The following is a 227317-nucleotide window of genomic DNA, read 5'->3' on the forward strand; positions in this document are numbered from 1 at the left end:
CCGAGATCCCCGGCCCTCGATCCGTGAAGATCATGTTGATGACGTCGGAACCGGGCTGGCGCACAAGTTCGATCAGGGCTCGCCCGCGCTCTGCGTAGCGCAGCATGTTGGTCGCGGCCTCCGTAGCCACGATCGCGAGTTCGCCGACGCGTGTCTCGGGAAGACCGATCGCGACCCCATGGCGCCGCGCGAGCCGCCGAACGACTGCCACGGCACTGCGATCATCAATTTCCACCCACTGGTTCATAGCTTCACGCTCATGGAAACGGTTGTGCCCTTGCCGGGGGCAGAGCGGACCTCGAACCCGTGTGAAAGGCGCTTGGCGCCGCCGAGCCCTCTGCCGAGGCCTCCCGCGGTCGTGTAACCGTCGGACATGGCCAGCGTTACGTTTTCGATTCCCGGCCCCTCGTCGCGGCATTCGACGCGCAGATACTCGGAACGGTCGTCGAGATAAATTGAAATCTTGCCGCCGCCTCCGTGCACGATTGCGTTGCGAGTGATTTCGCTCACAGCCGTCGCAAAACGGGTGATCCGCACCGCCGACAGCCCGCGCTCCTTGAGAATTCGAGCGACGGCCTGACGCGCAGCGACCACATCGCGGCTGGTCGCAAGCGTTATCTCCGCGACGGCTGGTCTGCTGGATGTTTCGTTTGGATCAGGCACGCCGCAACTGAGTGAGTGCATGGGTCAGGCTGAGCGCCGTGCGGGTCTCGGGCAGATACATCCCCAGTTCGACCAAGGTCACCGCAACCGCTGGACGCATCCCGACAACGTAGGTTTCCGCGGCCAGCAGCTTGGAAATGCCAGCGAGCTGGGCAATGACGCGCCCGACGAAGGTATCGACGATCTCCAGCGAACTGATGTCGAGGATCACGCCCTTGACGTTCTCCTTGGCGATCCGGTTGGAGAGCGTGTCCTGCAGTTCCACGATTTCCGTATCGGTGACGTCGTCCTGAATGGAGACCAGAAGCGCGTTCTCGACCAGGTTTATGGACGTCACACCCGACACGTCAGGAGACCTCGCTGGTTTTGATGACGTAGCCGACCTTCTGCAATGCATCGGCCAGGGCCGTGCGGATGCTGGACCGGGTGGACACGGTGCCCACGTCGATGCCGAGCTGCACCATGGTCTGCGCGATCATCGGGCTGATGCCGCTGATGATGCATTCCGCGCCCATCAGGCGCACGGCGGCCGCGGCCCGCAAAAGGTGCTGCGCCACCTGCGTGTCGACCGTGCCGACACCGGTAATGTCCATGATCACCACCTCGGCCTGCCGCTCGAGAATGGTCTGCAACAGGTTCTCCATGACCTCCTGCGCCCGGGCGGAATCCAGAGTGCCGATCAGCGGCAGCGTGAGAACGCGATCCCAGAGTTCGACCACCGGGGTCGACAGCTCGAGCATTTCCTGACGTTGGCGCTCTATGATCTGGTCGCGCTCGCCGATGAAGATCTCGTTGGTGTAAATCGCGAAAGCATCGACGAGACGGGTCACCATCAGCACGTCGCTGATAAGCTTCCCGCTTTCGACATCCGTCATCGCCTCGAGCCGCTTGAACAGCGGAGCTTTGAGGGCGAGCACGAATGTCGCCATCTCGGTCGGCGTGACGCCACGGCCGACGCGCTCCTTGCTGACGTCTGCGAGGACGGCACGCAGGTCTTCCCATTCGTCGTCGTCCAGGCTGAACTCTTCGTTTACGACGCCGGCACGGATACCCTTGGTGAAGGCTTTCAGAAGTTCCTGGTTCTGCGCACGACTCTCGGAGTCGGAGAACAGGTCCGAGCGTTTCACGCCCTCTTTCACCTGAGTGCCAAGCCACTCCTCGACGACACCTGAGAAATCAGTTTCGAGTATGGTCAGGATATTTGCCGTCGCTGTCTGCGGCATGTGCAGGAACTCCCGTTCTTATGAATAAAACAGGTAAGCCAATTAGCTGCGGCAAAGTCAACGCATGGTCTTCAATCTTGCCCCGAGGACAAGCCCCTGATCGTCGACGTCCACGGGCACTGCGATCTTGCAAACCGGTCAATGGAACCGACGTCCCTGTGACTCGAAATCGCAAAAGCGAATGCGCCGAACACCGTTCGTGACGAACCGCATCACTCAGCTGAGCCCAGAGAGCCTCTTCACGCGATGCACCATCTCGTCGAAATCAAACGGTTTCAAAAGGACTTCGGCGTCGACCTGAGCCGGCCCTGTCGCGGCCTCTTCGTCATATCCGGTCATGAATATGATTTTCAGGTCTTCGCGGGACTCTTTCGCCCGGGATGCGAGTTCACGACCCGTCATCCCGCCGGGCAAGCCGATATCCGTCAGCAGAACCGACACCCCCGGCTGTTCGTGCAGCAACGCGAGGCCGTCAGCCGCGTTCCCGGCTTCGTAGACAGTGAACCCAGCCTCTTCCAAGGCCTCCACCACGACGAAGCGCACGATGACTTCGTCATCGACCACGAGGATCGAGTGATCGGCGCTCGCGGCCGGAGCCTCTGCCACCGGACGCTGCGCAGTGGGGAACTCGATCGCCGCCGTAGAGCGCGGCAGAAAGATGTTCACTGTCGTTCCCACACCGCAATCGGCTTCGATCGTAGCGCATCCGCCGCTTTGCCGCGCAAACCCATAGACCATCGAGAGGCCCAAGCCGGTGCCTTTACCGCTGGGCTTGGTGGTAAAATAAGGATCGAACGCTTTCGATATCTCTTCTGCGGACATCCCCGTTCCGGTGTCACGCACGGAAAGGCGCAGGTAGTTACCGGGCTGAAGTTCCGAATGTCCATCTTGTATGACTTCGTTGGCCGTGCTGATCGTGATCGTGCCACCGTCGGGCATGGCATCGCGCGAATTGATGCAAAGATTTAGCAGCGCACTCTCGAGCTGGTTCGGATCGACCATCGCGGGCCAAGGCGCTGCGCTGTGCTCCGTTCTGATCAAGATGTGCGGCCCGATCGTGTGCCGCAACAGGTCCTCCATACCGTGCACCAGCTGGGGTACGTCGGTGGGCTTGGGCATGAGCGACTGCTGACGCGAGAAGGAAAGCAAGCGCTGGGTGACGCCTGCGGCACGTTCGGTCGACGATTGCGCGGCTTCCAGATAACGCAGGATTTCCTCGGGACGCCCGTCTTCAAGGCGCTTCGCGACGAATTCGAGGGATCCCGAAATCGCGGTGAGGAGATTGTTGAAGTCGTGAGCGAGACCGCCGGTCAATTGCCCCACGGCCTCCATTTTCTGGGCCTGCCGGAGTTTCTCCTCCTGCTGCATCAGTTTCGCGGTCTGCTCTTCGACGCGCTGCTCCAGAGTCTCATTCAGCTGAGACAGCGCCGCGGCCGCCTTGTCGCGCTCCTCGAGAATGGCGCGCCGATCATCGAGATCCATCAGAACGCCTGCGAAAATGCGCGGTGTTTGCGATTCCATCCGGCCGTTGGCTTCGACCCAGTGATAGCGCCCGTCGGCCCGCCGGACACGGAACTGATGCGCGTAAGGCGTCGTCTGCTGCGTCGCGCGGTCGATCGCCGCCATCAGACCCGGCTTGTCGTCCTCGTGCACGTTTACGACAATCTGCTCGATGGTCAGGCCTTCGACAGCCCGCGCGGGGTCGAGCCCCATGCTGCGGGAAAAGTCGTCATCGAGGTCGAAGGTTTCGCTGTCGAGATACCAGACCCAAGTGCCCAGGATCGCCCCGGCCGAGAGCGCTCGCGCGACGTGACGCGCGTTCTTTTCCGCGCGCCGCTGGCTTTCGCGTAGCTCGCGCTCCTTCTGTTTGCGATCCGTGATATCGCGAAAGAGAACCGCGACCTGAGCTTTGCTTGCGGGCTCCACCCGCCTCGCAGAGACCTCGATGTGCCGCCCGACCTCAACGAATTCGCGCTCGAACCTCAGAGGCTCCCCGGTTCTGAGCACTTCGCCGTAGATTTTCACCCACTCGTCCCCATCTTGCGGAGCGACATCGAAAACGGTCTTGCCGACAATGCCGTCAATCCCGGTATGCCTCTCGTAACCGGAATTGGCTTCGATATGGACGTAGTCGCTAAGTGGTCCTCTGGGACCGTCGATGAACTGGATGACGCAGAACCCGTCATCGATCAACTCCATCAAGGCCTTGTAGCCAGCGTCAGGAGCAGTTTGGTCCTCGGCGCCGCGTGCTCCCGGCATCAAAGCGTCTTGCGAATTCACTTAATCGGTCCAATGCAGATTGGGTTTTCTGAACGAGCGCAATAGTTAGAGCTTTTTGTGAATCTTACAAACAGCATTTGGCCCAAATGGGGCAGAAACAAAAGCACGCAAAAACGCCCCGCCAACACTCATCCAGCAGCTAATCTCGCGCGACAAATGTGGGAAGGGCCATTTGGCACGCGTTAACCCACAACGCCCATGATCCCGAGAAGGCGCGGCGCATCAACGCAGTGACAGGTTGCGCCGTGCTGGCCGAGGCTAGGGCAATCATCCCCAAGTCAGGCCGGTTGCCCGGTGTCGACGGCAAGGCCAAAATGTCGAAATCCGGTGATAATGCCATTGCGCTGTCCGCATCGCCGGAGACGATCCAAAGCGCGGTTCGGGCGATGTTCACCGATCCGAGCGACCTGCGTGTCGAAGATGCGACCCGCTGCCTCGCGCTCAAGCTCTTGCAAGGCTTTGCCCCCGTGATCGCCGCAGCTTCGTGGCAATCTCTTCCGGCTTGTGTCGCTTCGTAGCCATGCTGATCCTCCGTTTCCCTAAAGATAACGGCGGACCGCTTCATTGGGGGAGGATCAACGGACGCATTCGCGCTGTTCCAAACCGCCCCGCCCATGCGATGCTGACGCCAAGATGCGGATCGCGAGCCTCAACACCCAAAACATGCGCCTGCTACCGAACCGGGAGCTAGGGCGGCTGCATGGGGCTTGGGACAGCGACGACCCCGAGGACCCACGCCTCGATCCGATCGACCGGCGGTTGACGGCCGATCTGCTCGCCGGGATCGACGCCGATCTGGTCGCGCTGCAAGAGGTGTTCGACCTCGCGACCCTGGAGCACTTCCACGCGCGCTACCTGCTGCCCACCGGCACACGGCCTTACCCCGAGCGGGTCTGCCTGCCGGGCAATGACGGGCGCGGGCTCGATTTGGCGGTGCTGTCGCGCCGGAAGCTGGGAGCGGTGCGCAGTCACGCCGCGCTGACGCCGGGCGATCTGGGGCTGGATCTGCCCGAGGGCGTCGATCCCGAGATGCCAATCTTCCGGCGCGATTGCCTGATGGTCGAAGTGGGCGCGCTGACGCTGTTCATCACGCATTTCAAATCGCCCTACCCCGACGAGGCCGCCGCCTGGCGCACCCGGCACCTCGAGGCGCTGGCGACGCGGGCGCTGATCGAGCAGCACTTCGACAATCCGGCCGAAGCGCTCTGGCTGATCCTTGGCGATCTCAACGAACCCGACGACTCCGAGCTACCTCTGCCCCGCGCGACGGCGCCGCTTGAACACGGGTTCAGCGTGGATCTGATGGCGCGGATGCCCCGGCCCGAACGCTGGACCTATTACGACCCCCATTCGGCGCGCTACCATTGCCCCGATGTGCTGTTCGCCTCGCCCGCGCTCGCCGCGCGCTACCCCGATGCGGTGCCGCGTATCTTGCGCAAGGGCTTGGGCACCGAGGCCGCCCGCTATCAGGGCGAGCGCCTGCCCGGCATCGGCCGCCACCGCCCCCATGCAAGCGATCACGCGGCCGTCGCGATCGACCTGCCGGGGCTGTGAGCGCGGCTAGAGCTCGAAGCTCTGATGCAGCTCGGGCATAACGACCTTCGCCGGGTCGAGCCCTTTCGCGAAGACCTCCATCGACTTCTTCTCGCCATGCACGAGGAAGATCTTTTCCGGGTGGCGGGTGCGGGCCAGCCAGCGTTTCAGATCGCTCTGGTCGGCATGGGCGGAAAAGCCGTTGATCGTGTGGATCTGCGCACGCACCGGGATCTCCTCGCCGAAGAGTTTCACATGTTTCGCCCCGTCCACGATGATCCGCGCGAGCGTCCCTTCGGCGGCGTAACCCACGAAGATCACCGCGCTTTCTTGCCGCGCGAGATTGTGGCGCAGGTGGTGGCGCACGCGCCCGCCCGTGCACATCCCCGAACCCGCCATGATCACCGCGCCCGAGCGGATCTCGTTGAGTGCGATCGAATCCTGCGTCTCGCGGGTGAAATGCAGCTCGGGCAGCTGGAACGGGTCGCGCCCCTTGTGGATGATATTGGCCAGTTCCGGGCGCAGCGCCTCGTCATGGCGCGCGAAGATCCGGGTCGCGGAGATCGCCATCGGAGAGTCGAGGAACACCCGCAGCGATTTCTCGATCTCGCCCGAGGCCATCCCCTCGCGCAGGAACCACAGCAACTCCTGCGCACGCTCCAGCGCGAAGGTCGGGATGATGACATTGCCGCCCCGCCCCGTGGTCGCGCGGATCGCGGCGAGGAATTCCGCGATCGAGGCCTCGAGCCCGCGATGGTCGCGCTCGCCATAGGTGGTTTCCATCACCACGATATCTGCATCCTCCGGCGGGTCGGCATCGTTGAGAAGCGGACGATTGTCGGGGCCCAGATCGCCCGAGAACAGAACCTTTCGGCTGCGGCCATGCTCGGTCAGGTCAAGCCGGATCGAGGCCGAGCCGAGGATATGGCCCGCGTCGAAAAAGGTCGCCTCGATCCCGTCAAACAGCGATAGCGTCTTGCGATAAGTCGCGTTGCGCCCGAACCGATCGACCGCGTCGAGCGCATCCATCGTGTCGTAAAGCGCCTCACGCGACCCGCCGCGCCGCCCATGGCGGTGATGACGGCGCGCCTCTTCCTCTTGCAGATGCGCCGCGTCGAGCATCACCAGTCGCGCCAGATCGCGCGTGGCCGAGGTCGCGATGATCTCGCCCTTGAAGCCGCGCTTGACCAGAAGCGGGAGCCGCCCGCAGTGATCGAGATGGGCATGGGTCAGCAATACCATGTCGATCTCTGAGGGCTCGAAGCCGAATTTCGCGGCGTTGTCTTCGACCAGTTCCGAGCGGCCCTGGAACATGCCGCAATCGATCAGGATCTTGCGCCCCGCGCATTCGACGAGATGGCAGGAGCCCGTCACCTCATGCGCGGCACCGTGAAATGAAATCTTCATCCTCTCCTCCCATTGGTTCGTCGATATTGCGACCGAACTGCGCATACCAACGCCCGATATCCTCCCAGATCTCCTCGGCGCTTTCGGCATACCAGAACAGGTCGCGGTCCTCGGGGTCGATCACCCCCTCCTCCACAAGGAAATCCGGATCGAAGACCCGGCTCCAATACTCGCGCCCGACAAGGATCACCGGCAGCGGGCGGATCTTGCGGGTCTGGATCAGCGTGAGCGTCTCGAACAGTTCGTCGAGCGTGCCATAGCCGCCCGGAAACACCACGAGCGCCCGCGCGCGCATCAGGAAATGCAGCTTGCGCAGGGCGAAATAGCGGAAGCGGAAACACAGGCCGGGCGTGATGTAGGGGTTGGGGAATTGCTCGTGCGGGAGCGTGATATTGAGCCCCACCGTGCGCGCGCCCGCATCATAGGCGCCGCGATTGGCGGCCTCCATCATCCCCGGCCCGCCGCCGGTGACGATCACCAGCCGGTTGCCATGCGGGCCCTCGCGCGCACCGACGATCCGGCCAAATTCGCGGGCGACGTCGTAATAGCGACTTTTCGCGGCGACGCGTCTGGCAATCTCGACGCGTCGCGTCAGATCGTCATTGCCCGGATCGGCCGCGCTGCGGGCCTCCATCTCGGCCAGCTTCTCATGCGCGGCTTGCGGTTCGGGGATCCGGGTGCCGCCGAAGACCACGATCGAATGGGCGATGCCCTGTTCGCGCAGCAGCGTCTCGGCCTTCTGGTAATCGAGCTGCAGGCGCGCGCCGCGCATGTCGTCGCGGTTGAGGAAATCGACATCCTCATCGGCCTGCAAGTAATTCGGATGCGCCATGATCTCGCGGGTCAGATCGGGGGCGCGGACATCCTCGTGGCTGGGCTTGGGCTCGCACCACGGCAGATCGACCTCGCGCGCCACGTCATCGGCGGGCTGGGGCTTGGTGCGTTCCCCTTCGATTGTCTCCGACATCGGCTCCTCCTCGATTACCGAACCGGCGGGCTTGCGGTGGCAAGCTCCACGATCTCCTCGGTGATTTCGTCCTGCCGCAGGCTGCGCGAGGTTTGGATCAGCTCGGTCAGCGTGTCGGAGGTATTGTCATGAGCGGCGATCATTGCGCGCATCCGGGCCTTGTCAACGGCGGAGTAAAATCCGGCCACGGTAGCGGCGGGGTGCTCCTGCTGCGGGCGACGGTGAAATCGCTAGGCCGACCCTTCTATCAACCCGGGAGATTTATTGGCTTAATCACCTGTGCGGACTACCGAAAAATTCCCTGTCGCGCCGAATTCGAATATCTAGCCCTGGAACACCCAGATGTAGCAAAAACCAAGAGGCCACGCAGAAAAACAATAACGCATGCAATGCCTTAAGCATGAAGGCAAGACCGATCAACTCCTTACCGCCGGCAGCCAAAGTTCTCGCAAGAGATTGATTTCAAAGATCAAAGCCCAGAGTTCGCTCTGGGCTTTCTGTTTTCCGGCTTCCCGTCGCGGCGCGGCGATTTCAGCGTCCTGCTAAAAGTCTGCCGCATCCAGGAAATCGCCGACCAGCCTGTTGAACCGGTCCGGTTTCTCCATGTGAACGTTATGCGCGCAGCCGGGCATCACGGCGAGATCCGCCCCCGGGATGCCGCGCCAGAGCGCTTCGGGCTGCGTCCAGTCATAGGAGCGGTCGCGGCTGCCCCAAAGGACGAGGGTCGGGCTTGCAATCGCGCCAAGAGCGGGCGTGCCATCCCAAGCTTCCCAGGCCGTGAGGCTTGCGAGTGCGGCCTGCTGGCGCGCCTTCTGCCCGAGCGACAGGCAGAGCGGAAAACCCTCCGCCGCCTCTCCCTGCCGGAACCATGTCGCCGCGATCCGCCGCGCGGTCGCGGGCACCCCGTCGCGCAGAAGCCGTTCACGGGATTGCGCGATCGTCTCGAACCGCCCCGGCATCACGCCGCGCGGCCCGGTGCCGTAGAGTATCAGCTTGCGGATGCGCGCGGGGGCCAGCCGGATCATCTCCTGCACGACCATGCCGCCCATCGAATGGCCGAGAAGATCGAAGCGCTCGACCTCGAGCCGGTCGAGAAGTCCGAGCACCATGCGCGCGTGACCTTCGATGCTCTCGGGCGCCTCCAGCGCTGCGCTTGCCCCGAACCCCGCGAGATCGGGACATATGACATCGCGGAACGGGCTGAAATGCGCAAGCTGCGCGTCCCACATTGCGCTGCCGCCGAGATAGCCGTGCACGAGGACGAGGGGCGGCCCGTTGCCTGCCCGGGTGAAGGACAATTCCGGCATCCCTGCCTCCCTTCTCCGTCCGCGCTCCGCGTCAGCCCTGGACCTGCGCCGGACGCAGGTCGAAATGTTCCTCGGGGAAGAACTTGGAGAGCCGGATATCGGCGGACCGCGCATGCCCCTCCATCCCTTCGAGCCGCGAGATTCGTGCCGTCGCCTCCGCGAGCGGTCGGGCCGCCTCGCGGGTGGCGCGCTGCCAAGTGATCGTCTTCATGAACTTGTGCACCGAGAGCCCGCCAGTGTAGCGCGCGGCCCCAGAGGTCGGCAGCACATGATTGGGGCCCGATGTCTTGTCACCGAAGGCTACGGTCGTCTCTTCGCCGAGAAACAGCGAGCCGTAGGATTTCAGCCGGGCCAGCCACCAGTCGAGATCCCGACACTGCACGTGCAGATGCTCGGGCGCGAGTTGATCGGCGAACCGCGCCATCTCCTCGGCGCCGTCGCACAGGATGACTTCCGCGAAATCCGCCCAGGACGCTTTCGCGCTGTGGCGATTGAGTTCCGGCAGGGTCTCTATCTGCTCCGGCACGAGGCGCATGACCTGATCGGCCAGAGCGCGATCGGAGGTGACGAGCCAGACGGGCGAGTTGTAGCCATGCTCCGCCTGCCCCACCAGATCATAGGCGACCATCTCGGGATCCGCCGTCGCATCGGCGATCACCATGCTGTCGGTCGGGCCAGCGAACATGTCGATGCCGATCTGGCCGAAGAGGATCCGCTTGGCCTCAGCGACATATTGGTTGCCGGGTCCGACGAGGATATCCGCCTTTGGCAGGCCGAACAGACCATTGGCCATCGCGGCCACCCCCTGCACGCCGCCCATCGAAAGGATCACGTCGGCGCCGCACAGGTCCATCGCGTAGAGGATCGCGGGCGGGATGCCGAGACCGGGCCGCGGCGGCGAACAGGCGGTGATGTGGGGCACGCCCGCGACCTTGGCAGTGGTGATCGTCATGATCGCGCTGGCAACGTGGCTGTAGCGCCCGCCGGGCACGTAGCAACCGGTGGCCGAGACCGGGATCTGCTTCTGCCCGGCGGTCAGGCCCGGAAGTATCTCGATCGTGCAATCGGTGACCGTCGCGCGCTGCGCCTCGGCGAAGCGGCGCACGTTGTTATGGGCAAACTGGATATCGGCCTTGAGCTGCTCGGGCACGGCGGCGCTGGCGGCGGCGCGCTGCTCCGGGGTGACGACGATCTGGCCGGTCCATTTGTCGAGTTCTCTTGCATAGTGACGCGCCGCGTCCTCGCCGCCGGCCGCGATCTTCGCCAGCATCTTCGAGACGATGTCATGCACGCCTTCCTGATCCGTCTCGGCTGTCCGGACGGCTTTCTTCAAGTAGATCATGGTGGTTCTTCCCGTTACATTCTGCCCTTCCAGGGCACGAGGCGACGCTCGACGAAGCGCATCAAGAGATCGAAAGCGAAGGCGATCGCGGCGATCACGAAGATCCCCATGATCACGACCGGTGTCTGCAGGAACTGGCTGGCGGAGAGCACCATGTAGCCAAGCCCCTTGGTCGAGGCGACCATCTCCGCGGCGACCAGCGTGGTCCAGCCGAAGCCGACCCCGATCCGCATCGCCGTCAGGATCTCCGGCATCGCGGAGGGCATGATGACATGGCGCATCACCTGCCAGCGTGTCGCACCGAAGGAATAGGCGGCGTGGATCTGCTCGATCGCGGCGGATTTCACGCCAGAGCGCGCCCCCAGCACGACCGGCGCGAAGACCGACAGGAAGATCAGCAGGACCTTGGAGGTCTCGCCGATGCCGAACCAGATGATCATCAGCGGCAGGTAGGCGAGCGGCGGAATCGGCCGGTAGAACTCGATCGGCGGGTCGAAAATGCCGCGCATGATCGGGCTCATCCCCATCGCGAGCCCCAACGGAATCCCGATCACGCAAGCCAGCAGGAAGGCGCCGAAGACTCGCACGGTCGAGATCACTACGTGATCGAGAAACGAGGTGCCAGTATAGCCGTCGCTCCAGACCGAGAGAAACTTCGACACGATCGCCATCGGCGAGGGCACGAAGAGCGGCTTCACCCAGCCCATGAAGGTCACGAGCCACCAGACGAAGAAGAAAAACAGGATCGAGCCAATCGAGAGCCACAGCGTATTGCCCTGCCCCGGGACGCCGTAGGTCTGGCCGGGCTTGGTCGCGCGCGAGCGGGAAATCCGCGCCCAAAGTCCGGGCGGTTTCGTCGGGGTTTGAGTTGTTTGCTCCGTCATGCCGCGGCCTCTTCGTCGGCGAAGATGATCTTCAGGACTTCTTCGCGAAGTTCGATGAATTTCGGGGAGGCCTTCACCTGTCGGGCGGGCATCCCATCGAGAAACTGCCGCGAGAACGGCAGGTCGAATACGTGGGTGATCCGCCCCGGGCGCGGCGACATGACCACCAGCTTGGTGCCCATGAACAGTGCTTCCTCCACGCTATGCGTGATGAAGAAGACCGATTTATGGGTGTCGTTCCAGATGTTCAGGATCAGTTCCTGCGCCTTTTCGCGGGTCAGCGCGTCGAGCGCGCCCAGCGGCTCGTCCATCAGCAGAACGCGCGGATCGCAGGTAAGCGCGCGGGCGATGCCGACGCGCTGCTGCATCCCGCCGGAAAGCGAGTACACCGGTGCGCCCTGAAACCCGTCGAGCCCGAGCATGCTCAGGAACCTGTTGGCGACCTTCTTGCGCTCGGCCTCGGCGACGCCCTGGATCTGCAGGCCGAAAGCCACGTTGTCCAAAACGTTCAGCCAAGGCAGGAGCGCGTGTTTCTGAAACACCACCGCGCGGTCCGCGCCCGGGCCGGAGACCTGCTCGCCATCGAGCATCAGCGCCCCCGAGGACGGCGACAGAAACCCCGCGATCAGGTTGAGAAGCGTGGATTTCCCACACCCCGATGCGCCGAGCGCCACGACGAATTCATCGTCCTCGATTGTCAGGTTGATCCGGCTCAAGGCCTCGACGGGCGGGCGACCATCCGCCGCTGGATAGACGACCGATACGTCCTCGACATTTAATCCCACGTCGCTGCTCCCTCTCGGTTTCTTGGTCCTGCCCGGATCGTATACCCGGGCAGGAAAGACTGTTTCACTTCAGGGCGTCTTCGGCGATCTTCGTATTCACGAAGGCCGAGTAATCGTCGGCGACACTGTCGATGCGGCCCGCGGATTTCAGGAATTCCGCGGTCGATTTCATGATGTTCGCGGCATTGCCAAGCCAGGTGTCGCTGACTTGTTCGGACAGCGGCACGAAGGTGTAGCCCTTGAGAATGCCGGGGATCTGGTCGGCGCCCGCGCCGGTCACGCTGGCGATCTCCTTGACCTTCTCGTTATCGGGCGTCCAGGCCGAGGGATCGTCCAGATAGGCCTTGTTCGCCGCGTTCATCGCCTTGGCGAAGGCCACCATTTCCTTCTCGTGGGACTCGGCGAACTTGGTGTTCACGGTCCATGCGTTGAAGGTCGGATAGCCCCATTTCGCGGTTTGGGCGGCGCTCACGATACGGCTGCCGGTCTCGAGGATATTTGTCTGCACCGGCGGCCAGATGAAAGCGGCGTCGATCGTGCCCTGATCCCATGCGGCGGCGATCTGGTCCGGCGGCATCGAGATGATGGTCAGATCGGATTCCTTCATCCCGGCATGGGAAATCGCGCCCATCAGCGAGTAATGCGCGGTGGAGCCCACCGGCACCGCGACGCGCTTGCCCTTCAGATCTTCCAGCGATTTGATGCCCGAGCCGTTATGCGCGATCAGGCTCTCGGAATCGCCGATCGCGTAGGACACCATGAACATTTGCAGGTCGACGCCCTGGCTCGCGGCGATCGCCAGCGGCGAGGAGCCAAGTTCCGCGACCTCGACGTCACCCGAGGCCATGGCTGCGATCACGTCGGTGCCCGAGTTGAACACCCGCCATTCGATCGTCCAGCCGGTGGCCTTCTCGAAAGCCTTTTCGGCGCGCGCGGCGTTCATCGGGGTCGGATCGCTGAACGTCCCGATCGTCATCGTCTCGGCCCAGAGCGCGGACGTCGAGAGCGTCAGCGCGGCCGCCGCCGTCATCATCATCTTGTTGAATTTGTTCATGTCAGAACCTCCGTTGGTAACATTGCGAGATGTATCTCTCGCTTTGATGGTTATCGCGTTCCACTATCGCTGCGCCCCTCCGCCGGTGCGGTCGCAAAGGCGACGATAGCACTGACCAGCTCGTCGAGCGTGTCAAATACGTCCGCCCGGGGACAGACTGCCTCCGGAATAAGCGAAAATTCGGTGCAGGCGATCATCTGCACAGTTGCGCCGCGCTCGAACAACGCGCTCGAGGCGGCCGCCAGTTTTTCGCGCGCGCCCGGTTGCGGGCCGTCCGCCTTGATCTGGCGGATCGCAGCCAGAAGATCGTCTTCCGCCTCGCTGTAGCGCAGGTCCAGCCCGTGTCGCGCTGCGGCTGAATCGAAGAGTTTCACCTTGCGCAGCGCGGGTGAGCCAAGAACGCCGACCCTACCACCCTGCCCGGCCAAGCGTGCGGCCCGGGCAACCGACAGCTCCACCATGTCGAGCACCGGCACGTCGACCGCCGCGCGGATCGCGGGCAGGTAGTGATGCGCGGTGTTGCAGGGGATCGCGAGAGCCTGCGCCCCGCCTGCCACCAGCCGGCGCGCCATGTCGGCGAGAACCGGGCCCGGATCTTCGCCCGTACCTTCGATCAGGTGGCGGATACGCGAGGGGACCTGCGGGTTCTGATCCACGATCAGCGGCACATGATCGGCATCGTCGCGCGCCGTCACGCTGGCCAGAACCTTCTGCATAACCAGGATCGTCGCCTCCGGTCCCATGCCGCCCAGAATTCCGACCCGCCGCATCATGCGCTCACCCTGGCGCGGACGCTCTCGACTGCATCGACGATGTGACCTGCGAGATGCGCGCAATCCTCGAGGCTGAACGTCAGCGGCAGGCGCATATCGAAGAGGCTGGCGAGAACCGCATCGGTCTGGGGCAGCTCCTGCGCGGCGACGTAGCGCCAGCTGCGATGATCGGAGGTGAAGCCCCGGGGCTGATCGGCCCCGAACCATTTCACCTCGACCCCCGCCTCCGCAAGCCGCGCGATCAGGACCTCGGCCTCGGAAGGCGCAAGGCCGGGCACCCGAAACTGGATCGAGGAGCCGACATAGAATTCCGCCTTCGGTCGACGCGGCAGGCAGATCGCGGGCGAGCGCGTCAGCCCATCGGCCACCAGATCGTAGCGCGCGTTCCACGCGGCAACACTCTGTTCCAGCTGGCGAAGCTGCGGGCGCAGGATCGCCGCGCGCAGATTGTCCATCCGGGCGGACATGTTGGGCGTCTCCAGCCGGATCTTGTCGTAGATCTCGGGCGCGGGCCCTGCCCCATGGCTCTCGTAGTTCATGTAGGAGCCCGACAGGACCGTCGCGCGCGCCATGAATTCGGCGTCATCCGAGGTCAGCAAGCCTCCCTCGCCGGAATTCATGTGCTTGTAGGTCTGGGTGCTGAAACACCCCGCCAGCCCGAAAGAGCCGGACAACCGACCGTTCCACCGCGCCCCCATCGTGTGGGCGCAATCCTCGATCACGCTCAGCCCATGCGCCGTCGCGATCTCCATCAGACGGTCCATGTCGCACAGGTGACCGCGCATATGCGACAGCAGAAGGTGCCGCGCGCCGCTTTGCGCAGCCTTCGTCGCCAGCGCTTCGAGGTCGAGCACCAGATCCTCGGTGATCTCGACCAGAACCGGGACGCCCCCCACCGCCGCGATCGCGCCCGGCACCGGGGCGAGCGTGAAGGCGTTGGTCAGCACGCGATCGCCCGGCATCACCCCCGCGGCGCGCAGGGCGATCTGCATCGCCTGTCCGCCCGAAGCCACCGCGAGGCAATAGCGCGCGCCCTGCCATTGCGCGTATTCGCGCTCCAGCTCCACCACCTCGCTCGCCTCGCCGGGTGCATGGTTGTAGCGATGCAGCCGCCCCGAGCGCATCACCGCCACGGCCGCCTCGATCCCCTCCTCGGGGATCGGGGGCTGCTGGGTGAAGCTCTTGGAGAAGCGCGGCCGGATCATGATCTCAGGCCACCACGAGGGCTTTGTTGGCCTCGGCAAAGACGGTCTCGTAGCCGAACAGCGCCGCGGCGCCGCCGGTATGCAGGAAGACCACGCGCTCGCCTTTCTTGAAATGCCCCTTGCGGCAATAGTCGATCAGCCCGGCCGCGCCCTTGCCGGAATAGACCGGATCGAGAAGGATCCCTTCGAGCTGCGCGAACATGCGGATCGCCTCCAGCGTATCCTCTCGCGGGATGCCGTAACCCTCGCCGACATAGCTGCAATCGGCCACCACGTCCTCGCGGGCCACCACACCGGGGCAGCCCAGCTTCTCGGCGGTCTTCTGCGCCAACGCGAAGACATTGGCCTCCTGCTTGTCCTTCGGCGCGCGCACCCCGAACCCCGTCAGCGGGATCCCGGCATTGATCGCCTTGAGTCCGGTGATCAGCCCGGCCTGCGTGCCCGCCGAGCCGGTCGCCGTCGCGATATGGTCGATCACCAGCCCGCGGTCATTCGCCTGCCCGACCAGTTCGAAGGCGCAGTTCACATAGCCGAGCGCGCCGGTCGCGTTGGAGCCACCGCCGGGAATGACGTAGACCGTCCGGCCCTCGCCGCGCAGCTTCTCGGCGACCGCCTCCATCTCGGCCTGCATGTCCTTGCCGCCCGCCCGTTTCGACGTCGTCGCCCCATGCAGATGGTCGAGAAGCACGTTGCCGTTCTCGTTGTAATTGGCGTCGTTCGAGCCGGTGCGATCCTCAAGCAGGATATGGCAGGCCATCCCGAGCTTCGCCGCAGCCGCCGCCGTCTGGCGTGCGTGGTTCGACTGGGTCGCGCCCTGGGTCATCACGGTATCGGCGCCCATCGCCTGCGCCTCGGCCATCAGAAATTCCAGCTTGCGCGTCTTGTTGCCACCGGTCGACAGGCCCGTGCAGTCGTCCCGCTTGATCCAGATTTCCGGCCCGCCCAGCTCTTTCGAGAGGCGATCAAGCTTTTCGAGAGGGGTCGGCAGATGCGCCAGGTGAACGCGGGGAAAGCGAGCGAGATGCATATGGAGTTCCTTGGGTAACTTGTCTGTATCGAGCGTTGCGCAGATCAATCCCCTATGCAAATTCGAAATTCTTGATATGTTTTGCACTTCTTGCAAGTTAGGGGCGATATGCGACTGGAATGGCTCGAAGACATCCTCGCGATCGAGGATACGGGATCTTTCAGCGGCGCAGCCGAGCGCAGGATGCTCACGCAATCCGCATTCTCGCGCCGAATTAAGCAGATCGAGGATTTCGTCGGCGTCGAATTGTTCGACCGCTCGCACAAGCCGATCCGTCTCAAGCCGACGACGCGGGCACAGCGAGAGCAAATCATGCAGCTGTCGAACGGGCTGCGTCAGCTCGTCGCCGATCTGCGGCGCGGCGACAGCGTGGCAAGCAACCGCGTGGTGATCGCCTGCCAGCACTCGCTGACCACCGGGCATATACCATCGATCCTGCGCAAGATGCCGACAGAGCGCGAGGGGATATATGTCCGCCTGCGCTCGGCCAATCTCGACGCCTGCACGGGGCTACTGCTCTCGCGGCAGGCCAATGTCGCGATCGTCTACCGCACGCCGGACGAAAGAGACGACGCCCGTGCCGATTTTCTCGAGGAGATCACGATCGGCACCGACCGGCTGATCCCGGTCTTCAACTCCAGCCTACCGAAAGCCGCGCCCGAGGGCGCCGGTCCCGTAGAGACGCCTTACATCGCCTACCCCTCGGACGTTTTCTTCGGCCAAGTGATGGAGCGCAGCATCCTGCCCTATCTCAGCCCGGCGATCCGCTATGCGCCCAAGGTCGAGACGGCACTGACGCTGGCGGCGGTCGAGATGGCGGTGATCGGCATGGGGGTCGCGTGGGTCCCGGAATCGCTCGCGCTGGAGCCGATCACGGCGGGACATCTGGTCGATCTCTCCACGGAACTTCCGGTCTGCGAATTGCAAATCAAGGCGATGCGCCTGCAAGGCAATTACAACCTCGCGGAAGAGACTTTCTGGTCGTCGCTCAGGTCTTGAAAGCCGGTCGTCGCTCAGGCGCCAAATTGCCCGGAACTTGCCGCCGAGATCCATGAAGTGCGGTCGCAACCTCGATCGTGGCAGACGAGGATCGAGAAGCACGGAGTCGGTCTGTGACGCGGTTAGATAGAAATATTCATCATATTGATAGGAATCAAAGTTCGCTCTCTTCTCCTGTGATTTTCTCTGATCGACGCGGGTTCCATGCGTCATCAAAGTGGAGGAAGATGAAATGCGTAATCCATTGTTCACGGGCAAATCTCGCGTCTCGCTCGTCGCTCTTGCAGCGGCGCTGGGAGTCGCGATCGCATGGCAGGCACCGGTCACCGGTCCGCTAAGCTTCGCGGCCAATGCACAGGAGTCCGGCGGCCAAGGGACCGGCAAGGGAAATCAAGGCGGTCAGGGTCAGGGCAGCAAAGGCGCTCAGACCGGGCAATCGCAAGGTCAGGGACAAGGCGGCCCGGGAGAAGATTCCGACGGCAAGGGGCCGCAGGCAGGCGCCCCCTCCTCTTCGGGCGGCGGCAAGCCGACCTGGTCGCAGGAAGGAATTCCGGAGGTCGAACTCGGTCGTCTGAACGTCGCGCGCTCGCCCGAGCACGTAATCGATCAGGCCTATGAAGAAGCACTCGCGTCGATCTCGCCCGAGATGGTCTCCTTCTACAACCTGTCGCTGGACAAGGCGATCGAGGAGCTTTCGCTGAACTGGGACAACGTGAGCTTCATCGACTCGCCGTTGCAGAACCTCGGCCTTCTTCAGGCAACGCTCGACGGCTCGACGCCGCTCGCGAGTTCCGGCGTCTCGAATGATGCCGACACGCTCGCGGCGATCTTCCTCGGCGCGGCGTCGGACAAGACCGTCCCGATCTCGACCGATACGGTAATCGCGGTGACGCAGATCCTCGGGGTTCCGGTGACGGGCACCGCAGCGGCATCCCTCGCTGCAGATGCCGAGGCCGTTCGCATCGCGATCCTCGCCGGGCACGGCTGATCGCATCTGAAACGCAAAAGCCCGGACCCGCCCGTCGGCGCGGGGTCCGGGTCGACAGACCCATTTCCAACATAACAAGGAGGCAGTCATGACACGCAAGACTGCAAAACGCGCAACGACCGTAGCCGGCATCGCGCTCATCGCGGGGCTGGGCTTTACCGTGCAGCCCGGCCCGACCTTCGGAACATTCCATCTGTCCGTGCCGAGCGCTCTTGCGCAGGACAGCGGCTCGCATACCGATGGCGATCACACGGATGGCGGCCAGCAGAAGGGCAAGACCGGCGAGGCTGGCCATGGCTCGAGCAGCGGCGGCCACGAGGACGACGGCACGCATGAGGAGAGCGGCGGCCATGGCGGCGCCAGCGGCTCTTCCGGGCAGGGTCAGGGCGGCCCCGGCCCCGATTCCGAGGGCAAGGGTCCGCAAGCCGGCACCCCGTCGGGCACGCGCGGCACCAAGCCCGTCTGGTCCAGCGAAGGAATTCCGGAGGTCGAGCTCGGGCGGCTGAACGTGGCGCGTTCACCCGATCACGTGCTTCAGCGCGCCTATGAGGAAGCCCTGGCGACGATTTCGCCGACCATGGTTTCGTTCTACAACCTGCCGCTCAATCAGGCGATCGACCAGCTTTCGCTGAACTGGGACAACGTCTCTTTCATCGACTCGCCACTGCAAAACCTCGCCCTTCTCAAGGACACGCTGGATGGCAGCTCGGCGCTCTCGAGTCTCGGGGTGACGAACAACACCGCGACGCTGGAGGCGATTTTCCTGGGCACGGCCTCGGACAAGACCGTGCCGATCACGGCCGCCACGGTGACGGCGGTGACGACCATTCTCGGCCAGCCGGTGACGGGCGCGGCAGCGACCAGTCTCGCCGCGCAAGCCGAAGCGGTGCGGATCGCGGTTCTCGCCGGGCATGACGGCTGAGACTCTATGGAACCTAGGCAACACTCTGCCCTCGCGTAAAGCGTGGGCAGAGAATTTCACTTCTGCTTGCACGGTTCGGAGATCATTATCCCGCGACATGGGGATATCCGACCCGGCGAATGACTAAAGACGGACAGAGAGGCATCGAGATGGAATTTTCAACGAAGCTGGCTGCGGCCTGCGCCCTTGTCTTCAGCCTTGCGGCCCCGGCGGCTGCTACGGCACAAGACTCGGCCAACTTCTTCAAGGTGGGCACGGCAAGCGTCACTTACGGACCTTACGTACGCTTCGGGCTCGGGGTCGCAAACACCCGACCCTCCGACGAGCACTGGCTCCCGCCCGGACAGTCCGATCCGCGGATCGATTTCAACCTGAGCAACGATACGAGTGGCTTCGGAGAGATCGCCTTCGGCTATGACTGGATGAACGGCTTCCGCGGTGATGTCAGCGTCCTCACGACTGGCTCGGCCACGACGACCGGTCCGCACACGACCAGCGGCGAGCATGCCGACATCACTTCGGCTTCGGTTTCGACCAGCGCGGTGATGGGTAATCTCTACTATTCCCCGTTCGAGCAGATGGGCGTCAATTCCCGCCTGCATCCTTTCGTCGTGGCGGGGCTTGGTTACGCCAACAACAAGGTCAGCGACTGGACGCGGACGAATACCGCGAAGAATCCCGTAGACCGGACCTTCTCGGGCGACACCCACGGCGATTTCGCCTATTCGCTCGGCATCGGCATGGCCTACCAACTGACGGCTCCCGGCAAGCATCCGGCGATCCTCGAGATGTCCTATCGCTATTACAGCTTCGGGACCGCGAAGGGCGGCAGCACGCCGCTGACGAGTGGTGAATCGCCGGTCGCTCCATTGACCTTCGAGAACGACGCGCATGTGCTTTCGATCAGCCTGCGCATCCCGCTGCAGCGGCTCTGAGGCTTCTTGCGGGGGGTGCCGGACTGCTTGCAGCCCTATCCAGCCCCCCGCAGGACTTCCGATAAAGCAGCTCCGCCAGATACGGCTGCGCCCCTCCCTCTCACATCCGCGACGCGAGAAACCCCGCAGCAAGATCCGGGGTGGCGATCTGGGGATACTCGGCTTCGGCAATCTCGACGCCGAAGCGTTTATCGAGCGCAATCACCAAATTCAGAATATCCATCGAGTCGAGTTCAAGATCGTCCTGAAGATGATCGGACCCCGCGATTTCGGCGGGATCGAGATCGGGAGCGACGCGCACGAGCTCCTCGATATAGGCTCTGCGGATTTCATCTTCGGTCATAGCTCCTCCGGCGTTTGCAGCTTCGCGTCGATCGCGGTCAGGAATTTCGAGCCCAGCCGCCCGTCGCTCACGCGGTGATCCGCGGCGAGGGTCAGCGTCACGGCCTGCGCGGCAACCACCTTGCCGTCTCGCACCAATGCTTGCGGGCCGGGCGCACCGGCGGTGACGATGGCGACCTGCGGCGGCACGATGATTCCGGCCATCGCCTCGACCCCGCTCTCGCCAAGCGCCGAGAAGGTCAGCGTCGCCATGCTCATCTCCGAGCTTTTGAGCCGCCCGGCGCGAGCGCGCATCGTGAGGTCGCGCATCGCCTCCATCAAATCCTGCAGGCTTTTCTTTTCGGCATCGAGGATTGCTGGGGCCACGAGCCCGCCGCCCCGAAGCGCGATTGCGAGGCCGAGATGAACCGCCGGGGATGGCGTGAACCCGTCCTCCCCGAAATGCCCGTTCACCGCCTTTTCTTCGCGAGCCGCCAGTGCCATCGCCTTCATCAGAAGCGCGCCCATCAGGATGCGTTCTTCGGGCGGGCGGTTCGCATTGGCGGCGCTCAGCCAATCGCTCGCGGCGCTGAGATCGACCGTGTGGGTGACGTAGTAATGCGGGATCTCGCGTTTGGACCGGGCCATCGCGGCGGCGATCGCCTTGCGCATCTCGGCGATATATGCGCCGCGATCTTCTGCCGGGCTCGGCGTCGCGGCGGGTTTCGTCGTCTCGACATCGGCGAGCACGATCGCGCCCCCCGGCCCGCTGCCGGTCAGGCTCTCCAGCGCGACCCCCAATTCCGCGGCGCGTGCCTTCGCGGCAGGAGAGGCGGCGATCCCTGATGGGGTAGCGGGAGGCGGCGCACTTGGCAGCTCCATCCTTGCCTCCGGTTCGACCGGTTCGGTAGGGGACTGCGGCGCAACTGGCGGCGCGGCCTCAGAGGTCTCCGCCGACGCCTCCCCGGGCGCTTTGATAACGGCAAGCGGCGCGCCAACCGGCAGGTCTTGCCCGAGCTCTGCCACCAGCTTTTCGACCACACCGTCCTCGAAGACCTCGATCTCGATCGCACCCTTCTGGGTCTCGACCACCGCGACGATATCGCCGTGCTTGACCGTATCGCCGGGCTTCACCAGCCATTCGACCAGCTTGCCCGCCTCCATATCCGCGCCGAGCGAGGGCATCTTGAAAACGGCCATCGCCTCACCCTTTCCCGAGCGTCGTCTTCACGGCGGCGACGATAGCGGGCACCTGCGGAATGGCGGCGTCCTCGAGATGTTTGGGATAGGGTATCGGCACCTCGGCGGAGCAAACGCGCCCCACCGGCGCATCTAGGTGCCAGAAGGCCTGCTCGCCGATCCGGGCCGCGATCTCGGCGGAGAGCGAACCGGACCGCCAGCCCTCGTCCACGATCACCACGCGGCGCGTGCGCGCGAGCGAGGCCATGATCGTCTCATCATCGAGCGGGCGCAGGCAGCGCAGGTCGATCACCTCCGCCTCGATCCCCTCGCCCGCCAGCGCCTCGGCGGCCTCGAGCGTCTTCCACAGCGATCCGCCATATGTGATCAGGCTGATATCCTTGCCCTCGCGCCGGATCGCGGCCTTGTCGATGTCGACCGGCCCCGCATTCGCGGCGATCTGCCCGGTCATGTTGTAGAGCATGACATTCTCGAAGATCAGCACCGGATCGGGATCCTCGATCGCAGTCCAGAGCATCCCGCGCGCGTCCTCCAGCGTGGCGGGCGCGAGAACCCGCAGCCCCGGAATATGCGCGTACCACCCTTCGAGCGAATGGGAATGCTGCGCCGCCAGTTGCTTGCCCGCGCCGGTCGCAAGACGGATCACCACGGGCGCCCCGAACTGTCCGCCCGACATGTGCCGGATCGTGGCGGCGGTGTTCATGATCTGGTCGAGCGCGAGCAACGAGAAATTCACCGTCATCACCTCGACGATGGGCCGCATCCCGGCGGCCGCCGCACCGATCCCGGCCCCGGTGAAGCCGGACTCCGACAGCGGCGTGTCGCGGATGCGGTCCTCGCCGAATTCGTCCATCAACCCTTTCGAGACCGCATAGCAACCGCCATATGCACCCACATCCTCGCCCATCAGAAAGACCCGCTCGTCGCGGATCATCGCGTCGCGGATGGCCTGCTTGACCGCCTCGCGATAGGTCATCTCGACGGTCTCGGCGCTGGGTTCGGGCGGCGCGGGCGGCGCGGGGCGTTCCTCGGCCATGACATGGCGGGTGAGCGTCTCGAGCGGCTCCCACTCGCTCCCCTCGGCATAGGCGACGGCGGCGGCGATCTCGTCCTCCACCCCCGCCTCGATCTGCGCGACCTCTTCGGGATGCATCAACCCGCTCTCGTAGAGCCAGGACTGGAACCGCACGATCGGTCCCTTCTCGCGCCACGCGGCCACCTCGTCCTTGTCGCGATAGAGCTGGGCGTCGAACATCGAATGCGCGCGGAACCGATAGGTCAGACATTCGAGGAAATAGGGTTTGCCAGTCTCGCGGATCGCGGCGAGCGCGCGGCGGGTGGCGGCCTCGACCGCGACCACATCCATCCCGTCCACCTGCTCGGTCGCGAACCCATAAGCCGCCGCCTTGCGCCGGATGTCGGTCACGGCCTCGGTCCGCGCCAAAGCCGAACCCATCGCGTAGCCGTTATTCTCGCACACGAACAGCACCGGCAGCGACCAGAGCTGCGCGAGGTTCATCGACTCGTGGAACTCGCCCTCTGCCACAGCCCCTTCGCCGAAGAAACAGGCGGTGACATTGGGCGCACCCATCATCCGGTCGCGCAGCGCGAGGCCCACGGCCAGCGGCAGCCCGCCCCCCACGATCGCGTTGCCTCCGTAGAAATTCCGTTCGGCATCGAAGATATGCATCGAGCCGCCCCGCCCGCCCGAGGCGCCGGTGGCCTTGCCATACATCTCTGCCATCACGCGCTCCATCGGCACGCCACGAACCAGCGCATGACCGTGCTCGCGATAGGTCGCCACCACGCGATCCTCAGGGCCAAGCCGCGGGATCACGCCCGAAGCCACCGCCTCCTCGCCATCGTAGAGGTGCAGGAAGCCGCGGATCTTTTCCTGCGTGTAGAGCTCGGCGCATTTATCCTCGAAATGGCGCACACGGATCATCGCCGTGAGCAATTCGCGGATGTGGTCATGGGTCAGGTGCGGTTTGTCGGCAGTCATGTCTCGTCACTCTCCAGCGTCGAAATATCGCCTTCCGGCAGGCCCAGCTCGCGCGCTTTCAACAGACGGCGCATGATCTTGCCCGAACGGGTCTTCGGCAGGGTCTTGCGGAACACCACCTCGCGCGGGGCGACCGCCGCGCCGAGCTTCTTGCGCGCAAGGCCCCGGATGTCGCGTTCGAGATCTTCGGACGGCTCGAACCCCGGATTGAGCGCGACATAGGCCTTCACGACCTCGCCTGCGGTCTCGTCGGGCAGGCCGATCACGGCAGCCTCGGCCACTGCCGGATGCTCGATCAACGCGCTTTCGACCTCGAAGGGGCCGATCAGGTGACCGGAGGATTTGATGAGATCATCGGCGCGACCGACGAACCAGAAATATCCCTCCGCGTCGCGCATCGCGAGATCGCCAGAGAGATACCAGCCACCCACGAAACACTTCTCGTAGCGCGCCTCTTCGTGCAGATAGGCGCGCATCATCGATGGCCAGCCGGGGCGCAGCGCCAACTCGCCGATCTCGCCGGGCTTGCAGTCGCGCAGCCCATCATCGACACGCTCCACGATCCCCGCCTCGATCCCGGGTAGCGGCTTGCCCATCGAGCCCGGATGCACATCCATCGCGCGGGTATTGGCGATCATGATCCCGCCGGTCTCGGTCTGCCACCAGTTGTCGTGGAAGGGTTTGCCGAAGACCTCGTTGCCCCAGACCACGGCCTCGGGATTGAGCGGCTCGCCCACCGAGGCCATGAACCGCAGTGTCGAGAAATCGTAAGGCGCGGCCGCCTCTTTCCCTGCGCGCATCATCATGCGGATCGCTGTCGGCGCGGTGTACCAGACCTCGATCTGCTCGCGCTCGAGGATGCCGTACCAGCGGTCGAGATCGAAATCGGCCTCATCAACGATCATCCGCACCCGGTTCACCAGCGGCGAGATGATCCCGAAGGATGTCCCCGTCACCCAGCCCGGATCGGCGGTACACCAGTAGCGTGTGCCCGGCGTCAGTTCGAGCGCGTAGCGGCCCGCCGCCGCATGCATTACCACCGCATTATGCACATGCACCGCGCCTTTCGGGCGGCCCGTGGTGCCGGAGGTGAAATGGATCAACGCGGGATCTTCGGGTGCCGTATGAACCGTCTCGAACGACTCCGAGGCCGCCGCCATCGCAGGGCCGAGCGCCACGCAACCCTCCGGCGCTTCGTCGCCGATGATCAGCACCAGTTTGAGCGAGGGAATTTCGTCCCGCCACGCGGCGATCTTGCGGCGATAGATCGAGGCGGTGGTGATCAGCGCATTGGCCTCGCCGATCTCGAGCCGGGTGCGCAGGGGCTCGGGTCCGAAGGCGGAAAACAGCGGCGAGAAGATCATCCCTGCCTTCAGCGTGCCCAGCGCCGCGACGTAGAGATCGGGCACCCGGCCGGCGAGACCGAAGAGCCGGTCGCCCGGTTCCAGCCCGTGCGCAGTCAAAACATTGGCGAAGCGCGCGGTCCGGGCAGCGAGATCACGATAGCTCAGACTTTGCCGCTCGCCGTCCTTGCCGAGCCAGAGGATCGCCTCGTCATCCCCATGACCCGCAGCGACATGCCGATCCACCGCCTCATGCGCGATGTTTAATCCGCCATCGGGAAACCCGTCGAGCATCGCCCGCGCGGTGTCCCATGTGAACGCCTTGCGGTCCTCCTCGGAGAGCGTGGCGGCGGCGCGTTCGGCGGCCGACTTCTGGATGATCGCCCAAGTCATCACGCCTCCTCCCAAGGTGATGCCAGTCGACAGACCGCTCCCTGTCACGAACGGCCATGATCTTCCCTAGGCGAAGACAGAAGGCAGTTTCATTGATGTGGCTCAACGCGGGAGCGGAAATTATCTGCGGGTTGCGCGCGATACGACCAGATGCCCCAGCAGCGGCGGAAGCAGGCTCATCGCCCCGGCGAGCGTCAGCCCCGCGATTCCGGGCGACGGAAGCTGCAGCACATCGGAGAGTCCGGGTAGCCACAGCGCCCCCGCGATCAGCACGAGACACAGCACGAGCGCGCCCCAGACATAAGGGTTGCGCGTCACATCATTGCGCAGGGCGTGAGTGTCCCCCTCCCGCATGTTGAACACGTTCCAAAGCTGGCCCAGCGCGAGGGTGACGAAGGCCACCGTGACGGCGGCCCCGGGGGCAAGCTGTAAACCGTAGAGCGCCCCTCCGAAGGCCAGCATCGTCGCGAGGGTTACAATGACCCCAAGAATGACGATGCGTTCCCATTCGCGCCTCGCGAGGATCGGCTCCGCACGGTCGCGGGGCGGACGGCTCATTTCGTGTCCGTCGCCATGCCCCATCCCAAGCGCAAGCGCCGGGAAGACATCGGTGACGAGATTGAGAAACAGGATCTGCAGGGGCAGGAGCGGCGCGGGGAGCCCCACCCCCACGGCGATCCCCACCACGAGGATCTCCGAGAGATTGCACGACATCAGGTAGACGATGAACTTGCGGAGATTGCCGAATATCACCCTGCCCTGTCGCACCGCCTCGACGATGGTTGCGAAATCATCGTCCTTGAGCACCATATGCGCCGCCTCGCGGGCGACTTGGGTGCCGCGTTGTCCCATCGCAATGCCGATATCGGCCTTCTTCAGCGCCGGTGCGTCATTCACCCCGTCGCCCGTCATCGCGACGGTCTCCCCCTCGCGCTGGTAGAAACTGACAAGCTCCAGTTTCGTCGCCGGGGCCACGCGGGCGAAGACGCTGGCCTTGCGCAGGCGGTCGAGCGTGTCATCGCTGGCGCTCTCAAGATCGAGGCCTGTCAGCTCTCTCCCCTCGATCGCCATTACACCGTCCTCACTGATCCCGGCATCTCTGGCGATGCGTGCGGCGGTCTCGGCGTGATCCCCTGTCAGCATGATCACCCGTATCCCTGCGCTCTGGCAGGCCGCGATCGCGGGCGGAACATCCTTGCGCAGGGGATCGGCGAGACAGGCGACACCGACCAGCGTCAGCCCTTCATAGGGGGCCTCCTCCGTCCCCTCCGCCTGCTTCATAGCGAGTCCGATCCCGCGCAACCCCTCGCCCGCCGCTTCAGCGTTGCGGGCGATCCAGCTTGCCTTGTCCTCATCGCTCAGCGGACGCGCACCCTCCGGCCCCAGAACCTCGGAGCACGCAGCGATCACCGCTTCGGGCGCGCCCTTTGTCGCGTAGAGCATACCCCCCTGCGGAAGTTCATGGACCGTCGCCATCATCAGGCTGTCGGTCTCGAACGCATGCTGGAGCAGGCGTGAATCTGCTCCGTCTTCGGACACCCCTAGCTTTCGCGCTGCACTCAGTAGCGCCAGTTCGGTCGGATCCCCGATCCGGCCATCCTCGCCGTCCCCCAGCTCGGCATTGTTGCACAGCATGCCGATCTGCAGCGCCGCGCGCAGACGGTCGTCCGCTATTCCGCTATCCGGGCCGTCCAGATTCACGCTCCCCCCGTCGAGCAAGACCTGAACCACGCTCATCCGGTTCTCGGTCAGCGTCCCCGTCTTGTCCGTCAGGATCAGCGTGGTCGCCCCGAGCGTCTCGACCGAGGACAACCGGCTGATCAGGGCGTTGCGCTGCACCATCCGCCACATCCCACGCGCGAGCGACAGCGTGGCAACGACGGGAATACCTTCGGGGATCGCGGCCACAGCAAGCGCGACCCCGGTCTGGATCATACCGGTGAGCGGGTGGCCCTGCGCCAGCCCCGTGACGATGATCGCGACGGCGAGGGCGATCGTCAGCCAGACAAGTCGCTGCCCGAGCCGCGTCAATTGGTGTTCGAGCGGTGTGGGCTCCGTGCTGGCCTCCATCGCGAGCTGGCTGATCTTGCCGATCTCGGTCTCCATGCCGGTGCGCACCACCACGCCGATCCCAGCACCCCGCGTTACGGCCGCGCCCTTGAACGCCATATTGGAACGATCCCCCAACACGACGTCGAAGGGCAACGCTTCGGTGATCTTGCGCACCGGAAGAGACTCGCCCGTCAGTACGGATTCATCACAATAAAGCCCCGACGCTTCGACCAGCCGCATATCGGCGGTCACAACGTCGCCCGCCTCGAGCATCACGAGATCGCCCGGCACCAGATCGTGGGCGTCGACTTCGCGCAGCATCCCGTCCCGGCGCACCCGGGTACGGACCTCGGCGACGCTGAACAGCGCCTCCATGGAACGGGTCGCGCGCAGCTCGGTGAAGAACCCGATCGCGCCGTTCAGGAGCAGCACGACGAGTATCGCCAACGCCTCGACGATATCGTTGATGACCAGCGAGAACACCGTCGCCAGAACGAGAAGCGCGACGATCACCCCCTGGAACTGATGCAGCAAGATGCTGAGCGCACTGCGCGGTTTCTGACGGCGCAGGGCGTTCGGGCCGTGGCGCGCGAGGCGCGCGGCGGCCTCCTCGGCGGACAGCCCGTCCGGAAACGGCACGGACAGACGCGCCAGCACCGCCTCGGCGGTTTCGACAAATGCTGGTGCGGCGTCGGTTTCCTGCATTCCCGGGGGCCTTCGGTGATCCCACGTCGATGGTAAGCCTTTCCGCGGCCTACGCAATCGTCTCGCCTTGCGTAGGAATGCCGCAGAACCTCCCCGGCCGCACCCAGATCACGGATCGTTGATCCCGGTCAATGACGGTTCACCGATGTCGCCCCAGCCTAGATCGCAGGTCTGGCTGCGAAATTTCACCGCAAGCGCGACCGGGAGGAGGAGGAAAACATGCATATTTGTAAAGCCATGATGGCGGCGGTGAGTGTCGCTGGCGCGCTCTCGGCCAGCGCCGCGCGGGCGGATGGCACGGTCGAGGTTCTGCACTGGTGGACCTCCGGGGGCGAGGCCAAGGCCGTCGGAGAACTGAAGAAAGCCTTCGAGGCCGAGGGCGGGGAATGGATCGACTCGCCGATCGCGGGCGGTGGCGGCGATGCCGCGATGACGGCGCTGAGGGCGCGCGTCGTGGCCGGAAACCCGCCGACCGCCGTGCAGCTCAAAGGGCCCGGCATTCAGGAATGGGCCCAGCAAGGCGCGCTCAACGACGTCCAGTCCGTGGCGGATGAGGGCAATTGGGACGATGTGTTGCCGCCGGCGCTGGCCGAAATCATGAAATACGAAGGCAAATACGTCGCAGCCCCGGTCAACATCCACCGCGTCGACTGGATCTGGGCCAACCCCGAGGTGCTGAAGAAAGCGGGCGTCGAAGGCATGCCCACGACATGGGACGAGTTCAACGCAGCCGCCGACAAGCTGCAGGCGGCGGGTATCGTGCCGCTCGCCCATGGCGGTCAGCCTTGGCAGGACGCGACGCTGTTCGAAGACGTGGTGTTGGGAATCGGTGGGGCCGATTTCTACCGCAAGGCGCTAGTGGAGCTCGATCCGGAGGCCCTGACCTCGGACATGATGGTCAAATCCTTCGATCAGCTGCGCAAGCTGCGTGGCTATGTCGATCCGAACTTCTCGGGCCGCGACTGGAACCTCGCGACCGCGATGGTGATGCGCGGCGAGGCCGGTTTCCAGATCATGGGCGACTGGGCCAAGGGCGAATTCCTCGCGGCGGGCAAGGTTCCGGAAAAGGATTTCCTGTGCTGGCCCACGCCGGGCAAGGGCTTCGTGCTGAATTCGGACAGCTTCACCTTCTTCAAGGTGGAGGGAGAAGACCGCATCGAGGGCCAGAAAGTGCTGGCGCGGTTGATCATGTCGCCCGAGTTCCAGAAGGTCTTCAATCTCGCGAAAGGGTCGATCCCGGCGCGCACGGACGTGCCGCTCGATGATTTCGACGCCTGTGCCAAACGCTCGCACGAAGACCTGCTGGCCGCGATCGAGAACGACACGCTGGTGCCGTCGATGGCGCATGAGATGGCGGTGCCCCGCTCGGTGCGCGGCGAGTTCCTCGATCTTGTGACGGCGTTCTTCAACTCCGACATGAGTTCCGAGGACGCGGTCAAGCAACTCGCTGCCGCGGTCAAGCGCGCGCAGGAAAACTAGGGCCTGCAATGTCCGGGAGGACGGGCCCCATGGCAAGGTTCGGGCGGGCGCTGGAAAGGCGCCTGCCCGCGATTGTCGTCTCTCCGCTGTTCGCGGCGAGCTTGTTCTTCGTCTACGGCTTCATCGGCTGGACGGCCTATATCTCGCTGACCCGCTCGGGGGTGATGCCCGACTACCAATTCGACGGGGTGAGCCAATATGTCCGTCTCTGGCAGACGCCGCGCTGGTACGTGGCGATCCGCAACCTGTTTGTCTTTTCGGGCCTGTTCATCTCGATCTCGATGGCGATCGGCATCCTTCTGGCGATCCTGCTCGACCAGAAGGTGCGCATCGAGGGGGTGATCCGCACGATCTACCTCTACCCGATGGCGCTGAGTTTCATCGTCACCGGAACAGTCTGGAAATGGATGCTGAACCCCGGCCTCGGCCTGGAGCGGTTGATGCATCAGGCCGGGTTCGAGAGCTTCAGATTCGACTGGCTGGTGAACTCGCATTACGCGATCTACACGGTGGTGATCGCGGCCGTCTGGCAAAGCTCCGGCTATGCGATGGCGCTGTTTCTGGCCGGGCTCCGCTCGGTCGATGACGAGGTGCTGAAAGCGGCGGCGATCGACGGCGCGGGCCCGTGGCGCACTTATACCGGGATCGTGCTGCCGATGCTGCGACCGGTGTTCCTCTCCACCGTCATCATCCTCGCCCATCTCGCGATCAAGAGCTTCGATCTGGTGATCGCGCTGACGGGCGGGGGGCCGGGCTATGCCACCGACATGCCCGCCACCTTCATGTATTCCTTCGCCTTTCAGCGCAGCGAGCTGGGCGTGGCGGCGGCGAGTGCCACGATGATGCTTATGACGGTCATCGCGATCATCGTGCCCTATCTCTACTCGGAACTGAGGAAGACAACCGGATGAGCGCACGCAGCACAGGCGGGATCGTCCGGCGCAAGGGGCTGCATCACAGCCTGATGCGCGCGCTGCTATTTGCGGTGCTCGGGCTGTTCTGCATCTACTACCTGATCCCGCTTCTGGTGATGATATCGACCTCGCTGAAATCGCTGGCCGAGATCAGGGAGGGCTCTCTCATCAGCCCGCCGCAGGCGCTCGACTTCAGCGCCTGGGAGAAGGCGTGGAACAGCGCCTGCGTGGGTGTGCGTTGCAACGGGCTTGCGCCCTATGTCTGGAACTCGGTGATGATGACCGTCCCGGCGGTGGCGATCTCGACGATACTGGGCGCGCTCAACGGCTATGCGCTGACCAAGTGGCGCTTTCGCGGCGCCGATACGATCTTCGCGCTGATGCTGTTCGGCGCCTTCATTCCGTTTCAGGTGATCCTTCTGCCGATGGCGCGGGTGCTGGGCCAGCTCGGGCTTGCGGGCACGGTCCCGGGGCTGATCCTTGTGCACACGGTCTATGGCCTCGCTTTCACGACGCTGTTCTTCCGCAACTTCTTCATCGGGGTCTCGGACGGCATCATTCAGGCGGCGAAGGTCGACGGGGCGGGTTTCTTCGGAATCTTCTTCCGGCTCGTGCTGCCGATGTCGCTGCCCGCGATCGTCGTCACCGTGATCTGGCAGTTCACCCAGATCTGGAACGACTTCCTGTTCGGCGTCGCATTCACGATCGGCGACAGCAACCCGGTGACGGTGGCGCTCAACAACGTGGTGAACACCTCGACGGGGGTGAAGGAATACAATGTCGACATGGCTGCGGCGATCATCGCGGCCCTGCCGACGCTGGCGGTCTATGTCTTGGCCGGGGCGTGGTTCGTGCGCGGTCTCTCGGCCGGAGCGGTGAAAGGGTAGCGATGGCAGCGGGAATTTCCCTTCAGGGCGTGCGCAAACGCTTCGGGACCAACGAGGTGATCAAGGGCATCGACCTCGAGATCGAGGCGGGCGAGTTCATTGTCCTCGTCGGGCCCTCGGGCTGCGGCAAGTCGACCCTGCTCAACCTGATCGCCGGGCTCGAGACGCTGAGCGACGGCCATATCGACATCGCGGGGCGACGGGTCGACGACACCCCGCCGCGCGACCGCGACATCGCGATGGTGTTCCAGTCCTATGCGCTCTACCCGACCAAGACGGTGCGCGAGAACATCACCTTCGGGATGCAGACCCGCCACGTCCCGCGCGCCGATCAGACCAAAGCCGTCGAGGAGTTCAGCACGCTTCTGCAGATCCATCCCTATCTCGACCGCAAGCCCGGCCAGCTTTCGGGCGGCCAGCGCCAGCGAGTCGCAATGGGCCGCGCGCTCGTGCGCAAGCCCGAAGTGTTTCTGTTCGACGAGCCCCTGTCGAACCTCGACGCCAAACTGCGGATCGAGATGCGCACCGAGATCAAGAAGCTGCACCAGCGGCTCGGCAAGACCGTCGTCTATGTCACCCACGACCAGATCGAGGCGATGACGCTGGCGACACGGATCGCGGTGATGGATAACGGCCATATCCGTCAGGTGGCCGAGCCCGGCGCGATCTACGACGATCCGGTGGACCTGTTCGTCGCGGGCTTCATGGGCTCGCCGCCGATGAACATGCTGCCCGGTGTCCTGCGCCGCGGGGAGCCGGAAGGCGTATCTGTCGAAGTGGCGGAGGGCGCGGCAGAAGCGCTGCGGTTCCCCTTGTCCCAAAAGCTCGCGGAGCGGATCACCGCCCCCGACGGGCAAAAGGTCGTCCTCGGGCTTCGGCCGGAGGTGATCTTCATGGCCGGGACCGAACTGCCCGGCCCCGACCGTTTCGTCTTCGAACGTCCGGTGGATCTGGTCGAGCCGACCGGACCGGACACGATGATCGTCTTCGCCCTGGGCGAGACCGAGGTGATCGCCCGGGTCCGGCCCGAGGACGCCCTGCCCCCGGGCGCGCCCTTCAGCTTCGAGGTCGATATGGGCAAGGCCAAGGTCTTCGACGCCGAGACCGGGCTGCGCCTCTAGCGCGTGCAGCCCGCGGGCGTCCGGTCACCCTTTGCCTTCGGCCTCCGCGACATGCCCTTTCACCTTCAGGAAGCTGTCCGGTGTCACCGAGATCGAGTCGATCCCGAACTCCACCAGTGTGCGGGCGAATTCAGGGTAGTTCGAGGGCGCCTGACCGCAGAGACCGACCTTCGCGCCCACGTCATGCGCTTTCTCTATGACCGTCCGGATCATCCACTGAACGGCGGCATGGCGTTCGTCGAAGAGCGTCGCGAGCCTGTCGCTGTCGCGATCGATCCCTAGGGTCAGCTGCGTCAGATCGTTGGACCCGATGGAGAACCCGTCGAACCGCTCGGCGAAGGCTTCGGCGAGGATGACGTTCGAGGGCACTTCGCACATCACGTAGATTTGCAGCCCGTTCGAGCCGCGCACCAGCCCTTCCTCGGCCATCACCGCCAGCACGCGGTCGGCTTCCTCGGGCGTCCGGCAGAACGGCACCATCACCAGCACATTGTCGAATCCGGCCTCTTCGCGCAGCCGACGGATCGCCCGACATTCCAGCCGGAACCCGTCGACATAGGCCGGATCGTAATAGCGCGAGGCCCCGCGCCAGCCGATCATCGGGTTGGATTCCACCGGCTCGAACTGCCGCCCGCCAAGCAGGTCGGCATATTCGTTCGTCTTGAAATCGCTCAGCCGCAGGATCATCGGGTTCGGATAGGCCACGGCGGCGATCCGGGACAGGCCGAGCGCCAGTTGATCGACGAAATATTCGGACTTGTCCTCGTATCCCCTAGTGAGGGTTTCGATTTCCTCCCGCACTTCCGCCTCCTGAATGTCGGAGAAATGCAGCAGCGCCATCGGGTGGACCCGGATCGTGTTCGAGATCACGAATTCCATCCGCGCCAGACCGACACCATCGATCGGCAGCCGCCACCAGCGCGCCGCGATCGCCGGGTTGGCGAGGTTGAGCATGACCTTGGTCTTGGTTTCCGGCACCGCGTCGAGGTTCAGATCTTCGACCGTGAACTCGGCAAAGCCGTCATAGACCAGACCCTCGTCCCCTTCGGCGCAGCAGACGGTCACCTCCTGCTCGTCATGCAGCACATGGGTCGCATCTCCACACCCGACGACGGCGGGAACACCCAACTCGCGGCTGACGATGGCGGCATGGCTGGTTCTGCCTCCGTGATCGGTGATGATCGCCGAGGCCCGTTTCATCACCGGTACCCAGTCGGGGTCCGTCGTCGATGTGACAAGGATCGAGCCGTCCACGAAATCGTCGATATCCTTGACGTCTTCGATCAGGCAGACCCGCCCGGTCGCGATCTGCTCGCCCACCGACAGACCGTTGACGACGACCGGACCGTGCGCGCCGATCGTGTAACGCCGCAAAGACCCGGCGGAGACTCGCGACTGAACCGTCTCGGGGCGCGCCTGCACGATGTAAAGCTTGCCCGTGACGCCGTCCTTGGCCCATTCCATGTCCATCGGCTGCCCGTAATGCGCTTCGATGGTCGCCGCTTGCTGCGCGAGGTCGAGCACCTCGTCATCCGACAGGACGAACCTCCCGCGCTCGGCTTTCGAGGTCGGCACGTTGCGCACCGGGTTCGGAGCGTCCGGCCCGGCATAGATCATCTTGATCTCTTTCGCGCCGAGCTTCCTCTCGATGATCGGTTTGATCCCCGTCTTACCGAGGAACGGCTTGTAGACCTGAAACTCGTCCGGCGTGACCGCGCCCTGCACGACGTTTTCGCCCAAGCCCCAGGCCGCGCTGATCAGCACGACCTTGTCGAAGCCGGTTTCCGTGTCGATCGAGAACATCACCCCCGACCCGCCGATATCGGAGCGCACCATCTGCTGAACACCGACGGAGAGCGCGACATCGAGGTGATTGAACCCTCTGAGCTTGCGATAGGTGATCGCGCGGTCGGTGAAGAGCGAGGCATAGCACTTGCGGCAGGCGGTCAGAAGTTCCTCCTCGCCCGAGACGTTGAGATAGGTCTCCTGCTGACCGGCGAAGCTGGCATCGGGAAGATCTTCGGCCGTCGCGCTCGAGCGCACGGCGACGGAGACCTCGGGCACCCCTGCCCGCTTGGACAGATCGCGATACGCCTCCCGGATTGCGGCTTCGGTCGAGGCAGGCCAATCGCCTGCCACGATCGTGTCGCGAATGCTCTGACCGGCGACGTGAAGGCTGATCTTGTCCGCATCGTAATCCGCAAGATAGCCCGCGATGGCCTCGGTCAGTTTGTTCTCTTCAAGAAACATCCGATAGGCGTCGGCGGTGGTGGCGAAGCCCGGCGGGACCTGAATACCCTTGGCGCCCAACTCCTGCACCATCTCGCCGAGCGAAGAGTTCTTGCCGCCCACAAGCGCGACATCTTCGCGGCGTAAGCTATCGAAAGGAATGACTTCTTTCTTCGTCGTCATGGGCTCGCCTCTCCTGTTTGCACTTGCGGGCACTCTATCCGAGGCGCGCATCGGGGCCTTGATCTCTGTCAACGCGGAGCCTTTCGGACGGGGCTCTGCCTGCGCACCCTCCAGCCGCCCAATCCGTTCTGGACAGCGTGAGATTTTCCTGCGATCAAATCCGGGATGGTGTCCGGCCCCAAAGGGTCGGCTGAAAAGGGAACACGGTGCGGGCGAGGCCCAACTCCGTGACTGCCCCCGCAACTGTAAGCGGCGAGCGCCACCGAAAACGCCACTGACCTGCAAAGGTTGGGAAGGTCCGGTGAAGCCACGACCCGCGAGTCAGGAGACCTGCCATCTCGGATGCGCCGCCGCGCATCTCGGTCACCTTAAACCCGGGCGGGGTGCCCTGGGACGGAGAGTCGAGAGATGGACCAGATCGGACCTCGCATATCGCCGTGCCGCGACCAATCCCGCCCTTTTGCGCGGAGGGCGCGATGCTTTTGGAACGAACGCTTTCACTCTTACAACTCGATATAGGACCTATCTCGCCGCTGCGGGCGCGTGAGCTGGGCACGCTGGGCTACATGGAATGGCTTGGCACGCTGCCGGGCGACATGCCCTATGCGAAGGCGGCGATCGTCGCCCATATGCAGGCCTATCCGCACTCCCTGATCTCACCAGCGGTGGAGGTGTTCTGCGAGCTGTTACTGGAGTCGCTGACCCCGCAGCCTTTCGTCCTGCCGATCGAGATGCCCCCGCCGGTGCGGCGCGGCGGGGCACGCGCCCGGCGCGGCCTCTGACCCGCTTTTCGTCTTGCGGTCGCTCTCTGCGGCCCGACCGAGGACCATTGCAGTAGGGAGCGTCATTCGTTCCCTGCGAGGCTCGGCTCTGTCCAACGATGGTCATGGATGAACTGAGAGGATCTCTCCATGAATGACAACAAACTGACCCGCCTGCTCGACGCGCGCCCGGTGATCTGCGCCGAGGGCTTTCTGTTCGAACTGGAACGGCGCGGCTATCTGACCGCCGGGGAATTCGTGCCCGAGGTGGCGCTCGAATACCCGCAGGCGCTGCGCAATCTGCATGTCGATTTCCAGCGCGCCGGCAGCGATATCGTCGAGGCCTTCACCTATAACGGCCACCGCGAGAAGATGCGCGTGATCGGCAAGGAAGACCTGCTGGAGCCGCTCAACCGCGCGGCGCTGAAGATCGCCCGCGAGGTCGCCAATGCCAAGACCGGAAACCTGATGGCGGGCAATATCTCGAACACGAATATCTGGGACCCGGCCGATCCGGCGCGGCAGGCCGAGGTGCGCGCGATGTTCGACGAGATGGTCGGCTGGGCGGTCGAGGAAGGCGCGGATATCCTCATCGGCGAGACCTTCTACTACGCGGGCGAGGCGCTATGCGCGCTCGAGGCCGCGAAGGCGTCGGGGCTGCCGGTGGTGCTGACGCTGGCACCGATGGCGGCCAACGAGATGATGGACGGGGTCGGCATCGTCGAGACCTGCCAGAAACTTGAACAGGCGGGCGCCGATGTCGTCGGGCTGAACTGCTTCCGCGGGCCGCAGACGATGATGCCGTGGCTGCGCAAGGTGCGCGCGGCGGTGAGCTGCCATGTCGGCGCCCTGCCCGTGCCCTACCGGACCACGAAAGAGGAGCCCACCTTCTTCAACCTCTCGGATCACAACGGCTGCACCTGCCCCTCGCCGCATGGCCGGACCTTCCCGACCGCGCTCGATCCGCTGGCTTGCAACCGCTACGAGATCGGCGCCTTCGCGCGTGAGGCGCAGGCGATCGGGGTGAATTACCTCGGCGTGTGCTGCGGGGCGAGCCCGATGCATATCCGCGAGATGGCCGAGGCCGTGGGTCGCGAGACCGAGGCCAGCCGCTTCTCGGAGCGCATGGAGAACCACTTCATGTATGGCCAGAACGCCCGCCTCCCGGCGCATATCCGGGCGCTTGGTGACGGGGCCTGAGGCAAGACACGCTCCTGTCGCGCGAGAGTTTCGCGCGGCAGGGCAATCTATATATTGACACCGATACACCATGCATCCCAATATGATGTTGCTTTGGTTCCTGCGAGTCACTCCGCAGGCGAAGAGGGAAGCCGGTGGAATTCCGGCGCTGCCCCCGCAACTGTAAGCGGCGAGCCTGATGTCCGAATGTCACTGGTGCGATGCGCCGGGAAGACGGACCGAGAGGCGTTCGAGCCGCGAGCCAGGAGACCTGCCAGAGCAGATAGACGACGACCGCGGCGGAGGGCCCGGGCGCGTGGCTATGTGCTGCGGCACCCTGCCCACGAGCCTTGTCCCGCGCTGCCGACAGCAAACAAAGGGACAGGACACATGACCATCACCGTCTATTCGAAACCGGCCTGCGTGCAATGCACCGCCACGACCCGTGCGCTGGATGCCAAGGGGATCGACTACAACGTGATCGACCTCACCGAGGATGCCGCCGCGATGGAGATGGTGCAGGACTTGGGTTACCGGCAGGCCCCGGTGGTGATCGCCAACGAGGAACACTGGGCGGGCTTTCGCCCCGACATGATCAACCGTCTGGTCTGAGGCCTAGCCGCGATGGGACAGGCACGGCTGATCTATTACTCCTCGGCCTCGGGGAACACGCAGCGCTTCGTGGAGCGGCTGGGCCTGCCCGCGCAGCGCCTGCCCCTCTCGGCGGAGGCTCCGATGCCGTACCCGCCCTGCCCCTACGTCCTGATCTGCCCGAGCTACGCCGACGGCAAGGGGCGCGGCGCGGTCGCGAAACCGGTCATCGCCTTTCTCAACGATCCCGCCCGCCGCGCGGGCCTGCGCGGCGTGATCGCCAGCGGCAATCGCAATTTCGGCGCGCTTTTCGCCTGCGCGGGCGATCTGCTGGCGCGCAAGTGCAATATCCCCGTGCTCTACCGGTTCGAACTGGCGGGGACCGACACTGACATCGACCGCGTGCGCGCGGGTCTCGACAATTTCTGGAGGCTGGAATGCTCGACAGCGACGTGAAACCGAGCGGGGCCACGGCCTCGGAATTCGCGGGGCTTGATCACCACGCGCTCAACGCAATGCTCAACCTCTATGACGCGGAGGGCAATATCCGCTTTGACGCCGACCGGATGGCGGCGCGACAATATTTCCTGCGCCATGTGAACCAGAACACGGTGTTCTTCCATTCGCTGGACGAGAAGCTCGGCTATCTGGTGGAGGAAAGCTATTACGACGCCGCCGTGCTCGATCAGTATTCGCGCAACTTCCAGCGCGCGATCTGGGAGGCGGCTTTCGCGGCAAAATTCCGTTTTCCGACCTTCCTCGGCGCGTTCAAATACTACACTTCCTACACGTTGAAGACCCGCGACGGGCAGCGCTATCTCGAGCGCTACGAGGACCGGGTGGTGATGGTGGCACTGACGCTTGCGCGCGGCGACGAGGCGCTGGCGATGCGCCTCATGGAGGAGATGCTGGCAGGCCGCTTCCAGCCCGCGACGCCGACCTTCCTCAACGCGGGCAAGAAGGCGCGGGGCGAATTCGTCTCCTGCTTCCTGCTGCGACTGGAAGACAACATGGAAAGCATCGGGCGCGGCATCAACTCGGCGCTGCAACTGTCGAAACGCGGCGGCGGCGTGGCCCTGATGCTGACCAATATCCGCGAATATGGCGCGCCGATCAAAGGGATCGAGAACCAATCCTCGGGCGTGATCCCGGTGATGAAGCTGCTCGAAGACAGCTTCAGCTATGCCAACCAGCTGGGTGCGCGTCAGGGCGCGGGCGCGGTCTATCTGCACGCCCATCACCCCGACATCCTGCGTTTCCTCGATACCAAGCGCGAGAATGCGGACGAGAAAATCCGGATCAAGACGCTGAGCCTCGGCGTGGTGATCCCCGACATCACCTTCGAGCTCGCGAAGAAGAACGAGGAGATGTATCTCTTCTCGCCGCATGACGTGGAGCGGGTCTATGGCTGCGCCTTCTCGGAGATTTCCGTGACCGAGAAATACCACGAAATGGTCGACGACGCGCGGATCCGCAAACGCAAGATCAACGCCCGCGCCTTCTTCCAGACGCTGGCCGAGATCCAGTTCGAAAGCGGCTATCCCTACATCATGTTCGAAGACACGGTGAACCGCGCCAACCCGATCGCGGGACGGATCACCATGTCGAACCTGTGTTCGGAGATTCTGCAGGTGGCCGAGCCTTCCGAGTTCGACGAGGATCTGGGCTACGCGCAGATGGGCACGGATATCTCGTGCAATCTGGGTTCGCTCAACATCGCCAAGGTGATGGATGGCGGCGATCTGGGCGCGAGCGTCGGGGCCGCGATCCGGGCGCTCTCGGCGGTGTCGGAGATGAGCGCGATCAACGCCGTCCCCTCGATCCGCAAGGGCAACGAGGAAAGCCACGCGATCGGTCTGGGTCAGATGAACCTGCACGGTTTCCTCGCCCGCGAGCGCGTCCATTATGGCAGCCCCGAGGGGATCGAATTCACCTCCGTCTATTTCGCCGCCGTAGCCTATCACGCGCTGGCGGAATCGAACCGGCTGGCCGCCGAGCATGGCCGGAGTTTCAAGGGGTTCGAGGCCTCTGCCTATGCCGATGGCAGCTTCTTCGAGAAATACGTCACCCGCGACTTTCTGCCTGAGAGCGACACCGTCACGGCCCTGTTCGACCGCTTCGGGATCACCCTGCCCACCCGCGCCGACTGGGCCGAGCTGCGCGACCGGGTCATGGAGTCCGGCCTGTGGAATCGCAACCTGCAAGCCGTGCCGCCCACCGGCTCGATCAGCTATATCAACAACGCGACCGCCTCGATCCACCCGATCACCGCGAAGATCGAGATTCGCAAGGAAGGCAAGATCGGCCGGGTCTATTACCCCGCGCCCTACATGACGAACGACAATCTCGAGTTCTACCGCGACGCCTATCAGATCGGCCCCGAGGCGATCATCGACACCTATGCGGCAGCGACCGAGCATGTCGATCAAGGTCTCTCGCTGACGCTGTTCTTCCCGGCCGAGGCCACGACCCGCGACATCAACCGCGCCCAGATTTATGCATGGCGGCGCGGTATCAAGACCATCTATTACATCCGCCTGCGCCAAGCGGCCCTCGAGGGGACCGAGGTGCAGGGCTGCGTATCCTGTTCCCTGTGAGGCCCGCCATGAAAGATCTGCACACATCCCGCCCCGTTCCGCGTGCCGTCAACTGGAACCGCCTTCAGGACGACAAGGATCTCGAAGTCTGGAACCGGCTCACCTCGAATTTCTGGCTGCCCGAGAAGGTGCCGCTGTCGAACGACATTCAAAGCTGGTCGCAACTGACCGAGGATGAGCAGACGCTCACGATCCGGGTCTTCACCGGGCTGACGCTGCTGGACACGATCCAGAACACCGTGGGCGCGCCTGCGCTGATGGCGGATGCGGCGACGCCCCATGAGGAAGCGGTTCTGTCCAACATCGCCTTCATGGAGGCCGTGCATGCGCGCAGCTATTCCTCGGTCTTCTCGACACTGTGCAACACCGCCGAGGTCGACGAGGCGTTCCGCTGGTCGCAGGAAAACCCGCATCTGCAGGCCAAGTCGCGGCTGATCCTCGACGAATACGACGCGACGGCGAGACCGTTGAAGCGCAAGGTGGCGAGCGTCTTTCTGGAAAGCTTCCTGTTCTATTCGGGCTTCTACCTGCCGATGCACTGGTCGAGCCGCGCGCGCCTGACCAACACGGCCGACCTGATCCGCCTGATCATCCGCGACGAGGCGATCCACGGCTATTACATCGGCTACAAGTTCCAGCGCGCGTTGGAGCGGGCGACCGAGACCGAGCGCACCGAGATCAAGGATTTCGCCTTCTCGCTGATGTTCGACCTCTATGACATCGAGGGCCGCTATACCGAGCAGCTCTATGACGGTCTGGGCCTGACGGAGGATGTGAAGCACTTCCTGCATTACAACGCCAACAAGGCGCTGCAGAACCTCGGCTACGAGGCGCTCTTCCCCGAAGAGGCGACGCGCGTGAACCCCGCGATCCTCGCCGCGCTCTCGCCCGGATCGGACGAAAACCACGACTTCTTCTCGGGCTCGGGATCGAGCTACGTGATCGGCAAGGCGGTCGCGACCGAGGACGAGGACTGGGCGTTCTGAACCCGCCGCCGCCCGCGCCTCAGACGGGGCGCGGGGCAGTATCCGGGGCTGCGGTCTCGCCGGTCGATTTCAGCGTGGCGATGAACCGCTTGGTGCGCTCGCGCTCGGGCGCATCGAAGACCTGCCGCGCCGGGCCGGTCTCGACCACGCCGCCGCTTTCCAGCACGACCACCCGCTCGGCGATCTGCGAGGCCAGCCGCAAATCGTGGGTGGCCATCACCATCGTCGTGCCCTCGCGGGCCAGCTGTGCCAGAACGTCAACGACTTCCGCCGCCAGTTCCGGATCGAGCGCCGAGGTCGGCTCGTCGCAGAGCAGCACTTTCGGCGACGGGGCGAGCGCGCGGGCGATGGCGATGCGCTGCTGCTGCCCGCCCGAAAGCGTCGCGGGCCAGGCATCGGCCTTATGCGCCATTCCGACCTTCTCCAAGAGCGACATCGCCCGCTCGCGGGCTTTCGCGGCAGGCCAGTTCTGCACGGTCACGAGGCTCTCCATCACGTTCTCGATCGCAGTGCGATGCGGGAAGAGCTGGAAGTTCTGGAACACCATCCCGGTCTGTTGCCGAATGCTCTGGATCTGGGCGCGCGACAGCTTGCCGCCTTCGCTCAGAGTGACGGACGCGTCGCCGATGGCGAGCGTGCCGCTCGTGGGCACCTCCAGCAGGTTGATGGTACGCAAAAGCGTGCTCTTGCCGCCGCCGGAGGGGCCGATCAGCGCGGTCACGGAGCCCTCAGGCAAAGACAGCGAGATCCCCGACAGAACCTCGTTGTCACCGAACCGCTTGGTGATATTCGACAGCTCGATCATGTGCGTTCCTCCAGAAAGCCGCCATATTGGCCGAGGCGCCGCTCGAGCCGCCCCTGCAGCGCCGACAGGACCGAGCAGAGCGCGAGATAGATCAGCGCCGCCTCGACATAGAGGACGAGCGGTTCATAGGTGGTCGCGACGATCCGCTGCGCCGCCTGAAACAGTTCCGGCACGGTGATCGCTGCGGCGAGCGACGTATCCTTCACCAGCGAGATGAAGCTGTTCGACAAGGGCGGCACCGCGACGCGCGAGGCCTGGGGCACGATGGTGCGGGTCATCGTCTGCCGCCAGTTCATGCCGATGGAATAGGACGCTTCCCACTGCCCCTTGGACACCGAGGACAGCGCCGCGCGCAGGATTTCCGACGTGTAGGCGCCGACATTCAGCGTGAAGCCGATCAGCCCCGCCACGAAGGCGTCGAGCGTGATCCCGAGGCTCGGCAGCCCGTAGAAGATCAGGAAAAGCTGTACCAGAAGCGGCGTGCCCCGGATCACCCAGACATAGAACCGCACGATCCACACCAGCGGACGCGGCCCGAACAGCCGGATCACCGCGCAGAGCAGCCCGAGCGCAAGGCCCAGCGTGAAGGTGATGAGCGTCAGCGGGATCGTGAAGGTCACCGTCGCCTGCAAAAGCGGCACGAGCGATGACCACATCAGGGGCAACCAGTCAGCCATGGCGGATCCTTTCTGCAAGCCTCACGCGCCTCCGGGCTGAATCCCGAAGGCGCGCGCGGCTCGACATGCGGCTTACTTCGAGACGTCTTCCCCGAAATACTCTTCGGAGATTTTCTGGTAGGTCCCGTCGGCCTTCATCTCGTCGAGCGCCTTGTTGATCGCAGCCAGCAGGTCGGGCTGGTCCTTCGCGATGATCACGCCGGAATAGTTCGCATCGGGCATGGTCGCGGCTAGCTTCACGGGGGCGTCCGGCTTGTTCTTCTTGAAGTCGAGGAAGGACAGGCTGTCATTCACAGTGGCATCGGCGCGGTTCTGGATGACAAGCGCGATCGACTGATCGAACCCGTTCGTGCCGATCAGTTCGGCACCGTGATCCGAGGCGATCTTGCCGAAATTGCTCGAGAGCGTCTGGGCGGCGGTCTTGCCTTTCAGATCGTCGAAGCCGGTGATGTCGGTCTCGTCCTTGCGCACGATCAGCGCCGCTTTCGACGCGATATAGGGCTGCGAGAAATCGTATTTCTTCTTGCGCGCATCGGTGATGCCCACCTCGTTGATCACCGCGTCGTAGCGGTCGGCATCGAGCCCTGCGATCAGGCCGTCCCAGCGGCCTTCGAGGAACTTCACCTTCACGCCCAGCTTTTCGCCGATAGCGCGCGCGATGGCGACGTCGAAGCCGGTCAGCTTTCCGGATTCGTCATGGTAGGTGAAGGGCGGATAGGTGCCTTCAGTGCCGACGCGGAAGACGCCGTCTTTCTGGATGTCAGCGAGGCTCGCGGCCTGGGCCGCGGGCGTCACGATCCCGGCGAGGGCTGCGATGGCGATGAGGGTGCGAACGGGTTTCATGCGAGATACCTCCGATAGGTCGAAGACGCCGCCGTGGGGCGCGTCGGAATGACAGGCGCCTTACCTAGTAACGCCGCATACCGGAGTCGATGCGCCAGACAAGCATCTGATAAAATTAGTCTTTTATCCCATCTCGCCGAGCGGAAGCGGAACGAATTCCATCAATGCCCTACGCGAAAGAAAGCCTGTTCCACGGCGCGCGGTCTCGGCGAAACGCTATCGTCCTTCACCGGGCCGCGCGCTACGCTTCCGCCCCGGCGGAGGGACGCCCCAGACGGCGTGTGAGGGCGGTCTCCAGCAGGCTCAGGGCGTCATAGACGAGCACCGCGAACAACCCCACGATCACGCCGCCCTGAAGGACGAAGGCCGTGTTGCTGGTCAAAAGCCCGGCGATGATCACCTCGCCCAAAGTCCGCGCGGCCACGGTGGAGCCGACCGTCGCCGTGCCGATGGCGATCACCACAGACAGCCGAATGCCCGTCAGGATCACCGGCAGGGCCAGCGGCAATTCCACCCGGATCAGGCGCTGCCAGCGGGTCAGGCCGATGCCGCGGGCGGCCTCCATCGTCGCGGGCGGCAGAGTCGAGAGCCCGGCAATGGCCGTCTCGAAGATCGGCAGCAAGCCGTAGAGGAACAGCGCTACCAGCGTCGGCCCGGCCCCGAAGCCGAGCGCGGGCACCGCCAGCGCCAGCACCGCAACCGGCGGGAAGGTCTGGCCGATATTGGTGATCGTGCGCGACAGCGGCAGGAAAGCCGCGCCCGCAGGTCGCGTCACGAGGATGGCAAGGCCCACCGCGACCAGCGTCGCCAACCCGGAGGCCAGCGCAACCAGCCCCAGATGGCTGAGCGAGAGCGACAGGATCGAGGCGCGCTCGTAGATCACCGGCCCGCCCGCCGGGGCGAAGGGCGCAAAGACCGGCGCGAACCAATGCGGACGCAGCACCAGCGCCAGCAGCAGCGCCACGCAGGTGGCCCGGATCGCGCCGCTGCGGCTCATGCCAGCTCCGCCGCGCGGGCGCGGATCGTCGCCAGAGTGACCCTGCCAAGCGGACGGTCGCCATCCGCCACCGGCAGCGCCTCGCAGCCGCGCCAAAGACACAGCGACAGCGCATCGCGCAGGCTGGTGTCGGGCGCGATCGGCTCGCCCTCGGCCGTCCCGTCTTCCATCACGTCCGAGACCGGGATCAACGACAAAAGCCGGAGCGGACGATCAACCCCGCCCACCATCTGCGCGACGAAATCGGTGGCGGGCTCGGCGATGATCTCGGCGGGCGTGCCATGTTGCAGAAGCTTGCCGCCATCCATGACAGCCACCCGGTCGCCCAGATGGATCGCCTCTTCCATGTCATGCGTGACCAGCACGATGGTCGACCCCAGCTGCCGCTGGATGCGCCGCAGATCGGCTTGCGCCCGGGCGCGAATGATCGGGTCGAGCGCGCCGAAAGGCTCGTCCATCAGCAGCAGATCGGGCCGTGAGGCCAAGGCGCGGGCGACGCCCACACGTTGCTGCTGACCGCCCGACAGCTCCGCCGGATAACGGTCGCGAAACTGCGCGGGCTCCATCGAGAACAGGTCCAGCAACTCGTCGACCCGGGCGCTGGTCTTGTCCTTGGACCAGCCGAGCAGTTTGGGCACCGCGCCGATATTGCCCGCGATCGTATAATGCGGGAACAGCCCGTCGCCCTGAATGACATAGCCGATCCGTCGGCGCAGCTCGTGTTTGGGCAGCGCGGCGGTTGACTCGCCATTGATCCGCACCTCGCCGGAACTCGGCTCGATCAGCCGGTTGATCATCCGCAGAAGCGTCGTCTTGCCCGAACCGGAGGTGCCCACGATCACCGTGATCGTTCCGGTCTCGACCGTCATCGAAACGTGGTCCACCGCCGTCGTGTCGTCATAGAGCTTCGTGATCTCGTCGATTTCGATCATTCTTCACGCTCCGTTCGGGGGGTCGTCAGTTCGACGAGGATGTCCATTGCGATGGCCGAAACCAGCGCCAGGGCGACAGTGGGCAGCGCGCCCAGCAAGATCAGGTCGCCCGCCGTCTGGTTGAGGCCCTGAAAGACGAATATGCCATAGCCGCCGCCGCCGATCAGCCCGGCGATCACTGCCAGCCCGATATTCTGAACCAGCACGATGCGCAGCCCGGCCAGCACCACCGGCAAGCCCAGCGGCAGTTCCACCCGCGCGAGACGCTGGCGCCATGTCATGCCCATCCCACGCGCAGCCTCGAGCGCGGAGGCAGGTGCGCTGCGCAGACCCGCCAGCACGTTGGCGACGACCGGCAGCAGCGAATAGAGGGTGAGTGCAAGGAAGGCAGGCGCGAAGCCGATCCCCGCAATACCGATCGCGCGGGCGCCGGGGATGATCCCGCTCAGCCAGCTCAGCACCGGGATCATGATCCCGAACATCGCGAGCGAGGGGATCGTCTGCAGGAAGCTCAGCACCGGAAGCAATGCACCGCGCAGCGCCGCATTGCGGTGGCACATCACGCCCAGCGGCAGGCCGATCACCGCCGCGGCCAGCAGCGAACCGAAGGCAAGGCCCAGATGGCGCAGGCTCGCGGTGTAGAAGGCGTCCTTGCGGCTCGCGAATTCCTGCGCGATAGACAGATCGCTCAGCGCCCCCGACCACAGCAGCGCCGCGACGAGCGCGATCACCAGCCCTAAAATTCCCGCCCGCGCTGCAGGCCCCGGCGACAGCGCGGAAAGCGCGTCGGCCATCATCAGCGCGAAGACCACCAGCAGGAACCAGCACCCGGCAGCCGGCGAGACACGCGCATACTCGCCCGCCTCGGTCAGCAGAAACGACGCGCCCGCGATCAGCAGCCAGACCAGTCCCGCGAGGCCAAGCGCCGCGCCCGCGATGCGCAAGTAAGGCCGCGCGGCGGGCAGGCCAAAGGCGAGCCCCAGCAGCATCAGCGCCATCGCGGGCCCCGTGACCTGCGGCGCGGCGACGGTCCACAGGGCGCGCCCCTCGCCCGCCACGATCCGGTTCGCGGCGAGCGTCAGGAAAGGTGTGAAGATCGCAGCCAGCCCCAAGAGCGCGAAGAGCACCCCGGGCGGCGAGAGGCCAGCGGTCACGCCCCGCACACGCATCGCTGCGGCGCTCAGTTCAACACCCCGATCTGCGTCAGGTAATCCTTCGCGACCGCCTCGGCAGGCTCACCGCCGACCTGGATACGGCCGTTAAGTTTCTGAAGCGTCTGCATGTCGAGCTTGTCGAAGATCGGGTTCAGCACTTCGGGGATCTTCGGATATTCCTTCAGCACCGCGTCGCGCACGATCGGGGTGGGCTCGTAGACCGGCTGCACGCCCTTGTCGTCTTCCATCACGACGAGCCCCGCCGCGCCCACGCCGCCATCGGTGCCATAGGCCATCGCCGCGTTCACGCCCGAAGTGCCGCGCGCCGCCGCCTGAATGGTCGCCGCCGTGTCGCCACCCGAGAGAACCACGGTCTGATCGGGGCTCAACTTGAATCCGTAAGCCTTCTCCATCGCGGGCAGCACGGCGGGGGACGAAACGAATTCGGTCGAGGCCGCGAGCTTCACGTCACCGCCATTCGACACCCAGTTGCCGAAATCGGACATCGTGGTGAGGTTGTTCTTTTTGGCCAGATCGCCCGTCACCGCAATCGCCCAGGTATTGTTCGCCGGCGCGGAATCGAGCCAGGTGATATCGTTCTGCTTGTCCAGTTCGGCCGCGCGATCATGGGCCTTTGCCGCATCCTTCCAGATATCGCTATCGGCCTCGTTGAAGAAATAGGCCGCGTTGCCGGTATATTCGGGATAGATGTCGATCTGGCCCGCGAGGATCGCCTTGCGAACGACCTGCGTGCCGCCCAATTGCAGCCGCCGCTCCACCGGCATCCCGGCATTTTCCAGCGATAGCGCGATGATATTGCCCAAGAGACCGCCCTCGGTGTCGATCTTGGAGGAGACGGTGATATCGGCCTGCGCGGTGGAGGCGAGTGCGCCCCCGAAGACCGCGGCGGCCAGGATAAGAGGATATTTCATGGCGTGTCTGGCTCCCTGAACAGGTGGCTGTGGTCGTCTCGAGATGTGATCTAGGTTGAGTGTAGGGCCCGGCCCGCGCCCGCCAAGCCTTGCTCCGATCGTCTTTGGTATTGAGAGGCTCGCGCCGCGCGCGTCCCCCTCCCTCCGGGGGTGCGTCACATTTACGCTAGGTCGATGCGCGAAGTTCCGGGTAGATAGTGAAAAGACATGAGTGATGAGGGACATCATGGCGGGAATTGGCACGGGTCTGGCAAGGCTCGCGATGGTGGCGGTGCCGACCGCGCTCGGTGTGGCGGCGATCGTCTTTGCGGGCGATCTGAAATCGCTGCCCAGTCCGAGCGAGGCGAACCGCCCGGCGGCGCTGGTGCGGGTGATCACGCTCGCGCCCACCGAGATGATCCCGCGCGTCAGCGGCTACGGCATGGTCGCCCCGGTGCGCGAGTGGCGCGCCATCGCCCGGATCGAGGGCGAGATCCGCGACATCGCAGAGCCGCTCGCGCCCGGTGACATCGTCGCGAAAGGAACGCCGCTTTTCACCATCGACGACAGCGATCTGAAACTGCAGCGCGCCAGTCTCGAGGCGCAGGTCGCCGCCTCCAAGGTCAAGGACGACACGGTGCGCACGAGTCTGGAACTGGCGCAATCCGACCTCGCGCTGGCACAGGATGAGTTCGATCGGCAGAAATCTCTCCACGATCTGGGCCGGATCACTCAAACCCAACTCGACGGGGTGCGCCGCCAACTGCTGACCGCGCAGACCAAGGTCGCCGATCTCGAAAGCCAGCTGAAGCTGAACGAGGCAGAGCGCGAAGTGCTGGATACGCAGGCGGCGACGATCGACCGTGCGATCGGGCTGTCGACGATCACGGCGCCTTTCGACCTGCGGGTCAATTCGCTCGACGCGGATCTCGGGCAATACGTCAATCGCGGTCAGGTCCTGCTGAGCGGCGAAGGCATCGAGGCCGTCGACATCTCGGCGCAATTCCCGATCGGGCGGATGGGGCCCCTGCTCCGGCTCGCGGGCGACGGCACGAAGGTCACGGATCTGAAGGCGCGCGTCACCCTGCCCGACCCCGAGCATCCCATTGTCTGGAAGGCCCGGGTCGAGCGGATGGGCGACGCGATCGACGAGACCACGCAAAGCGCGCCCGTCGTGGTGCGGGTCGACGATCCGTTGGGTCAGGCGCAGGCGGGCGAGCGCCCGCCCCTCCGGCGCAACATGGTCGTCGCGGTGGAACTCGCCGCGCCCAAGCAGAGCCTGCTCGTCGTGCCCGCCGAAGCGGTGGCGGGTGGGAGTGCAATGGTCGTCTCCGAGGATGGGACGCTGGCGAAGCGCGCAGTTAAGACCAGCTTCGTTTCGGGCGATCTGGCGGTGATCGCACAGGGCCTCAAGGCGGGCGATCAACTGGTGATCACCGACCCGTCGATCGCGGTACCGGGCATGGCGGTGAAAGCGACCGAGGACGAGGCTCGCAAGGCGGAGATCGCCGCCGAAGCGCTCGGCCAGACACCTTCGAGCCCGCAACCGGGCAGCGGTGGCGGTGGCGGCGGTGGTGGCGGCGGCAAAGGAGCCGCGCCCGAGGGCGACGCCGCCAAGCCCGCCGGGGCCGCGCAATGATCGCGCTTTTTGCCGGCCATCGCACGGCGGCCAATATCGCGATGATCGCGATTGCGGGCCTCGGGCTGATGGCGCTGCCGAGCCTGCAGCGCGACACTTTCCCGGCGACCCCGCCCTCGGATGTCTCGGTCCGTATCACCTATCCCGGCGCCGCGCCTTCGGAGGTCGAGACCGGCATCTGCACCGTGACCGATCCGATCCTCACGCGGGTCGAGAACCTTGCGAAGCTGACCTGCCTCGCGCGCGACAACAGCGCCCAGATCACCGCAGAGATGATCGAGGGCGCGGATATGACGCGCTTCTACAACGACATCAAGGACGCGGTGGACGGGATCAATTCATTCCCCGACAAGGCTGACGATCCGGTGGTGCAGATCGTCGAGCGCACTGCCTCCGTCTCGTCGGTGGCAGTGACCGGACCGGACGATCCGGCGGTGCTCTACGCCTATGCCCAGAGCTTCGCCGATCAACTGCGCGCCGATCCCGCGATCTCGCTGGTCTCGGTGAACGGCTTCTCCGACCGCGAAATCGCGATCGAGTTCGACCGCGCCGCGCTCGAACGCTTCGGGCTCGACATGGGCTCCGTGGGCGCGACGCTGGCGCGCTACAGCCTCGACATGCCCGCGGGCTCGCTCGAGGGGCGTTCGGGCGAAGTCGCGATCCGATTCCTCGGCGAGGGGCGCACGCCTGCCGAGCTGGCGCAGATCCCGATTGCGGGCAGTGCCGCGGGCGGCGAGGTGCGGCTGGGCGACGTCGCCACGATCCGCGAAGGCTTCGCCGATCCCTCGCAGGCCACCTATTTCGACGGCAAGCGCGCCGCCATCGTCTCGGTCCAGAAGACCGCCTCGCAGGATGCGCTGCGGGTGCGGGCCGCGCTTGATCGCGAGATGGCACAGGCGCAGGCCGAAGCGCCGGGCAATATCCAACTCGCGATCTCCGCGGATTCCACGCGCAACATCGTCGAGCGCCTGCGCATCATCGGGATCAACGGGTTGCAGGGTCTGATCCTCGTGCTCGTCGCGATGTGGCTGTTCTTCGGGCTGCGCATGTCCTTCTGGGTCGCGATGGGCCTGCCGATCAGCTTCCTCGGCGCGATCTTCGCGATGCAATTCCTCGGCTACACGATCAACATGATGACGATGGTGGCGCTCTTGGTCGCGACGGGCCTGTTGATGGACGATGCGATCGTGATCTCCGAAAACATCGTACGCCGTCGGCAACAGGGCGAACCTGCGCAAGTCGCTGCCGTCAAAGGCACGATGCAGGTCTTTCCCGGCGTTCTGGCCTCCTTCCTGACCACGGCAATGGTGATCGGGCCGCTCAGCTTCCTGACCGGCAATATCGGCGCGCTGCTGAAATACATCCCGATCGTGCTGCTTATCACGCTGACGGTCAGCCTGATCGAAGCCTTCCTGATCCTCCCCGCCCATATGCGCCACTCGCTGCGCCACGACATGCGTCCCGGCCCCGTGCAGCGCGCGGTGAACGGCGCGTTTGATCGGCTGCGCGACAGGGTCATCGTGCCGCTTGCCGGGGTGGCGCTACGCTGGCGCTACCTGACCATAGGGCTCGCGATCTTCCTCGTGTCGCTTTCGATCGCGCCCTTCACCGGGGGCTTCCTGAAATACCAGAGCTTCCCGACGCTGGAGAGCGACACGGTCGAGGCGCGGCTTCTGCTGCCTGCGGGCGCACCGCTGTCGCTGACCGAGGCGCGGGTGAGCAAGGTCGTCAAGGCGCTCAAGGAGATGGATGCCGAACTGAGCCCCGCTCAACCGGACGGCCAGCCGCTCGTCCGAAGCTACACGATCACCTATGGCAGCAATGCCGACAGCCCGACCACGGGGCCGAACATGGCGACGGTGAGCGCTTCGCTGCTGCCCGCAGGGACGCGCACCACCGACGTCGGCACTGTGCTCGATCGCTGGAAGCAGTTCGTCGGCAAGATGCCCGACATGGCCGCTTTCCGGATCACCGACAAGGAGCGCGGCGCGGGCGGCAAACCGATCGATCTGCTCGTCACCGGCCCGGATCTTGGCGAACTGGCGACCACCGCGCGCGAGTTGCGCCGCTTCTTCCGCGGTTTCGACGGGGTACGCGACGTGACCTTCGATCTGCAGCCGGGCAAGCCCGAGCTGGTGGTGCGGATGAAGCCGGGCGTCGCAAACCTGCTGGGCGTGACGCCTGCCGCGCTGGCCGGTGAGTTGCGCGCGGCCTTCCGTGGCGACAGCGCGGTCAGCTTCGCCGATGCGCGCGGTCAGGTCGATATCGTGGCCCGGCTCGCGCCCTCCGAGCGGCGCGCTATCGGCGACGTTCTGGCGCTGCGAGTGCCGGGTAAGAACGGCGCGCTGGTGCCGCTCTCGGCGGTAGCGACGGTCAGCGAGACGCGCGGTTACACCACGATCACCCATGTGAACGGGCAGCGCGCGGTCTCGGTGCAGGGCACGATCGACCCGACGCGGGCCAATTCGCGCGAGTTGATGGCGGCGATGCGGGCCGATTACCTGCCCGAACTGGCGCAGAAGCGTCCCGACGTGAAGGTGCAGGTTCTGGGCGAGGAACAGGACACCGCGACCACCGGCGCGTCGCTTGCGCGCTTCATGACGGCGGGGGCGATCGGGGTCTACCTGCTGCTGGCCTTCTACATGGGCAGCTTCATCCGACCCGTCGCGGTGATCGCGACGATCCCGCTCAGCCTGATCGGCGTCATGTGGGGGCATGTGCTGCTTGGCCTGCCTCTCTCGCTGCCGAGCCTCGTGGGGCTGGCGACGCTGGCGGGCGTGGTGGTGAACGACGCGATCCTGCTCGACGCCTTCATCGGCGAGAGACGCGCGACCGGAACCCCGATGCTCGAGGCTGGCAAAGAGGCCGTGCGCGACCGCTTCCGCGCGATCTTCCTGACCTCGCTGACGACGGTGGTCGGGCTCGGCCCGCTTTTGCTGGAGAGCTCGACGCAGGCGCAATTCCTGCGCCCGATCGTGGCGAGCCTCGCCTTCGGTCTGAGCGCGGCGACGGTGCTGTCGCTCTTCGTGACACCGGCGATCCTCGCCGTGCTCGAGGATTTCGGCGTCCGCACCGCCGATCCCGAGCCAGAGGCGAGGGAGCCTCCTGTCGAACACCCGGTCGACGCCTTGCCCGTCTGAGACGGGGCGCGAACAGACGCGCCCCGACCCGATCAGTCTTTCTTCGGCTTCGGATAAACCGGCAGATGCGGGATCAGGACGTGATCCGGCTGATCGATCGCGAAGAGGAAGGCGCGCGCGATGTCGTCGGGGCGCAGCGCGTCGGGTTTCGCCTCGTCGAAGAACGGCGTATCGACCATGCCCGGATGCAGGCAGGTGACGCGGCCACCGGCTTCACCTAGCTCCTCGCCGAGATTGTCGGCATAGCCGCGGATGAACCACTTGGTCGCCGAATAGACCGAGCCGAACATCGCGCCCTGCGACGCCTTCGAGCCGGTCAGCACCATATGCCCCTTGGAGGCGCGCAGATGCGGCAGGGTGAATTTCGCGGTGTAGGTCACGGCGAGACAGTTCACCTCGATCATCTTCTGGAAGCTCTCGACCGATCCGGCCTCGGTGCCGCGCGCCGAGGCGCCGACGCCCGCATTGGCCAGAACCACGTCGAGCCGGCCGTAATGCTCCACCGCGCGGGCGACCATGCGCTCCTGCGCATCGGGGTCGGTGACATCGGTGGGCAGCGCGAGGGCGTTTTCTTCGCCCAGATCCTTGACCAGCGCTTCGAGCTTGTCCGCGGAGCGTGCGGCCAACGCCACCTTGTGACCCGCCTCGACCGCATGGCGCGCGCAGCTCTCGCCGATCCCGGTGGAGGCGCCGGTGATGAGAATGATTTTCGACATGTCAGCCTCTCTGAATTTGGTGGGAACGAAGAAGGCGCCACCCGGACCGGGCAGCGCCTCTCGATATCAGCCCAGCAGGGCCAGTACTTCTTTCGCCGCCGCCTCGGACGACGCCGGGTTCTGGCCCGTCACCAGACGCCCGTCGGCGACCGCATGGGGCTGCCAGTCGTCGACGCTCTCGAACTTCGCGCCCAATTCGCGCAGGCGGGTCTCCAGCAGGAAGGGCACGACATCGGCAAGACCAACGCCACGCTCTTCGCTGTCGGTGAAGGCGGAGACCTTGCGGCCTTTCACGATGGAGTCGCCATTCTTGTCCTTCACCTTGTCGAAGGCCGCCGGGCCGTGACAGACCGAGGCAACGATCTTGCCGCCATCCCAAGCGGTGCTGATCGCCTTCGCGGCGATATCACTCTCGGCGAGGTCGTACATCGCGCCGTGGCCGCCGGGAATGTAGAGCGCGTCGTAGGCGGTGATGTCCTCGTCTTCGATGCGCGAAGGGTTTTCCAGAACCGCCTTCGCCTCTGCATCGTCGCGGAAGCGCGTCACCGAGGCCGGAGCGTCGTCGCCGGTCACGTCCGAATTCGGGTCGATCGGGATCGAGCGGCCGCCGATCGTGGCGACTTTCACCTCGTGACCGGCATCGAGGAAGGCGTAATAGGGCGTCGCCAGTTCCTCGTACCAGACACCGGTGGACTTGCCGGTGTCGCCAAGGGCATCGGCTGCGGTCGAAAGAATAAGAATGCGTGCCATGGGTTTGGCCTCCTTGGTTGTGCGTTTCAGGGCATTTCCGGTCCTGTTCGTCTCGGGCCGTCAACGCGTCCCAGCAGAGATAGGTTGCGTTTACTGATCGAGAAATTGATGCACGCCACGTCAGAAATCGATATTCTGGAGACATGCCGCCCGACATATCGCTTTTGCGCGTGTTCCATGCGGTCATGGAAGAACGCAATGTCACCGCCGCGGCCCAACGGCTCGGCCAATCCCAGAGCACGGTGAGCGCTGCGCTGTCACGTCTGCGTGCGGCGCTGGGTGACGAGCTGTTCCTGCGCGCCCGCTACGGCGTGGAACCGACCGAGAAGGCGCTCGAGATCGCGCCCGACATCGCCGCCGGACTGGAACGGCTGGAACAGGCCTTCCGTGCCGCCGAGCCCTTCGATCCCGCGCGCACCACGCGCCGTTTCCGGCTCTTGCTGGGGCCGTACGCCGAGATCGTGCTGGTGCCGGAGCTCGCTGCCGCCTTTGCGGAGCGGGCCCCGTCGGCCCGGCTGGAGATCGCGCCGATCGGGCCCGATCTGGACCCGCGACAACTCGCCGGTCGGGCCTTCGATCTGGCAGTCGGGCGCTTCGACTCGCCGCCTGAGGATCTCGTGGTCTCGGAGCTGTTCGACGACGGGTTCCGCTGTATCGTCGCGCCGCAAGCCTTGCCGGAAAGCGTGATGCTGGATCGTGACCTCTACGAGAGCCTGCCGCATGTGGTCGTCTCGCCGCCCGGCAATTGGCGCACTGGCGTTCACAAGCGTACGGAAGCGACTGGTCTGCGCCGCAACACGGCCGTCGTGGTCACGCATTTCCTGACCGCTGCACCCGCCGTCGCGCGGCTGGGCGGCATCGCCACGGTGCCTGCCCGGGTGGCCGCGATGACCGCCGGCCCCTACGGCTTGCGCAACGTGCCTGTGCCGGTCGACCTCGGCACCTTTCCCAGCCAGATCGCATGGCACCCGCATCTGCGCCGGGATCAGGGCCATGTCTGGTTGCGCGAGCTGATCCGAGAGGTCGTCGCCGAATTCACGTCGCCGGACTGACGGAAGTTCTAATACGTCCGCTCAAGTGACCCGCCCACGCGCCTTGAAAGCGGGGGTATCCCAGGCCCGCTCGGCCATTACCTTGCCGAGGATTTCGGCGGCGCGCGTCACGTCGCCCTCATCGAGGTAAAGGGGCGTGAAGCCGAAACGCATCGCGTCGGGGGCGCGGAAATCCCCGATCACTCCGCGCGCGATGAGGGCCTGAACCACGGCGTAACTGTCAGCGAAACCGAACGAGACCTGGCTGCCGCGCGCCCCCGGGTCGCGCGGGCTGAGCAGAGCCAGCTCGGGGCAGCGCGCCTCGACCTCGCGGATGAACAGCTCCGACAACGCGACGGAGCGCGCCCGCACCTCATCCATCGTCAGCCCGTCCCAGACCTTGAGCGCCTCTTCGAGCGCGGTCATCTGCAGGACCGGCGGCGTGCCGACGCGCATCCGCTCGACCGCGCGGCCGGGGCGATAGTCGAGATCGAAGGCGAAGGGCGCCTCATGGCCAAGCCAGCCGCTGAGTGCGGGGCGCACCGTCTCGGCAATATCTGGGCGGACATAGATGAATGCCGGGGCGCCGGGGCCGCCATTAAGATATTTGTAGGTGCAGCCGACGGCGAATTCGGCCCCGTTCGCCGTCATGTCCACCGGCACCGCGCCGGCGCTATGTGCGAGATCCCAGATCATCACCGCCCCGACCGCGTGGGCCTTGCGCGTGATCGCGTCGAAGTCGTGCATCCGGCCCGTGCGGTAATCGACCTGCGTCAGCATCACCACCGCGACCTCTTCGGTGATCGCGTCCGCCACATTTTCCGGGGCGGGCGTGCGCAGCTCATGCCCGCGACCCAGTGAGCGGATGAGCCCATCCGCCATGTAAAGATCGGTCGGGAAATTGCCCTTGTCCGACAGGATCACTTTGCGGTCGGGCCGCATCTCGAGCGCCGAGGCCAGCGCCTGATAGACCTTGATCGAGAGCGTATCGCCCAGCACGACCGACCCTTCCGGCGCCCCGATCAGCCGACCGATGAGGTTGCCGACGCGGGCGGGCTGATCCATCCATTGCGCCTCGTTCCACCCCCGGATGAGCATCTGCCCCCATTCGTCGCGCGCGCAGCTCTCCAGCCGCTCCGCCACGCCGCGCGGCAGCGGCCCGAGCGAGTTCCCGTCGAGATAGATCACCCCCTCGGGCAGATCGAATAGGTGCTTTCTCGGCAGGTTCGGCATGATGGTCTTCCTCTTGTTGTCGCGGCCTGGAGCGCGGCTCTAAACCTGGCAATCTGCTGATGCATCACGAAAGTTTCGGGTCGGGCGCACGCTACCCGGCGAACCCCGCCCTCGCAATATCCCGCGCGATATGCTCTGTCTCCGTACAGGATGCGGAACGAGCGGGAGAGAACATGGAAGACCTGAGCGGGATCGACTGGGAAGATGCTTTCGAGAATGGCGGCTATATCGAGAATGGCAGCAGCTACCCGGATCAGTGGTCCAAGCGCGCCGCCGAATTCCGGTCGCGCCATGCCGATCGGATGAGCGAGGTGGCCTATGGGGATGCGCCCCGCGAAAGGATCGACATCTTCCGCCCCGCCGGCGCGTCCAAGGGGCTCGTGGTCTTCGTGCATGGCGGCTACTGGCTGAAATTCAGCAAGGACATGTGGTCCCATCTGGCGGAAGGCGCGCTGGCACAGGGCTGGACCGTCGCCCTGCCCGGCTACACGCTCGCCCCGGAAAACAGCATCCCCGGCATCGCGCAGCAGATCGCGCGGGCCATCGATCACGCGGCGGGGCTGGTGGAGGGGCCGATCCATCTCGTCGGCCATTCCGCGGGCGGGCATCTCGTGACGCGGTCGGTGTCTCAGGGGAGCGCGCTCTCCGACGAAACCGCGGCACGCATCCGGCGGGTGATCTCGGTAAGCGGTGTGCATGACCTGCGTCCGCTGCAGATGCATTCGATGAATGCGCGCCTGGGGATCACGCCCGAGATCGCCGCGAGCGAAAGCCCAGCGCTGCTGAAGCTGCGCCCCGGCGTGAAGGTTACCGTCTGGGTCGGCGCGGCGGAGCGTCCGGAATTCTTGCGCCAGTCGTCCCTGCTCGCCGAGCATTGGTCGTCTTCCGATCTGGTCGCCGCCTACGGGCGGCACCATTTCGACGTGATCGAGGAGCTGTCGGACCCGTCCAGCGCGTTGATCACGGCGCTTCTGAGCACGGATTAAGAAAGCGTCATCCGCTGCCCAAACCGCCTCACCGTTCCACACATCAGTTTCACGTTCGCGCGCTCGGGCTTCGCTGCACTTGCATTCCAACCGGCCTTGGGGTCTCAAAAGAGTGCATCTGTGCACCAAAGCGTCTTGCGAGTGTCGAACATGAGCGATGCCAAGAATACCTACGAACACAGCGTTCCCTTCTTCTGGCCGATGGCTGCGGCGATGGAATGGCAGAAGATCGGGCTCGACGCGGTCGAGAAAGGTCTGACCTATTTCGACGAGGCGGCCAAGATCACGCACCCGCCCGACCCGGAATGGGCCACGAAGAACGACGTGCTGCTCGATCTCGACACGATGCGGCTGCGCGATTTCGGCGGCACGGGCGGCGGCATTCCGGTGATCGTCGATGCGCCCTATGCCGGGCATTCCTCGACCATCGCGGATTACGCCAAGGGCCAGAGCCTGATCGAGACGCTTTTGGATGCAGGGCTGGGGCGTGTTCTCTGCACCGACTGGAAAAGCGCGACGCCCGAGATGCGCAATTTCGACATCGACAAGTATCTGGCCGAGATCAATGTCGCGGTCGATGATCTCGGCGGGCGGGTGATGCTGGTTGGGCTGTGTCAGGGCGGCTGGATGTCGGCGATGTATGCCGCGCGCTTCCCCGAGAAGGTCGCGGGTCTCGTGCTGGCGGGCTCGCCCATCGACACCGATGCCGGGCACGGGCCGATACGCAAGCTCGCCCATGAGATGCCGCTTTCGGCCTATCAGGAGATGGTCGAGGCGGGTGAAGGCCGGATGCCGGGGCGGTTCATGCTCACCGGCTGGAAGAACATGCATGCCGATCAGCAGTATTTCGGCAAGTTCGTCGATCTCTACCAGCATATCGACGACCGGAACTTCATGAAGCGCACCGAGCGCTTCGAGAGCTGGTACGAGAACCCCATCGACCTGCCGGGGCGCTATTACCTGCAGGCGATCGACCTGCTGTTCAAACAGAACCTGTTCGCCAAGGGAGAGTTCGTGGGCCTCGGGCGCAAGCTCGATCTGGGCACGATCACCTGCCCGGCCTTCCTGCTGGCGGGCAAGGCGGACGACATCACCACGCGCGAACAGGTGTTTGCCGCCGAGACGCTGCTCGGCACGCCGCGCAAGGATATCGTGAGCCGCCTCGTCGAGGGCGGGCATATCGGCCTCTTCATGGGCAGCCATACCCTTTCGAATGTCTGGCCGGAAATCGGCCAGTGGCTCGGAAAGCTCGGGGCCAAAGCTGGAGACACGCACAATGGACCAGACCGTCGCTGAACCGATGACGCAGGATGTGCCGAAAACAGACCGCAAGACAGGTCTGAGCGCGGCAGAGGCGGCAGAGAGGCTCGAGCGATACGGTCCGAACGCGCTCAAAAGCGACGAGAAAACCCTGCTACAGCGGATCGCGGGGTATTTCTGGGGGCCGATCCCGTGGCTGATCGAACTTGCAGCGCTTCTGTCGCTCGTACTGCGCGACTGGTCCGATTTCGGCGTGATCTTCGTGATGCTGCTGCTCAACGCGGCCGTGGGTTTCAAGGAAGAGAGCAAGGCGAGTTCCGCCATCGCGGCGCTCAAGGCGCAGCTGGCGCCGAGCGCGCGGGTCAAACGCGACGGGACATGGCAGGAGATCGCGGCGCGTGATCTGGTGCCCGGCGACATCGTGCGCCTGTCGATCGGCCAGATCGTTCCAGCCGACCTGACACTGTTCGAGGGCAAATATCTCTCGATCGACGAGGCGGCTCTGACGGGCGAGTCCCTTCCTGTCGACAAGTCCGTGGGTGACAGCGCCTATTCCGGCTCGGTCGTGAAGCTGGGCGAGATGACGGGCGAGGTCACCGCGACCGGGATGGAGACCTATTTCGGACACACCGCCTCGCTCGTGCAGACCACGAATGGCAAATCGCATTTCCAGAAAGCCGTGATGCAGATCGGGAATTTCCTGATCGCAGCGGCGCTGGTTCTGGTGGCGATGATCGTGATCGTCTCGTTTCAGCGGAACAACCCGCCGCTCGAGGTGATCCAGTTCGCGCTGATCCTGACGGTCGCGGCGATCCCGGTCGCGCTGCCCACGGTTCTGTCGGTGACGATGGCGGTGGGCGCGGAACGACTTGCGCGGATGAAGGCGATCGTCTCGCGGCTGGTCTCGATCGAGGAGCTGGCAGGCGTCGATGTACTGTGCTCGGACAAGACCGGGACCCTGACACTCAACGAATTGACCGTCGAGGACCCGCGCCCGGCAGAGGGCATCGCGGTTGAAGACCTGCTGCGCGCATCGGCGCTTGCCTGCGACCGCGACGCGCCCGATGCGATCGACACCGCGGTGCTGGCAGCGGCGGAGGGCATCGCGCTCGACGCTATCGAGACCGTCAGCTTCACGCCCTTCGATCCGGTCAGCAAACGCAGCGAGGCGGAGCTGCGCCACGAGGCCGATCGCTGGCAAGTCGCGAAAGGCGCGCCGCAGGTAATCGTGGAGCTTGCAGCCCTGACAGATGACGCACGCAAGGCGGTGGAGGACGAAGTCGAAACCCTTGCGCAGCAGGGCTACCGCGCACTCGGGGCCGCACAGAAACGCGCCGGGCAGGACTGGGAATTCCTCGGTCTGCTGCCGATCATCGATCCGCCGCGCCCGGATGCGGCCAGCACCATCGCGGACGCGCGCGACATGGGGATCGATGTCAAAATCATCACCGGCGACCACGAAGCCATCGCGCGCCAGATCGCGGGCAAACTCGACCTCGGGCAGAAGATCTATCCCGCGGGCGAGTTGCTCGATGGCGACCCTGCCACGGTGGAGGCCAATGTCCGCGCCGCCGACGGCTTCGCGCGGGTCCTGCCCGAACACAAGTTCCGGATCGTCGAGGTGCTTCAGGCCGGGCATTCCATCGTCGCGATGACCGGGGACGGGGTGAACGACGCCCCTGCCCTGCGCAAGGCCGATGCCGGGATCGCTGTGAGCGGCGCGACCGATGCCGCGCGCGCCGCCGCCGATCTGGTGCTGACCGACAAGGGCCTGTCGATCATCACCACGGCAATCGAGGAAGCCCGCCGCATCTTCGAGCGGATGACGAGCTATGCCACCTTCCGCGTCGCCGAGACGATCCGGGTGCTGCTATTCATGACGCTCTCGATTCTCGTCTTCGATTTCTACCCTGTCACTGCGATCATGATCGTGCTGCTGGCGGTGCTGAATGATTTCCCGATCATGATGATCGCCTACGACAATGTCTCGGTCTCGCCACGCCCGGTGCGCTGGGACATGCGGCGCGTGCTGACGGTGGCGGCGACGCTTGGCGTGACCGGGGTGATCGAGACCTTCGTGCTGTTCTGGTTCGTCGATGCCTATCTGGGCCTGCCGCGCGACCAGATCCAGACGATCATCTTCCTCAAGCTTCTCGTCTCGGGGCACATGACGCTGTTCGTCACGCGCCATCAAAGCTGGTTCTGGCGGCGCCCCTTCCCGGCGCTGCGCCTGTTCGCGACGACGGAGGCCACGCAATTGCTGGGCACGCTGATCGCGGTCTATGGGCTGTTCGTGACGCCGATCGGCTGGGGGCCCGCACTGCTGGTCTGGCTCTATTGCCTCGTCTGGCTGCCCCTCGAGGGGGCGATGGCCTTGCTCATACGAGCGCTTTATGATCGCAGGGCACAAGCGCGCGGGCAGTAAGCCCCATCACGGCGCTTGCAGGAGGCACATGACGGACGACACGCAAGAGGCAATGGAAACCCCGACAGGTAAACGCGGGCGCGGATTGCCGATGGGCATCTGGGCGCTGGGGTTCGTGTCGCTTTTCATGGATGTCTCCTCCGAGATGATCCATGCGCTGCTGCCGGTCTACCTGATGACCGGACTTGGCGCGACGGCGCTGGCGGTGGGTGTGATCGAAGGGATCGCGGAAGCCACCGCCGCGATCACCAAGGTCTTTTCTGGGGCGCTGTCGGACCGGATCGGGCGGCGCAAGGAGCTGGCCGCGCTCGGCTACGGGCTGGCGGCTGTGACGAAACCGATCTTTCCGCTCGCGCCGACCTTCGACTGGCTTGTGGCCGCGCGCTTCATCGACCGGGTGGGCAAAGGCATCCGGGGCGCCCCGCGCGACGCGCTGATCGCCGACCTCGCGCCGGGCAAGATGCGCGGCGCGGCCTTCGGGCTTCGGCAATCGCTCGACACGGTGGGCGCCTTCCTCGGGCCGCTCGCCGCGATCGGGCTGATGTGGCTGTTCTCGGACGATTTCCGCTCGGTCTTCTGGGTCGCGGTGATCCCGGCTTTCCTGTCGCTCGGGCTGATCCTGTTCGTGGTGAAAGAGCCCGCCCATCCCCGCGCGCAGCGGCAGGTGCGCAACCCCCTCGCCCGGTCAGAGCTCAAGCTCTTGGGTAACGTGTTCTGGTGGGTCGTGGTCGTCGCGACGCTGTTCACGCTCGCCCGGTTCAGCGAGGCCTTCCTGATCCTGCGCGCCAATGACGACGGCATCCCGGTGATGCTGGTGCCGCTGGTTCTGGTGGGGATGAACGCGGTCTATGCGCTGATCGCCTATCCGGTCGGGGCGCTTTCCGACCGGGTCGGTCGTGTCGGGCTGCTGCTGGTCGGGCTGGGGTTGTTGATCGCAGCGGACCTGACGCTCGCGCTGGTCGGCGGGATCGGCGGTCTTGCGATCGGTGTGCTCCTGTGGGGAATGCATATGGGCTTCACACAGGGGCTGCTGGCCGCGCTGGTGGCCGAAGCCGTCCCGGCAGAGTTGCGCGGCACCGCCTTTGGCATGTTCAACCTCGTCACCGGCGTGGCGCTGCTGATCGCCAGCGTGATCGCAGGGGCGCTGTGGGAGTTCGGCGGCGCGCAATGGACCTTCCTCGCGGGCGCGGGCTTCGCGACGACGGCGGTGCTGGGCCTGCTGCCGCTGCGCAGCCGGCTTAACGGGACGCACAAGCCCAAGACCTTAGGCTGACGCAGAAATTGCGCCGCGCGGAAGACGCGCGGCGCTTTCGTCAGATCAGGCAGTTTCCTCGACCGCGAGCCCCAGCTCCTCGATCATTGCATCGCGCATGACGAATTTCTGCGGCTTGCCGGAAACCGTCAGCGGCAGGCTCTCCTTGAACCGGATCACCGCCGGAATCTTGAAATGCGCGATCTCGTCGCGGCAGAACTCGCGGATAGCCTCCTCGGTCAACTCGGCGCCATTGCGCGGCACGATCCATGCGGCGACGATCTCGCCCAGCCGGTGATCCGGGATGCCGAAGACCTGCGCCTGACTGATATCGGGATGGGTGTAGAGGAACTCCTCGACCTCCCGCGGATAGACGTTTTCGCCGCCCCGCAGGATCATGTCCTTCACCCGTCCGGTGATGTTGCAATAGCCCTCGCTGTCGATCCGGGCGAGATCGCCCGTATGCATCCAGCCATCCGCATCGAGCGCATCATTCGTACGCTCGGGCTCGCCCCAATAGCCGCACATCACCGAGTAGCCACGCGTCAGCAGCTCGCCCTGCTCGCCCACATTGGCGAGCGAGCCATCCTCGCGCACGATCTTCACCTCGAGATGCGGCTGCACCTGACCCACCGAGGACACACGTTTTTCCAAGGGTGTATCGGTGGCCGACTGGAACGAGACCGGGGCGGTCTCGGTCATCCCGTAGGCGATCGTCACTTCCGACATGTGCATCTTCGATTGCACCTGCTTCATCACCTCGATCGGACAGGGTGCGCCCGCCATGATGCCGGTGCGCAGCGACGAAAGGTCGTGGTTCGCGAAATCGGGATGCTCCAGCATCGCGACGAACATGGTCGGCACGCCGTAAAGTGCGGTGCAGCGTTCGGCCGCGACACATGCCAGCGTGACAGGCGCGTCGAAGCCTTCGCTCGGCACGACGATAGCCGCGCCCTTGGTGACGCAGCCCAGCGTGCCCATCACCATCCCGAAGCAATGGTAGAACGGCACCGGGATGCAGACGCGGTCCTGTTCGGTCGCCAGCATTGCGCGGGTCACGAAATGCGCGTTGTTGACGATATTGCGATGCGTCAGGGTCGCGCCTTTCGGCGATCCGGTGGTGCCGGAGGTGAACTGGATGTTGATCGGCTCGTTCGGGTCGAGATGTTCGGTGAGAGCGTCGAGCGCGCCTTGGTTTTGCGCCGCACCCATCGCCTCGACATCCGAGAAGCGATGACAGCCGGGATGCTGGGTCTCTCCCAGAGTGATGATGTCGCGCAGATCGGGCAGTTTCATGGTTTCCAGCTGACCGGGCTCACTCTTCGCAAGCTCCGGCAGCAGGCGCTGGATCATCGACAGGTAATCCGAGCTCTTGAAAGTCTCGGCCAGCACCAGCGCCCGGCAACCGGTCTTGCGCAGCGCAAATTCCAGCTCGTGCAGGCGATAGGCCGGGTTGATGTTCACGAGGATCACCCCGATCCGCGCCGTCGCGAACTGCGTCAGCAGCCATTCCGAACGGTTGGGCGACCAGATACCGAGCCGGTCGCCATGCCGAAGCCCGAGCGCGAGCAGCCCCGAGGCGAGCCGGTCGACCCGCTGCGCGAACTCCGCCCAGGTCCAGCGAATGCCCTCCGAGGTGAAGATGGCGCCGTCGCGATCGGGCCAACGCTCGGCAGTGCGCTTGAGCACGGCTGGGATCGTATCCTCGATCAGCGGGGTATCGGTCGGCCCGGCTACATGGGCCAGACCACGTTTCGGCACCACGCCGAGATCTGAGTGCGGGTTGCTCTCGCTTTGCATGACTTCCTCCTCTGGCTCCCCATCGCCGGCACATTCGGCCGATGATCCTCCTTGGGGCGCTCACATTAAATGAACGATGGTTCATTTAATGCAACCCTAAACCGCAGAAACAAGAAAATCATGCTGCGCTCGCGAAACCGTGTTCGAGGCGATCGCGCCTTCGGAACCCTGCAAAACCTGACGACTCGCGGCATTTCTGCTATGGTTGAAAGTAGTCTAATCTTCTGAGGGAGGAGCGATGATGCGACCGGAACTCATGACACGCCGCCGCGCATTGCGTCTCGCGTTCGAGCGTTACATCGAGGCAGACAAGGCATGGCGCGACGCGCTCGTGGGCTTGAACGACTGGTTCCCGCGCAGCGCGAACCGTCGTCCGGGGCTGATCGGAAATCCGGGTTCGCCGATCCGACGGCTTTACGATGCGCGCAGCCGGGCGCTGCTGCGCCTAGAAGTCACGCAGGTCAAACTGGCCACTGCGAAACGGCGACTGGCAGAGCGCCGCGCGCGCGAGCTGCCGCCCGTGTTTCTGATCGGGCCGCCCTGCTGAGCAAGGGCGACGCACTCGCAGATTTCACCCGACAGGACGGCGGCGGCACGTGTCCTCCGTCCGGGGGTGCTTGTCATTTCCAAAACTCTGACGCAGCTTCGCAACGGGCAGCACCGTTCGAGCGACGGCGCGGCGCGGGTCGCGACTCGCCGATAGGCCCCCGATACGACCTTTCTGGAGAGCTTCATGCGCACGTTCGTCACGATCACCCACGAGGATTGCCTCGCTCACGACACCGGGCCCACCCATCGCGAGCGGCCGTGGCGCCTCGAGACGGTGCGCGGCCTGATCGACGAGATGGAGCTGCCGGTCATCGAGGCGCGCGAGGCGAGCGACGAGGATCTCCTGCTGGGCCACGACGCGGCTTATCTTGAAGCGCTCGAAGAGGTCTTCGCACGTGAGGAACATGCAGATCTCGATTCGGACACGCATGTTTCGCCGGGCTCGCGCCGTGCGAGCCGCCTGGGCGCGGGCGGGGCCTTGCAGGCCGTCGATCTCGTTCTCACGGGCGAGGCCGAGCGCGTGTTCGTCGCGACTCGCCCGCCCGGGCACCACGCATCGCGGACGCGGGCGATGGGGTTCTGCATCTACGGCAATACCGGGCTTGCGGCGCTGCATGCGCTCGAACGTCACGGCCTGTCGCGCGTCGCGGTGCTCGATTTCGACGTGCATCACGGCAACGGTACGCAGGATATCCTTTGGGACGAGCCGCGCAGCCTGTTCATCTCGTCGCATCAGGAGCCCAAGTCGCTCTGGCCCGGCACCGGGGCGCGGTCGGAGACGGGCGCGCATGACAACGTGCTCAACCTGCCGCTCGCCAGTGGCAGCGGCGCGTCCGAGATGAAGGTCGCCTGGGAGGACGGGCTTGCCCGGTTGGAGGCCTTCAATCCGGAATTGATCATCGTATCCGCCGGGTTCGACGCGCATCGCGAGGACGACATCTCGGGCCTGCTCTGGACCGCCGGGGATTACTGGTGGCTGACGAGCGCGATCCGTGGCGTCGCGCGCCGTTGCTGCGACGGGCGCTTGGTTTCCTGCCTGGAAGGCGGCTACAACCCGACCGCGCTCGCGGAAGGCGCAGCCGCGCATCTCGAGGCGCTTGCGAAGTGATCGCCGGGGCGCGCTCATATCAGGGGCGCGACAGGCGATGCCCGGTCCGCTCAGTTTCCGCGAAAACCTGAAGCAGGCACGAAATGGCACGTAACCGCTATTACACCGGCCCGGTCAGCGACCATTTCGACGGCGAGCGTTTTCACCCGCATGGCCAGCCGTCCACGGATCGCTCCTTTCGCGACATCCTCAAATGGCGGCGCGAAGGGCAGCGCGCCCGGTGGCCCAAGCACGTCCCCATTGAGCCGAGCGTGCCGCCCGAGCGCAGCGACGCGGCGCGGCTCACCATGGTCGGCCATGCCTCGGTTCTCATTCAGGTCGCAGGGCTCAACCTGCTGACCGATCCGGTCTGGTCGGACCGCGCGAGCCCGCTGCGCTTTGCCGGGCCTAGGCGCGTCACCGCGCCCGGGATCGCCTTCGACCACCTTCCGCCCATCGACGCGGTCCTGATCAGCCATAACCATTACGACCATCTCGACACCGTCACTTTGCGCAAACTGCACAAACGCCACCGTCCACGGATGGTGATGCCGCTAGGGACCGATGCGACGGTGCGAAAGGCGGTACGAGGGGCGCGGATCGAGATCGGCGATTGGCACGACCGCATCGCGCTGTACCCAGAGATCTCGGTCACGCTGACGCCCGCGAACCACTGGTCGGCACGGGGCCTCGGCGACCGCCGAATGGCTCTCTGGAGCGGCTTCTGGATCGACACGCCGCAGAGCCGGATCTGGTTCGCGGGCGATACCGGCTATGGCGACGGGGCGATTTTTCGCGACATCCGCGCCCGGCACGGTGCGCCAGACATCGCGGTGATCCCGATCGGAGCCTATGAGCCGCGCTGGTTCATGCAGCCCCAGCATGTCGCGCCCGAAGAGGCCGTGCGCATCTTCACCGATATCGGCCCCGCCCAAGCGCTCGGCTGTCACTGGGGCACGTTCCAGCTGACCGACGAGCCGCGCGAGGAGCCGCCCACCCTGCTGGGTCAAAGCCTCGCGGCCTCCGGGATCGCGGCGGACCGGTTCCGAGCCTTCGCGCCCGGCGAGGTCTATTTGGCACCCTCGACAGGGTAACAGCGTCGCACCTTCTTGTGGTGACGCAATCGAGCGGTCAAATTGAGGGCAGCGGGAATTCGGCTGTGCCGTCCCCTTCCCCGGGACGATCACGCGGCGGAAAGAGAGGGTTGAGATGAGCTGGTCCTATTCACTCGGCAAGATCGGCGGCACTGTGCTCAGGGTCCATGTCACCTTCGTTCTGCTGATCATCTGGATCACCGCCACCGCCTGGGCAGCGGAGGGGCCGCAGGCGGCGCTGGTCAACATGCTCTTCATCCTGTCGGTCTTCGCCTGCGTCGTGCTCCATGAATTCGGCCATGCGACGATGGCGGCGCGGTTCGGCGTGCGAACGCCCGACATCACGCTTCTGCCGATCGGCGGCCTCGCGCGGCTGGAGCGGATTCCGGAAAATCCCAAGCAGGAAATTCTGATCGCCGTGGCGGGGCCCGCGGTCAATGTCGTGATCTTCCTGATCCTGACGATCTTCCTCGGCGGTCGCGGCTGGCTCAGCGATCTGCAATCGCTCGACAATCCCGCGCAAAGTTTCTGGGGCCGGCTTGCGCTGGTCAACGCGCTTCTCGTCGCGTTCAACCTGATCCCGGCCTTCCCGATGGATGGCGGGCGGGTCTTCCGAGCGGCTCTCGCGCTGTTCATGGACCGGGTGAAAGCGACGCAGGTCGCAGCCCGAACCGGGCAGGTCATCGCCGTGCTCTTCGCCTATTGGGGTCTGACGAGCGGCAACCCAATCCTCGTGCTGATCGCGGTGTTCATCTTCTTCGCGGCGGGATCGGAAAGCTCCGACGCGGCGATGCGCGGTCTGGCCCATCGGGCGGCGGCGCGCGACGCCGTCATCACCTCCTTCGTGTCGCTGACACCGGAAGATACGATCGACACCGCCGCGCAGGCGATCCTGCACAGCTCGCAATCGGAGTTTCCCGTGCTCTCGCCCGAAGGACAGATCCTCGGCTTCGTCACCCGCGAGAGCGTGCTGGCCCGGCCCGATCCCGAGTTCCGCCAGACACCGGTCTCCGAGATCATGTTCAGCGATGTGCCGGTCGTTTCGCTGAAGACCGGGATGGACGACGTGCTCGACGCCTTCGCGCGGCAGCGCATCCCGGCGGTGGCGGTGGTGGGGGCGAACGGCAATTTCGTGGGCTTCATCAACCGCGAGAATATCGGCGAATGGTTCATCCTCGCCCGCGCCCCTAGCGTGCGGCGCGGAGGGTAAGCCCGAAAGCGGCGCCCTGCTCTAGAGATAGACCGACAAGCCTCGCCAGCCCGCAAGCACAGCCGAAATCGCCATGACCACGATGGCGATCGTCCGGTACTGGGCGTTGTCGAGCCGCGCGAAGGCCGTAGTGCCCGCCCATGTGCCGAGCGCCAGCGCGGGCACCGAAACCAGCGTCAGCCAGAGCGCATCGCCATTCACGGCCCCCGCAAGGATCAGCCCGGGCGTTGCCAACAGCGAGGCCACGAAGAAGAATAGCAACAACGAGGCCCGCGTCTGCATCGCCGTGGTGCCTGCCCCGAGGTAATAGGCCACTGCGGGCGGCCCCGGCATCGCCGCGAGCCCGGAAAACGCGCCCGAGGCGACGCCCGCCAGCAGCGCGAGCCCGCCATGGGGATGCGGGCGCGCAGGCTTGTAGCGCAACAGCAGCGTCAGCCCCGCGAGTACGGCGAGCGCGATCATCACCCGCGCGGCATCGGCGCTGACCGTGCTGAGCGCGAAAATCCCGACCGGCGTGCCCACAATCGCGCCCAGCGACAGCCGCGCAAGCGAGGGTTTGTGCACATGCCCGTGAAGCGTGAAAAGATCGCGGCACCCGACCACGACCTGCAGCAGCACCGCCAGCGTCACCGCCTCGATCGGCGGCACCATCAGCGAGACGATCGGCACCGCGGCCAGCGCGAAACCGAACCCCGCAATGCCGCGCAGGAAGGCCGAGAAGAACACGGCGGTGATGACCAGCAGGGTCGTTGCGCTCAGCATCCGGTCACGTCTCGGCCTGCGCGATGCGCGCTGCACAGCCTGCGGCACAGAAGGCGACCAGCCCCTCGACCGAGGCTTGCGCATCGGACTGCGAGGCCAGCGCCGCGATCCGCCATTCCGAGGTGAGGAAGGCCAGAAGGGCTGCAACCGAATAGACGAACCCTTCTGCCACCACCGCCCGGCCCACCTTGGGATGCAGCGCGCAGATTTCATCCATGAAACGCTGTGCGGTCGGGTCGAAAAGATCGGTAGAAATATCGGCCCAGGCCGGATCGGCCGAGACCATCGCCACCAGCCGCGCATAGGCCAGCCATTGCGGATCGCTGCCTGCCGCCTTCGCCAGATAGGGCCGGAAGAAGCAGCCGAGGATCGCCGTCAGATCGAGCGCCCCCTGCCCCTTCGCCTGCGCCAGAGCCTCCAGACGCAGACGCGCCAGCTCTTCGGCGCGCCGCTCCACCACTTCGCGAAACAGCGCCTCTTTTGAGCCCCCGTGATGGTTCACCAGACCCAGCGGCACCTCGGCCAGCGCGGCGATGTCGCGCACCTTCGCGCCCTCGAATCCGTCCCGCGCGAACACCGTTTCCGCCGCATCGAGAATCCGTGAACGGCTCGCGAGAGAGCGCTTCGACGGCGCTCTAAGCCTTTGTTTCTCGGTCGTCTTTTTCGTCATCAGATCGGGGCTTGCTTATTTTGAACAATGGTTCAATTTAAAAACGTCTGGGAGGAGACGCAAGATGACAGATACGAGGGGCAGGTTCGCCCTGATCGGCGCGGGCCCGATGGGTCTGGCCGCGGCCAAGGTGCTGGGCGAACAAGGGGTAGACTATCAGGGGTTCGAACTGCACAGCGATGTGGGCGGGCTCTGGGATATCGAGGGCGCGCATTCGACGATGTATGAAAGCGCGCATCTGATTTCCTCGAAGCGGATGACGGAATTCACCGATTTCCCGATGCGCGAGGAGGTGGCGGAATATCCCAGCCACCGCGAGATGGCGCAGTATTTCCGCGATTTCGCCGATCATTTCGACATTCGGCGCCATTACCGCTTCAACGCCAAGGTGACGAAGGTTGAACCGCTGGGCGGCGATGGCGAAGGCTGGCGGGTCAGTTGGCGCGATAGCGAGGGCGAGCATTCCGAGATCTATGCAGGCGTTCTGATCGCCAATGGCACGCTCTCCGAACCGAACATGCCGGAGTTCCCCGGCCAGTTCGACGGCGAGTTGATCCACTCCTCGGCCTATCGCGACCCGTCGCAATTCACCGGCAAGCGCGTGCTCGTCGTGGGCGCGGGCAATTCGGGCTGCGACATCGCGGTGGACGCGATCCATCACGGCAAAAGCTGCGATCTTTCGATGCGACGCGGCTATTACTTCGTGCCGAAATACGTCTTCGGCAAACCCGCCGACACGCTAGGCGGCGCAATCAAGCTGCCGATGTGGCTCAAGCGCAAGATCGACGGCGCGCTGCTGAAATGGTTCGTCGGCGATCCGCAGAAATATGGGTTTCCCAAGCCCGATTACAAACTCTACGAGAGCCATCCGATCGTGAACTCGCTGGTGCTGTTCCACGCAGGTCACGGCGATCTAAAAGTGCGCGCGGATATCGAAAGGCTCGACGGCAAAACGGTGCACTTCAAGGATGGCGCGCAGGCCGAGTATGACATGATCCTCGCGGCCACCGGCTACAAGCTGCACTACCCCTTCATCGCGCCGGAGCTGCTGAACTGGCAAGGCGACGCACCGCATCTGTACCTTAACGCGATGCACCCCAAGCGCGACGATCTCTTCGTGCTGGGAATGCTCGAGGCGAGCGGGCTTGGCTGGCAGGGCCGTCACGAGCAGGCCGAGATGGTGGCGCGCTACATTCGCGGGCTGCGCGAGGGATCGGAGGCCGCGAAGCGCCTGCAGGCGAAGAAGGCCGAGGGGTTCGAGCGTGCGACCGGCGGCATGGCCTATCTCAAGCTCGCGCGGATGGCCTATTACGTGGACAAGGCGACCTATCGCAAGGCGGTCACCGGCTGGATCAAGGCGCTCGGCGGGAAGGCCCCGGCATGACCGGGCTCGACGCGGTCCGGCTGAACTTCAGCCCCGGCGCCCTGCATCTGCTCAACGCGATCCTCGGCATCGTCATGTTCTCGGTCGCGATCGACCTCTCCCCCCGCGATTTCCGCCCGCTGGTGCGCAGGCCCTGGGCGCTGATCGTGGGCTTCACGTCGCAGTTTCTGGTGCTGCCCGCGCTGACCTTCGGGCTGGTGCTGGCGCTGCAACCCAGCCCGTCGATTGCGCTCGGGCTGATCCTCGTCGCGGCTTGTCCCGGCGGGAATGTCTCGAACTTCTTCACCCATCGGGCGGGCGGGAACACGGCGCTGTCGGTCTCGCTGACCGCCTTCGCCACGGCGGCGGCGATCGTGCTGACGCCGCTAAATATCGCGTTCTGGGGCAGCCTTTACGCCCCGACGCGCGCGCTGCTGCACGAGACCCATATCGACCCGGTGAGCGTGGCGATCACCGTGGGTATCATGCTGCTGTTGCCGCTGATCGCCGGGATCGCGCTGAACCATTACCGCTACGATCTGACGACCCGCATTCGCGATCCGCTGAAATGGGTGTCGATGGCGATTTTCGTGGCTTTCGTGGCGCTCTCGCTCAGCGCCAACTGGTCCTATTTCGTCCAATTCGTCGGGCTGATCGCGGGGATGGTGGTGCTGCACAACGCACTGGCCTTCGCGGGCGGCTATGGCACCGCGACGCTGGCGCGGCTTTCGCCCTTCGACCGGCGCGCGATCACCATCGAGACGGGGATCCAGAATTCAGGTCTCGGCCTCGTGCTGATATTCGCCTTCTTCGGAGGTTTGGGCGGCATGGCAATCGTCGCGGCTTTCTGGGGCATCTGGCACATCATCGCGGGCTTCGCGATCTCGACATTCATGAGACGAAAGGAGGCCGCGCGATGACCCGGATCCTGATTACCGGTGCGGGCGGCATGATCGGCCGCGTGCTGACCGCTGAACTCGCCGAAAGTGGCCATGAGGTCATCGCGACCGATCTGGCATGCCCCGACAACTTGCCCGAAGCCGTGCGCTTCGTGGCGATGGACGTCACCACCGACGCCCCCTGCAAGGTCATCGCGCGCGAACGGCCAGAGGTGATCGTGCATCTCGCCTCCATCGTGACGCCCGGTCCCGGCATGGGGCGCGAGCTCGCCTACCGCGTCGATGTGGAGGGCACGCGCAAGGTGCTCGCGGCTGCGCTTTCGGTCGGGGTTCGGCGACTTGTCGTGACCTCCTCGGGCGCGGCCTATGGCTATCACGCCGACAACCCCGTGCCGCTGCGCGAAAGCGATCCGGTGCGCGGCAACCCCGAGTTCGCCTATGCCGATCACAAGCGGCAGGTCGAGGAGATGCTGGCCGAAGCGCGCGCCACCCACCCTGCCCTCGAGCAGGTCGTGCTGCGGGTCGGAACGGTTCTTGGCAAGGGCACCGACAACCAGATCACCGCGCTGTTTCGCAAGCCGCGCCTGCTCGCGATCCGGGGTTGCGAGAGCCCTTTCGTCTTCATCTGGACCCGCGATCTGGCGCGCATCCTTATACGTGCCGCGACCGATGGCCCGCCTGGCATCTTCAACGTCGCGGGAGACGGCGCACTGGGCGTCACCGACCTCGCAAGACGTCTGGGCAAACCGGTGCGCCGCCTGCCCGCGCTCGGCATCAAGGCCGCGCTCGCCATCGCCCATCCGCTGGGCCTGAGCCGCTACGGGCCCGAACAGGTGCGCTTTCTGCAATACCGCCCCGTCCTTGCGAACGACGCATTGAAGGAAGTCTTCGGCTACACGCCAGAGCTGACCAGCGCCGAAGTCTTTGACCTCTGGGCGCGCGAGGCCGGGCTATGAGCGCGCGCGTCGCGGTAATCTCGGGCGGCGCCGGGGGGCTTGGGCAGGCGCTCTCGGCGGGGCTGCGCGCCGAGGGCTGGCAGGTCGTGCTGCTCGACCGGGATATCTCGGGCCTTACCGCCGCGCCGAATGAAGAGGCCATCGCCTGCGATCTGACCGATCCGGCGCAACTGGAGACAGCCTGCGATGACATCCGCGCACGTCACCCCCGGATCGAGCTCGCGATCTACAACGCGGGCGTCACCCAGATCGGGCCGTTCTCCGAGCTGAGCGAGGCCGCACATCGCAAGGTCTTCGAAATCAACTATTTCGCGGCAACCGCGATGGCGCGGCATTTCCTCGAACCGCTGCGGGAAAGCCACGGCACGCATCTGGCGATTTCTTCGGTGGCGGGATTCTCGCCGCTCTATCACCGCACCGCCTATGCCGCGTCGAAACATGCGTTGGAAGGGTTCTTCAAATCGTTGCGTTCGGAGGAGGCTCCTCACGGCGTGCGCGTGAAGATCGCAGCCCCCTCCTTCGTGGCAACAAATCTAGACCGGGCCGAGCGGCAATCAGACGGCATCGCACGTCCCGGAGCGGCTGCGGACGGGGTGGATTACATGACGCCGGAGGCTGCCGCGCAGGTGATCCTCGCCGGGCTGAAGCGCAACCGCCCGATGATCCCGGTAGGCCGCGTCGCGCGGCTCGCGTGGTGGATCAGCCGCGCCTCGCCCGGGCTGTTCCAGCGGCTCATGGAGCGTAACATCGCGCGCGATCCTTCCTGACTTCCGCAGCCGCGACCTTTCGCAGCAGGACATGAGAAATTGCGCCCAACTTGATCGAGCGCATTGAAGCGACCCGTGCCCCCGGCGCTAATCTGCCCGTGATGAGGCTCCGGGTCGCGTTTTGCGCCCCCCTCACCGAACGAGTTTCAAGGGGAACGCGACATGAGTGTGACACAGCATGAAACCCCGCATGGCGGGATGCCCGGCTGGGCGTGGAGCGTGGTCGTCGCGGCAGGCCTCGTTGCGTGGTGGGGGATCTACCGCCAGCTCCCGGCCCTCTCCGAATGGATCGTCTCGTTCCTGCCGGTCGCCCGCGACACGCATACTGGCGAGGCGCTGGCCTTCTTCTTCTACGACGTCCCGAAAGTGATGATGCTGCTCACCCTGATCGTCTTCGCGATGGGGGTCGTGCGCAGCTTCTTCAGCCCGGAAAAAACCCGCGCGCTTCTCTCGGGCAAGCGCGAGGGCGTCGGCAACGTGATGGCGGCGGGCTTGGGCGTCTTGACGCCGTTCTGCTCCTGCTCGGCGGTGCCGCTCTTCATCGGCTTCGTCTCCGCGGGCATTCCGCTGGGCGTCACCTTTTCGTTCCTGATCGCAGCCCCGATGGTCAACGAAGTGGCGCTGATCCTGCTCATCGGCCTCGTCGGCTGGCCCGTGGCGTTGGTCTATCTCGGCTTCGGCCTCGCCATCGCGATCGTCGCGGGCTGGGTGATCGGCAGGCTCCATGTCGAGGGCTGGCTGCAGGACTGGGTGCGCGACATCCATTCCGGCGCGACCACCCCGGGCGCGGTCGAGAGCGACGATCTAAGTATGACCGACCGCTATCGCCTTGGCCTCGAGGCGGTGCGCGAGATCTTCTCCAGGGTCTGGATCTGGATCATCATCGGTATCGCGATGGGCGCGCTGATCCACGGCTATGTGCCGCAAGACCTGATGGTGCGTATCATGGGTTCGGGCACGTGGTGGTCGGTGCCCGCGGCGGTGCTGATGGGCATACCGATGTACACCAACGCCGCAGGCGTCATCCCGATCGTCGAGGCGCTTCTGGGCAAGGGCGCGGCGCTCGGCACGGTTCTGGCCTTCATGATGTCGGTGATCGCGCTGTCGATGCCCGAGATGATCATCCTGCGTCAGGTCCTGAAACTGCGCCTGATCGCGGTCTTCATCGGGGTCGTCGCCAGCGGGATCCTTGCCGTCGGCTTCCTGTTCAACGCATTGTTCTAAGGAGAAAAGATATGAAGGACGTCAAGGTCTACGGCCCCGGCTGCAAGCGCTGCGAAAAGACCGAGGAGATGGTCAAGGAAGCGGCCGCCAAGCTCGGCATCGAGGTGTCGGTCGAGAAGGTTACCGACCCCCGCGCGATCGCCATGGCAGGCGTGATGTCGACCCCCGGCGTCTCGGTCGACGGGAAGCTGGTGCATACGGGCGGCCTGCCGGATAGCGGCAAGCTCGAGCGGTGGCTATCGGCCTGAGCGAACCCTACCTCACCGAAAGTGAGCCAAAAAGAAGACCCCGCGCCGGGTAGCGCGGGGTCTCTCATTTCAAAGCGCGAAGGCTCAGTTCAGTTCGCTCGCGCGCTCGGCATCGACCGTCTTCGAAGCCTCGTCGACCGCGGATTGCAGGTCGTCGAACACTTCGCCACCGTTCTGGACGTTGTCCTTGAACCAGCCATAGACCGGCTGCGCCGCATCCTGGAACTGCTTCTTCTGCTCGGGCGTCGGCACGTAGATCTCGCCGCCGTCCTTCTTGAACTCCTCATAGGCGGCAATCGACTTGCGCTTGGGCGAAGCGAAGGTCGCCTGCTGGAGCGCCGCGAACCCGTCCACGATCACGCGCTGCATGTCGGGCGACATGTCCTTGAACTTCTGGTTATTCATCCACCACAGCGCCGCCATGTAGGCATGCCCGTCGAGCGTGACGTATTTCAGCCCGGCCTCGGGGAATTTCATGTTCATGATGTCGGTGATGCCGTTCTTGGTGCCGTCCACGACGCCGGTCTGCAGCGCGGTGAACAGTTCCGGCCACGGGATCGGGGTCGGCGAGGCACCCATCGCTTTCACCAGCTCCTGCGGCAGGTCCGCGACGATGGTGCGGATTTTCATGCCTTTCAGATCCTCGGGCGTTTTCACCGTGTGCTTGGTGTTGGCGAAGTTGCGCCAGCCGCCGGTGTTTCCGATCGTCATCAGGCGGATCATGTTGTCGCTGTCCGCCAGCGCCATCTTGCGCAGCTGCGAGGTGAAGTCGGTATGGGTCAGCACCTCTTCGGCAACCCGGTCGTTCGGCATCAGATACGGCAGGTCGAGCACCTGCACATAGGGGAAGATCCCCGCAGCCCCGCCCGAGGTCGAGATGTAGATGTCGAGCGAGCCATCCGCGATGCCCTGCAGACACTCTGCCCCATTCGAGCACAGCTGCGTGCCAATGAAGAGGTCGACCTTGATCTTCCCGTTCGAGGCGTTCTCGACATAGTTCTTGAACACGACGAGACCGTCGTAATCCTCGTCATTCGTGTTCGAGTTGGCGACCGCGCGCAGCGTGATCGTATCGTCCTGAGCCTGCGCGGCCATGCCGAGCCCCGAGGCCAGCACGGCCCCCAGCGCAAGCGATTTCACGAAAGTTCTGAGCATCATTTCCTCCCTATATGCTTCAGTATCGTTTTAGTTGGCGAACCCCGTCAGACGGGGAATGGTCATCGAAATCGCGGGGAAGTAGGTGATCAGGAAGATCACGGCCACTTCGACCGCGAGGAACGGCAGGATCGCGCGGGCGATGGTCTCCACCCGTTCCTTCGACACCGCGGCGGCCACGAACAGCACCAGCCCCATCGGCGGCGTGGCGAGCCCCACGGTCAGGTTCACGCTCATGATGATCGCGAAATGAATCGGATCGACCCCGAGCCCGGTGAAAATCGGCGCGAGGATCGGCCCCAGCACGATGATCGCGGGGCCCGCGTCGAGGAACATCCCGACGATGAACAGCAGGATGTTGATCAGGAACAGCAGGATCAGCGGGTTCTGCGACAGGCCGAGGATGAACTCCGCCAGCGCTTCGGGGGCGTGCGACAGGCTGACGACCGTCTTGAACGCCATCGCCGCGCCCACGAGCAGCAGCACCACCGAGGACGTCAGCCCCGCCCGCATCAGGATATGCGGCAGGTCGCTCCAGCGCAGCGTGCGCAGGATGAAGAGGCCGACGATCAGCGCGTAGGCCACGGCGATCGCGGCGGCCTCGGTCGGGGTGAAAACGCCGCCCAAGATACCGCCCAGAATGATGACCGGCGTCATCAGCGGGAAGAAGGCGCGCAAACTCGCCTGTCCCCGCTCGGGCCATGTGTGTTTCTTCGAGGCGGGCGGAAACCCGTGCTTGTTGGCCATGAACTTGACCATCACCATCAGCCCGACACCGACCAGAACGCCAGGCACGATCCCCGCAAGGAAAAGCGCCGCGACCGACTGGCCCATCACATAGGCATAGATGATCATGATGCCCGAAGGCGGGATGATCGGCCCGATCACCGAACTGGCCGCGGTGATCGCAGCGGCGAATTTACGGGTGTAGCCCTGCTGCTCCATCGCCGGAATCAGCATAGAGCCCAGCGCGGACGTATCGGCCACTGCCGAGCCCGAAAGCCCCGCGAACAGCATCGAGGACAGGATGTTCACATGCGCGAGGCCGCCGCGCAGATGGCCCATCATCGCCTCGGAGAACTCCACCAGACGGCGCGTGATGCCGCCCGAGTTCATCATCTCGCCGGCGAGCATGAAGAACGGGATGGCAAGCAGCGGGAAGCTGTCCATCCCGTTGTAAAGGTTGCGGTAAAGCAGCGCGAAGTCGCGCTCCTGCCCGTTCAGGAGCAGCATCGCGCCCGGGGCCGCGAGCAGCGCGAAGAAGATCGGGAAGCCGATCAGGATCAGGACGAGGAAAAGCGGAAGGAACCAGACCAACATCACTCTGCCCCTCCAGCGATCGCGAGCACGGGCGGCAGCGGGTCGTCCCCGGTGCGCAGGGCCAGCAGGTTGCGCAGGATCAGCTCGATATTGACGAGCACCAGAAGCGCGAAACCCACCACGAGCGAGGCCATCATCCAGCTGCGCGGCACACGGATCCAGGCGTCGAAGGCAAGGCTGTCGGGCACCCAGAGAGAGGCGGTCGCGAATTTGCCGCCAAAGCCGGTGATCCCGTCCCAGCCGAGTTTCAGCGCCGCGACCGAGACCATCAGCGAGAACACCAGAAGCACCAGCGTCAGGCCGCGCGCGACCAGCTTCGGCAGCATCGCCGCGAGCATGTCGATCGCCACGAACCCGCCCGAGCGGAAGGCCGAGGGCGCCATCAGCCCCCCCATCCAGAGCATGCAGAACCGCGCCGCCTCGTCAGGCCAGGGCAGCGCGTTGTTGAGCACGTAGCGAAACCAGATCTGGATCAGGATCGCGATGACCATCGCCGCCACGGCGACGACGCCCGCCCAGCGTCCGATCGCGAGCAGGATGTCGTTCAGCCGGACCAGAGGCCTGGCCAGGATTGTCAGCAGGGTCATGCGCGCGTTTCCTCCCTCGCGATCCCTTGAAGGCCCGGCGCCGCGCTCCTCCTGCGCGGCCCGGGCCGTATATGTGCCGTCTCAGTTCATCTCGATGCGCCGCACCTGGCCGCGGTAGAAGGCCAGCGCATCGCCATCGTCACGCATCACCGCGCGCTCGACCTGACCCAGCACCAGCAGGTGGTCGCCGCCCTCGTGACAGGCCACGCGGTGACATTCGAACCGCGCGAGGCAACCGTCGATCAGCGGTACGCCGTGATCGTTCAGGTGATAGGCGTGATCGAGCAGCGCGTGGGCGTTCTTCGTCGTGGCGAAACACAGATCGTCCTGATCGGCGGCGAGCACGTGGATCGCGTAATGCTCGGCCTTCTCGAAATGCACGAAACGTCGCGAATTGCGGTCCGGGGCCCAGATCACCAGCGGCGGATCGAGCGAAACCGAAGAGAAACTGTTCGCCGTGATCGCGACCGGGCCATTCTCGCTGGCGGCGGTCACGATGGTGATGCCTGTCGCGAAACGCCCGAAGGCGTCGCGCAGCAGGCGGGTGTTCTCGGGGCCCGGCACGAAGGTGCGCGGGGTAAACTGGCGGGTGGCGTTCATCATGGGACCTCCTGACCGAGTCCGGCCTCGTAGAGGCGGAACCACGTCTCCCTGTCGATCTGAACCTTCAAAGCATCGGAGAGCTTCGCGATGCGCTCGAGATTGTTGGTGCCCATCACCGGAATGATCCGCGCCGGATGGGCAAGCAGGAAAGCGGTCGCGACAGCTGCGCGATCGACCCCCTGCGCCTGTGCGATCTCGTCGAGCACCGCCTGCACCGGGCCCTCGCCTGTCATCAGCGCGCCGCCACCCAGCGGCGACCATGCCATCGGGGGTTGGGACTGACGCTGGTGGAAGGCCAGGTCGCCATTGGTGAAGGGCGCGAGGCAGCCGAGGCTGATCTCGATCTGGTTGGTCACGAGCGGCGTCTTCATCGCCGATTGCAGCAGTTCCCAGTCCCAGGGGCGGAAGTTCGACACGCCCACCGCACGCACCTTGCCCGAGGCTACGAGATCATCGAGCACTGCGCCTGTCTCGCGATGATCCATCAGCGGATCGGGGCGGTGGATCAGCAGCAGATCGATCCGGTCGGTGGCAAGCTCCCGCAGCGAGGTCTCGACCGAGGCTTCGATATGCGCGCGCGAGGTATCGTAATGCTTCACCTTGCGGTGGGAATGACGCCCCGCCGAGACGATGATGTCGCATTTCGTGACGATTTCCATCTGATCGCGCAGCGACGGGTCCTCGCGCATCGCCGCGCCGAAGATGCCCTCCGCCGTGTAGCCGCCATAGATGTCGGCATGGTCGAAGGTGGTGATCCCCTGCTCCAGACAGGCGTCGATCTTGGCGCGCACATGGGCGGGCGAGGTATCGGCATCGTCGCCGAGGCGCCACATGCCATAGACGATCCGGCTGAGCGCCACGTCGGAGGTGAGGTCGATCTTTTCCATTAACGGCGTTCCCCTTCTGCGAGCGGTGTTGCGGGCGGTCCCATCGGGACGCGGCCATAGACTTCGGGCAGCGAGACCGTGTCGAGATGCGGCATCACGAGACGGCCGAACTGGCGGGCCTCGTCGATATGCGGATAGCCCGAGAGGATGAAGGCGCGAATGCCCATCTTGCGATATTCCTGGAGCTTCGTGAGCACCTGATCGGCCGAACCCACCAGCGCCGCACCGCAGCCAGAGCGCGCGCGCCCGACCCCGGTCCAGAGGTTCGGCTCGACATAGCCGCTCTCATCCGCGATCTCGCGGTTGCGCGCCTGTTTCGACACGCCGAGCGAGCTTGCATCATGCGCCCGCTCGCGGATCTTGCGGCCTTCCTCGTCATCGAGCCTGGACACCAACTCCTGCGCGTATTCCTTCGCCTCGGCCTCGGTGTCGCGCACGATCACATGGACCCGCAGCCCGTAATCGAGCACACGGCCATGACGCTCGGCGGCCTCGTTGACGACCTTCATCCGGCCTTCCAGCTCTTCCTTGGTCTCGGGCCACATCAGGTAGACGTCGCAATGCTCTGCGCACAGCTCGACCGCCGCCGGGGAATAGCCCCCGAAATAAAGGAGCGGGCCGCCCTGCTGATAAGGCTTCGCCGGGTCGGTGGTGAGGCCTTTGAAATTGTAGATCTGACCTTCGTAATTGATCTCGTCGCGGGTCCAGGCCTGTTTGAGGATCTCCACAACTTCGCGCGAGCGCTGGTAGCGGAATTCGCTCTCTTCCTTCTCGCCCGGGAAATCGGACGAGATGATGTTCACCGTCAGACGCCCCTCGAGCATGTGGTCGAGCGTGGCGATGGTCCGCGCCAGCATGATCGGTTGCATCTCCCCGCAGCGCACGGCGGCGAGGAAATTCATCCGGTTCGTGATCTGGCTGGCACCCGCGACGAAGCTCAGCGTGTCTTGGCCCACCTGATAGCTCGACGGGCACAGGATGTTGCGGAACCCCTGCCGCTCGGCTTCGCGCACGATGTCGGAGCAATGCGCCCAGCTGGAGCGCAGATCGCCTTCGGGCTGGCCCAGATAGCGATAATCATCCGAGCAAAGCGCCGAGAACCAGGACACCTCCGCGGCATCGAGATCGGCCGATCTTACCGGCACAACAGTCATGCGTTCCTCCCTCGCGATTCCCGTTCGATTTCCCTTCACTTAGCAGCCGCCTTGATATAGATCAATACTGTATCAATTTTTGGGGCGACCAAGTGACACAGGCAAATCAAGGGTCAGAGCGCACCGGACTGCCGATCTATCAGCAGATTTCCGAGATGCTGATTCGAGATATCGCGGCGGGACGACTCACCGACGGGGAGCGCCTGCCCCCGGAACGGACGATGTCCGCGCAGCTGAAGATCGCGGTGGGGACGTTGCGGCGCGCGCTGGAGGATCTAGAGGAGAAAGGCTTGCTGGAGCGTGTGCAAGGCTCGGGCAATTACATCCGCACCCGCAACCTGCGCGACCATTTCTACTCCATGCTGCGGATCGAACTGCTTTCGGGCGGCGGCTTCCCGAATGCCCGCATCCTCTCGGTCGACGTGATGGACAAGCCCGCCGACCTGCCTGCCTTCGGCACAGCCTTGCGTGCGAGCCGGGTGCGCCGCCTGCGTTTCCTCGATGAGACGCCAGTCGCGGCGGAGGAAATCTGGCTCGACGCCTCGAAGGGCGAGGTGAAAGCCGAGGATCTCGAGGACTCGCTTTACGCCTACTATCAACGCGCGCTCGGTTTCTGGATCGCGAGCGCCGAAGACCGGGTCAGCTTCGCCCCGATGCCGGACTGGGGGCCGTCGGAGCTCGACTGCCGCCCCGGTGAGACCGCTGGCTATATCGAGCGCTTCAGCTGGGCCGACGGGTCTGCCCCGGTCGAATTTTCGCGCACATGGTTCGACACCAGCCGCGCGCATTACGTTCAACGCATGAGATGAGGAGGCTCGGATGAGCGCCACCAAGACGGAACCCGTTCGCTACGGCATGATCGGCTGCGGCATGATGGGACAGGAACACCTGCGCAATATCGCACTGCTCGACGGGGCGGAGGTCGCGGCGATCTTCGAGCCCAACGCAGAGATGGCGCAGGCCGCGCAGACGCTCGCGCCGAGGGCGCAGATGGTGGCCTCGGTGGCGGAGCTTCTGGCGGTGGAGGCGCTCGACTGCCTCGTCATCACCAGCCCGAATTTCCGCCATCTCGAACAGCTCGAAGAGATCGCATCGACACGCCCGCTGCCGGTGCTCGTGGAAAAGCCGCTCTTCACCGACCCGACCCATACCGAGCGGCTGCAAGCCTTCCGCGACAACTACCCCGCCCCGGTCTGGGTCGCGATGGAATATCGCTACATGCCGCCGATCGCCGCTTTCCTCGACGAGGCCGAGGCAGCGACGGGCGGGATCACCATGCTCACGGTCCGCGAACACCGCTTCCCCTTCCTGTTCAAGGTCGGCAACTGGAACCGCTTCAATCGCTATACCGGCGGCACCTTCGTCGAGAAATGCTGCCACTTCTTCGACCTGATGCGCCTCGCGCTGAAGTCCGAGCCGGTGCGCGTCATGGCCTCGGCTCCTGCGCCGGTGAACCACGTCTCCGAGGACGGCGCACCCGACATCCTCGACGCGGGCTTCGCGATCGTCGAATTCGAGAACGGCGCGCGGGCGATGCTGGAACTGTGCATGTATGCCGAGGGCGCGCGCTATCAGGAGGAGGTCACCGCCGTCGGGCCCAACGGCAAGATCGAGGCGCTGGTGCCCGGCCCGACCCGCTTCTGGCCCGAGCATCTGGGTCTGCCGCCGGTACCGAAGCTGGTGATCTCGCCGCGCGATCCGAAGGGCCCGGTGGAGCGCGAGTTGCCCGTGCCCGAGGAATTGCTCGCCGCTGGCGATCACAACGGCTCCACCTATCACCAGCATGTCGGCTTCCTCGCTCTCGTGCGCGGGGAGCGCGCAGCACCCGAGGTCACACTGGAAGATGGTTGGGCCGCGGTCGCGATCGGTCAGGCCGTGCAACGCTCGATCGAGACCGGCGAGGCCGTGCACTTCCCTGCGCAGCCTTGGCGCCGCGTGGCCTGAAGACAGAACGGTCAGCCGGGCCTGTACGCAGGGCGTGGGCGTGGCGCTGCTGACGGCGCGCCCGCGACGCCGCTGCAGGCAATCCTGCTGACCGATCATCTGACGGTCGCCGCCACTGGCCGGGCCGGCTGCTGATCTGGTCGATAACCGGGCTCGCCGATTTCGGGGCCGTCTGCCCGATCGTGATCTGGCGCTCGCATCTTAAACTTTTCGGGTAAGCTGTCGCTGGCGCGGACGCGAGGCCCGGTTTGGGCCACTGTCGCACCGGACTATGTCATAGGGCATCCGCGGCGCGCGCGGGGACCGAAACCGAGCAAGGAGGACAGGCCATGAGCAAGGCACAGGCGGTGATCATCGGGGTGGGCGACGGGCTTTCCGCCGCCGTGGCGCGGGAGCTTGCGCCCGATTATGACCTGACTCTCGCGGCCCGCAGCACCGTGCGGATGCAGGCGCTGGCCGAGGAAATCGGTGCGCGCACGGTGCAGCTGGACGCGACCGACGAAGCCGCAATCGCGGCGCTGTTCGACGCTCTGCCAGAGCCGCCGCGCGTCGTGGTCTACAACCCCTCGGGACGGGTGCGCGGCCCGGTTGCGGAGCTCGACGCCGAAGAGGTCCGCGCCGCCGTCGAGATCACTGCGATCGGGGCGTTTCTCACCGGCAAACACGCCGCGCGCCGGATGCTGACGGCGGAGCCCGCCGACGGCACTCGCGGCACGATCCTGTTCACCGGAGCGTCCGCCGGGGTGAAAGGATTCGCACGCTCCGCCCCCTTCGCGATGGGCAAATTCGCGCAACGCGGGCTGGCGGAGAGCATGGCGCGAGAGTTGCACCCCAAGGGTATCCATGTCGCCTGGGTGAATATCGACGGGATGATCCTCAACCCCGGTCGCAACGAGGCGCCGGACGAGCCCGGCTCGATGCTGCGCCCCGAGGCGATCGCGAAGACCTACCGCCAACTGATCGAGCAGGATCGCAGCGCCTGGACAAACGAGATCACGCTGCGCCCCTGGGTCGAGACGTTCTGAGGCGGCAGGCGCTCAGCGCCCCTTGCCCGCCTCCAGTGCCGCCGAACGCATCGCCGAGAGCGACTGGCGCGGGGTCAGCGCCTCGGGCGAGATCACGAGGTCCAGCACCGCGCCGGTCTCGGACGCCTGCGCACGTTCAAAGGCGGCGGCGAAATCCTCCGTCCGCTCGACCCGCTCGCCGTGGAAACCATAGGCCTTCGCCAAAGCCGCGAAATCCGGGTTCACCGCCATCGTCGTGCCCGACACGCGGGTCGGATAATTGCGCTCCTGATGGGCGCGGATCGTGCCGTAAATCCCGTTATTGAGGATCAGAATGATCGGCTGTGCACCCGCCTGCGCGGCGGTGGCCAGTTCCTGCGACGTCATCTGAAAATCGCCGTCGCCCGCGAAGCAGACCACGGTCCGCTCGGGCTGCGCCACCTTGGCGGCAATCGCGGCGGGCACCCCATAGCCCATCGCCCCCGATTGCGGCGCAAGCAGCGTGGCCTTCGGCCCGAAGCGGAAGAAACGGCCCGGCCAGACCGCGAAATTGCCCGCCCCGTTGGTCAGGATCATGTCCTCGGGGAGTTCTTCGCGCAGATAGGCGCAGACCTTGCCCATATCGACCGGCGAGGGCAGCTCCGGCAGATCGAAGCCAGCGTCATAGGCCGCCCGTCCCTCGGCGCGCCAATCGGCCCAGCCGCCTTTGACCGGGTCCATTGCGCCAAGTGCGGCGGCAAAGGCGTTCGGTCCGGCATGGATGCCAAGTTCGGGACGGTAGATCTTGCCGATCTCCAGATCGGAGCCGTGGACATGGATCAGCCGCTGCGCGGGCTGCGGCACATCCAAGAGCGTGTAGCCGTCGGTCGTGTTCTCGCCAAAGCGTGCATTGATCGCGAGGATCACGTCGGCCTCGCGCATCAGACGCTTCACATGCGGCGCCATCCCGACGCCCGCATCGCCACAGAAAACGGGTGAATTATTGTCGAACTGGTCTTGATAGCGAAAGACCGAAAGCACAGGGATATCAGAAGCTTCTGCGAAGAACTTAATGGGCGACGTGCCGTCCCCGCGCCAGTTGCACCCACCGTAGAGGATCAAGGGACGCTCCGCCCCGGCGAGCATCTCGCGCAGTTCCCCCATCGCCGTCGGATCGGGCTGCGGCTCGGTGATCCGGACGGGCGCACCAAGCGGCGCGGCCTCGGTCATCGCGGTCAACATGTCCTCGGGCAGCGCAACCACGACCGGGCCGGGCCGCCCGCTCACAGCCATCGTCCAGGCCCGCGACAGAATTTCGGGGATACGTTCGACCCGGTCGATCTCGACCGCCCATTTCGCCATCGTCCCGAAAACCGCCTTGTAATCGAGCTCCTGAAACGCCTCGCGGCCCTTCATATCGGTGCCGACCTGCCCCACGAAGAGGATCATCGGTGCGGAATCCTGCATCGCGGTATGCACCCCGATCGAGGCATTGGTCGCCCCGGGGCCGCGCGTCACCATGCAGATGCCCGGCTCCCCGGTCAGCTTACCATATGCGGCGGCCATGAAGCTCGCCCCGCCTTCCTGACGGCACAGCACGAAATCGAGCGTGCCTTGCGTGTCGTGCAGCGCATCGAGCACCGCGAGATAGCTTTCGCCCGGCACCCCGAACGCCTTGCGCGCACCGAGCCCTACGAGGCTCTCGACCAGAAGTTGACCACCGTTTCTCATGCGCGCGCCTCTCTCCCTCTTGTGCCGCTCCGCGCTTCGGCGCGGATCTGCGAGAGGCGTAGCACGCGCCAAATCCGAGCGCACCCCCGGCACGTCGCAAGCGCGGCAGATCACCCGGCGAGGTAGGTCCGGAACCACGCGATCATGCGCTCCTCTGCCAGCTTAGCGGCGGCCTCGTCGTAGCGCGGCGTCGTGTCGTTGTGGAACCCGTGGTTCACGCCCGGATAGATATAAGCCTCGTAGCGCTTGTCGTTTTCCTCGAGCGCCTTTTGATACTCGGGCCACATCGCATTGATGCGCTGATCGAGCGCGGCGAGTTGGATCAGTAGCGGCGCCTCGATCATTGCGACCTGTGCGCTGTCGGGCGCGGCCCCGTAGAACGGCACGCCCGCGCCCATTTCCGGGTATGCGACAGCGAGCTTGTTCACCACGCCCCCGCCATAGCAGAATCCGGTCGCGCCGACCTTGCCGTTGGTGCCGTCGAGCGTCTGGAGATACTCGAATCCCGCGAAGAAATCATTGAGCAGCGCCCCCTGATCGAGACTGCGCTGCATCTCGCGCCCCTCGTCGTCATTGCCCGGATAGCCGCCGAGAGAGGACAACCCATCGGGCCCCATCGCCACGAACCCCGCCTTGGAGAGCCTGCGAACGACGTCGCGGATATAGGGATTGAGGCCGCGGTTCTCGTGCACGACGAGGATCGCGGCGGGCGGATTGTCCGGGTCGATCTGCGTCGGGCGCACCAGATAGGCGGTGATCTCGCCGGTGCCGTTCGGGCTGGGATAGGTTATGTCCTCGCCCTGAATGTCGGGATCGTCCTCGGCCACCTGCTGGGCGAGCGCGTAATTCGGCGCGAGCGCCCCGAGAATCGCGACGGCGGTCAGGCCACCCACCGCCCATTTCCCCGCGCGGTCGAGAAATTCCCGTTTCGAGATTTTGCCATGGACATAATAGTCATAAAGATCGAGAAGTTCCTGGTCGAAATCGGCCGCCGTCAAGCGACGCGCATTGGCTGGGTCGGTCATGGATGAATCCTCCTCCTGAGAGGAAGAAGCATATCACGGACGCGTGAATTGCCCTCATCTTATCGACGGATAGTTCAGGCAAGGCGCCCGCCCAACGCCGCCGCTGCCGCCACCGCCAGCCGCATGGGCATAGCGCATAGATCACAGATCAAATTTCCCTATCGGCCTTGGGTTGCATCTTGCAATTACGTTACGTTTATAAGTTGTCTGGCGTCATCGCCCCGCCCCGCTGAAACGCGCATTCTCGAGGAGCCTCGAATTGAAAACGCTACGTCCCGTCATCGGCCTTGTCCTCGTCGCGGGCGCTCTTTGGGTCATCGTCGGAGAGCAGATGTCGGGCGTCAGTGCCGACGCCGTCGTCAATGCGCCCGTCGTCACCGTACGCAGTAGCACTGCGGGCAAGCTTTCGATGCCGAAGCGCCCGCTCGGCGCGGATGTCGCCAAGGGCGAACGACTTGCCACTGTAGATGACAGCCTGCCCGACAGGACGCGGCTCGACGACCTGCGGATGGAGGTCGCGAACGCGCAGGCGACCGTCGATCGTATCAAGAGCGATCTCGGCGCAAAACGGGCGCAACGCAAATCCTATGGCGAGCGCACCAAGATTTATCGCGAACATCGCATTGCCGAGATCGAGACCAAGCTGAAATTCGCCCGCGCGCGGCTCGACCGGCTCCAGCCGAAGGCGCAGGGCTCGGAGACGAGCGCGACCAAGGTTGCGCAGACCGCCCCGCCCGCCACCACGGACACCGCTCCTCTGATGCAGGCGCGCGAAGACGTGGCGCTGCTCGAAATTTCGCTCGACGCGGCCAAGTCGGGCGTCTTTCTCGGCGACGGCTATAACGACGCGCCGAGCTCCGAACAGCGCGGTGCCGATCTGGACGAGGCGATCGCCTCGCTCGAAGCGAACCTCACGGAGGCCCAGACCCGCCTCAAGACGCTGGAAGACCGCCGCGCGCAGGAACAGACGCGCGTGGCCACGATGTCCTCCAGCCATGTGACCTCGCCTGCGAACGGAATCTACTGGGAGACACTGCAGGCGGATGGCGTGACGGTGCAGCGGGGCGATCCGATCATGGAGCTTGTGGATTGCGACGTCCCGCTGGTGACCGCCTCGGTGAGCGAAGGGGTCTATAACAGCCTTAAGGTGGGCGATTCCGCGACGTTCAAACTGGCTTCGCGCGACAGGATTTACGACGCGACGGTCGCCCGGCTCGCAGGGAGTGGCGCGGCGGATGTCTACCAGCATCTCGCGATCGCGCCGAACAAGGAACATCTCGAGCGTTACGACGTGACCCTTCTCGTCCCGGAACTGAAATCGGATCCCGATCTCGACTGTCCCGTGGGGCGGACCGGGCGGGTATTCTTCGAGCGCCGCCCCCTCGACTTCCTGCGCTGAGGGCGGGACGGCATGTTCTTCTATCCGCAACTGGGAGAGCTTGGCTCGGCGGCGATGCAGCTCATCCTCGTGGTGGGCATCACGGCCATCCTGCCGAGCTTCGTCAACACGCGGCGCAACTGGCACCGCACGGTCTTGCTGGGGATCAGCGCCGTTCTGGCGCTGCGCTATATCTGGTGGCGCGGAACCGAGACCCTCGCCCCGCCCGGCCTGACGCTGGACGCGCTGGCGAGCTGGTCGCTCTATGCACTCGAAGGTCTCACCATGATCGGCTCGCTCAGCGCCTTTCTGGTCCTGTCGCGGATCAAGCTGCGCAGCGAGGACGCGGATCGATACGTCAATCTCCCGACCGAGCGAGAGCCGCTCGTCGCGATCCTGATCGCCACCTATAACGAGGATCGCGACGTTCTCGAACGCACCATCGTGGGCGCGAAGTTCCTGCGTCACCGCAACAAGACGATCATCGTCTGCGACGACAGCCGCCGCGACTGGCTGCGCGATTTCTGCGAGGCCAAGGGCGTGCGCTACATGCGCCGGGCCGACAACGAAGGGCAGAAGGCCGGCAATATCAACCACGCGCTGGACCGGCTGGCCGAAGAAGAGGTGCACCCCGACTTCGTCGCAATCCTCGATGCGGATTTCGTGCCCCATCGCGGCTTCATCTCACGCACGCTGGCGCTGTTTCACGACCCCGAAGTGGGGCTCGTGCAGACGCCGCAACACTTCTTCAACTCCGACCCGATCCAGCACAATTTCCGCCTCGACAGCTCCTATCCCGACGAGCAGCGTTTCTTCTTCGATCAGATGCAGCCGTCGCGCGACGGCTGGGGGATCGCCTTTTGTTGCGGCACCTCCTCGGTCTGCCGCTGGAGCGCGCTGCGCGAGATCGGCGGCTTCAACACCGAGAGCGTGACCGAGGATTTCATGCTGACGCTGGCGTTGCAGAACGCGGGCTGGCGCACCGTCTATCTGGCCGAGCCGCTGACCGAGGGGCTCGCCCCGGAAGGGCTCAAGGAATACATCACCCAGCGCGCCCGCTGGTGCCTCGGCCTGATGCAGATCGCGCGCTCCTCGCTCGGACCGTTCTCGAAGAGCAACCTGCGCCTGCGCGACCGCTGGAGCGTGATCGACTCGATCCTCTACTGGACCACGACCTTCCCCTTCCGGATCGCGGCGATCTGCTATCCGCTGCTCTACTGGTATTTCAACATCACGGTGGTGAATGCGGGCCTCGCGGACGTACTGAGCTATTTCGGTGTCTACTACCTGTGGAGCCTGATGACGCTCAACATGCTCAGCCGCGGTATGGTCGTGCCGATCCTGAACGATGTCAGCCAATTGATCGGCGCGATCCCGATCGCTCGCGCCGCCTTCACAGGTCTGCTGCGCCCCCATGGCCACCCGTTCTCGGTGACCGCGAAAGGCGGGGATCGGTCGAAAGTCGTCGTGCAATGGCGGATCATGATGCCGTTCCTGATCCTGCTTTTCCTGACGCTGGGCGGCCTTCTGATCGGGATCATCTGGGATCGCTTCGCCTATTTCGACGCGGGGGACGGTAAATGGGTGATCCTGTTCTGGACCATCTACAATCTGTTCCTGCTCGCCGCGACCTGTCGCGCCTGTGTTGAGCTGCCCCGGCGGGAAATCCATGTCGCGGACAAGCCCGAGCGGATTTCCTTCGACTCCGACGGCGTGGAATACTGGGTCTGGATGACCTCTTTCACGATGGACACGGTGCGCCTTCGCGGCCTGACCTTACCGGAACAGACCCGCGGCAAACTGACGATCGACCAGATCACCGGCCCGATCGAGTGCTACGTCATCGCGAAGACGCGGGACGGCGCGCGGTTGCAGCTGCTCCCGACCGAGGAGCAGCGCGAACAGCTCTTCGTGCGCTTCTACGCGGAAGGCGACGAGCCCGGCGTCAGCCATGTCCGCCCGGGCGCCCTCCTGCACGACATCTACCGCCGTTTCCTGCCGAAATACTCGTCGGACGAGTGACCCTGCGACGGCAGGCATCAATAGGTGTTGATGGAAAGACCCGCGAAGGCTTCCTTGGCGAAGGCCCGCCAGCCAGCCCGGATCGAGACCGGCCCGTCGCCGATTTTCTGGGTCACCGCAATCGTCCGCTCGGAATAAGTGTCGCTTCCCCCCGCCGAAAGCTCGAGCCCCAGACCGGAGCGATTCCCGGCCTGAAACAGCGCGAACCAATCCTGATCGATCGTGTTGTACTGGGCCAGCAGGAAGACATGCCCGAATCGGGTGGGCGAATAGTGCTCCAGTCCCGCCCGCACCCCGAGTCGCCAGTTATCGTCCGACAGCGTCCGCCCGATGCTGGGCCCGACCTTCAGCGTTCCGATTCCCCCAAGCGCGAAGTCACGCGTCACCACGGCCCCGGTCGACCAGCCGCCCTCGTAATCGGAGAAATTCGCGCCAAAACTCACCTTGCCGCGCGATATCGCAAACACCGCATCGGAGGTGTTCGTCCCGAGATCGGCCTGCAAGAACGTCCCGTCTGCACGGGCGGGCGAGACCGGCCCCAGCGCCAGTGTCAGCGACGTCGCGACCGCGACGCTCAGCCAGTGAATCTTGTGCATTCTGCGAATCCTGTATAGCTCTGCCTCAGACCTTGGCGGCCTCCTCTGCTTCCCCTTAACCTTAGGGAAACTCTTGTTTTTCAGCGCCGTCCAATACGGGAACAACGCGTATCCTTCGATGGCGAGTGTTCGGCGTCGATTTGCGCTTTGCAAGCGGCCTGACCCCGGTCCCGCAAAAAGGTTCACAACAACAACCCGACACCACTTTCTCGCCGTAATTAACCATTAACTATGACTTATAGGCGTTCCCTCCTGTACATAACTTAGGATTGAAACGAGGATGACCATGCGTCGAAATCACAATCTCGGGGGCATTTTCCTGCGTACCGCTATGGCGATGGTACTTGTCGTGGCCGCGACTGCAGTCTTCGTCGCAAAGATCGTCTCGGACCGGGCCCACGAGTACCAGGTAGCTATCGAGCACAAATTGGTCCTCCGAGGCTCGGACGCGATCGCGCTCAGCTTCAACACGGCTTTGACGCGGGAATGGGACAGTATGCACGCCGTGGCGCGGGCCCTCGGTTCTGCAACGCAAGACGACATCGACAGGTTCATGGACGCCGTCTCGCGGACCGGCGGTCAGGTCGCCTGGGCAGGCTTCGCCGCGCCCGATGGCACGATCATCTCCGGCTCGAACGGCTATGACGTCGGAAAGAATGTCAGCTCCAAGCGGTGGTTCCGCGACGGCATACGCGTGCCGTCGATCGATTCCATCACCGAGGTGATCACCAATGCGCAGACCGGCGAGCCGGAGCGTTACCTGAACCTCTCGACCCCGGTGAAAGGCGCGAACGGACAGAAGGCCGGTGTGCTGGTCTACCGCGTGCGGATCGCGTGGGTGCGCAGTTTCCTGTTCGAAGCCAGCAAGGAGCTTGGCATCGACGTGGTCGTGCAGGACATCAACGGCGATACCGTGATCGACACCCGTCACCACGGCACCCCCCTCCCCGACAATCTGACATCGGGCGCGAGCCTGCGCAGCAAGTCCTCCGGCGTCTTCCACATCGTGGACGACAAGAACGGGGAAACCTATGCTTTCGCACCGAATTTCGTCGAGGACGAGCTGCCCAATTTTGGCTGGCGGGTTTTCGCGGTCCTGCGCCGCGACAACGTTTCGACCGATCTTCCGATGCTGACGCAGGTGACGCTGGCGACGGTCGCGGCGGCGGCGCTGTGCATGCTGATCGTGACGCTGGTCTTCCTCAAGCTGCTGCTGCGCCCGGTCGAGCGGCTCGCACGGGATGCCAAGAGCATCGCGGACGGCAATTACGTCTTCCCCGAAGAGGCGACAAGCTCGCGTGAGGCCGCCTCGTTGTCGAGCGCTCTCGCGATCATCCAGAGCAAGCTATCGCCCAAGAACGGCGTCCCACGGGAACCCAAACCCAATCCCTGACGAGGGAGCGAACTCGAAGGGGCGCTCGGGCGCCCCTTTTTCATCTGGAATAAGCCTTACAGCGGCAGCCCTGTCAGCCGCGCCACCAATTCGGCAGTGTTGCGCGCGCCGAGCTTGGCCTGCAGCCGCGCGCGATGCGCCTCTGCCGTGCGCGGCGACAACTCCAGCACCCGCGCGATTTCCTTGTTGGTCTGCCCCTCGGCCAGAAGGGCTGCCACCTGCCGCTCTCGCGCCGTCAGATCGGCGACGGGGCGCGATTCCGAGAGATCCGCAAAGCTCCAGACCGCGCGCGCGAAAGGATCGTCCGGCGTCAGGGATTGCCCGCGCACCCGGCACCAGAACAGTGCCCCGTTCCGGCGCTGCATGATCCGCTCATCGGCATAGCGCCCGGTCTCACGCATCCGCCGCAACCCGATCTCGCCGATGCGCAGAAACTCCTCCTGCGACGGGTAGAGCACCGCGAGCGAGCGCTGCGGCAACTCGTCTTCGGCATAGCCGAAGGTTTCGCAAAACCGCGCGTTGCACCGCTCGATCACCCGATTGCGGGTGACCGCCAGCCCGACCGGCGCATGATCGAAGGCCAGCACCGCCATGTCATCGCTGTCCAGCAGGTCCTGCTCCATCCTCTTCTCCCGATAGCGTAGTTCTACGAATAGAGGTCGTGCCGCCCCTGCGCTAGTCTCCGCCGCAACGGAGAACCATTGGGAGGAGAGCCGCATGGACGCGAAGATCGTCGGCTGGGGCCATACGAAATTCGGCAAGCTGGAGGGGCGCACGCTCGAGGATCTGGTTCTCGAAGCGGGCGGCGGCGCGTTGGAGCACGCCGGGATCGACCCGGCAGAGATCGACGGCATCTGGCTGGGGCATTTCAACTCCGGGCTGGTGCCGGACGGGTTCGCAAGCTCGCTGGCGCTGGGGATCGACGACAAGCTGCGCTTCACGCCTGCGACCCGCGTCGAGAACGCCTGCGCGTCGGGCTCGGCTGCGATCTATGCCGCGCGCGATGCGATCCGCTCGGGCCGGGTGAAGGCCGCGCTGGTCATCGGGGCCGAGAAGATGACCGCGAAGGACACCGCTGGCGTGACCGAGGCACTGGCCGGGGCATCTTACCAGATGGAGGAGGCGGGCGTTTCGTTCCCGCAGATTTTCGCGCGTTTCGCGCAGGCCTATTATCAGTCGCATGGCGACCGCTCGGCCGCGCTGGCCCGGATCGCGGCGAAGAACCACCACAATGCGCTCGCCAACCCGCTGGCGCAGATGCGCAAGGATGTGGGGTTCGAGTTCTGCAACACGGTGAGCGACAAGAACCCGATGATCGCCCCGCCGCTGCGGATGACCGATTGCTCGCTGATCTCCGACGGGGCGGCGGCGCTGGTCATGGTCGCGGACGACCGCGCGGGCGATTTCGCCAATTCCATCGGTTTCCGCGCCGCCGAGCAGGTCAATGACTACCTGCCGATGTCGCGCCGCGATCTGCTGGCCTTCGAGGGCCCGGCGGAGGCTTTCCGCCGCGCCTATGCGGCGGCGGGCGTGAGTGTCGACGATCTCTCTTTCGCCGAGGTCCATGACTGTTTCACCATCGCGGAATTGCTCGTCTACGAGGCGATGGGGCTGGTGCCGCAAGGCGCCGGCGCGCGCGCCATCGACGACGGGCTCGTGCTGCGCGACGGGAAGCTTCCGGTGAACCTCTCGGGCGGGCTGAAGGCCAAGGGGCATCCCGTGGGCGCGACCGGCGTGTCGATGCATGTGCTGGCCGCGATGCAGCTCACCGGTCAGGCGGGCGAGATGCAACTGCCCGGCGCGGAACTGGGCTGCGTCTTCAACATGGGCGGCTCGGGCGTCGCGAATTACTGCTCGATCCTCGAAGCGGAGCGCGCGGCATGAACCCGGCGGAGTGGCTGATCCGCAGTGCAGTGCGCACGCCGGACGCCCCCGCGCTGCTGCAGGGCGAGGAGCTGCGCGCCACCTATGCGGAATTCGCCGACCGCGCCGCCCGGATCGGGGCTGCGCTGGTCGCGAAAGGGATCGCTCCGGGCGACCGCGTCGCGCTGTTCGCCAAGAACTGCCCGGAATATCTCGAGGCGATGTATGGCGCGTGGTTCGCAGGCGCAGTGGCGGTGCCGATCAACGGCAAGCTGCACCCGCGCGAGGCCGCATGGATCATCGAGGCTTCAGAGGCGAAGCTTGCCTTCACCGGGGGTCCGGAAAGCGATCTGGGCGTCGAGACGGTGGACCTGAGAGGCCCGGCCTATGCCGATCTCCTGCACCATGTCCCGACGCTCGCCCCGGTCGAGATCGCCGCCGACCAGACGGTCTGGCTGTTCTACACCTCCGGCACGACCGGGCGGCCCAAGGGCGTGTGCATCACCTCGGCCAATGTGCAGGCGATGTGTCTGGGGTATTTCTCGGACGTCGACAGCGTCGAGCCGCAGGACGCGATCCTCTACGCCGCGCCGATGTCGCATGGCGCGGGGCTTTACAACTTCGTCCATGTGATGCGCGGCGCGCGCCATGTGGTGCCGCGCTCGGGCGGGTTCGAGGCCGACGAAATTCTCGACCTCGCTCCGAAGCTGCAACATGTCTCGATGTTCGCCGCCCCCACCATGATCCGTCGTCTGGTGGACCGCGCCCGCGCCGCGGGGCAGACCGGCGAGGGCATCAAGACCATCGTCTATGGCGGTGGGCCGATGTATGTCGCCGATATCATCGAGGCAGTCGAGGTGATGGGGCCGCGCTTCGTGCAGATCTACGGCCAGGGCGAGAGCCCGATGACGATCACCGCCCTGTCGCGCGAGCTGGTGGCGGATCGCACCCACCCGCGCTGGCGCGAACGACTGGCCTCGGTCGGGCTCGCGCATAGCCCGGTCTCGGTGCGGATCGCTGATCCCGATGGCCGCCCCCTGCCCGCTGGCGAGACCGGCGAGATCCTCGTGCGCGGCGCGGCGGTGATGTCGGGCTACTGGCAGAACCCGGAGGCGAGTGCGAAGGCGCTCCGCGGCGGCTGGCTCTGGACCGGCGATCTGGGCACGATGGATGCGGACGGCTTCGTCACGCTGCAGGATCGCTCCAAGGATGTCATCATTTCGGGCGGCACCAACATCTATCCCCGCGAGGTCGAGGAGGTTCTGCTGCTGCACCCATCGGTCCATGAGGTCGCGGTGGTCGGCAAACCCGACCCGGAATGGGGCGAGAGCGTCGTGGCCTTCGTCACGCCTGCGCCGGGGTCCGAGATCGACCCCGCCGCCCTCGATCGACATTGCTGCGATCAGATCGCGCGGTTCAAGCGCCCCAAGGCGTATCGCGTGGTGACGCAGCTTCCCAAGAACAATTACGGCAAGGTCCTCAAGACCGAGCTGCGCAAAATGGTGACGGAGGAGGATTGATGTCGCAACTGGAGGGAAAGACCGCACTGGTGACAGGCTCGGTGCAGGGGATCGGGCTCGCCATCGCCAAGTCGCTGGCCGAGGCGGGCGCGCGTATCGCGCTGCACGGGCTGGCCGATGAGGCGCAGATCGCCAAGGCGACGGCGGTGCTGGAAAAGGCGGGTTCGCCCGAGGTGAAATTCTTCGACGCCGACATGGCCGATCCCACGCAAATCGACGCGATGATGGACGCGGTCGCGGAGTGGGGCGGCGCGGATATCCTCGTGAACAACGCAGGCATCCAGCGCACCACCAGCCTTGCCGACGCCACGCCCGAGATCTGGAACGCGGTGCTCGCGGTGAACCTCTCGGGTGCATTCCATACGATGCGCCGCGCGATGCCGGACATGGCCGAGCGCGGCTACGGGCGGGTGATCAATATCGCCTCGGTGCATGGGCTTGTGGCCTCGGCCAACAAGGCGCCCTATGTCGCCTCGAAATTCGGCCTCGTCGGCATGAGCCGCGTCGCGGCGCTGGAATATGCGCAGGCGGGCACGCGTGAAGCGGGCGGCGTGACGGTGAACTGCATCTGCCCGGGCTGGACCGAAACCGACATCCTCGGGCCGCAGATCGCTGAACGCGCAGCAGCCCATGGCGGCGACCGGGCCGCGGGGATCGCGGATCTTCTGGCGGAGAAGCAGCCGACGCGACGTCTCTCGGACCCGTCCGAGATCGGGGCGCTCGCGCTTTGGCTCTGTGCGCCGATCGCGCACAACGTGACCGGTACGTCCATTCCGGTCGATGGTGGCTGGACCACGCAGTAACGGATCGGAGGCAAAAAGGGGCGGCGGATTGACCACCGCCGCCCCTGCCTTCAATCCGGCCCAGGCACCGCGGGGGAGGTGCGGTGCCTGGGCTTGGGGGTGCGATCAGTCTTCGATCGCACCCTCGTCATCGCGGCGCTCATGCATCCGCGCTTTCACGAAGCGCCCGAGGAATAGCGGCAGGATGAAGCCGACAATCGCCACCGTCCACAGGCCGATTGCCAGCGGGCTGCCGACCAGCGTTCCGTAATCGCCATTCGAGATCGTGACCGCCCGGCGGAGGTTGTTCTCCATCGTGTTGCCCAGAAGCGTGCCGAGAATGATCGGCACCAGCGGCACGTCGAGCTTGCGCAGTACCCAGCCCATCACGCCGAAGCCGATCATCACCAGCAGATCGAAGCTGGAGCCGGAAATCCCGTAGATCCCCACGAAGGACACCATCGCAACGATCGGCATCAGGATGCGCGGCGGGATCATCAGGACGCGGGTGAAGATGCCCACCATCGGGATGTTCATCGCAAGCAGCATGAAGTTGGCGATGAAGAGCGCCGCGATCAGACCCCAGACCACATCGGGGTTGTTCTGGAACAGCAAGGGGCCGGGCGTGATGTTGAGCGACAGAAGCACCGCCAGCAGCACGGCGGTCGTCCCCGAGCCCGGCACGCCGAGCGCCAGCATCGGCACAAGCGCACCGCCTGCGGCCGCATTGTTGCCCGCCTCGGGGGCCGCGACACCGCGCGGGTCGCCCGTGCCGAAGGTGTTCTTGCGGTCCACCAGCTTCTTCTCCATCGAGTAGGAGATGAAGGAGCCCAGCGACGCCCCTGCCCCCGGCAGCACGCCCGCGACGAAGCCCAAGAGCGACGAGCGCAGCATGGTAGGCGTCGTCTCTTTCACCATCTTCCACGGGGGTGTGATGCGCCCGACCGAGACCTTGTGACCCGCGCCGGTGGCCGAACCGTGGCGGTGCTCGAGGAAGATGAACACTTCCGACAGCGCGAAAAGACCGACGATGGCGACGAGGAAATCGAGCCCGTCATAGAGGTGCACCTCGCCGAAGGTCAGACGCGGCACGCCGGTCTGGGTGTCCACCCCGATCACCGACAGGCCGAGGCCCAGCATCGCGGCGAAGGCCGATTTCGCCTGATTGGTCGAGGAGACGCCGCCCAGCGTGGCAAAGGCCAGCGCGAAGAGCGCGAAATATTCCGCCGGACCGAACAGCAGCGCGAATTTCACCAGCTGCGGTGCCAGCAGGATCAGGCCCCAGGTGGCGATGAAAGCACCCACGAAGCTTGCGATACCCGAGAGCGACAGCGCCTCGCCCGCAAGCCCCTTCTTGGCCATCGGGTAGCCGTCGAGACAGGTCATCATCGCGGGTTCGTCGCCCGGAATATTCAGCAGGATCGAACTGATCCGCCCGCCATACATCGCCCCGTAATAGACGCTCGTGAGCAAGATCAGCGAGGGCGTGGCTCCCAGCCCCAGCGTAAACGCCAGCGGGATCAGGATCGCGACGCCGTTGGACGGGCCGAGGCCGGGCAGCGCGCCCATCATGGTGCCGAGGAACGTGCCCAAAAGCGCGAGCAGCAGGTTTTCGAAGGTCAGAGCGGTGTGAAAACCGTCTGCGAGTGACATTAAGGTGTCCATCATTTCACCTCAGAAACCGAAGGGGCCGCTGGCGAGCGAGAGGCCCAGCACCAGCTTGAAGATTACGTAGATACCGATCGAGGTGGCGACGCCGACGACGACGGATTGCAGCGGCCGCGTGCCCAGCCGCCATGTCAGGTAGGCGCTGGCAAAAGCGGTCGCGATCAGGAAGCCCGCGATGGGCAGGAATTCCGCATAGAGGATCATCACCACGACGGCGGCGAGGATTTCAGCGAGCCGCGAGAGGCTCGGCCAGACCGGGTCGGGATCGGGCTTGAGCAGGATCGCGAGCGAAGCCAGCCCGAGGATCACCGCGATCACCAGCGGAAAGGTTTTCGGCCCCACCGCATCCGACAGGAAACTTTCTTGGATTTGCAGCGTCGCCCAGCCGTAGAACAGCGCGAGGCACAGGCCGACGGCGCCGAAGATGCGATCACTCATGATCCCCTCCCTTGAAATGAAGGCGCGGCGGCGCCCTTGGGCCCGCCGCGCGCATGGGTGTCTCGCTTACTTGATGATGCCGATCTGGCGCGAGATGTCCTGGATCTGCTGGACCGACTTCTCGACGAAGGCCTCGAATTCGGCGCCCTGCAGGTCGAGCGGGGCCAGACCGTTGGCCGCCATCACCTGCTTCCACTCGTCCGAAGCGTAGAGCTTGCCGACCTTGTCGACCCAAGCCTGATAGGCTTCGTCGGACATGCCGCCCGGTGCGTAGAAGCCGCGCCAGTTGGCGCCGATCGCATCGATGCCCTGCTCTTTCGCGGTCGGGAATTTCGAGAATTCACCGTCCAGACGCTCGGGTGCCAGCACCGCGATCACACGGATATCGCCGGAATCGACGAAGCCCTTGGCTTCCGACAGATCGCCGGTAAAGGCTTGGACCGAACCCGCGAGAAGCTGGGTCACCGCTTCGCCGCCGCCGTCGAAGGCGATGTACTTGACCTTGCGCACATCGTCGATGCCGTAAGCGTCAGCCGCGATCAGAACCTTGAGGTGGTCCCAGCCACCCACGGCCGAGCCACCCGCGACGGAGACCGAGTTCGGGTCGGCCTTGATCTTGTCGAGCAGTTCCGGAAGCGTCTGGATGTCGCTGTCGGCAGCCACGGCGATCACGCCGTAATCCGCGCCGATCGATCCGACCCAGCGGACCTGATCCATCGAGTTGCCCGGATAGGCGCCCTGCGCCAGACGGGTCGCGGTGGCCGAGGAGGCCGCGACGATCAGGTTATCGTCGTCGTTGCGCTTGTTCACCACTTCGGCGAAGGCCACGCCACCGCCGCCGCCGGCGAGGTTCACGACCTGCATGGTCGAGTCGATCAGACCCAGATCCTGCATGGTCTTGCCGACCTGACGGCAAGTGAAGTCCCAGCCGCCGCCGGGGTTCGCCGGTGCGATGCATTCCTGTGCCGACGCGCCGGTCGCGACGGTGAGCGCCGCGGCAGCAATCGCCGCGCGCATGAGTTTAAAAGCCATGGTATATCCTCCACTGTCCGCCCGTTGCCTCCCGCAGCGGGCTATGGGTCGGGTTTTACCGCTTGAACCTGTCACGAACCTGTCACAGGTTCGGAGCCGAAACGGGGAGGATGGATGCGGCTTCTGCTAGTGGAGGATGCCGAGGAACTGGCCGAGGCCACGCAGCGTCGGCTTGCGCGGTCCGGCATGGCCTGCGATCTCGCCGCCACCGTAGAGGAGGCGCGCGATTTTCTGGCGGTGCAGGCCTATGACGCGGTGATCCTCGACATCAACCTGCCCGATGGCAGCGGCACCGACCTCTTGCGCGAGATGCGCGCGCAGGCCGCGATGATGCCGGTGCTGATGCTGACCGCGCAATTCTCGGTCGACGACAAGATCTCCGCCTTCCAGCTCGGGGCGGACGACTACCTCGTAAAACCCTTTGATCACCGTGAGTTGGAAGCAAGACTTCATGCGATCGGGCGACGTCAGGCGACCGACCGCTCCGCCGATCTCGAACTCGGACATCTGCGCTACAACGCAACGGCGGGCAGCGCCTCGGTCGGGGATCAGGCGCTGAAACTGACGGGCCGCGAATTCGCGCTGCTGGGAATTCTGATGCGCAATGCGGGGCAAGTGATGTCGAAGGACCGGCTGCACGAGGGGCTTTACGCCTTCGACGACGCCGTGCCGGGCGACAACGCGATCGAGCTTTATATAGCTCGGCTGCGCAAGAAGCTTACCGGCAGCGGGGTCGAGATCGAGACCCTGCGCGGACGGGGCTACCGTCTGGCGGCGCGCGACGGCGATGTCTGACGGCCCCCGCTCCCACGACACCGGCCTCGCCGCCACGCGATCCCTGACCGCGCGGCTGGTGACCGGGCTGTCGGGGCTGATGATCGTCGGCGGGCTGATCCTCGCGCTCGCAGCCTTCGCCTATGGGCGCACGGCGGCCCGCGACGCCTTCGACCGGTTGCTGGTGGGGGCCGCCAATGACATCGCCGCTTCGATCTCGATCCGCGACGGCGCGCCGGTGGTCGATCTTCCGGTCTCTGCCTTCGAACTCTTGGCCCTCGCCCCCGACGACCGCATCGCCTATCAGGTCAGCGGGCCTAAAGGCGCGGTGCTCACAGGCTACAAGGACCTTCCCCGCCCGAACACGACGGCACAGGACTCGGAGCTTTACGATGCGCGCTTCAAGGGAGAGCCCGCGCGCTACATCCGGGTCACGCGCCGTTTCGCGGAACGCCAGTTCTCCGGCACGGTGGAGGTGATCGTGGGGCAAACCCTGCGGGCGCGCACCCAGCTTGCGCTCAGCATCACTCGCAACGCACTTGGCGGGCTGGCGGTCGGCGGCATCGCCATGCTCGCTTTCGCCATCATCATCGTGCATAGCGCGCTGCGCCCGCTGGAGCGGCTGGCTCATGGCATCTCGGAACGCGATCCGCAGGACCTGACCCCGATCCGCGCCGCCGTCCCGCGCGAGGTCGATGTGCTGGTGCAGGCCACGAACGGGTTCATGGGGCGGCTCGACCGGCAGTTCGCCACGATGAAAAGCCTGATCTCGGACACCGCGCATCAGTTGCGGACACCCGTCGCCGCCCTGCGCGCGCAATCCGACCTCGCCGCCGAGGAAGACGACCCGGCGCGGCGCGACCAGATCGTCGCGAAGATGCATTCCGGAACGGTGCGGCTGAGCCGCCTGCTCGATCAGATGCTGTCGCGCGCGCTTGTGATCCACCGCGCCGACAGTGCGCGGCGCGAGCGGGTCGATCTGCGCAACATCGCCTTGGATATCTTCGAGGAAGGCGATCATGCGGCTCTCGCGCCGGGCAGCGACATCCGGCTGGAGATCGCCGAGGCGGAGGTGCCCGTGCTGGCCGATGAGCTGTCACTCTCGGAGGCGGCGAAGAACCTGCTGGGTAACGCGCTGGCGCATGGCGAGGCCCCGGTCACCATCGGCGCGGAGCTGCGCGACGGGCGCGCCCGGCTCTGGGTGCGCGATGCGGGGCCCGGCCCCTCTCCCGAACTGCGCGCGCGCCTGGGCGAGCGTTTCGCGCCTGGGCGCACGGACACGCGGCGGCGCGGCGCGAGCAGCGGGCTGGGTCTCGCCATTGCGCAATCGGTGGCCGAGACCTATGGCGGCACGCTGGAGATGGAAATCGATGCGGCAGGCTTCACCATCGCGATCACCCTGCCCCGAGCCGAGGAGCCAACATGATTCGCACGCTCCTGTCCCTGTCGCTCTGGCTGTGCCTGAGCGTCCCCCTTTTGGCCGCAGAGCCCGAGGCCGTCCGCACCTTCGGCCCAGATCAGCCCGCCCGCAAGATCACCCTGCGCACCACGACCGACGTCAATATCCTCGCCCCCGCGATCAAGGCGTTTCTCGACACCCAGCCCGGCCTCGCGATCCGGTTCGAGCAATGGGGCTCGAACGACCTCTACGATATCTCCGAGGCCGATTGCGCGAAGGGCAAGCCCGGCGCCGAACTGGTGATCAGCTCGGGCGTGCAACATGTGGTCAAGCTGGTGAACGACAATTGCGCCGCCACATGGATCTCGCCCGAGACGACGGCACTGCCGAAGGATCTGCGCTGGCGCGATCAGGTCTGGGGCATCTCGCGCGAACCCGCGGTGATGATCTACAACCGCGCGCTGGTTCCGCCCGAGGACGTGCCGCGCACGCGTTTCGATCTGGTCGACCTGCTGCGGCCCGCGCAATCGCCCTATACCGGCAAGATCGCGACCTATGACATAGCGGATTCCGGGCTGGGGTTCCTCTTCGCTTTTCTCGACAGCCAAGAGGCCAGCACCTTCGGCGGCTTGATGGAAGCCTTTGCGCGCTCCGGCGCGGTCGCGACCTGCTGCTCGGCCGAGATCATCGACGGTGTCGCGGGCGGCCGCTACCTGATCGCCTACAACATCCTCGGCTCCTACGCGGCGCAGGCGGCGCGCGACAATCCCGATCTGGGTATCATCGCGCCCGCCGATTACACGCTGGTGCTCTCGCGCGCGGCCTACCTTCCGGGGCCCGAGCCAGATCCGACCGCCGCCAAGCTGCTGGATTTTCTGCTCTCACCCGCGGGCCAACGGGCGCTGGCGCAGACCAAGCTGATCGACCCGATCGCGAATGACGGGGGCGGCAGCGACAGCGACGAGACGCTGACCTTGCAACGCCTCATCGCACTGGGCCCGCCGCTGCTGGTTGCGACCGACACGATGAAAGCCGCGCGGTTTCTGGAGCGCTGGCGCGATACCTTTGCGCAATGAGTGGCGGAGGGGCGGCTCAAGCGGAGACGCGCTCCATCTGAAAGGGTGTGCGCCGGTCCGTGGGATGGCGCACGCGACCCTCGGGCTGGGCGGTCAATCCCCGCCCCGCCCCTCCATTCGCCGAGCGGCGCGCGAATGGCAGATGCGCCAGCCCGCCGGGACGGACTGGCGCACGCCCTGCGCCTTCGGCACGTAGCGGGCGCAGTCTCGGTTACACCGCCTCCAGCGCCACGGCGATGCCTTGGCCCACGCCGATGCACATCGTGGCCAGCGCCCGTTGGCCCTTGCGGCGCACCAGTTCCAGCGCCGCCGTGCCGGTGATCCGCGCGCCCGACATGCCCAGAGGATGCCCCAGAGCGATCGCGCCGCCATTGGGGTTCACGCGCGCATCATCATCCGCGATACCGAGATCGCGCAGCGTGGCCAGACCTTGGCTGGCAAAGGCCTCGTTCAGCTCGATAACATCGAAGGCGTCCTGAGTGAGCCCCAGCCGCGCCATCAGCTTCTTGCTGGCAGGCGCAGGCCCGAAGCCCATGATCCGGGGCGGCACGCCAGCCGCGGCCCCGCCCGAGATCTTCACCAGCGGCGTCAGCCCATGTTTGCGCACGGCCTCCTCGGAGGCGATGATCAGCGCCGCCGCGCCATCGTTCACGCCGGACGCATTGCCCGCCGTGACCGTGCCGTCGGGGCGCACGATGGGCCGCAGCTTGGCCAGCGCCTCAAGCGTCGTGCCGGGGCGCGGGTGCTCGTCAGTGTCGACCACCACCGGATCGCCCTTGCGCTGCGGGATCGTGACCGGGGTGATCTCCTCGGCCAGACGGCCCGCCTCCATCGCCTTGGCCGCAGCCTCCTGCGAGCGGACCGCGAAGGCGTCCTGATCTTCGCGGCTCACGCCGAAATCATCGGCCACGTTCTCCGCCGTCTCGGGCATCGAGTCGACGCCATGGGCTTCTTTCATCAGCTTGTTCACGAAGCGCCAGCCGATGGTCGTGTCATAGACCGCATTGGCGCGGCTAAAGGCGGCCTCGGCTTTCGGCATCACGAAGGGCGCGCGCGACATGCTCTCGACACCGCCCGCGATCATCAGATCGGCCTCGCCCGCCTTGATCGCACGGGCTGCGGTAATGATCGCATCCATCCCCGAGCCGCAAAGCCGGTTGATCGTGGTCCCCGGCACGTTCACCGGAAGACCCGCGAGGAGCGCCGACATCCGCGCCACGTTGCGGTTGTCCTCGCCCGCCTGATTGGCGCAACCGAAGATCACGTCTTCGACCGCTTCCCAATCGACGCCCGTGTTGCGCGCCATCAGAGCTTTCAGCGGGATCGCCCCCAGATCGTCGGCGCGGACAGGTGCCAGAGCGCCGCCGAAACGGCCGATCGGGGTTCGGATATAGTCGCAGATATAAGCGTCACGCATCGGCCAACTCCTCGGGACAGATCAGGTCACCCACCTCGCCCTCGACATGGAGGGTCGCGCCGGTGACGGATTGCAGCTCCTCCATCGAGATCGCGGGGAGCTTTTCACGCAGGACGAAGCGGCTATCGACCACGTCCACGACGGCGAGCGACGTATAGACGCGGGTCACGCAGCCCACGCCGGTCAGCGGGAAGGTGCAGCTTTCCACCAGCTTCGGCTGGCCCTTCTTGGTGACGTGATCGGTGATGACAGCCACGCGTTTCGCGCCATGCACGAGGTCCATTGCCCCGCCCACGGCCGGCACGCCTTTCGGCCCGGTCGACCAGTTCGCCAGATCGCCCGTTTCGGCCACCTGGTAAGCGCCGAGGATCGCCACGTCGAGATGCCCGCCGCGCACCATCGCGAAGCTGTCGGCATGGTGGAAAAACGCGGTGCCGGGCTTCAGCGTGATCGCCTTTTTCCCGGCATTGATGAGGTCCCAGTCTTCCTGACCGGGCTCGGGCGCACGACCGAAGCCGAGCACGCCGTTTTCCGTGTGAAAGATCGCCTCGCGGCCTTCAGGCTGGAAGCGCGCGACCATCTCGGGAAAGCCGATCCCGAGGTTCACATAGGCGCCGTCCTCGATGTCCTGGGCGGCGCGCCAGGCGATTTGTGCATTGCTCAGTTTCTGGGTCATGGGTGATGGGCTCCGGCGCGGTTCAACTCTTCTTCCTGGGCGGGATTGGCGACCTCGACGATCGCATCCACGAAGATGCCCGGGGTGACGATGACTTCCGGGTCGATCTCGCCCGGCTCGACCGCCTTGCTCACCTGCACGATGACCTTTGCCGCCGCCGTCGCCATCAGCGGCGAAAAGTTCCGCGCGGCCATCCGGTAGGTCAGGTTGCCAAGCGCGTCGCCCTGCTCGGCCTTGATCAGCGCGTGATCGGCCTTGAGCCAGCGCTCCATCACGTAGTCGCGGCCGTCGAATTGCTGCACCGGCTTGCCCTCGGCCAGATCGGTGCCCACGGAGGTCGGCGTGAAGAAGGCCGGAATGCCCGCGCCACCCGCGCGGATTCGTTCGGCGAGCGTGCCCTGGGGCACCAGTTCCAGCTCGATCTCGCCCGCCAGATAGCGTTCGGTAAACACCGTCGGATCGGCCGAGCGCGGGAAAGAGCAGATCATCTTCTTGACCATACCCTGCTCGATCATCGCGGCGATGCCGACATGGCCGTTGCCTGCGTTGTTGTTAATCACGGTCAGCCCCTTGGGCGATCCGGTCTCCAGATAGCGGTCGATCAGGGCGTGGATCAGTTCGATCGGCGCGCCCGAGCCGCCGAAACCGCCGACCATCACCGTGGCGCCGTCTTGAATATCGGCCACGGCCTCGGTCAGCGAGGAAAGTCTCTTGTCCATTTGCGGTCCTCCTGAGGCCTCGGATTTAGACCTGCGTCGCACAGCTTTCCACGGATTTCGTGCGCATCTTGACATTTGTTCGCATCGCGCGAAAACCTGTTCGCATGTTGAACAAACCGACCGATTTCATCGCCTCTTTCGCCAAGGGGCTACGCGTCATCGAATGTTTCGGGGCCGAGACGCCGCGGCTCTCGATTGCCGCGGTGGCGCAGGCGACGGGCTTCGACCGGGCCACGGCGCGGCGCTGTCTGCTGACGCTGAATGCGGAAGGCTACGCGGAATACGACGGCAAGTTCTTCACGCTGACGCCGAAGGTTCTGCGGCTCGGGATGGGGGCGCTGGCCTCGCTACCGCTGCCGCAGATCGTGCAGCCGTGGCTCGATCAGCTGACCGATCGGATCGGGCAGAGCTGCTCGGTCTCGATCCTCGACGGGACGGAGATCGTCTATCTCGCGCGGGCGGCGCAGAGGCGGGTGATGTCGATCGGCTTGATGCCGGGCTCGCGCCTTCCGGCGCATTGCACCTCGATGGGGCGCGTGTTGCTGGCCGCCCTGCCCCCGGAGGACGCCCGCGCAGCCGTGGAGGCCTCGGACCTGACGCCGCGCACGGCCTATAGCCTCACAGATCCGGGCGAAATCCTCGCGCGCATCGATCAGGTGCGCCGCGACGGCTATGCGGTGATCGATCAGGAGGTGGAGATTGGGCTGCGCTCCATCGCGGTGCCGCTTTACGACATCCATGGGCGGGTCGTGGCCGCGCTCAATACCGGGATGGCGGCGAGCGCCGATCCGGCGGAGACGCTGATCGAGACCTATCTGCCGGAACTCACGCGGGTGCAGACGGGGCTGCGGCGCGTGCTGCGCTGAGCCTCACCCCGCCACGGTAATCTCGGTGTCCCATTGCGCGCAAAGCGCCGTGAGCGCATCCGGCAAGGGCTTGTCGATGAAAACCCGGTCGATGTCGGAGAGCGAGGCGAGCCGCACCGGCGCGGAGCGTTCCAGCTTCGACGCGTCGGTCACCAGAAAGCTCTGCCGCGCCTGCCGCAAGATCCGGCGGCTGACGCGCACTTCGGCGAGATCGTAATCGAGCATGTCACCGTCGGAATCGAGCGCGGAGGTCCCGATCACCGCGAAATCGGCTTTGAATTCGCCCATGAAATCCGCCGTCAGGTCACCCACCAGCCCGCCATCCGAGCGGCGCAGATTGCCGCCCGCGACGAGGATATCGCAGCTCTCATTGGCCAGCAGGATATTGGCGACATTGATGTTATTCGTGACCACGGTGATGTTGCGGTGATGCAGAAGCTCTCGCGCCACCGCCTCGGTCGTGGTGCCCAGCGTCAGCACGATGGAGCTGTTGTCGGGGATCGCCTGCGCACAGGCCCGCCCGATCGCCGCCTTCGCCGCCTCGTTCATCCGGCGGCGCTCTTCATAGGCGAAATTCACAACGCCAGTGCGGATAACCGCCCCGCCATGCACGCGTTCCAGATGCCCCGCTTCGGAGAGCTCCGTCAGGTCGCGCCGGATCGTCTGGACCGAGACATTGAAGCGTTCGGCCAAGGCTTCGACCACCACACGGCCCTCGTCGCGCGCGATCTCGAGAATTTCGGACTGTCGGAAATTGAGCGCCATCCTGCCCCCCTTTTGGGTCTTGCTGCCACAGGTTACCGACAAAGTCATGTCTTGGCAGTGTTTTTGTGTGAAATCACCGGAAGCCGTGTGGCGCGGTCAGTTCAGCTTCAGCCCCGAGATCCGGGCACGGATCGCGCTGTCGGTGTCGTCGCTGTCTCCTGACAGCGCCAGCCCCACGAGCTGCGTCGGCTGGCCCCCGAAGGCGCGCTGGTAGTCGCGAGCCAGATCGACGCTCTCGGAATGCGATCCGGTGCCCGCCGGGCGCAGCACCACCGTTTTGCCGCGCGCACCCAGATAGGGCGACGGCAAGAGCTCCCCGCGCCCATGCGCGCCACCCCAGACATACATCAGCACCCGCGCTTCCTTCACCGCCAGAAGCTTGCGGATGCCCGCCCCCTGATTGGCCCGGGCGACCGCCTCTGGCATGAAGACGAAATAGAGCGAGAGGTCGCGATCGTCGCCGCCCTTTCGGTCGAGCTTCGTCGGCGGGACGCTTTGGCTGACCGACCATTGCCACGCGGCCTTGCGCGCGCCCCAATCTGCCTGAGGCAGCGCACGCCAGATCAACGACACCGCCCCGTCCGAGCGCATCTCCACGCCGTTTGGCGATTGTTCCCAGTCATTCGAGGAAAACAGCGAGAACCGCTGCTCGGTCCAGCCACCGAAGATCGAGGCCGGGGCTAGGCCCGGCATCAGCCCCACGCAGAAGCTTGATGCGAGAAAGGCGATCGACAGGCGGCGCATGACACTCTCCTCTTGCTTGGCTGACAGGGCTACGCAGGCAATCGGCGCGCCGGATCACTTGGCCCGGATGATGCCCGCAGGTCGCAGACCGTCAAGACAGGGCGCGCGCGATGCGCTGCAGTTTCGCGACCTGTTCGGCTTGGAGAAAAACTCACCCAACTCGCGAAATGAAAAACCCGGCCACCGGGGCCGGGTTCTTTCAAATCGCTTCTGGCGCGCTCAGCTCAGGCCGAGCTTCTTCAGCCGGTTCTCGCGCAGCCGCGCAAAGTCGTCGCCCGCGTGATAGCTCGAGCGGGTCAGCGGCGTCGCGGAGACCATCAGGAAGCCCTTGCCGTAGGCCGCTTTCTCATAGTCGCGGAACTCTTCCGGCGTGACAAAACGCATCACCGCGTGGTGCTTCGGCGTCGGCTGCAGATATTGCCCGATGGTCAGGAAATCGACATCGGCCGAGCGCATGTCATCCATCACCTGACGGACCTGCGGCGCCTCTTCCCCCAGACCCACCATGATGCCCGATTTGGTGAACATCGACGGGTCCAGCTCTTTCACGCGCTGCAACAGGCGCAGCGAGTGGAAGTAGCGCGCACCGGGGCGCACGCCGGGATAGAGGCCCGGCACGGTTTCGAGATTGTGGTTGAACACGTCGGGGCGCGCCTCGACAACCTTCTCCAGCGCGGCGGGCTCGCATTTGAGGAAGTCCGGCGTCAGGATCTCGATCGTGGTGTCGGGCGAGCGGTGACGGATCGCGCGGATCGTCTGGGCGAAATGCTCCGCCCCGCCATCGTCCAGATCGTCGCGGTCGACCGAGGTGATCACGACGTGGTTCAGGCCCAGCGTCTCGACCGCATGGGCGACGCGGCCCGGCTCGAACACGTCGAGCGCGTCGGGGCGACCGGTGGCCACGTTGCAGAAGGAACAGCCACGGGTACAGATTTCGCCCATGATCATCATGGTGGCGTGGCCCTGGCTCCAGCATTCGCCGACATTCGGGCAGCCCGCCTCTTCGCAGACGGTGACCAGCTTGTTGGTCTTCAGAATGTCGCGCGTCTTCTTGTAGCCTTCCGAGACCGGCGCTTTCACGCGGATCCAGTCGGGTTTCTTGGGCTGAGCATTGTCGGCGCGATGCGCCTTTTCGGGGTGGCGTTCACCGGGCATCTTGAGATCGCGCATGATCCATCCTTTCGGAGTGCGGTTGATCGTCACATAAGCCGATTGCGTGCAGGATGCAAATGCGCAGGCCCAAAGGCAGTATTGCACACCGCGCGAGGCTGCGCGATCTGCCCGAGGCCGTGGCAAGCGGACAGAGCGGGGACGAACATTCGCAACGCCGACATCCGCCAACGGCCCTTGTGAAGGTCGCGCGGCGAATGCTGCATCTGCAAAGTCAGCGATTGCGACCGAAAGCGACATCCGTTAGTCAGGCCTCTCTCCAAAACGCAACCTTCCCAACCGATCAAGGAGACCTCCCTATGCTTCCCGGTTCGAAACTGCCCGACGTCACCTTCCACACCCGCGTGCGCGACGAAAGCATCGAGGGGCCGAACCCGTTCCGCTGGCAGGACAGGACCACCGCGGATTTCTTCGCGGGCAAGCGCGTGGTGCTGTTTGCGCTGCCCGGCGCCTTCACGCCGACCTGCTCGACCTACCAGCTGCCCGGTTTCGAGAAGGGCTTCGACGATTTCGCCGAACAGGGCATCGACGCGATCTATTGCCTGTCGGTCAATGACAGCTTCGTCATGAACCAGTGGGCCAAGGCGCAGGGCCTCGAGAACGTGCAGGTGATCCCCGATGGTTCGGGCGAGTTCACCCGCCGCGTCGGCATGCTTGTGCGCAAGGACAATCTCGGCTTCGGTCTGCGGTCGTGGCGCTATGCGGCCGTCGTCAATGACGGCGTGATCGAAGCCTGGTTCGAGGAGCCCGGCCTCGAAGACAACCACGGCGAAGATCCCTATGGCGTGTCCTCGCCCGAGACCGTCTTGAACTGGCTGGTCGACGCCAACGCCGAAGCGGCGGCGTGACCAACTGCCGGCCCGGTTTCGGGCCGGCGCTCTAAGCCACGGGGCGCGTGGCGGCGGTCAGAACCGTCTGCGCGCCTGCGCGACCAGCCCCTCGCCCGCCTTTCGCAGGACGCGTACCAGCGGATCGAACCATGCCTCGGCATCGGAGACCTCGCGGGCCCGGACCAGCCGGACCATCCGCGCGGGCTCCTCGTCGAAACGGCTGAGCGCGAGCGTCGGGACGGCGCGCGTTTCCTGCAGGCTCGCGATCTCGGGCACCAGCGTCAGCCCCATCGCCTGCCCCGCCAGCGCACAGAGCGTGCTCAGCGACGACGCACCAAGGTCGATGCGTTGCGCCGCCCGCGTCAGCCCGCACAGCGCGAGCGCCTGATCGGCAAGGCAATGCCCCTCATCCAGAAGCAGCAACTGATCCGGGTCGATCGCCTGCGGGCTGAGGCCGCGCACCATCGTCAGCTGGTCCGGCGTGCCCGCCAGCAGGAAGCGATCCTCGAACAGCGAGGCCTCGAACAGTTCCGGTGCCGGGGTGGCGATGATCGCGGCATCGAGGCGGCCCTCGGCTATCTCGGTCAGCAGCGTCTCGGTCGTGGCCTCGCGCAGCCGCAGCGCCCCTTGCGCGCGCAGCCCGGGCAAGGCGGCGGGCAGCAGATAGGGCGCGATGGTCGGGATCACGCCGAGATTGATCTGCCCGAGCCCGCGCCGCGCCTCGGACTGCAGATCGCGCAACTCGCCCGCGACCCGCTCGGCGGTCTCCAGCACCCGCCGACCCGCCCGCGTCAACCGCACGTCGCGCGGGCGGCGCTCGACCAGCGGCTGACCGACCTGCTCCTCCAGCTCGCGGATTTGGACCGAGAGCGCGGGTTGGCTGACATGGACCAGTTCGGCGGCGCGCGAGAACGAGCGCGCCTGGGCGAGCGCACGCAGATAGGTGAGTTGGCGAAGCGTTATATTCATAGCCTTCAATTATCGAGACTTGGATATTTTTACAATTTCTCTTTATGCGAATATTGATGGAGGACGCATGCGAAGAGGCCACTCTCCAATTAAAATTCTCGCAGCGAGGAAGACGTTGGCCCGCGAACAGGGAAAACGGCGCAAAGGTTTTTCGCGCCTTTTCTTATATCTTCTAGGTACCTACGGGTCTCAATTGAAGTGATACCTTAACTTTAGCGACCCGTTAGGTTTAAGCATTGGGTGGCGCATTGCGCGTTCACGGCCTCACCGCTCATCCAATCATCGGACTTGCCCCGCCATAGGTCTCGTCGTAATGCCGCTTGAGGCGTTGCAGGGCGATCCGCAGGACGATCTTGCCCGACCGCGCCGACCAGCCCAGCCGCTTCTCCGCCGTCTCCAGCCCTTCGAGGAAACAGCAGCAGCGCAGCGCCATGTCGCCCAGGCCCGGCCCCAGATCGCGCAGCGCCAGCGCCACCCGCTCCCGCGCGGTGTCGGAGCCGCTGCCCATCGCCAGTTCGGGGCGATACTGCCCGCGCCCGCCACCGCCGGTCAGAAAGCGTTCCCAGTTCTGCCCGACCCGCGGACCCATCTGCGCCAATTCGAAATCCTCGCGGAGCCGCTCGCCTGCGGCGACCAGATCGGCGCTCAGGAACGGCCGTCCCTGCTTGTCGCGCCGCCGCGCCAGCACTGCGAGCGGGCTCTCGGCGAGATTGGCGCGCACACGGCGCTGGTGCCCGTCGGCGTCGGCGCGCGTCTCCTGGACGAACTCGCCATGTTGCGCAGCGAAGGGATTGGCGGCGGTTTCCCCGCGCGCGGCGGCCTCTTCTTCGAGCACACGCTTCAGCGCTGCGCGCCCCGCATGCGTGATCTTGTAGCTGGTGACGCGCCCCTCATGGGCCACCTCGATCCAGTCCTTCAGTGCGAAGGCCTGCGCCACCGCCCGCTCCAGCACCGCCGTGCGCACCGTGCCACGCAGCACCACGGCCTTGTCCATCTCGCGCCCCACGATCAACAGCGCGCCCGGCTCGGACAGGCGGCGCAGGATGCGGCGCGTCTCGCGGCGCAGTTGCTCTTCGTTGGCGGGAGTTTCACTAGGGCGGAAAGCTGCAGTCATGGGCGTGTCCTTCTGGAGCACGGTCGGACCCGGAGCGATGGAGGGATTGGCAGCGCCCGATCCGGCCGCACGGCCGAGACGTTCCAGCGCCTCATCGACCAGCGGATCATCCCGCCGCGCCTCGATCCGGCGCACGCGGCGCAGGATTGTCGAGGCCGCACAGCCTTCGGCCCGTGCCAACTCCCTGATCGGAATGCCGTCTTCGACATGGCGCAGATAGAGTTGGGCATGTTTGGGCAGTCAGGCGGGAAGTTCCGCCGGGGCCGGTGCGATCGAATTCATACTGTCCCCCAGATTACGCCGGGCAAAGCTCGGCGAGTCCGTCCGGTAACAACCGTGAGTTGCTTTGGTTACCCGTTCGTTAACAAACGGGACGCCAGCAAGAATTCCTTAAACTTCCTAAACAAAGCTTTGCCGGGCGCGCGCTGACGCCGAAATTTGCGCAACACCGTGCGAAGCTGCGTCACGCTCGGGATCTCACCTCAAGGGAGTTTCCGATGACCGCCGCATTTCGCCAGAAAAACACGCCCGCTCTCCGCCCTTCCGCTCAACTGTATCTCGTCGAAACCACGGCACCCGCTAGCGTCGCGTCCGAACCCGTCGCCGGGGTCGCGAGAATGCGTCGCCCGCGCCTGCTGATCCGCGCCGCGCGCTTCGGACTGAGCGATTACAGCCGCAAACGCGACCTCAAGCGTGTGATGCGGATGAGCGAGCTGCCGCGCCCCGGCGCGGCGCTGCGCGCATTGATGGCGGAGGAAATGGCGCTCGATCAGGCGCGGCGCGCGGGCGAGGCCACCTACTCGGTCGCCCGCCATCTTGAACTGCTGATCGCCCTGCTCGCCGAAGCCCGGCTGGCCCGAAAATCGATGTCAGCCTCAGCGTGACTTGAAGAGCGAGCCGAGAACCCCGCGCACGATCGTCTGGCCCGTCTTGGTGCCCAGCTGACGCGCGAGGCTCTTGCCAAAGGTCTCGAGTATCGTATCGGATCGGCTCGAGGATCTGCGCGTCGGCTTCGACTTCGCCGTCGGATCGTAGCGCCGCGCGTTGTTGAAATTCTCGAACCCCGCATCGAGCTCGGAGCGGCCCGCGGCGGTCTTGGCGGCCTTCTCGCGCGCTTCCGCCTCCGCCGCCTCGCGCGCGGCCAGTTCGGCGCGCTTGGCAAGGATTTCCTGCGCCGACTCGCGATCCACCGGCGTGTCATACTTGTCGCCCAAACCGCTTTCCGCGATTACCGCGGCGCGCTCGGTATCGCTAAGCGGGCCGAGGCGCGATTGCGGCGGCCGGATCAGCGTGCGCTCGACCATCCCCGGCACGCCCTTCTTTTCGAGGAAAGAGGTGACAGCCTCGCCGGTGCCGACCTCCTTTATCGCAATCTCGGTGTCGAAGCTCGGATTGGCGCGGTAGTTCTCGGCCGCGCGGTGCAGGTCGCGCTGATCCTTCGCGGTGAAGGCCCGCAGCGCATGCTGCACCCGGTTGCCGAGTTGGCTGAGAATGCCGTCGGGCACGTCACCGGGGTTCTGGGTGATGAAGAACACGCCCACCCCCTTCGAGCGGATCAGCCGCGCCACTTGCTCTACCTTGTCGACCAGCGCCTTGGGCGCGTCGTCGAACAGCAGGTGCGCCTCGTCGAAGAAGAACACGAGCTTAGGCTTGTCCGGGTTGCCGACCTCGGGCAGTTCCTCGAACAGTTCCGAAAGCAGCCACAGAAGGAAGGTGGCGTAGAGCTGCGGATTTCCCATCAGCTTGTCGGCAGCAAGGATGTTGATCTGGCCCATCCCGTTCTCATCGGTCCGGATCAGGTCGGTCAGGTCAAGCGCCGGCTCGCCGAAGAATTGCCCGCCGCCCTGGTTCTCCAGCACCAGCAGGTCGCGCTGGATCGCCCCGATCGTCGCGGTGCCGACATTGCCGTATTCCAGCGCGATCTCGTCCGCGCGCTCGCCGATATGGCGTAGCATTGCGCGCAGATCATCGAGATCGAGCAGCGCCAGCCCCTCCTTGTCGGCGATGTGGAAGGCGATGTTAAGCGCGCCTTCCTGCGCCTCGGACAACCCCAGCAGCCGGCTCAGCAGCAGCGGCCCCATCTCGGAGACGGTCGTGCGCACCGGGTGGCCCTTCTCGCCGAACATGTCCCAGAAGACCGTCGGATAGGCGCGGTAGTCCAGATCGAAGCCGATCGTCTGCGCGCGCTCCATGAAGGCGTCATGCAGCTTGGCCTCGGTCGAGCCGGAGGCCGCGATACCCGAAAGATCGCCCTTCACATCGGCCATGAAGACCGGCACGCCCGCCTGCGAAAATCCCTCGGCGAGGATCTGCAGCGTCACCGTCTTTCCGGTGCCCGTCGCGCCCGCCACGAGCCCGTGACGGTTGCCGTATTGGAGCTTCAATTCCTGCGGGGTCGCGTAGCCTTCGCCGCCGCCACCAACGAACACGCCCTCTTCGGTCAGAACACCTGTCATTTCGCCCTCGCCAAACAAATCCCGGCTCAGACAATACTATCTTAACCCCTTTGCGCCAGTGTGATCCTGCCCTCGGGTTACGCTTTTGCGCAGACGGGGGCACTTCCTCCCTGTCAGACTGGCCGCGCCCTCCTCGGCGCGGTCTTTTTCTTGCATGCCAAGGGATTGCGCCGCGTGCCTCATCCCCTCACCGCGCGTAACACTTCCTCAACTTTGCCTGTTGACCTGTGAAAAATTACAGCCTAGCGTGGCGTCAATGACGAAGTCGGCCAGTCCGACAGGGGGAAAAGGAAGGGGTCCTGAACGGGCCCCTTTCGCTTGGAAAGCCCCGCTATCGTAGCCCCGAAACGCCCCGTCACACCCGCGCCCGTCGCGGATGAATCGCCCCTCTGAGCCTCTCGGCATTTCCCGCTCACAGCCAGCCCGACGCGCGCGTCCCGGCACCTCACGAAACTGTGGCAGCATGCCGCCTATCCGTGAGCGCGGCTGCCGAATTCATCACTGACAGCGCCGCGGACCCGTGTTAAGCCTTCGCCCAATACGTTTCAGGAGAAGAGTAATATGTCTCAACTGACGAAACCGCTCGCCCTCGCTCTGGCCCTCGGCCTTGCAAGCGGGGCTTGGGCACAAGACACCACGTCGAGCGACACCTCCACGACCCCGTCGGCGGATGCGACCGCAGGCGCAAGCGCCGATGGCACGACGGCCGCGGATGCGGATGCGACCAATACCGATCAGGCGACCGACGGCCAGACCGCGCCCGATGCGGCTGCGGACGCCCCGACCATGCCCGGCGCCGACCAGCAGGCCCAGAAGCCGCAGGAGCCGCAGACCTACGTCAAGGCGACCTACGAAGACTGGGAGCTGCAATGCGCCAAGTCGCCCGACGGCAAGGATCCCTGCCAGATGTACCAGGTGATCAAGGACCAGAATGGCGGCAACGTGGCCGACATCTCGGTGATCGGCCTGCCCGATGGCAGCCAGGCCGCAGCCGGCCTCACCATCATGGTGCCGATCCAGACGCTCCTGTCGCAGAACCTCGTGATGCAGGTCGATGGCGGCAAGCCGATGGTCTACCCCTATTCCTTCTGCGACCCGCGGATGATGGGCTGCTTCGCCCGTTTCGGTGTCAGCAAAGCCGAACTGGACTCGCTCAAGAAAGGCAGCAAGGCGACGATCACGATCACGCCGCTGGCCAACCCGCAGCAGAAGGTGAAAGCGGATATCTCGCTCAAGGGCTTCACCAAGGCCTTCGAGGAAACCGTGAAAACCAACAAGGAAAATGGCGTTCAGCAGTAAGCTGGATGGATGAGCTTCGACTCATAACCATTTGAGATCAAAGACGCCGCGCCCGATCCGGGCGCGGCGTTTTCACATCGCACGCAGCGCGAGAACCGCGTTGAGCCCACCGAAGGCGAAAGCATTGGACAGCGCCGCGCCGACCTGTGCCTTGCGGGCGGTATTGGGCACGTAATCGAGATCGCAGTCGGGATCGGGTGTGGTGTAATTCGCCGTGGGCGCGATCACCCCGTCGCCAAGCGCCATCAGGCAGGCGATCAGCTCCACCGCCCCCGTGCCGCCGATGCAGTGGCCGTGCAGCGCCTTGGTCGAGGAAACCGCGACCTGATCGGCCGTCGGGCCTAGCGCCGCGCGGATCGCGGCTGTCTCGATCCGGTCATTGGCCGCCGTGCCGGTACCGTGGGCGTTGATATAGCCGACCTCTTCAGGCGCCATAGCCGCATCGCGCAGCGCGCCGGAGATCGCCGCGCGCGCCCCCTCGCGCGAGGGCATTACGACGTCACGCGCATCGGAATTCATCGCGAAGCCCGCAATCTCGGCCAAGGGCCGCGCGCCGCGCGCCTCGGCGCTTTCCAGCGTCTCGATCACGAAAACGCCCGCGCCCTCGCCCTGCACCATGCCGTTGCGATCCGCAGAAAACGGGCGGCAGCCATCGGGCGACATCACCCGCAGCCCTTCCCACGCTTTCAGCCCACCGAAATTGAGCATCGCTTCCGAGCCGCCCGCGAGCATCCCCTCGGCCATGCCGGAACGCACCATCTGGAAGGCTAGGCCGATCGCGTGGTTCGAACTGGCGCAGGCGGTGGCGACGGCGAAGCTCGGCCCCTGCAGCCCGTAGCGGATCGAGAGATGCGAAGGCGCGGAATTGCCCATCAGCTTGGGCACCGTCAGCGGGTGAACGCGGTTCTTTTGGTCGGCAAAAACAGCGCGATAGGCGTTGTTCGCGGTGGTGTGTCCCCCGCCCGCCGTGCCGATGATGCAGCCCCAGGCCGCGGGATCGGGGGCGCGCTCAAGCCCGGCTTGAGCCATCGCCTCCGCCCCCGCGACCAGCGCGTATTGGGTGAAAGGATCGTATTGCGCGAGCTGCGCCGAGGTGAAGCGGCTGGTGGCATCGAAGCCGTGTATCTGGCCGCCGATGCGAATGCTCAACCGCTCCACATCAGCGAAGGAGAGCGGCCCGATACCGCTGCGCCCCTCCGCCATGGCCGTCTTGGTTGCCGCAACGCCCTCTCCAAGCGCGTTGATCGTGCCCGCGCCCGTGATGACGACGCGCCGCATCAGGCGACGGCGGTCGAGGGTTTGCCACCCGAGACGAGACGCTCCACCGCGCCGACGATCGCCCCGATCGAGGACATGTCGAATTGCGAGGCGGCGGGCTCGTTGGCGTTGAAAGGCACCGAAACGTCAAACGTCTCTTCGATGGCGAAGATCACCTCCACCAGACCGAGACTGTCGAGCCCCAATTCGTCGAGGGTCATTTCGGGCGAAAGCTCGGAGGGCTCACGAAGGGCTTCGCGGGCGATGATCGAGAAAACCTGGTCTTGCACGTCTGGCCTCATATCTGGCGTTACTCCGTGCCGCCTTTTTGCGTGAGTTTCGTAACAGTTTCTCGAAGCTCGGCCATTTGCGCAAACAATCTCGGCAGTCTGCGCAGAGATTTGTTGATCTCGAGCTGCGTTTCCATCTTCACCGCCGGGCTGCCCCAGATCGTGCGGCCCTTCGGCACGTTGGTGTAGATATTGGTCCCGCCCGCCGCGATCACGTCGTCGCCCACGGTAATATTGTCCGACACGCCGCATTGGCCTGCGAGCACCACGCGGTGCCCGATCCGGGTGGAGCCCGCGACACCGACCTGCCCGCAGAGCAGACAATCTTCGCCGACCTGCACGTTGTGACCGATATGGACGAGGTTATCGAGCTTGCTGCCCGAGCCGATGGCCGTCGCGCGCACGGTGCCACGGTCGATGCAGGTATTGGCGCCGATCTCGACATCGTCGCCGATCTCGACCGTTCCCAGAGAATGGATGCGGGTCCATTTCTGCTCGGTGATCTCTTCGCGCTGCTCGAGCGTTTGGCGGATTTCCTCGACGCCGGAGGGATCGGGCGTGACGAAGGAAAACCCGTCCGAGCCGATCACCGCGCCGGGCTGGCAGACGAACCGGTCGCCGATCACCACCTGCGCGCCGATGCGCACTCCGGCATGGATCAGCGCCTCGGCCCCGATCCGGGCGCCTTCACCGATCGTGACCTGCCCGACGATGCGCGCGCCCGGGCCGATCCGCACGTCCGGCCCGACGATGGTGAACGGACCGATGGCCGCGTCCGCGCCGATCACGGCGGTCGGGTCGATCACGCAGGAGGGGTGAACGCCGGAGGCGATCGAGGGGCCCGGGTCGAAGGCTTTCGACAGCCCCGCCATCGCGAGCCGAGGCCGGGTCACGAAAACCGCGGCCTCGAGCCCGTAGCCGCGCCAATCCGCGCCTTCCCATACCAGCGCGGCGCGGGCCTTCCCGGCTTGCAGACCTTCGGCGTATTTCTCGCTCATCGCCAGCGCGATCTGGTCGGGCCCCGCAGCGGCGGGCTCGGAAGCTCCCGTCACCTCGATCGTCAGGTCGCCTTCGGCGCGGGCCTCCAGCGCCTTCGCGATTTGCTCGATTGTCTGGGACATTGCCGATCCTCTCATGGTCGCTTGGGGGCGGGAGTACCGCCCCCGTTGCCAGAGATTTAGCTGTCCTGCGTACCCAATTCCACCCCGGCCTTTTGCAGCGCGTCGAAGAGGATCGCGTCACGCCCGTAGACGTCGCGGCGATACTCGACATGGCCGGTCGCGGTCGGCCAGGCGGTGAAGTAGGTCAGGTGCACGGGAACGTGCTTTTCCAGCGGCACCACAGTTTCGCGCCCCGAATTGAGGATGCGCTTGAACTCCGCCTCGGGATTGTCGCTTTGCGCGCTCAGAAGGGTATACGCCAGATCGAAGGGGTCGCCGACGCGCACGCAGCCGTGGCTGAACGCCCGCGTCTCCTTCTGGAAGAGCGATTTCGACGGCGTGTCGTGCAGGTAGATATTCCAGCGGTTCGGGAACAGGAATTTCACCAGCCCGAGCGCGTTGCGGCTCGATGGCGGCTCTTTCATCGCGAAGGGGAAGTTGCTCGCATTATAAGCCGCGAAATTCACCGCCGAGCGTGGCACGACCCGGCCTTGGCTGTCGATCAACTGAAGCTGGCTCGCCGCGTTCGGATTGCGCTGCATCTTCGGCAGATATTCCTTGGTCACGATCGAGCGCGGCACATGCCATGCCGGGTTGATGACCATCCGCTCCATTTCGTCGGAGAACTCCGGCGTGCGGCGATCCGAGCTATTCTGCCCGACCACCGTGACCGAGCGGAAAATGGTCTTTCCATGATCGACCACGCGAACCGAAAAATCGGTGATGTTGACCCAGACGTAGCGTTGCGAGAAATCGATGCCGTTCATCCAGCGCAGACGTTCCATCGCGACGAGGATGGATCTCATCCGCGCCTCCGGGCTCTTGTTCAACTCGCCCAGCGTGCTCGGCCCGGCGATGCCGTCGGTCGCGAGCCCCTGATCGGCTTGGTAGGCCTGCACCGCCTTCTGCATATCGGCGTCGTAACTCGCGCTGGCGGTGCGCCCCAGATAGCCCATCTTCTGCAGCCGGTTCCGAAGCGCGATCACGTCCGGCCCGGTGTCGCCGGGCTCGAGTTTGGAGCCGGGCACCGTCGGCCCCCAGCCACCCGCTTCTATCTGATGCTCCAGATCGAGACGCGCTTTCACGAGCTGCGCATATTGCGGCATCTGCGGAGCGAGTTCGCGCAGGAACAGCGCGGGGTTCGTCGAGGCCGCGAAGGCAGTGATCCGGGCCTCGGGATCGGCGCGCTTGGGTTCGCGCTTGATATCGGAAATCACGCTGTGCGGATCGAGCACGCCATGCGACAGGTCATGCGCGTAATCGAGGAAGATCTGGCTCATCTTCACTTCGAGCAGACCGCGCTGGCGCTCGGACTGGACGGCGGCGAAGGCGACACGCAGACCCGCGGGATCGTAATGCGCGGTCGGCAGCCCCTGCAGGCTCGACAGGTCGAGCGCTCGCATGAAGGCCGCGCGGCGGTCGGCATCCCCGGCGGCGGTCCAGATCGGTCGGTAATCGCGCGCGGCGTAGAAGGCGGCGAGGGCGGGAGTCTTGGCGGCGGCTTCGGCGACAGCTTGGGTGAATCCCGAGAGTTCGACACCTGCCAATGGCGACATGGCCCCTTGGGCGGCGATCTGGGCAGTGCCTTGCGCCTGGGCGCCGGCGGCGAGCGTAGCCAGCGCGAAGGCCAGCCCTATCTTACGGAAATTGCGCGTCATGGCGTCTTAACCCCTGCCCGGACCCTTCGTTCCAGATGTTCCAAACTTACCCGCAACTGTCCAGCGAAGCGTTGCCTGCGCGCAACGAATTGAGCCGAGGCCCGAGGAAAGATGCAGGCGCGCAACAGCGCCTTTCCTCCACCCGGGGCCGCGGCCTCGCGCCGCTCCCACATGGCTGTGAGGAGATTTTTACTACCGGCAGGCGAATTTTTGCCGACCCGCCTCGTTATGGCAAAGATGCATCAGTTCCGTTCTTTATCGATTAATCGGTCTATGCCATAAGAAGTGAGAAGTTTGGGTCTACCATCCCTCAACCGCCCGAAACAGGGCGGGTAAATCGAGAGACAGGCGAACACAGGAACTTGCTATGACGACGATTTCCCGGCGCGGCCTTCTGGGCGCATTTGCTGCGACCATGGTGACGGCAGCCCCCACCATGAGTAACGCTTTCGGTCTACTCAAGGGCGCTGGGGATATCCGACGGATCAAGATGTATAACGGTCGTACCGGCGAGACGCTCGACACCGTTTACTGGATCGAAGGCGAGTATATCCCGGACGCGCTGAAGGAAATCACCTACTTCGCCCGCGACTGGCGCACCAACCAGCTGAAAAACATCGACGCGCGCACCGTGGACATCGCGGCGGCCGCACACAACCTGATGGAATCGAACGAACCTTACATGCTGCTCTCGGGCTACCGCTCGCCCAAGACCAACGCGATGCTGCGCGCCCGCTCGAAAGGCGTCGCGAAGAACTCGCTGCACATGAAGGGGCTGGCGATGGACCTGCGGCTGAAGTCGCGCTCGGTCAGCCAGATGTACAAGGCAGCGACCGCCTGCCATGCCGGCGGCGTGGGCAAGTACTCGCGCTCGAACTTCGTGCATATGGATTGCGGTCCGGTGCGGCACTGGGGCTCCTGAGCCCCGCCTGCACCGTCTAGGCCACCCTGAACGCCGCTTATTCGAGCGGCGTTTTTCTTTGCGTTCTCGCGCCCGAACCTGCGCTCACAAAAACTGGATCGCGCGTGAGAAATCGTAGAGGAACGTGCTCCCCCGTCTCCGGATTGTCCCTGAGCTGCGATTTCGCAGCCCGAAGGCACCTGCAATCCGAGGAGTTTCCCGATGCGCTATCCCGCCCGCCTCGTCATCCCCTATTTCGCCGCGATCGCGCTTGGCAGCACCATGGCCTATGCCGCCTCGGACGATCCCGGAACCGGCTCCGGTCAGACCGAATGGATCAACCCGGTCGTGAAGGATTACGGCAAGATGCATCCCGTGCCCGATGGCGCGCTGACCCCTGACCCGAAAAAGGACTGGAAGATCGTCTTCGACGTCGGCGGCGACAAGACGATGGAAGACGGCGTGAACGCGGCGCTCTGGCATGTCGCGCGCGCGGTCAACGTCTACGGCAATGCGGGCGTCGACAAGGAGCATCGCAAGTTCGCGGTGGTGCTGCACGGCGCGGCGACCAAGCTCGCCCTCTCGCCGGAAGCGTATAAGAAGAAATTCGGTAACGATAATCCAGACACGAAGCTCAAGAAGGAGCTCGCGGAGGCAGGCGTCACGCTCTACGTCTGCGGGCAGGCGCTGGCCGATCACGGCTTCAGCGAGGATCAGGTCGGGCCGAATGTGGATGTGGCGCTCTCCGCGCTGGCGGCGGTTCCGGTGCTCGAGAGCCAAGGCTACCAGCTTTTCCCGATGTAACCGCGCAGCAAAGGCGGACATGAAAAAACGCGGGCAGTTTTCGCTGCCCGCGTTTCTTTTTGTCTTGGCGGCGCGGGACCGAAGGCCCCGGCCCCTCGGCTCACATGCTGCCGGCGCCCATACCCATCCGGCTTGCCAGATCGGCCAGCACCCAGACGGTGCCCGCGGCCATAAGGATGATGAGCAGGAAGGTGAACAGCACCAGATACAGGTCCGGCCGCGCCTCTTTCGAGAAATCGAGGTGCATGAAGGCCCAGAACTGGATCACCAGCTGCGCGATGCCGAGCAGCCCCACGAGGGACCATGCGACACCGACCGAGAACATGCCGCCCGCGACGATCACGACGCCTGCGAGCGTCAGGACCACCGAGAGGGCGAAGCCCCAGACATAGCGCGCCATGTCGTGCTTGTACTCAGCCGAGTCCATGCCGACGTCGGAGTTGATATAGTCCATCACAGCACCCCCATCAGGTAGACTTTCGTGAACAGCGCGATCCAGACGATGTCCAGCATGTGCCAGAACAGGCCCAGACGCACGAGGCGCGACTTGATCAGGTCGTTCATCCCGAAGGTCTTCATCTGAACCATCAACAGGATGCCCCAGATGATACCCGAGGTGACGTGCAGACCGTGCAGACCCACCAGCGAGTAATAGGCGGTCAGGAAGCCCGACACTTGCGGCGTGTTGCCCTCGGTCCAGAACTCGTGGAATTCGTAGAGTTCGATCCCGAGAAAGATCGCGCCGAGCGCCAGCGTCAGGACGAGCCAGCCCACGGTGCGCTTCATCGACGCGCCGTATTTCATCCCCAGCGTGCAGATGCCGAAGGTGAAGGTCGAGATCAGCAGCGCCATCGTCTCGATCGTGGGCAGGCCGAGGCTGAACAGCTCATGCGGGCTCGGCCCGTTCGCGATGCCGTGCCATTCGGCATCGGCGTAGTTGGCGATCATCAGCGAGAAGGCGATGAGATCCGACATCAGGAAGATCCAGAAGCCGAAGATCACCGTGCCCGTCTTGTCGTGATGGCCGTGATCGTGGGAGGCAGCGTGCGCTGCCCCCGTGTTGCTCATAGTTGCACTCATACCTGCGTCTCCATGATCAGGCCGCGGTTCTTGGTGGTGAACTCATCGTCGAGCCGGATTTGCGGCGTGGTTTCGACGAGGCGCTTATGGGCTTCATAGCCCTCGCGCAGTTCCTCCGCAGTGATGGTTTCTTCCCAATCGGTGTCGTAGGAGCGGATCAGCACCAGCACCCACATGGCCACGAAGCCCACCGCCGCGATCAGCCACATCTGGAAGATCATGGCGAACGCGAAGAGCGTCGCGACGAGGCCCACGAGGAAGGGCATACCGGTCGGCTTCGGCAGATGGATGTCGACGAACTCGGTCGGATCCATGATCCGCTTGCCCGCTTCCTTCGCATCGACCCACGGCTCGCGCGAGGTCATCGCGGGAATGGTGGTGAAGTCGTATTCCGGCACCGGGCAGCCCAGCGACCATTCGATACCACGACCGTCCCACGGATCGCCTGCCGGCACCATCAGGCTCTCACGGTTCTTGACCGAGACCCAGATCTGGATGACCTGCGCGGTCAGACCCGCCAGCACGCAGAGCGCGCCGAGCATCGCGATCACCAGCCACGGGAAGTAGGCCGGCTCGGTGAAGAAGGCCATGCGGCGCGGCGCGCCCATCAGGCCGATCGCGTAGAGCGGCATGAAGGCCCCGTAGAAGCCGATCATCCACAGCCAGAAGCTGCGACGGCCCCATTTCTCGTCCAGGCGGAAGCCGAAGCAGAGCGGGAACCAGAAGTTCACGGCCGCGAACATACCGAACAGCAGGCCCGGGATGAGCATGTTGTGGAAGTGCGCCACCAGGAACAGCGAGTTGTGGGTTGCGAAGTCGATCGTCGGGTTGGCGAGCATGACGCCCGTGATCCCGCCGATCACGAAGGTGAAGATGAAGCCGGTGGAGAACAGCATCGCGGTCGAGAACCGCAGCTTGCCGCGCCACATCGTCAGCATCCAGTTGAAGACCTTCACGCCCGTCGGCACGCCGATCGTCATCGTGGCGATCCCGAAGATCGCGTTCAGGTTGGCCGTCTGGCCCATGGTGAAGAAGTGGTGCACCCAGACGGTGAAGGACAGCACTGCGATGGCAATGGTGGCCCAGACCAGCGAGGTGTAGCCGTAGATCTTCTTGCCCGAGAAGGTCGGGATGACTTCCGAGAACACGCCGAAGGCCGGCAGGATCAGGATGTAGACTTCCGGGTGACCGAACAGCCAGAACATGTTGGCGAAGTTCATCATGTTCCCGCCTTGGGTGGCGGTGAAGAAGTGGAAGCCCGCCTGACGGTCAAGCGCCAGCATCAGCGAGGCCACCGTCAGCGGCATCATCGCGAAGATCATCAGGATCGCGGTGCACAGCGTCGCCCAGGCGAAGATCGACATGTCGAACAGTTTCATGCCGGGGGCACGCTGCTTGTAGATCGTCACGAGGAAGTTGATGCCGGAAAGCGTCGAGCCCACCGATGTCAGGCCCAGCGACCAGATCCAGTAATCCACGCCCTCGTTCGGCGACAGCTTGATGCCCGTGTAGGGCGGGTAAGCGGTCCAACCGCCGGTCTCGAAGTGACCGACGACGAGCGAGGCCATCACGAGCGCCGCACCGCCGATCGACAGCCAGAGCGAAACCGCGTTCATGAAGGGGAACTCCATGTCGCGCGCACCGATCTGGAGCGGCATGACGACGTTGATGACGCCGGTCAGGAAGGGCATCGCCACGAAGAAGATCATGATCGTGCCGTGGGTCGAGAACAGCTCTGCGTGGTGTTCGACCGACAGGAAGCCCGGTGCGGGCGAGACCTGCTGGGCGCGCATCACGACCGCCTCGAGCACGCCGCGGATCAGCATGATCAGGGCAAGAACGATGTAGATGACGCCGATCTTCTTGTGATCGAGCGTAGTGATCCAGTTGGACCAGAGCGGTTTCCACCAGCCTTTGACGGTCAGCAGAACCATGACCGCGAGCGCGCCGAGCACGACGACGCCGCCGGCGCCGGCCGCGATCCCGGTGGACAGAGACGGCTCCGTAAAGAAGGGAACGATGAAGATATCGTTCCAGTCGAGACTACCAAGAATACTCATTGCGCGTCCCCTTGAGGTTGAATTTGCGAGACATGCAGCTCGTCGCGGATCGCGTCATCGATCTGTTTCTGCTCGGGCGCGTTGTCGGGAAGGATGGCGGCGCCACCATCGGTCAGCATGTCGGGGTTCATTGCCACCTTGTCCCAGAAACCGGTCTCCGGCGGCTCGAAGAGTTCAGGCCCCGACCAGGTCGCGGTTTTCTTGAACTGCTTCTCGAGCTGGGCGAAGGGGTGCTTGGGCTCTTGCAGGAAGGCGTTGAACTGATCCTGGCTCACCACGTCCACTTCGAACTTGTTGAGCGGGAAAGCCGCGCCGTTGAACTGGCTGTTGAAGCCATAGGTCTGCGACGGGTTCTCCGAGGTGGTCAGGTTCATCTTCGTCTTCATGCCGGGCATCGCATAGATCTGGCCCGCGAGACGCGGAATCCAGAAGCTCTGCATCGCGCCGGTCGCGGTCAGGTCGAACTCGACCGGGGTGTTCTCGGGAAGAACCAGCCGGTTCACGGCGGCGACCTTGCCGGGATAGATGAACATCCATTTCCACTCGGAACCGATGACCTTCACATGCATCGGGTCCTTGCCCGTCGGCTTGTAGGGGTCTTCGCCCTGCACATGGCCCCAGGTGAGCCAGCCGACGATGAGGAAGGTGAGCGTGGCACCGCCCCAGATCACGACTTCGGCCCCAACCGAGTGTGCCCAGTTCGGGTCGTACTTGCCCTTGCCGCCATGGCGGCGATAGCGCATCGCGATCCACGGCGTACCGATCAGGATCGGCAACGTGATGGGCAGCATCCAGAGAAAGAAGCTGATCAAGTGCGCGCGTTCTCCGGCCGCGACCGGCCCGAGCGGGGTCATCACCCCGTTCTCCGCGCAACCTGACAGCCATGCAGCCGCGACGGTCAACAGGACCGGGGCAGCGAGGCGGCTGGGCCGCTTGTAGATTTTTTCAAACAACACGGAAATACCTTTCCTATTCCCTCTTCTTGGCGCGGGGGCATAGGGGTCTCTCGGGGGAGGCCGCGAGGGCTCCCGTCCCGCGCGTTGCCTTCCACTCTAGGGCAGCGCCCTTGAGGTCAATCGGTCTTGACAAATTGTCGCAGGAACAGCCGCAAACATATGAAATATATGCACAATTTCCATCACAGTCCTGCGACACACGAAAAAATTCCCAATAAATAAAGGGGGTTGGGCTTGAACGCGCGCATCGAAACACAGGGGCAAACGGGCCAATCTCTCGCGCTTGTGATGCGGCGGTGAGCGATCCGTGAGCAAAATGAGCAACTTAGCCGATCACGCGCGCTTGAGGTCACGCCGGATGTGAGGGGCGTCGCCGGGTGCGGGACTCGCTTTGGAGGCCGGATCTGGCTCTCCTCGGCGCTGTGTCGGACCGGCGCCAAACAAGGTCGCAGCGCGTCGTTTGGGCGACAGGGAAGAGCTTAGAGAGCGGCCGCCCGACGCAGCGCCGGAAGCGAGGAAATCCGTACGCGCCCGCCGGAGATGCGGAAGAGCCCCTGATCGCGCAGACGGCGGATCGTCTTGTTGGTATGCACCAGCGAGAGCCCGAGGGAATCTGCCACGACCTGCTGGGCGAAGGGGAACGGGGCGCTGTCCTTCTCGATCAGACCGACCGCCTCGGCGCGCTCCCATGCGTGCATCACGAACCAGGCGATGCCCTCGTTGGCGTTGCGCTGCCCGACGGAGGCCAGCCAACCCGAAAGCCGCGTCAGTTCGCGCGTCATCAGCCAAAGAAGCGCAGTGTCGCGATCTGGGCCGTTGATCGCGGGTTGGCGCAGATCGGCCGGATCGAAGCTCGACAGTATCACCGGCGTGAGCGCCTCGTAGTAACTCGCCCCGGGGCCGTGCAGCACACTGGTGAGGCCGCAGAGATCGCCGGGATAAACCAGCGCCTCGACCTGCCGACGCCCGTCTTCGATCAGAGTATAGCGCATGGCGATGCCGCGCTCGATCCGCGCGATCAGCGGCGTGGACTCGGGCAGAAGCGCCGCGCCCACGGGCACCGCGCGTTGCGAATGGGAAACATCCGCCAGATTGGCGAAGTCAGATTTTCGAGACAGGTCTTCCAAGCTTGCTCGGTTCCGTTTTGTTAACTTATTCGAGGAAAGCCAGCATCTGCCGCGAAACCGATGAACGCGCTACGTCATAGGACATCGCTGCAGATCTTTTCCGGTATTCCTCGACGTCACCCTGCGAAAAATCGCTTTTCGCCTATGTGAAAAGCTTCGAGAATCGGTGTGCGGCTGCGGTCGGGCTGGGGAATTACGCCACTACAAATAGTAGCGTGGCTTCCCGGATCCGAGCTCGACGACTCCTATGTCGGCGAGCTTTTCCAGATCTGGCAGTTGGAGAATCCCCTGCGCCCACTGAACCAACCCTTCGCTGCGCAGGCGGGCGAGGGTCTTGTTGGTATGAACCAGGGACAGCCCAAGCGCATCCGCAAGATCCTGCTGGCGGACGGGGAACGGCATCTTGCCATCGCGCACCAGCCCGGTCTGCATGCCGCGCTCGTAGAGCGTCACGAAGGCCCAAGCGAGCGCCTCGCGCGCCGAGCGCTGGCCAACCGTCACCAGCGCATCGCCGAGGAAATGCTCCTCGCGCGCGACCTGCCATGTCAGCATCATCGCGCGCTGCGGCATTTTCGAGAACAGTTCCCAGACCTGTCTGCGGTCGAATACGCTGAGCTTCACCGGCGTCAGCGCCTCGGTCGTATGCGAGGCCACGCCCATCATGATCGCGTCGAGACCGATCAGATCGCCGGGAAAGAGGAAATTGAGCACCTGCCGCCGTCCGTCTTCCAGCATCCGGTAGCGCATCGCCTGACCCTCGAGCAGAGTGAAAAAGCGCTGCGGCTCGTTCCCTTCCATCACCACGGCCTGGCCCGAGGGCATCCGCAGCTCGCCCGCCCGGGCAGCTTCAGTGATCGCTTCTTCACCCGGATCCGGCGCCATGAAGGCGGGATTATCGACGAAGGGGCAATTTCTACAGTTACTTGTCATGCCTTGGCTCACTTTTGCGTCATAAGGCAACGCGGATGGCCTTGGCGGGTTCCTTTCGATCTTCGGGAGGAAGCGAGTGTTTCCCGTTATTTGCCTCACGTTTCCGCCGACAGGCGATCACGATGCTTTGTAGAGCCGAAAACAAGCGGCTAGACGAATTGCGAAGGTATGTCATAGTTAAATGACCCCGAAGATTATGACGTGCATTAAGGTTCACGAGGCCTCTCAGCGCACCGTCGACCGGGACTGACGCCTAAATTTCAGATGCGACGCCGGATCAACTACGATCCCTTCCCCCTTCGAACGCAGTTATCTGCAAGGACAGGATGCTGATGCCCCGGAATATCCAGCACGAACGAAGCGAGAATAGCGCAAGCGATGCCCGCCGCGCGGCTAGGCGGTCCTCGTGACTCTTTGTGCGCCACCTCGGATCGACGGCACCGCGCTGGTTCTCGAAGACGCAATGATCGTGGCCTATGACGCGGCCGCGATGCTAAGCGAATTCGGTGCGCGCGACGTGGTCATCTTCGGCACCGTCGATGAAGCGTTGCAGCACATCGCTGGCGGCAACGATATCTCGATGGCGCTGCTCGACATCAATCTCGGCGACGAAACCTCGCTGGAAGCTGCCAAGGCGCTGCGCGAACGCGCGGTGCCAATCCTCTATTCGACCGGCTATGATGAAAAATCCGTGATGATGGATGGTTTCCCTGAAGGCAAAATACTGATCAAACCCTTCACCGACGACGATTTCGCCCAAGCCCTGATTTCGATGGGGTTTGTCGAAGCCTGATCTCAACGCTCCCGGCGCCGCAAACTCTACGCCATGCGCCCAGCGACATGAGTCATGCGTCCAGCGCATACCGGCCAAACATGGACATCCCGCGCAACCTCGCGTTCCTCGTCAGCGGAACACGAGGTCGCGCGGCGATGCGAGGCAGAGAGGAGCCCCGCTCCGCGCCATCGCGACCGAACCATCGCGAAGGAGGCGCTTGCTCATGAACCACACGATCCGCAAAGCCCATGCCGGGCTCGCCGCCAAGGTGATGTCCGCCGAAGACGCCGCCGCCCTGATCGACAATGGCGCGACGATCGGCATGTCGGGCTTCACCGGCTCGGGCTATCCCAAGGCGGTGCCGATGGCGCTCGCTTCCCGGATCGAGGCCGAGCACGCGGCGGGCCGCCCGTTCAAGGTGAAGATTTGGTCGGGCGCTTCGACGGGTCCCGAGCTGGACGGCGCTCTGGCCAAGGCCGACGGGATCGAATTCCGCCTGCCCTACAATTCCGACCCGATCGCGCGCGAGCGGATCAATGCGGGTCAGATGAAATATTTCGACATGCACCTGAGCCAGGTCGCCCCGATGGCGTGGATGGGGTTCATGGGCAAGCTCGACACGGCGGTGATCGAGATTTCCGGCTTCACCGAGGATGGCAAGCTGATCCCGTCGAGCTCGGTCGGCAATAACAAGACGTGGCTCGACTGTGCTGACAAGATCATCCTCGAAGTGAACCGCTGGCAGTCACCGATGCTGGAGGGGATGCATGACATCTATTACGGCACCGCCCTGCCCCCGAACCGCGTGCCGATTCCGCTGGTGAAGCCTGACGACCGCATCGGCCAGACCTATTTCGAGGTCGATCCCGAGAAAGTCGTGGCCGTGGTCGAGACCGACGCGCCCGACCGCAACGCGCCCTTCAGCCCGCCCGATGCGGTGGCCGAGGCGATTGCGGGCCATATCCTCGACTTTCTCGGCAACGAGGTGAAACAGGGCCGCCTGCCGCGCGGGCTGCTGCCGCTGCAATCCGGCGTGGGCAACGTGCCGAACGCGGTGATGGCCGGGCTGATCGAGGCCCCCTTCGACCAGATGACCGCCTTCACCGAGGTCATTCAAGACGGGATGCTCGACATGATCGAGGCGGGCAAGCTGCGCATGGCGAGCGCCACCGCCTTTTCGCTCTCGCCCGAAAAGGCGCAGTATTTCAACGACAACGCCGCCTATTTCCGCGACAAGCTGATCCTGCGCCCGCAGGAAATCTCGAACCATCCAGAGCTGGTGCGCCGATTGGGCTGCATCGCGATGAACGGGCTGATCGAAGCGGATATCTATGGCAACGTGAACTCGACACATGTGATGGGCTCGAAGATCCAGAACGGCATCGGCGGTTCGGGCGATTTCGCGCGCAACGGCTATGTCTCGATCTTCATGACTCCGTCGGTCGCCAAAGGTGGTAAGATTTCGGCGATCGTGCCGATGGCCGCCCATGTCGATCACATCGCGCAGGATGTGCAGGTGATCGTGACCGAACAGGGTCTGGCCGATCTGCGCGGGCTGTCTCCGAAGCAGCGTGCCGAGACGATCATCGAGACCTGCGCCCATCCCGCTTACCGCCCGATGCTGCGGGACTATTTCGAGCGCGCCAAGAAGGGCAGCTTCGCCAATCATGCCCCGAACCTGCTGGGCGAGGCGCTGAGCTGGCACCAGCGGTTTGTCGAGACGGGGACGATGGAGGAATGAGGCACTGAGGGGCGGGCCTGAGCCTCGGTTGGGCGCTTCGATCGGCGGGTGGCTTGGCAGTTTATCTCGCAAGCCCGAATGACGTTCGAGCCCGCGCTGACATCGCCAATGCGCCCTCTCGGGGGGAGGGTCGGGCGCGGCCTCGGGCTGGTCGCCCCGCGCCGGAGCAAAATGCTCCCGCTTCGCGATTGCGCCCGAACTGGGCGACCAAATCAGAAAAAGGGGCGCCCGACCGGACGCCCCTTCCCTATCTCAAATCTCGAAAAGCTCAGACCTTGAGCGACGGGATGATCTGCTTCTTGCGGCTCATCACGCCGGGCAGCACCACCGTGTCGCCCTCGACGGTGGCGTCGAAGCTCTTCTCGGCCACGCCCTTCACCAGATCGTTCGGCACCAGCAGCGTCGCCTCTTCCTTCAGGATGTCGATCACGAACAGCAGCACCTGATCGACGCCGTCTTCCTTCGCGACCTCTTCCATCGAGGTCATCAGCGAGGCCTTCCGGTCCAGCACCATCTTCGGCGCGGTGGTCTCCAGCACGGAAACGCGGAAGGTCGTGCCGTCGACCGGGTATTCCTTGGAATCCATCCGCAGCAGTTCTGCATCGGTGAAGGCGGAGACGTCCGATTTCGCTTCGAACATCTTCTCGGCCAGCTCGTGCATGTCGATGCCCAGATCGCTCGCCAGCGCGTCGCAGACGGCGCGGTCGTGATCGGTCGTGGTGGGCGAGCGGAATTCCAGCGTATCCGACAGGATGCAGCTGAGCATCGCGCCCTTGATGCCGCGCGGCGCTTTCGCCACGTCGTCGCCCATCAGATCGTAGAGGATGGTCGCAGTGCAGGCGAGCGGGCGCATCGTGATGTCGATCGGTCCCTTGGTCTCGATCCCGCCGGTCAGCTTGTGGTGATCGATGATCTGGATGACGTTGGCAGCGTTGATACCGCTCGGCAGCTCGGCGGGGTTGTTGGTGTCGACGACGACCACGTCCTCGCCTTCTTCCACGTCAGAGATGATCTCGGGCTTGTTGAGGCCCCAATGCTCGATGACGAAAGCCGCCTCGGTATTGGGCTCGCCCAGCAGGCAGGGCTTGGCCGGGGTGCCTTTGACTTCGTTGAGATACCACGCCCAGGCAATGGGCGAGCCGGTCGAGTCGGTGTCGGGGGCCTTGTGGCCGAAAACCTTAATCGTCATGGGGAGATCCTCTCGGATAATCAACTGTCGGCGCAGGTTATAGGCGCTGTGTCTGGGCTTGTCACCTAGGGGTCTGGCGATGCGGAAAGAGCCGCAAGCGAGCAACCGGACAGGCGCGGACCGGGGCGGGTCGCCCCGGGGCAAACTGCATTTCGACGTCTCAGCTATCGAGCCGCTCGATGCTCCAGCCGTCCTTCTCGAGCAACCGCAACAACCCCTCTTTACCCGAAAGGTGCAGCGCGCCCACCGCGACCACGACCGGCCCCTGCTTCGCCGCGGCTTCGATCTTGGGCAGCCAGTTGCGGTTGCGGGCGACCATCAGCAGATCCTCGGAGAGCTTCATCTGGCGCTCGACCTCATCGGCATTCATGCCTGCCGTGACGGCCTGTTCGCGCGCCAGTTCCCAGATCAGGCGCGGTTCGCCCCGAAAATAGAGATCGCCCATCGTCACGCCCATATCGTCAGCCAAGGGCGCGCCGATCACTGCCGCGCGGAGCATTTCCAGCGCCTCGGTCTCGGTGATGCCGTTGAACAGCTTGAAGACAGTGTCCCACGGCTCCAGCGCCTCGACCGGCACGCCGTCGGCCTCGGCCTGCGTCATTACCTGCAGGTCCAGACCGCCCTCCCCCTTGGCGAGCTCGGCCGTGGCACAGGGCGGCAGCGACAGCGTCATCGCGACGAAAGCGGGCCGCATCTTCGCGGCGAGGAAAGCGGGCATCCCATGGGCCGCGAGCGCCGCCTTGGTCATGTTCCAGTCCTGCTCGGACATCATCTGTGGCAGGGTCTTGCCGGTCGAGAACATCAGCGTCGGGTCGGTCTGGATCGCGTGCTCCAGCCGCGCCTGCTCGTCCGGGCCCGCCTCCACCAGCAGCCGCGACGCTTTCTCGAGCGCCTTCGAGAGCGCCCCGACCAGCTTGTCATGACGCGGATCGGGCAGATGGTAGGTGCCGGCCAGCGTGATCTTTTCCGTGCCCTTGGTTGCAGAGAACAGCAATCCGCGGGAGAAGGGCGCGGAATCGGCGGCGGCGGTCAGCGCCTCCTGCTCGGCCTTGGGCAGCGCGTCAAAAATATTCGTGCCGCGGCACTCCGCCCATGCGGGCAGTGCGAGGCAGAGAGAAAGCGCGGGGGCCAGCAAAGGCCGAAGGAGCTTGGCGAATTTCATGAGGGCGAGAGTGCCACGCGATATGCGTTCCGCATAGAGGCGAAATCGCCGCGCCCCGATCGTTCGAATTGACGCAAAAAATTCGCTTTTCGGTTATTGACAGCCGCCCGCCTCAATGACTAACTCCGCCATCGTTAGCACTCACCAATGACGAGTGCTAAAAGTTTTCGAACCTGGAACCTTTAGGGAGTGACCCAGATGGCATTCAAACCGCTTCATGACCGTGTGCTGGTCAAGCGCGTGGAGAGCGAAGAAAAAACCAAGGGTGGCCTGATCATCCCCGACAGCGCGAAAGAAAAGCCCGCAGAGGGTGAAGTCGTCGCAGTGGGTGACGGCGCGCGCAAGGAATCGGGCGAGCTGATCGCACCGGGCGTCAAAGCTGGCGACCGCGTTCTCTTCGGCAAGTGGTCGGGCACGGAAGTGACCCTCGACGGCGAAGAGCTGCTCATCATGAAAGAAAGCGACATCATGGGCATCATCTCGTAAGGCGCCCTGCCCTTACCGAGATCCCCTGATATCCCAAGAACAACTCAGTCAAGGAGCCAACAAACATGGCAGCCAAGGACGTGAAATTCTCCACCGACGCCCGCGATCGTATGCTCGACGGCGTCAACATCCTCGCCGACGCGGTGAAGGTCACGCTGGGCCCGAAAGGCCGCAACGTCGTGATCGAAAAGTCGTTCGGCTCGCCGCGCATCACCAAAGACGGTGTGTCGGTCGCCAAAGAGATCGAACTTTCGGACAAGTTCGAGAACATGGGCGCGCAAATGGTGAAAGAAGTCGCCTCGCGCACCAATGACGAGGCTGGCGACGGCACCACCACCGCCACCGTGCTCGCTCAGGCGATCGTCAAGGACGGCCTGAAAGCCGTGGCCGCTGGCATGAACCCGATGGACCTCAAGCGCGGCATCGATCTCGCGACCTCGAAAGTCGTCGACGCGATCAAGAGCGCTGCTCGCCCGGTCAAGGACTCGGACGAAGTCGCTCAGGTCGGCACCATCTCGGCGAACGGCGAAGAAGCCATCGGCAAGATGATCGCCAACGCGATGCAGAAAGTCGGCAATGACGGCGTCATCACCGTGGAAGAAGCCCGCGGCATGGAGACCGAAGTCGAAGTCGTCGAAGGTATGCAGTTCGACCGTGGCTACCTGTCGCCCTACTTCGTGACCAACCCCGACAAGATGGTCGCGGAACTCGAAGACTGCTACATCCTGCTCCACGAGAAGAAGCTCTCGTCGCTGCAGCCGATGGTCCCGCTGCTCGAGCAGGTCATCCAGTCGCAAAAGCCGCTCCTCATCATCGCTGAAGACGTCGAAGGCGAAGCGCTCGCGACCCTCGTGGTCAACAAGCTGCGCGGCGGCCTTAAGATCGCAGCCGTGAAAGCACCGGGCTTCGGCGACCGCCGCAAGGCCATGCTGCAGGACATCGCGATCCTGACCGGCGGCCAGGTGATCTCGGAAGACCTCGGCATGAAGCTCGAGAACGTCGGCATGGACATGCTGGGCACCGCCAAGAAGGTGAGCATTACCAAGGACGACACCACCATCGTCGAAGGCGCTGGTGACAAGGCCGAGATCGAAGCGCGCGTCAGCCAGATCCGCACCCAGATCGAGGAAACCACCTCGGACTACGACCGCGAGAAGCTGCAAGAGCGCGTCGCGAAACTGGCCGGTGGCGTGGCTGTCATCCGCGTCGGCGGCATGACCGAAGTCGAAGTGAAAGAGCGCAAGGACCGTGTGGACGACGCTCTGAACGCGACCCGTGCGGCCGTTCAGGAAGGCATCGTTGTCGGCGGTGGCGTCAGCCTCGTTCAGGGCGCGAAAGTGCTCGCCGGTCTCTCCGGTGCGAACTCCGACCAGGAAGCCGGTATCGCGATCGTCAAGCGCGCCCTCGAAGCGCCGCTGCGTCAGATCGCAGAAAACGCCGGTGTGGACGGTGCTGTCGTGGCCGGCAAGGTCCGCGAGAGCGACGACCTGAACTTCGGCTTCAACGCGCAGACCGAAGAGTACGGCAACATGTTCGAGTTCGGCGTGATCGACCCGGCGAAAGTGACCCGCACCGCGCTCGAAGACGCGGCCTCGGTTGCTGGCCTGCTGATCACCACCGAAGCGATGATCGCCGAGAAGCCGGAGCCGAAAGGCGCTGGCGGTGCCCCCGACATGGGCGGCATGGGCGGCATGGGCGGCATGATGTAATCAGCCGTTCCCGCTTCAGGGATCTATGGGAAGGGGCGCTCCGGAAGGGGCGCCCCTTTTCACATGCGCAAATCGCAGGTTTTTATGCCCGTATTGAGCTATGTCACGTGGCCGTGAACGATTGGTGCTACACTTCCCCATCGTCAATTTCGCTGGAAGGCCCCGGTTATGTCGCGCAATTTCCTCGTCAAATCCCTCGCCTGCCTCGCTGTCGCTCTGGCCGCCTCGGTCGCGGCGGCCGAGGAAACTCAAGACTGGCGCTTCGGCGGCGACGCCTATCTCGCGGGCCGAACCGTGAGTGCCACGGGTGAGAACATCCACGATCTTTTCGCCGCTGGTCAGCACGTCACTATGGGTAGCCCGATCACGGGCGCGGCGCATCTCGCGGGCCAGAATATCGTGATCGGCGCACGGGTGGGCGGCGACCTTTATGCGGCGGGTCAGGATATCGACCTCGCGGCCCCGGTCGCGGGTGCGGCGACGCTCGCGGGTCAGGCGCTTACCGTCAAGGGGACGATCTCGGGCAACCTGCGCGCGATGGGGCAGCAGGTTCGGCTCGAGGCTCCTGTCGCGGGCAGCGCGGTCATCGGCGCCGACGAGGCGCTGATCGACGCCGAAATTTCGGGCGATCTCGTGCTGGGAACAAAGACCGTCACCTGGGGCGATGGCGCGACGGTCACAGGCAAGGTTCAGGTCTATACCGACACGCCCGGTGAGGTGACCGTCCCCTCCAGCGTCGCCCCGGCCGAACGGGTAAGCATTCATCAGGCGAAGGAATTCGAAGAGGCGAAGGCACGCCCTGCCCCGGCGCGCAATTACCTGATCGAGATCCGCGATTGGCTGGGCGGCGTGCTCGTGGTCGGGATCGTGGCCACGCTTCTCGCGGTCTTCGCGCCGGGCTTGATGGACCGCATGCGCCGGCGCAGCCTCGCCCATCCCTTGCGCGCGGGCCTTGCGGGGTTCGTCGGGCTCTCGGCGCTCGTGGGATCGATCTTGCTGCTTGCGATGACCGTGATCGGGCTGGTGCTGGTGCCGTTCTCGCTGCTCGGAGTGCTGGTGCTGGGCTTCGGCGGCTATATCGTGGGGATCTGGGTCATCGGCGCGTGGTTGCATGATCTGATCGGGCGCGGCCAGCCGGTCACGCCGGGCGAATGCGCCCTCGCGGCGTTCGGTGGCGCGGCGATCGGCGCGCTGATCTGGATCATCCCGTGGGTCGGTTGGCTCGGCGTGATGGCGATCTTCCTGTTCGGCGCGGGCGCGATCGTGCTTCGGGTGACCGGGATCGGTGCGCAGGAGGCCATGGTCTGACAGACCGTTCCCGCCTCTGGCCATCCCCGGTTTCGCACGCTATCGCTGCGCGAATGACAGGGGGGGAGGAACCATGACCGATCTGGTGATTTTCGACTGCGACGGGGTGCTGATCGATTCCGAGATCATTTCGGCGCAGATGCTGATCGACGAGCTGGCCACGCTGCAGGTGAATATCGACCTCGATTACGTCGCGCGCCATTTCCTCGGCCGGTCCTATCCCACGGTGATGAAGCAGATCCGCTCCGAGTTCGGGCTTGATCTTCCGGAGGAGTTCGAGGCGCAGTATCGCGCGCGTCTGCTCGACGCGTTCGAGCGGGACCTGCGGGTGACTCAGGGCGTGGCCAATGTGCTGGAGGCACTCGACGTGCCATGGTGCGTGGCCACCTCGTCGAGCCTGCCGCGCGCCGAACGCTCGCTGGAAATCGCAGGCCTGCGCGACCGGGTGGGCGATCGGCTGTTCACGGCAAGCGAGGTCGCCCATGGAAAACCCGCACCCGACCTGTTCCTGCACGCGGCGGAGAAGATGGGCGCGTCCCCTGCCCGCACGCTGGTGATCGAGGACAGCCTCAACGGCATTCGTGCAGGGCTTGCGGCGGGGATGGAAGTCTGGCGTTTCACCGGCGGCAGCCATCTGGCCGGGCGCGACCTGACGCCGCCCGAGGATGCCCGTCCGCATCGCGAATTTGCGCATTTCACCGAGTTCTTCCAGAATGGAGTCATCAGGGAGAAAGAGTCGTGAGCCGTATGAATGAGGCCGAAACTTCGCGCGATGACGAGGCGGCACGGGCCGGATGGCTCTATTACGTCGGCGGCATGACGCAGGACCAGATCGCCGCCGAGCTCGGCGTGTCGCGTCAGCGCGCGCAGCGGCTGGTGAGCCGCGCGGTTTCAGAAGGACTGGTGCGGGTGCGGATCGAGCACAAGATCGGCGCCTGTCTGGAACTGGAAGCGGCGCTGATGCGTCGCTTCGGGCTGCAGACGGTGCGCGTCGCGCCGTCGCTGGGTGAACGCGGCGACCCGGCCACGGCCACCGCCGCTTTCGCCGCCACGCTTCTCGAACGGATCCTCGCACGGTCCGAGCCGCAGGTGATCGCCTTCGGGACGGGCCGCTCGCTCTCTGCGATGGTGAGCGAGGTGATGCAGCGTCCCGCGACCGAGCACAAGATCGTCTCGCTGATCGGCAACATCGCCCCGGACGGTTCTGCCTCGTTCTATGACGTCATCATGCGGATGGCCGACAAGCTGCGCCTGCCGCATTATCCCATGCTGGTTCCGGTGATCTCGGAAACGGTGGAGGAACGTGCGATGTTCGACCGGCTCAAGCCGGTGCAGGCCGTGAAGCGGCTCGCGGCGGACGCGGATGCGACCTTCGTCGGCGTCGGCCAGCTGGGCGAGGACGCGCCGGTGCACAAGGACGGCTTCGTCACCCTCGCCGAACTCGAGGAGCTGCGCGCGGCGGGCGGCGTGGGCGAGCTCGTGGGCTCGTTCTACGATGCGCAGGGCAACTACATCACCACTCCCACCACGACGCGTTTCGGCTCGTTCCGGATCGAGCCCAAGCGCGACGCCCCGGTGATCGGCATCGCCGCTGGCAGCTCGAAACTGGTCGCGATTCGTGCCGCTCTGGAAGGCGGGCTTCTCAACGGGCTCGTGACCGACGAGCCGACGGCTCAGGCCCTGTTGGAAGACTGACGCCGAAACAAGGCGTTAGAGACGGCGTTCATAATAAATCAAGACATCGCAGTAATTCTTGATTGACAGCTTGGGTTCTGTTTGTGAATATTTTCTCACAGTTTGGGCATATGCTCAGACCGCAAGGGAGGAAATCTATGACTTATACGATCCGGGCGCTCATGGGCGCCTGTGCTCTCGGCGCGCTTGCGACTGCTGCGGCAGCCGAGACCACCATCACCGTCGCAACCGTGAACAACGGCGATATGGTCCGCATGCAGGGCCTGATGGACGACTTCTATGCCGAGCATCCCGACATCAAGGTGGAATGGGTCACGCTGGAAGAGAACGTCCTGCGCCAGAAGGTCACCACCGACATCGCCACCAAGGGCGGCCAGTTCGACGTGCTGACCATCGGCACCTACGAGGTTCCGATCTGGGGCAAGCAGGGCTGGCTCGTGCCGCTCGACGGCATGCCCGACAGCTATGATGTGAACGACCTGCTGCCGCAGATCCGCAAAGGCCTCACCGTGGATGGCAAGCTCTATGCAGCGCCCTTCTACGGCGAAAGCTCCTTCGTGATGTATCGCAAGGACCTGATGGAAAAGGCCGGGATGGAAATGCCCGAGAAGCCGACTTGGTCCGACATCGAAAAAGCCGCTGCCGCGATGACCGACAAGGACAATGAAGTCTACGGCATCTGTCTGCGCGGCAAGGCCGGTTGGGGCGAGAACGCCGCCTTCCTGACAACGATGGACAACTCGATGGGCGGACGTTGGTTCGACGAGAACTGGCAGCCGCAATTCAACACGGCCCCGTGGAAAGAGACCATGTCGCGTTACCTCGACATGATGAACAAATACGGCCCGCCCGGCGCGTCGGCCAACGGCTTCAACGAGAACCTCGCACTGTTCCAGCAGGGCAAATGCGGCATGTGGATCGACGCCACGGTGGCTGCGTCCTTCGTGACCAACCCCAAGGACTCGACCGTGGCCGACAAGGTCGGCTTCGCGCTCGCGCCGAACAAGGAAGGCGTCGACAAGCGCGCGAACTGGCTCTGGGCCTGGTCGCTGGCGATCCCGGCGGGTACCCAGAAGGAAGACGCCGCGAAGACTTTCATCGAATGGGCGACCTCGAAGCACTATACCGAGCTCGTGGCCGAGAAAGAGGGCTGGGCGAACGTGCCCCCGGGCACCCGCACCTCGCTCTACGAGAACCCGAAATATCTCGAAGCGGCCCCCTTCGCGAAGCTGACGCTGGACTCGATCAACGCGGCTGACCCGACCAATCCGACGGTCGACCCGGTTCCCTATACCGGCGTCCAGTTCGTCGCGATCCCCGAGCTCCAGGCGATCGGCACCGCCGTCGGCCAGCAGTTCTCGGCTGCGCTCGCAGGGCAAATCTCCGGCGATCAGGCACTGCAAAACGCACAGAGCCTGACCGAACGCGAGATGAAGAAGGCCGGTTACATCAAGTAACCAGGCCCCTCCCCGGCCGGGGCGGTCATTTTGGGTCTGACCGCCCCGTGCCTCTTTTTTTCAACTTCCGATAACCGGAGCCGGACCGATGTCCACGCAAGCCTCGCGCTCTGCCGCGCGTCTCATGATTTCGCCATCCGTCATCCTGCTGTTCATGTGGATGGCCGTGCCGCTGGGCATGACGATCTGGTTCTCGTTCCAGCGCTACAACCTGCTGATGCCCGGTCAGGGCGGCTTCGTGGGCTGGGACAATTACTATTATTTCCTCACCGATCCCGCCTTCTTCACTGCGCTCAAGAACACGTTGGTGCTGGTGGGGGGCGTGCTGCTGATCACCGTGATCGGGGGCATCCTGCTGGCGCTGCTCCTCGATCAGCCGATCTTCGGCCAGGGCATCGTACGGGTTCTCGTGATCGCGCCCTTCTTCGTCATGCCGACCGTGTCCGCACTGGTCTGGAAGAACATGCTCTACAATCCGGTGAACGGCATTTTCGCCTATATCGCCAAGGCGATAGGGCTACAGCCATATGACTTTCTCGCCCATGCGCCGATGCTTTCGATCACCATAATCGTGGCATGGCAGTGGCTGCCCTTCGCGACGCTGATCCTGCTGACCGCGCTGCAATCGCTGGATTCCGAGCAGCTGGAGGCCGCCGAGATGGACGGCGCGGGCGCCCTGTCGCGGTTCTTCTACATCATGCTGCCGCACCTCGCACGGGCCGCGACCGTGGTGATCCTCATCCAGACGATCTTCCTGCTCTCGACCTTCGCGGAAATCCTAGTGACCACGAATGGCGGGCCGGGCAACGCGTCCACCACGCTGACCTACCTCGTCTATGTCCAGTCGCTGCTGCAATTCGACGTGGGCGGAGGCGCCGCGGGCGGTGTGATCGCCGTGATCCTCGCAAATATCGTCGCGATCTTCCTGATGCGGATGATCGGCAAGAACCTGGAGGCGTAATCCAATGGCGCGCAAAATCTCCAACCGCCGCCGCACGATCATGTCCGTGATCGCATGGGCGCTGGCCTTCGTGATATTCTTCCCGATCCTCTGGACGATCATCCTGTCGTTCAAGACCGAGGGCGACGCGATCAAGGCGCCGTGGGACGTGCTGACCTCGGCCTGGACTGTCGACAGCTACCATCTCGTTCAGGAGCGCTCGAACTACTTCCGCCACTTCATGAATTCGGTGGTGATCTCGTTCGGTTCCACCCTGCTGGCGTTAATCGTCGCGATCCCCTCGGCCTGGGCCATGGCCTTCGTGCCGGGCAAGCGCACCAAGGACGTGCTGATGTGGATGCTGTCCACCAAGATGATGCCCGCCGTGGGGGTGCTCGTCCCGATCTACCTGATGTTCCGCGACTGGGGCCTGCTGGATACCCGGACCGGTCTGGTCATCGTGCTGTGCCTGATGAACCTGCCGATCGTGATCTGGATGCTCTTCACCTATTTCAAGGAAATTCCGAAGGACATCCTCGAGGCCGCCCGCATGGATGGCGCGACCTTGAGCGGCGAGATCCTCTACGTGCTGACCCCGATGGCCGTGCCCGGCATCGCCTCGACGCTTCTGCTGAACGTGATCCTCGCCTGGAACGAAGCCTTCTGGACGCTGAACCTGACGGCGGCGAATGCCGCCCCCCTCACCGCTTTCATTGCCGCCTATTCCAGCCCCGAAGGGCTGTTCTACGCGAAACTCTCTGCCGCCTCGACGCTGGCTATCGCACCGATCCTGATCCTCGGCTGGTTCAGCCAGAAACAGCTGGTGCGTGGCCTGACCTTCGGCGCCGTGAAATAAGGAGCTAAACCCATGGGACAGATTACCCTCAAGGGCGTCCGCAAGGCCTTCGGCGATGTCGAGGTCATCCCGCCGCTCGATCTGGAAATCAACGAAGGCGAGTTCGTCGTCTTCGTCGGCCCCTCGGGCTGCGGCAAATCCACCCTTCTGCGCCTGATCGCGGGTCTGGAAGACGTCTCGGGCGGCGAAATCGAGATCAACGGTCAACCTTCGAGCGACCTGCCCCCCGCCAAGCGCGGTCTGGCGATGGTGTTCCAGAGCTACGCGCTCTACCCGCATATGTCGGTGCGCAAGAACATCGCCTTCCCGCTGAAGATGGCAAAGCTGGACGCGGCGGCGGCCAAGGAGAAGGTCGACAATGCAGCGCGCATCCTCAACCTGACCGACTATCTCGACCGTCGCCCCGGCCAGCTTTCGGGCGGTCAGCGCCAGCGCGTCGCGATCGGTCGGGCCATCGTGCGCGAACCGGCGGCGTTCCTTTTCGACGAACCGCTGTCGAACCTCGATGCGGCGCTGCGGGTGAACATGCGGCTGGAGATCTCGGAACTGCACCAGAAGCTCAAGACCACGATGATCTACGTCACCCACGATCAGGTCGAGGCGATGACCATGGCCGACAAGATCGTCGTGCTGCAGGCCGGACGGATCGAACAGGTTGGCTCGCCGCTGGAACTGTATCGCTCGCCGCGCAACAAGTTCGTCGCGGGCTTCATCGGCTCGCCGAAGATGAACTTCATCGAGGGCGACGAAGCTGCGAAATACGGCGCCGACAGCATCGGCATCCGCCCGGAGCATATCGAGGTCTCGACGACCGAAGGCGCGTGGGAGGGCACGGTCGGCGTGTCCGAGCACTTGGGCTCCGACACGTTCCTGCATGTCGAAACGAAGCATGGCGTGATCAACGTGCGCGGCGGCGGCGAGATCGGGCTGCATTCGGGCGACAAGGTCTACCTGACCCCCGACCTCAACCAACTCCACAAATTCGACGCGCAAGGACTGGCAATCTGATGCGACTGAATGGCAAACGCGCCCTGATCACCGGGGCAGCCCGTGGGATCGGCCGCGCTTTCGCGGAGAAATACATCGCGGAAGGCGCGGAGGTCGTGATCGGCGATATCGACATAGCGCGGGCCGAGGACACCGCGGCCGAGATCGGCGCGGTCGCGCTCAAGCTCGACGTGACCGACGCGGCGAGCATCGACGCCGCGATGGAGAAGATGCGCGCCTCGGGCGGGATCGACATCCTGATCAACAACGCCGCGATCTTCACCGCGGCCCCCCTCGTCGAGATCACCCGCGAGGATTACGCCCGCGTCTTCAAGATCAACGTCGAAGGCACGCTCTTCATGATGCAGGCGGCGGCGAAGGAGATGATCGCGCAGGCCCGTGGCGGCAAGATCATCAACATGGCGTCTCAGGCCGGACGTCGGGGCGAGGCATTGGTCGCGGTATATTGCGCCTCCAAGGCCGCCGTCATCAGCCTTACGCAATCGGCGGGGCTGAACCTGATCGAACATGGCATCAACGTGAACGCGATCGCGCCCGGCGTGGTCGATGGCGAGCATTGGGACGGCGTCGATGCCTTCTTCGCGAAATACGAGAACAAACCCCTGGGCCAGAAGAAAAAAGAGGTCGGCGAGTCCGTCCCCTATGGCCGCATGGGGACCGCCGCCGACCTTACCGGCATGGCCGTTTTCCTCGCCTCGGACGAGGCCGAATACATCGTCGCCCAGACCTACAATGTCGACGGCGGAAACTGGATGAGCTGACATGACACTTTCCAACGACACCCTCTCCGAGCTTCCCGCAGACGTGGCGCGCCCCGGTTACGACCGCGCGGCGCTCACCCCCGGCATCGTTCATATCGGCTGCGGCAATTTCCACCGGGCGCATCAGGCGGTCTATCTCGACGATCTGTTCAATTTGGGCGAAGGCCATGACTGGGCGCTCATGGGCGCGGGCGTTCGACCGGGCGATGCGAAGATGCGCGATGCGGTTCTAGCACAGGACGGGCTCTATAGCGTTATCGAGCTGGACCCGGCGGCGAAATCGGCCCGCGTGATAGGCTCGATGGTTGGTTTTGCCGAAGTGGCCTCCGGAAATGCGCCGCTGATCGCCGCCATGTCGCAGCCCAGCGTTCGGATCGTGTCGCTTACCGTGACCGAGGGCGGCTATTACATCGACCCGAAGACCGGCACGTTCAGCCCGACCCATCCCGACATTCAGGCCGATGCGGCCAATCCGGACCATCCCGAGACCGCGTTCGGCGCGATCATCGCCGCGCTGAAGGCGCGCCGAGCCTCGGGCGTGCCGCCCTTCACCGTGATGTGTTGCGATAACGTCCCCCATAACGGCCATGTCACGCGCGACGCGGTTTGCGGACTGGCGGAACTCTCCGATCCGGAGCTAAGCGCATGGATCAAGGCCAATGTCGCCTTTCCGAACTCGATGGTGGACCGGATCACCCCCGCCACCGGCCCGCGCGAGCGTGCGCTGGCCCAAAGCTTCGGGATCGAGGACGCCGCCCCCGTCACCTGCGAGCCCTTCCGGCAATGGGTGATGGAGGACAATTTCCCGGCAGGCCGCCCCGCGCTGGAGAAAGTCGGCGTGACCTTCACCGATGCGGTCGACCGGTTCGAGACGATGAAGATCCGTATCCTCAATGGCGGGCACGCGATCATCGCCTATGCCGCAGGCCTGCGGGACATCGAATACGCGCATGAGGCGATGGCAGATGATCAGATCCGCGCCTATCTCGACAAGATCGAGACGACCGAGATCCTGCCCATCGTGCCGCCGGTGCCCGACACCGACCTGAACGATTACAAGCAGCTGATCTTGAGCCGCTTCTCGAACCCGGAAGTGGCCGACACGATCCGCCGCCTGTGCCATGACGGCTCGAACCGGCAACCGAAGTTCATCATCACCTCGATCAGCGATTGCCTCGCTCAGGGCCGGGATTGCACCGGGCTGATCCTCGAGAGCGCGCTCTGGTGCCGCTATTGCTACGGCACCAGCGAGACCGGCGCCGAGATCGCGCCGAACGATCCGAATTGGGATCGCCTCGTCGCGCAGTCGAAGCTGGCGAAGGAGCGTCCCACCGCGTGGCTGGAGATGTCCGAGATCTACGGCGATCTGGCCGAGAATGCCGAGGTCGTGGCGAAATTCACCGCGCTTCTTAACGACGTCTGGGCGCGCGGGTCGCACTCGGTGATCGCGGATTATCTGACGGGCTGACGGCACGCTTGCACTTGCACAAGCTCCCCCCTTGCAAAACTCTCGCAAGGATTCGAAATTAAACGGGTGTTCAATTCATCCGGTTGAGGTCGAGCCTTTACCGAAAGTGAGCTCGGGGAGGAGTTTCATGGATTACGCGCTCAGCGAGGAACAGCAGGCCATTTTCGACATGGCTTACGCCTTCGGGCAGGACGAGATCGCCCCCCATGCGGACGCGTGGGAAGAGGCCGGCACGATCCCGAAAGAGCTCTGGCCGAAAGTGGCCGAGCTGGGTCTGGGCGGCATCTACGTCTCCGAAGACTATGGCGGATCGGGCCTGTCGCGCCTCGATGCCACGCTCGTCTTCGAGGCGCTCGCGATGTCCTGCCCCGCCGTGGGCTCGTTCCTGTCGATCCACAACATGTGCGGCGGCATGATCGACAAGTTCGGCTCGGACGAGGACAAGGCGCGCTGGCTGCCCGATCTGGTCAGCATGAAGAAGGTCTTCTCCTACTGCCTGACCGAGCCGGGTTCGGGCTCGGACGCCGCGGCGCTGCGGACCAAGGCCGAGCGCTCGAACGAGGGCTGGATCCTGAACGGCACCAAGGCGTTCATCTCGGGCGGCGGCTATTCGGATGTCTATGTGACCATGGTCCGCACCGGCGATCCGGGGCCCAAGGGCATCTCGACGGTCGTGGTCGAGGACGGTGCAAAGGGGCTCAGCTTCGGCGGGCTCGAGCGCAAGATGGGCTGGAAAGCCCAGCCGACCGCGCAGGTGCAATTCGACGATTGCCACATTCCGGCGGAGAACTTGCTGGGCGAAGAGGGCAAAGGCTTTACTTATGCGATGGCGGGTCTCGATGGCGGGCGTCTGAATATCGCGGCCTCCGCCCTGGGCGGCGCGCAGGCCGCGCTCAACAAGACGCTGGCCTATATGGGCGAGCGCAAGGCCTTCGGTAAATCGCTCGACCAGTTCCAGGCGCTGCAATTCCGCCTCGCCGATATGGAGGTGAAGCTGGAATCCGCGCGCACCTTCCTGCGTCAGGCGGCATGGAAGCTCGACAACAAGACCCATGATGCGACGAAGTTCTGCGCCATGGCTAAACTCTATGTGACGGATGCCTCATTCGATGTGGCAAACCAATGCCTGCAATTGCATGGTGGTTACGGCTATCTTGCCGATTACGGGATCGAGAAGATCGTGCGCGACCTGCGCGTGCACCAGATCCTTGAAGGCACGAATGAAATCATGCGGCTGATCGTCAGCCGCGCGATGCTGGCGGAGCGTGGATGACCGAAGAAACGATGATCGCGAGAAAGGAAGGCCACGCCGGACGGCTGACCTTCAATCGACCCAAGGCGCTCAACGCGCTCGATCACGAGATGGCCATGGCGATCGAGGCGGCGCTCGACGCATGGCGCGACGACCCGGAGGTCGATCTTGTCGTGATCGACGCAGCGGGGGATCGCGCCTTCTGCTCGGGCGGCGACATCGCCGCCGTTTACCGGGCCGGGATCGCTGGCGATTATGCACCGGGACGCGACTTCTGGCGCGACGAATACCGGATGAACGCAAAGATCGCGGAATATCCCAAGCCCATCGTCGCCTTCATGCAGGGCTTCGTGATGGGCGGCGGCGTCGGCGTCGCCGGCCATGCCAGCCACCGGATCGTGGGCGAAAGCACGCAGGTCGCGATGCCGGAAAGCGGGATCGGGCTGATCCCGGACGTGGGCGGCACGCTTTTGCTGGCGCGCGCGCCAGGCCACGTGGGCGAATATCTCGGCCTCACGGGGGCGCGAATGAACGCAACCGACGCGCTCTATGCCGGGTTCGCCGATATGTTCGTGCCCGAGGCCGATTGGGAGGAGTTGAAGACCCGGCTCATCGAGACCGGCAATATCGACACCCTGCCCCATCCGCGCACCCCGCCCGAACCTGGCAAGCTCGAGGGCCTGCGCCCAGAGATCGACCGCATCTTCTGGGCCGAGAACCTCAGCGCGATCGTCGCCAAGCTCGAGACTTCGGGCAGCGAGTTCGCCGAGAAGACCTACAAGACGGTGCTGCGCAACTCCGCGCTGTCGATGGAGGCGACGCTGCGCCTGATCCGCATGACCCGCGCCGAGAACACGATCCGCGCCGCCCTCACCCATGAGTTCCGCTTTACCTGGCGTGCGGCGGAGCTAGGTGATTTTCTTGAGGGCGTGCGGGCGCAGATCATCGACAAGGATCGCAATCCGCAATGGAAATATGCTCTGGATGCGCTGCCGGAAGAGGCGGTCGCGCAGATGCTGGAGCCGCTCGGCCCCGAATGGGCCATCTGGGAGGAGACGACATGAAAATCGCATTCATCGGGCTTGGAAACATGGGTGGGCCGATGGCGGCCAATCTGGTCGCCGCGGGTCACAAAGTGATCGGCTTCGACCTCACCGCCCCGCCGCCCGAGGGCGTGGGTCGGGCGACGACCGCAGCGGCGGCGGCGCAGGAGGCCGAGGTCGTCATCACCATGCTCCCCAACGGCCAGATCCTGCGCGACGTCGCGAAGGAAGTGATCCCGGCGATGCAGGAAGATGCGGTGCTGTGCGATTGCTCGACCGTCGATGTCGACAGCGCGAAAGCGGTCGCGGCGATGGCGGCAGAGCGCGGCCTCGGTTCGCTCGACGCGCCTGTCTCCGGTGGCGTGGGCGGCGCGACCAATGGCACGCTGACCTTCATGGTGGGTGGTGACGCGAAAAGCTTCGAGATCGTGAAGCCCCTCTTCGACGTGATGGGCCAGAAGGCCGTGCATTGCGGCGAAGCGGGCGCGGGTCAGGCGGCCAAGATCTGCAACAACATGATCCTCGGCGTGACGATGATCGCGACGTGCGAAGCCTTCGCGTTGGCCGACAAGCTGGGCCTCGACCGCGAGAAGATGTTCGACGTGGTCTCGACCTCCTCGGGTCAGAGTTGGTCGATGAACACCTATTGCCCGGCGCCGGGCGTCGGCCCGCAATCGCCCGCCGACAACGATTACAAGCCGGGCTTCGCCGCCGAGCTGATGCTCAAGGACCTGCGGCTGAGCCAGCAGGCCGCCGAGAGCGCCGATGCCGACACGCCGATGGGCAAGCTGGCCGCCGCGCTCTATTCGGCCTTCGTGGAAACCGAAGGCGGCAAGGGCCGCGACTTCTCGGCCATGCTGCCGCGTTTCGAAAAGCGCAGCCGCACCTGAATTCCGAGCGGAGGCGCGTCGCCGCGCCTCCCGCAGTTAATCCTTGCCGCCTGAGTTCGCGTAACAGTATCAAGTTGCAAGGAAGCTGCGCTACGGAAAGGGCTTTGAATGTTCAAGAACAATGTCGGCGGCATCGACCGCACTCTGCGCATCGTGGTCGGGCTGGCCCTGATCATCGCCTTCTTCATGACCCCGCCCGGCCCCTATCGCTGGCTTTTCTGGGTGGGCCTGATTCCGCTCGGGACCGGGTTGCTGGGCACCTGCCCGCTCTACTCGATGCTCGGCGTCAATACCTGTAAGAAGTAACCCCAGAAGCCTGATTTCGCCCCGAGGGCGAGCCGGACCCCGCCGAATGACCGCGCGTCTTCGGCGGGGTCTTGCTTGTGAGAGGGTTGCGCGTGGATAAAGCCCGATTCCGCGATGGAACGGCTGGCCAGCTACGTTCATTTATATCCCAACACGCGCATGAGCGCGTCAGGAAAGGAGAGGTCACATGAAACACCTGACCCAGCTTACCCTCGCCGCTGCCCTCGGGGCGAGCCTTCTGCCCGGGGCCGCCCTTGCTGACGGGCATGGCCACGGCAAATGGAAGAACGACCGCGGCCACGCAGAGCGCGATTACAGGGGCTGCCCGCCCGGACTGGCCAAGAAGAACAATGGTTGCCGTCCGCCCGGTCTCGCCAAGAAGAGCTATCGCCACGACGACGAGCGCGACGACGAATGGCGGGACGCGGAGCGCCGTTGGCGCCGCGGTGACCGGATCACCGGCGACTACGTCCTGATCCGCGACCCGAACCGCTACGGCCTGAACGACAATCGCACCTATTGGCGCTCCAACGGCTACGTCTATCAGGTCGACCGCCAGACCGGCGAAGTGCTCGCTCTGATCGGACTCGCGCGTTCGATCCTCGGCTACTGACTTCGCAGACGCAGCGTCAACCGCGACATAGCGCCGCATCTGAACACGAGGCCTTCACGTAAAGTGGAGGCCTTTGTGATTTGACACGGAAATATCGTAATTTTTTATTAAGCAATAACAGCATCTTACAGCGCGCAACAGCTTTCGCTTCTACGCATGGCGGCAATGCGGAATCTGCAATGGACCTTTTCGCCGCAATGCGGCATTTGGTCCCTCAAGACGAAAGGAAAACGCGCATGACTTATCTCCCCCGTGTCGCGCTGATCGCGGTGATCGGCGCAGCTTTTACCCCGATGGCAGCTCTCGCAGATGGTCCGATGAGCGCCGCAGGTTCGAAAATGGCAGCAAGCGTCTCGGTCGCGAACCAGTCGCATGACCAGAAGCCCTCGGTTCGCAACGACCTGCTGTGGCAAGTTGGCCAGCAGATCACCGAGAACCACGTTCGCCTCCGCCAGCCCGCCGCGTTCGGCCTGAAGGCTGACGCGACCTACTGGCGCTCGTTCGGCTACATCTACGAAGTCAGCCCCGAGAGCGGCGAAGTGCTCGCCCAGGTCGGCAAGGCCACGGACATCGTCGGCTTCTGAGCCACAGTCCAGACGGAAATTAAAAAACGGGCGGAACCACTCCGCCCGTTTTTTATTGTCCTCGAAAGGTTGGAGGACAGAAAGATGTATCGATTCTCAATTTCGTTGCCCGATGACACGCGCGTGGATAGGCTTTCAAGATGAGGATCGTGATGCGCCCACTCGCCCTGATTGCGCTGACCTGCGCCCTGCCCGCCCTCGCCTCTGCCGAAGGATCGGCGCAAGGGGTTCAGGTAATGCGCGGTGGAAAGATCGACATGGGTAGCCCCGCAGCGCAGGAAGCCAAAGCTTCCGCAAAGGCCGCGCCGGAGTGCAAGACGCTCACGACGGGCGACACGTTCTGCAAGGTCGCCACGACCAATGGCACGTCACGCTGGGTACTGCAGGGTCAGATGGAGCCCGAGTTCAGCGTCGGCGATGTGTTTCCAGTCTATCAGCACTCGATGATCCTGAACCTGCGCCGCTACGATCTGCCGATCGTGACCGGCGCCTGGCGCTACTACAACGTGCGCGGCGTGATCTACAAAGTCGGCGCGGAAGACCACAAGGTCATGGAAGTCATCGGCCGCACCGCACGGCGCTGAGCCCGCGCGCCCGCGACCAGAGCGCGGCGGATCACTCCGCCGCGACCTTCACTCCCAGCATCTGCGCAAGGTAATGGCCGGTATGGCTGCGCGGGTTGGTGGCCACTTCTTCCGGCGTGCCGACCGCCACGATCTCGCCGCCGCCATCGCCGCCCTCGGGGCCGATATCGATGATATGATCGGCCGTCTTGATGACGTCGAGATTGTGCTCGATCACCACGACGGTGTTGCCCTGCTCCACGAGGCTGTGCAGCACCTCCAGCAGTTTTCGAACATCTTCGAAGTGCAGACCGGTCGTCGGCTCGTCGAGAATGTACAAAGTGCGACCTGTGGCGCGTTTCGACAGTTCCTTGGACAGCTTCACCCGCTGCGCCTCGCCGCCTGACAGCGTCGTTGCCTGCTGGCCGACCTTGATATAGCCAAGGCCCACCTCCATCAACGCGTCCATCTTCTCGCGGATCGAGGGCACCGCCTTGAAGAACTCCTGCGCGTCCTCGACCGTCATGTCGAGCACATCCGCGATGGACTTGCCCTTATACTGGATTTCAAGCGTCTCGCGGTTGTAGCGCTTGCCCTTGCAGGTCTCGCATTCGACATAGACGTCGGGCAGGAAGTGCATCTCGATCTTGATCACGCCGTCGCCCTGACAGGCCTCGCAGCGCCCGCCCTTCACGTTGAAGGAGAACCGCCCCGGCTTGTAGCCGCGCGCCTTCGCCTCCGGCAGACCGGCGAACCAGTCGCGGATCGGGGTGAAGGCGCCGGTATAGGTCGCCGGGTTCGAGCGCGGCGTGCGCCCGATCGGGCGCTGGTCGATGTCGATGACCTTGTCGAGATGCTCCAACCCCTTGATCGTATCGCAGGGCGCGGGCGTCTGACGCGCACCGTTGAGCCGCATCGAGGCGGTCTTGAACAGGGTCTCGATGGTGAGCGTGGACTTGCCCCCGCCCGAAACGCCGGTCACGCAAACGAACTTGCCGAGCGGGAACTCGGCCGTGACGTTCTTGAGGTTGTTGCCGGTCGCACCCACGACCTTGAGCTTCTTCTTGTTGCCCTTGCGCCGCTCGGTCGGGACCGCGATCTCGCGCGTGCCGGACAGGTATTGCCCGGTCAGCGACGCCGGATCGGCGGCGATCTCTTCGGGCGTGCCGCGCGAAACGACCTGACCGCCATGCACGCCGGCGCCCGGGCCGATATCGAAGACGTAATCGGCATGGCGGATCGCATCCTCGTCATGCTCCACCACGATCACCGTATTGCCCTGATCGCGCAGGTTTTTCAGCGTCTGGAGGAGGCGGTCGTTGTCGCGCTGGTGCAGGCCGATCGACGGCTCGTCGAGCACGTAGAGCACGCCCGTCAGGCCCGAACCGATCTGCGAGGCCAGCCGGATCCGCTGGCTCTCGCCGCCCGACAGAGTGCCCGCCGCGCGGCTCATGGTCAGGTAATCGAGACCCACATTCACGAGGAAGCCGAGGCGTTCACGGATTTCCTTGAGGATCGCCGTCGCGATTTCGTTCTTCTGGTGCGAGAGGCTGCCCGGCACGGTGGCGACCCACTCATGGGCCTCCTTGATCGACATCTCGACCACGTGGCCCACATGCTTGCCGCCGATCTTCACGGCGAGCGCTTCGGGCCGCAGGCGGTAGCCGCCGCAGGCGTGGCAGGGACGGTTGTTCTGATAGCGCTCCATCTCCTCGCGCGACCAGGCAGAGTCGGTCTCGCGGTAGCGGCGCTCCATGTTCGGGATGATCCCCTCGAAGGTGCGGCTGACCTCGTAGACGCGGCCGCCCTCGTCGAAGCGGAACTTGATCTCTTCATCGCCCGAGCCGCGCAGGAACAGCTCCTGCACGTTTTCCGGCAGATCCTTCCACGGCTTTTTCGGATCGAAGCCGTAATGTTTCGACAGCGCCTCGATCGTCTGGGTGTAATAGGGCGATTTCGTCCGCGCCCAGGGGGCCAGCGCCCCGCCCTGCACCGAGAGCGTCACGTCGGGCACCATCAGGCGCTCATCGAAGAACAGTTCGACGCCGAGGCCGTCACAGACCGGACAGGCCCCGAACGGCGCGTTGAACGAGAACAGGCGCGGTTCGATCTCGGGGATCGTGAAGCCCGACACCGGACAGGCGAAGTTTTCCGAGAAGGTCGTGCGTTCGGGCTCCCCCTCGCCTTCGCGCGGCGCGCTCTCGAAGATCGCGATGCCGTCGGCGAGGTCGAGCGCGGTGCGGAAACTGTCGGCCAGCCGCGTCTCCATCCCCTCGCGCACGACGACGCGGTCCACGACCACGTCGATGTTGTGGCGGAATTTCTTGTCGAGCGTCGGCGGTTCTTCAAGCTCGTAGAACTCGCCATTCACCTTCACGCGCTGGAAACCTTGCTTGCGCAGCTCGATGAATTCCTTGCGATATTCGCCTTTGCGGTCGCGCACGATCGGGGCGAGCAGATAGCCGCGCGTGCCCTCCTCCATCTGCATCACGATATCGACCATATCCTGCACCTGCTGCGCCTCGATCGGCTCGCCGGTGGCGGGCGAATAGGGCGTGCCCGCGCGGGCGTAGAGCAGACGCAGGTAGTCGTAGATTTCGGTCACGGTACCGACGGTGGAGCGCGGGTTCTTCGACGTCGTCTTCTGCTCGATCGAGATCGCAGGCGACAGACCCGAGATGTGATCGACGTCGGGTTTGCCCATCATGTCGAGGAACTGGCGCGCATAGGCGCTCAGACTTTCGACATAGCGGCGCTGCCCTTCGGCATAGATCGTGTCGAAGGCCAGCGAGGATTTCCCGGAGCCCGACAGCCCCGTGATCACCACGAACTGGTCGCGCGGAATATCGACATCCACGCCCTTGAGATTGTGCTCGCGCGCGCCGCGCACTTCGATGAACTTCAGTTCAGCCATCCACGCCCCCTTTATCACCAGCCCTAGATAGGTGTTTCCCCGCGAGTCTCCAATCCAAATCTGCGAACGAAATGTGAACTTTCTGCATGGCGGCAATGTCGCGCGTATCCGTCGCGCCGCTTGCACGCCTCGCAGCCCGATCAAAATTGCGGCAATTGGGCATTAAATTCCATTTCTTGAATGTATTTTCGACGGGTTTCGCGCTATCACTCTTGAAAGCGGTCCGGTATTTGCCACATGAACCGGGAAACGGGCCTGCGGGTCACGCGAATGCAAGAGGTAACGACATGCTGAATTTTCTTCGCCCTTCCGGTGGAAACCGGGTCGAGCGCATTGCCCCGCAGGACGCCGTCGCCAAGGCGAAAGCCGGTGAGCTCACCGTGATCGACGTGCGTGAGGGCATGGAAGTGAAAAGCTCGGGGAAGGCCAAGGGCGCGCTTCATATCCCGCTCGCGACGATCCGCATGAAGGCCGACCCGTCGAGCCCGGAGAAGCATCCCGACCTCGACCCCGCGAAGCCGGTCGCGCTCTATTGCGCCTCGGGCGGGCGCTCGGCAGGTGCGGCGCAGATGCTGGTCCAGATGGGCTACGCCGAAGTCTACAATATCGGCGGGCTGGGCGACTGGCACGCAGGTGGCGGCGAGATCGAGCGCTGATCGCGCACTGTGTCGCATGATTTTGAAGGGGGCCCGCCGGGGCCCCTTTTGTTTTGCGTAGCCGATGGAATTGCGTGGGCGTGGCGCGTGCCTATATCGGATGCGTAACGATCAAAGGGTGAGACCGACAATGGGTTATGCCAAGACTGCGATGCTGATGGCGGCGATGACGGCGCTGTTCATGGGGCTGGGCTACCTGATGGGTGGTGCGACCGGCATGGTGATCGCGCTGATCTTCGCCGCCGGGATGAATGTCTATTCGTGGTGGAATTCGGACAAGATGGTGCTGCGGATGCATAACGCGCATCTGGTGGCGCCGGGCGACCGCGCGGGGCTGAACGCGCTGGTCGGGCAACTGGCCAAGAATGCCGACCTGCCGATGCCCGCCGTTTACCTGATCGACACGCCGCAGCCCAATGCCTTCGCCACTGGCCGCAACCCCGAGAACGCCGCCGTGGCGGTAACCGCCGGGCTGATGCAGAGCCTGTCGCGCGAAGAGCTGTCGGGCGTGATCGCTCACGAGTTGGCCCATATCAAACACCGCGACACCGCGATCATGACCGTGACGGCGAGCTTCGCCGGTGCGATTTCGATGCTGGCAAATTTCGCCCTGTTCTTCGGCGGCTCGCGCGAGCGGATGGGGATCATGGGCACGCTGGCGATGATGTTCCTCGCCCCGATGGCGGCGGCGCTGGTGCAGATGGCAATCTCGCGCACCCGCGAATATGCGGCCGACAAGGAAGGGGCTGCGATCTGCGGCAACCCTCTCTGGCTGGCCTCGGCGCTGCAGCGGATCGAGGCTGGCGCGCGCCGGGTCGAGAATGTCGCCGCCGAGCGCAATCCTGCGACCGCGCATATGTTCATCATCAACCCGCTGAGTGGGCATGGCGCGGATAACCTCTTCGCCACCCACCCCTCTACCGAGAACCGCGTTGCAGCGCTGCGCCAGCTTGCGGGCGGTACGGGTGCGCGTCGGGAACGCGCGGCCCCCGCGCCGGCTACGGGCGATTGGAGCGGTGCGCGCTCGATGCCGAAAGTGCGCCGGAAAGGCAAGAACGGGCCTTGGGGGTGAGGGCCGCGCCCGAGCCTCGGGTGGGCGCTTTGCTCCGTCAGGGACCGGGCATTTTATCTCTCAAGCCCGCAAGTCGGTAGTGCCGAAAGTGACATCGCCAATGCGCCCTCCCGTGGGGAATGAGGAGGGACCGTCGCGCCAGTGGCGCGGCGTAAGCCCGACGAATGGGCGCGGCCCGGGGCTGGTCGCCCCGGGTCATAAGAAAAAGGCCGGGGTTCCCCCCGGCCTTTCGCACTTCCCGGCACATCCGATCAGAAGTGGATCGCGCGCCCGTAAGCGTCGAGCACCGACTCGTGCATCATCTCCGACAGGGTCGGGTGAGGGAAGACGGTGTTCATCAGGTCTTCCTCGGTGGTCTCCAGCTGGCGCCCCACGACATAGCCCTGGATCAGTTCGGTCACTTCCGCGCCGACCATATGCGCGCCCAGCAATTCGCCGGTCTTCGCGTCGAACACGGTCTTCACCAGCCCCTCGCTCTCGCCCAAGGCAATCGCCTTGCCGTTGCCAATGAAGGGGAAGCGGCCAACCTTGATGTCGTAGCCCGCCTCTTTCGCCTTCGCTTCCGTCATGCCGACCGAGGCGACCTGAGGCTGGCAATAGGTGCAGCCCGCAATCGAGCCCGGCTTGACCGGATGGGCGTGCTTGCCCGCGATCAGCTCGGCCACCATCACGCCCTCATGGCTCGCCTTGTGGGCCAGCCACGGTGCGCCCGCGATATCGCCGATTGCATAGAGCCCATCGACGCCGGTGCGGCAGTATTCATCGGTCACGACATGGGTGCGGTCGATCTTCACGCCCGCCTCTTCAAGGCCAAGATCCTCGACATTGCCGACGATACCGACTGCGGAGATCACGGTGTCGACTTCCAGCGTCTCGGTCTTGCCGCCCTTGTCGAGCGTTGCGATCACCTTGTCGGCCTTGCGGTCGAGCTTGGTTACCGTGGTCTTCTCGCGGATCGTCATGCCCTGTTTCTCGAACTGCTTCTTGGCGAATTTCGAGATTTCCTCGTCCTCGACGGGCAGCACGCGATCCATCACCTCGACGACCGTCGTCTCGGCACCGAGCGTATTGAAGAAGCTGGCGAATTCGATACCGATCGCGCCCGAGCCGATGACCAGCAATTTCTTCGGCTCATGCGGCGGATTGAGCGCGTGCTTGTAGGACCAGACGCGTTTGCCGTCGGCCTCGAGCCCCGGCAGGTTGCGCGCCCGCGCGCCAGTCGCCAGCACGATGTTCTTGGCGGTCAACTCTTCGCTACCCTTGTCGGTTTTCACCGAAACCTTGCCCTTGCCGGCAAGTTTCGCGGTGCCCATCACGACATCGACCTTGTTCTTCTTGAGCAAGTGGCCGACGCCCGAAGCGAGCTGCTTGGCCACCCCGCGCGAGCGTTTCACCACCGCGTCGAGATCGTAGCCGAACTTCTCGGCGCTGAGGCCGAAATCCTTCGCGCGCTCCATCAGGTGGAACACCTCGGCCGAGCGCAGAAGCGCCTTCGTGGGAATACAGCCCCAGTTCAGGCAGATGCCGCCCAGATGCTCGCGCTCCACGATCGCGACCTTGAGGCCCAGCTGTGCGCCCCGGATGGCGCTGACATAGCCCCCCGGCCCTGCCCCGATCACGATCATGTCGTAGGTTTTCGATGCCATGTCTTCCCTCCGGTCAGAAACTGGTTTGGCATTAAACTATTTTGCGGACAGCTTCAACTCATCCGCATCCGCAAGCGCCTTGCGGTAGCCGCCCTGCTCCATGAATGCCTGTTCCTCGGGCGTTGTCTCGCGATCTAGCGCGGAATTGCGCCAAGGGAAGCGCCCGAACCGTTCGATCACTGAACGATGTGCGAGCGCGTGGCGCAGGTTATCTTCCGAGCGCCAGCGCTCGGAGAACAGGGTCACCGCCCGGTCCTGATCGGCAAGCTCTTCGGAATGCATGAAAGGAAGGTAGAAGAATTGCTGCAGCGGCGGCCCGATCTGCAGGTCGAACCCTTCGGCGATGGCGCGATCGGCATGGCGCCGTGCCATCGGGTCGGTCTGGAAGGCGCGCGGATCGTCTCGGAACATGTTGCGCGGGAACTGGTCGAGTAGCAGCAGAAGCGCCAGCGCGCCCTGCGCGTTGCGCTCCCATTCGGTCAGCGCGCCTTGCGCGCCTACCTGCCAGAGCGGCGCGTAACGACGCCGGATCGCGGCGTCGATCTGCTCGCTCGACTGGTACCAGTATTTCTCGCCGACCTCGATACGCCAGAAGCGTATAATCTCGTTGATGCGATCCATGGTGACGGCCCTCCCCTGCCGTGCCTGCCCCGCTGTCATCAGATCATGGTAGGGCAAGCGCAGAGGCAGGCAAAGGGCCTTGCATCAGGCGGCGGCATCCTCGTTCTTCGCGGCCTCGGTCTCGGCTTCCTCTTCGCTGGCCGCTTCGGCCTCCTCCTGCGCGACTTCCAGACGCGCCTCGACCGCCACCGCGGTCGCCGTCGGCGAGAGCAGCGTGTAGGAGCCGGTCTCGTCCACCGAAGGCGCTTCGCGGCGCGTCATCCGCCACACCGCATAGCCAGCGATCGCGGCGCAGAGCACACCGATATAGAGGAAGAACCCGCCCGGACCCATGACGCTCATCAGCCAGCCGGTCACCAGCGGCCCCGCCACCGCGCCAAGCCCGTTTACGAACATCAACCCCGCAGAGGCGGCCGCCATGTCGGAGGAATCGAGATAGTCGTTGGTATAGGCGATCAAGAGCGAATAGAGCGGATTGGCCACACCGCCGATCAGCGTCGCTCCGATCAGCAGCACCCAGAAGGGTGGGTTGAGCGCGAAGATCGTGAACGTCACCACCGCGCCCGCGAGTGCCGCCCCCATGATCACGCGGCGCCGGTCCATTCGGTCCGAAGCCCAGCCGATCGGATATTGCAGCACGAGACCGCCCACGTAGATCGCCGCCACGAAGGCCGAAATCTGCTTCACGTCGAGCCCTTCGGCGGTACCCCAGACCGAGGCCATGCCGAACATCGCCGAGATGATTCCACCCAGCAGGAAGAGCCCCACCATGCCCAGCGGCGAGGCTTCCCAGAGCCGCTTGAAGGTCATGCGCTGGATCGTCTCGAAGCTGGGCGCGGGCGAGGCGGCGAGCAGAATCGGCGTGAAGGACAGCGACACCAGAACCGAGGGGATCACGAAGAGGAGATACCCCGCCGGGTCGCCCACGTTCAGCAGCGCCTGCGCCGTGACGATGCCGAACATCTGCATGATCATGTAGAGCGACAGCGCCTGGCCGCGCGTCTCGTTGGTCGAACCCGCGTTCAGCCAGCTTTCCGCCGTGATATACACGCCCGAGAAGGAGAAGCCGATCAGCACGCGCATAGCGACCCAAGCAGGCCAGTTCGGGAAAGCCGCGTAGAGGATCAGCACCGCCGAGATCAGCGAGCCGAGCGCCGCGAAGACGCGGACGTGACCGACGCGCGCGATCATCTCGGGCACCATGCGCGACCCGAACAGGAAGCCCGCGAAATAGGCCGACATCACGAGCGACATGTAGAAGGTGTTGATGCCCTCGATCTTGCCGCGGATACCGAGCAGCGTGCCCTGCATCCCGTTGCCGACCATCAAGAGCATGATGCCCAGCAAAAGCGGCCATGTCTGGCGCAGCACTAACAGCATATCGGTCTCCCGGGGGCCTGAATTGGATTGCGTCGTCCCGCGGCATCTAGTCCGCGGCGACAACATTTCCAAGCCCTGAAAGCGACTCTAGGGAATTAGAAGCGACGCATCGCCGTAAGAGAAGAAACGGTAGCCCGTCTTAACCGCATGATCGTAAATTTTGCGTATGCGATCTTGCCCCATCAAGGCCGAGACGAGCATCAGCAGCGTCGATTTCGGCAAGTGGAAATTCGTCATCAGCGCGTCGGTGATGCGAAACTCGAAGCCGGGATAGATGAAGATGTCTGTGGCGTCCCGGAAGGGCACGATATGGCCTTTCGCGCCGCCCTCGGCGCGTGCGGCGCTCTCGATCAGGCGCAGCGCGGTGGTGCCGACGGGAATGACGCGGCCGCCTGCGGCCTTGGTCGCGTTGATCTCGGCCGCTGCCTGCTCGCTCACCTCGCCCCATTCGGAATGCATCTTGTGCGTGGTGACGTCCTCGACCTTCACCGGCAGGAAGGTGCCCGCGCCGACATGCAGCGTCACTTCGGTGAACTCCACACCCTTGGCGGCCAGCGCCTCCAGCAACTCGCGGGTGAAATGGAGGCTGGCCGTGGGCGCCGCGACCGCGCCGGAATGGCGGGCGAAGACGGTCTGATAGTCGCGCTTGTCCTCGTCATCGGGGGCGCGCAGCGCCGCGATATAGGGCGGCAGCGGCATCGCTCCGGCCTCGGCCAGAGCCGCGTCGAAATCCTCGCCCGTGAGGTTGAAGCTGAGCCGCAGCTGGCCGTCCTCGATCGCCTCGACCTTGGCCGAAAGCGCGTCGGAGAAGACGATCTCTTCGCCCTCCTTCACCTTGCGCAAAGGCTTCGCCAGCGCGGACCATTCGCCGCCCGGTGCGGGCTCCAGAAGCGTCACCTCGACCTTCGCGACCACCTCGCCCTGTGCGCTCTGCCGGGTCCGTGTGCCCGCCAGCCGCGCCGGGATCACCTTGGTATTGTTGAGCACCAGCCGGTCGCCGGGGCGGAAGATGTCGACCAGATCGCGCACGTGGCGATCATGAATTGTATCGCCTTCGGCTAACAACAATCGTGCCGCATCGCGCGGGCGCGCAGGTCGCGTCGCAATCAGCCCCTCGGGGAGCTCGAAATCAAAATCGTCTAGCTTCATCTTCAGCCTTATTCGCTCAGCACCTTGGGCGGCGCCGCCCGGAACAGCTCACGCAATCCGCCGGGCGCCAGAACCGACAGCGGGTTGATCGAGACCTTCGGCGCGTCGGCGCTTCCGCGCAGAGAGTAGTTGAAGCCGAAGAGCCCTTCCCCCGCCTTCGAGATGACCTGACCGATCCCGTTCACGAGATAGAAAGGCGAGATCACGCCCTTCATGTTCAGCGTCTTCGATTGCGGGTAGTAGTTGCCCGTCATCGTCACCCCCATGGAGGCCCCTACGGCGGCGCCCCGTGTGACACTCACCCCGTTGGGCGTCAAGCGGAAGGCGCCATCGACGGAACTGAACAGGATGCCCTCGCCGCTCAGCTGTTCCAGCAGCCCTACGCCCGAGGCCGCCGACAGCAGCGAGGCCAGAACCGGCGCGTCCTTCACCCGCAGGTTCGCGACGGTGAGCTTGCCGTCATAGCTTTTCTGCCCAACCGGCGTCAGCACCAGCGTGCCCTGCCCGCCGCGCGCCTTGGTGAATATTCCGGTTGCCGCCAGCGCCTGTCCCGCATCTTGCGTTTGCGCCCGGACTGCGACGCGCCCGCCCGCGGCGGGGATCACCGTGCCGTCGATCGGCGCGCTGCCGTTCAACTGTCCCTGGAACCGGCCCGACAGACCGCCCCGCGTACTGAAATCGCCGCGAAACCCGGTGAGCGCGATGCCGTCCGTTATCTGCACCCGGTCGAGGGCTGCATTAATCGACGTGCTGCCCCCACCGCCTGCGCCGGCCCCGCCGCTGCCGCCCAGATCCGCCTGTGCGAGGTTCAGATCGCCGGAGGTGACATTCACCTTCGGCGGGCGCGCCTTGCCCTGGCCTATCAGATCGACGCTACCGTCGAACCAGTTGCCGACGCTGAGGCGCGAGAACCGCGCCCGGTTCAGCCCGCCGCCCTTGTTCAGCGTGATCCCGCCCTGCGCCTTCAGCCCCGCCGCGCTCAGCGACAAGCTGTCGATATCGGGTGGCGCGCCGAGCGTGCCGGAAATCTTCAGATCGCCCGCGCTGCCCGCAGGTTTGCTCCACCCGATTTCCGGGATCGACAACCGCACCCCCTGCAGCGCACTGGTGAAGGTGAAGGCGGTCGGCTGATCCTTGCGCAGATCGAGCGCGATACGGCCTTTGCCCGCGCCGCCCACCATACCGTTCGGCAAGGCAATCCCAAGACGATCCAGCCCGTCAGCGCTTACATCGACCGTGCCTGCAACCTCCGAGCGGCCCTTGTGCTCCGGCCCGAATTTCTGCGTCCAGGCTGCATCGAACCCGACACCGGACAGTGTCCCCTTGCCGGAAATCGTCATCCCCTTGGGATCGGCCTTCAGCGTCAGCAAATCGGCCCGCAGCGTCCGGTTGGGCACCAGCGTGTCGGTCTTCACCTCGGTCAGCCGGGCGGTGACATCGAAACCGATCTCGTCCTGCGGCACCTTGGGTTTAAGCGGTAGCCGGATTACCGAACGCGCCTCGGCCCAACCCTGCGCGATATCGGTGCTCATGCCTGCCTTGCTGAGAAACTCGAAAGGCGGCTGATCGAGCAGCGACAGCGCCGCCGGGATCGGCGAGCGGGTCATCAGCGTGACCTCCGCCGGGGCTGGTTTGATGCGGATATCGGGCACGATGAGCGACGAGCCCGTCACCTCGATCCGGCCGCCCGACGGCGCGGTCACATGCCCCTCCTCGACCTTGAGCGCCTGACGCGTGTCGATGATCGTGGCGAAGCCTCGGCCCTGCTGAACGGGCGGCAAGGTGTTGATGATCCGCACATCCGCGCCCCGGAACTCGTAGCCAAGCGCCAGTTTCGGCTGCGCCCCCGGCACCAGCCGCAGCGCGACGCGGGCATTGCGCAGTTGGCCGGTGGTCACGTTCTTCTCGAGCCATTCGCGGGTCTTCGGCACCACCGCCGGCGGCCAGAGCGCGAGCAGCTTGGTCTGGTCGATCTGGTCGATCCCGGCATCGAGCGCGACTTTCCAACCGTCCTTCTCGGCGCTGACCTTGCCGCGCGCCGAAATCGTTGTGTCGCCCTGATCGTTCAGCTCCAGCTGCCCGATATCGACGCGGAACGGATCAAGGTTGAGCCGGAAGTCGACCGCGCCTTGCGCGAATTGCACAGGGCTCTCGAACAGACCCGCCGGGTCGAGCTGCAGATCGGAAATCGCGATCTGGCCGAGGATCTCCTTCGGCACGCCGCCCTCGAGATCGCGCAGATAGGTGTGGCCTGCCGCCCGCAGCCGCAATGCCCTGCTGTTGAGCGAAAGCGTCGAGACCTCGACGCGCTGCCGCTTCGGATCATAGCTGAGATAGAGCTTGCCGTTCTCGATCGGGATCGGCTTCACGCCCTCGTTGGGCCGGATCGCGCCGCGCCCGATCTCGAGCATCGCGTTCATCCCGGTCAGTTCGCCCTTGTCGTTCAGCCCGGAGCGCAGCGCCCCCGAGATCGGCGCATCGAGCACGCCGAGCGCCACGAGCGCCGGCGCCTGCATCGCGAGATCGCGCGCCGGAAGCGCGGTCACGGCAGCCCCGAAACTCGCTTCGCGGCTGGCCTTCTGCGTGGTCATCGACAGCGCGACCTGCGCCGGCTTCGCCCGACCACTACCCAGATCGAAGCCAAGCGCGACAGAGATTTCGCTATCGCTCTGCGTCAGTTTGAACCTGCCGTCGCTGACCTTCCAGAGCCGGTCGAGACGCTCGTCCATCAGCCGGAGTTGCAGGTCTTCGGCGCTGATCTGCTGCAGCTTGGACAGCGCTGGAACCTCGAGCGTTTTTTCAAAGGTCTCAATGAGATCGGAGGCATTGTTCAGGTCGATATTGGCGAAGCGATTGCCGCCGCCGAAATCGAGATCGAGCTTGCCGTCGGGCAGGCGATGCAGCGAAAGGCTCGCTCCGCGCAGCCGGAACGAACGCGGCTCCACCCGCCCGCGCAGCAGCGGCTCCGCCCAGAGCGTCATGCGCAGCTCGGGCAACACCGCGATCGGCAGGCCCGAAGGCCGCTCGAGCCGCACCGTGTTCAGCCGGATCCTGGGCCGGATCCCGTCATCGATATAGAGATCGATCCCGCCGGATAGCCGAACCCGCATCTGCCCCTGCAACGCGTCATTGGCGCGTGTCTCGATGCGGGAAACAACCCATTGCGGTACGGCGACCGCGCGATGCGTGATGACGAGAAAGGCCCCGGCGGCCACGACTCCGAGAAACAGGAAGCTGAGAACCAGCAAGAGCCCGGTGCGCGCCCTGCGGCCGCGACCTGCCGACGTTTCCGCCCCGGTGGCGACCTTCTCGGCATCGCCCGTCGACGCTTTGCCCGCCCTATCGGGCGTGCCAGACGTTTCGCGGCTATCGGGACGCTCTCTCTCCATACCGTTCGTCTTGCGCCCGTTGGCTCGGGGCCGTTTCTCCCTCGGAAGCGGCGCGTGCCGACCCCGTCTCATCTGCCGGGCCCACCGCGCGCGGTCTTGCCCGGGTCTCCTGCCTCGTGGTTAAGTCTCGCGCAAGCGGGCGTGGAAAGTAAGCCCCGAACTTGCAAGGAGGTTCCCCAATGATCGAGACAGGCGAAAAAGCGCCGGACTTCACTCTGCCCGCCACGGGTGGCAAAAGCTTCGAAACACTCGGAAATCCGATCACGGAGGAGGGCAACCTGACGCTGTCGGCCTTCGCCGGCCGTCCGGTCGTGCTGTATTTCTATCCCAAGGACAACACGCCCGGCTGCACCACCGAGGCGCTCGATTTCACCCGGCTCGGCCCGGATTTCGCCGCCGCAGGCGCGGTCGTTGTCGGCATCTCCAAGGACAGCCTGAAGAAGCACGAGAATTTCTGCGCCAAGCATGACCTGGGCATATATCTGGCCTCCGACGATGATGCGGAAACCTGCGAAGCTTACGGTGTCTGGGCCGAAAAATCGATGTATGGCAAGACCTTCTGGGGCATCGTTCGCGCGACCTTCCTTATCGACGCAGACGGCAAGGTGGCGAAGGTCTGGCCGAAGGTGAAGGTCAAAGGCCACGCAGAAGAGGTGCTCGGCGCCGTCCGAGACCTCGGCTGATCGAAACCCCGAAAAGGCGCTTTCCCGGGCGTCCACCCTCGCGACGCGGCGCCCGTCGCACGGCGACCGCCAGCGGCAAGCGCGGATCACACCAACGTGACGCCCGCATGACCGGCAGGACCTAAACCGCCGGGAAGTCCCGTCTTTTGGGCAAGAAACCGCTCATACCGCGCGCGCGAGGGAACCGTGACCGAATGTGCCCGGGAAAGAGGTTGCCCGGACCTGCCCCCCTTGGTAATCCCTTTGGCCAAGGGCGGAGGACTTATCCACAAGCAGGACGGGTGCACCGCCGCGAGCGACGCGCGGCCCCTTCGTGGTCGCCCTTGATCCGAAACAAACACAGGACCGACCGGCTTGCCTAGACGCATTCTCGACCGCCTGAACACCCGTCTCGAGCGCATCCTGCCCGAACAGCGGCTGTTTCTGAAATCAGACAGCGCCACGCGGTTCGTCCGACTGCGCCCCCTCACGCAGGCGAGCGTCTTGGCGATTGGCGCTGGCGTATTCGTGTGGTCGATGGTCGCGACCTCGATGCTCTTCATCGACGGGATTTCCTCTGGCGGGGCCGCGCAGAACGACAAGGTTGCGAAAATCGCTTTCGAGCGACGCCTCGACGCGCTCTCGCAAGAGCGCGACGCCCGCGCGGCCGAAGCTCTCGCCGCTCAAGACCGCTTCCAGACCGCCCTCGAGCAGGTCTCGAAGATGCAATCCACGCTGCTCGCCTCGGAAGAGCGCAAGCGCGAGCTGGAAACCGGGATCGGCGTGATTCAGGCGACCCTGCGCCGCACCATGGAAGAGCGCGACAACGCCCGCCTCGCACTCGCCAAGGCCGAGGGCAAAGGCCCCGATGCCGGCCCCACCCCGGCAGCCCGCGCGGAGGACATGGCGAAAACGGTCGACATGCTGACCAGCGCACTCGGAGAGACAGCCAAGGAACGCGACACAGCGAATGCCGACGCCAAGACGGCGCAGCTGCAGATGGACAAGATCGCGCTGCAGAAGCGGCTTCTCGAACAGCGCAACGACGAGATCTTCACCACGCTCGAAGGCGCCGTGAAAATCTCGATGGAGCCGCTCGACAAGGTGTTCAAGCAGGCCGGCATGGACCCCGATCACGTCCTCAAGGAGATCAAGCGCGGCTATTCGGGCACCGGCGGGCCGCTCTCGCCGATCTCGCTCTCGACCAAGGGCACAGCCGATCTCGACGGCGATACCGCCCGCGCCGAGAACATCCTGCGCAAGCTCGACGAGATGAACATGTATCGCATCGCCGTCGACAAGCTGCCGCTCTCGATGCCCGTGAAGGCGCATTTCCGGTTCTCCTCGCCCTTCGGTTGGCGCTGGGGCCGGATGCATGAGGGCGTCGATATGGCGGCTCCGATCGGCACCAAGGTCTACGCGCCCGCCGATGGCGTCGTGATCGCGGCCGAGCACGAGCGCGGCTACGGCAACATCATCAAGATCCGCCACGACTTCGGCATCACCACCCGCTACGGTCACCTGAACAAATTCCACGTGAAAGTCGGGCAAAAGGTGTCGCAAGGCGAGTGGATTGCTGATATGGGCAATACCGGACACTCCACGGGACCGCATCTGCACTACGAGGTCCGGCTCGGAGGCAAGCCAATTAACCCGATGACCTTCATCAAGGCTGGTAAGAATGTTTTCTAAATCGAAAATCCATGAACCGGGCCCCAAGGCCGACGGCGACAAGCCCAAATCCGCTGAAAGCGCGACCGCTCCGAGCCGCCCCACGTCCAGCTCGAGCGACTACACGCCGAGCTCCGCGCCGCGCTCCAAGCCCGCGCCCTCGGTTCTCTCCTCGGACCTGACCATCACCGGCAACGTCAAGACGACCGGCGACATTCAGATCGAAGGCACCGTCGAAGGCGACATCCGCGCCCACCTGCTGACCGTCGGCGAAAGCGCCACGATCAAGGGTGAGATCATGGCAGACGACGTCGTGGTCAATGGCCGCGTCGTGGGCCGTGTGCGCGGCCTGAAGGTGCGCCTGACCTCGACCGCACGCGTCGAAGGCGACATCATTCACAAAACCATCGCGATCGAGAGCGGCGCGCATTTCGAAGGCTCGGTGCAGCGTCAGGACGACCCGCTGCAGACCGGTCAGGGCACGCCGAAGCTCGCGCCGCCGGCCTCCGAGGCTGCTGCAGCCGCTGCGGCTCCGACGGGTTCCGAACAGAAATAAAATCAGGCGATAGCCAGAGCAGGAGGGGCGGCCGATCGGGTCGCCCTTTTATTTTGCGCTGGCGTCATGTCCCGAACGAGCGGCAGGGGCGCTGCCCCTCTTCGCATTCGCGAATTCACCCCGGGATATTTGCGCCAAGCCGAAAGAATATCCAGTTTTCTCGCCCTGGCGGAAATATCCCGGGGCGCGCGCGCAGCGCGGGGGCAGAGCCCCCTAGACCGACCCCACAGAAAAGCGCGCCGCGTGGGGATGCCACGGGCGCGCCTAGTTGGAATGGCGGGACATCGGGCCGGAAGTAGCCCCTGCCCCGCTCGGGTTATTTCACGACCGTCTCCGGTCCCATCGCCATCGTCGGCAGCCATGTCGACAGGAACGGCACGTAGGTGACCAGGATCAGGAAGACGAAGAGCACGGCGAGGAAGGGCGCAGCCGCCTTCACGACCCGCATGATCGGCATTCCTGCCACGCCTGAGGTTACGAAAAGGTTCAGACCCACCGGCGGCGTGATCATCCCGATCTCCATGTTCACAACCATGATGATGCCGAGATGGATCGGATCGACGCCCAGCTCCATCGCGATCGGGAAGACCAGCGGGGCGACGATCAGGATGAGGCCTGAAGGCTCCATGAACTGCCCGCCGATCAGCAGGATGACGTTGACGATCACGAGGAACATGATCTTGCCGAGACCTGCGCCGAGGAGCGCCTCGGTGATCTTCTGCGGAATTTGCTCGTCGGTCAGGACGTGCTTGAGGATCAGCGCGTTGGCGATGATGAACATCAGTGTGATTGTCAGCTTGCCCGCCTCGAACAGCGTATCGCGCGTGCCCTTGTGCCAAATGGCGGTGATCAGTGCCTGCGGCTTCTTCAGAAGTGAGGTTTTTCGCTCGCCCTCGTCGAGCGGGCCCATGTCGCGATAGATGAAGTTCGCGACGAACCACGCATAGACGGCGGCGACGGCAGCGGCCTCGGTCGGGGTAAAGATACCACCCGTGATGCCGGGGATACCGTAGAGGCCCACCATGATGATCGCGATCAGCATCAGGCCCCAGAACGCGTCGACGAAGCTTGCAGCGACTTCGCCCCAGCCCTGCCACTCGCCTTTCGGCAGGTTGCGCTTGATCGCGAAGAACAGGATCGTGGCCATCAGCATCACGCCCGCAAGAAGGCCCGGAATGACGCCCGCAAGGAACATCCGCCCCACCGACACGTCGGTCGCCGAAGCATAGACGACCATCACGATCGACGGCGGGATCAGGATGCCGAGCGTGCCGGCGTTACAAATAACGCCAGCGGCGAAATCCTTGGAGTAGCCCACCTGACGCATCGCCGCGATGACGATGGAGCCGATGGCGACCACGGTTGCAGGCGACGAGCCCGAGAGCGCCGCGAACAGCATACAGGCGAATACGCCCGCGATGGCCAGTCCGCCCGGCAGGTGCCCTACCACGGCGATGGCGAAGCGGATGATCCGTTGCGCCACCCCCCCGGTCGACATGAAGCTCGAGGCGAGGATGAAGAACGGGATCGCCAGCAGCGTCGCGTGGTTGTCCATCGCGTCGTAGAGCGACTGCGCGATGGAGGCGAGCGAGGCGTCCGAAAAGATCAGCAGGAACAGCGTCGAGGCCAGGCCAAGAGAGACCGCGATCGGCACGCCGATCAGCATGAAGCCGATCACCATCACGAAAAGGAACAGGATATCCATGCCTCAGTCACCCTTGTTGAAATGGGCCACGTCGGCCACTTGGTCTTCGGCTTCGTGGCTCACGATCAGCGCCGCACGCGTGCCCGTGGCGACCCCGATCGCCGCCTGTACGAAGCGGATCAGCAAAAGCGTCACGCCGATCGGCAGGATCAGATAGGGGATGAAACGCGGCAACTTGTCATAGGCCTCGCCCATGTTGAACCGGTCGCCGAGCCAGACGGCGAGCCAATCCGCGATCGGTACCTGGTCGGTCTCGTAGAAGGCGCGGTCGCGCGTCTCCTGGAAGCCGGTCGGGAACCAGCGCCCCGAGGTCTGCTCGAACCCGGCGAACGGCGCCCAGTAATCCCAAGCCCCTTTCAGCAGCAGGACCGCGTAGAGAATGCACAGGCCCGCCGCGACGAGGCTCATGGCCTTGCGCGGTCCGGGGCGCAGCATGTTGATAATTGCATCGACGCCCAGATGCGCGGTCACTTTCACCGCGTAGCTCATGCCCAGAAGTACCAGCCAGGCAAACAGGATCAGCGTCGTCTCCAGCCCCCAGATCAGCGAGGAGTTGAAGACGTAGCGCAGTACGACATTGACGAAGGTGATCACCGTCATGACGCCGAGGATCAACGCGATCAGCGTCTCCTCGAGGTTGTGGATCGCCCGCGAAAACCCGTTACGCGGCTCATAGCGCTGGCTCATGGCTCACTCCGGTCTGAGGTCGAGAGGTGAAAGTGGCGCGCGCGGGTGATGTGGGGGCCGCGCGCGCCGTGAGATCGGGCGACGGGTGGGGTCCGTCGCCCGTCCGTTCCGGATCAGTGCTTGGCGTTGATCGCCTGCGCTGCGTCGATGTTTTCCTGACCGACGTCATCCTTGAACTGGTCCCAGACCGGTTTCATCGCATCGACCCATTGCTGGCGCTGCTCGGGCGTCAGTTCGCGGATCGTCGCACCGGCATCGAGGATCGCCTGACGGTTCTCTTCGTTGACCTGGTTCACGGCGGCGTTGCGCTCCTGCGTGACCTCGTCGAGGATCGACTTGATCTGGTCACGCATCGCCGGATCGAGGCTGTCCCACCAGTCGACCGAGGTCACGACCATGTAGTCGAGCAGGCCGTGGTTGGTTTCGGTGATGCCGTCCTGCACTTCGTAGAACTTCTGGCCGTAGATGTTCGACCAAGTGTTCTCCTGCCCGTCAACCACGCCGGTCTGCAGCGCGCCATAGACTTCCGAGAAGGCCATCGGCTGCGGCGACGCCCCCAGCGCTTCCATCTGCGCGATCAGCACGTCGGAGGGCTGCACGCGGAACTTCAGACCCTTGGCGTCGCCCGGCACCAGCAGCGGCTTGTTGGCCGAGAACTGCTTGAGGCCGTTATGCCAGAAATCGAGGCCCAGCAGACCGCGACGCACCATCGCCTCTTTCATCGACTGGCCGACTTCGGAATTCTGGAATTCGTCCACGGCTTCCATGTTCTTGAACATGAAGGGCAGATCGAAGATGCGGTATTTCTTGGTGAAGGTCTCGAATTTCGACAGCGAGGGCGCAGCCATCTGCACGTCGCCCTGCAGCATCGCTTCCAGCACCTGATCATCGTTGTAGAGGGTGGAGTTCGGGTAGACTTCGACGCAGGCCTTGCCGTCCATCTCTTCGTTCACGCGCTTGGCGAACAGCGCCGCCGCGATCCCTTTCGGGTGCTTGTCGGTATTGGTGACGTGGCTGAACTTGATGACCATTTCGCCTTCGTCGCAGCCCGTCGGATCGGCCATTGCGACCGAGGCCGAAGCCATGAGGGCGAGCGCCGAAACGGCGGCGGTAAATTTCTTCATAATGTCCTCCCGGTATTCATGTCACGCCGGTCCTCCCCGGCATCGGGGCAAGCAGAAAGGCGCCGAGAGATCCGATCAACTGTTTCGTGAAGCTCTTGTAAAAAGGCCAATTAACCAATCTAAGTCAAAGCCTTACGAGAAAGCCCCGATCCCGCGCCGACGAGGGGTGTGCGAAATCCCGCACAGATACAGGCGGCTGCGTGCGAATCCTCGCCCGCCCCTAGTCGCGGTAATCGTCGGGCCGCAGCCCGTGGCGCGCGAGCTTGTCGTAGAAGGTCTTGCGCGGCAATTTCAGCGCTGAGGCCGCCTCGGTCGCGTTGCCGCCCGAGCGGGTCAGCGCCTCTGCCAGCAGCGACTTCTCGACCGCCGCCATCCGCTCGGACAGGCCCAGCTCCGCCGGCGGCTCGCCCGCCTCCAGCCCCATCGCGAAGCGCATCGCCTCCGACATAAGCGCGCGGGCATTGCCGGGCCAGTCGCGGGCCATCAGCTGTGCGGTCATCTCGGCCGGGATTTCGGGCGCGCGCAGGTTGGCCTGTTCGCAGGCGGTGGCGACATAGTGGCGAAACAGCGCGGGAATGTCCTCGGGGCGTTCCGAGAGCGAGGGGATACGCACCTTCAACGCCTCCAGCCGCCAGTAGAGATCGGGGTGGAAGCGCCCTGCCCGCGCCTCGCCTGGCAGGTCGCGATAGGTGCCCGCGATAAGGCGCGTGGCAGGCCGGGTCTCCAAGAGCTCGATCAGCGCGAATTGCGCCGGGCGCGGCAGGTCGGCCACCTCGTCTAGGTAAAGCGTGCCGCCCTCGGCCTGCGCGAAACCGGCCTCCAGCGCCTCCACGTCGAGGCCCGCCGCGGCGAGTTTAACGAAGGGACGGCGCGCATTGGTCGAGAGCAGATGGATCACCTCGGCGAGCTTGGAATTGCCCGCACCCGGCGCGCCGGTGATCAGCACCTCGGCGCCCGAGCGCGCCGCGCGACGGGCCGCTTCGCGCAGGCCCTCCGCTACCGGAGAGTCGCCAACCAGCATCCGTGCCGCGGCATCGCCACGCTTGCCGGCGGCCCGCGAGAACCGCGCTTCCATCACGCGCGCGCGCGTTTCCAGAGCCTTCTCAACGACGGCCAGCAAGTCTTTCCCTGCGCAAGGCTTTTCCAGAAAGTCGAACGCGCCCGCTGCCATCGCGCGCACTGCCATCGGCACATCGGCCTCGCCGGTCAGCAGGACGACGGGCAGCTCCGCATCGGCCTTCTGCACGAGGTCCAGCAGCGCGAACCCGTCCTTCCCGGGCATCCGGATATCGGTGACCACGATCCCCTCGAACTCGGTCGAGATATGGTCCTTCGCTTCGATATAGCTGCCTGCGAGCGTCGGCTTCAGCCCAGCCAGTTCCAGCGTCTGGCCTAGCGCCTCGCGCACCGCGCGGTCGTCATCGACAAAGAGAACCCGGCGCATCATGTCTCCACCTCGGTTGGTCTGGGTTGGCTCGCAGCTTCGCGCAGATCGATGGTGAAGCGCGCCCCGCCCCCCGGAACATTCTCGCCGCGCAGGTTGCCTCCGAACCCTTGCACAAGCCCGTAAGAGATCGAAAGGCCGAGGCCAAGCCCCTCTGCCGATCCGGCTTCCTTGGTCGAGTAGAACGGATCGAAGATACGCTCGGGGTCGCGGATGCCCGGTCCGGTGTCGCGCAGGCTGAGGCGGATCATGCCATCCGTGCGCGCCATGCGGATCGTCAGGCGGCGCTCGGGCTGGCCCTCCATCGCCTCGATCGCGTTCGAGATCAGGTTGATGACGACCTGACTGAGCCGCACCTCGCCACCCATGACGATCGCGGGGAAATCAGGACGCTGCCAGTCGACGGTGACGCCCGCGCGCTTCAGCCTTTCGTCGAGCATCTCGAGCGCGCTTTCCACCACCGCCGCGAGACCCACGCGGGTCGCGGGTTCGCTTTCTTGCCGCGCAAAGGCGCGCAGGTTGCGGATGATGCGCGCCATGCGATGCGCCATCGCCCCGATCTTGCCGAGCGTCTCGCCCGCCTCTTCAGTCCGACCGCGATCGAGCAGCAATTCAGCATTCTCTGCATAAGACGAGATCGCCATCAGCGGCTGGTTCAGCTCGTGACTGATCCCCGCCGACATCTGCCCCAGCGCCGAAAGCTTGCCCGCCTGCACCAGCTCGGCCTGCGTGCGGCGCAATTCCTCGTTCGCGGTCGACAGCTCCGCCGTGCGCTCCGCCACGCGAACCTCAAGCGCGGCATTGGCTTCGGCCAACGCGCGCCTGCGCTCCCACAATGCGAAGATCACCGCGCCCACCGCCAGAAACCCGGCCGCCGTCGAGAGCGCGGCAAGCCGCGCCGCGCGCAGAACCGGATCGGCGGCGGCGAGCGCGTGACCCTCCATCTGGATCACCGGCAATTCGCGCGACACATCCAGCGCGGGACCGGCGAGCGAGCCATCCCCCGACACCAGACGATGGCCCGCCAGATTGCGTTCGCGCAAGTGAAGCACCCCGGCGAGCGAGCCCGCCGGATAGGTCGCGGGATCGGGGCGTGCGCCCGGTTCGGACAACAGCACCAGATCGGTCCGATTGGTCAGGAAGCTCACCCCGTCGGCATCGGTAAACCAGACGGGCACCGGGTTGCCGCGCCCCTCGGCCTCGACATCCTCGGCATTCAGCCGCAGCAGCACGATGCCCGAGACGCGGCCGCCAGAGGCGAAGACAGGGGCGGCGAAGACGAACAGCCGGTCGCCGGTATCGGGATCGACGAAATGTTCTGACCCTGTCGCGCCTTGCGCGGCGCGGGCCAGCGCCCGGTTCATCGTGACCCGATCGGGACTGTCCGCAGGGCCCGCGAGCACCGTGCCTCCCGGCGCGATCAGCCAGATGTCGCGCGCGCCCGCGTGGTCGGCCAAGCGCTGCAAGGTCAGGCTCACCGCGTCATCGCGCCACGTGCCGACCGCCTTGCCCCCTTCGGCAAAACGCCCCGCCAGCGCGACCACGTCGGGATGATCGGCGGCCAGAACGGCCACTTCGCGAAACTGCAGAAGGGCCGCCACCAGACGATCCGAGGCCAGCCGCAGGTCGGACTGTCCCTGCGCCTCGATCCGCGCCAGACCCTCGCGCGCCGAGACCCGCCACACCCCGATCGAGGCGGCAAGCGTCAGCGCTATCCAGATGAGCAATATGGCGACACGGCCCAGCATCAGCACTCTCCCGCCCTTTCCTTGCGACCAACGGCGCGGCAATGCAAGGCGGCGTGTTCGCTTGGTCTTGCATCCCGCGGCGCCTTCTGCCCAATCTGGCCTCCGACCAAACGGAGCGCCGATGCAGACCCTTTCCCAATCCCCGCTCGACCCAGATTTCGTGCAGAACCCTTACCCGTTCTATGACCGCGTGCGTCAAGGCGCGCCTCTCGTTCAATGGCCCGAATACGGGTTTCACGTGACTGCGCGCGCCGCGATCGTCGGCGCGGCGCTGCGGGACCGGCGGTTGGGGCGCGAAGCCCCGCCAGAACACGCGGTGGAGGTTCCGAAGCATCTCGAGCCCTTCTATGCGATCGAACGTCATTCGATGCTGGAGTTGGAGGCGCCGACCCACACCCGCCTGCGCAAGCTGGTGACGAAGGCCTTCACCCCGCGCCGGATCGCAGGCATGGAGGACGAGATCGCGACACTCTGCCACCGGCTGGTCGACGAACTGCCCGAGGGCGGCTGCGACCTGCTGGAGCATTTCGCGAAACCCCTTCCGGTGATCGTGATTGCGCGGCTTCTGGGCGTGCCGGAGAAGGATGCCGACAAGCTTCTCGCGTGGTCGAACGCGATGGTGCAGATGTATCAGGCCCGCCGCGACATCAGCCTCGAAGAAGACGCGGCGCGGGCCTCAGCGGAATTCGCGGAGTATCTCGGGGACCTGATCGAGACTCGCCGCAAAACGCCCGACGACGATCTGATCTCGGAACTGATCGCGGTCGAGGAGGAAGGCGTTCACCTGAGCCGCGACGAGCTGATTTCCACCGTGATCCTGCTCCTGAACGCGGGTCACGAGGCGACCGTCCACCAGATCGGCAACAGCGTGAAGACCCTCGTCGAGCAGACCGTCGCGCCGCATTGGCTGGAGCCAGAGCGGATCGACGGCACGGTAGAGGAACTTCTGCGCTTCGATCCGCCGCTGCACTTGTTCACGCGATGGCTCTACGAGGACATGGAGTTTCAGGGGCAAATGCTGCGGAAAGGCGAACGGATCGGGCTGCTACTCGCCGGTGCGAACCGCGACCCGTCGGCTTGGGACGATCCGAGCGCCTTCGACCCGTCCCGCCCGGTGCGCATCAATTTCAGTTTCGGCGCAGGGGCGCATTTCTGCATCGGCGCGCCGCTGGCCCGGCTGGAGTTGAAACTCGCCCTGCCGATTCTGATGGAGCGGCTACAGGGGCTCGATCTGCCGCGCCGCCCCTATTACGCCGATCTCTACCATTTCCACGGGCTGGAGAAGCTGGAGACCACCTACACCAAGCGCTGATCGCTCACAGCGGCAGTGCGGTGGTGGATTTCAGCTCTTCCATCGACAGAAGCGCCGTGACGTTGTGAATTTTCACTTCCGAGATCAGCGCCTGATAGAAGCGGTCATAGGCGCGCGCATTCTCGACCCGCACTTTCAGGATGTAGTCGATATCGCCGGCAAGGCGGTGCGCTTCCATCACCTCGGGGCGCGCGCGCAGGGTGGCGAGGAACTTGTCCTGCCATTCGGCCTCGTGCTCGGACGTTCGGATCAGCACGAAGAAGCATGCGTCGAACCCAAGCGCCTCGGGATCGAGGATCGCGGTCTGCTTTCCGATCACCCCCGCCGTGCGCAATTTGCGAATCCGGTTCCAGACCGGGGTCTTGGAAGAGCCTGTTTTCCGCGCGATTTCGTCGAGCGACTGGCTCGCATCGTCCTGTAGCTCCGCGAGGATTTTCCGATCCAGCTCGTCGATCTGCACCGCCATTCCGATTTTCCTCCGATAGAAAGAAGATTGTTACTCCCATCAAATTCATAAGGAACAAATTTCCTTATTGGCAAGGGCCTATAGCCAAAAACGAGAACATTTTCCTATATTAACGCTCAAGACGCAGACGAGGAGCGTGACATGGAAACTCTCGAAACTCAGACCCAGGTGACCCTTGCCGGCGCAGGTCCGGGCGACCCGGACCTGCTGACCGTGGCGGTGCTGCGCGAGATGACGTGCGCCGATGTCATCCTGCACGACACGCTGGTGAGCGCCGAGGTGCTCGCACTTGCAGGTCCGCAGGCGAAGTTGATCGAGACCGGCAAGACCGGTTTCGGCCCCTCGATGAAGCAAAGCGACATCTCGGACCTGATCGTCCGCCTCGCGCGCGAGGGTCAGCGGGTGCTCCGCCTGAAATCCGGCGATCCGGGTGTGTTCGGGCGGCTGGGCGAAGAGCTGGACGCGCTCGACGCGGCCGGAATCGCCTATCGCGTGCTGCCGGGCATCACCGCCGCTTCCGCCGCCGCCGCATCGCTTGGCCAGAGCTTGACCGAACGCGGCCGCAATCGCGAGCTGCGCCTGCTCACCGGCCATGACGCCGACGGGCTCGCCGAACAGGATTGGACGGCGCTCGCTCGTCCCGGCGCGGTCGCGGCGATCTACATGGGCAAGCGCGCGGCCCGCTACGTGCAAGGGCGCCTGATGATGCATGGCGCCTCCCCCGCGACCCCGGCCTGCGTGGTCGAGAACGCTTCGCGCGCCGATCAGGTGATCCGCCCCGCGACGCTCGCCACCCTGCCCACCGTTACCGCCGAGGCCAAGGGCCCCGCCGTGATCCTGCTGGGCCTCGCCCCGCGCGACGCCCGCATCGCCCTGAAGGAGGTCGCGCTATGAGCAAGAAATTCATCCCCGGCGTGATCAGCGCCAACGATCTGCGCGAAGGCCATGTCGTCTACATGAACGACGCGGGCCAATGGGTTCTGCGCCTGAGCGACGCCGCTTTCCTCGACGATCCGGTGATTGCCGAGATGTGGCTCGATCTGGCCAATGCGCAGCCCGACAAAGTCGTCGGCGCCTATCTCGCGCCCGCCACGCTTGGCCCGAATGGCCCCGAGCCCGCGCATTTCCGCGAGGCCTTCCGCGCCTCCGGCCCTTCCATTGAGCTACCCGGGAGCTGATCCATGTTCCAACCCAGCGATTTCGACCGCGCCGCCGTCCGCGCGCGCGCCGAGCAGTTACGCCATCAGGTCGCGCGCCGCCTCGACGGCAGCCTGACCGAAGACGAGTTCAAGCCGCTGCGCCTGATGAACGGGCTCTATCTGCAGCTGCACGCCTACATGCTGCGGGTGGCGATCCCCTATGGCACGATCAACGCGCGGCAAATGCGCCAGCTCGCCAAGATCGCAGATGTCTGGGATCGCGGCTATGGGCATTTCACGACGCGCCAGAACATCCAGTTCAACTGGCCGAAGCTGGTCGATGTGCCGGACATGATCGACGCGCTGGCCGATGTCGGCATGCACGCGATCCAGACCTCGGGCAACGCGATCCGCAACACGACGACGGACGCCTTTGCGGGCGCCGCCGCCGACGAGATCGCCGATCCGCGCCCCTATGCGGAGTTGATCCGTCAATGGTCCACCGACCATCCGGAATTCCAGTTCCTGCCGCGCAAGTTCAAGATCGCGATCAATGGCGCGCGCGCCGACCGCGCCGCGATCCGCGGCCACGATGTCGGCCTGCAACTGGTCGAGCGCGATGGCGAGATCGGTTTCCAGGTCTTCGTGGGCGGCGGTCTGGGCCGCACCCCGATGATCGCGAAGGAACTGCGCAGCTTCCTGCCAGTGGCCGATCTGCTGCCCTATCTGGAGTCGATCGTAGCGGTCTGGAACCTCGCAGGCCGGCGCGACAACAAGTATAAGGCACGCATCAAGATCACCGTGCACGAGCTTGGAATCGAGACGTTTTCCGAGATGGTCGAGGCCGAATTCCCGGCCCGCCGCGCGGCCTTCAAAGGTGCCGATCAGGCGATCCTCGCAGATCTCAAGGCGCAATTCGCGCCGCCCGTTTTGCCTGCGCGGGAGAGCGAGAGCTTCGAAGCCGCGCTCAATGTCGATGCGCTACTGCGCGACTGGGCCGCACGCTCGGTCTCGCCCCACCACAACCCCGATTACGGAGTCGTCACGGTCAGCCTGAAGGATCACGGCGCGCCTCCGGGCGATGCCACCTCGGACCAGATGCGCCTGTTGGCGGAGCTTGCCGAACGCTACGGCCAGTCGGAGCTGCGCATCAGCCACGAGCAGAACGTGATCCTGCCGCATATCGCGAAGGCCGATCTGCCCGCGCTGTTCGAGGCCCTGCGCAAAGGCGGCCTCGCCACGGCGAATATCGGACTGACCTCGGATATCATCGCCTGCCCCGGCATGGATTACTGCGCGCTGGCCACGGCCCGCTCGATCCCGCTGGCACAGCAGATCGCGACCCATTTCCGCGACCTCGGGCTGGAGCAGGAGATCGGTGCGCTCAAGATCAAGATTTCGGGCTGCATCAACGCCTGCGGTCACCACCATCTGGGCCATATCGGCATCCTCGGTCTCGACCGCGCGGGCGTGGAGAACTACCAGATCACGCTTGGCGGCGACGCGACCGAGACGATGGCGCTTGGCGAGCGCGCTGGCCCCGGCTTTGCCTATACGGAGGTGATCCCCGCGCTGGAGCGTCTGCTGCGTGCCTATCTCGAACTGCGCGAAAACGCGACCGAGAGCTTCCTCGAAGCGCTGCGTCGCCTTGGCCCGGACCCGTTCAAAGAGGCGCTCTATGCAGAGGCTCAACGCCATGCCGCTCAATGATCGCCCGGATATCGCAACGCGCGTCGCCGGGCTGAACGAACGCTACCGCCACCACGCCGCGACCGCGGTGATGGAGCGGGCGTTGCGGGACGCTGACGTGGGCGAAGTCGCGCTGGTCTCCTCCTTCGGGGCGGAGTCGGTGGTGCTCTTGCATATGGTCTCGGTGATCGCGCCCGGCACGCCGGTGCTGTTCATCGACACGCAGATGCTGTTTCCTGAGACGCTCGCCTATCAGCGCGACGTCGCGCACAAGCTGGGCCTGACGAATGTCCAGGTGATCCAGGCCGATCGGGCCGCGATCGCCCGCGACGATCCGGATGGAACTTTGCACCAGTACAGCACCGATGCTTGCTGCACACTGCGCAAGACGGTGCCGCTGGAAAACGCGCTCTCGGGCTATGACGCCTGGATCACCGGGCGCAAACGCTTTCAGGGCGGCCAGCGCGCGGCGCTCGACTTCTTCGAGGTCGAGACCGAGGCGCGGATGAAGATCAACCCGCTCGCCCATTGGGACAAGCAGGATGTGCAGGATTACATGGTCGAGAACCGCCTGCCGCGCCACCCGCTCGTGGCGCAAGGCTATCCCTCGATCGGCTGCGCGCCCTGCACCTCGCCTGTGAAACCGGGCGAGGACGAACGCGCGGGCCGCTGGCGCGGCGCCGCCAAGACCGAATGCGGCATCCACTTCATCGGCGGCAAGGCCGTACGTGTGAACAGTGAGGGCCAAGTGATTGAGAACAAGGAGAATGTGGCATGAGCGTGATCGTTCGCGACGACGGCTTCCACGAGGATGACTTCACCGGGGCGAGCCTCGATATCGCGCCGGAGACCGATGCGGGATACTTGCCCGCGCTGATCGACGGCGCCGAGATGATCCGCGTCCTGTTCCCGACCTTCTCGGACGGGCGTGGCTTCTCGCTGGCGCGCCGCATCCGTGCGCTCGGCTATTCCGGCCGGCTGCGCGCGGCGGGCCCGCTGATCGCGGATCAATACGCGATGGCGCGGCGCGTCGGCTTTGACGAGGTCGAAATCCCACCGGAGCTGGCCGAGCGCCAACCGCAGGCGCAATGGCTCTTCCGCGCCGACTGGGCCGCGCATGACTACCGCGCGCGGCTTGCCGGCTGAGGCTTTCGCCTGCAGCCGATATCCGATAAACCCCACCCGTGACCGGCAATTGAGCCAGATCAAGGGCCAGCGCTGACGCAAGCTGTATCCGATCTGCATATTTGCCAGACCGAGGCGCCTGCCCCGGCCCGAGAGAGATATGACAATGAACGAGAGCGCCGTGACCGAGATCCCCAAGGTGAAAACCCTGCCCGACGCGCAGACCGTGACCGAAGTGACCCACTGGACGGACCGGCTGTTTTCCTTCCGCGTGACGCGGCCGCAATCCCTGCGCTTCCGCTCGGGTGAATTCGTGATGATCGGACTGATGGGCGACAATGGCAAACCGCTGCTGCGCGCCTATTCCATCGCCTCGCCGAACTGGGACGAGGAGCTGGAATTCTACTCGATCAAGGTGCCCGACGGCCCGCTGACCTCGAAGCTGCAGCATATCAATGTGGGCGACCAGATCATCCTGCGTCCGAAGCCCGTGGGCACGCTGGTCCATGACGCGCTGCTGCCCGGCAAGCGCGTGTGGTTCCTCGCCACCGGCACCGGCATCGCGCCCTTCGCCTCGCTGATGCGCGACCCCGAGACGTACGACAAGTTCGACGAGGTCATCATGATGCATACCTGCCGGACCGTCGCCGAACTGGAATATGGCCGGCAGCTGGTCGAGAACCTGATCAACGATCCGCTGATCGGCGAGATGGTCGAGGGCAAGCTGAAATATTACCCGACCACGACCCGCGAGGAATCCCCCCATATGGGCCGGATCACCGACAATCTCGAGAACGGCAAGGTGTTCAAGGATCTCGGCCTCGAGCCGATGAACCCCGAGACCGACCGCGCGATGGTCTGCGGCTCGCTCGCCTTCAACAAGGACGTGATGGCGGTGCTCGAAGGGTTCGGCCTGCGCGAAGGCGCGAATTCCGAGCCCCGCGAATATGTGGTCGAGAAGGCCTTCGTCGGCGACGGCATCTGAGCATATCTGGGGGCGCTGCCCTCGCCGGCGCCGGACCGCGGCAAACGTCAGAGAATGAGGGGGCTCTGCCCCCTCGGGCTTCGCCCTCACCCCCGGGATATTTGAACAAGCCCGATGGGAACACCCGACGCGCGGCCGAACCGGTCGCGCCGGGTGCCGTCGGTCTTGACGGTCATCGGCGTCCCCGCCTGTACCGTGCTTCGTTTATCGCCGCGAATTAGTTGAATTCTCGTTAATGCCTTCGGGTTTGCGCATATATCCTCATGGGGGGCACGCCAGCGCGCGGGCGCAGCGCCCCTTCGTGACCCAGCGTTTTTTCCGTCACGGCTTGGGAGATCGCCTCATCGTTGCTATCTTGAAAGGATGACCGAGGGGATCACCACGATGACGCGCCACCAATTGAGCCACAGCTTTCGCGAACATGTCGCCGATGGCGTCGTCCATGTTCTGGGCGTCGTTTTCGCCGTGGCAGGCGTCAGCGCGCTGATCGTCTGGGCCTCGCTCGCAGCACCTGCGGGGCGCGTCTGGCCGCTTGCGGTCTATTCGGTGGGGCTGATCGCCTCTTTCTCGCTCTCGGCCGCCTATAACCTGACGCTGCATGCACCGACGCGTGCGGTGTTGCGGCGCTTCGACCACGCGGCGATTTATCTACTGATTGCAGGCACATACACGCCGATGGCGCTGATCGGCCTCGGCGAGGTCGCGGGCTGGGCGCTGACCGCGACGGTCTGGACGCTCGCGACCTTCGGCATCGTGATGAAGCTCGGCTTCTTCCACCGCGCGGAGCGCACGGGGTTCTGGCTCTATCTGGCGATGGGCTGGCTCGGGATGATCGCGATGTGGCCGTTGATCGTGGCCCTGCCCTTGCCCGCGCTGATCCTGCTGGTCGTGGGCGGGCTGACCTATACGGTCGGCGTGATCTTCTACCAGACCGAACGCATCCCCTTCTCGCGCGCGATCTGGCACGGCCATGTGCTGGCCGCCGCCGCGACGCATTACGCCGCGGTGATCGTGATCTCGCACTGAGCGGGGTTCAGAGCGGCTCGATATCGCCCATCGCGCGGGTCTCGTGGAATTCCGAGACGAAGCGCGCCAGCGCTCCCTCGTCGATCGCCGCGCGCAGGCCCGCCATCAGTTCCTGATAGTAATGCAGGTTGTGCCAAGTGAGCAGCATCCCCGAGATCATCTCGCCGGAGCGGAAGACGTGGTGCAAATAGGCGCGCGAATAGTTCGAGCAGGCCGGGCATGTGCAGGCCTCGTCCAAGGGGCGCGGGTCGTCGGCATGGCGGGCGTTCTTGATGTTCACCTGACCGCGGCGGGTCCAGGCCTGACCCGTGCGCCCCGAGCGCGACGGCAGCACGCAATCCATCATGTCGATGCCGCGCTCGACCGCGCCCACGATATCATCGGGTTTGCCGACGCCCATCAGGTAGCGGGGTTTGTCTTGCGGCAGCATGCCGGGCGCATAATCGAGCACGCCGAACATCGCCTCCTGCCCCTCGCCCACGGCGAGGCCGCCGACCGCGTAGCCCTCGAAGCCGATCTCCTTGAGTTTCTCGGCACTTTCCTCTCGAAGCTCACGCGTCACGCCGCCCTGCTGGATGCCGAACAGCGCATGGCCCGGACGGTCGCCAAAGGCGTCACGTGAGCGCTGCGCCCACCGCATCGAGAGGCGCATGGATTTGGCCACTTCTTCCTCGGTCGCAGGCAGCGCGGGACACTCGTCGAAGCACATCACGATGTCCGAGCCCAAGAGCTTCTGAATCTCCATCGAGCGTTCGGGCGAGAGCATATGTTTCGAGCCATCGACATGGGAGGCAAAGGTCACGCCTTCCTCGGTCAGCTTGCGCAGAGATGCCAGGCTCATCACTTGGAACCCGCCGGAGTCGGTCAGGATCGGCTTGTCCCAGTTCATGAACTTATGCAGCCCGCCCAGACGCGCCACGCGCTCTGCACCGGGGCGCAGCATCAGATGGTAGGTATTGCCCAGCAGAATATCCGCGCCGGTCGCGGCCACGCTTTCGGGCATCATCGCCTTCACGGTGGCGGCGGTACCCACGGGCATGAAAGCCGGCGTACGGATCTCGCCGCGCGGAGTCGAAATCGTCCCGGTGCGCGCCGCGCCGTCGGTGGCCTTGAGGGTGAAGCTGAACTTGGTCATCTGGGGCTCTCCTTCGGCCCCGGCTGATAGACCCAAAGCGGCGCAAAGGGAAGGCCGCGCGCGGCAGCAGAGCGAAGAGCGATCAGAAGGGCAGCAGGCTCTTTTTCGGGCGGAACTTCACCCCGCAGCTTTCGAAAAAGGCGCGCACCTCCGGAGTGAGCATGCCGCGACCATTGGAATATTGCGGAAGATCGAACCCGCCGCCTGCGTTGATCTCTACCACAACGGGGCCATCCGCAGTGATGGCGATATCGGTGGATTGATACCGGACGGGGGCGAAGCTGCGCGCGGCCCGCTCGTTGATTTCGAGGAGTTCTTTCCAGAAAGGCAGTTCCATCCCCATCAGGCCAGGCCGGTCGGGGTGATCTTCGAGGAATTCGACCTCGATCCCGCGTCGCGCGACGGTGCGAATGCGACCGGTCGGGACGTCGATTCCGCAGGCGAGATTTCCGGGGCGCCAGAACGCATCGGCGATATTATCGCCTTGCGGCAGCTTGATCGCCGCCATTGGCACACGCAGCCCGTCATTCGTAAGCAGGTTCACCATCCGCACCGTGGCCAGAGCAGAGGCATAAGGCTGCAAGGCGGCGTGGTTCTGGAGCACCGGCTGAAGCACATAGGCATTCTTGGCGAGCGTCTGCTCGGCGAAATCGTCGTAGCTCATCGGCTCCTGGCCGGCGCAATGGATCATCTCGGCATCCGCGTGTTCGATCCGGAACGCACCGAAGCTGACCATGCCATCCACGATCTTGCCGAAGAATTGCTGCCCTGGGCGCGCGAGAAGGAAAGCCCTCAGCTGGTTCGCATCGCTGATCCGCTCCCCCATCCCGTGGTAGAGGCGCTGCGAGGGGTCAAGCACAGCGACAGTCTCGGGGATCGCCACCCCCGCGGCGCCAAGAAGCGTTGAGGCCAGCGCCTTGTCCTCTGCGGCGCTGTACCAGCCGCGGTTGTTCACGACATTGACGATCGGCCAGTGCAGGTCGTTGGACAGGAACCGCGCGCGCTCTGCCTGATCGTGGCGTGCAATGTCGTAAAGCCCGAAGCGCACATATTCGACGAGGTTGATCCGCGTCTCCGACTTCGCAAGTTGGCGATAGTCGCGCAGCACCTGCAACACCGAACGGCCCGACTTCTTGGCCGCGTAAACCAGAAGATCCTGGAAGGAACTGTCGCGCGCGCTCTGATAAGCGGTTTGGTCAAGTGTGGCGAGGGACATGGCGACTCCAAGTGAAACAATCATCGATCTTCCGTTGAATTTGATCCTATGAAGAAACGCGGCAAAACTTGGGCAAAGCGGCGATCTTTTCGCGGTCAGCCCTTTGAAAACGTCGGGGGTCGCACGGCATCTTACGTAGGGGCATAGACCGGAATCAGCTTTTCGCTTTACGCTAAGGCAAAAGGAGGCTCGCCATGTTCCGCGCCCTACTTCTCGCCCTCTTCACCACGCTTGCGCCGGTCGTCGCGGCCGCGCAGAACCAGCGGATCAGCCACTGCATCGCGATCGCCGATGCAGCGCCCGGGATCGAATATCTGCACAAGGCCAGTTGGTCCGACCCGGTGCCGGAGCAATCGGTGCGGCTGCATTACATCGACCATTCGATGGTGCTGTTGCAGACCGAGGGCGGGCTGTCGGTCATTACCGATTTCAACGGCTGGACCGGCGGGGCCCGGTTTGCCCCCGATTACGTCACGATGAACCATGCTCATTCGAGCCATATGACCGATATGATCCCGAACGGGACGGTGGCGCTTAAGGGCTGGTCGGATCAGTTCGGCATCGCTGCCGAGCATCATCTCGATCTGGGCGAGATGCTGATCCGCAATGTGCCCACTGATATCCGCAGCTGGGGCGGGGTCGAGGAGAACGGCAACTCGATCTTCGTTTTCGAGGTGGCGGGGCTGTGTATCGGCCATCTGGGCCACCTGCATCACGAGCCCGATCCCGCGCAATATGCGGCGCTCGGGCGGCTCGACGTCGTGATGGCAGCGGTGGACGGCTCCTACACGGTCGATCAGCCGACGATGATCCGCATCCTGAACCGGTTGCGCTCACGCATCGTGATCCCGGTCCATTGGTTCGGCGAGCCGACCCTGCAGAGCTTTCTCGACGGGATGAAGGGTGTCTTCGCGGTGGAGCGGCCCGGCGTGAGCGAGGTGATCGTCTCGCTCAGAACCTTGCCGCGCGAGCCCACGGTGATGGTGCTGGAGCCCGAACGGCTGCGGTAGAGTAAGCAGAGAGAAGCTAGTCGCCAGAGGAAGAACGCCTCTCATGGAAGAAAATGAAAGCGTCAGCATGGCTCGCTGGGCGAGAATAATGAACAAAGACAACGGCTACGGCGGCGAATTCAATCACGAGACATCGGGCGACAAGGAGATCGTCGAATTGGCCACCGCTGCGACTTGGTGCGAAGAAATGGCGCGCCAATTCAGCGTAGAATTAGCCAATCTCCGCGCTAACAACGACGATCCTCCTGACTGCTTTGTTGATTTTGATGGCAAAACGCTGGACGTCGAACTCGTCCAAATGATCAATCCGGATCATAAGAAGCGGGCGAACAAAGGTGAAAGCCCGCATGCAAATCCTTTGTTTCAGGACACTCAGTGGCACGCATCACGCATTCGCAAAGAGGTAGATCTACTTGTTGACCAAAAAGCACAGAAATACGCGAAGCGCGGCGTATCAATTGACGTTCTTCTGATCCACACAGCAGAACCATGGCTTTATGCAGCTCAAATCGAAGAGTTCTTAACCAACAATACGTTCGTCCCACACAGAGGGATTGCGAATGTCTTTTTGCTTATGGGGTATGACCCAAGTCGTAAGCAGTGGCCGCTCTTTAAGCTCTACGGAGATCTTTAGTGGTCTCATGAACTGAGCGACGCTGTATGCCTCAACTCTCCGCCTTCTTCTCCCAGCGGCCGCCCTCTTCCGACCAGTAGATCGCTTTCGCGCCCGCGCCGGTGAGTGTCTTCCACTGGCCGCGCGCATGTTGCACCGCCTGCGGGTCGTTGCCGTCGAACAGGATCCAGACGCGTTTATGGGCGTCGGTCTCCTCCGCCGCGACCTCGGCACCGTCGACGGCCATCATCGCCTCGCGCCCGTCGCCTGCGGGCGCGGTGCCCAGCAAGATCGGCTGCAAAGCGTCATGTGGCCCGCCTGCGAGCCCGTGCGGCAGAAAGCTCGCCTCGCTTCCCATCAGCCAGAGTCTCTGGTCGAGCCAGTCGAGGCGCGCGGAATCGGTACCGCGCAACTCCACCTTCCAACCCTGCTCCACCGCCCGGGAGGCGAGGTTCAGCACCACCTCCTCGAGACTGGAGCGGGTCAGATGGTAGAAATTGACCTGCCCCATCTCAGGCTTCGAACTTGTCGCGGATAAGCCGGTCGAGCATGCGCACGCCCCAACCGGTCGGCCCTTTCGGGGCCAGCGTGGTCTCGTTCGGCGGAAGCGCGACGCCCGCGATGTCGATATGGCACCACGGCACCTCGTCCTTGACGAAGCGCTTCAGGAAAGCGGCCGCGGTGATCGCGCCGCCCCAGCGGTTTCCGACATTGCGCATATCCGCCAGCCGCGATTTCAGCGCCTTGTCATAGGCGGGCTGCAGCGGCATGTGCCACGCGCCCTCGCCCTCGGTCTTCGCCGCTTTAAGAATGTCGGCTACAAACTTGTCATCATTGGCGAAAAGGCCCGCATTCTCGTGACCGAGCGCGACGATCACCGCGCCGGTCAGCGTGGCGAGATTGACCATCGCCTTGGGCTTGAACCGGTCCTGCGCATACCAGAGCACATCGGCCAGAACGAGGCGGCCTTCGGCATCGGTGTTGATGACTTCGATCGTGTCGCCCTTCATCGAGGTCACGATATCGCCGGGGCGTTGCGCGCGCCCGTCGGGCATGTTTTCGACGAGACCCACGAGGCCCACGACATTCGCCTTGGCCTTGCGCAGCGCCAGCGTGCGCATCACGCCCGAGACGACGCCTGCGCCGCCCATATCCATCGTCATCTCTTCCATGCCCGCGCCGGGCTTGAGCGAGATGCCGCCCGCATCGAAGACGACGCCCTTGCCGACGAGCGCGAAGGGCGCCTCACCTTCCTCGCCGCCCTTCCACTGCATGACGACGAGTTTGGAGGGCATTTCCGAGCCCATGCCGACACCCAGAAGCGCGCCCATGCCGAGCTTCTTCATGTCCTCTTCCTCGAGGATTTCGACATCGAGGCCCAGCTCCTGCATCGCGGCGAGGCGGGCGGCGAAATCGTCGGTGGTGAGGATGTTTGCGGGCTCGTTTACCAGATCGCGGGTGAAGAACACCCCCTCGGCGAGTGCTGCATGCGGGGCGGCGGCAGCGGCGACTTCTTCGGGCTTGTCGACCATGATCGTCACCGGGCCGAAATCCTTCTTGCCCTCGCCGGTGTGATAGTCGAAGCGATAGGCGCGCAGCGCTAGCCCCAGCGACAGATCAGCCGCGCGCGGATGGCCTTGCGCCACCACGAGAACCCCGGCTTCGCCGAGCTTGGCCCCGATCGCAGCCCCCGCCTTGCGGGCCTCGTCGGCACTGGATTTCCGGTCGAGCCGCACCAGCTGCACCGCTTCGGCGGCGATCGCGGCGGGCCAGCTCAGATCCATCGCCTCGCCCGCACCCAAACCCGCGAAGGCTTCCGAATCCACCGCGCGCTTGATCGCGCCCTTCATCGCGCGGTCCAGCTTGCGCCCGGCCTGGCCCAGCTTGCCGTCCCCGCCCACGATCAGAGCGATCCGCCCGCTTTGGGTGGCAAAGCCCTCCGGATCGGTTTCCTTGAAGGCGATGGCGACGGGTTGGGTCATGTGGGGCTCTCCGCAGATGGGACCGTCGCGCGGATCGGCGGCGAGCGGTCGCGATTGGCATCATTTCGCGCGAGAGCCTAGCCCTGCCTCCGGAAAATGAAAAGCACCCCCGCTGCGCCCTTCCCTCACTTCGCCCGACAGGCTAGAGAAAGGGAAATATTCGGGGGTATTGAAGGGTCGTGACGCGACTGGACAGATATGTTTTGTCCAAATTGATGGCGCTGTTCGGGTTTTTCGCGCTCGTGCTGGTCTCCGTCTATTGGGTCAACCGGGCTGTGATCATGTTCGACAGCCTGATTTCGGATGGCCAGACCGCAACGGTGGTGCTGGAATTCACCGCGCTGACCTTGCCTTACGTCATCCGCATCGTGCTGCCGGTCGCGGCCTTCGCCGCCACGATCTACGCATTCAACCGGCTCGATCAGGACAGCGAACTGGTGGTGATGCGCGCCACCGGAACCTCGAACTGGCGGCTGGCGCGTCCGGTACTGGTCTTCGGGCTGATCGCCTCGGTGATGATGGCGTTGCTGGTGAACTTCCTCGTCCCCGCCGCGAAGGCCCGTCTGGCCGAGCGCCAGCAGGAGGTCGCGCAGAACCTGACCGCGAAATTCCTCACCGAAGGCACGTTCCAGCATCCCGCGCCGGGCATCTCGATCTATATCCGGCGCATTTCTGATCTGGGGGAGTTGCAGGATATCTTCGTCTCCGACAGCCGCTCGGCGCAGACGAGCACGATTTATACCGCCGACAAGGGGGTGATCGTGAAGACCGAGACGGGGCCGAAACTGATCATGTTCTCGGGTATGGCCCAGACCCTGCGCAAACCCTCCGATCACCTGTCTGTCACCCGCTTTGCCAATTTCACCTACGACATCGGCTCCTTCCTCAAGTCCGGGAAAGCGCGGGCGCTGAAGATCGACGAGATGATGACCCCGCGCCTCGCCGCGATGATGGCGGGGAGCGGACTCGACGCGACTCCGGGCGCCGACAGCGCCAAGGCCGCCCGCGACGCGCTACGACTGGAGCTCGCTCGGCGGATCACGCAACCGCTATTGGCCCCGATCGCGGCGCTGATCGGATTCTCGGCGCTGATGATGGGCACCTTCTCGCGCTTCGGCATGTGGCGGCAGATGACGCTCGCGATCGGCGGGCTGATCGTGATGCAGGTACTTCAGAACGCCGCCGAAACCAGTTCCGGGCGCGACCCCTCGCTCTGGCCGAGCCTGATTGCGCCGACGCTGGGCGGGATCGTGATGGTGCTGTTCATGCTGTGGTGGTCCGGTCGTCCGCGCCGCATCCGGCCCAAGCGGGAGGCTGCCGCGTGACGCTTGCTCTCTATCTTGCGAAACGGTTTCTCCGCAGCTTCCTGATCGTCGCGGCAAGCTTCTGGAGCATCCTGTTCCTGATCGACGTGGTCGAGGAAATCCGCCGCTTCTCCGATCAGGGGCTGAGCCTTTTGCAGGTCTCGTTGCTCTCCGCGCTCAACATCCCGGAGACGCTTTACACGATCCTGCCGCTGATCGTGATGCTGTCCTCCGTGGCGCTGTTCATCTCTCTCGCGCGCAGTTCGGAACTGGTCGTGATCCGGGCCGCGGGCCGGTCTGCACTGCGTATGCTGGCCGCACCGATCGCGGCGGCGCTGGTGCTCGGGCTGCTGACGCTGCTGGTGGGCAACCCGCTCGTCTCGGCCACGTCGAAGCGCTATGAGACCCTGCTGGATCACTACACCTCCAATGGGGGCTCGACCGTGTCGATCGGGCGCGAAGGCGTCTGGATGCGACAAAGCGCGGGGCTTTCCTCGGACGGCAAAACGCTCGCGCAGGCGGTGATTCATGCCGATCGCGCGAATGGCGATGCAACGACGCTGCATGGAGTGACCTTCCTGATTTTCGACCCTCAACGCGGCCCGGTGCGCCGGATCGACGCGAAAACCGCGACGCTGGTGCCGGGCGCGTGGCAGTTGCAGGACGTGAAAGACTGGCCGTTGGGCGACTCCACCAACCCCGAGCGCGACGCTACGATCGAAGACAGCCTCTCGCTGCCCTCCGACCTGACGGTGGCGAGCATCCGCGACAGTTTCGGCAAGCCCTCCGCAGTGCCGATCTGGCAATTGCCGGGCTTCATCGCCTCGCTGGAGGCCGCAGGCTTCTCCGCGCGCCGCCATATCGTGTGGCTGCAGATGGAGCTCGCGCTGCCGGTGCTCTTCGTTGCGATGGTCCTGATTGCGGCGAGCTTCACGATGGACCATGTGCGCTTCGGCGGCATCGGCGCGAAGGTTCTTTTCGCCTTGGCTGCCGGTCTGGGCTTGTTCTTCCTGCGCAATATCGCGCAAGTTCTGGGCGATAACGGACAGATTCCCGTTCTACTCGCGGCCTGGGCGCCGCCGGTGATCGGGTTGATGCTGCCGCTGGCGCGGCTTCTGCACCGGGAGGATGGGTGATGCGGCGGCAATTCGGCGCTTTGGCAGGACGGGCAAGCGCTCTGGCGCTGATCGTCGCGCTTGGCGTGGCAGGGCCGCAGCCCGGGCGCGCGCAAGACCAAACAGCGACCGATACGGCCCCCGCAACGCAGGGTGCGGCGATCCCCGCCTCGGACGAATTGGCGACGCTGCTGGCCGATCGGGTCGCGATCCGCAACCAGAACGAGTTGGTCGCGGAAGGGAATGTCGAGGTCTTCTACAAGTCAAACCGGCTGTCTGCAAAACGCGTGGTCTATGACCAGAAGGCCGACAAGCTTTACCTCGAAGGTCCGATCCGGCTGGTTCAGCCCGGCCAGTCGCAGGCGGTGATCCTCGCCTCGCAGGCAGAACTGTCCTCCGACCTGCAAAACGGCATCCTGCTGAGCGCGCGCATGGTGATGGCGCGCGAATTGCAGCTCGCCGCCGCCCGGATCGAGCGGCGCGAGGGCGCGATCACCATCATGGACAAGGTCGTGGCGTCGTCTTGCGAGGTATGCCGGACCAATCCGACGCCGCTTTGGGAAATCCGTGCGAGCCGCGTCGTGCATAACGCGACGACGCGCCAGATCGTATTCGAGGACGCCCAGTTCCGCGCGGCGGGCGTGCCGATCGCCTACCTGCCTCGGCTGCGGCTGCCCGCGCCAGGCGTGAAGCGGATGACGGGCTTCCTCGCTCCGCGTTTCCGCACCACGAGCGGTCTCGGCCCGGGGCTTCTGGTACCCTATTTCATCGCGCTCGGACCCAGCCGAGATCTGACGGTGACGCCCTATTTCGCCACTTCGCGCACCGAGACACTGAACCTGCGCTATCGGCAGGCCTTCAACTGGGGCAAGATGGAATGGTCCGGCGCGCTGAGCAATGACGACATTCGCAGCGGCACGCGCGGCTATCTCTTCGGCGATCTCGAGGCGCAGCTTCCGCGCGAGTTTCGCCTGACCGCGCAGCTTCGGCTGGTCAGCGACGACAGCTACCTGCTCAATTACGGGCTCAGCGACGATGACCGCCTGTGGTCGGGCGTCACGCTCGAACGGGTACGCAGCGACGAATTGATCTGGGCCCGCGTCGGCAATGTCCACTCCCTGCGCGCGGGTGAGAGCAACGCCACCGAGCCAATGCTGAGCGGCACCGGAGAATGGCTCCGCACCTTCCGCCCCGCCGGGATCGGCGGACAGGCCAGCGTGCGGTTTTCCACCCTCGCCACGCGGCGCGCTTCGAATGCGACGGTCGATCTGAACGGCGACGGTCGCCCCGACGGGCGCGACATGGTGCGTGGCTCGCTCACCGCCGATTGGCGGCGCAACTGGCTGTTCGGGCCGGGCATGCTCGGGTCGATCGAGACCCAATTCGCGGGCGACATCATCGAGACCAACCAGGACCCCGCCTTCAGCGAAACGATCCTGCGTGGCCAGCCTACCGTCGCCGCGGAGATCCGCTGGCCCTGGGTCAAGACGAGCGGTCGCGCGGCCTATGTGATCGAGCCGGTTGCGCAGGTCGTCTGGGCGCCGGATCACCTGAAGGACGCTCCCAACGAGGACAGCCAGCTGCCTGAATTCGACGGCGGCAACCTGTTCTCGCTGACCCGCTTTCCGGGCGAGGATGCCCGCGAGACGGGTTTGCGCGCCAATGTCGGGCTCGGCTGGACGCGTTATGACAGCTCCGGCTGGTCGCTTGGCGTCGCGGCGGGCCGTGTGTTCCGCCAGCGCGACCTGAACCAGTTCTCGCAGGGCACCGGGCTGTCGGGCACGAAATCCGACTGGCTTCTCGCGACCCATCTCGCAACCGCGAACGGGCTGACGCTGTCGAACCGCGCGCTGTTCGACGATAACTTCTCCGTGTCGCGCGACGAGGTGCGGCTATCGCGGGTCGGAACTGACTTCGACATCTCGGCGGGCTATCTCTGGCTCGAGAAGAACCCCGCCGAAGGACGCGACGACAACATGTCCGAGCTGATGCTGGACACGGCGTGGCGCTGGGGCGCCGGCTGGTCGGGCACGATGAGCACACGTTACGATTTCACCGCCGAGCGCGCCGCGCGCGCCAAGCTCGGCCTGCGCTACCAAACCGAATGCATCGCGGTTGATCTTTCCCTCTCGCGCCGCTTCACGTCATCCACTAGTGTAGCCCCTGAGACCGATTTCGGCCTATCCGTCCAACTCGTCGGCTTCGGCGCGAGCGACGGTGCGCCCGCGCGGCGAATGTGCGGAAGTTGAGGCCGGGGATCGCAAAGCGGCCCAGCGGGCCCAGAGGATCAACGAGGCCCCAAGGGCCAGGACTGAACGAGACGAAACGGACAGGCACGCTCATGACGATGATGACCCGACTGCTCACCCTTCTGGCGCTGATGCTCGCCCTGCCCTTCGCCGCAGGAACGGCGCAGGCGCAATCGGGCGGTAGCTTCGCGCCCGTCGTCACCGTCAACGGCATGGGCGTGACCGACTACGAAATCAACCAGCGGCAGCGCTTCATGCAGCTGCTGAACGCCGGCGCGAACACGCGCGAGGACGCCGAGAAGGCGCTGATCGAGGACCGTCTGCGGATCTGGGCCGGCAAGCGCATCGGCATCAAGCTCGACGAAGCCGCGATCCAGAAGGGCATGGATGAATTCGCTGGCCGCGCGAACATGACCGGCGACGAATTCGTGCAGGCACTGCAGAAGGAAGGCGTCGATCCGAACACGTTCCGCAACTTCACCGAAGCCGGCCTTGTCTGGCGCCAGGTGATCCGCGCACGCTTCGGGCCGCAGGTGAACATCACGAAATCCGACGTCGACCGCGCGATGATGCCCGAGAGCCAGACCGGCAAGGGCGTGAAGGTGCTGATATCGGAGGCGATCATCCCCGCACCGCAGGGCCGCGCCCGGGCCGCGATGGGGCAAGCGCGTCAGCTGTCGGCCGCGCAGGGCGAAGGCGCTTTCGCCGCGCTCGCGCGTCAATATTCGGCCGCGCCGTCGCGTGCACGCGGTGGGCGTCTGGACTGGATGCCGATCGACAAGCTGCCGCCGCAACTGCGCGGCGTGGTGCTCAAGCTCAAGCCCGGCACCGCGACCCAGCCGATCGAGCTGCAAGGCGCGGTCGCGGTCTTCATGCTGCGCGCGATCGGCGACGGCGATGCGCCGTCGGGCCCGCAGACGCTCAGCTACATGACCTTCGCGATCGGCCCGACCGGCTCGCAGCAATCGGCCAAGATCCAGAGCCAGGTGGCCGCGGCGCGCGAATGCAACCAGCTCTACACGATCGGCAAGGGCTTCCCGCCGAGCGCGCTCACCAAGCATGAGGACGTGGCGCAGGCGCAGGTTCCGACCAATATCGGTCTCGCGCTGGCGCATCTCGATGTGGGCGAGACCGAAGTGATCCCGCAAGGCGCCAACGACGTGCTCGTGATGCTCTGCGATCGCAAGGTTGCGCCCCAAGGTGACCAATCGGCTCCCGACCGCGATCAGGTCCGCGCGGCTCTCGAGAACAAGGCGCTGGAATCCTACGCCAATGGCTACATGGCCGATCTGGAAGCCGAAGCGGTCATCGTGCGCAAATGAGCGCCCAGCCGACCGATCGCACCGCGGCCCGTGCGCCCGACCGCCCCGTGATCCTCAGCTGCGGCGACCCCTCGGGGATTGGCCCCGAGATCGCCGCCCGCGCCTGGGAACATTGCGGCGCGAAACTGCCCTTCGTCTGGATCGGTGACCCCGCGCATCTGCCGCGCGGCACAAAAATCCGAGAGATCGACCGACCCGCCGACGCGCTGCGCCACGCCAGCGCCGGGCTGCCGGTGCTGCCCCACCAGTTTCCCGCCGCCGCCCTTCCGGGCGAGCCCGATCCCGCAAATGCGAAAGCCGTGATCGACGTGATCGCGCGCGGCGTCGATCTGGTGATGCGCGGCGAAGGGGCTGCGCTCACCACCGCGCCGATCAACAAGAAAGCGCTGAAAGACGGGGCAAAGTTCACCTTCCCCGGCCATACCGAATATCTGGCCCATCTCGCGGGCGTCGAGCGGGTGGTGATGATGCTCGCCTCGTCGCGAGTCGACCCGCCGCTGCGCGTGGTGCCCGCCACGATCCATGTCGCGCTCTCCGAAGTACCGAAACTTCTGACCCCGCAGCTTCTGCGCGAGACGGTGCGGATCACCTATGAAGGGTTGCGGCGCGATTTCGGCTTCTCGGCCCCACGGATCGCGGTCGCGGGGCTGAACCCGCATGCAGGCGAAGGCGGGGCGATGGGCATCGAGGAAGGCGACTGGATCGCCGACACGCTCGACGGTCTGCGCGAAGAGGGCTACGCGGTTGCGGGCCCGATGCCTGCCGACACGATGTTCCACGCGCGCGCCCGGCAGAATTACGACGCGGCGATCTGCGCCTATCACGATCAGGCGCTGATCCCGATCAAGACGCTCGATTTCGACGGCGGGGTGAATATCACGCTCGGCCTGCCCTTCGTGCGCACCTCACCCGATCATGGCACTGCCTATGACATCGCGGGTCAGGGCCGCGCCAACCCCGCCTCGTTGATCGCGGCGCTGGAGATGGCGGCCCGGATGGGAGCGGCCCGGCATGACTGAGGCTGCGTGATGGCCACGATCGACGGGCTGCCCCCGCTGCGCGAGGTTCTGCAGACGCATGACCTGGTGGCAAAGAAGAGCCTCGGGCAGAACTTCCTGCTGGACCTGAACCTGACCGCGAAGATCGCGCGCTCGGCGGGCGATCTGACGGGTGCCGACGTGCTGGAGGTCGGTCCCGGCCCCGGCGGCCTCACGCGCGGACTGCTGGCCGAGGGCGCGCGCAAGGTGCTCGCGATCGAGAAGGACACACGCTGTCTGCCCGCCTTGGCCGAGATCGCCGAGGCCTATCCGGGCCGTCTCGAAGTGATCAATGGCGATGCGCTGCAGGTCGATCCGCTCGCGCATCTCACGCCCCCGATCAAGATCGCCGCGAACCTGCCCTATAACGTGGGCACCGAGTTGCTGGTGCGCTGGCTGACGCCGAAAGACTGGCCGCCCTTCTGGGAAAGCCTGACGCTGATGTTCCAGCGCGAGGTGGCTGAGCGGATCGTGGCGAAGCCGGGCTCTAAGCATTACGGCCGCCTCGCGATCCTCGCGCAATGGCGCGCCGAGGCGAAGATCGTAATGAGCCTGCCGCCCGAGGCATTCACGCCCGCACCCAAGGTGCATTCGGCGGTGGTGCATCTGCGCGCCCTGCCCGAGCCGCGCTATCCGGCCGATGCGGCAACGCTCAGCCGGGTCGTGGCTGCGGGCTTCAACCAGCGCCGCAAGATGCTGCGGGCTTCGCTCAAGGGTGTCGCCCCTGATATCGAGGCGAAGCTGGAGCAGGCTGGGATCGCGCCCACCGAACGCGCCGAACGGGTCACGCTGGAGCAGTTCTGCCGCCTCGCGCGCATCGTCGCGGGACAGGAATGATCTGCGCCGCGCGCGAGGACGACTTGCCTCGCGGTGCCGAGATCGTCTTCGCTTCCCTCATTTCCGGGATTGGCCAGTTGCCCACGTCGATGCTGACCGGTCACACCGCTGAACTGCCGCGATAGAGAGAGCTGCGCGGTTCGCGCGTGTCGGCTTGCACGTGGCACATCTGATGGATGGCAGCTGCGGCCGGGTGTATCCGCACGCGGACCAGACGGGCGAAGCGTCCGCCCCGCTCCCAAGATGCAAAAAGGCCCGCCAACTTGGCGGGCCTCGCGCTATCTCTTGGGAGGCTTTACTCGCCTGAAGCCTTCGGCAGCTCGGCGCTCGCCTCGGCTTTTTCGGCCTTTTCGGCTTTCGGAGCGCGCGGCTTGCGCGGGGCGCGCGGACGCTTGGGCTTCTCGGCCTTTTCAGCTTTCTCGGCCTTCTCCGGCTTTTCGGAGGGCTCTTCCGCCTTCGGCGCGTCGTCGCCGCGACTACGGCTTTCGGGCGTATCGACGAGGGTGGAATCGTCATCGGAGTCCAGCTGCGGCATCGGCGGCATCATCTCGGAGCTTTCGCTCCGCTTGCGCCCGGACGACCTGCCCTCGGAGCGCTCGTCGCGGCGCTCGGACGCATTGTCCTGAGCCTCCCCTTTCGAGCCGGTCTCGTTTTGACCGTCATTCTGCTGACCGTCGTTCTGACCGCTGTTCTGGCCGCCGCTTTGCCCGTGGCCGCCGTGGCTCTGACCACCATTATTCTGGCCACCATTGTTCTGGTTGCCGTTATTCTGGTTGTTCTGCTGGCGCTGCTGGTTGCGGGCTTCCTGCTCGCGGGCCTGTTCTTTCTGCGCCTCGCCCAGCATTCGCGTGTAATGCTCTGCGTGCTGCAGGAAGTTCTGTTCGGCCACGCGGTCGTTGCCGAGCTGCGCATCGCGCGCGAGCTGCAGATATTTGTCGATGATCTGTTGCGGCGTACCGCGCACCTTGCCTTCGGGGCCGGAGCTGTCGAAGACGCGGTTGACGATATTGCCCATCGACCGTTGACGGTTCGACTTGTTACGCGAACGGGATTTCGAAGATCTCATGGCTTTCGTTTTCTTGGCCCGTTGTCACGGGCTTTTCGGAAATGGCCGCTAATGCAGGGCCTGCGGGCTGAACTGTCACGCTGGGCATACCTGCCCGGTTTCGTTCCAAACACCCGCGCTGTGAAGCTGAGCCGTGCGGGGGATCAATATCCGGCCTGCACAGGCTTGACTAAACATGCGAGGGGCGACCTTTCAAGTCAGAAAATCGGTCAAATCCGCGATTTCGATGGATTCGCGGGGTTTTCCCCAAGTTTTTGCGCGATTTCGTGCTCAGGACGTGCCGCAATCCGCCGGATCACCGGGTTTATGCGCCAAAATGACGCGGTCGCGGCCGTCGAGATCACGGCGGGTCTCGATGTTCTCAAGGCCCTGCGCTGCGAAGAGATCGCTAACCGCCTGCGCCTGCGTCGGACCGATCTCGACGGCGAGGCGTCCGCCCGCCATCAGCCGCGCCCCTGCGCCGCGGGCAATGGCGCGATAGGCGTCGAGCCCGTCGCCGCCCGGCGTCAGCGCCGAGAGCGGCTCCCAGTCACGCACGTCCTGAGAGAGCCCCGCCATCTCGTCTTCCGCAATATAAGGAGGATTCGCGACGATGAGGTCATAACGCCCCGGCACATTGGCAAACCAGTCTGAAATCAGGAACTTGGCGCGTTTGGCGACACCGAGCGCCTCGGCATTGGCTTTCGCGACCTCAAGCGCGGCTTGAGACAGGTCTGTCCCCGTCCCTGCCGCGAAGGGCATGGATTTCAGCAGCGAGATCAGGATGCAGCCGGTGCCCGTTCCGAGGTCGAGCGCGTGAACGAAGGGCCGCTCCAGCGCCACCTCGACCAGCAGCTCCGTCTCCGGGCGTGGGTCGAGCGTGTCGCGGGTGACGCGGAATTCATGCCCCCAGAAGAGGCGCTTGCCCGTGATCTGGGCGACGGGCTGGCGCGCCTCGCGGGCGGTGAGCGCCGCCTCAAACCGGGCGGCTGCGTCCTCTGGCAGCGGGTCTTGCAGCGCCAGCGTCAGTCGGTCGGGCGCGATCTGCAGCGCATGGGCCAAAAGCCTGCGCGCGTCGGTCTGCGCGCCCTCGATCCCGGCCTCGCGCAGACGCCGCGTCGCGGCGACCAACGCATCCTGCGCCCTCACGCCTCCATCTCCGCCAGTTTCGCCGCCTGATCGTCGGCAATCAGCGCGTCGACCACTTCGTCGATCTCGCCTTCCATAACCTTATCAAGGGAATAGAGCGTGAGGTTGATGCGGTGATCGGTCAGCCGCCCTTGCGGGAAATTATAGGTGCGGATGCGCTCCGAGCGGTCGCCGGAACCCACCTGGGATTTCCGCGTCTCGGCACGTTCCGAAGCCGCGCGGTCGCGCTCGGCCTCGAACAGCCGCGCGCGCAGCACCGCCATCGCATTGGCGCGGTTCTGGTGCTGGGATTTCTCCGACGAAGTCACGACGATCCCGGTCGGGATATGGGTGATGCGCACCGCGGAATCCGTCGTGTTGACGTGCTGCCCGCCCGCCCCGGAGGCCCGCATCGTGTCGATCCGGATATCATTGGCGGGGATGTCGATATCGACAGCCTCGACCTCGGGCAGAACGGCGACGGTCGCGGCAGACGTGTGGATGCGTCCGCCGGCCTCGGTTTCCGGCACGCGCTGCACGCGGTGAACGCCGGATTCGTATTTCAGCCGGGCGAAGACGCCCTCACCTTCGATGCGCGCCACCGCTTCCTTGACGCCGCCCAGCTCGGTCTCGGTCAACTCCATCATCTCGAAACGCCAGCCATGTTTCTCGGCGTATTTCTGATACATACGCAACAGGTTACCCGCGAACAGCGCCGCTTCCTCGCCGCCCGTGCCGGGGCGGATCTCCAGGATCGCGGGGCGCGCGTCGGCGGCATCCTTGGGCAGAAGCGCCACGCGCAAGGCCTGTTCCATCTCGGGGATACGGGCTTTGAGACGCGGCAATTCCTCTTCGGCCAGATCGCGCATTTCCGGATCGGTCATCCAGCCTTCCGCCTCGGCCAGATCGGCGCGGGCCTGACGCCATGCCTCGATCTGGGTGACGACCGGCTTCAATTCGGAATATTCGCGGCTGATCTCGGCGATCTTGGCGGGTTCCGCGCCAGCGTTGAGCAGCGCCTCGAGGTACTCGAAGCGCGCGAGGATCTGGTCGAGTTTCTCTTCGGGCAACATGGGATCGGTTTGGCGCGAAGCGTGCGGGGCGTCAAGCGGCGAGCGTTGTGAAGAGAGCGCCGCTTCCTCCCGTTGGTCCGGGGCGACCAGCCCCGGGCCGCGCCCAACCTTCCCCGGGAAGGCGCGTTGTCGATGTCATCGCAGGCTCAAGCGCCCGCCGGGCTTGCGAGATTGAGCGCCCGGCCCCACACAAAGCCACGCGCCACCCGGGGTTCGGACGCGTCCCTTACAAACAACGTTCCGTCATTGCCTCTTCGCAGCGCTGCGACATCACATATCAGCAGACTGCCCACAGCTCCCTTTACGGCTCGGGTCCTATCACCTAGATAAACAGTCGAGTAATTCGATAGGCGCCCTGCCGGCGCCCCTGCCGATGGAAGAAGCCGCCATGACCGCCACGCCCGAAGAGCCGCTTGAAGGCACGCCGCTGATCAAGCCCTCGACGACCGACCATCCGCTCTACGAAAATGTCGTGGAAGCGTGCCGCACCGTCTATGACCCGGAAATCCCGGTGAACATCTATGATCTCGGCCTCGTCTACACCATCGAGATCAGCCCTGAGAATGACGCGAAGGTGATCATGACGCTCACCGCTCCGGGCTGCCCCGTCGCGGGCGAGATGCCGGGTTGGGTTCACGATGCCGTGGCCTGCGTCGGTGGTCTGCGCGATGTCGATGTCGAGATGACCTTCGATCCGCAATGGGGCATGGACATGATGTCCGACGAGGCGCGGCTGGAACTAGGCTTCATGTGAGGCTTGGAGGGGCTCTGCCCCGCACCCTGCGGGTGCTTCCAGGATATTTCCGACCAAGAGGAAGGGAGCCGCGCGGCTCCCTTTTTGTTTCCTTGCATTTGCGCACACAACCTTCGCACTGCGATGGACTTGCCGCCCGCCCGCGCAGCCCCATGTCATCTGGCCGAACGTCAAACCCGATGAGAGGACTGACATGGCTGATACGCTATTCTCCCCCACGAAGCTCGGCGCGATCGAGATCGCCAACCGCTTCGTGATGGCGCCACTGACCCGCAACCGTGCCCCCGATCTGCACCCGACCGATATGACGGTCGAGTATTATCGCCAGCGTGCAGGCGCCGGGCTGATCGTCACCGAAGGCACGCAGATTTCGCCGATGGGTCAGGGCTACGCCTGGACGCCAGGCATCTACAGCGAGGAGCAGGTCGCGGGCTGGAAGAAAGTCACCGACGCGGTGCATGAGGCTGGCGGCAAGATCGTCGCGCAAATCTGGCATGTCGGCCGGATCTCGGTGCCGCAGCTGCTGAACGGGCGTGACCCGGTCGGGCCGTCTGCGATCTCGGCCGAGGCCAAGACCTTCGACGGCGAAGGCTTCGTGGCGACCACCACGCCGCATGCGCTGACGGTCGAGGAAATCGCAGCGACGGTCGAAGATTACCGCAAGGCCGCGCGCAATGCGCAGGCCGCGGGCTTCGATGGCGTCGAGATTCACGCCGCGAATGGCTATCTGATCGATCAGTTCCTGCGCGACACCTCGAACAAACGAGAAGACGAGTACGGCGGCTCGATCGAGAACCGCACCCGCTTCCTGCGCGAAGTGGTCGATGCGGTCACCGAGGTGCTGGGCGCCGAGCGTGTGGGCATCCGTCTCTCGCCGTGGTCGAACGCGAATAACGTGGGCATCGACAGCAACACGGCCGAGCTGTTCGGCGCGGTGATCGATTTCCTCAACACCAAGCCTATGGCCTATGTCCACTTCGTGGAAGGCCAGACCGGCGGTCCGCGCGAATGGCCCGAGGACGGGATAGAGACGCTGCGCGCGAAGTCGAAGGCGCCCTATATCGCGAATAACGGCTACGACAAGGCGATGGCCGAAGCGGCACTGAAAGAGGGTGCGGCGGCGGTGGCCTTCGGCAAGCTCTTCATCGCGAATCCGGACCTGCCCAAGCGTTTCGCGAAGGACGCTCCGCTGAACGAGCCGAACTCGGAAACGTTCTACGGCGGCGGTGCTCAGGGCTACACGGATTACCCGTTCCTCGACGAGTGACGCAGGCATTTTTACCTGCTAGACTTTAGATGCAGGCTTTTTTAATTGCATATTGCCATGCGCAGGCGCTAAAACCTGCGCATGGCTTATTTTTGTGTTCTCACCGGCGATATCGTCGCCTCGACTCGGCTCTCGGCCTCCGAGCTGGGCGCGGCACTCGATGCGATCGAGGGCGCGGCGGCGGCATTGTCTCCGCTTCTGCGGGAAAGTCACTTTGCCCGCAATCGCGGAGATGGGTGGCAATTCGCGATACCCAGCCCGCGCCTTCAGGCTAGGCTCGCGCTGCTGATCCGGGCCGAGTTGCGCGCCTTGGGCGAGGCGTTCTCGACCCGGATCGCGATTGCCGAGGGCGACGGCACGCTGCCTGCGGATAGCGACCTGAACGGGGCATCGGGCCCGGCCTTCACCGCCTCGGGCCATCTGCTGGATAGCTTGGAGGGGCCGCGCATTGCCCATGCTGCGGGCGGGGCGCTTGGCGCGGCGTTCCGGCTGTTCGATCACATCTCGGAGGCGTGGACCCCGGCGCAGGCGCGCGCAATCGCGCCGATGCTGCGCCTCGATCCGCCGACCCAAACCGCCGCCGCCTCCGAGATCGGCATCACCCGGCAATCGCTGGCACAGGCCTTGGCAAGCGCGGCCTACCCCGCCATCGTGGAGGCCCTGGCGATGATCGAGGAGACCCAATGATCGAGACTTTCGCGGCGCTTGTCTTTGCCCATGCCTTCACAGATTTCGCGTTTCAAAGCAGCGGCATGGCGGCGAAGAAGGCCGGGCGGGACGAGGCCGCGCTGGCCGCGCATATCGCGATCCTCACGGGGCTGACGCTGTTGGCAGGGCTGCAACTGTCGTGGACGCTGATCGGGGTGCTGGCGCTGGTCGCGCTCAGCCATCTGGTGATCGATGTGGCCAAGAGCTTCGCACCGCGCGAACATCCCCTCGCCGCCTTCCTTGGCGATCAGGCCGCCCATCTGGCTGCGACCGCGCTGATCGCCACCGCCGTCCCGACATTCTGGGCCAACGCGCTCTGGGCGAGCCTCTCATGGCTCCCCGGCGTCCTGACGCTCGCCACCGGCCTTTTGATCACCACCCGCGCCGGCGGTTTCGCGGTGGGCATGCTGATGGTGCGCTACGAAGAGGACGCACCGCCCGAGGGGTTGCCGCAGGGCGGGCGGATGATCGGGCTTCTCGAGCGCGGGCTGATCTTTCTGCTGGTGCTGGCGGGACAGCCCTCGGGCATCGGCTTCCTGATCGCGGCAAAGTCGATCCTGCGCTTCGAGGCGGTGTCAAAAGACGGCGCGAATCCGAAATCCGAATATGTGATCATCGGCACGCTGGCCTCCTTCGGCTGGGCGCTCGCCGCCTCTTACGCCACGCTCGCGCTTTTGGGACATTTGCCGCCCCTTGGAATCCTGCCCGTGCCCGACTAAATTACTCGGTGAAGGAGAGCCCCCATGTTCAACGTTCCCGGACAAGACCCCGTAACCCTGACCGACGCCGCCGTCGCGCAGATCGCCAAGCTGATGTCGCGCGAAGACGCGGCTGGCTTCCGCATCGGCGTGAAGAAAGGGGGCTGCGCGGGCATGGAATACACGATGGAGGTCGCGGCCGAGGCCGGACCGATGGATATCGTCGTGGAAAAGGGCCCCGCCCGGGTTCTGATCGCACCGATGGCGCAGATGTTCATGCTGGGCACAGAGATCGACTACGAGACCGGTCTTCTCGAAAGCGGCTTCAAGTTCCGCAATCCGAACGTCGTCGATGAATGCGGCTGCGGCGAGTCGATCAAATTCGCCGATATGGAAGCCCCCCAGACCAACGGCTGAGCCCCGCTCCCGCGCCAATTTGCCCTTTGCGAGTGCGATCCCCCTGCCCTAATGTCGGCCCGAATGACATAAGGGAGACAGGCATGCGCAAGAAGCTGGCCGCCGGCAATTGGAAGATGAACGGGCTCAAGAGCAACCTGGGCGAGGTGAAATCCCTTGTCGAGGGGCATCCCTCGCCCGCCTGTGACGTGCTCCTGTGCCCGCCCGCGACGCTGATCGGCGCGATGGCCGAGGCGGCGGGCGGCAAGCTCGCGGTCGGCGGGCAGGATTGCCACATGAACGAGAGCGGCGCACATACGGGCGACATCTCGGCGCAGATGATCGCGGATGCGGGTGGCTCTCACGTCATCGTCGGCCATTCCGAACGCCGTGCCGATCATCATGAAAGCGATCTGATTGTGCGCGCCAAGGCCGAGGCTGCGATCGCCGCAGGCCTGATCGCGGTGATCTGCGTGGGCGAAACGGAAGCGCAGCGCGACGGCGAACAGACGCTCGACGTGATCGGCGAACAGCTTGCCGGCTCCGTTCCCGACGGTGCGACGGCCGCCAATTGCGTAATCGCCTACGAGCCCGTCTGGGCGATCGGCACGGGTCGCACGCCGACGCTGGATCAGATCGCGGAGGTCCATGACTTCATGCGCAACACGCTGATCGCGCGCTTCGCCGACGCAGGCAACGGCATGCGGCTGCTCTATGGCGGCTCGGTCAAACCCGGCAATGCCGAGGAGATCTTCGCGACCTCCAACGTCGACGGCGCGTTGGTGGGCGGGGCCTCGCTCAAAGCTAGCGATTTCGGCGCGATCATCGCCGCGCTGGAGGCAAGCTGAGCCGCATCCCGCTCGGCATCCGGGGGCCTCGAACACAAGGGCCGCGCGGCTTTCCAACGCCGCGCGGCCCACGCAATTTCCCCCGCCCCGCCTTGCGGGCGCCGCGCCGATCTCGTATCACGCGGACCAAGCTTTCAAGAGGATGACAGATGCGCGCCGAGACGCAGAATACCGTCGAACAGATCCGCAAGTCCCTGACCTTGCTCGGCCAGCGGATGGACCTCGAGACCGCGCCGCACCGGATCGAGGAATTCAACGCGATGATCGAAGACCCCACCCTGTGGGACGATCAGGCGCGCGCGCAGAAACTGATGCGCGACCGGCAGCAACTGATGGACAAGTTCGAAACCTATAACCGGATCAAGCAGGATCTGGAGGACAATGTCGAACTGATCGAACTTGGCGAGATGGAAGACGACGAGGAAGTCGTCTCCGAAGCAGAAGCGTCGCTCGCCGCGCTGAAGGAAACCGCCGCGTCGAAAGAGCTGGAAGCCCTTCTCGACGGCGAGGCCGACGGCAACGACACCTTCCTCGAGATCAATGCGGGCGCGGGAGGCACCGAGGCCTGCGACTGGGCCTCGATGCTGCAACGGATGTATGTCCGCTGGGCCGAAAAGCGCGGCTACGAGGTCGAACTGCAATCCGAAGAACCGGGTGCCGAGGCCGGGATCAAGTCCTGCGCCTACAAGATTTCCGGTCCCAATGCCTATGGCTGGCTGAAATCGGAATCGGGCGTGCACCGCCTCGTGCGGATTTCACCCTTCGGCAAGGGCACGCGCGAGACCTCTTTCGCCTCGGTCTGGGTCTACCCGGTCGTTGACGACAATATCGAGATCGAGGTGAACCCCGCCGATATCCGCATCGACACGTTCCGCTCCTCGGGGGCTGGCGGTCAGCACGTCAACACGACCGACTCGGCGGTGCGGATCACCCACCACCCGACCGGCATCGTTGTCACCTCGTCCGAGAAATCGCAGCACCAGAACCGCGACATCGCGATGAAAGCGCTGAAATCGCGGCTCTATCAGATGGAGCTGGAAAAGCGCACCGCGGCGATCAACGAAGCCCACGAGAACAAGGGCTCGGCCGGCTGGGGCAACCAGATCCGCTCCTACGTGCTGCAGCCCTACCAGATGGTGAAAGACCTGCGCACCCAATACGAGACTTCGGACACGCAGGGCGTGCTCGACGGCGATCTCGACGGGTTCATGGCAGCGACGCTGGCGCTCGGCCTCGAAGGCAAATCCCGCGCCGACGCGCAGGCGGATAGCTGATCGCGAATGACGGCGCGGGTTCACATCACCGGCGCCGCAGGATCGGGCACATCATCTTTGGGGGAACGCCTGGCTGACCGCTTGGGCGTCACCCATCTCGATACCGACGAATTCTATTGGGCCGAGAGCGACCCGCCCTACACCGTCAAACGCCGCCCCGCAGAGCGGCTCGCCTTGATGGAGGCGGCGAAAAAGCCCGAAGGCTGGGTGATCTCCGGCTCGCTCGACGGTTGGGGGGAACCCGCGATCGCGGGCGCCGACCTTATCGTCTTTCTCACCGCTCCGACGCCGATCCGCCTCGCGCGCCTGCGCAAGCGCGAGGCGATGCGCTTCGGCCCGCGTATCCGCAAGGGCGGCGACATGGAGGGCAATCACGGCTCCTTCCTGACCTGGGCTGCGGGCTATGACGATCCGTATTTCTCGGGTCGCTCGCTCAGCCGCCATCACGAATGGCTGGCGGGCCGGTCTGAACCGATACTGGACCTTTCGGGCACACGGCCGCTGGATGAACTGCTGGCGGAGTGCCTCGAGGCCCTCGGAATGAAACCCTGATCCGGTTTGGCGCGTATCCTCACCACTAGCGAAAGGATGACCGCCGTGGAGTTCAAGGACAAACGCATCTGGATCATGGGCGCGAGCTCGGGCATCGGGCAGGCGCTGGCGCGCGAACTGGCCGCCCGCGGGGCGCGGCTGGTGCTGTCTGCGCGCTCGGTCGAGCCGCTGGACGCGTTGAAGGCAGAACTGGGTCAGGGCGAGGTGGTACCCTGCGACGTCGCCGATCCCGAAAGCCTCGACGATGCGCGCGGCGAAATCCTGAGCCACGGGCCGCTGGATGCGATGATCATCACCGCCGCGCTTTACGATCCGGGCCGCGTGGAGCAGATCGAACGGGAGGCTGCGCGCAAGCTGGTGGAGGTGAACCTGCTCGGCACGCTATGGTTCGCGCAGGCCGCTCCCGGCTTGCTACGCGAAGGTGGGCAGTTGGTGATCTTCGGCTCCGTCGCGGGCATCTTCGGCCTGCCGAAAGGGCAGCTCTACTCCGCCTCGAAAGCCGCCGTGATCAACCTAGTGGAAAGCCTGCGGGTCGAATATGCGCCCAAGATCGACGTGCGGCTGATCTCTCCCGGCTTCGTGAAGACTCGCCTGACCGAGAAGAACGACTTCGCCATGCCCTTCATGATCGAAGCCGACGAGGCCGCCCGCCGCATCGCAGACGGGCTGGCCAAGGACCGGTTCGAAACCCACTTCCCCCGCCGCCTCACTTGGCAACTCAAGCTGTTGAAACGCCTGCCCTATGCGCTCTCCCTGCGGCTGACGAAACGGATGGGCGGCTGAGCCTCGCGGCGACGCAGCGAGCAATTCTCTGGACAGATCACGTCCGCGTGACGCAACGTGAAGTTGCGGGCCTTTGGGAGAGGCCCTCAGTCAGGGAGAAAAGCAATGCAAACGATCGTGTCGCCGCCCTCCGAGGTGCCGCCTATCCGCGACCTTCAGGCCTCGGACATACCAGACATCCTGAAGGCGGGATGGAACGATTTCAAACGCGCCCCGGCCTTCGGTCTGATGTTCTCGGGCTTTTACGTGCTCGGCGGCATCGTGCTCTGGATGGTGTTCGCAGCGCAGGGCGAGGAATGGTGGCTGATCCCCTTCGCGCTCGGCTTTCCGCTGCTCGCCCCCTTCGCGGCGATCGGGCTTTATACCGTCTCGCGCAAGCTGGAGGCGCAGGAGCCGCTGATCTGGCGCGAGGTGATCGCCAGCTGCGTCTCGGAGAAGGATCGCCAGACGCCGTCCATGGCGATGCTGATCCTGATGATGTTCATGTTCTGGGTCTTCGTCGCCCATACCACCTTCGCGCTGTTCATGGGGCTGTCGGCCTTCACCAACATCTCCAGCTCGCCTGAGATCCTTCTGACCGGGAACGGGCTGATGATGCTGAGCATCGGCACCCTGATCGGGGCGGGTTTCGCAGCGATGCTGTTCTCCTTCACCGTGGTCGGCCTGCCGCTGATCATGGATCGCGAGATCGACATCATCACCGCCATCCTCACCTCGATGCGGGCAGTCGCGGCCAACCCGGTCTCGATGGCGATCTGGGCGCTGGTGATCGCGGCGAGCCTGTTCGTTGGGATGCTGCCGATGTTCCTTGGCCTCTTCATCGTGCTGCCGGTTCTGGGTCATGCCAGCTGGCACATGTATCGCCGCCTCACTTCCTGAGGTCCGGGCGCCGTTTTCCGAGGGGCGCGAGATTTCGCGCCCCTTTGTCATGGAATTATTGAAAGGCAGATAGCGTGAACATATAGTGAACACATGGCAAGGATGACCCTCGATCAGAAACTGGCGATCCTCTCGGATGCGGCGAAATACGATGCCTCCTGCGCGTCGAGCGGCGGGCAGCGGCGCGACTCGAAGGATGGCAAAGGGATCGGCTCGGTCACCGGCTCCGGCATCTGTCACGCCTACACGCCGGACGGGCGCTGCATCAGCCTGCTGAAGATCCTGATGACGAATTTCTGCATCTATGACTGCGCCTATTGCGTGAACCGGGTGAGTTCCAACGTCACCCGCGCGCGGTTCTCTCCCGAGGAGGTCGTGACCCTCACGCTGGAATTCTACCGCCGCAACTATATCGAGGGGCTGTTCCTATCCTCCGGCATTATCCGCTCGCCCGATGACACGATGGCCGACATGGTGCGGATCGCGAAGCTCTTGCGGGTCGAGCATAATTTCCGCGGCTATATCCATCTGAAGACCATCCCCGACGCAGCCCCCGAGCTGATCGAGGAGGCGGGCCTTTACGCCGATCGCCTCTCGATCAATGTCGAGCTGCCGACCGACCGCGCGGTGCAGGACTATGCGCCGGAAAAGGATCCCGCCCAGATCCGCCGCGCGATGGGCGACGTGCGGGTGCTGCGCGAGGCGCGGAAGGAACGCAGCTTCACCGGGAAGCGCCCTCCGAAATTCGCGCCCGCCGGGCAATCGACGCAGATGATCGTCGGCGCGGACGGGGCGAATGACACGACGATCCTGAAAACCTCGACCCGGCTCTATTCGAGCTATGCGCTCAAACGCGTCTATTACTCCGCTTTCTCGCCGATCCCGGACAGCTCCGCCGCCCTGCCCCTGATCAAGCCACCACTGATGCGCGAGCATCGCCTGTATCAGGCGGACTGGCTGCTGCGCTTCTACGGCTTTAACGTGGACGAGATCTCGCAAGGCACCACCGACGGCAATCTCGATCTGACGGTCGATCCCAAGCTCGCCTGGGCACTGGCGAACCGGCATCTGTTTCCGCTCGACGTGAACAGGGCAGAGCGCGAGATGCTGCTGCGCGTGCCGGGGCTGGGGGTGAAGACGGTGAACCGGGTGCTGGCGACCCGCCGCTACCGGACCCTGCGCTACGAAGACCTGAGGCGCATGGGGGCGAATCTGAAGCAAGCGAAACCCTTCATCACGCTGCTGGACTGGCACCCGCGCGCACTGACCGATGCAGCCGATTTGCGCGCCCGCTTCGCCCCGCCGCCGCAGCAGTTGCGGCTGTTGTGATGCGGACGATCACCTTGCCCGAGATCGGCACGTTCGAGGCCTGGCGAGACGAGGCCCGCGCAGCCTTGGGCGCTGGCATCCCGCCCGAGGAGCTCCTCTGGCATCGCGGGGCGGCGGAGGCCGATCTCTTCGCGCAGGACGCACCTATCCCCACGGGCAGCGCTGTGAGCGTGCCAAAGGGCTTTGTCGACCTCGCCCGGCTCGTGGTCTGTCATCGCGACCCGGAACGCTTCGCGCGGGCTTACGCGGTGCTCTGGGCGCTGCGATCCGACAGGCGCCTGCTGGAAGACCGCGCCGATCCGCGCATCGACCGACTGAACCGCATGGCCAAGGAGGTCTCGCGCGACCGCCACAAGATGACGGCCTTCGTGCGCTTCCGCGAAATCGGGGCGCACGACGCCCCACGTCGCCGCTTTGCCGCGTGGTTCGAACCCACGCATTACATCTGCGAGCTGACCGCGCCGTTCTTCGTGAAACGTTTCGGCGACATGGACTGGACGATCTTCACGCCCGATCTGACGGCGCATTTCGAAGCGGGCAAACTGCGCTTCAGCGAGGGGCAGCCGCGCCCCGATCTGCCCGAGGATGGCGCCGAAGACCTCTGGCGCACCTATTTCCGCAACATCTTCAACCCGGCGCGGCTGAAGGTCGACGCGATGCAATCCGAAATGCCGCGCAAATATTGGCATAACCTCCCCGAAGCCAGCCTCATCCCCGAGATGATCGCCACCGCACAGGCCCGCGCCGAGGAGATGGCATTAAGTGCCCCCACGCTGGCCCCGGCCCGTGCAGGCAAGATCACCGAACGGCTGGCAAGCGACCGCGCCACCCCGCCGCCTGTCGGCGACCGCGCGGAGCTGCTCGCCGGGCTGAACGGCTGTCGCCGCTGCCCACTTTGGGAGAACGCAACGCAGGCAGTACCGGGCGAAGGGCCGCTGGATGCGCCGCTGATGATCGTGGGCGAGCAGCCGGGCGATTTCGAGGATCTCGAGGGCCGCCCCTTCGTCGGCCCCGCAGGGCAGCTTTTCGACGAGGTGGCGGCGCGGGCTGGCCTGTCCCGCGATCGCGCCTTCATCACCAATGCGGTGAAGCATTTCAAATTCACCCCGCGCGGCAAACGGCGCATCCACCAGTCGCCCGACCGGCAGGAAATTCATCACTGCCGCTGGTGGCTCGACCGGGAACGCGCTCTGGTGAAGCCGAAGGCGATCCTTGCGATGGGCGCGACGGCGCTGGAGTGCCTCACCGGGGATCGGCGCGGCCTTCTCAAGCGGCGCGGCACGGTGGAGGTACTCGACGATGGCACGCCGATGCTGATCACCATGCACCCGTCCTACCTGCTGCGCCTGCCCGACATGGAAAAGCCCGCTATGCTGCGGGCTTTCGAGGCGGATCTGGTCCGCGCGGTGCAGATGGTGGCGTGAGGCGTCAGCCCAGCACTGCAAGGCTCGGGAAGGTCTCCAGCAGCCAGAAACTGATCGCCGAGAACGCATTGGTCAGCAGCAGAATCCCGACGACGACCAGCAGCGCGCCCATCGTCTTCTCGATGATGCCCATATAGGCCTTGAGCCGGTTCATTACCCCGATCGCACGCTGGATGAACAGCGCGGCCAGCAGGAACGGAATGCCCAGACCCAGCGCATAGACCGCCAGCAGCGCGGTGCCGCGCGCCTGATCGCCGCCTTGGGCGGCCAGCGACAGGATCGCACCCAGCTGCGGGCCGATGCAGGGCGTCCAGCCGAAGGCGAAGGCGAGCCCCAGCACATAGGCACCCAAACTCGAGCCGCCCCGGTCGCCCGCATCCAGCCGCGCCTCGCGGTCGAGGATCGGGATGCGGAAGACGCCGAGGAAATGCAGGCCGAGGATCACGATCACTCCGCCCGCGATCCGTCCGAACAGCACCTGATTGGTCAGGAAGAACCGCCCGAAGGTCGAGGCGGCGAACCCCATGAACAGGAACACCGTCGACAGGCCAAGAACGAAGAACAGCGCAGGCACCGCCGCCGAGCGTTTGCCCTCGCGCAGGTCGCCCATGCTGACCCCGCCCATATAGGCGAGATAGGGCGGCACGATCGGCAGCACGCACGGGCTGAGGAATGACAGCAGACCCGCAAAGAGCGCCACGAAAGCGGCGGGCAGGAAAGCGGCAGAGACGAGATCGATTCCAAACATGTTCTTCCTCTACCCCATTCCTCGCGCGCGGTCACCGGGTCGTGAGATAACAACAGCGTGGACAAATCAGCGCGGGCGCGCGAGAACCTCCGGCATGAAACCCGATGTCGAAATCGATGCAAAGGGGTTGTTGTGCCCCCTGCCCGTCTTGCGCCTGCGCAAAGCGTTGGAGGCGGCGGCGCCCGGCACGCTGGTCCAGCTGGTCGCGACCGACGGGGCGAGCTGGATCGACGTGCCCCATTTTTGCGCGCAATGCGGGCACGAGCTTGTCGAGGCAGAGGATTGGGAAGGCGTGAAGGTCTATCTCGTACGCAGGGGCTGATGGCCCTCGCGTTGCGCACCTGCCCGGCGTCGGCCCGCCGCTGATGATCAGTCTCCCGATGCTGGTAAGGCTGGCCGAGGAACTGAGCCCCTTGCCGAGGACATAAGCGCGTGCCAATCTCCGGCCATTCTCAGGGCGGGGCGAAATTCCCCACCGGCGGTATGCGGCGAAATCCGCGAGCCCGCGAGCGCCTCGCCGTCGTGCGAGGGTCAGCAGATCAGGTGCGAGGCCTGAGCCGACGGTTACAGTCCGGATGGAAGAGAATATGCAGCCGATCCCGCGCCTTCTCGCGCGGGCGCGGCCTGTATGTGATCGCCTTGGGTGACGTGTCGCTAGCAAGGAGATCACGATGACACACACCCGTTACGCTTTTATCAAGGCCAATTGGCACGCTGATATCATCGACCGCGCGCTCGAGGGGTTTCTCGAAGAGATCCCGGCGGCGCAGGTCGATGTCTTCGACGTGCCCGGCGCGTTCGAGCTGCCGCTGAGGGCGCAGGAACTGGCCCGAACGGGCCGCTACGCGGCGATCGCGGGCGCGGCTCTGGTCGTCGATGGCGGAATCTACCGGCATGATTTCGTGGCGCAGGCCGTGGTGAATGGCCTGATGCAGGTGGGGCTGGAGACGGGCGTGCCCGTGCTGTCGGTCTCGCTGACACCGCATCAGTTCCAGGAGACCGATCACCACCGGGCGATCTTTGGCAGCCATTTCGTCGAGAAGGGCCGCGAGGCGGCGCGGGCGGCGCTGCAACTGACCCGCCATGCACAGGAACTGGCCGCCTGAGCGCGGATAAGCAGATATGAAAACGAAAAAGGCCGGGCGCTCTGCCCGGCCTTTCTCAAATCTGAGGCTGCCTCAGCGGCTCCACCAGCCCCGTTTCTTGGGCTTGGGCGCCTCCTCGGTCATGGTTTCGCCCTCGGCTTCGGTTTCCGCGAAGGCCGGACCACCGGGCAATTCGACCGGAGCATCAGGCTGCGGCGTTTCCGGAGGCTGCTCGAACGGGGTTTCCGGCTCGGGCGCGGGCGGCGTTTCCTGCGGCACGTCGGCAGGGGTTTCCTGCGGCGTAGGCTCGGGCGTCTCGACGGGCGCGTCGGGCTGCGGCGTCTCCTGCGGCTCGGTCGGCGCGTCGGGCTGCGGGGTTTCCGGCGGCTCAGGGCTCTCGGGCGTCTCCGCTACGGGCTCCTCGACCTTCTTGCGCGCACGGGAGCGGCGCTTGGGTTTGGGCGCCTCTTCCTCCGCCGCTGCGGCCTCGACCTTGGCGCCGGCGGCGCTGCCTTCGACGGCGGCTTGCGCATCCGCCTCGGGATCCACCTTCTTGCGCGACCGCGTGCGGCGCTTCGGCTTGGGAGCTTCTTCCTCGGCCTTGGCCTCGGTGCCCTCAACCGCAGCTTCCGCAGTCTCGGCGTCCGCTTTCGGTTCTTCGACCTTCTTGCGGGCGCGCGAGCGGCGCTTCGGCTTCGGCGCTTCTTCCTCCGGCTGAGCCTCGGTCTTGACGTCGGTCTGCGCCTCGGTCTTGGCCTCGTCCGCCGGAGCCTCTGCCGCTTGCGCGGGTTCGGCCTTGGCGGGCGCGTCCTGACCTCCGGTCGGTTCAGACTTCTGATCGTCCGACTTCTGGTCGCCCGACGACTGATCGCCGTTCTCCGAAGAGTCGTTATTCTCCCCGTTCTCGCCATTCGACTTCTTGCGACGGCGACGGCGGCGGCGCTTCTTCTTAGGCTGCTCCTCGGCCTCGGTCTCGACCTCCGGGGTCTGCGCCTCGGCTTCGGCCTCGGTCTCGTCCTCCGCCTCGTCGATTTCGGCCATCAGGCTTGCCGACGCGGACACCACGGGGCTGTCCACTTCCGCAACATTGCGGGTCGCGGTCTTGAACTTCTCGATGGTGAAATCGGGCGAGACTAGCTCGGGCGCGGCCTCGATGCGCACGGACATACCGTAGCGGGCCTCGATCACTGCCACATGTTCGCGCTTGGCGTTCATCAGGTAGTTGGCGACCGCGACGGGCGCACGCACCAGAACCTCGCGGGTCCGTTTGCGGGTGCCCTCTTCCTCGATCGCGCGCAGAACGCTCAGCGCGAGGCTGTCGTCGGAGCGGATCAGGCCGGTGCCGTGGCAATGGGCGCAGGGCTGCGTCGTGGATTCGATCATGCCCGGACGCAGGCGCTGGCGGCTCATCTCGAGCAGGCCGAAGCCGGAGATGCGTCCGACCTGAATGCGCGCGCGGTCGGTCTTGAGGCGCTCTTTCATGCGCTTTTCGACGGCCGAGTTGTTCTTGCGCTCGTCCATGTCGATGAAGTCGATCACGATCAGCCCGGCGAGGTCGCGCAGGCGCAGCTGGCGGGCCACTTCGTCGGCGGCTTCAAGGTTGGTCTTGAGCGCGGTTTCCTCGATCGAGCCTTCCTTGGTGGCCCGGCCCGAGTTCACGTCGATCGCGACGAGCGCTTCGGTCACGCCGATCACGATATAGCCGCCGGACTTGAGCTGAACGGTCGGGTTGAACATCGAGGCGAGGTAGCTTTCCACCTGATGGCGCGCGAAGAGCGGCAGCGACTCGGCGTAGTGCTTCACGTTCTTGGCGTGGCTCGGCATGATCATCTTCATGAACGCCTTCGCCGCGCGGTAGCCGCGCTCGCCCTCGACGAGAACCTCGTCGATATCCTTGTTGTAGAGGTCGCGGATCGACCGCTTGATCAGATCGCCTTCCTCGTAGATCGGCGCCGGTGCGACGGATTTCATCGTCAGATCGCGGATCTGCTCCCACAGGCGCATCAGGTATTCGTAATCGCGCTTGATCTCGGTCTTGGTGCGCTGCGCGCCCGCCGTACGCACGATCAGGCCGGCACCTTTCGGCACGTCCAGCTCGCCCGCGATTTCCTTGAGCTTCTTGCGGTCGGCGGCGTTGGTGATCTTGCGCGAGATGCCACCACCGCGCGCGGTGTTGGGCATGAGCACGCAGTAGCGGCCTGCCAGCGAGAGATAGGTGGTCAGAGCGGCGCCCTTGTTGCCGCGCTCTTCCTTGACGACCTGCACCAGCATGATCTGGCGCACCTTGATTACTTCCTGGATCTTGTAGCGGCGCGGACGCGGCTTGCGGGCCGGACGGATCTCTTCCTCGACATCCTCGTCGGCGACGGATTCGATGCCGCTATCGGCCTCGGTCGCGTCGTCGTCATCGTCCTCCGTGTCGTCGCTGTCATCCTCGTCGGATTGCGCAGCTTCCACAGCCGCGGTTTTCTCAGCAGCTTCCGAAGCGGGCGCTTCCTCGGCCGGAGCTTCGGAGGTTTCCGTCTGCGCGTCCCCTTCCGCCTCTTCGCTGGCGGCATCGGCGTTCTCGTCTTCCGCCTCGGGATCGACGACGCCCATACCCGGGATTTCGTCCGAGCTGACGACCGCGTCGTCCTGCTTGGCCTTTTCCGCCTTGTTCGACGACCGGCGCGAGCGGCGGCGGCGTGATTTCGGCTTTTCCTCTTCCTCGGCAGCGGCCTCGGCAAGCTGTCGCTCTTCTTCGAGGAGCGCTTCGCGGTCGGCGACAGGGATCTGGTAGTAATCGGGGTGGATTTCCGCGAAGGCGAGGAACCCGTGCCGGTTTCCGCCGTAGTCGACGAAAGCCGCCTGCAGCGACGGTTCGACGCGCGTTACTTTCGCGAGATAGATATTGCCGGCGAGCTGCCGTTTGTTGATGGTCTCAAAGTCGAATTCCTCGACCTTGTTGCCGTCCACCACCACGACGCGGGTCTCTTCCGCGTGGGTGGCATCGATAAGCATCTTCTTTGCCATGTAATTCCAATAGGTCAGCCCTTTGCGACCGGCCCGGGGGCGCGGCGCTGTCTTGGGCTGAAACTGTCCTTGAGGCGAGGCTGCGGACATGCGCGCAGACGGCGGTGGCGTCGAGCCTGCCCGTCTTCATCTGCGAAATCCCGTCACGCATCATCGCGGTTCTTTCCAAGGCGCGGTCGGCCTTAGCCGCTTGGCGCCCAATTAACGGCCTCCATCCCGGCATATGCGGCAGAGGGAGACAAACTTGCGGCCTTTCGGCCAATCGGTTGAGCCGGGGCCCCTTGCGCATCATCTGCGCCGGATCGGCCAAGGCATCAGCGAATTTCGGAGGGTTCACACGTTTGGCGTGAAACCGACTGGTTTCGACCATAGCGGCACAGCCACCGGGAACACAATCGAATTTTCGTAACGGAAGGGTTAATCGCGCCCCGATTCCGGGCAAAGATCAACGATTGGGCAGGCCCGTCCCGGGGATTTTTCGCCCTGGGCCTGAAAATGCCGCGGCGCGGTGCCATCCGGGCCCGCGCCGCTCACGTCGTCTTGTTCGAAAGCTGCCTGCACGCGCCCGCATCGAGGGGGCCTGCGCGGGCGCAGGCCTCACAGGTAATCGGCGCGCGCGAGGCCGTATTTCGCCATCTTCTCGTTCAGCGTCCGACGCGGCAGGCACAGTTCTTCCATCACCGCCGAGATCGACCCCTTGTGGCGCCGCATCGTGTTGTCGATCAGCATCTTCTCGAAGCTCTCGACATATTCCTTGAGCGGCTTGCCCTCTGTGGTGATCGCAGCCGGGCCCGCCTCTTCGTCGTCGGTCATCAAGAGCGACGCGATGGAGCCCGACCCCCGGCGCGATTGCAGCACCGCGCGTTCGGCCACGTTGATCAGCTGGCGCACATTGCCCGGCCACGGAGCCTGCAGCAGTTGTGCCGCTTCCTGCGCGGTCACTTCGGGCACGTCGCAGCCGTATTCGTCCGCGAATTGCTCGGACATGCGGTTGAACAGCGTCAGGATATCCTCGCCGCGCGCACGCAGCGGCGGCAGGGTGATCTTCAGAGCGGCCAGACGATAATACAGATCGGGGCGCAGCGCGTCCTCGACCGTCTTTCCCTCGCCATGGGTGTTGCAGATCGCGACGATCCGGGTCTCCGCCGGCGCGCCCTGATCGTTGATGAATTGCAAAAGCCGCGCCTGCAGCGACTGGCTGAGCGCCTCGACATCCTCGAGACAGAGCGTGCCGCCGCGGGCCTCTTCCATCAGCGGCAGACCGCCCTCCTCGACCGGGCCGAACAGCTTGGCAGAGAGGGCTTCCTCGGTCAGCGCGGCGCAGCTGACCATGACGAATTTCTTTCCCGCGCGGGGACCCGTCGCGTGCAATGCATGGGCCACGAGCGTCTTGCCGGTGCCGGTCTCGCCATCGATCAGAACGTGGCCATCAGCCTGAGACAGATCGAGAATATCCTCGCGCAGGCGTTCCATCGGTTCGGAGGTGCCGATCAGCTTGCCCATCACCTTCTCGCCCTCGGCCAGATCGCGGCGCAGCGCGCGGTTATCCAGCGTGGTGCGCCGCGCCTGCGTGGCGCGTTTGGCCAGTTCGGTCATCCGATCCGGCGAAAACGGCTTTTCCATGAAGTCCATCGCGCCAAGGCGCATCGCCTCGACCGCCATCGGCACATCGCCGTGGCCGGTGATCATGATGACCGGCAGACCGCTATCGATGCCCATCAGCCGCTTGAGGAAGGCCATCCCGTCCATGCCGGGCATCCGGATATCGGTGATCACCACGCCCGGCCAATCGGGGCCGATCACTTTCAGCGCATCTTCGGCGCTGGCATAGGTCTCGGCGTCGAAGCCCGACAGCGCCAGCCATTGGCTGACCGACTGCCGCATGTCTTCCTCGTCATCGACGATCGCTACCTTCATTAGTCTTGCCATGTCTTACTCCGCGGCCTTTATGGCCCTGTTCTTGTCCGCCAGAAGGGGCAGCTGCACTTCGAACACCGCGCCCCCGCTTTCGGAATTATGGGCGGTCAGACGCCCCCCGAAATCACTGATGATGGAGGACGAGATCGCGAGGCCCAGCCCCGTCCCCTCCCCCGGTTTCTTCGTGGTCCAGAACGGCTCGAACAGCTTGTCGAGGTCCGAAATCCCGGGACCATTGTCACGCACGCTCAGAACGGCCGTTTCCCCCGAGGTAAGCAACAACTCCACCTGCGGTTCCTCAACGGACTTGGTAGCGTCGAGTGCATTGCGCAACAGGTTGATGATCACCTGCTCCAGCCGGATGCGGTCTGCCATAACCATAACAGGACTCCGCGGCATGGTGCGGGAAATGTGCAATTTGCGAATTTTCAGCTGCGGCTCCATCATCGAGAGCGCCTCCGACAGCGCCACCCGCAGGTCCACCGGCTCGAACGCCTCGCCGCCCTTGCGGGCATAGGATTTAAGCTGCCGCGTGATCGCGCCCATGCGACCGATCAGGTCGTCGATGCGCTGGAAGGAGGACAAAGCCTCCTCCACCCGGGCGCGCTGCAACAGCAGTTTCGCGCCAGCTAGATAGGTCTTCATCGCGGCCAGCGGCTGGTTCAACTCGTGGCTGACGGCAGCCGACATCTCGCCCAGAGCGGCGAGCTTCGAGCTTTGCGCGATCGTCTGCTCGGCCACTGCCAGATCCTGCTGCGCCTTCTCACGCTCGGCGATCTCGCGGCTCAGACGCGCGTTCAACTGGCGCAGCTCCGCCGATTCCGCCCGCAATTCCTGGCTTTGCCGCCGCGCCCGGCGTGATAGCGCGTAAAAGACCAGCGCCAGCAGGATCGCGAAGCCCATGATCTCGAGCGCGAGCACGGCGTTCACCCGTTCGCGCACGGAATCGTAGCTGGTAAAGGCGATCATTTTCCAGCCGCGGAACGGAATGCGCGCCTCGGTCCGCATCACCGCACGGCCCTTCAGATAGGCGTCGGGCGCATCATTCGCCCAGTCCGCGGTCGCCTGCAGCGCGCGTTCGATCGCGGAGGGGGCCGAGCGTGCGGCCAGCGCCTCCGACATCGTCACGCCGCGCCAGCGCGGCTCGGTCGTCAGGATGATCTTGCCCTCGCTGTCGACCACGGCCAGCGCATCGGAAATCCCCGCCCAGGCACGCTCGAATTTCGACAGGTCCGCTTCGACGACGATCACGCCGACGGGCTTGTTGTTCTGGATCACCGCCCGCGAGTAGTCGAACTCGGTGCCGCCTGCCTCGGGCTCGTTGACCGAGAAGATCGTCCCGCGCGAACGGGTCGCATCGACGAAGAAGGGCGCGTTCGGAAAGGGCGTGCCGATCTGCGTGCGATTGGTCGAGGCCACAACGCGGCCCTGCATGTCCAACAGTCGGATCGAGGCGACAGCGACCTCTTTCTTGGCCGTGATCAGCTGCGCGGAGGCAGTGGAATAATCAGTCGTATCAAGAGCTTGCGTCAGTTGCGGGTCGCGCGCCAGCAACAGCGGCACCACGGAAGTCCGCTGCAATTCCGACATGATGTTGCCGGTGTAGAGCGCGAGGCGCAGCTCGGTGCGCACGCGCGTCGTCTCGGTGAAACGCTGGGTGAGCCACTGGTTGGTGATCCACATCACCGTCCCGGCCAGCGCGAGGATCAGCACCACCGCGATGCGCAGCAGCCAGCGGGCCCGCGGCGAGCGCGCCATAACGCCGAGCCCGCCCTCACCTTCGGGCGGCTCATCCGGTAAAATCGTCGAACGTGTCTGCACGTGCGTCATGCGCGAAGTCTAAGCCAAGGCCCAGAGCGCAACAAGCGCGCGAGATCAGGCGGTTGCCAGCATCCCGCTCAACGCGCGGAAAAGCGCCGCCCCGTCGGCGCCGCCCTGCGCAGCCTCGATCGCGCGTTCGGGGTGGGGCATCATGCCCAGCACCCGGCGGTTCTCGCTTAGCACGCCCGCGATATCGTCGACAGACCCGTTGGGGTTCTCGCCATAGCGGAACGCCACGCGGTCCTCGCCCTCGATACGCGCGAGGCCCTCGGGGTCGATCTGATAGTTGCCGTCATGGTGTGCGACCGGGATCATGATCTCCTGCCCAAGCTCATAGCCCGAGGTATAGGCGCTGTCGGTCGTCGCCACGCGCAGCGCCAGCGGTTTCGATACGAATTTCAGCCCCGCATTGCGCATCAGCGCGCCCGGCAGAAGCCGCATCTCGGTCAGCACCTGGAAGCCGTTGCAGATCCCCATGACATAGCCGCCCTTGCCCGCGAAATCCGCCACGGCCTGCCCGATGGGCGAGCGCGAGGCGATGGCGCCGCAGCGCAGGTAGTCACCATAGGAGAACCCGCCCGGCACACCGATGATGTCGATGCCTTCGGGCAATGCGGTTTCCTTGTGCCAGACCTTGACGACATCCGCCCCGGCTGCCGCGAAGGCCATGCTCAGGTCACGGTCGCAATTCGATCCGGGGAAGGTGATGACGGCGGCTTTCATGGGCGCAAACTCCTGGCCTTGAGGGTCGAACCTGTCGAGTAAGGCCAGTACGGCCTTCGGCTTGGTACAAATATCGCGGGGGGGGGATTGGCCGGCAGGCCACGGGGGCAGCGCCCCCACCCTGCCCGGATCAGGCGATCTCGATGGTGTATTTCTCGATCACGGTGTTGGCGAGGAGCTTCTCGCACATTTCCTTCACCTCGGCCTCGGCGGAGGCGGCGTCGGTCGCGGTCAGGTCCAGCTCGATCACCTTCCCCTGGCGCACGCCTGCGACGCCGTCGAAGCCCATATGGCCCAATGCGTGGCGCACGGCCTCGCCCTGCGGGTCGAGCACCCTATCCTTCAGCATCACATGAACGCGGGCTTTCATCACGAGCGGTCCTTTCAGTTGATCAGCGTCGGTTTGATCGGCTGGGTATTCGTCGGTAGCACGCCAAGGCGCTTGGCGACTTCGGTGTAGGCATCGGTCAGGTTGCCCAGATCGCGGCGGAACACGTCCTTGTCGAGCTTCTGGCCCGTCTTGACGTCCCACAGGCGGCAGCTGTCGGGGCTGATCTCGTCGGCCACGATCAGACGCATGAAATCGCCGTCCCAGACCCGGCCAATCTCGATCTTGAAATCGACCAGCTTGATGCCGACGCCATAGAACACGCCGGTCAGGAAGTCGTTCACGCGCAGCGCCAGCGCCACGATGTCGTCAAGATCCTGCTGGCTCGCCCAGCCAAATGCGATGATGTATTCCTCGGGCACGAGCGGATCGCCCAGCTCGTCGTTCTTGTAGCTGTATTCGACGATCGGGCGCGGCAGCGGCGTGCCCTCTTCCAGCCCCAGACGCTTCGCGATCGAACCGGCGGCGAAGTTGCGCACGATCACCTCGAGCGGCACGATCTCCACCTGGCGGATCAGTTGCTCGCGCATGTTGAGACGTTTGATGAAGTGGTTCGGCACGCCGATATTGGTCAGGCCGGTCATGAAGTATTCGGACAGGCGGTTGTTGAGCACGCCCTTGCCCTCGATCACATCGCGCTTCTGCGCGTTGAAGGCGGTCGCGTCGTCCTTGAAATACTGGACCAGCGTTCCGGGCTCGGGGCCTTCATACAGAACCTTCGCCTTGCCTTCGTAGATCTTCTTGCGCCGGGGTGCCATCGCGTCTCCGTTCTCGCTTGGCGCGGACGTCGTGGGAGCCTGCGCCACATCCCGAACGGAATACCGCGCCGCCCCTGCGCGCCGTCCGCGAAAGGGTGTCGCCCGCCCTATAGGACAAGCCCGCGAGTCTCGCAAGGTAAAGCGCACAGCCGTTCACGCGGATGCACAGCCCCGTCAAACCGGCCAAATCGCGGCCCTTTCCTCTTGCGGCGCGCCCTGTGCATGTGCATATCGATGGTAACGGAGACTTTACCGGGAGGGACGAGGGCCATGACCACCTTCGACGATCGCGAAAACGCTTATGAGAACAAGTTCGCGCATGATGCCGAACTGCAGTTCAAGGCCGATGCGCGCTGCAACAAGATGCTGGGCCAATGGGCCGCGGGCCTTCTGGGCAAGACCGGCCCCGAGGCCGATGCCTATGTCCGCGAGGTCGTGACCTCCGATTTCGAGGAAGCGGGCCACGAAGACGTGTATCGCAAGCTCTCGGGCGATCTAGGCGACAAAGCCGATGAACAAACGATCCGCGCGAAGATGGCCGAATGCATGGCCGAGGCGCGTCGTCAGGTGGTCGACGAGGCCGAGTGAGCCCTCGCCCATGACACGGATTGAAAGGCCGGATGCCCTGCGCGTCCGGCCTTTTGCATATCGAGCCGAGATCGCAGCCCCTTCATCAAGAACATGAAGGAAACGAATTTGCCAAATCCCGCCTGTCATGGCAGGACAAAGCCAACCGCCGCGCCAGACGCGGCCCTTTTGCATTTGACGAGGCCCTTATGACCGCCCCGAAAACCGACGCGCTGAGCCGCCTTCTGGAAACCCGCGATTGGCTGATGACCGATGGCGCGACCGGCACCAACCTGTTCAACATGGGGCTGGCCTCGGGCGAAGCGCCGGAACTGTGGAATGCCGACGAGCCCGCGAAGATCGCGAAGCTCTATTCGCTCGCCGTCGATGCGGGCTCGGACCTGTTCCTGACAAACAGCTTCGGCGGCAATGCCTCGCGACTGAAACTGCACAACGCCCAGAACCGCGTGCGCGAGTTGAACCGCCTCGCCGCCGAGATCGGCCGCGAGGTCGCCGACAAGCAGTCGCGCCCGGTGGTCGTTGCGGGCTCGATGGGCCCGACGGGTGAGATTTTCGCGCCGATGGGTACGCTGACCCACGAACTCGCGGTCGAGATGTTCCACGAACAGGCCGAGGGTCTGAAAGAGGGCGGCGCGGATATCCTCTGGGTCGAGACGATCTCGGCGCAGGAAGAATACAAGGCCGCCGCCGAGGCCTGCCATCTGGCGGGGATGCCGTGGTGCGGCACGATGAGCTTCGACACCGCAGGGCGCACGATGATGGGCCTGACCTCGCAGGCGATGGTCTCGATGGTCGACAAGCTGGCCCACCCGCCGCTGGCCTTCGGCGCGAATTGCGGGGTCGGCGCATCGGACCTTCTGCGCACCGTTCTTGGCTTTGCCGCAACCGGGACCGAGCGCCCGATCATCGCCAAGGGCAATGCGGGCATCCCGAAATATGTCGACGGCCATATCCATTACGACGGCACGCCCGAGCTGATGGCGGAATATGCGGTGATGGCGCGCGATTGCGGCGCCACGATCATCGGCGGCTGCTGCGGCACGATGGCCGAGCATCTGGTCGCGATGCGCGAGGCGCTGGAGACGCGTCCGCGCGGCGAACGCCCGACGCTCGATCAGATTTCCTCGGTTCTGGGTGGGTTCTCGTCGGAGGATGACGGCCTGAGCGGGGATGCGCCCAAGCGCGAACGTCGGGGACGTCGGCGCAGCTAAGCGCGGATTGAGGGGCGCTGCCCCTCGGCCTTGCGGCCTCACCCCGGGATATTTGAACCAATACGAAGGAAGGGCCGGGATTTTTCTCGGCTGATGGAGCATGCACGCGTCTCAGACGAGATCAGAACAGTTCGAGCTGATCGCCCGGCCGGGGCGGCACGCGGAACTGCGTCACGTCGAGATCGGGCAGATGACGCGCGAAGCCCAGCCGCTTGCAGCTCAGCTTGAACCGCTGCTGCAACAGTTCCGCCATCTCTCCCTCGCCCTTCATCCGCTCGCCGAAGCGCGGATCGTTGAGCTTGCCGCCGCGCATGTCGCGGATCCGGCCCAGCACTTTCTCGACCTTGCCGGGGTGATGCCGCTCCATCCAGTCGGCGAAAAGCGGCGCCACCTCGTGCGGCAGGCGCACCGGCATCATCGAGGCGGCCTTGGCCCCTGCCCTGCGCGCCTCGGTCAGGATCGCTTCGAGCTCGTGATCGGTGAGTCCCGGGATCATCGGAGCGGCCATGACGCGCACCGGGATGCCCGCGCGCGACAGTTCGCGGATCATGCGGATCCGGGTCGGCGGGCTCGGGGCGCGGGGCTCCAGATCGCGGGCGAGTTTGGCGTCGAGCGTCGTCACCGACACGCCGACCTGGGCCAATCCCGCCTCGGCCATCGGCGCGAGGATGTCGAGATCGCGCAGGATGGTCGAGCCGCGGGTGACGATAGAGACCGGATGGCGATAGGCCTGCAGCACTTCCAGAACGGCGCGCATGATCTCCATCTTGCGCTCGAGCGGCTGATAGGGATCGGTATTCGTGCCGATGGCGAGCACGTTCGGACGATAGCTTTTCTTGCGCAGCTCTTCTTCGAGCACCTGCGGCGCCTCGGGACGCGCAATCAGCCGGGTCTCGAAATCCAAGCCAGCCGAGAGGCCGAGATAGCCGTGACTGGGGCGCGCGAAGCAGTAGATGCAGCCATGCTCGCAGCCGCGATAGGGGTTGAGCGAGCGCTCGAAGGGCACATCTGGCGACTGGTTGCGGGTGATGACGGAGCGCGGTCGCTCTACCGAGACTTCGGTTCGGGTCAGGCGCTCCTCTTCGGGAATGTCCCAGCCGTCATGTTCGGGCGCGCGGGAGAAGGGCTCGAACCGGCCCACGGGGCGCGCCGCGGCGCCGCGCGCGCGCAGACGCTCGGACGGGTTCGCGGGGGGAAGGTCGAATGGCAGACTCATGCCCGGAATTTAGAACGAAATGAGAACATTTGCCAAGTAGAGTCCGGGTATCCGCCCGGCAACACCATGCGAGGTCGGACAAAACACCGCGCATGTCGCAATTCGCCAAGACTTGACGGGGCCACGGCCCCACCACAGGGTAACACCGGCTAGCAGGAGACTATTGGACATGGCCGAAGACGACGACGATATCATCCTCTCGGAACTCGACGATGACGAGCTTACCGCGCAGATGATGGATGACCTCTATGACGGTCTCAAGGAAGAGATCGAAGAGGCCACCCGCATCCTGCTCGACCGCGGCTGGACGCCGTATGACATTCTGACCAAGGCCCTCGTCGCGGGCATGACCATCGTGGGCAACGACTTCCGCGACGGTATCCTGTTCGTGCCGGAAGTTCTGCTGGCGGCGAACGCGATGAAGGGCGGCATGGCCATTCTCAAGCCGCTGCTGGTCGAGACCGGCGCGCCGCGCATGGGCAAGATGGTGATCGGCACGGTGAAGGGCGATATCCACGATATCGGCAAGAACCTCGTTGCGATGATGATGGAAGGCGCAGGCTTCGAGATCGTCGATCTGGGCATCAACAACCCGGTCGAGAACTATCTCGAGGCGATCGCCCGCGAAGAGGCCGATATCCTCGGCATGTCCGCGCTGCTGACCACCACGATGCCCTATATGAAGGTCGTGATCGACACGATGAAGGAACAGGGCATCCGCGACGATTACATCGTTCTGGTTGGCGGTGCGCCGCTCAACGAGGAATTCGGAAGGGCGATCGGTGCCGATGCCTATTGCCGCGACGCCGCCGTGGCGGTCGAGACGGCGAAGGATTTCATCGCTCGCAAGCACAACCAGATGAGCGCCTGATCGCCGATCGCGGCCGCATCACGCCTGACATACATGGAGAGGGCCCCGATTTTTTCATCGGGGCCTTTTCATGTGCCCTTCCCCGCCCCATACTTGAAAGGAAGGGGGAAACGCGAAATGCCGCTGCCACATTTTCTGCTGCTGATCCTGTTCGTGATCGTTCTGGCCGGCCTGACGATCTGGGCCTTCGCCGCATCGGGGTTCCCGATGGCGATGCTCGGGCTGATGGTTCTCGTCGCAGCAGGCGTTGCCCGGATGATGGCCCGGGTGGAATGACCGCCCGGACAGGTGCCTCGCTTCCCGGCGACACGACCTTAACGAAAGATGGCTTAGCTCCCGAGGGGTCGGGACGGCTTCTGCTGATCGCCTGCGGGGCGCTCGCGCGGGAGATTCTCGCGCTCAAGCGGATCAATGGCTGGGATCATATCGACCTGACCTGCCTGCCCGCCAATCTGCACCTCTACCCCGAGAAGATCACCGCCGCCGTCGAAGAGGCGGTGCTGCATTATCGCGACCAATACGACGATATCTTCGTGGTCTATGCCGATTGCGGCACGGGCGGACAATTGTCGGAAAAGTGCAAGTCCCTGGGCGTCGAGATGGTCGAAGGCCCGCATTGTTATTCGTTTTTCGAAGGCAATGCCGCCTTCGCCGAAACGGCGGAAGACGAGATCACGGCCTTCTACCTCACCGATTTCCTGACGCGGCAGTTCGACGCTTTCGTCTGGAAGCCGATGGGCTTCGACCGTCATCCGGAGCTGATCCCGATGATGTTCGGCAATTACGACCGGCTGATCTATCAGGCCCAGACCGACGATCCGGCGCTAGATGCGAAGGCGCGCGGGGCGGCGGAGCGGCTCGGACTGCGCTATGAGCGGCGTTTTACCGGCTATGGCGATCTGGCCACCAGTCTCGCGAAATTTGCCGCGAAATCGGGCAATCCGGCCTAATCTTCTTTGAATTTTTCTTAAAACCCGGCCTACGGGGCTTGGCATCGCGACGTCAGCCGGGTATTGGCTGCGCCAAATCTCACATCCTCCGGCCCGCCCCTCCCCGGTCGCGGGCCTTTCTAATTGCAGGACGATCTTATGACCCTGTCGCAATGGCGCAGCCAGTGGACTGGCAACTTCCGCGCTGACATCCTTTCCGGTCTCGTGGTGGCGCTGGCGCTGATCCCCGAGGCCATCGCTTTCTCGATCATCGCGGGCGTCGACCCGAAAGTGGGCCTCTACGCCTCCTTCATGATCGCAACGATCACCGCCTTCTTCGGCGGCCGCCCCGGCATGATCTCGGCCGCGACCGCCGCGACCGCGGTGCTGATGGGCACGCTCGTGCGCAGCTACGGGTTGGATTACCTGCTGGCCGCGACGGTGCTGGCGGGCGTGATCCAGGTGATCGCGGGGGCGCTCAACCTCGGGACGGTGATGCGCTTCGTATCGAAATCGGTGATGACCGGCTTCGTGAACGCGCTCGCCATCCTGATCTTCATGGCACAATGGCCTGAGCTGAACCCGGCCAACGTGCCGGTGGTGGCGACCTATGCGCTCGTCGCGCTTGGCCTTGCGATCATCTATCTGCTGCCGCGCTTCTTCCGCGCCATCCCCTCGCCGCTGATCGCGATCCTCGTTCTCAGCGCGGTCTCGATGGGGCTTGGGCTCGACGACGTGCACACGGTGTCCGACATGGGGGCCCTGCCCGATCAGCTGCCCTCGCTCCTGGTTCCGAACGTGCCGTTCAATTTCGAGACGCTGCAGATCATCCTGCCCTATTCGGTGGGCGTGGCGGTCGTGGGCCTGCTGGAAAGCCTGATGACCCAGAACATCGTCGACGAGATGACCGACACTCGCTCGGACCGTCGTCAGGAATGCTTCGGTCAGGGCATCGCCAACTTCTGCACCGGCTTCATCGGCGGCATGGCGGGCTGCGCGATGATTGGCCAGTCGGTGATCAACGTCACCTCGGGCGGGCGCACGCGCCTGTCGACCCTGACCGCGGGGATCGCGCTGCTGATCTTCTGTGTGGTTCTGGGCGAATGGGTGGGCCGCATTCCGATGCCCGCGCTGGTGGCGATCATGATCATGGTCTCGATCGGCACGTTCAGCTGGGCCTCGCTGGGTCAGCTGCGCACCATGCCGATGTCGTCCAACGTGGTGATGCTGGCCACCGTCGCCTTCGTCGTCGCCACCCATAACCTCGCGATCGGCGTGCTGGTGGGCGTGCTGCTCTCGGGCATCTTCTTCGCGGGCAAGATCGCGCGGATGACCGAGATCACCTCGCGCTACAACGAGGCGCATCACCTTCGGACCTATTACATCAAGGGCCAGATCTTCTTCGCGACCGTCGAAGAGTTCAATCGCGCCTTCGACTTCCAGGAGAAGCTCGACCGCGTGGTGATCGACCTGACCCACGCGCATATCTGGGACATTTCCTCGGTGTCGGCGCTCGACCGAGCGGTGGGTAAGTTCCGGATGGCCGGAACGGATGTGAAGGTCGTGGGGATGAACCAGGCGACCGAGACGATCATCGACAAGCTGTCGAATGGCGGTCAGGTCGCAGTAGGGCACTAAGGGTCTCAGAGGGGGCTCTGCCCCCGCTTGCTGCGCAAGCCCCCTGGGATATTTCCCCAATACGAAGGGCGTGTCGGATAAGGCGCGCCCTTTTTCTCAGGCTTCCAGCTCGGTGTCCCAGTAGAGGAAGTCCATCCAGCTTTCATGCAGATAGCCCGGCGGGAAGCGCCGCCCGATGCGGAGCATGTCCTCGGGCTGGGGCTGGCGCGCGGGCTTGAGAAGCTGCATCCCCGAGCGTTCCAGCGGCTTGTTGGCCTTGCGCAGATTGCACGGCGCGCAGGCTGCCACGACATTCTCCCAGCTGGTGATTCCACCGCGCGAGCGCGGAATCACGTGGTCGAAGGTCAGATCGCCCTTCTTGCCGCAATACTGGCACTTGAATTCGTCCCTCAGAAAAAGATTGAAGCGCGTGAAAGCCACGCGCTTCTGGGGTCGGACATATTCCTTGAGGACGACGACGGAGGGGATTTTGAAGGCCTGCCTCTGGCTGCGCACCACCTCTTCGTATTCGGCGAGGATCGTCACCCTGTCGAGGAAGACCGCCTTTATCGCCTCCTGCCAAGGCCATAGCGAGAGCGGGTAATAGGAGAGCGGTCGGAAATCGGCGTTGAGCACCAGTGCCGGATGCTGTCTCAGCGCCGCCGGTTCACGGGTGAATTGCGTTCGAAAATCGGTCCTGTCGCATTCGTCCAGCATGGGTGACTCCGTCCTCGCCCTGTCGCCTGCCTCGGCTCAGGGGCGGGGTCCGCCCCTGCCTTATCCATGACTATATATGGCGTTCGCGATCTGGCAAGCCTCTTGATCTCGCGATTGCTGCCATGCGGCATGGGTAGCAAACTGCCATGACAGGGAAATGACGGCCCAAGACGGAGAATGGAGCCCGGCGTCGCGGCGCTGCGGCATGCCCCGCCGATCAGCCGGGCAGCTTGTCCTGCAGGAAGGACAGCGCCACCGAGAGTCCGTCCGGTGCGATTCCGTGCCCGGTGCCCTTCATTACATGGGCATAAGTGTCGAAACCCGCCGAGACCAGCGCATCGCCAGCCTTGCCCATATCGGCAAAGGGCACGACCGGATCCTGATCGCCATGGATCAGCAGCACCGGCGGCTTCGAGATCGCCTCAGTGCCCAGGGCTTCCGGGCGCAGCAGACGCCCCGAGAAAGCCACCAGTCCCGCGACCGGTTCGGCGCGGCGCGGCAGCACTTCGAGCGCGGTCATCGTGCCTTGCGAGAAGCCGATCACGGCGAGCTGCGCGGGCGTCAGCCCCTGCTCTTCCAGCACGGAGTCGAGGAACGCATCCACGTCGGCTGCAGCATCCTTGAGACCTTGAGCGGATTCCGCTTCGCTGGAATTGTCGATCCACGGAATCGGGAACCATTGACGACCGTAAGGGGCCGCGCGGCAGGGCTCAGGCGCGTCGGGCGCGAGAAACAGCGTGTCGGGCAAATGCTGGCCCAGCGGATCGGCGAGGCCCAGAAGGTCCGCCCCGTCCGCACCGTAGCCATGCAGAAACACCACGGCGGATTTCACTGTACCGGATTGCGGCTCTCTGCGTCCGGCGTCCAGCTTGCGGGTCATGGGGCAACTCCTTCACGATCTTTACACGCCGCGTAATAGGCCCAGAGGCCACGCGCCGCAACCGCGCGCCACGGCGACCAGGCCGACGATAGCTCATTGAATTGCTTGCGCTTGGGCCGCTCGGGTAGATCGAATAGCAGCCGCGCCCCTTCGGCGAGCGCCAGATCGTCAACCGCAAAAACATCGGCGCGGCCCAGAGCGAAGATCAGGTACATCTCCACGGTCCAACGCCCGATGCCGGGGATCGGCAGGAGCTGCGCGACCACCTCCTCGTCGGGCATCGCGCGCAGCCCCTCGAAATCGACACCGGAATTGGAGAGCGCCTGCAAGTAGCGCACCTTCTGGCGCGAAAGGCCACAGGCGCGCAGGTCCTCTTCCGAGGCGCCGGCGATCGAGACCGGATCTCCGAAGCCCGCGCCGATAACCTTGTTGCGGATCGAATTCGCGGCGGCGACCGAAACCTGCTGGCCGATGATCGCGTCGCGCAGCGCCTCGAACCCGTCCTCGCGGCGGCGTAAGGGCCAAGGCCCCGTCAGCGCACAGACCTCCGCAAAACGCGGCTCGGCGCGGCAGAGAAATTCGGTGCCTTCGGCAATGTCGTCTTCGCAAGTAATGATACGTCCAACCATGCGCGACACCCTGCCTCATGCCGCGCCCGCTTGCCAGCCCCCAATCGCCACGCTAGCAAGCTGTCATGAGTGACATTCCCGCCCCTCCCGCCACGCGCGAAATGCGCAACACGATCGTGCTGGTCCTGGCACAGGCGCTGCTTGGCGCGCAGATGCCGATGATTTTCACCGTGGGCGGGCTCGCGGGCCAGATGCTCTCGCCCAACCCCTGCTTCGCGACGCTGCCCCTGTCGCTGATCATTCTTGGCTCGGTCCTCTCGGCACAGCCGATGTCGGAATTCATGGCAGCAAAGGGTCGCCGCGCGGGTTTCATCCTCGCCAATGCGATGGGCGCGCTGGGGGCGGCGACCGCGGCCTATGCGCTGTTCCACGGCTCCTTCGCGCTCTTCATGCTGGGGTCGTTCTTCACCGGTACATACATGTCGGCGCAGGGCTTCTACCGCTTCGCGGCGACCGATACCGCCAGCGCGGAGTTTCAGCCCAAGGCGATATCCTACGTGATGGCGGGCGGGCTGGTGGCTGCGATCATCGGGCCTCAGTTGGTGAAAGTCACGAGCGAGGCGATGGTCGTACCCTTCATGGCGACATATCTCGCGATCATCGCGATCAATGCGCTCGGGCCGATCCTGTTTTCCTTCCTCGACATCCCCGCCCCGGGACGGCGCAAGAAGCACGAACGTCACGAGGGCCGCAGCCGCCGCGAGTTGCTGAAAGATCCGGTCATCCTCGTCGCGATGATCTGCGCCATGGTCTCCTACGCGTTGATGAACCTCGTGATGACCTCGACGCCGCTCGCGGTCGTCGGCTGCGGGTTCGAGCAAGCGGACGCGGCTAATATCGTCTCGGCGCATGTGCTCGCCATGTATGTGCCGAGCTTTTTCACCGGCCACCTGATCGCCCGTTTCGGCAAAGAGGCGATCGTCGGCACAGGACTGGCCATTCTCGCCGCAGCGGGTGCGATGGCGCTGAGCGGCGTCGATCTCGCACAGTTCTACGCCACGCTCATCCTCCTCGGGCTCGGCTGGAACTTCGGCTTCATCGGGGCGACCGCGATGCTCGCCT

Annotated in this window: 212 protein-coding genes and 3 riboswitches (2 of these 215 running past the window's edge); of the genes, 113 read left to right on the forward strand and 99 right to left on the reverse strand. The window is 64.7% G+C overall.

Annotated elements, in window-relative coordinates; genetic code table 11:
• From B6V74_RS00260 to B6V74_RS00280, 5 genes are all read right to left on the reverse strand, one after another.
• A protein-coding gene (locus B6V74_RS00260; protein ID WP_088721642.1) for an ATP-binding SpoIIE family protein phosphatase crosses the window boundary here: on the reverse strand, positions 1–247 show its start. It extends 788 nt beyond the left edge of the window; the window shows 247 of its 1035 coding nt (coding positions 1–247); its start codon is at positions 245–247; its stop codon lies beyond the left edge, outside the window.
• Positions 244–663, reverse strand: coding sequence for an ATP-binding protein (locus tag B6V74_RS00265; protein WP_240497022.1), 420 nt, complete (start codon positions 661–663; stop codon positions 244–246). Before B6V74_RS00265 ends, B6V74_RS00260 begins: the two co-directional genes overlap by 4 nt.
• Entirely contained in the window at positions 656–1000 is a 345-nt protein-coding gene (locus tag B6V74_RS00270) for an STAS domain-containing protein (protein WP_232621759.1), read from the reverse strand. Before B6V74_RS00270 ends, B6V74_RS00265 begins: the two co-directional genes overlap by 8 nt.
• Before the next feature lie 10 nt (positions 1001–1010).
• Complete coding sequence (locus B6V74_RS00275) at positions 1011–1886, reverse strand: STAS domain-containing protein (protein WP_075774712.1); 876 nt, start codon at positions 1884–1886, stop codon at positions 1011–1013.
• A 216-nt stretch (positions 1887–2102) separates the two neighbouring features.
• Positions 2103–4145: an ATP-binding protein gene (locus tag B6V74_RS00280; RefSeq protein WP_088721643.1), complete on the reverse strand. Its 2043-nt coding sequence runs from the start codon at positions 4143–4145 to the stop codon at positions 2103–2105.
• 179 nt (positions 4146–4324) lie between these two features.
• Between B6V74_RS00280 and B6V74_RS19105 the strand changes: the two genes are divergently transcribed.
• Positions 4325–4684, forward strand: coding sequence for a hypothetical protein (locus B6V74_RS19105; protein ID WP_240497023.1), 360 nt, complete (start codon positions 4325–4327; stop codon positions 4682–4684).
• A 115-nt stretch (positions 4685–4799) separates the two neighbouring features.
• The gene (locus tag B6V74_RS00290) at positions 4800–5720 is read left to right on the forward strand and encodes an endonuclease/exonuclease/phosphatase family protein (RefSeq protein ID WP_088721644.1); all 921 of its coding nucleotides are present in this window, start codon (positions 4800–4802) and stop codon (positions 5718–5720) included.
• A gap of 6 nt (positions 5721–5726) precedes the next feature.
• On the opposite strand, the gene B6V74_RS00295 is transcribed toward B6V74_RS00290, so the two are convergent.
• From B6V74_RS00295 to B6V74_RS00345, 11 genes are all read right to left on the reverse strand, one after another.
• On the reverse strand, positions 5727–7106 hold the full coding sequence (locus B6V74_RS00295) for an MBL fold metallo-hydrolase (protein ID WP_088721645.1): 1380 nt from the start codon (positions 7104–7106) through the stop codon (positions 5727–5729).
• Complete coding sequence (locus B6V74_RS00300; RefSeq protein ID WP_088721646.1) at positions 7075–8073, reverse strand: LOG family protein; 999 nt, start codon at positions 8071–8073, stop codon at positions 7075–7077. Before B6V74_RS00300 ends, B6V74_RS00295 begins: the two co-directional genes overlap by 32 nt.
• A 14-nt stretch (positions 8074–8087) precedes the next feature.
• Positions 8088–8216 carry a F0F1 ATP synthase subunit gamma gene (locus B6V74_RS00305; protein WP_206185165.1) on the reverse strand — a complete coding sequence of 43 codons (129 nt, stop codon included), beginning with the start codon at positions 8214–8216 and terminating at the stop codon, positions 8088–8090.
• 399 nt (positions 8217–8615) lie between these two features.
• Positions 8616–9380, reverse strand: a complete 765-nt coding sequence (locus B6V74_RS00310) for an alpha/beta fold hydrolase (RefSeq protein WP_088721648.1) — start codon at positions 9378–9380, stop codon at positions 8616–8618.
• Positions 9381–9411: 31 nt separating this feature from the next.
• Positions 9412–10722, reverse strand: a complete 1311-nt coding sequence (gene hisD, locus B6V74_RS00315) for a histidinol dehydrogenase (RefSeq protein ID WP_088721649.1) — start codon at positions 10720–10722, stop codon at positions 9412–9414.
• Between the two features lie 14 nt (positions 10723–10736).
• The gene (locus tag B6V74_RS00320; RefSeq protein WP_088721650.1) at positions 10737–11606 is read right to left on the reverse strand and encodes an ABC transporter permease subunit; all 870 of its coding nucleotides are present in this window, start codon (positions 11604–11606) and stop codon (positions 10737–10739) included.
• Positions 11603–12391, reverse strand: coding sequence for an ATP-binding cassette domain-containing protein (locus B6V74_RS00325; protein ID WP_075774704.1), 789 nt, complete (start codon positions 12389–12391; stop codon positions 11603–11605). Before B6V74_RS00325 ends, B6V74_RS00320 begins: the two co-directional genes overlap by 4 nt.
• A 64-nt stretch (positions 12392–12455) precedes the next feature.
• Positions 12456–13445: a taurine ABC transporter substrate-binding protein gene (gene tauA / locus B6V74_RS00330; protein ID WP_088718750.1), complete on the reverse strand. Its 990-nt coding sequence runs from the start codon at positions 13443–13445 to the stop codon at positions 12456–12458.
• Positions 13446–13495: 50 nt separating this feature from the next.
• On the reverse strand, positions 13496–14218 hold the full coding sequence (locus B6V74_RS00335) for an amino acid racemase (RefSeq protein ID WP_088721651.1): 723 nt from the start codon (positions 14216–14218) through the stop codon (positions 13496–13498).
• Positions 14215–15423, reverse strand: a complete 1209-nt coding sequence (locus B6V74_RS00340; RefSeq protein WP_088721652.1) for an aminotransferase class I/II-fold pyridoxal phosphate-dependent enzyme — start codon at positions 15421–15423, stop codon at positions 14215–14217. The genes B6V74_RS00335 and B6V74_RS00340 overlap by 4 nt, the downstream gene beginning before the upstream one ends.
• Positions 15424–15427: 4 nt before the next feature.
• Entirely contained in the window at positions 15428–16450 is a 1023-nt protein-coding gene (locus B6V74_RS00345) for a D-cysteine desulfhydrase (RefSeq protein ID WP_075774700.1), read from the reverse strand.
• Between the two features lie 108 nt (positions 16451–16558).
• On the opposite strand from B6V74_RS00345, the gene B6V74_RS00350 reads away from it, so the two are divergent.
• The 4 genes from B6V74_RS00350 (at position 16559) to B6V74_RS00365 (ending at position 20294) form a co-directional block, all read left to right on the forward strand.
• On the forward strand, positions 16559–17449 hold the full coding sequence (locus B6V74_RS00350; protein ID WP_088718754.1) for a LysR family transcriptional regulator: 891 nt from the start codon (positions 16559–16561) through the stop codon (positions 17447–17449).
• A 232-nt stretch (positions 17450–17681) separates the two neighbouring features.
• Positions 17682–18437, forward strand: coding sequence for a hypothetical protein (locus tag B6V74_RS00355; protein ID WP_088721653.1), 756 nt, complete (start codon positions 17682–17684; stop codon positions 18435–18437).
• 88 nt (positions 18438–18525) lie between these two features.
• Positions 18526–19359, forward strand: coding sequence for a hypothetical protein (locus tag B6V74_RS00360; RefSeq protein WP_088721654.1), 834 nt, complete (start codon positions 18526–18528; stop codon positions 19357–19359).
• A 149-nt stretch (positions 19360–19508) separates the two neighbouring features.
• Entirely contained in the window at positions 19509–20294 is a 786-nt protein-coding gene (locus B6V74_RS00365) for an outer membrane beta-barrel protein (protein WP_168184160.1), read from the forward strand.
• A 100-nt stretch (positions 20295–20394) separates the two neighbouring features.
• Here B6V74_RS00365 and B6V74_RS00370 read toward each other — a convergent pair whose 3' ends face one another.
• The 5 genes from B6V74_RS00370 to B6V74_RS00390 all read right to left on the reverse strand — a co-directional run bounded on the left by B6V74_RS00370 (position 20395) and on the right by B6V74_RS00390 (position 28310).
• A complete protein-coding gene (locus B6V74_RS00370; RefSeq protein WP_075774695.1) occupies positions 20395–20637 on the reverse strand; it encodes a phosphopantetheine-binding protein in 243 nt (80 codons plus the stop codon).
• Positions 20634–21815 carry a dihydrolipoamide acetyltransferase family protein gene (locus B6V74_RS00375; protein WP_088721656.1) on the reverse strand — a complete coding sequence of 394 codons (1182 nt, stop codon included), beginning with the start codon at positions 21813–21815 and terminating at the stop codon, positions 20634–20636. Before B6V74_RS00375 ends, B6V74_RS00370 begins: the two co-directional genes overlap by 4 nt.
• Positions 21816–21819: 4 nt before the next feature.
• Positions 21820–23817: a pyruvate dehydrogenase (acetyl-transferring) E1 component subunit alpha gene (gene pdhA / locus B6V74_RS00380; protein WP_088721657.1), complete on the reverse strand. Its 1998-nt coding sequence runs from the start codon at positions 23815–23817 to the stop codon at positions 21820–21822.
• The gene (gene acsA / locus B6V74_RS00385; protein ID WP_088721658.1) at positions 23814–25553 is read right to left on the reverse strand and encodes an acetate--CoA ligase; all 1740 of its coding nucleotides are present in this window, start codon (positions 25551–25553) and stop codon (positions 23814–23816) included. The genes pdhA and acsA overlap by 4 nt, the downstream gene beginning before the upstream one ends.
• A gap of 120 nt (positions 25554–25673) precedes the next feature.
• Positions 25674–28310, reverse strand: a complete 2637-nt coding sequence (locus B6V74_RS00390) for a cation-transporting P-type ATPase (protein WP_088721659.1) — start codon at positions 28308–28310, stop codon at positions 25674–25676.
• 219 nt (positions 28311–28529) lie between these two features.
• Between B6V74_RS00390 and B6V74_RS00395 the strand changes: the two genes are divergently transcribed.
• Genes B6V74_RS00395 through ugpC form a run of 4 tightly spaced genes read left to right on the forward strand, consistent with a single transcriptional unit; the run spans position 28530 to position 32711 of the window.
• Entirely contained in the window at positions 28530–29789 is a 1260-nt protein-coding gene (locus B6V74_RS00395) for an ABC transporter substrate-binding protein (protein WP_088721660.1), read from the forward strand.
• 29 nt (positions 29790–29818) lie between these two features.
• Entirely contained in the window at positions 29819–30700 is an 882-nt protein-coding gene (locus tag B6V74_RS00400; protein ID WP_088721661.1) for a sugar ABC transporter permease, read from the forward strand.
• Positions 30697–31590, forward strand: a complete 894-nt coding sequence (locus B6V74_RS00405) for a carbohydrate ABC transporter permease (protein ID WP_088721662.1) — start codon at positions 30697–30699, stop codon at positions 31588–31590. The genes B6V74_RS00400 and B6V74_RS00405 overlap by 4 nt, the downstream gene beginning before the upstream one ends.
• Positions 31591–31592: 2 nt before the next feature.
• On the forward strand, positions 31593–32711 hold the full coding sequence (gene ugpC / locus B6V74_RS00410) for a sn-glycerol-3-phosphate ABC transporter ATP-binding protein UgpC (protein WP_088721663.1): 1119 nt from the start codon (positions 31593–31595) through the stop codon (positions 32709–32711).
• Positions 32712–32735: 24 nt separating this feature from the next.
• Here ugpC and ppsA read toward each other — a convergent pair whose 3' ends face one another.
• Complete coding sequence (gene ppsA / locus B6V74_RS00415) at positions 32736–35123, reverse strand: phosphoenolpyruvate synthase (RefSeq protein WP_088721664.1); 2388 nt, start codon at positions 35121–35123, stop codon at positions 32736–32738.
• Positions 35124–35272: 149 nt separating this feature from the next.
• Positions 35273–35476, forward strand: a riboswitch (cobalamin riboswitch).
• A gap of 123 nt (positions 35477–35599) precedes the next feature.
• On the opposite strand from ppsA, the gene B6V74_RS00420 reads away from it, so the two are divergent.
• The 6 genes from B6V74_RS00420 to nrdF all read left to right on the forward strand — a co-directional run bounded on the left by B6V74_RS00420 (position 35600) and on the right by nrdF (position 41237).
• Complete coding sequence (locus tag B6V74_RS00420; RefSeq protein ID WP_088721665.1) at positions 35600–35905, forward strand: hypothetical protein; 306 nt, start codon at positions 35600–35602, stop codon at positions 35903–35905.
• A 129-nt stretch (positions 35906–36034) separates the two neighbouring features.
• Positions 36035–37084, forward strand: a complete 1050-nt coding sequence (locus B6V74_RS00425; RefSeq protein ID WP_088721666.1) for a homocysteine S-methyltransferase family protein — start codon at positions 36035–36037, stop codon at positions 37082–37084.
• 77 nt (positions 37085–37161) lie between these two features.
• Positions 37162–37357, forward strand: a riboswitch (cobalamin riboswitch).
• 96 nt (positions 37358–37453) lie between these two features.
• Positions 37454–37675, forward strand: a complete 222-nt coding sequence (gene nrdH / locus B6V74_RS00430; RefSeq protein WP_088721667.1) for a glutaredoxin-like protein NrdH — start codon at positions 37454–37456, stop codon at positions 37673–37675.
• A 12-nt stretch (positions 37676–37687) separates the two neighbouring features.
• Entirely contained in the window at positions 37688–38110 is a 423-nt protein-coding gene (gene nrdI, locus B6V74_RS00435; RefSeq protein ID WP_088721668.1) for a class Ib ribonucleoside-diphosphate reductase assembly flavoprotein NrdI, read from the forward strand.
• On the forward strand, positions 38092–40251 hold the full coding sequence (gene nrdE, locus B6V74_RS00440) for a class 1b ribonucleoside-diphosphate reductase subunit alpha (RefSeq protein ID WP_088721669.1): 2160 nt from the start codon (positions 38092–38094) through the stop codon (positions 40249–40251). Before nrdI ends, nrdE begins: the two co-directional genes overlap by 19 nt.
• Before the next feature lie 8 nt (positions 40252–40259).
• Positions 40260–41237, forward strand: a complete 978-nt coding sequence (nrdF, locus tag B6V74_RS00445; protein WP_088721670.1) for a class 1b ribonucleoside-diphosphate reductase subunit beta — start codon at positions 40260–40262, stop codon at positions 41235–41237.
• Positions 41238–41256: 19 nt separating this feature from the next.
• On the opposite strand, the gene B6V74_RS00450 is transcribed toward nrdF, so the two are convergent.
• The 7 genes from B6V74_RS00450 to B6V74_RS00480 form a co-directional block, all read right to left on the reverse strand.
• On the reverse strand, positions 41257–42042 hold the full coding sequence (locus B6V74_RS00450; RefSeq protein ID WP_088721671.1) for an amino acid ABC transporter ATP-binding protein: 786 nt from the start codon (positions 42040–42042) through the stop codon (positions 41257–41259).
• A complete protein-coding gene (locus B6V74_RS00455; protein ID WP_075774679.1) occupies positions 42039–42719 on the reverse strand; it encodes an amino acid ABC transporter permease in 681 nt (226 codons plus the stop codon). The genes B6V74_RS00450 and B6V74_RS00455 overlap by 4 nt, the downstream gene beginning before the upstream one ends.
• A 72-nt stretch (positions 42720–42791) precedes the next feature.
• Positions 42792–43562, reverse strand: a complete 771-nt coding sequence (locus B6V74_RS00460) for an amino acid ABC transporter substrate-binding protein (protein WP_088721672.1) — start codon at positions 43560–43562, stop codon at positions 42792–42794.
• 241 nt (positions 43563–43803) lie between these two features.
• Entirely contained in the window at positions 43804–44559 is a 756-nt protein-coding gene (locus B6V74_RS00465; RefSeq protein ID WP_088718773.1) for an ABC transporter permease, read from the reverse strand.
• Positions 44556–45491, reverse strand: a complete 936-nt coding sequence (locus B6V74_RS00470) for an ABC transporter ATP-binding protein (protein WP_088721673.1) — start codon at positions 45489–45491, stop codon at positions 44556–44558. The genes B6V74_RS00465 and B6V74_RS00470 overlap by 4 nt, the downstream gene beginning before the upstream one ends.
• Positions 45488–46660 carry an ABC transporter permease gene (locus B6V74_RS00475; protein WP_088721674.1) on the reverse strand — a complete coding sequence of 391 codons (1173 nt, stop codon included), beginning with the start codon at positions 46658–46660 and terminating at the stop codon, positions 45488–45490. The genes B6V74_RS00470 and B6V74_RS00475 overlap by 4 nt, the downstream gene beginning before the upstream one ends.
• Before the next feature lie 11 nt (positions 46661–46671).
• The gene (locus B6V74_RS00480; protein WP_088721675.1) at positions 46672–47577 is read right to left on the reverse strand and encodes an ABC transporter substrate-binding protein; all 906 of its coding nucleotides are present in this window, start codon (positions 47575–47577) and stop codon (positions 46672–46674) included.
• A 226-nt stretch (positions 47578–47803) separates the two neighbouring features.
• Here B6V74_RS00480 and B6V74_RS00485 point away from each other — a divergent pair, with 226 nt between their 5' ends.
• Positions 47804–49195, forward strand: coding sequence for an efflux RND transporter periplasmic adaptor subunit (locus tag B6V74_RS00485; RefSeq protein ID WP_168184161.1), 1392 nt, complete (start codon positions 47804–47806; stop codon positions 49193–49195).
• Complete coding sequence (locus B6V74_RS00490; RefSeq protein WP_088721677.1) at positions 49192–52335, forward strand: efflux RND transporter permease subunit; 3144 nt, start codon at positions 49192–49194, stop codon at positions 52333–52335. Before B6V74_RS00485 ends, B6V74_RS00490 begins: the two co-directional genes overlap by 4 nt.
• Before the next feature lie 32 nt (positions 52336–52367).
• Here the strand turns inward: B6V74_RS00490 and B6V74_RS00495 are convergent, their stop codons facing one another.
• Positions 52368–53051 (reverse strand): SDR family oxidoreductase, encoded by a 684-nt coding sequence (locus B6V74_RS00495; RefSeq protein ID WP_088721678.1) that lies wholly within the window; start codon positions 53049–53051, stop codon positions 52368–52370.
• 66 nt (positions 53052–53117) lie between these two features.
• Positions 53118–53801, reverse strand: a complete 684-nt coding sequence (locus B6V74_RS00500) for a type 1 glutamine amidotransferase domain-containing protein (protein WP_075774670.1) — start codon at positions 53799–53801, stop codon at positions 53118–53120.
• Between the two features lie 143 nt (positions 53802–53944).
• Between B6V74_RS00500 and B6V74_RS00505 the strand changes: the two genes are divergently transcribed.
• On the forward strand, positions 53945–54853 hold the full coding sequence (locus B6V74_RS00505; protein ID WP_088721679.1) for a LysR family transcriptional regulator: 909 nt from the start codon (positions 53945–53947) through the stop codon (positions 54851–54853).
• A gap of 21 nt (positions 54854–54874) precedes the next feature.
• Here the strand turns inward: B6V74_RS00505 and kynU are convergent, their stop codons facing one another.
• Positions 54875–56065 carry a kynureninase gene (gene kynU, locus B6V74_RS00510; protein WP_088721680.1) on the reverse strand — a complete coding sequence of 397 codons (1191 nt, stop codon included), beginning with the start codon at positions 56063–56065 and terminating at the stop codon, positions 54875–54877.
• Between the two features lie 173 nt (positions 56066–56238).
• Between kynU and B6V74_RS00515 the strand changes: the two genes are divergently transcribed.
• The 4 genes from B6V74_RS00515 to B6V74_RS00530 all read left to right on the forward strand — a co-directional run bounded on the left by B6V74_RS00515 (position 56239) and on the right by B6V74_RS00530 (position 62009).
• Positions 56239–57051 (forward strand): alpha/beta hydrolase, encoded by an 813-nt coding sequence (locus tag B6V74_RS00515; RefSeq protein ID WP_088721681.1) that lies wholly within the window; start codon positions 56239–56241, stop codon positions 57049–57051.
• Positions 57052–57201: 150 nt separating this feature from the next.
• Positions 57202–58347, forward strand: a complete 1146-nt coding sequence (locus B6V74_RS00520) for an alpha/beta fold hydrolase (protein WP_206185166.1) — start codon at positions 57202–57204, stop codon at positions 58345–58347.
• Positions 58328–60736: a plasma-membrane proton-efflux P-type ATPase gene (locus B6V74_RS00525; protein WP_088721682.1), complete on the forward strand. Its 2409-nt coding sequence runs from the start codon at positions 58328–58330 to the stop codon at positions 60734–60736. Before B6V74_RS00520 ends, B6V74_RS00525 begins: the two co-directional genes overlap by 20 nt.
• Before the next feature lie 28 nt (positions 60737–60764).
• Positions 60765–62009: an MFS transporter gene (locus tag B6V74_RS00530; RefSeq protein ID WP_088721683.1), complete on the forward strand. Its 1245-nt coding sequence runs from the start codon at positions 60765–60767 to the stop codon at positions 62007–62009.
• 45 nt (positions 62010–62054) lie between these two features.
• Here the strand turns inward: B6V74_RS00530 and B6V74_RS00535 are convergent, their stop codons facing one another.
• On the reverse strand, positions 62055–63788 hold the full coding sequence (locus B6V74_RS00535; RefSeq protein WP_088721684.1) for an AMP-binding protein: 1734 nt from the start codon (positions 63786–63788) through the stop codon (positions 62055–62057).
• A 241-nt stretch (positions 63789–64029) separates the two neighbouring features.
• On the opposite strand from B6V74_RS00535, the gene B6V74_RS00540 reads away from it, so the two are divergent.
• The 4 genes from B6V74_RS00540 to B6V74_RS00555 all read left to right on the forward strand — a co-directional run bounded on the left by B6V74_RS00540 (position 64030) and on the right by B6V74_RS00555 (position 67728).
• Positions 64030–64335, forward strand: a complete 306-nt coding sequence (locus B6V74_RS00540; RefSeq protein WP_088719384.1) for a hypothetical protein — start codon at positions 64030–64032, stop codon at positions 64333–64335.
• Between the two features lie 186 nt (positions 64336–64521).
• On the forward strand, positions 64522–65445 hold the full coding sequence (locus B6V74_RS00545; protein ID WP_088721685.1) for a histone deacetylase family protein: 924 nt from the start codon (positions 64522–64524) through the stop codon (positions 65443–65445).
• A gap of 83 nt (positions 65446–65528) precedes the next feature.
• On the forward strand, positions 65529–66518 hold the full coding sequence (locus tag B6V74_RS00550; RefSeq protein WP_088721686.1) for an MBL fold metallo-hydrolase: 990 nt from the start codon (positions 65529–65531) through the stop codon (positions 66516–66518).
• 115 nt (positions 66519–66633) lie between these two features.
• Positions 66634–67728, forward strand: a complete 1095-nt coding sequence (locus tag B6V74_RS00555; RefSeq protein WP_088721687.1) for a site-2 protease family protein — start codon at positions 66634–66636, stop codon at positions 67726–67728.
• A 21-nt stretch (positions 67729–67749) separates the two neighbouring features.
• Here B6V74_RS00555 and B6V74_RS00560 read toward each other — a convergent pair whose 3' ends face one another.
• Together B6V74_RS00560 and B6V74_RS00565 are read right to left on the reverse strand one after the other, a co-directional pair.
• A complete protein-coding gene (locus B6V74_RS00560) occupies positions 67750–68490 on the reverse strand; it encodes a sulfite exporter TauE/SafE family protein (RefSeq protein WP_206185167.1) in 741 nt (246 codons plus the stop codon).
• Positions 68491–68494: 4 nt separating this feature from the next.
• Positions 68495–69160 carry a TetR/AcrR family transcriptional regulator gene (locus B6V74_RS00565; protein ID WP_206184175.1) on the reverse strand — a complete coding sequence of 222 codons (666 nt, stop codon included), beginning with the start codon at positions 69158–69160 and terminating at the stop codon, positions 68495–68497.
• A 64-nt stretch (positions 69161–69224) separates the two neighbouring features.
• Between B6V74_RS00565 and B6V74_RS00570 the strand changes: the two genes are divergently transcribed.
• The 6 genes from B6V74_RS00570 to B6V74_RS00595 all read left to right on the forward strand — a co-directional run bounded on the left by B6V74_RS00570 (position 69225) and on the right by B6V74_RS00595 (position 74617).
• Positions 69225–70544 carry an NAD(P)-binding domain-containing protein gene (locus B6V74_RS00570; protein ID WP_075774658.1) on the forward strand — a complete coding sequence of 440 codons (1320 nt, stop codon included), beginning with the start codon at positions 69225–69227 and terminating at the stop codon, positions 70542–70544.
• On the forward strand, positions 70541–71443 hold the full coding sequence (locus B6V74_RS00575) for a bile acid:sodium symporter family protein (protein WP_088721688.1): 903 nt from the start codon (positions 70541–70543) through the stop codon (positions 71441–71443). The genes B6V74_RS00570 and B6V74_RS00575 overlap by 4 nt, the downstream gene beginning before the upstream one ends.
• Positions 71440–72378: an SDR family oxidoreductase gene (locus B6V74_RS00580; RefSeq protein WP_088718791.1), complete on the forward strand. Its 939-nt coding sequence runs from the start codon at positions 71440–71442 to the stop codon at positions 72376–72378. The genes B6V74_RS00575 and B6V74_RS00580 overlap by 4 nt, the downstream gene beginning before the upstream one ends.
• Positions 72375–73145 (forward strand): SDR family NAD(P)-dependent oxidoreductase, encoded by a 771-nt coding sequence (locus B6V74_RS00585; protein ID WP_088721689.1) that lies wholly within the window; start codon positions 72375–72377, stop codon positions 73143–73145. Before B6V74_RS00580 ends, B6V74_RS00585 begins: the two co-directional genes overlap by 4 nt.
• 198 nt (positions 73146–73343) lie before the next feature.
• Positions 73344–74369 (forward strand): permease, encoded by a 1026-nt coding sequence (locus B6V74_RS00590; RefSeq protein WP_088721690.1) that lies wholly within the window; start codon positions 73344–73346, stop codon positions 74367–74369.
• 11 nt (positions 74370–74380) lie between these two features.
• On the forward strand, positions 74381–74617 hold the full coding sequence (locus B6V74_RS00595; protein ID WP_088718794.1) for a thioredoxin family protein: 237 nt from the start codon (positions 74381–74383) through the stop codon (positions 74615–74617).
• Between the two features lie 84 nt (positions 74618–74701).
• Here B6V74_RS00595 and dctP read toward each other — a convergent pair whose 3' ends face one another.
• The 6 genes from dctP to B6V74_RS00625 all read right to left on the reverse strand — a co-directional run bounded on the left by dctP (position 74702) and on the right by B6V74_RS00625 (position 80323).
• Entirely contained in the window at positions 74702–75772 is a 1071-nt protein-coding gene (dctP, locus tag B6V74_RS00600) for a TRAP transporter substrate-binding protein DctP (RefSeq protein WP_075774754.1), read from the reverse strand.
• Positions 75773–75802: 30 nt separating this feature from the next.
• A complete protein-coding gene (locus B6V74_RS00605; protein WP_075774653.1) occupies positions 75803–77092 on the reverse strand; it encodes a TRAP transporter large permease in 1290 nt (429 codons plus the stop codon).
• Positions 77092–77679, reverse strand: coding sequence for a TRAP transporter small permease subunit (locus tag B6V74_RS00610; RefSeq protein WP_075774652.1), 588 nt, complete (start codon positions 77677–77679; stop codon positions 77092–77094). The genes B6V74_RS00605 and B6V74_RS00610 overlap by 1 nt, the downstream gene beginning before the upstream one ends.
• Before the next feature lie 81 nt (positions 77680–77760).
• On the reverse strand, positions 77761–78279 hold the full coding sequence (locus B6V74_RS00615) for a flavin reductase family protein (RefSeq protein WP_075774753.1): 519 nt from the start codon (positions 78277–78279) through the stop codon (positions 77761–77763).
• Complete coding sequence (locus B6V74_RS00620) at positions 78279–79169, reverse strand: aldo/keto reductase (protein WP_088721691.1); 891 nt, start codon at positions 79167–79169, stop codon at positions 78279–78281. Before B6V74_RS00620 ends, B6V74_RS00615 begins: the two co-directional genes overlap by 1 nt.
• The gene (locus B6V74_RS00625) at positions 79169–80323 is read right to left on the reverse strand and encodes an LLM class flavin-dependent oxidoreductase (protein WP_088721692.1); all 1155 of its coding nucleotides are present in this window, start codon (positions 80321–80323) and stop codon (positions 79169–79171) included. The genes B6V74_RS00620 and B6V74_RS00625 overlap by 1 nt, the downstream gene beginning before the upstream one ends.
• Positions 80324–80415: 92 nt before the next feature.
• On the opposite strand from B6V74_RS00625, the gene B6V74_RS00630 reads away from it, so the two are divergent.
• The 3 genes from B6V74_RS00630 to B6V74_RS00640 all read left to right on the forward strand — a co-directional run bounded on the left by B6V74_RS00630 (position 80416) and on the right by B6V74_RS00640 (position 83292).
• A complete protein-coding gene (locus B6V74_RS00630; RefSeq protein WP_088721693.1) occupies positions 80416–81132 on the forward strand; it encodes a GntR family transcriptional regulator in 717 nt (238 codons plus the stop codon).
• Between the two features lie 10 nt (positions 81133–81142).
• Complete coding sequence (locus tag B6V74_RS00635; protein WP_088721694.1) at positions 81143–82267, forward strand: Gfo/Idh/MocA family oxidoreductase; 1125 nt, start codon at positions 81143–81145, stop codon at positions 82265–82267.
• Positions 82268–82596: 329 nt separating this feature from the next.
• Positions 82597–83292 carry an SDR family NAD(P)-dependent oxidoreductase gene (locus B6V74_RS00640; RefSeq protein ID WP_088721695.1) on the forward strand — a complete coding sequence of 232 codons (696 nt, stop codon included), beginning with the start codon at positions 82597–82599 and terminating at the stop codon, positions 83290–83292.
• A 12-nt stretch (positions 83293–83304) separates the two neighbouring features.
• Here B6V74_RS00640 and B6V74_RS00645 read toward each other — a convergent pair whose 3' ends face one another.
• Both B6V74_RS00645 and yghX read right to left on the reverse strand, forming a co-directional pair.
• Positions 83305–84981, reverse strand: a complete 1677-nt coding sequence (locus B6V74_RS00645) for a thiamine pyrophosphate-binding protein (RefSeq protein WP_088721696.1) — start codon at positions 84979–84981, stop codon at positions 83305–83307.
• A gap of 110 nt (positions 84982–85091) precedes the next feature.
• Positions 85092–86006, reverse strand: coding sequence for a YghX family hydrolase (gene yghX / locus B6V74_RS00650; protein ID WP_088721697.1), 915 nt, complete (start codon positions 86004–86006; stop codon positions 85092–85094).
• Positions 86007–86265: 259 nt separating this feature from the next.
• Here yghX and B6V74_RS00655 point away from each other — a divergent pair, with 259 nt between their 5' ends.
• Together B6V74_RS00655 and B6V74_RS00660 are read left to right on the forward strand one after the other, a co-directional pair.
• Positions 86266–87405, forward strand: coding sequence for an HlyD family efflux transporter periplasmic adaptor subunit (locus B6V74_RS00655; RefSeq protein WP_088721698.1), 1140 nt, complete (start codon positions 86266–86268; stop codon positions 87403–87405).
• A 12-nt stretch (positions 87406–87417) separates the two neighbouring features.
• The gene (locus B6V74_RS00660; RefSeq protein ID WP_088721699.1) at positions 87418–89406 is read left to right on the forward strand and encodes a cellulose synthase catalytic subunit; all 1989 of its coding nucleotides are present in this window, start codon (positions 87418–87420) and stop codon (positions 89404–89406) included.
• A gap of 17 nt (positions 89407–89423) precedes the next feature.
• Here B6V74_RS00660 and B6V74_RS00665 read toward each other — a convergent pair whose 3' ends face one another.
• Complete coding sequence (locus B6V74_RS00665) at positions 89424–90002, reverse strand: hypothetical protein (protein WP_088721700.1); 579 nt, start codon at positions 90000–90002, stop codon at positions 89424–89426.
• A 286-nt stretch (positions 90003–90288) separates the two neighbouring features.
• Between B6V74_RS00665 and B6V74_RS00670 the strand changes: the two genes are divergently transcribed.
• The gene (locus B6V74_RS00670) at positions 90289–91395 is read left to right on the forward strand and encodes a cache domain-containing protein (protein WP_168173045.1); all 1107 of its coding nucleotides are present in this window, start codon (positions 90289–90291) and stop codon (positions 91393–91395) included.
• 56 nt (positions 91396–91451) lie between these two features.
• Here B6V74_RS00670 and B6V74_RS00675 read toward each other — a convergent pair whose 3' ends face one another.
• Complete coding sequence (locus tag B6V74_RS00675) at positions 91452–91988, reverse strand: PAS and helix-turn-helix domain-containing protein (RefSeq protein WP_088719385.1); 537 nt, start codon at positions 91986–91988, stop codon at positions 91452–91454.
• A 124-nt stretch (positions 91989–92112) separates the two neighbouring features.
• On the opposite strand from B6V74_RS00675, the gene B6V74_RS00680 reads away from it, so the two are divergent.
• The 3 genes from B6V74_RS00680 to B6V74_RS00690 are packed head-to-tail and all read left to right on the forward strand — an operon-like array spanning position 92113 to position 95581.
• Positions 92113–93279: an acetyl-CoA acetyltransferase gene (locus B6V74_RS00680; RefSeq protein WP_088721702.1), complete on the forward strand. Its 1167-nt coding sequence runs from the start codon at positions 92113–92115 to the stop codon at positions 93277–93279.
• Entirely contained in the window at positions 93276–94778 is a 1503-nt protein-coding gene (locus tag B6V74_RS00685; RefSeq protein ID WP_088721703.1) for an AMP-binding protein, read from the forward strand. The genes B6V74_RS00680 and B6V74_RS00685 overlap by 4 nt, the downstream gene beginning before the upstream one ends.
• Positions 94778–95581, forward strand: a complete 804-nt coding sequence (locus B6V74_RS00690; RefSeq protein ID WP_075774639.1) for a 3-hydroxybutyrate dehydrogenase — start codon at positions 94778–94780, stop codon at positions 95579–95581. Before B6V74_RS00685 ends, B6V74_RS00690 begins: the two co-directional genes overlap by 1 nt.
• Positions 95582–95686: 105 nt before the next feature.
• Here the strand turns inward: B6V74_RS00690 and B6V74_RS00695 are convergent, their stop codons facing one another.
• The 3 genes from B6V74_RS00695 to B6V74_RS00705 all read right to left on the reverse strand — a co-directional run bounded on the left by B6V74_RS00695 (position 95687) and on the right by B6V74_RS00705 (position 98698).
• Entirely contained in the window at positions 95687–97225 is a 1539-nt protein-coding gene (locus B6V74_RS00695) for a tripartite tricarboxylate transporter permease (RefSeq protein ID WP_075774750.1), read from the reverse strand.
• 9 nt (positions 97226–97234) lie between these two features.
• A complete protein-coding gene (locus B6V74_RS00700) occupies positions 97235–97666 on the reverse strand; it encodes a tripartite tricarboxylate transporter TctB family protein (RefSeq protein WP_075774638.1) in 432 nt (143 codons plus the stop codon).
• Positions 97667–97732: 66 nt separating this feature from the next.
• The gene (locus B6V74_RS00705; protein WP_199224664.1) at positions 97733–98698 is read right to left on the reverse strand and encodes a tripartite tricarboxylate transporter substrate-binding protein; all 966 of its coding nucleotides are present in this window, start codon (positions 98696–98698) and stop codon (positions 97733–97735) included.
• Positions 98699–98812: 114 nt separating this feature from the next.
• Between B6V74_RS00705 and B6V74_RS00710 the strand changes: the two genes are divergently transcribed.
• The 3 genes from B6V74_RS00710 to B6V74_RS00720 are packed head-to-tail and all read left to right on the forward strand — an operon-like array spanning position 98813 to position 101947.
• Positions 98813–99493 carry a response regulator transcription factor gene (locus B6V74_RS00710; RefSeq protein WP_075774637.1) on the forward strand — a complete coding sequence of 227 codons (681 nt, stop codon included), beginning with the start codon at positions 98813–98815 and terminating at the stop codon, positions 99491–99493.
• Positions 99486–100898, forward strand: coding sequence for a sensor histidine kinase (locus tag B6V74_RS00715; RefSeq protein ID WP_088721704.1), 1413 nt, complete (start codon positions 99486–99488; stop codon positions 100896–100898). The genes B6V74_RS00710 and B6V74_RS00715 overlap by 8 nt, the downstream gene beginning before the upstream one ends.
• A complete protein-coding gene (locus B6V74_RS00720) occupies positions 100895–101947 on the forward strand; it encodes an ABC transporter substrate-binding protein (protein ID WP_075774635.1) in 1053 nt (350 codons plus the stop codon). Before B6V74_RS00715 ends, B6V74_RS00720 begins: the two co-directional genes overlap by 4 nt.
• 211 nt (positions 101948–102158) lie before the next feature.
• Here the strand turns inward: B6V74_RS00720 and pcaF are convergent, their stop codons facing one another.
• From pcaF to B6V74_RS00735, 3 genes are read right to left on the reverse strand one after another with little or no spacing between them, the layout of a single operon-like run.
• Positions 102159–103364: a 3-oxoadipyl-CoA thiolase gene (gene pcaF, locus B6V74_RS00725; protein WP_088721705.1), complete on the reverse strand. Its 1206-nt coding sequence runs from the start codon at positions 103362–103364 to the stop codon at positions 102159–102161.
• A complete protein-coding gene (locus B6V74_RS00730; protein WP_088718810.1) occupies positions 103357–104040 on the reverse strand; it encodes a CoA transferase subunit B in 684 nt (227 codons plus the stop codon). Before B6V74_RS00730 ends, pcaF begins: the two co-directional genes overlap by 8 nt.
• Complete coding sequence (locus tag B6V74_RS00735) at positions 104037–104759, reverse strand: 3-oxoacid CoA-transferase subunit A (protein WP_088718811.1); 723 nt, start codon at positions 104757–104759, stop codon at positions 104037–104039. The genes B6V74_RS00730 and B6V74_RS00735 overlap by 4 nt, the downstream gene beginning before the upstream one ends.
• Before the next feature lie 104 nt (positions 104760–104863).
• Here B6V74_RS00735 and B6V74_RS00740 point away from each other — a divergent pair, with 104 nt between their 5' ends.
• Entirely contained in the window at positions 104864–105625 is a 762-nt protein-coding gene (locus B6V74_RS00740) for an IclR family transcriptional regulator C-terminal domain-containing protein (protein WP_088721706.1), read from the forward strand.
• 3 nt (positions 105626–105628) lie between these two features.
• Here the strand turns inward: B6V74_RS00740 and B6V74_RS00745 are convergent, their stop codons facing one another.
• From B6V74_RS00745 to lipA, 3 genes are all read right to left on the reverse strand, one after another.
• Positions 105629–106390: a DeoR/GlpR family DNA-binding transcription regulator gene (locus tag B6V74_RS00745; RefSeq protein ID WP_088718813.1), complete on the reverse strand. Its 762-nt coding sequence runs from the start codon at positions 106388–106390 to the stop codon at positions 105629–105631.
• Positions 106391–106486: 96 nt separating this feature from the next.
• Positions 106487–107134 (reverse strand): DUF3047 domain-containing protein, encoded by a 648-nt coding sequence (locus tag B6V74_RS00750; protein ID WP_088721707.1) that lies wholly within the window; start codon positions 107132–107134, stop codon positions 106487–106489.
• Positions 107135–107353: 219 nt separating this feature from the next.
• A complete protein-coding gene (gene lipA, locus B6V74_RS00755) occupies positions 107354–108304 on the reverse strand; it encodes a lipoyl synthase (protein WP_075774628.1) in 951 nt (316 codons plus the stop codon).
• A gap of 299 nt (positions 108305–108603) precedes the next feature.
• Here lipA and B6V74_RS00760 point away from each other — a divergent pair, with 299 nt between their 5' ends.
• Entirely contained in the window at positions 108604–109152 is a 549-nt protein-coding gene (locus tag B6V74_RS00760) for a peroxiredoxin (protein WP_088721708.1), read from the forward strand.
• A 57-nt stretch (positions 109153–109209) separates the two neighbouring features.
• Here the strand turns inward: B6V74_RS00760 and B6V74_RS00765 are convergent, their stop codons facing one another.
• Together B6V74_RS00765 and B6V74_RS00770 are read right to left on the reverse strand one after the other, a co-directional pair.
• Positions 109210–110103 carry a LysR family transcriptional regulator gene (locus B6V74_RS00765; protein ID WP_088721709.1) on the reverse strand — a complete coding sequence of 298 codons (894 nt, stop codon included), beginning with the start codon at positions 110101–110103 and terminating at the stop codon, positions 109210–109212.
• Between the two features lie 271 nt (positions 110104–110374).
• The gene (locus B6V74_RS00770; RefSeq protein WP_240497057.1) at positions 110375–111457 is read right to left on the reverse strand and encodes a DUF6456 domain-containing protein; all 1083 of its coding nucleotides are present in this window, start codon (positions 111455–111457) and stop codon (positions 110375–110377) included.
• Positions 111458–111834: 377 nt separating this feature from the next.
• On the opposite strand from B6V74_RS00770, the gene B6V74_RS00775 reads away from it, so the two are divergent.
• On the forward strand, positions 111835–112101 hold the full coding sequence (locus B6V74_RS00775; RefSeq protein ID WP_075774747.1) for a DUF6477 family protein: 267 nt from the start codon (positions 111835–111837) through the stop codon (positions 112099–112101).
• On the opposite strand, the gene B6V74_RS00780 is transcribed toward B6V74_RS00775, so the two are convergent.
• Positions 112093–113673, reverse strand: a complete 1581-nt coding sequence (locus tag B6V74_RS00780; protein WP_199224665.1) for a helicase HerA-like domain-containing protein — start codon at positions 113671–113673, stop codon at positions 112093–112095. The two genes, B6V74_RS00775 and B6V74_RS00780, sit on opposite strands and share 9 nt — an antisense overlap.
• A 561-nt stretch (positions 113674–114234) precedes the next feature.
• Between B6V74_RS00780 and B6V74_RS00785 the strand changes: the two genes are divergently transcribed.
• Entirely contained in the window at positions 114235–114972 is a 738-nt protein-coding gene (locus B6V74_RS00785) for an invasion associated locus B family protein (protein ID WP_088721710.1), read from the forward strand.
• Between the two features lie 72 nt (positions 114973–115044).
• On the opposite strand, the gene B6V74_RS00790 is transcribed toward B6V74_RS00785, so the two are convergent.
• From B6V74_RS00790 to B6V74_RS00805, 4 genes are read right to left on the reverse strand one after another with little or no spacing between them, the layout of a single operon-like run.
• A complete protein-coding gene (locus B6V74_RS00790; protein WP_088721711.1) occupies positions 115045–116250 on the reverse strand; it encodes a beta-ketoacyl-[acyl-carrier-protein] synthase family protein in 1206 nt (401 codons plus the stop codon).
• A complete protein-coding gene (locus tag B6V74_RS00795; protein WP_075774623.1) occupies positions 116250–116531 on the reverse strand; it encodes an acyl carrier protein in 282 nt (93 codons plus the stop codon). The genes B6V74_RS00790 and B6V74_RS00795 overlap by 1 nt, the downstream gene beginning before the upstream one ends.
• An 8-nt stretch (positions 116532–116539) precedes the next feature.
• Complete coding sequence (locus tag B6V74_RS00800; RefSeq protein ID WP_088718818.1) at positions 116540–117640, reverse strand: UDP-3-O-(3-hydroxymyristoyl)glucosamine N-acyltransferase; 1101 nt, start codon at positions 117638–117640, stop codon at positions 116540–116542.
• A 56-nt stretch (positions 117641–117696) separates the two neighbouring features.
• A complete protein-coding gene (locus tag B6V74_RS00805) occupies positions 117697–119337 on the reverse strand; it encodes a L,D-transpeptidase family protein (RefSeq protein ID WP_088721712.1) in 1641 nt (546 codons plus the stop codon).
• A gap of 367 nt (positions 119338–119704) precedes the next feature.
• On the opposite strand from B6V74_RS00805, the gene B6V74_RS00810 reads away from it, so the two are divergent.
• Together B6V74_RS00810 and B6V74_RS00815 are read left to right on the forward strand one after the other, a co-directional pair.
• Complete coding sequence (locus tag B6V74_RS00810) at positions 119705–120259, forward strand: DUF882 domain-containing protein (protein WP_075774621.1); 555 nt, start codon at positions 119705–119707, stop codon at positions 120257–120259.
• A 201-nt stretch (positions 120260–120460) separates the two neighbouring features.
• Positions 120461–121042, forward strand: a complete 582-nt coding sequence (locus B6V74_RS00815; protein ID WP_088721713.1) for a DsrE family protein — start codon at positions 120461–120463, stop codon at positions 121040–121042.
• A 100-nt stretch (positions 121043–121142) separates the two neighbouring features.
• Here B6V74_RS00815 and B6V74_RS00820 read toward each other — a convergent pair whose 3' ends face one another.
• The 6 genes from B6V74_RS00820 to B6V74_RS00845 all read right to left on the reverse strand — a co-directional run bounded on the left by B6V74_RS00820 (position 121143) and on the right by B6V74_RS00845 (position 127195).
• Positions 121143–121496 carry a cytochrome C oxidase subunit IV family protein gene (locus tag B6V74_RS00820; RefSeq protein ID WP_077701192.1) on the reverse strand — a complete coding sequence of 118 codons (354 nt, stop codon included), beginning with the start codon at positions 121494–121496 and terminating at the stop codon, positions 121143–121145.
• Positions 121496–122110 carry a cytochrome c oxidase subunit 3 gene (locus B6V74_RS00825; protein ID WP_199224666.1) on the reverse strand — a complete coding sequence of 205 codons (615 nt, stop codon included), beginning with the start codon at positions 122108–122110 and terminating at the stop codon, positions 121496–121498. Before B6V74_RS00825 ends, B6V74_RS00820 begins: the two co-directional genes overlap by 1 nt.
• Positions 122111–122118: 8 nt before the next feature.
• Positions 122119–124182, reverse strand: a complete 2064-nt coding sequence (locus B6V74_RS00830; RefSeq protein WP_088718822.1) for a cbb3-type cytochrome c oxidase subunit I — start codon at positions 124180–124182, stop codon at positions 122119–122121.
• Positions 124179–125138, reverse strand: a complete 960-nt coding sequence (locus B6V74_RS00835) for a cytochrome ubiquinol oxidase subunit II (RefSeq protein ID WP_088721714.1) — start codon at positions 125136–125138, stop codon at positions 124179–124181. Before B6V74_RS00835 ends, B6V74_RS00830 begins: the two co-directional genes overlap by 4 nt.
• 479 nt (positions 125139–125617) lie before the next feature.
• The gene (locus B6V74_RS00840; protein WP_075774617.1) at positions 125618–126265 is read right to left on the reverse strand and encodes a Crp/Fnr family transcriptional regulator; all 648 of its coding nucleotides are present in this window, start codon (positions 126263–126265) and stop codon (positions 125618–125620) included.
• Positions 126266–126466: 201 nt separating this feature from the next.
• Complete coding sequence (locus B6V74_RS00845; protein ID WP_075774616.1) at positions 126467–127195, reverse strand: Crp/Fnr family transcriptional regulator; 729 nt, start codon at positions 127193–127195, stop codon at positions 126467–126469.
• 406 nt (positions 127196–127601) lie between these two features.
• On the opposite strand from B6V74_RS00845, the gene B6V74_RS00850 reads away from it, so the two are divergent.
• Positions 127602–127988, forward strand: a complete 387-nt coding sequence (locus B6V74_RS00850) for a response regulator (RefSeq protein ID WP_143597886.1) — start codon at positions 127602–127604, stop codon at positions 127986–127988.
• A gap of 205 nt (positions 127989–128193) precedes the next feature.
• Positions 128194–129711: an acetyl-CoA hydrolase/transferase family protein gene (locus tag B6V74_RS00855; protein ID WP_088721715.1), complete on the forward strand. Its 1518-nt coding sequence runs from the start codon at positions 128194–128196 to the stop codon at positions 129709–129711.
• 268 nt (positions 129712–129979) lie between these two features.
• On the opposite strand, the gene B6V74_RS00860 is transcribed toward B6V74_RS00855, so the two are convergent.
• Positions 129980–130900 (reverse strand): manganese-dependent inorganic pyrophosphatase, encoded by a 921-nt coding sequence (locus B6V74_RS00860; protein WP_088721716.1) that lies wholly within the window; start codon positions 130898–130900, stop codon positions 129980–129982.
• Positions 130901–131060: 160 nt separating this feature from the next.
• Positions 131061–132062 (reverse strand): TraB/GumN family protein, encoded by a 1002-nt coding sequence (locus B6V74_RS00865; protein WP_077701191.1) that lies wholly within the window; start codon positions 132060–132062, stop codon positions 131061–131063.
• Positions 132063–132260: 198 nt separating this feature from the next.
• Between B6V74_RS00865 and groES the strand changes: the two genes are divergently transcribed.
• From groES to B6V74_RS00955, 18 genes are all read left to right on the forward strand, one after another.
• On the forward strand, positions 132261–132548 hold the full coding sequence (gene groES, locus B6V74_RS00870; RefSeq protein WP_075774612.1) for a co-chaperone GroES: 288 nt from the start codon (positions 132261–132263) through the stop codon (positions 132546–132548).
• 65 nt (positions 132549–132613) lie between these two features.
• Complete coding sequence (groL, locus tag B6V74_RS00875; RefSeq protein ID WP_075774611.1) at positions 132614–134257, forward strand: chaperonin GroEL; 1644 nt, start codon at positions 132614–132616, stop codon at positions 134255–134257.
• A gap of 168 nt (positions 134258–134425) precedes the next feature.
• Positions 134426–135565, forward strand: a complete 1140-nt coding sequence (locus B6V74_RS00880) for a hypothetical protein (RefSeq protein WP_088721717.1) — start codon at positions 134426–134428, stop codon at positions 135563–135565.
• A 73-nt stretch (positions 135566–135638) separates the two neighbouring features.
• Complete coding sequence (locus B6V74_RS00885; protein ID WP_088721718.1) at positions 135639–136307, forward strand: HAD family hydrolase; 669 nt, start codon at positions 135639–135641, stop codon at positions 136305–136307.
• 5 nt (positions 136308–136312) lie between these two features.
• Positions 136313–137260, forward strand: coding sequence for a sugar-binding transcriptional regulator (locus B6V74_RS00890; RefSeq protein ID WP_088721719.1), 948 nt, complete (start codon positions 136313–136315; stop codon positions 137258–137260).
• Between the two features lie 137 nt (positions 137261–137397).
• Positions 137398–138717 carry a sugar ABC transporter substrate-binding protein gene (locus B6V74_RS00895; protein ID WP_088721720.1) on the forward strand — a complete coding sequence of 440 codons (1320 nt, stop codon included), beginning with the start codon at positions 137398–137400 and terminating at the stop codon, positions 138715–138717.
• A gap of 88 nt (positions 138718–138805) precedes the next feature.
• The gene (locus B6V74_RS00900) at positions 138806–139678 is read left to right on the forward strand and encodes a sugar ABC transporter permease (protein WP_075774606.1); all 873 of its coding nucleotides are present in this window, start codon (positions 138806–138808) and stop codon (positions 139676–139678) included.
• Positions 139679–139682: 4 nt separating this feature from the next.
• Positions 139683–140513: a carbohydrate ABC transporter permease gene (locus tag B6V74_RS00905; protein WP_075774605.1), complete on the forward strand. Its 831-nt coding sequence runs from the start codon at positions 139683–139685 to the stop codon at positions 140511–140513.
• A 12-nt stretch (positions 140514–140525) separates the two neighbouring features.
• Positions 140526–141521: an ABC transporter ATP-binding protein gene (locus tag B6V74_RS00910; RefSeq protein WP_088721721.1), complete on the forward strand. Its 996-nt coding sequence runs from the start codon at positions 140526–140528 to the stop codon at positions 141519–141521.
• Positions 141518–142282: an L-iditol 2-dehydrogenase gene (locus B6V74_RS00915; protein ID WP_075774603.1), complete on the forward strand. Its 765-nt coding sequence runs from the start codon at positions 141518–141520 to the stop codon at positions 142280–142282. The genes B6V74_RS00910 and B6V74_RS00915 overlap by 4 nt, the downstream gene beginning before the upstream one ends.
• Before the next feature lies 1 nt (position 142283).
• On the forward strand, positions 142284–143750 hold the full coding sequence (locus B6V74_RS00920) for a mannitol dehydrogenase family protein (protein ID WP_088721722.1): 1467 nt from the start codon (positions 142284–142286) through the stop codon (positions 143748–143750).
• A 127-nt stretch (positions 143751–143877) separates the two neighbouring features.
• Positions 143878–145023, forward strand: coding sequence for an acyl-CoA dehydrogenase family protein (locus B6V74_RS00925; protein ID WP_088721723.1), 1146 nt, complete (start codon positions 143878–143880; stop codon positions 145021–145023).
• On the forward strand, positions 145020–146066 hold the full coding sequence (locus B6V74_RS00930) for an enoyl-CoA hydratase/isomerase family protein (protein WP_088721724.1): 1047 nt from the start codon (positions 145020–145022) through the stop codon (positions 146064–146066). The genes B6V74_RS00925 and B6V74_RS00930 overlap by 4 nt, the downstream gene beginning before the upstream one ends.
• The gene (gene mmsB / locus B6V74_RS00935; RefSeq protein WP_075774599.1) at positions 146063–146935 is read left to right on the forward strand and encodes a 3-hydroxyisobutyrate dehydrogenase; all 873 of its coding nucleotides are present in this window, start codon (positions 146063–146065) and stop codon (positions 146933–146935) included. The genes B6V74_RS00930 and mmsB overlap by 4 nt, the downstream gene beginning before the upstream one ends.
• A 108-nt stretch (positions 146936–147043) precedes the next feature.
• Positions 147044–147241: a DUF2892 domain-containing protein gene (locus B6V74_RS00940; RefSeq protein WP_075774598.1), complete on the forward strand. Its 198-nt coding sequence runs from the start codon at positions 147044–147046 to the stop codon at positions 147239–147241.
• Between the two features lie 187 nt (positions 147242–147428).
• Entirely contained in the window at positions 147429–147854 is a 426-nt protein-coding gene (locus tag B6V74_RS00945) for a hypothetical protein (RefSeq protein ID WP_075774597.1), read from the forward strand.
• Between the two features lie 236 nt (positions 147855–148090).
• A complete protein-coding gene (locus B6V74_RS00950; protein ID WP_075774596.1) occupies positions 148091–148438 on the forward strand; it encodes a hypothetical protein in 348 nt (115 codons plus the stop codon).
• A 152-nt stretch (positions 148439–148590) separates the two neighbouring features.
• A complete protein-coding gene (locus B6V74_RS00955) occupies positions 148591–149022 on the forward strand; it encodes a hypothetical protein (RefSeq protein WP_075774595.1) in 432 nt (143 codons plus the stop codon).
• Positions 149023–149053: 31 nt separating this feature from the next.
• On the opposite strand, the gene uvrA is transcribed toward B6V74_RS00955, so the two are convergent.
• Complete coding sequence (gene uvrA / locus B6V74_RS00960) at positions 149054–151915, reverse strand: excinuclease ABC subunit UvrA (RefSeq protein ID WP_075774594.1); 2862 nt, start codon at positions 151913–151915, stop codon at positions 149054–149056.
• A gap of 287 nt (positions 151916–152202) precedes the next feature.
• Here uvrA and B6V74_RS00965 point away from each other — a divergent pair, with 287 nt between their 5' ends.
• Both B6V74_RS00965 and htpX read left to right on the forward strand, forming a co-directional pair.
• Positions 152203–152571, forward strand: coding sequence for a rhodanese-like domain-containing protein (locus tag B6V74_RS00965; RefSeq protein WP_088721725.1), 369 nt, complete (start codon positions 152203–152205; stop codon positions 152569–152571).
• Between the two features lie 130 nt (positions 152572–152701).
• Positions 152702–153643, forward strand: a complete 942-nt coding sequence (htpX, locus tag B6V74_RS00970; protein ID WP_088721726.1) for a zinc metalloprotease HtpX — start codon at positions 152702–152704, stop codon at positions 153641–153643.
• Positions 153644–153894: 251 nt separating this feature from the next.
• On the opposite strand, the gene lpdA is transcribed toward htpX, so the two are convergent.
• From lpdA to B6V74_RS00995, 5 genes are all read right to left on the reverse strand, one after another.
• Positions 153895–155289 (reverse strand): dihydrolipoyl dehydrogenase, encoded by a 1395-nt coding sequence (gene lpdA / locus B6V74_RS00975; RefSeq protein WP_075774591.1) that lies wholly within the window; start codon positions 155287–155289, stop codon positions 153895–153897.
• A gap of 36 nt (positions 155290–155325) precedes the next feature.
• On the reverse strand, positions 155326–155910 hold the full coding sequence (locus tag B6V74_RS00980; RefSeq protein ID WP_075774590.1) for a DUF924 family protein: 585 nt from the start codon (positions 155908–155910) through the stop codon (positions 155326–155328).
• 84 nt (positions 155911–155994) lie between these two features.
• A complete protein-coding gene (locus B6V74_RS00985; protein ID WP_075774589.1) occupies positions 155995–157290 on the reverse strand; it encodes an MFS transporter in 1296 nt (431 codons plus the stop codon).
• A gap of 87 nt (positions 157291–157377) precedes the next feature.
• Positions 157378–158439 carry a tRNA preQ1(34) S-adenosylmethionine ribosyltransferase-isomerase QueA gene (queA, locus tag B6V74_RS00990; RefSeq protein WP_075774588.1) on the reverse strand — a complete coding sequence of 354 codons (1062 nt, stop codon included), beginning with the start codon at positions 158437–158439 and terminating at the stop codon, positions 157378–157380.
• A gap of 8 nt (positions 158440–158447) precedes the next feature.
• Positions 158448–161828 (reverse strand): AsmA-like C-terminal region-containing protein, encoded by a 3381-nt coding sequence (locus B6V74_RS00995; protein WP_168184162.1) that lies wholly within the window; start codon positions 161826–161828, stop codon positions 158448–158450.
• 179 nt (positions 161829–162007) lie between these two features.
• Here B6V74_RS00995 and B6V74_RS01000 point away from each other — a divergent pair, with 179 nt between their 5' ends.
• The 3 genes from B6V74_RS01000 to B6V74_RS01010 all read left to right on the forward strand — a co-directional run bounded on the left by B6V74_RS01000 (position 162008) and on the right by B6V74_RS01010 (position 164717).
• Positions 162008–162511, forward strand: coding sequence for a peroxiredoxin (locus tag B6V74_RS01000; RefSeq protein ID WP_088721728.1), 504 nt, complete (start codon positions 162008–162010; stop codon positions 162509–162511).
• Positions 162512–162865: 354 nt separating this feature from the next.
• Positions 162866–164182, forward strand: a complete 1317-nt coding sequence (locus B6V74_RS01005) for a M23 family metallopeptidase (protein ID WP_088718836.1) — start codon at positions 162866–162868, stop codon at positions 164180–164182.
• Positions 164172–164717, forward strand: a complete 546-nt coding sequence (locus tag B6V74_RS01010) for a polymer-forming cytoskeletal protein (RefSeq protein WP_075774585.1) — start codon at positions 164172–164174, stop codon at positions 164715–164717. The genes B6V74_RS01005 and B6V74_RS01010 overlap by 11 nt, the downstream gene beginning before the upstream one ends.
• A 316-nt stretch (positions 164718–165033) precedes the next feature.
• On the opposite strand, the gene B6V74_RS01015 is transcribed toward B6V74_RS01010, so the two are convergent.
• The 5 genes from B6V74_RS01015 to B6V74_RS01035 form a co-directional block, all read right to left on the reverse strand.
• Complete coding sequence (locus B6V74_RS01015; RefSeq protein ID WP_075774584.1) at positions 165034–166422, reverse strand: TRAP transporter large permease subunit; 1389 nt, start codon at positions 166420–166422, stop codon at positions 165034–165036.
• Between the two features lie 3 nt (positions 166423–166425).
• A complete protein-coding gene (locus B6V74_RS01020; protein ID WP_075774583.1) occupies positions 166426–167109 on the reverse strand; it encodes a TRAP transporter small permease in 684 nt (227 codons plus the stop codon).
• Between the two features lie 113 nt (positions 167110–167222).
• Complete coding sequence (locus tag B6V74_RS01025; RefSeq protein ID WP_075774582.1) at positions 167223–168233, reverse strand: TRAP transporter substrate-binding protein; 1011 nt, start codon at positions 168231–168233, stop codon at positions 167223–167225.
• Positions 168234–168453: 220 nt separating this feature from the next.
• Positions 168454–169680: a sigma-54 dependent transcriptional regulator gene (locus B6V74_RS01030; protein WP_088721729.1), complete on the reverse strand. Its 1227-nt coding sequence runs from the start codon at positions 169678–169680 to the stop codon at positions 168454–168456.
• Complete coding sequence (locus tag B6V74_RS01035) at positions 169677–171425, reverse strand: ATP-binding protein (protein ID WP_088721730.1); 1749 nt, start codon at positions 171423–171425, stop codon at positions 169677–169679. The genes B6V74_RS01030 and B6V74_RS01035 overlap by 4 nt, the downstream gene beginning before the upstream one ends.
• Positions 171426–171546: 121 nt before the next feature.
• On the opposite strand from B6V74_RS01035, the gene B6V74_RS01040 reads away from it, so the two are divergent.
• Complete coding sequence (locus B6V74_RS01040) at positions 171547–172737, forward strand: cytochrome P450 (protein ID WP_088721731.1); 1191 nt, start codon at positions 171547–171549, stop codon at positions 172735–172737.
• Between the two features lie 4 nt (positions 172738–172741).
• Here B6V74_RS01040 and B6V74_RS01045 read toward each other — a convergent pair whose 3' ends face one another.
• The gene (locus B6V74_RS01045; RefSeq protein WP_075774578.1) at positions 172742–173203 is read right to left on the reverse strand and encodes an Lrp/AsnC family transcriptional regulator; all 462 of its coding nucleotides are present in this window, start codon (positions 173201–173203) and stop codon (positions 172742–172744) included.
• A gap of 141 nt (positions 173204–173344) precedes the next feature.
• On the opposite strand from B6V74_RS01045, the gene cobA reads away from it, so the two are divergent.
• From cobA to B6V74_RS01080, 7 genes are all read left to right on the forward strand, one after another.
• Positions 173345–174097, forward strand: a complete 753-nt coding sequence (gene cobA, locus B6V74_RS01050; RefSeq protein WP_075774577.1) for a uroporphyrinogen-III C-methyltransferase — start codon at positions 173345–173347, stop codon at positions 174095–174097.
• Positions 174094–174381: a DUF2849 domain-containing protein gene (locus B6V74_RS01055; RefSeq protein ID WP_075774576.1), complete on the forward strand. Its 288-nt coding sequence runs from the start codon at positions 174094–174096 to the stop codon at positions 174379–174381. The genes cobA and B6V74_RS01055 overlap by 4 nt, the downstream gene beginning before the upstream one ends.
• Positions 174382–174384: 3 nt before the next feature.
• Positions 174385–176052: a nitrite/sulfite reductase gene (locus B6V74_RS01060; RefSeq protein ID WP_088721732.1), complete on the forward strand. Its 1668-nt coding sequence runs from the start codon at positions 174385–174387 to the stop codon at positions 176050–176052.
• Positions 176039–176809 (forward strand): phosphoadenylyl-sulfate reductase, encoded by a 771-nt coding sequence (locus tag B6V74_RS01065; RefSeq protein WP_075774740.1) that lies wholly within the window; start codon positions 176039–176041, stop codon positions 176807–176809. The genes B6V74_RS01060 and B6V74_RS01065 overlap by 14 nt, the downstream gene beginning before the upstream one ends.
• Positions 176806–177177 (forward strand): DUF934 domain-containing protein, encoded by a 372-nt coding sequence (locus tag B6V74_RS01070; RefSeq protein WP_075774574.1) that lies wholly within the window; start codon positions 176806–176808, stop codon positions 177175–177177. Before B6V74_RS01065 ends, B6V74_RS01070 begins: the two co-directional genes overlap by 4 nt.
• 145 nt (positions 177178–177322) lie before the next feature.
• A complete protein-coding gene (locus B6V74_RS01075; RefSeq protein WP_088719387.1) occupies positions 177323–178141 on the forward strand; it encodes a ferredoxin--NADP reductase in 819 nt (272 codons plus the stop codon).
• A gap of 384 nt (positions 178142–178525) precedes the next feature.
• Positions 178526–179167: a hemolysin III family protein gene (locus B6V74_RS01080; RefSeq protein WP_088722165.1), complete on the forward strand. Its 642-nt coding sequence runs from the start codon at positions 178526–178528 to the stop codon at positions 179165–179167.
• Positions 179168–179174: 7 nt separating this feature from the next.
• Here B6V74_RS01080 and tgt read toward each other — a convergent pair whose 3' ends face one another.
• The gene (tgt, locus tag B6V74_RS01085; RefSeq protein ID WP_075774572.1) at positions 179175–180302 is read right to left on the reverse strand and encodes a tRNA guanosine(34) transglycosylase Tgt; all 1128 of its coding nucleotides are present in this window, start codon (positions 180300–180302) and stop codon (positions 179175–179177) included.
• Between the two features lie 82 nt (positions 180303–180384).
• On the reverse strand, positions 180385–181518 hold the full coding sequence (locus B6V74_RS01090; protein WP_168184163.1) for a sugar-transfer associated ATP-grasp domain-containing protein: 1134 nt from the start codon (positions 181516–181518) through the stop codon (positions 180385–180387).
• 194 nt (positions 181519–181712) lie between these two features.
• Between B6V74_RS01090 and B6V74_RS01095 the strand changes: the two genes are divergently transcribed.
• Both B6V74_RS01095 and B6V74_RS01100 read left to right on the forward strand, forming a co-directional pair.
• Entirely contained in the window at positions 181713–182528 is an 816-nt protein-coding gene (locus tag B6V74_RS01095) for an MBL fold metallo-hydrolase (protein WP_088721734.1), read from the forward strand.
• 43 nt (positions 182529–182571) lie between these two features.
• On the forward strand, positions 182572–183162 hold the full coding sequence (locus tag B6V74_RS01100; RefSeq protein WP_088721735.1) for a hypothetical protein: 591 nt from the start codon (positions 182572–182574) through the stop codon (positions 183160–183162).
• 31 nt (positions 183163–183193) lie between these two features.
• Here the strand turns inward: B6V74_RS01100 and B6V74_RS01105 are convergent, their stop codons facing one another.
• Both B6V74_RS01105 and B6V74_RS01110 read right to left on the reverse strand, forming a co-directional pair.
• Positions 183194–183652, reverse strand: a complete 459-nt coding sequence (locus B6V74_RS01105) for a DNA polymerase III subunit chi (RefSeq protein ID WP_075774569.1) — start codon at positions 183650–183652, stop codon at positions 183194–183196.
• Position 183653: 1 nt separating this feature from the next.
• A complete protein-coding gene (locus B6V74_RS01110) occupies positions 183654–185123 on the reverse strand; it encodes a leucyl aminopeptidase (RefSeq protein WP_088721736.1) in 1470 nt (489 codons plus the stop codon).
• 179 nt (positions 185124–185302) lie between these two features.
• Between B6V74_RS01110 and lptF the strand changes: the two genes are divergently transcribed.
• The 6 genes from lptF (at position 185303) to rsmA (ending at position 192987) form a co-directional block, all read left to right on the forward strand.
• The gene (gene lptF / locus B6V74_RS01115) at positions 185303–186448 is read left to right on the forward strand and encodes an LPS export ABC transporter permease LptF (protein ID WP_075774567.1); all 1146 of its coding nucleotides are present in this window, start codon (positions 185303–185305) and stop codon (positions 186446–186448) included.
• Positions 186445–187563 carry an LPS export ABC transporter permease LptG gene (lptG, locus tag B6V74_RS01120; protein WP_075774566.1) on the forward strand — a complete coding sequence of 373 codons (1119 nt, stop codon included), beginning with the start codon at positions 186445–186447 and terminating at the stop codon, positions 187561–187563. Before lptF ends, lptG begins: the two co-directional genes overlap by 4 nt.
• Positions 187563–189791 carry an LPS assembly protein LptD gene (lptD, locus tag B6V74_RS01125; RefSeq protein ID WP_088721737.1) on the forward strand — a complete coding sequence of 743 codons (2229 nt, stop codon included), beginning with the start codon at positions 187563–187565 and terminating at the stop codon, positions 189789–189791. Before lptG ends, lptD begins: the two co-directional genes overlap by 1 nt.
• Before the next feature lie 92 nt (positions 189792–189883).
• Positions 189884–191113, forward strand: a complete 1230-nt coding sequence (locus tag B6V74_RS01130) for a peptidylprolyl isomerase (RefSeq protein WP_088718849.1) — start codon at positions 189884–189886, stop codon at positions 191111–191113.
• On the forward strand, positions 191110–192132 hold the full coding sequence (gene pdxA, locus B6V74_RS01135; protein WP_088718850.1) for a 4-hydroxythreonine-4-phosphate dehydrogenase PdxA: 1023 nt from the start codon (positions 191110–191112) through the stop codon (positions 192130–192132). The genes B6V74_RS01130 and pdxA overlap by 4 nt, the downstream gene beginning before the upstream one ends.
• Before the next feature lie 9 nt (positions 192133–192141).
• On the forward strand, positions 192142–192987 hold the full coding sequence (gene rsmA, locus B6V74_RS01140; protein ID WP_075774562.1) for a 16S rRNA (adenine(1518)-N(6)/adenine(1519)-N(6))-dimethyltransferase RsmA: 846 nt from the start codon (positions 192142–192144) through the stop codon (positions 192985–192987).
• 295 nt (positions 192988–193282) lie between these two features.
• Here rsmA and B6V74_RS01145 read toward each other — a convergent pair whose 3' ends face one another.
• From B6V74_RS01145 to prfA, 3 genes are all read right to left on the reverse strand, one after another.
• Positions 193283–194053 carry a DUF4167 domain-containing protein gene (locus B6V74_RS01145; RefSeq protein WP_088721738.1) on the reverse strand — a complete coding sequence of 257 codons (771 nt, stop codon included), beginning with the start codon at positions 194051–194053 and terminating at the stop codon, positions 193283–193285.
• Between the two features lie 270 nt (positions 194054–194323).
• Positions 194324–195181: a peptide chain release factor N(5)-glutamine methyltransferase gene (prmC, locus tag B6V74_RS01150; protein ID WP_088721739.1), complete on the reverse strand. Its 858-nt coding sequence runs from the start codon at positions 195179–195181 to the stop codon at positions 194324–194326.
• Positions 195178–196233, reverse strand: coding sequence for a peptide chain release factor 1 (gene prfA / locus B6V74_RS01155; RefSeq protein WP_075774738.1), 1056 nt, complete (start codon positions 196231–196233; stop codon positions 195178–195180). The genes prmC and prfA overlap by 4 nt, the downstream gene beginning before the upstream one ends.
• Positions 196234–196621: 388 nt before the next feature.
• Here prfA and B6V74_RS01160 point away from each other — a divergent pair, with 388 nt between their 5' ends.
• From B6V74_RS01160 to B6V74_RS01215, 12 genes are all read left to right on the forward strand, one after another.
• A complete protein-coding gene (locus B6V74_RS01160) occupies positions 196622–196987 on the forward strand; it encodes a DUF59 domain-containing protein (protein ID WP_078519345.1) in 366 nt (121 codons plus the stop codon).
• 193 nt (positions 196988–197180) lie between these two features.
• Entirely contained in the window at positions 197181–198254 is a 1074-nt protein-coding gene (locus B6V74_RS01165; protein WP_088721740.1) for an alkene reductase, read from the forward strand.
• Between the two features lie 81 nt (positions 198255–198335).
• Positions 198336–198941 carry a hypothetical protein gene (locus B6V74_RS01170; RefSeq protein WP_088721741.1) on the forward strand — a complete coding sequence of 202 codons (606 nt, stop codon included), beginning with the start codon at positions 198336–198338 and terminating at the stop codon, positions 198939–198941.
• Positions 198938–199681, forward strand: a complete 744-nt coding sequence (locus tag B6V74_RS01175) for a DUF3307 domain-containing protein (RefSeq protein ID WP_088721742.1) — start codon at positions 198938–198940, stop codon at positions 199679–199681. Before B6V74_RS01170 ends, B6V74_RS01175 begins: the two co-directional genes overlap by 4 nt.
• A gap of 24 nt (positions 199682–199705) precedes the next feature.
• Complete coding sequence (locus tag B6V74_RS01180) at positions 199706–200077, forward strand: iron-sulfur cluster assembly accessory protein (RefSeq protein ID WP_075774555.1); 372 nt, start codon at positions 199706–199708, stop codon at positions 200075–200077.
• An 83-nt stretch (positions 200078–200160) separates the two neighbouring features.
• Positions 200161–200904, forward strand: a complete 744-nt coding sequence (gene tpiA, locus B6V74_RS01185; RefSeq protein ID WP_088721743.1) for a triose-phosphate isomerase — start codon at positions 200161–200163, stop codon at positions 200902–200904.
• A 149-nt stretch (positions 200905–201053) separates the two neighbouring features.
• Positions 201054–202178, forward strand: coding sequence for a peptide chain release factor 2 (prfB, locus tag B6V74_RS01190; protein ID WP_075774553.1), 1125 nt, complete (start codon positions 201054–201056; stop codon positions 202176–202178).
• Between the two features lie 6 nt (positions 202179–202184).
• Positions 202185–202730, forward strand: coding sequence for an AAA family ATPase (locus tag B6V74_RS01195; RefSeq protein ID WP_088721744.1), 546 nt, complete (start codon positions 202185–202187; stop codon positions 202728–202730).
• A 45-nt stretch (positions 202731–202775) separates the two neighbouring features.
• Complete coding sequence (locus B6V74_RS01200) at positions 202776–203513, forward strand: SDR family NAD(P)-dependent oxidoreductase (RefSeq protein ID WP_240497025.1); 738 nt, start codon at positions 202776–202778, stop codon at positions 203511–203513.
• Positions 203514–203618: 105 nt separating this feature from the next.
• On the forward strand, positions 203619–204392 hold the full coding sequence (locus B6V74_RS01205) for a DUF2189 domain-containing protein (protein ID WP_075774550.1): 774 nt from the start codon (positions 203619–203621) through the stop codon (positions 204390–204392).
• 93 nt (positions 204393–204485) lie between these two features.
• Positions 204486–205721, forward strand: coding sequence for a putative DNA modification/repair radical SAM protein (locus tag B6V74_RS01210; RefSeq protein ID WP_088721745.1), 1236 nt, complete (start codon positions 204486–204488; stop codon positions 205719–205721).
• Positions 205721–207145 carry a UdgX family uracil-DNA binding protein gene (locus tag B6V74_RS01215; RefSeq protein WP_088721746.1) on the forward strand — a complete coding sequence of 475 codons (1425 nt, stop codon included), beginning with the start codon at positions 205721–205723 and terminating at the stop codon, positions 207143–207145. Before B6V74_RS01210 ends, B6V74_RS01215 begins: the two co-directional genes overlap by 1 nt.
• 4 nt (positions 207146–207149) lie before the next feature.
• Here B6V74_RS01215 and B6V74_RS01220 read toward each other — a convergent pair whose 3' ends face one another.
• Complete coding sequence (locus tag B6V74_RS01220) at positions 207150–207893, reverse strand: cytochrome c biogenesis protein CcdA (RefSeq protein ID WP_088718859.1); 744 nt, start codon at positions 207891–207893, stop codon at positions 207150–207152.
• A gap of 94 nt (positions 207894–207987) precedes the next feature.
• Between B6V74_RS01220 and B6V74_RS01225 the strand changes: the two genes are divergently transcribed.
• Complete coding sequence (locus B6V74_RS01225; protein ID WP_088721747.1) at positions 207988–208215, forward strand: sulfurtransferase TusA family protein; 228 nt, start codon at positions 207988–207990, stop codon at positions 208213–208215.
• 122 nt (positions 208216–208337) lie between these two features.
• Positions 208338–208484: riboswitch (FMN riboswitch) on the forward strand.
• Between the two features lie 74 nt (positions 208485–208558).
• A complete protein-coding gene (locus B6V74_RS01230) occupies positions 208559–208999 on the forward strand; it encodes a 6,7-dimethyl-8-ribityllumazine synthase (RefSeq protein ID WP_346425917.1) in 441 nt (146 codons plus the stop codon).
• Between the two features lie 72 nt (positions 209000–209071).
• On the opposite strand, the gene B6V74_RS01235 is transcribed toward B6V74_RS01230, so the two are convergent.
• The 6 genes from B6V74_RS01235 to purC form a co-directional block, all read right to left on the reverse strand.
• The gene (locus tag B6V74_RS01235) at positions 209072–211990 is read right to left on the reverse strand and encodes an Rne/Rng family ribonuclease (RefSeq protein ID WP_088722167.1); all 2919 of its coding nucleotides are present in this window, start codon (positions 211988–211990) and stop codon (positions 209072–209074) included.
• Between the two features lie 597 nt (positions 211991–212587).
• The gene (locus tag B6V74_RS01240) at positions 212588–213919 is read right to left on the reverse strand and encodes a sigma-54 dependent transcriptional regulator (RefSeq protein WP_075774544.1); all 1332 of its coding nucleotides are present in this window, start codon (positions 213917–213919) and stop codon (positions 212588–212590) included.
• Positions 213920–213922: 3 nt separating this feature from the next.
• The gene (locus B6V74_RS01245; RefSeq protein WP_075774543.1) at positions 213923–215665 is read right to left on the reverse strand and encodes an ATP-binding protein; all 1743 of its coding nucleotides are present in this window, start codon (positions 215663–215665) and stop codon (positions 213923–213925) included.
• Positions 215666–215782: 117 nt separating this feature from the next.
• The gene (purQ, locus tag B6V74_RS01250; RefSeq protein WP_088721749.1) at positions 215783–216451 is read right to left on the reverse strand and encodes a phosphoribosylformylglycinamidine synthase subunit PurQ; all 669 of its coding nucleotides are present in this window, start codon (positions 216449–216451) and stop codon (positions 215783–215785) included.
• Positions 216452–216581: 130 nt separating this feature from the next.
• The gene (gene purS / locus B6V74_RS01255; RefSeq protein ID WP_088721750.1) at positions 216582–216821 is read right to left on the reverse strand and encodes a phosphoribosylformylglycinamidine synthase subunit PurS; all 240 of its coding nucleotides are present in this window, start codon (positions 216819–216821) and stop codon (positions 216582–216584) included.
• Between the two features lie 14 nt (positions 216822–216835).
• Complete coding sequence (gene purC / locus B6V74_RS01260; RefSeq protein WP_075774540.1) at positions 216836–217597, reverse strand: phosphoribosylaminoimidazolesuccinocarboxamide synthase; 762 nt, start codon at positions 217595–217597, stop codon at positions 216836–216838.
• Positions 217598–217867: 270 nt separating this feature from the next.
• Between purC and B6V74_RS01265 the strand changes: the two genes are divergently transcribed.
• Positions 217868–218185: a DUF1476 domain-containing protein gene (locus B6V74_RS01265; protein ID WP_075774539.1), complete on the forward strand. Its 318-nt coding sequence runs from the start codon at positions 217868–217870 to the stop codon at positions 218183–218185.
• A gap of 188 nt (positions 218186–218373) precedes the next feature.
• Entirely contained in the window at positions 218374–219396 is a 1023-nt protein-coding gene (bmt, locus tag B6V74_RS01270; protein WP_075774538.1) for a betaine--homocysteine S-methyltransferase, read from the forward strand.
• A gap of 121 nt (positions 219397–219517) precedes the next feature.
• Here bmt and B6V74_RS01275 read toward each other — a convergent pair whose 3' ends face one another.
• Entirely contained in the window at positions 219518–220612 is a 1095-nt protein-coding gene (locus tag B6V74_RS01275) for a PA0069 family radical SAM protein (RefSeq protein ID WP_088721751.1), read from the reverse strand.
• A gap of 169 nt (positions 220613–220781) precedes the next feature.
• Here B6V74_RS01275 and B6V74_RS01280 point away from each other — a divergent pair, with 169 nt between their 5' ends.
• From B6V74_RS01280 to B6V74_RS01290, 4 genes are all read left to right on the forward strand, one after another.
• Positions 220782–221483 (forward strand): B12-binding domain-containing protein, encoded by a 702-nt coding sequence (locus tag B6V74_RS01280; protein ID WP_088718864.1) that lies wholly within the window; start codon positions 220782–220784, stop codon positions 221481–221483.
• Between the two features lie 117 nt (positions 221484–221600).
• The gene (locus B6V74_RS18855) at positions 221601–221759 is read left to right on the forward strand and encodes a hypothetical protein (RefSeq protein ID WP_166504540.1); all 159 of its coding nucleotides are present in this window, start codon (positions 221601–221603) and stop codon (positions 221757–221759) included.
• Positions 221756–222433 carry a DUF1638 domain-containing protein gene (locus B6V74_RS01285; RefSeq protein WP_088721752.1) on the forward strand — a complete coding sequence of 226 codons (678 nt, stop codon included), beginning with the start codon at positions 221756–221758 and terminating at the stop codon, positions 222431–222433. The genes B6V74_RS18855 and B6V74_RS01285 overlap by 4 nt, the downstream gene beginning before the upstream one ends.
• Before the next feature lie 138 nt (positions 222434–222571).
• On the forward strand, positions 222572–224050 hold the full coding sequence (locus B6V74_RS01290) for a SulP family inorganic anion transporter (protein WP_088721753.1): 1479 nt from the start codon (positions 222572–222574) through the stop codon (positions 224048–224050).
• A gap of 96 nt (positions 224051–224146) precedes the next feature.
• Here the strand turns inward: B6V74_RS01290 and B6V74_RS01295 are convergent, their stop codons facing one another.
• The 3 genes from B6V74_RS01295 to B6V74_RS01305 form a co-directional block, all read right to left on the reverse strand.
• Entirely contained in the window at positions 224147–224746 is a 600-nt protein-coding gene (locus tag B6V74_RS01295) for an HNH endonuclease (RefSeq protein WP_075774533.1), read from the reverse strand.
• Between the two features lie 217 nt (positions 224747–224963).
• Positions 224964–225626, reverse strand: a complete 663-nt coding sequence (locus tag B6V74_RS01300) for an alpha/beta fold hydrolase (RefSeq protein ID WP_088721754.1) — start codon at positions 225624–225626, stop codon at positions 224964–224966.
• Positions 225623–226255 carry a DNA-3-methyladenine glycosylase gene (locus tag B6V74_RS01305; protein ID WP_088721755.1) on the reverse strand — a complete coding sequence of 211 codons (633 nt, stop codon included), beginning with the start codon at positions 226253–226255 and terminating at the stop codon, positions 225623–225625. Before B6V74_RS01305 ends, B6V74_RS01300 begins: the two co-directional genes overlap by 4 nt.
• A 65-nt stretch (positions 226256–226320) precedes the next feature.
• Between B6V74_RS01305 and B6V74_RS01310 the strand changes: the two genes are divergently transcribed.
• Positions 226321–227317, forward strand: partial view of an MFS transporter gene (locus B6V74_RS01310; RefSeq protein WP_075774530.1) — the 5' portion only. It continues 227 nt past the right edge of the window; 997 of the gene's 1224 nt are visible here — the first part of the coding sequence; it begins with the start codon at positions 226321–226323; its stop codon lies off the right edge, out of view.

Source organism: Thioclava sp. F42-5 (assembly GCF_002213195.1).
Taxonomy (GTDB): Bacteria; Pseudomonadota; Alphaproteobacteria; order Rhodobacterales; family Rhodobacteraceae; genus Thioclava; species Thioclava nitratireducens.

Excerpts from the sequence above, each read along its gene's own strand:
- ppsA (WP_088721664.1), bottom strand. The coding sequence starts at position 35,123 with ATGACGACGAAGAAAGAAGTCATTCCTTTCGATAGCTTACGCCGCGAA.
- B6V74_RS00815 (WP_088721713.1), top strand. The coding sequence starts at position 120,461 with ATGCGCTATCCCGCCCGCCTCGTCATCCCCTATTTCGCCGCGATCGCG.
- dctP (WP_075774754.1), bottom strand. The coding sequence starts at position 75,772 with ATGCTCAGAACTTTCGTGAAATCGCTTGCGCTGGGGGCCGTGCTGGCC.
- B6V74_RS00830 (WP_088718822.1), bottom strand. The coding sequence starts at position 124,182 with ATGAGTATTCTTGGTAGTCTCGACTGGAACGATATCTTCATCGTTCCC.
- B6V74_RS01020 (WP_075774583.1), bottom strand. The coding sequence starts at position 167,109 with ATGAGCCAGCGCTATGAGCCGCGTAACGGGTTTTCGCGGGCGATCCAC.
- B6V74_RS00620 (WP_088721691.1), bottom strand. The coding sequence starts at position 79,169 with ATGGAAAAGATCGACCTCACCTCCGACGTGGCGCTCAGCCGGATCGTC.
- groL (WP_075774611.1), top strand. The coding sequence starts at position 132,614 with ATGGCAGCCAAGGACGTGAAATTCTCCACCGACGCCCGCGATCGTATG.
- nrdI (WP_088721668.1), top strand. The coding sequence starts at position 37,688 with ATGGGACAGGCACGGCTGATCTATTACTCCTCGGCCTCGGGGAACACG.
- B6V74_RS00895 (WP_088721720.1), top strand. The coding sequence starts at position 137,398 with ATGACTTATACGATCCGGGCGCTCATGGGCGCCTGTGCTCTCGGCGCG.
- B6V74_RS00290 (WP_088721644.1), top strand. The coding sequence starts at position 4,800 with ATGCGGATCGCGAGCCTCAACACCCAAAACATGCGCCTGCTACCGAAC.
- B6V74_RS18855 (WP_166504540.1), top strand. The coding sequence starts at position 221,601 with ATGCCGCTGCCACATTTTCTGCTGCTGATCCTGTTCGTGATCGTTCTG.
- B6V74_RS00625 (WP_088721692.1), bottom strand. The coding sequence starts at position 80,323 with ATGACTGTTGTGCCGGTAAGATCGGCCGATCTCGATGCCGCGGAGGTG.
- B6V74_RS00475 (WP_088721674.1), bottom strand. The coding sequence starts at position 46,660 with ATGCGTGTGCGGGGCGTGACCGCTGGCCTCTCGCCGCCCGGGGTGCTC.
- B6V74_RS00860 (WP_088721716.1), bottom strand. The coding sequence starts at position 130,900 with ATGACGATTAAGGTTTTCGGCCACAAGGCCCCCGACACCGACTCGACC.
- ugpC (WP_088721663.1), top strand. The coding sequence starts at position 31,593 with ATGGCAGCGGGAATTTCCCTTCAGGGCGTGCGCAAACGCTTCGGGACC.
- B6V74_RS01000 (WP_088721728.1), top strand. The coding sequence starts at position 162,008 with ATGATCGAGACAGGCGAAAAAGCGCCGGACTTCACTCTGCCCGCCACG.
- B6V74_RS00750 (WP_088721707.1), bottom strand. The coding sequence starts at position 107,134 with ATGCGCCGCCTGTCGATCGCCTTTCTCGCATCAAGCTTCTGCGTGGGG.
- B6V74_RS00925 (WP_088721723.1), top strand. The coding sequence starts at position 143,878 with ATGGATTACGCGCTCAGCGAGGAACAGCAGGCCATTTTCGACATGGCT.
- purQ (WP_088721749.1), bottom strand. The coding sequence starts at position 216,451 with ATGAAAGCCGCCGTCATCACCTTCCCCGGATCGAATTGCGACCGTGAC.
- B6V74_RS00635 (WP_088721694.1), top strand. The coding sequence starts at position 81,143 with ATGAGCGCCACCAAGACGGAACCCGTTCGCTACGGCATGATCGGCTGC.
- B6V74_RS00795 (WP_075774623.1), bottom strand. The coding sequence starts at position 116,531 with ATGAGGCCAGACGTGCAAGACCAGGTTTTCTCGATCATCGCCCGCGAA.
- B6V74_RS00360 (WP_088721654.1), top strand. The coding sequence starts at position 18,526 with ATGACACGCAAGACTGCAAAACGCGCAACGACCGTAGCCGGCATCGCG.
- B6V74_RS01040 (WP_088721731.1), top strand. The coding sequence starts at position 171,547 with ATGCAGACCCTTTCCCAATCCCCGCTCGACCCAGATTTCGTGCAGAAC.
- prfB (WP_075774553.1), top strand. The coding sequence starts at position 201,054 with ATGCGCGCCGAGACGCAGAATACCGTCGAACAGATCCGCAAGTCCCTG.
- B6V74_RS00690 (WP_075774639.1), top strand. The coding sequence starts at position 94,778 with ATGTCGCAACTGGAGGGAAAGACCGCACTGGTGACAGGCTCGGTGCAG.
- tauA (WP_088718750.1), bottom strand. The coding sequence starts at position 13,445 with ATGAACAAATTCAACAAGATGATGATGACGGCGGCGGCCGCGCTGACG.
- B6V74_RS01205 (WP_075774550.1), top strand. The coding sequence starts at position 203,619 with ATGCAAACGATCGTGTCGCCGCCCTCCGAGGTGCCGCCTATCCGCGAC.
- B6V74_RS00640 (WP_088721695.1), top strand. The coding sequence starts at position 82,597 with ATGAGCAAGGCACAGGCGGTGATCATCGGGGTGGGCGACGGGCTTTCC.
- B6V74_RS00910 (WP_088721721.1), top strand. The coding sequence starts at position 140,526 with ATGGGACAGATTACCCTCAAGGGCGTCCGCAAGGCCTTCGGCGATGTC.
- B6V74_RS00695 (WP_075774750.1), bottom strand. The coding sequence starts at position 97,225 with ATGGACACCTTAATGTCACTCGCAGACGGTTTTCACACCGCTCTGACC.
- B6V74_RS00785 (WP_088721710.1), top strand. The coding sequence starts at position 114,235 with ATGTCTCAACTGACGAAACCGCTCGCCCTCGCTCTGGCCCTCGGCCTT.
- B6V74_RS00355 (WP_088721653.1), top strand. The coding sequence starts at position 17,682 with ATGCGTAATCCATTGTTCACGGGCAAATCTCGCGTCTCGCTCGTCGCT.
- B6V74_RS00465 (WP_088718773.1), bottom strand. The coding sequence starts at position 44,559 with ATGAGCCGCAGCGGCGCGATCCGGGCCACCTGCGTGGCGCTGCTGCTG.
- B6V74_RS00375 (WP_088721656.1), bottom strand. The coding sequence starts at position 21,815 with ATGGCCGTTTTCAAGATGCCCTCGCTCGGCGCGGATATGGAGGCGGGC.
- lptD (WP_088721737.1), top strand. The coding sequence starts at position 187,563 with ATGCGGCGGCAATTCGGCGCTTTGGCAGGACGGGCAAGCGCTCTGGCG.
- B6V74_RS01105 (WP_075774569.1), bottom strand. The coding sequence starts at position 183,652 with ATGGGGCAGGTCAATTTCTACCATCTGACCCGCTCCAGTCTCGAGGAG.
- B6V74_RS01180 (WP_075774555.1), top strand. The coding sequence starts at position 199,706 with ATGTTCAACGTTCCCGGACAAGACCCCGTAACCCTGACCGACGCCGCC.
- yghX (WP_088721697.1), bottom strand. The coding sequence starts at position 86,006 with ATGACCGACCCAGCCAATGCGCGTCGCTTGACGGCGGCCGATTTCGAC.
- B6V74_RS00400 (WP_088721661.1), top strand. The coding sequence starts at position 29,819 with ATGGCAAGGTTCGGGCGGGCGCTGGAAAGGCGCCTGCCCGCGATTGTC.
- B6V74_RS01245 (WP_075774543.1), bottom strand. The coding sequence starts at position 215,665 with ATGGCGCGCTCGCCGCGGGCCCGCTGGCTGCTGCGCATCGCGGTGGTG.
- B6V74_RS00545 (WP_088721685.1), top strand. The coding sequence starts at position 64,522 with ATGCGCACGTTCGTCACGATCACCCACGAGGATTGCCTCGCTCACGAC.
- B6V74_RS00905 (WP_075774605.1), top strand. The coding sequence starts at position 139,683 with ATGGCGCGCAAAATCTCCAACCGCCGCCGCACGATCATGTCCGTGATC.
- B6V74_RS01035 (WP_088721730.1), bottom strand. The coding sequence starts at position 171,425 with ATGCTGGGCCGTGTCGCCATATTGCTCATCTGGATAGCGCTGACGCTT.
- B6V74_RS00705 (WP_199224664.1), bottom strand. The coding sequence starts at position 98,698 with ATGGCTTTTAAACTCATGCGCGCGGCGATTGCTGCCGCGGCGCTCACC.
- B6V74_RS00275 (WP_075774712.1), bottom strand. The coding sequence starts at position 1,886 with ATGCCGCAGACAGCGACGGCAAATATCCTGACCATACTCGAAACTGAT.
- B6V74_RS01210 (WP_088721745.1), top strand. The coding sequence starts at position 204,486 with ATGGCAAGGATGACCCTCGATCAGAAACTGGCGATCCTCTCGGATGCG.
- B6V74_RS00930 (WP_088721724.1), top strand. The coding sequence starts at position 145,020 with ATGACCGAAGAAACGATGATCGCGAGAAAGGAAGGCCACGCCGGACGG.
- B6V74_RS00665 (WP_088721700.1), bottom strand. The coding sequence starts at position 90,002 with ATGCACAAGATTCACTGGCTGAGCGTCGCGGTCGCGACGTCGCTGACA.
- B6V74_RS01275 (WP_088721751.1), bottom strand. The coding sequence starts at position 220,612 with ATGAGTCTGCCATTCGACCTTCCCCCCGCGAACCCGTCCGAGCGTCTG.
- B6V74_RS00920 (WP_088721722.1), top strand. The coding sequence starts at position 142,284 with ATGACACTTTCCAACGACACCCTCTCCGAGCTTCCCGCAGACGTGGCG.
- B6V74_RS00680 (WP_088721702.1), top strand. The coding sequence starts at position 92,113 with ATGGACGCGAAGATCGTCGGCTGGGGCCATACGAAATTCGGCAAGCTG.
- B6V74_RS00460 (WP_088721672.1), bottom strand. The coding sequence starts at position 43,562 with ATGAAACCCGTTCGCACCCTCATCGCCATCGCAGCCCTCGCCGGGATC.
- B6V74_RS00825 (WP_199224666.1), bottom strand. The coding sequence starts at position 122,110 with ATGAGCAACACGGGGGCAGCGCACGCTGCCTCCCACGATCACGGCCAT.
- B6V74_RS00425 (WP_088721666.1), top strand. The coding sequence starts at position 36,035 with ATGAATGACAACAAACTGACCCGCCTGCTCGACGCGCGCCCGGTGATC.
- B6V74_RS00715 (WP_088721704.1), top strand. The coding sequence starts at position 99,486 with ATGTCTGACGGCCCCCGCTCCCACGACACCGGCCTCGCCGCCACGCGA.
- B6V74_RS01065 (WP_075774740.1), top strand. The coding sequence starts at position 176,039 with ATGCCGCTCAATGATCGCCCGGATATCGCAACGCGCGTCGCCGGGCTG.
- B6V74_RS01070 (WP_075774574.1), top strand. The coding sequence starts at position 176,806 with ATGAGCGTGATCGTTCGCGACGACGGCTTCCACGAGGATGACTTCACC.
- groES (WP_075774612.1), top strand. The coding sequence starts at position 132,261 with ATGGCATTCAAACCGCTTCATGACCGTGTGCTGGTCAAGCGCGTGGAG.
- B6V74_RS01240 (WP_075774544.1), bottom strand. The coding sequence starts at position 213,919 with ATGGCAAGACTAATGAAGGTAGCGATCGTCGATGACGAGGAAGACATG.
- B6V74_RS00940 (WP_075774598.1), top strand. The coding sequence starts at position 147,044 with ATGTTCAAGAACAATGTCGGCGGCATCGACCGCACTCTGCGCATCGTG.
- B6V74_RS00590 (WP_088721690.1), top strand. The coding sequence starts at position 73,344 with ATGCCCGGCTGGGCGTGGAGCGTGGTCGTCGCGGCAGGCCTCGTTGCG.
- B6V74_RS00525 (WP_088721682.1), top strand. The coding sequence starts at position 58,328 with ATGGACCAGACCGTCGCTGAACCGATGACGCAGGATGTGCCGAAAACA.
- B6V74_RS00300 (WP_088721646.1), bottom strand. The coding sequence starts at position 8,073 with ATGTCGGAGACAATCGAAGGGGAACGCACCAAGCCCCAGCCCGCCGAT.
- B6V74_RS01290 (WP_088721753.1), top strand. The coding sequence starts at position 222,572 with ATGACCCTGTCGCAATGGCGCAGCCAGTGGACTGGCAACTTCCGCGCT.
- purC (WP_075774540.1), bottom strand. The coding sequence starts at position 217,597 with ATGGCACCCCGGCGCAAGAAGATCTACGAAGGCAAGGCGAAGGTTCTG.
- lpdA (WP_075774591.1), bottom strand. The coding sequence starts at position 155,289 with ATGGCATCGAAAACCTACGACATGATCGTGATCGGGGCAGGGCCGGGG.
- B6V74_RS00585 (WP_088721689.1), top strand. The coding sequence starts at position 72,375 with ATGAGCGCGCGCGTCGCGGTAATCTCGGGCGGCGCCGGGGGGCTTGGG.
- bmt (WP_075774538.1), top strand. The coding sequence starts at position 218,374 with ATGACCGCCCCGAAAACCGACGCGCTGAGCCGCCTTCTGGAAACCCGC.
- B6V74_RS00800 (WP_088718818.1), bottom strand. The coding sequence starts at position 117,640 with ATGTCCCAGACAATCGAGCAAATCGCGAAGGCGCTGGAGGCCCGCGCC.
- B6V74_RS00595 (WP_088718794.1), top strand. The coding sequence starts at position 74,381 with ATGAAGGACGTCAAGGTCTACGGCCCCGGCTGCAAGCGCTGCGAAAAG.
- B6V74_RS00405 (WP_088721662.1), top strand. The coding sequence starts at position 30,697 with ATGAGCGCACGCAGCACAGGCGGGATCGTCCGGCGCAAGGGGCTGCAT.
- B6V74_RS00420 (WP_088721665.1), top strand. The coding sequence starts at position 35,600 with ATGCTTTTGGAACGAACGCTTTCACTCTTACAACTCGATATAGGACCT.
- B6V74_RS00520 (WP_206185166.1), top strand. The coding sequence starts at position 57,202 with ATGAGCGATGCCAAGAATACCTACGAACACAGCGTTCCCTTCTTCTGG.
- B6V74_RS00350 (WP_088718754.1), top strand. The coding sequence starts at position 16,559 with ATGCGACTGGAATGGCTCGAAGACATCCTCGCGATCGAGGATACGGGA.
- nrdF (WP_088721670.1), top strand. The coding sequence starts at position 40,260 with ATGAAAGATCTGCACACATCCCGCCCCGTTCCGCGTGCCGTCAACTGG.
- B6V74_RS01295 (WP_075774533.1), bottom strand. The coding sequence starts at position 224,746 with ATGCTGGACGAATGCGACAGGACCGATTTTCGAACGCAATTCACCCGT.
- B6V74_RS00455 (WP_075774679.1), bottom strand. The coding sequence starts at position 42,719 with ATGGCTGACTGGTTGCCCCTGATGTGGTCATCGCTCGTGCCGCTTTTG.
- B6V74_RS00370 (WP_075774695.1), bottom strand. The coding sequence starts at position 20,637 with ATGACCGAAGATGAAATCCGCAGAGCCTATATCGAGGAGCTCGTGCGC.
- lipA (WP_075774628.1), bottom strand. The coding sequence starts at position 108,304 with ATGCGCGATCTCAAGATGCCCGGTGAACGCCACCCCGAAAAGGCGCAT.
- B6V74_RS00810 (WP_075774621.1), top strand. The coding sequence starts at position 119,705 with ATGACGACGATTTCCCGGCGCGGCCTTCTGGGCGCATTTGCTGCGACC.
- B6V74_RS00495 (WP_088721678.1), bottom strand. The coding sequence starts at position 53,051 with ATGTCGAAAATCATTCTCATCACCGGCGCCTCCACCGGGATCGGCGAG.
- B6V74_RS01090 (WP_168184163.1), bottom strand. The coding sequence starts at position 181,518 with ATGTCCCTCGCCACACTTGACCAAACCGCTTATCAGAGCGCGCGCGAC.
- nrdH (WP_088721667.1), top strand. The coding sequence starts at position 37,454 with ATGACCATCACCGTCTATTCGAAACCGGCCTGCGTGCAATGCACCGCC.
- B6V74_RS01045 (WP_075774578.1), bottom strand. The coding sequence starts at position 173,203 with ATGGCGGTGCAGATCGACGAGCTGGATCGGAAAATCCTCGCGGAGCTA.
- B6V74_RS01220 (WP_088718859.1), bottom strand. The coding sequence starts at position 207,893 with ATGTTTGGAATCGATCTCGTCTCTGCCGCTTTCCTGCCCGCCGCTTTC.
- B6V74_RS00730 (WP_088718810.1), bottom strand. The coding sequence starts at position 104,040 with ATGACCCAGAAACTGAGCAATGCACAAATCGCCTGGCGCGCCGCCCAG.
- B6V74_RS01280 (WP_088718864.1), top strand. The coding sequence starts at position 220,782 with ATGGCCGAAGACGACGACGATATCATCCTCTCGGAACTCGACGATGAC.
- B6V74_RS01160 (WP_078519345.1), top strand. The coding sequence starts at position 196,622 with ATGACCGCCACGCCCGAAGAGCCGCTTGAAGGCACGCCGCTGATCAAG.
- B6V74_RS00335 (WP_088721651.1), bottom strand. The coding sequence starts at position 14,218 with ATGATGCGGCGGGTCGGAATTCTGGGCGGCATGGGACCGGAGGCGACG.
- B6V74_RS00710 (WP_075774637.1), top strand. The coding sequence starts at position 98,813 with ATGCGGCTTCTGCTAGTGGAGGATGCCGAGGAACTGGCCGAGGCCACG.
- B6V74_RS00500 (WP_075774670.1), bottom strand. The coding sequence starts at position 53,801 with ATGGCACGCATTCTTATTCTTTCGACCGCAGCCGATGCCCTTGGCGAC.
- B6V74_RS00565 (WP_206184175.1), bottom strand. The coding sequence starts at position 69,160 with ATGACGAAAAAGACGACCGAGAAACAAAGGCTTAGAGCGCCGTCGAAG.
- B6V74_RS00605 (WP_075774653.1), bottom strand. The coding sequence starts at position 77,092 with ATGTTGGTCTGGTTCCTTCCGCTTTTCCTCGTCCTGATCCTGATCGGC.
- tgt (WP_075774572.1), bottom strand. The coding sequence starts at position 180,302 with ATGACCAAGTTCAGCTTCACCCTCAAGGCCACCGACGGCGCGGCGCGC.
- B6V74_RS00885 (WP_088721718.1), top strand. The coding sequence starts at position 135,639 with ATGACCGATCTGGTGATTTTCGACTGCGACGGGGTGCTGATCGATTCC.
- hisD (WP_088721649.1), bottom strand. The coding sequence starts at position 10,722 with ATGATCTACTTGAAGAAAGCCGTCCGGACAGCCGAGACGGATCAGGAA.
- B6V74_RS00395 (WP_088721660.1), top strand. The coding sequence starts at position 28,530 with ATGCATATTTGTAAAGCCATGATGGCGGCGGTGAGTGTCGCTGGCGCG.
- cobA (WP_075774577.1), top strand. The coding sequence starts at position 173,345 with ATGGAAACTCTCGAAACTCAGACCCAGGTGACCCTTGCCGGCGCAGGT.
- B6V74_RS00675 (WP_088719385.1), bottom strand. The coding sequence starts at position 91,988 with ATGGCGGTGCTGGCCTTCGATCATGCGCCGGTCGGGCTGGCGGTCACC.
- B6V74_RS01305 (WP_088721755.1), bottom strand. The coding sequence starts at position 226,255 with ATGGTTGGACGTATCATTACTTGCGAAGACGACATTGCCGAAGGCACC.
- B6V74_RS00855 (WP_088721715.1), top strand. The coding sequence starts at position 128,194 with ATGAACCACACGATCCGCAAAGCCCATGCCGGGCTCGCCGCCAAGGTG.
- B6V74_RS01100 (WP_088721735.1), top strand. The coding sequence starts at position 182,572 with ATGGAAGAAAATGAAAGCGTCAGCATGGCTCGCTGGGCGAGAATAATG.
- B6V74_RS01265 (WP_075774539.1), top strand. The coding sequence starts at position 217,868 with ATGACCACCTTCGACGATCGCGAAAACGCTTATGAGAACAAGTTCGCG.
- B6V74_RS00305 (WP_206185165.1), bottom strand. The coding sequence starts at position 8,216 with ATGATCGCCGCTCATGACAATACCTCCGACACGCTGACCGAGCTGATC.
- B6V74_RS00965 (WP_088721725.1), top strand. The coding sequence starts at position 152,203 with ATGCTGAATTTTCTTCGCCCTTCCGGTGGAAACCGGGTCGAGCGCATT.
- nrdE (WP_088721669.1), top strand. The coding sequence starts at position 38,092 with ATGCTCGACAGCGACGTGAAACCGAGCGGGGCCACGGCCTCGGAATTC.
- B6V74_RS00865 (WP_077701191.1), bottom strand. The coding sequence starts at position 132,062 with ATGAAATTCGCCAAGCTCCTTCGGCCTTTGCTGGCCCCCGCGCTTTCT.
- B6V74_RS00765 (WP_088721709.1), bottom strand. The coding sequence starts at position 110,103 with ATGAATATAACGCTTCGCCAACTCACCTATCTGCGTGCGCTCGCCCAG.
- B6V74_RS00540 (WP_088719384.1), top strand. The coding sequence starts at position 64,030 with ATGCGACCGGAACTCATGACACGCCGCCGCGCATTGCGTCTCGCGTTC.
- B6V74_RS01235 (WP_088722167.1), bottom strand. The coding sequence starts at position 211,990 with ATGGCAAAGAAGATGCTTATCGATGCCACCCACGCGGAAGAGACCCGC.
- pdxA (WP_088718850.1), top strand. The coding sequence starts at position 191,110 with ATGAGCGCCCAGCCGACCGATCGCACCGCGGCCCGTGCGCCCGACCGC.
- B6V74_RS01060 (WP_088721732.1), top strand. The coding sequence starts at position 174,385 with ATGTTCCAACCCAGCGATTTCGACCGCGCCGCCGTCCGCGCGCGCGCC.
- uvrA (WP_075774594.1), bottom strand. The coding sequence starts at position 151,915 with ATGGCTGAACTGAAGTTCATCGAAGTGCGCGGCGCGCGCGAGCACAAT.
- queA (WP_075774588.1), bottom strand. The coding sequence starts at position 158,439 with ATGAAGCTAGACGATTTTGATTTCGAGCTCCCCGAGGGGCTGATTGCG.
- B6V74_RS00670 (WP_168173045.1), top strand. The coding sequence starts at position 90,289 with ATGCGTCGAAATCACAATCTCGGGGGCATTTTCCTGCGTACCGCTATG.
- B6V74_RS00570 (WP_075774658.1), top strand. The coding sequence starts at position 69,225 with ATGACAGATACGAGGGGCAGGTTCGCCCTGATCGGCGCGGGCCCGATG.
- B6V74_RS00775 (WP_075774747.1), top strand. The coding sequence starts at position 111,835 with ATGCGTCGCCCGCGCCTGCTGATCCGCGCCGCGCGCTTCGGACTGAGC.
- B6V74_RS01010 (WP_075774585.1), top strand. The coding sequence starts at position 164,172 with ATGTTTTCTAAATCGAAAATCCATGAACCGGGCCCCAAGGCCGACGGC.
- B6V74_RS01130 (WP_088718849.1), top strand. The coding sequence starts at position 189,884 with ATGACGATGATGACCCGACTGCTCACCCTTCTGGCGCTGATGCTCGCC.
- B6V74_RS00735 (WP_088718811.1), bottom strand. The coding sequence starts at position 104,759 with ATGGACAAGAGACTTTCCTCGCTGACCGAGGCCGTGGCCGATATTCAA.
- B6V74_RS00555 (WP_088721687.1), top strand. The coding sequence starts at position 66,634 with ATGAGCTGGTCCTATTCACTCGGCAAGATCGGCGGCACTGTGCTCAGG.
- B6V74_RS00890 (WP_088721719.1), top strand. The coding sequence starts at position 136,313 with ATGAATGAGGCCGAAACTTCGCGCGATGACGAGGCGGCACGGGCCGGA.
- B6V74_RS00345 (WP_075774700.1), bottom strand. The coding sequence starts at position 16,450 with ATGCATCTCGCTCGCTTTCCCCGCGTTCACCTGGCGCATCTGCCGACC.
- B6V74_RS00310 (WP_088721648.1), bottom strand. The coding sequence starts at position 9,380 with ATGCCGGAATTGTCCTTCACCCGGGCAGGCAACGGGCCGCCCCTCGTC.
- B6V74_RS01055 (WP_075774576.1), top strand. The coding sequence starts at position 174,094 with ATGAGCAAGAAATTCATCCCCGGCGTGATCAGCGCCAACGATCTGCGC.
- B6V74_RS01025 (WP_075774582.1), bottom strand. The coding sequence starts at position 168,233 with ATGAAGAAATTTACCGCCGCCGTTTCGGCGCTCGCCCTCATGGCTTCG.
- B6V74_RS00470 (WP_088721673.1), bottom strand. The coding sequence starts at position 45,491 with ATGATCGAAATCGACGAGATCACGAAGCTCTATGACGACACGACGGCG.
- pdhA (WP_088721657.1), bottom strand. The coding sequence starts at position 23,817 with ATGACTGCCGACAAACCGCACCTGACCCATGACCACATCCGCGAATTG.
- B6V74_RS01165 (WP_088721740.1), top strand. The coding sequence starts at position 197,181 with ATGGCTGATACGCTATTCTCCCCCACGAAGCTCGGCGCGATCGAGATC.
- B6V74_RS00365 (WP_168184160.1), top strand. The coding sequence starts at position 19,509 with ATGGAATTTTCAACGAAGCTGGCTGCGGCCTGCGCCCTTGTCTTCAGC.
- B6V74_RS00660 (WP_088721699.1), top strand. The coding sequence starts at position 87,418 with ATGTTCTTCTATCCGCAACTGGGAGAGCTTGGCTCGGCGGCGATGCAG.
- B6V74_RS00515 (WP_088721681.1), top strand. The coding sequence starts at position 56,239 with ATGGAAGACCTGAGCGGGATCGACTGGGAAGATGCTTTCGAGAATGGC.
- B6V74_RS01075 (WP_088719387.1), top strand. The coding sequence starts at position 177,323 with ATGAACGAGAGCGCCGTGACCGAGATCCCCAAGGTGAAAACCCTGCCC.
- B6V74_RS00780 (WP_199224665.1), bottom strand. The coding sequence starts at position 113,673 with ATGACAGGTGTTCTGACCGAAGAGGGCGTGTTCGTTGGTGGCGGCGGC.
- B6V74_RS00845 (WP_075774616.1), bottom strand. The coding sequence starts at position 127,195 with ATGACAAGTAACTGTAGAAATTGCCCCTTCGTCGATAATCCCGCCTTC.
- B6V74_RS00615 (WP_075774753.1), bottom strand. The coding sequence starts at position 78,279 with ATGAACGCCACCCGCCAGTTTACCCCGCGCACCTTCGTGCCGGGCCCC.
- prfA (WP_075774738.1), bottom strand. The coding sequence starts at position 196,233 with ATGTTGCCCGAAGAGAAACTCGACCAGATCCTCGCGCGCTTCGAGTAC.
- B6V74_RS00645 (WP_088721696.1), bottom strand. The coding sequence starts at position 84,981 with ATGAGAAACGGTGGTCAACTTCTGGTCGAGAGCCTCGTAGGGCTCGGT.
- B6V74_RS00805 (WP_088721712.1), bottom strand. The coding sequence starts at position 119,337 with ATGACGCGCAATTTCCGTAAGATAGGGCTGGCCTTCGCGCTGGCTACG.
- B6V74_RS00745 (WP_088718813.1), bottom strand. The coding sequence starts at position 106,390 with ATGGCGCTCAATTTCCGACAGTCCGAAATTCTCGAGATCGCGCGCGAC.
- B6V74_RS00320 (WP_088721650.1), bottom strand. The coding sequence starts at position 11,606 with ATGACGGAGCAAACAACTCAAACCCCGACGAAACCGCCCGGACTTTGG.
- B6V74_RS00790 (WP_088721711.1), bottom strand. The coding sequence starts at position 116,250 with ATGCGGCGCGTCGTCATCACGGGCGCGGGCACGATCAACGCGCTTGGA.
- B6V74_RS00900 (WP_075774606.1), top strand. The coding sequence starts at position 138,806 with ATGTCCACGCAAGCCTCGCGCTCTGCCGCGCGTCTCATGATTTCGCCA.
- htpX (WP_088721726.1), top strand. The coding sequence starts at position 152,702 with ATGGGTTATGCCAAGACTGCGATGCTGATGGCGGCGATGACGGCGCTG.
- B6V74_RS00945 (WP_075774597.1), top strand. The coding sequence starts at position 147,429 with ATGAAACACCTGACCCAGCTTACCCTCGCCGCTGCCCTCGGGGCGAGC.
- acsA (WP_088721658.1), bottom strand. The coding sequence starts at position 25,553 with ATGACTTGGGCGATCATCCAGAAGTCGGCCGCCGAACGCGCCGCCGCC.
- B6V74_RS00505 (WP_088721679.1), top strand. The coding sequence starts at position 53,945 with ATGCCGCCCGACATATCGCTTTTGCGCGTGTTCCATGCGGTCATGGAA.
- B6V74_RS00740 (WP_088721706.1), top strand. The coding sequence starts at position 104,864 with ATGTTGAACAAACCGACCGATTTCATCGCCTCTTTCGCCAAGGGGCTA.
- B6V74_RS01285 (WP_088721752.1), top strand. The coding sequence starts at position 221,756 with ATGACCGCCCGGACAGGTGCCTCGCTTCCCGGCGACACGACCTTAACG.
- B6V74_RS01215 (WP_088721746.1), top strand. The coding sequence starts at position 205,721 with ATGCGGACGATCACCTTGCCCGAGATCGGCACGTTCGAGGCCTGGCGA.
- B6V74_RS00980 (WP_075774590.1), bottom strand. The coding sequence starts at position 155,910 with ATGGATCGCATCAACGAGATTATACGCTTCTGGCGTATCGAGGTCGGC.
- B6V74_RS00490 (WP_088721677.1), top strand. The coding sequence starts at position 49,192 with ATGATCGCGCTTTTTGCCGGCCATCGCACGGCGGCCAATATCGCGATG.
- B6V74_RS00685 (WP_088721703.1), top strand. The coding sequence starts at position 93,276 with ATGAACCCGGCGGAGTGGCTGATCCGCAGTGCAGTGCGCACGCCGGAC.
- B6V74_RS00450 (WP_088721671.1), bottom strand. The coding sequence starts at position 42,042 with ATGATCGAGCTGTCGAATATCACCAAGCGGTTCGGTGACAACGAGGTT.
- B6V74_RS01080 (WP_088722165.1), top strand. The coding sequence starts at position 178,526 with ATGACGCGCCACCAATTGAGCCACAGCTTTCGCGAACATGTCGCCGAT.
- B6V74_RS00280 (WP_088721643.1), bottom strand. The coding sequence starts at position 4,145 with ATGCCGGGAGCACGCGGCGCCGAGGACCAAACTGCTCCTGACGCTGGC.
- mmsB (WP_075774599.1), top strand. The coding sequence starts at position 146,063 with ATGAAAATCGCATTCATCGGGCTTGGAAACATGGGTGGGCCGATGGCG.
- B6V74_RS01175 (WP_088721742.1), top strand. The coding sequence starts at position 198,938 with ATGATCGAGACTTTCGCGGCGCTTGTCTTTGCCCATGCCTTCACAGAT.
- B6V74_RS00610 (WP_075774652.1), bottom strand. The coding sequence starts at position 77,679 with ATGACCCTGCTGACAATCCTGGCCAGGCCTCTGGTCCGGCTGAACGAC.
- B6V74_RS01195 (WP_088721744.1), top strand. The coding sequence starts at position 202,185 with ATGACGGCGCGGGTTCACATCACCGGCGCCGCAGGATCGGGCACATCA.
- B6V74_RS00295 (WP_088721645.1), bottom strand. The coding sequence starts at position 7,106 with ATGAAGATTTCATTTCACGGTGCCGCGCATGAGGTGACGGGCTCCTGC.
- B6V74_RS00985 (WP_075774589.1), bottom strand. The coding sequence starts at position 157,290 with ATGCTGTTAGTGCTGCGCCAGACATGGCCGCTTTTGCTGGGCATCATG.
- B6V74_RS00720 (WP_075774635.1), top strand. The coding sequence starts at position 100,895 with ATGATTCGCACGCTCCTGTCCCTGTCGCTCTGGCTGTGCCTGAGCGTC.
- B6V74_RS01225 (WP_088721747.1), top strand. The coding sequence starts at position 207,988 with ATGAAACCCGATGTCGAAATCGATGCAAAGGGGTTGTTGTGCCCCCTG.
- B6V74_RS00530 (WP_088721683.1), top strand. The coding sequence starts at position 60,765 with ATGACGGACGACACGCAAGAGGCAATGGAAACCCCGACAGGTAAACGC.
- B6V74_RS00700 (WP_075774638.1), bottom strand. The coding sequence starts at position 97,666 with ATGAGTGATCGCATCTTCGGCGCCGTCGGCCTGTGCCTCGCGCTGTTC.
- pcaF (WP_088721705.1), bottom strand. The coding sequence starts at position 103,364 with ATGCGTGACGCTTATATCTGCGACTATATCCGAACCCCGATCGGCCGT.
- B6V74_RS00995 (WP_168184162.1), bottom strand. The coding sequence starts at position 161,828 with ATGGAGAGAGAGCGTCCCGATAGCCGCGAAACGTCTGGCACGCCCGAT.
- B6V74_RS00560 (WP_206185167.1), bottom strand. The coding sequence starts at position 68,490 with ATGCTGAGCGCAACGACCCTGCTGGTCATCACCGCCGTGTTCTTCTCG.
- rsmA (WP_075774562.1), top strand. The coding sequence starts at position 192,142 with ATGGCCACGATCGACGGGCTGCCCCCGCTGCGCGAGGTTCTGCAGACG.
- B6V74_RS00550 (WP_088721686.1), top strand. The coding sequence starts at position 65,529 with ATGGCACGTAACCGCTATTACACCGGCCCGGTCAGCGACCATTTCGAC.
- B6V74_RS00575 (WP_088721688.1), top strand. The coding sequence starts at position 70,541 with ATGACCGGGCTCGACGCGGTCCGGCTGAACTTCAGCCCCGGCGCCCTG.
- B6V74_RS00880 (WP_088721717.1), top strand. The coding sequence starts at position 134,426 with ATGTCGCGCAATTTCCTCGTCAAATCCCTCGCCTGCCTCGCTGTCGCT.
- B6V74_RS01300 (WP_088721754.1), bottom strand. The coding sequence starts at position 225,626 with ATGACCCGCAAGCTGGACGCCGGACGCAGAGAGCCGCAATCCGGTACA.
- B6V74_RS01145 (WP_088721738.1), bottom strand. The coding sequence starts at position 194,053 with ATGAGATCTTCGAAATCCCGTTCGCGTAACAAGTCGAACCGTCAACGG.
- kynU (WP_088721680.1), bottom strand. The coding sequence starts at position 56,065 with ATGCCGAACCTGCCGAGAAAGCACCTATTCGATCTGCCCGAGGGGGTG.
- tpiA (WP_088721743.1), top strand. The coding sequence starts at position 200,161 with ATGCGCAAGAAGCTGGCCGCCGGCAATTGGAAGATGAACGGGCTCAAG.
- B6V74_RS00580 (WP_088718791.1), top strand. The coding sequence starts at position 71,440 with ATGACCCGGATCCTGATTACCGGTGCGGGCGGCATGATCGGCCGCGTG.
- B6V74_RS00480 (WP_088721675.1), bottom strand. The coding sequence starts at position 47,577 with ATGAAATATCCTCTTATCCTGGCCGCCGCGGTCTTCGGGGGCGCACTC.
- B6V74_RS00955 (WP_075774595.1), top strand. The coding sequence starts at position 148,591 with ATGCGCCCACTCGCCCTGATTGCGCTGACCTGCGCCCTGCCCGCCCTC.
- B6V74_RS01110 (WP_088721736.1), bottom strand. The coding sequence starts at position 185,123 with ATGACCCAACCCGTCGCCATCGCCTTCAAGGAAACCGATCCGGAGGGC.
- B6V74_RS00485 (WP_168184161.1), top strand. The coding sequence starts at position 47,804 with ATGGCGGGAATTGGCACGGGTCTGGCAAGGCTCGCGATGGTGGCGGTG.
- B6V74_RS00820 (WP_077701192.1), bottom strand. The coding sequence starts at position 121,496 with ATGGACTATATCAACTCCGACGTCGGCATGGACTCGGCTGAGTACAAG.
- B6V74_RS00340 (WP_088721652.1), bottom strand. The coding sequence starts at position 15,423 with ATGATCCGGCCGCGCTTCTCCAAGAGCTTCACCCAGCAGCCCCCGATC.
- B6V74_RS01170 (WP_088721741.1), top strand. The coding sequence starts at position 198,336 with ATGGCTTATTTTTGTGTTCTCACCGGCGATATCGTCGCCTCGACTCGG.
- B6V74_RS00760 (WP_088721708.1), top strand. The coding sequence starts at position 108,604 with ATGCTTCCCGGTTCGAAACTGCCCGACGTCACCTTCCACACCCGCGTG.
- B6V74_RS00535 (WP_088721684.1), bottom strand. The coding sequence starts at position 63,788 with ATGCAAAGCGAGAGCAACCCGCACTCAGATCTCGGCGTGGTGCCGAAA.
- B6V74_RS00950 (WP_075774596.1), top strand. The coding sequence starts at position 148,091 with ATGACTTATCTCCCCCGTGTCGCGCTGATCGCGGTGATCGGCGCAGCT.
- B6V74_RS01030 (WP_088721729.1), bottom strand. The coding sequence starts at position 169,680 with ATGATGCGCCGGGTTCTCTTTGTCGATGACGACCGCGCGGTGCGCGAG.
- B6V74_RS01095 (WP_088721734.1), top strand. The coding sequence starts at position 181,713 with ATGTTCCGCGCCCTACTTCTCGCCCTCTTCACCACGCTTGCGCCGGTC.
- purS (WP_088721750.1), bottom strand. The coding sequence starts at position 216,821 with ATGAAAGCCCGCGTTCATGTGATGCTGAAGGATAGGGTGCTCGACCCG.
- B6V74_RS01015 (WP_075774584.1), bottom strand. The coding sequence starts at position 166,422 with ATGGATATCCTGTTCCTTTTCGTGATGGTGATCGGCTTCATGCTGATC.
- B6V74_RS00390 (WP_088721659.1), bottom strand. The coding sequence starts at position 28,310 with ATGCAGGAAACCGACGCCGCACCAGCATTTGTCGAAACCGCCGAGGCG.